Origin of the sequence: Colwellia sp. C2M11 (genome assembly GCF_018860915.1) — a bacterium.
In the GTDB taxonomy this organism is placed as follows: Bacteria; Pseudomonadota; Gammaproteobacteria; order Enterobacterales; family Alteromonadaceae; genus Colwellia.
Genome location: NZ_JAHKQD010000009.1, coordinates 176,797 through 362,729 on the forward strand (window position 1 = coordinate 176,797; position 185,933 = coordinate 362,729).

Sequence of the window (185,933 nt, forward strand, 5' to 3'; positions counted from 1 at the left end):
TAGTTTAAAAAAAGACTACCCAAACGGCAATGTAGTCGTAATTTTTGATGCGAAAGGGAAGACTTTTCGTAACGATCTATATCCTGAATATAAAGCAAATCGTCCACCAATGCCGGATGAATTACGTACGCAAATAGCTCCTTTACATAATATTATTAGTGCTATGGGGTTGCCGTTATTGGTTATTCCAGGAGTTGAGGCCGACGATGTTATTGGTACTTTAGCTAAACAAGCGAGTGAGCAAGGTATAGAAACCGTGATCTCAACGGGCGATAAAGACATGGCACAATTAGTCACGCCTCATGTACGTTTGATCAACACAATGACAGCGGTTGAATTAGATGAAGCAGGTGTAAGTGAAAAATTTGGTGTTCGACCGGATCAAATAATCGACTATCTTGCGTTGATGGGGGATAAAGTTGATAACATTCCCGGCGTAGTTAAGTGTGGCCCTAAAACAGCAGTAAAATGGTTAACTGAACATGGCACACTAGATGAAGTGATCGCTAATGCTGATAAGGTTAAAGGTAAAATAGGTGAAAACTTACGAGAGGCACTTGATCAACTGCCACTTTCATACCTGTTAGCGACAATCAAATGTGATGTGGAATTAGAGCAAAGTGTCGAGCAATTACAACCAACAGAACCAGACGTTGAAGCACTCACTTCACTTTATCAAGAGTTTGAGCTAAAGCGCTTGTTAGCTGATCTAGGTAAAGAAAGCGGTAATAGTAAAAGTGAGCAAGTAGTCAGTAGTTCCATTAATAAAGCTTCTAAAGATAGCGTAATAGATACACCAATTAGTAAAGCAGATCAGGTTGATGTTACTTCAACAGAAGTCTCCGATGCTAAATACGATATTATTTTAGATAAAATCAGCTTTAATGCGTGGTTAGAAAAACTTAAAGGTTGCACTGCTTTTGCTTTTGATACTGAAACGACCAGTGTTGATTATATGAAAGCAGAGTTGGTAGGTTTATCGTTTGCGATAGAATCAGGAATAGCAGCTTATGTACCATTGGCTCATGATTATATCGATGCACCTTACCAATTAGATTTAGATTGGGTGTTAGCACAATTAAAACCTCTACTAGAAAGTACTGAGATTAAAAAAATTGGTCAGAATTTAAAATACGATGCTAATGTTTTAAGCCATTATGATATTCAATTACAAGGTGCGGCATTCGATACTATGTTGGAGTCGTATTGTTATAATAGCGTCGCAACCCGACATAATATGGATGCATTATCACTTAAATATCTAGACTATAAAACGGTATCGTTTGAAGACGTTGCAGGCAAAGGTGCGAAGCAGTTAACCTTCAATCAAATAGATATTGAAAAAGCGGGTTATTACGCTGCAGAAGATGCTGATATTACTTTACGTTTGCATCAAGCTATTTTTCCTGCGCTTGAACAACTACCGGAACAATTAAGTGTTTATAATGAGATTGAAATGCCATTAATGCCTGTGTTGGCAAAAATGGAGCAAACGGGGGTTTTAATAGACTGTGACGTACTTGATCAACAAAGCCACAGTATTGGTCAACGCTTAAATGAGTTAGAGATTGAGGCGCATAACCTAGCAGGAAAAAGTTTTAACTTAGGGTCGCCTAAGCAATTACAACAAATATTATTTGAAGAATTAAAAATACCGGTTATTAAGAAAACGCCTAAAGGCGCGCCTTCTACTGCGGAAGAGGTATTGCAAGAGTTAGCGTTGGATTATCCTTTACCAAAAGTTATCTTAGAAAACCGCGGGTTAAGTAAATTAAAGTCTACTTATACCGATAAGCTACCTTTAATGGTGAGCACTAAAACAGGTCGCGTGCATACTTCGTATCATCAAGCTGTCACTGCAACTGGACGTTTATCGTCAACCGATCCTAATCTACAGAACATTCCTATTCGTAGCGAACAAGGTCGTAAAATTCGCCAAGCGTTTATCGCGCCAACAAACTATAAAATTGTTGCTATTGATTATTCTCAAATTGAATTACGTATTATGGCGCATTTATCTAACGACAAAGGCTTAGTGACTGCCTTTAGCGAAGGTAAAGATATTCATAAAGCAACAGCCGCTGAAATTTTTTCAGTTGAATTAGACGAGGTTACAACGGATCAACGTCGTAGCGCTAAGGCGATTAACTTTGGCTTAATTTATGGCATGTCGGCTTTTGGTTTAGCAAAACAGTTAGGCATAGGCCGTCAACAGGCACAAGAATATCAAGATAAATACTTCCAACGTTACCCTGGTGTTTTAACATATATGGAAGAGACTCGCGAGCAAGCTAGTGAGCAAGGCTATGTTGAAACTTTATATGGTCGCCGTTTATATTTACCTGAGATCAAATCAAAAAATGGTATGCGAAGAAAAGGAGCTGAACGTGCTGCTATTAACGCACCTATGCAAGGCACAGCAGCTGATATCATCAAAAAAGCCATGCTTGATGTTTCTGTGTGGTTGAATGAAAAAAATGATGACCGGGTAAAAATGACGATGCAAGTACACGATGAATTAATTTTTGAAATACATCAAGACATTGTGGAAGAGGTGACTGCTAAATTAGTCGATCTGATGAATAATGCGGTAACATTAAGCGTGCCATTAATTGCTGAAGCAGGGGTAGGTGATAACTGGGATGAAGCGCATTAGTCTTATTTATTTCACATCGCTTTAACTGCTATATTCGTATTCTATGAAAAATCGGCCGCTTGCGGTCGATCATTCTGTGCCGACTCTTAGTAAAAAAATCCTATCTATACTAATAACTAATGCCTATAAAAAATAATCGAAGGCTAAAGCAGGTTAAAAAATATTCAGATGTAAAAATTAGGTTGTTTTAGCAGCAAATTCCTTAGGTACTACGACTAATGATTGAGTTTTTTTGGCTATTGTTGTTAGCAATAATAACCATGTTGATATAGGATATCGGGCTTAAATGCATTAGCACTCTCTCTAGTTCGTGAACAAAGGAAAAACAATGGACCAAACGTCTAAATCCATACCCGATAAGAAAACACAACCCCCAATAAAAGCCGATGAACTGAATTACGAGCAACAACACAAACCTAGTTCGTCATTTAATACTCGAGAAGAATACTTAGAACACGAATTACAAATTATGTCACCTAAACGCTGGCGACCTAATTTGCCTTTTAGAGATTATCGATTTGAATTAGAAGATAGTATACCGGCAATGGCCGCTACTATTGGTAAAGTGGTTATGGTGGGTGCAATTGCTGCAACATTTGCTGCCCCTCTTGGACTTGGTGACGGTTTTGTCTTAGAAAACGTACGTTATGAGTTGTTAATTGCAGCTATTTTTATTGTTCTTTTCTCCGGTTTTTTACTGCCTACGGCTAACTTAGCTGGTACTCATGGCCCTCTTATTCCTCTTATTCCTATTGTGGTTGCTGCTGGTGGTCACCCGATGGCGTTTGGTTTGCTCATTGGTGTATTTGGTTTGATTTTGGCTATTAGTAAAGGCGGCAGTATGCTGGCAAACCTAACGAGTAAAGGGGTTTGTGGTGGTCTATTATTGTATCTTGGGTTTGTAGGCACAATTTCACAAGTGAAGAAAATGTTCGCTTGGGGTGAAGACATTGGTATGACGCACATTCCTTTTGTGGTCATTTTTAGTACTATTCTATTGTATGCATTACTTGAACATAAAGGAAAACGTTGGTTAGCAGTACCATTGAGCTGCATACTAGGTGGCACGCTTGCTTTTGCTTTAGGCGCACCTTTTGAATTTGTCACTAGCCCTGGTTTACCAAACATGAACCCAATGTATTGGTGGGGCGAGAATACCGGTTGGATGCTTGGTTTACCAACGGTAGAAAGCTTTATTGTTGTACTACCATTTGCTATTTTAGCGGTAGCTATGTGGTCTCCTGACTTCTTGGGTCACCAAGTATTCCAAAAAATTAGTTACCCAGAGCGTACTGAAAAAGTACAAATGAATATTGATGATACTATGGTAAGTGCCTCTATTCGCCAAACATTCGGTTCTATTTTAGGTGGCGCTAACTTTGCTTCATCATGGGGTACCTATATGGTACCTGCTGCTATCGCTAAACGCCCAATCCCTGCTGGTGCTTTACTAACCGCTTTGTTCTGTGTAATTGCAGGTGTTTGGGGGTATCCTATGGATTTAGCAATATGGCAACCGGTGCTGTGTGTTGCACTAATTGTAGGAGTATTCATCCCGTTGCTTGAAGCTGGCATGGAAATGACGCGTGAAGGTAAAACGACTCAATCAGCGGCAATCGTTGTATTCTCTTCTGCACTTGTTAACCCTGCTTTTGGTTGGGCACTTACTATATTACTTGATAACCTTGGCTTGATTGGGTGTAAAGAGCGTAGTTCGGAACTAAGTAAAATGAACCGTTGGATTATTCCAGGTGTGATGTTTGTTTTATTAACGACAGTAATGGCTTTGGTAGGCTTGCTACCGGGTATTCCTGCTTTAATTCCTAGTTTCCGCCACTAATTTATTTGAACATTGAAGCACAGCTAAATTTTTTGGCTGTGCTAAAAATTTTTAAATTAATTTGCAAGTTTTTATCATGTGATTATTTTTACTTGTTAAAATTACCAACTATATCGTTATTTATTGAATAATTAGAACAACTAGTTATTGAGAAAATGCCAATCTATTAATAGGTTGGCATTTTTTGTGTTTTAAAACAGCCTTTCTAAGCACTAAGTCTTAAGCTAACGTTGAAGTTAAGGTGAAGTCTTTTTCAATTATGTGTGGCGGGCTCTCTTAGCAGCACTTAGAGTGGGAAATAAATTGATTAAAATGGCGATAAGTAGGTATTTTTAGGCGTTTGAATAACGCTCTTTATTACCAAGCCAACGTTGGATAAGTGCTTGAGCACACTCAGGATTTTGGCGTGATAACAAGTAAGCTTTTTGTTTAATGTCAGGAATCAGGTAGCCATCACGTATTAAATCAGCAATTCTCAATTCAGCTAAGCCTGTTTGACGTGTACCAAGTAATTCTCCGGGCCCTCTAATTTCTAAATCTTTTTCAGCAATAACAAAACCATCATTACTCTCTCTTAGTACGGCTAAACGTTTGGTCGCTGTTTTAGAAAGAGGGGCTTTATAGAGTAATACACAGTGAGAAGCGACAGAGCCACGCCCTACACGCCCTCTTAGTTGGTGTAGTTGTGCTAAACCTAAACGTTCAGGGTTTTCTATCACCATTAAGCTAGCGTTTGGTACATCTACGCCAACTTCAATGACGGTTGTTGCGATAAGGAGGTGGCTTTTACCTGCTTTAAAGTCATCCATCACTGCTTGTTTTTCATCGGCTTTCATTCGGCCATGAACTAAGCCTACTTTTAATTCAGGTAATTGTTCTTGTAAATGAATAGCGGTATCTTCGGCTGCTTGGCATTGTAAAACTTCCGATTCTTCAATTAGTGTACATACCCAATAAGCTTGGCGATTATCGTTAACACAACCTTCGCGTATACGTTCAATTACATTATCTCGCCGTGTGTCGGGTAGAGCAACGGTATTGATAGGAGTACGACCAGGGGGTAATTCATCAATAACTGAGGTATCTAAATCAGCATAAGCAGTCATGGCTAAGGTTCTAGGAATAGGCGTGGCTGTCATGATAAGTTGATGAGGGTAGTTGTTATCAAATACGCCTTTTTCTCGTAAGGATAAGCGTTGATGCACGCCAAATTTGTGTTGTTCATCGATAATAATCAGTACTAGTTTATTAAAAATCACCTCGGCTTGAAAAAGGGCGTGGGTGCCAATCACCATTTGCATTTCACCACTGGCAATTTTTTCTAATGCTAAGCGTCTTGCTTTAGCTTTGGTTTTTCCTGCTAACCAACCGACAGAGACATCTAAGGGGTTAAACCAATTAGCAAAGTTAATGGCGTGTTGCTCGGCTAAAATCTCTGTAGGTGCCATTAAAGCAACCTGGTAGCCTTGTTTGATTGCATCGAGTGCAGCTAACGCTGCAACAAGCGTTTTGCCTGAGCCAACATCACCTTGTACTAACCGCATCATAGGCTGTGCTTTGGCTAAATCATTTTTTATTTCGTTTACTACCCGTGATTGGGCATTAGTCGGTGAAAAAGGCAGGGTTTTTAAGAATGCTTGCGCTATTTTTTTATTATCTTTAATAGCAATTGCTTGATGAACGTCACTGTTTTGTCTTAGCTTTAACATACTCAAATTATGAGCGAGTAATTCTTCTTTAATTAACCTAACCTGTGCCGGATGTTTACCGTTTTCAAGTTCGCTAGTAGAAGCTTCTGGCGGTGGACGATGAATAATGGCGAGTGCTTGTGCGAGAGAATACTTTTCGTCAAACAATGTTGTTGGTAATAACTCTTCTACTTGCCCACGTTGTAAGCGAATAAGTGCCTGATCGGTTAAATTACGAAGTGAAATTTGCTTTAAACCGTCAGTTGTAGGGTAAACCGGTGTTAAGGTTTCCTCTGCTGGGGTTAGCGCTCTATCGTCATCAAGTGATTTGTATTCAGGATGTACTATTTGATAACCGCGTGGCCCTCGTTTTATTTCACCATAGCAGCGAATGGTTCGACCTATACTAAGGCTGTTTTTTAGACTGGCAGAAAAACTGAAAAAACAAAGTTGAATATCACTTGTGCCATCGTTTAAGGTTACCACTAACATACGACGTTTGCCGTGCGTGATTTGGCTATCAGTGATGTCACCAATAATATTGGTATGTGTACCAGGTAAGCAATCTCGAATAGTGCTTATTCTTGTGCGATCTTCATAACGCAGTGGCAAATGAAATAATAGATCTTGCACTGACAGCAAACCGAGTTTTTCAAGTTTAGCTGCCATACTTGGCCCTACACCTTTAAGAGTAGATAGGGCTACTTGTGATAATTGAGTAAGTGCTTCCATTATAGTGACAGTTTCTAGTGTTTAGTCATCAATATGTTGCCAAGCTTTTTTGTTCATTTGCATTTTTTGCCACCAGTCGTCGTCAGCAATAATTTGTCCTTCAATATCTATTTCAGGATAAGGTAAGCCTTTGCGTTGACAAGCTTCAGCAAAAATTGGGTGCCCACCTTCAAACAATGTACGTTGACGTCTTTCATTACTCAACCGAGGTGTATCATACATGCCAGCCATTTGTCTTTGACGTTGGGCTTCATATAAGACAACTGAACAAGCAACAGAAACGTTTAAAGATTGCACCATGCCAACCATTGGAATGACAATATCCTGATCAGCTAAATCAAGCGCAGCTTGTGATGCGCCAAATTTTTCTTGCCCTAAAATAATTGCAGTTGGTTTAGTATAATCAACTTCACGGTAATCAACGGCAGTATCAGACAAATTAGTAACTAGCACTTGCATACCTTGTGCTTTTAAAGCGGCAATAGCTTCTGCGGTTTGATGATAATTATGGACATCAATCCAGTTTTGACTACCAGCGGCGCTACCACCACGGACTTCTGCTTCTTCACTTTTCCATACAGCATGTACATCGCTTACGCCAACGGCGTCACAAGTACGCACAACAGCTGCTAGATTATGGGTTTTATGCACACCTTCCATACAAACAGTAAGGTCTGGTTGGCGTTTATCTAGCATGGTATTAATACGTTGAAGTCTTTCTGGAGTCATAGTTTTTCAAATAATAAAGTGGTAATTCTAAACGGACGATATTTTGTCGGTTAGGTTAAATTTTGATTAATAAATAATATCTTAGCTTAAGCTAGGTAATTCCATAATCCCATCGATTTCAATCTCGACATCTTTTGGTAGTTTTGAAATTTGAATAGCCGCACGTGCTGGGTAAGGCTTTTGAAAATATGTTGCCATAATTTCATTAACCGTCGCAAAGTTACTTAGGTCGGTCATAAAAATATTTACTTTTACCATGTCATTAATAGAGCCGCCTGCTGCTTCGCATACTGCTGACAGGTTTTTAAATACTTGCTCGGTTTGTTCGCTAAAGCCACCTTCTATAACTTCCATGGTTTCAGGGATAAGTGGGATTTGTCCTGATAAATAAACGGTATTGTTGACTTTTACTGCTTGGCTGTAAGTACCAATAGCACTAGGTGCTTGAGTTGTTGAAATGATGCTTTTCATTATATTTCCTTTGCTTATATTTATTTATTTCGAATGACGCGTTGTACGTGCACCATTACTTTTATTTTACGAATAATATCGGCTAAATGGATTCTATCACGACAGGTGATTTCTAGATCCATTACATATAACCCAGCTTCTTTCTCACCTGAATTCAAGCTATTGATATTTGAGCCACATTTAGCAATAACCGTGGTTAGCATTGCTAATGAACCTTGGTGATTAATTATTTCAATTCTTAGTTTAGCGATAAACTCTTTGTCTATATCTTTATCCCACTTCACTGGAAATAAAGCACCTGGCTCGTGCCCTTTAATATTACGACAACCTTGTTGATGTACCATTAAACCTTTACCAGGGCTAAGGTAAGCGAGAATAACGTCGCCAGGAATTGGACGGCAACACTTACCATAGCTAACTAACATACCTTCGGTGCCTTTTATTGGCATTTTGGCTTTGTGTGTTACAGGAGGGAGTTCGCTGTCTTCAGTGAATTCATCTGTTAAGCGTCTAGCAATACCAATACTTAATGCATTACCTAAGCCTATATTAGTGAGTAACTCATCAAAGGATTTATTGCCACTTTGTTTAACAACTTCGGCAATTTTCTCTTTACTAATATCTTCAAGTTTCACTTTACCCAAGGCATGGCTTAATAAGCGGCTACCTAATGTTTTCGATTCAGTTTGTTCTCTGCTACGAAGGTAAGTTCTGATTTGTAATCTTGCTTTGGCAGTAACCACAAAATTGAGCCAGGTGGCATTTGGTCTTGCGGCGGCGGAAGTGATAACTTCAATTGTTTGGCCCGAATCTAAAGGTTGACTCATAGGGTAAGGTTTACGGTCGACTTTAACCCCGACACAAGAGTTACCTATATCAGTATGAACTGCGTAGGCAAAATCAACGGCTGTAGCACCCATTGGAAGTTCGATAATACGGCCTTCTGGGGTGAATACATAAATTTCTTCTGGGAAAAGATCTGATTTAACATTCTCAATAAATTCAAACGAGCTACCGGCGCTTTGCTGAAGTTCTAATAAGCTCTGCATCCAACGACGAGCTTTCATTTGTGCAGTAGTGTCTGATTGATCGCTTCCTTCTTTGTATAACCAGTGTGCAGCTACCCCTTTGTCTGCCATTTGATCCATATCTTTGGTACGAATCTGCACTTCTACTGGAATACCATGTGGGCCTATCAGTGAGGTGTGCAGCGAACGATAACCATTTGTTTTAGGGATAGCGATATAATCTTTAAAACGGCCTTCTATCGGTTTAAATAAGTTATGCATAGCGCCTAAAGCGCGATAACAGTCGTCAATGCTGTCGTCTACAATAACGCGGAAAGCGTATATATCCATCACTTCATTGAACATTAGTTCCTTGTTCAACATTTTACGATAGATAGAATATAAGTGCTTTTCACGCCCTAAAATTTGTGCGGATATATTACTTTCTTTTAAGCGACCAGCAGCTTCTTCTTGTATATTATCAATAATTGCTTTTCGATTACCACGGGCACTTTTTACGGCCGATTTTAGTGCTCTTGAACGCATTGGATAAAGTGCTTGGAAGCCTAAAAGTTCTAACTCATTTTTTATATCGTGAATACCAAGGCGATTGGCTATTGGGGCATATATTTCAAGTGTTTCTCGGGCGATACGACGGCGTTTATCAGGTCTTAGTGAGCCTAATGTACGCATGTTGTGTGTTCGATCCGCTAATTTGATTAAGATAACGCGAATATCTTGCACCATGGCGAGTACCATTTTGCGAAAGTTTTCCGCTTGCATTTCTTCTTTATTATCAAATTTTAATTTGTCTAGTTTACTAACACCTTCAACTAGCTCTGCCACTGTGTGGCCAAATAGCTCGGCTAACTCATCTTTAGTAACGTTGGTATCTTCAATTACATCATGAAGTAGTGCTGCCATTAAGGTTTCATGATCTAAATGCATATGGGCTAAATTTAGCGCGACTGCAACTGGGTGAGTAATATAAGGATCACCGCTAGAGCGCATTTGCCCATCGTGTGCTTCTCTTGCCACTATGTAGGCATGTTTAAGCAGATCAACTTGTACTTTTGATAGATAGGTTGAGCTTAATTCTTTTAATGGTTCAAATAGATACACCTATCACTCCAAATTAATGTTAAAACAACTTGATTTATTAGAATACGTGGCTTTAAGGCAAATGCAAAGCAATAAAAAACGCGTAACTATTAAAGAATAGATTACGCGCTTTCAAGTGGATCAAAAATAAACTAAATAAGTTTTATTTTTAACCTAATTCTTGTGTTTGACTACCCACAATTGCAGCAACAGCATCTAACTCAGCAGTATCTTGCTGAATCTGTTGTTGGCGATCTGAGGAATCCATTACATCAGTGGTGATTAAACCCGCTTCGATTTCACGCAAAGCTAATACCGTTGGTTTGTCATTTTCAATATCAACCAAAGGTGTTTTACCGCCAGTTGCAATTTGACGAGCACGACGTGATGCAACTAACACCAAATCAAAACGATTACCGACTTTTTCTACGGCATCTTCAACAGTTACGCGAGCCATGTGGTCACTCCAACTTAAAATTCATAAAATAGCGCTGCATTTTACGCAGTACGAGGTCATTTAGCAAGCAAAAGCCGTGCTGAGATAGAAAATTTCCAGTTATTCACCTACTAATTCATCAAGTAGTGTTTTATGTTGAACCATTTGTTGGCTGCACTTGAGACGTTGATTATTTACGATAGTGGTGAGATCAGCTAATGCTTGCTGAAAGTCATCATTAATTACAATGTAATCAAATTCTTGAAAATGTGAGCACTCTTGTTGAGCTTGAGCCATACGACTCGCTATTATCTCTTCACTATCTTGACCGCGGCCACGTAAGCGTTTTTCTAATTCTTGTCGAGATGGCGGGCTAATAAATATGGTGGTGACTGATGGCTTTTTCATTCGTACTTGTTGTGCACCTTGCCAGTCAATATCGAGAAATACATCAATACCTTGAGCAAGTTGAGCATCAATAGCGGCTTCTGAAGTGCCATAATAATTACCAAACACTTCTGCATATTCATAGAAAGCATTTTGTTTAATTTGAGTTTTAAAGTTTTCTACAGAAACAAAATGATAATGCTCACCATCGTTTTCACCAGGGCGAGGTGCCCGAGTTGTGTGGGAAACAGAAACTTGCATGGGTCTTGATGGTGTTTCTTTGCCTTGTTCAAGTAGTGCTTTAATTAAGCTCGATTTACCTGCACCACTTGGAGCTGAAAGAATGAATAAGTTACCAGAAGCCGTCACAATGTTTTCCTTTGTTTTATGAGATAGAAGTTAACTGAAAAGTTAAATGAAAAAGTACATTCAAGACTTAATATGCCTTAAATGAAAAAGGCTAAGCTCTATTTTACTCTATTAGAATAAAAAAAACCTAGCCTTGATGATAAATAATAATTTATCGGTTTACTTATAATACCTTAGCAATTGATTGTGCTAAGTAGTCAATATTACTTTTAGCAATACCTGCGATACTCATGCGGCTAGAGCCAACCATATAAATGCTGTATTCATCTTGTAATTGTTGAACTTGCGCTGGTGTTATTCCTAAGAAAGAAAACATACCAGCTTGTTTAGTAATAAAGCTAAAATCACGAGTCACGCCATTTTCAATGAGTTTATCAACAATAAGTTGGCGGTTACCATTTATGCGATTACGCATTTCTGCTAATTCAACATACCATTCATTGCGTAGTTCATCAGAAGTTAAAATAGTTTCAACCAATGCCGCACCGTGAGCTGGAGGCATAGAATAAATCACACGCACCACACTTAACACAACAGAGTAGGCAATGTCTGCTTGTACACTTGATTCACCGATAACAGTACAAGCGCCAATACGCTCACGATATAAACCAAAATTCTTTGAACAAGAGCTACAAACTACCATTTCGTTTACTGATGCTGCCATTAAACGCAAGCCGTAAGCGTCTTCGTCTAAGCCTTGCCCAAATCCTTGGTATGCCATATCGATAACGGGTGTAAAACCTACCGATTTTGCTACCTCAGCCACTTGTTGCCATTGTTCGTTGTTTAAGTCCATACCACTTGGATTATGACAACAGGCATGTAGTAACACGGCATCATCTGCTGAAACTTGCTTAAGGGCAGTTAACATACCATCAAAATCTAGTGTTTTATTGTCGTAATCGTAATAAGGGTAGGTTTTTACCGTTAAACCAGCCGCTTCAAATAACCCAGTATGGTTTGCCCATGTAGGATTACTTACCCAAATAGTCGCACCGGCTTTACATGACTTAATAAACTCAGCAGCGACACGCAATGCACCTGTTCCTCCGGGAGTAGAAACAGTGCGAGCACGGTGTTCATTTAATACTTTATGATCTTCGCCAAAAATAAGCTTACTCATTTCATCATTGAAAAGTGTTGAGCCTGTTGGGCCTAAGTAAACTTTACTGGTTTCGGTATCAGTACGATGTTGCTCTGCTTTTTTCACGCAATTAAGCACAGTGGTTTCACCGGCTTCATTTTTATAAACACCAACACCCAAATCAATTTTTTGAGGATTGGTGTCTTCGCGATATTTAGCTAATAGACCTAAAATAGGATCGGCAGGAGAAGTTTTTAAGCTAGCAAACATGACTGAAATTTACCTTATAAGTACGGGGCTGAATTTGATTATGCAAACCCCAGAAATAGAAAAAGCAGCATAGCTCAAAATCACAGCAAAATTAAGGGTTTTTGTTTAATGTTTAAGACTATTTTTTAACTTTAGATGATAGATCTTTTATAAGGCTTAAAAATTAGTAGTTAGTGCTGCAATTAAACCAATGATACCACCGAAAATACCACCCCAAACGACCAACCAGCCTAGGTGTTTTTTTATCATCGCTTGAATGATTTCTTTCACTAACTGAGGGGTTAATTCATTAAGACGTTTTTCAATTATATCGCTGACTTTAGCTTGTAGGTTTTCAATCATGTCAGGCTGTTCTAATTCTTCACGCAGTAACGTAGTAAATTGTTCACTTTGGCTAATTTCTTGAATTGATACTTTCATCTTCTCTATAAAAGGCGTTTTCATTGGTTGAAGTGCTTCGCTACCGCCAACCATGGCTAACATAGGCGCGAATGATGAATTTTCTATTACGGCAACTAAGTTGTTAAAAGCAGGAGTTAAGTCGATTTTTTCAATAACGTTTGTTAAGTCTATACTGGTAGCCGCTCCAGAGCCGTTTGATAAAAAACGGTCGATATTTTCCTTAGTGAAAAACTGCTCCATCATTAATTGGCGGATAGCGAGTTTAAAATCTTCGAAACGTGCGGGAATTACCCCAGAACCATACAATAATGGCACTTTTTCAAAAAGCATATGTATAGCAAGCCAGTTAGTTATGGCGCCAGATAGAGCAAATAATCCAACGGTATATAAAATATGATTACCGAGATATAAACCTAATAAAGTACTTATTAAGGCAATAAAATTGGTGATAATACTTTTATTCATTGAAGGCTCCATGATTAGGTGTTGGGTTTAGCGTGTTATTCTCACTATTATTTTAGCAAGGTAAATTCGATGCTATGATAGCATTGAATCCTCTTAGCTAGAATAATACCAATAGTAATAATTGAGATAAAATAATGTCTTATTCAATGATTGATAAATCGTTGTCAATGCTAGGTATCTGCTAAGTGCTAATGAGTAGCTGATAAGTAAATTACAAGGTTAGTCCAACGTGAAAACAAATTTAATTACCCGTGAAGGTTTTGAACTACTGCAAAAAGAATTAACACACCTTTGGAAGGTGGAGCGCCCTGAAACAACCAGAAAAGTTTCTTGGGCGGCGAGCTTAGGTGACCGATCAGAAAATGCGGACTATCAATATAATAAAAAGCGCCTAAGAGAGATTGATCGTCGAGTTCGATATTTAACCAAGCGACTCGAAGATATTAAAGTCATTGATTACAATGCACAGCAAGCAGGAAAAGTTTTTTTTGGTGCATGGGTTGAACTGGAAAATGAAGAGGGTGAGCAGCTTAAGTTTAAAATAGTTGGCCCTGATGAAATTTTTGGTCGTAATGATTATATTTCTATTGATTCACCAATGGCACGGGCTTTATTAAAAAAAGAAATAGATGATGAAGCGGTTGTGAGAACGCCTTCTGGGGAAAAATATTGGACGGTATTAAGCATTAATTATTAACATTTAAGCGTTGGTTAAAATCACATCGTTTTCTACTCCACTAAAGTACCATCCAGCTTTTAATCGTTGTTGAGCGTGATTTAGGTTACTTGGTTTTATATTACTTGAGAGTATAACCACACAATAATGTGATGAAGCATAGCAATTGCTTAGTAATTAGTAAGTCGTTCATTTTTGCTGTGTAATAGCTTTAATTGGCTTAGGTACAAGGTTGATTGGTTTGACAGGTTACTATTGTGATTAGCAAGGGAGTTCCGATAGTCCTTGCTAATCTTGGCATAGTCATATTGGTTAAGCTAAATGAGTTTAACGTCTCTGTCTTTAATCCAACTTATTTATATTTCCTGAACTAGTGTAAAACTTCAATTGTTTTACCCAAATGATCGGATTCAAAATTCAGAAACAAGTTTATCAACCATTGCTTCAAGGTAGTTCTCTTGGGCTTTATCAAAACCTAAATTTTTGACCCGAACATTGCCTTTTTTACCTATTAAATAACCTGTGGGCATAGCGAATATGTTATAGATTTGACCAATATTACTATTGTCGCCTTTTAAAACCGGGTATGAAACCGGAAATTGAGCTAAAAACTTTTTTGCATCCTCAGGGGTTTGCTCAAGGTTAATGGCTATAACTTCAAAACCTTTATCTGCATACTGTGCTTGCAATTTATTTAGAAAAGGAAATGATCGGCGGCATGGAATGCACCATGACGCCCAAAAATCAATATATACTACTCTGCCCTTATAGTCAGACAAGGTGACCTTTTCTTTACCTTCTAATAAGGGCAGGGTAAATGCAGGGGCAGCATCATTAACCGCTAATGATTCGGCTATACAAAATGACGATATTAAGTAAAGTAGCATACATATCAGTAGTTTCATCTGTTATTTACTCACTACAGGCGATAACTCTATGAGTAAATAGCCTTTAAATTTAGTCGTTAATGTAGCTGATGATGCGTCAACTGTTCCTAATACTACATTATTTATATAGTCTTTTATTTGATACTTACCAGGCGTTAAGCCACGTAATTCAAGTTCACCTTGCCAGTCATCATAATAGAATGCGTAATACATATTGGCTCCTTTTCTAATGGCATGGGTTTCAGGTATATCAAACCCAATATCATATAATTCACCTAGGTAAACACCTTTAGGTAGCATTTTCTCTTTGTATACCGTTATCCATTTTGTCCATGTTTTTTCTGTTTCGTCATCAAGTGCATATGCTGCACCAGCACCTTTTGAACCAGGCATAGTAAACTTAGTGCCAACAATTGCGCCTATACCAACAGAAGATGCAAAATCATTAGCATTATCACTTAGTTCAACATGATCACCATAGTATGGTGCAGAATCACCCATTAACCCTTTTAAAGTTTTACCTTTATGACGTACTTGCCAAGAAGTAAGAGGATCTGAACTAACTGTTTGGTTCATATAGGGTAAGTTATGGAAAGCATAGGAGGTACCACAAGGGCAAATTTCAATAACTGCTTCAGGGTTTATCTCTTTAGCTGTTTTAAATATTTCTTCCCAATATTCGCCTAACTTTTCTACTGATTCTTCTGGATATGCATGATTATGTGCAGGGTTATAGCAAGGAGCAACACCATTTAAATGCTGACCATCAATTTTTAAACCTTCGTAGCCCCATTCGCCTAACATTTTTCTAACAAGTTGTTTACTGTGTTCAATCGTTCCTTCATAAGCTGGACAAAGGTAAAAACTATTCCACCACGTAATGTCTTGTACAGCACCGTTTTTATCGAGTAGTAACATATCTGAATGTTCATGCAACAAATCTGTGCCTGGATCAACTGCTAAAGGCGCCCACCATAATTTAGCTTTAAGTCCAGCATCATTAATTTTCTTAACGAAGCTTTGCATGTCTTTATCGCCATTTGGGAATTTTTTACGGTCTAAGTACCAATCGCCTTCGGCTGTTTGCCACCCATCATCAAGTACAGCCCATTCTAATCCCATGTTTTTTGCTTTTTTTAAGGTACCGAGTACTTCATCAACATTAAAGTTACGTTCATACCCCCAAGCACACCAAACAGGATCATAAGCAGAGTCTGGTACATCAGCCATTTTTAAGCCTTTATCCGCCATAACCTTACGATAATTTTTAAGCGTTGCGTAATAATCTTTATTATGTATATTGACAAATGTTTGAATGGTCTTGAGCGTTTCGCCTATTTTTAATTCATTACCTTTTTCTAATTCTATATGAATAGTTGCTCCGCGCTTTTCTTGTTTATAACTAAGCGGTAAGGAAACTAATTTTGGTGATGTCTCAGCGTGACCGACTGCAATACCAATATCTTGTCGCCATAAATCTACAACAGCTGTACCTCCACCATAATCTGATGAATTCATGCCCATATAGTTTTGTTGGCTATACCCTGGGTTTATCGCGGTTATCCAATCGCGTCGATCTGCATAGGAAGCACCCTGATATGACCAAAAATCAGGCTGTGTTGTGCTTTTCGTTTTAGGGGCTAATAGTGAGTAATGGTTATTAACCCATTTGGTAATTTTAATGCTGTTTTCACTTGTATTTGTATAACTAACATCAAAAAATACCATGGTAGGGTAACGTTCATATATGCTCACAATTGTTTTCTTTATAAGCCCTTCACTTGATAAACCATTTAATGTTATTTGTGTTCCAGCGCCTAATTCATTGTTGACTTTTTGGACGCTTTTCTCAATAAAATTAAAATCAGAAATGATTTTATTCTCAAGAGTTACTACATATTCACTAGGCTGCATATCGCCTAATGACATCATGTTTCCTTTTATGTTTCCTGAAACTTTACTGTGTAACTGGTTATTAAATGAAATTGTAATATCTTTAGTTTTTACTGAGTATACAATATCTTCTTCTGTATTTGGGGTGCTAGACTGCTTTGCGCAGCTAACAAGAGAGCAAAGACTAATTGCAAAAATGAGTAAGCTGTAAGCATAATTTTTTTTCATTTTTAACCTCTAAAATATTATGTATGTTGAATGTTATTATGTTTTTGGAGCTAGATTGAAAAATCGAATAGCATTTTTAGCATATAAATTATCAATGACATTTTTCGGTAACGCTAAACTTATGATTTCACCGTCGACTTCTGGTACGGAAATAGTTTGGTTACTAGTTAAATATTGCCAATCTTCGAGCCATTTTTTATGTGCTTGTGATTTGAACTGGGCATCACTTACTGTTGGAGAATGGGTTAAATCTGTGGCATATAAAATACGGTTTTGATATTTAATAAAGAAATTACGTACTTTACTTCTATCCAGTGTAGATTGATATTGAATTTGTCCCATTCTTGCGGCTAAATCAACCACGGCATCGGGATAAGTATCTAAAAATATTGAGATTTGGTCGACACTCCACTCTAAACTAGCTAAATGAGCGCCCATAAATTGCAGTGTAGGATGATTGTTAAGCATATTGTTACGTGCTTGCATTTGGTCTTCATAGCTAGGCATCTCAGGGTGAAGATACATATGATATTGTGGATGAGCAGTAAAATATTGTTTATCATTATTTACCGTCATTTGACTAACAGGAAGCCAACAGTTTTTTGGTTCACCTTGATGACCAATAAGTGGTATATGAATATCTGTTAAATGTTTAAAAATAGGCGTAAAAAGAGGATCATCAATCATGATGAGGTTTTGTTTATTGTCTTTTTCTGCCATCCCAATATTTTTCCAAACCTTGACAGCAACCGCACCTTCTCCAATTTCGGCATCTATACGCTTAATAACATTATTTTTCCACTGTCCATTGTTAGACCCTTCCATAGAGAAAGTCGTTGCAAAGTAGAAATTATTTGGATGTTCTTTCGCAAATTGGTGGGCAATATCTGCTTGCTTATCAATATTCGGAAAATCTTGGTAGTCAACATTAATAGAAAGCAATTTCATATTGTCATTTTTTGCTTGCATAATAAATGCAGTAGATGAGTTATTTGCATGTACATGCGCATCAATTTTTTTTACTGCATAGTAATCAACCATGGTGTAATACTGATTATTTAAATTACTATTAGGGGTTGAACAGGCAGCAAGAGCCTGTGTGATAACGGAAATTGCTACTAAGTATTTTTTCATAATAATCTCTTGATATAAATTTAGTACTTTATTCGTTACTAGGTTTTATCTTTATGTTATATAGGCAATAAATGGGCTACAGCAACATGACTGAAAAAAGGTTTTTAGTATAAGAAGAGAATAAAGTCATATATTAGCTTAATGCATGGGATGTACTGCTAATATTGTTGGCTTTATTGTCGCTGTTACTAAAGAATAATATCATACTGAAGGATATTGAAAGCGCTGTCAACAAAAAGAAAGTTACTGAAGGTTTTTTTGCAGGTTGATATAAGATTAATATGAACTTTTATACTTGGATATCATCTATTGAAAGATAATGAAAGCCTAAAGTGATTTACTTTTAAATTTAGTTGTTTCATACTCCTGTTTATATTTCGAAAGCATCCATCTAAATATTTTATCGGGGGATTACTCCGTTACTTCACGAAAGACTAGTGCTTAATTCTTTAAATACAGTTCTTATCACTATATGAGTAGGTTATAGCCCATCATTTAGACATGAATTTTTCAGGATTAACGAATGTTAAATGAATGCAATATATGGTTGTTGTATTCAAGTTTATAATTTTTTGACATGTATTAAATGTCCCTACTATTTTATATCGTAGTAATGAGCATTTTTTAGTATGTAGATATTCATAAGTTTAAAAGATATGAATAATATAAGAGGAGATATATTGTGTATTACTTAGGGGTTGACGGTGGCGGAACCAAAACTGCATTTGTGTTATTGGATCAGCAGCGTAATGTAGTAGCGACCCATGAACTCGGAACCTGTTATCATGTTGAAGTCGGTTTGGAAGGTGCGCAATCGATTCTTCAGTCAGGTGTTTTAGCATTACTTGAACAAGTCTCAGGATCAATTGACGATATTATTTTTGCTTTTTTCGGTTTACCGGCATACGGCGAAGATAGCGAATTAATTAACCAAATAGATGCTTTGCCTTCAAGTTTTATGAGTGCAGAAAAGTATCAATGTGATAATGATATGGTCAATGGTTGGGCTGCAGCCTTTGACTGTGCTGACGGTATTAATATTGTCGCAGGTACTGGCTCTATCGCTTATGGTGTAAACCAAACGAAAACTGCTCGTTGTGGTGGCTGGGGGGAAGTTTTTAGCGATGAAGGCTCTGCTTATTGGGTGGGGCGTAAAGGTTTACAAGTATTTACAAAAATGAGTGATGGTCGGTTAAGTAAAGGTCCTTTGTATGATATTTTAAAATCTACTTTGGATTTTGATTATGATTTAGATATAACGGCGCTTGTTCTTTGTCATTGGAATTCTGAGCGTAGTAAAATAGCTGCTGTTTCGGCGTTAGTCTATCAAGCAGCCTCAGAAGGCGATCAGCATGCCATTGCAATTTTGGCAGAAGCCGCTAATGAATTAGCTGACATAGTAGAAGGCACAACAAAATCATTAGCATTTAAAGACGAAGATATTATCAAAGTGTCATACTCTGGCGGTATCTTTAATGCTGGGAAGTTTGTATTAGACCCTTTTGTTAAAGCTTTAGAGCGCTTGCCAAATCATTATAAAGTTTACGAGCCATTATGCAGTCCAGTTATTGGTGCGGCTCTATATGCAGAAAAGTTATCGACGTTATAAAGTTAAATGTTATTGGTTAACATAAATTAACCTAACGGATAATATCGAAAGTGCTACATAGTAAAATTGAAAATATGTAGCACTGTCTATACTAGTTTAAATCATACACTGGCCTAAATCTTTCGCTCGGTCATATAATATTCTATTAACCCTTGAGTTGAGCTATCATGATTTGTATTTACTTCACTCTTTTGTAGCTCAAGTTGTATTTTATTTGCTAAACCTTTTCCTAACTCAACACCCCATTGATCAAATGAACATATTTTAAGGATAATGCCCTGTACAAAAATCTTATGTTCATAGAGTGCAATTAAGCTACCGAGTGTTTTAGGTGATAATTGTTTCATTAAAATAGAATTAGTAGGGCGGTTACCTTGGTGCACTTTATGGGGTGCTACTTTATTAATATATTCTTGTGTTCTACCTTTCGCTTTCAGGTCTTCTCGTACTTGAGCTTCATCAACCCCTTTCATTAATGCTTGGGTTTGTGCAAAAAAGTTAGCCATTAATGTTTCATGGTGACCATCAACAGGTGTTACACTTTCGATAGAGCCTATAAAGTCAGCAGGCACAACATTATTACTTTGATGCAAGTATTGATAAAAAGCATGCTGTCCATTAATTCCTAGTTCACCCCAAATGGTTGGTACGGTAGGGTAGTCAATTTTATCACCATCCCAAGAAACTGATTTACCATTACTTTCCATTTCAGCTTGTTGCATATAAGCTGAAAACATATGTAGATTTTGATCGTAAGGTAAAATAGCTTGTGATTGAGCGCCTAAGAAAGTGCAGTTCCAAATACTTAATAAAGCGAGTAATACTGGTGCATTTTCTTTTAATGGCGCATGATAGAAGTGCTCATCTAGTTCATGAGCGCCAGCAAGTAACTCGGTGAACTTTTCAAAACCTAAATCAATAGCAATAGGTAATCCGATAGCAGACCATAAGGAAAATCTACCACCAACCCAATCCCACATATCAAAAATATTTTCTTCGAGAATACCAAATTCAATGGCATTTACCTTGTTAGAAGACACCGCTATAAAGTGTTTCTCTACAGCGCTAGAGTCAAACGATGATGCTACCAACCACTTCATCGCGGTTTGAGCATTAGTAATGGTTTCAGTTGTGGTAAAGGTTTTACTAGAAACAATAAAAAGTACTTGCTCAGGGTTTAACGGTTTTAAAATATTTGCGATTTGTGTACCGTCAACGTTAGAAACATAATGTGTATTAACACTGTTATCACTATAGCCCTTAAGAGCTTCTGTGACCATTTGTGGACCTAAATTTGAGCCACCAACACCAATGTTTACAACATCAGTGATGCGCTTTCCTGAATAACCTAACCATTCACCCTTGCGCACTTTATCACTAAATTTTTTTATTTTTTCGAGCGATTTTGTTACATTCGACGTAATGTTTTTTTCAAAGGTATCGGTATTTTTAGTTACCGAGCCACGTAATGCCGTATGCAATACCGCGCGCTCTTCTGTTTTGTTAATGGCAGTACCATTAAACATTTTCTCACGCCATTGTTGTACTTCACAATCATCAGCTAACAGTGTTAATAAAGACATAGTCTCTGTTGTTATGATGTTTTTAGAGTAGTCGAGTATAAAAGGGGTTAATTTTATAGAAAATTCATTGAAACGACTGGGATTTTTAGCAAACAAGTCATTCATATGTTGATCTTTCATGTCTTTTGCATGAGCAACCAATTTTTTCCAGCTTTCTAAATTTGTTCTGCTTTTCATTTTTTTACCTTTAAAAATTAGGTGATTATATTGTTGAGTTGATTCTTACATGATCTTTTATTACGCAAAGAAAGGTGGCTACATTGATATACAAGGTCAATTGAAATGTAGCAAAATAGTCACGTTATATAGAGCTTTTCATCGGTACTTCATGTGTATTTTATTTTGTGATGTGTACTTTATTAACTCTCTATAAGTTAGCGTCGAATTGAATAATTTGACCTGGAACTAAACGATCACTTTCAATGGTCAAAATAGGGTTATCACCGCCGATAGCAACATCAAAAACTTTGCTTTCGTTAGGTAATAATCCTTTAAGAGATGCACTTGAACGAACACCGTTTACAGTGGCATAAGCATCATAATATATAGGTGCTATACCTATATTTTTGATAACGACTTTGCTGGCTACACTAGACGAGGCGAATGCCTCAACTTTGAATTTATACCCTGTGGCCATTGCTGCATCTTTGATACGGCTAGGTGTTTGATACGAAGACTGGTTATTACCTATAATATAACTAATATGGTACAGGCTAGCGAAGTACTCGAAGCTTTTTCCATAAGAGCCTTGATTTGGATTTAACACGTTCATTTGGTCATAGTCAGAATAGTAGCTAAATTCTCCACCTGCAGGATTTGTTTTATATCTATTTTCGCCAAAGAATAACCAATTCGCACGGTTATATTCATCATCACTAGTAGAATGCATTTTATGCATAAATGAATCGTCAAATAGGCCAAAATTAAGTGCCTGTAAATCAGGGGCTGCAGCTATAGGCGTGTAATTATGGTCAGCAGCATCAATAGAAAATGACCAAAGCAGTTGCTTGAACTCTTGATGTAAATGCTTCAAAAAGTCAGTTTGAAATGCTTTTGAGGGAAAATTTTGACCTAGATTTACAGGACCATCATATAAATGATATTCAGCATAAGAGCCAAATCCTACTTGTAAGAAAGCAATTCTAGGATCGTTGTCGTATTGCTTAGCAAAGGCACTAAAAAAATCTAATGTAAACTCCTCTAGCCCTTTAAAGCTCCAATCAGGTAAGTATGTGTTGCGTCCTTCTACTAGTGCTATTGTTGAATTATAATCAGGTGTTGTTTCTATATATTTAGGTACTGAGCTTTGTGTTTTTCCAGGGTAAGTATAACGAAAGCGTAATATGGCTTGATGACCCCTTTGCTCTATATTTGTTAACAAATTATCAATGCTTGTCCAATCATACATACCTTTTTCATTAACAACATCGGCGTAAATAACATAAGCATATTCAAGCTGCACGTTATCTCCTAAGTCGTCTAATGTTGTTAAATTATCAGCCCAATACACGATCCCTGTCATCGGTTGTACTCGATCGATGGATGATTGTAATGGTATAGAGCGAAATGAAAGCTCTGTATTATCAATGTGAGTGTTTGCATCACCTGAAGAGGAGTCACCACAAGCATTAAGGAGTAGCAATAAATAAAAAATCGTAAAAAAATGAATTATATTAGTATATTTTTTTTTACTGTAATTTTTAGCTTTCATAAAACTCTCAAAGTAAATGAAATCAACAATATTTGGTGTTGTTACGCTTGGTTATTGTTAACTATAATTTGGCGGTATATATTTTTATGGAAGAGGCTCAATTGTATTTAAACACTTGTACTATAATATTCATTGAAAGAACCATGCGATTTTTCGCATGGTTTAATCGTTAAATAATACTTATTTAGTTGGATAAATTCTCAACACTATGGCTTCGTGAGAAATAACTTCGTCAGTGTAACTTTCTGGAAAATTGCCCATATCTTTGTGTTTCCAAAGATCTCTAACATGGACTTCTTTCCAATCTAGACCAAGTTCTTGTTTCCAATTAATAGAAATATTTTCTGTTTCACTGCCTCTGTTCAGCATAGCTATAGCCCAACTTCCATCTGCCATTGGTTTGGCTAATATATGAATTTTCCCTTCTTTTTTAACCGTTTTTGCTTGTTTACCCAATGGATCTTGATTTAAGGCTATTACTTCCCGGTTAGTCAGTGTTTTTAACGTATAAGTATCAAGATCACGTACATCGGTCCCAGTTAAAAGAGGGGTAGATAAGATTGACCATAAACTGAAGTGGGCACGATATTCAACGTTAGAGGCACCTGCGCCAACAAGCTCTTTACTTTCACCGTTAAGACCTACAATTAACATATCAAAATCATTCCATTGACCTGGCTTATTGTATCCTTCTAACCCTTGGCCTCTATCTAACATATCTAGCACATCAAAATAATAACCCTCTCTATTCTCTGGGTAGTCGAAGTCATCCGAAATGTCTTGGCCAATTCTCCAATGGTTTGCACCTATATCACCAGCCCATTGCCAAATATTTTGCCAACCACAATGACAAGCATGTAATACGATATCTTTAGGGTTTTCAATCAAGGGTTTAGACATTTTGTAAAAAGCTTCTTTTAGTTCTTCTTTACTTGCGTCTTTATGAGAGCAGCAGCTATCATATTTTAGGTGGTCTACACCCCATGATGCGAACATGTCGGCATCTTGTTTTTCATACCCTTCACTACCTGAGTAGCCTGCACATGTGGTTTGTCCAGGACCAGAATAAATTCCTAACTTCATTCCGTTTTCATGAGCGTAATCGGCTAAATATTTTATCCCTCTAGGGAATTTCTCTTTATCAAAATCTAAGGGTTTATTCTTACGGTTCCCCTTATCTTGTTGCCAACCATCATCTAAATTAACGTAAATATAGCCGGCGTCTTTCATACCATTGTTTACCATTGCATCGATAGTTTCGATAATCAATTGTTCATTTATCTCTACGCCAAATTGATTCCAGCTGCTCCACCCCATTGGAGGTGTTTTGGCGAGACCATTATTGAGTTTTTCAAAAATATGGTCACTACTATCCGCTTGAGCATTCACGGTTAGAGTAAATAATATAAAGACAGATATTATAAAAATACGAGATGTTGCCATAAGTTTCATATACTTTCCAAAAATGGTTGATATTAATTTATTTAAGATAAAACATACTAATCGAAAACAAATGAAAGGTAAAGGGCGGGAGTGGTAATATGAAAAATTTACCATTAATGTAAAACTTACAACTAATAAAAGTGACAAGGTTAATTGTATAACCACCTGTTATTATTATAAAAAATTATCTTTGATTTATTGTTTTTTAGCATGTCTTTAATTGTTACTGAAGGGTATTGAAGGCATATGTAAGAAGAAATACTTGATTTATATGGTTAAAATAGAAATTTTGATTAAAATAAGGTCTTCATTATCTTTCGTTGATGCGTTACTCGATTACTGTTAAAATACTAACTATTAAATAAAAAATATAGTAACTTAAATATGCTTAATACTATTGAAAGACGCCAGAAAATTATTGATAAAGTAAATGAGTTAAGCCGTGTCGACGTAGCACAATTGGCTAGTGAGTTTGATGTTTCGACTGTTACGATAAGAACTGACTTAAATGACCTCAGTAAAAGACGATTATTAATTAGATCTCGAGGCGGCGCTGTTGCAATTAGTAAGATAACTAAAGAATTATCAGTAAAAGAAAAGCATTGCAAAAACTCTCACATTAAAGAAAAGTTGGCCGAAGCCGCTGTACAGTTAATAAATAATGATGAGTTAATAATACTTGATTCCGGCACCACTACCGAAGAAATAGCCAAGTTATTGCAGAACCATGAAAATCTAGTTGTAATGACTAATGGTTTAAATATAGCCACTGAGCTTTCTCATTTACAAAACTCAGAAGTGCTAATGACTGGTGGAACGTTAAGACAAAAGTCATTATCGTTTTATGGACGTCAAGCAGAAGCGAGCCTTAATAATCTTCGCTTTGATAAAGTGATTTTAGGTGTGGATGGTGTGGAAATATCTTCAGGTTTCACGACACATTTTGAACATGAAGCAACATTAAATCGTTTAATGTGTAATATTTCAAAAGAAGTTATTGTTGTTACCGATTCTTCTAAGTTCGGGAGAAGTGGATTATATATCATCGATTCGCTTGATTCAATTGATATACTCATCACGGACAATAAGATTCCTTCTCAATATATAGACTATTTTCAATCAAAAAACGTTAAGCTAATTATTATTGATGTTGATTAGCATTTTTATTTTAATAGTGTAAGAATATAAAGGAGCTAATATTTTCATATCAGCTCCTTTTTATTTTTTAGGTCTTAAAACTTATATCTAACGCCTACACTATAACTCCGGCCCCATTCAGAGTAGCCACCAGAGCCTGTTAAGCTTGTTGAGCCGTTGTATCCTTGCCAGCCATCATCTAAAAGATTATCAATTTGAACAAAAGTCTCTAAGCCTTCAGATATATAGAAGGTCGCAGAGGCTGATGCCCAAGTAGAAGCTGTTGCAATCGCTTTATACGTACTTTCAGTTATACCGTCAGCATTAGGAGCATTTAATGATGACCAATGAGAGGTTACAAAGCTTTCGGTGTGATCAGCGGATAAGCTTAAACTCATGTAGTCGTTATTATACATTAAGCTAAGTGAATACGCTGTGTCAGGAATTCCGGCTAATACGCCAATAACATAACCATCTACAATAGACTCTGTATCAATATAGGTATAATTGGCGACAACGCCAAAGCCAGACTCAAAAAAGTGTTGCATGGCAAATTCATAACCTAATACTTTAGCTTGGTCTAAATTTAGCGGTTGATTTACCCCAAATACGACATCTTCAAAACCTTGAGGATCCCATGGTCGAGGGTTATTTACACTGTAAACTGGCGCATCTTCTCTGTTGTTGACGTAAACATCTTGCCCTCCTTGAACGAAACCATCGATATCTTTGTAAAATAATGCCGCTGATAGCGATGAGCCTTTTTGATAATACCATTCAATAGAGACATCGACTTGTTCAGCCGTAACAGGTGTTAAGTCAGGGTTACCAAGCTTGTTAATGGTGTATTCGCCCCAAGTGGAAGGGGATGTATCTATTTGTGTTGACAGTTTATCAATTTCTGCTCTTGCCATTACTTCTGCGTAAGAAAAACGCACAATTAATTCATCAGAAAATTCGAATTGCAAATTAACTGATGGTAATAATTCACTATAGTCATTACTAATTGAAATAGGTGTTCTCTCACCATGGACAACGATATGTGTCCATATATCGGCGGGTGATTGATCAATATAAGCAATTGGCCAATCCCAACCTGTTGAGGTAGTTTCAGTTTGAACGTAGCGAAGCCCAATATTACCTGAAACGTTTACTGAATCGAATTCATGACTAAAATCAGCTTCTAGGTAAAGAGCAATCGTTTCTTCTGCAACTGCACCAGACAAATCTGAATTCCATGTAGGAAAAAGTGCGTCTGAATAATCATCCACATAAGGTACGCCTGTGACAGGATCTATGATATTTGGATTGCCATCAGCGGCTCTAACGCCATTGAAAGCTTGTTCAACATCAAAAATAGCAAACTCTCGAGGGAAATCACCACCTACATTGTCTAAGAAGTTATCGAAAGGAAAAGCTTGAACAACATCAACACCCACATCTGACCATGAAAATGGAGCACCGCTATATAAAGACATAGAAGAAACGTTATCAAGTTGTGTACGTTCTTTTGTACGTTTATTATAAACAATACCGGTATGAATATTATTAATAATAGGCATATCTAAAAAGAGATCATATTTAAGTGAGGCACCAATCACTTCATCTTCTATGTCAACTCCTTCTAGTTTGGTGAAATGAGGACCAAATTGGCTATTCTCTACTAAATCACTAACTTCACTAATGCCTGCTGTATTATCAATGAAATTGAGATCAATACTGGGAAGCTCTCCTGGTGCTAACGTCACTCTGGATGTTGTTGAACCAGCAACGGATGCTAAAGGAACTGAAACAACAAATCTATCCTTACCACCTGCTTCACGTTTTGCATTTGATAAATATAAGTCACCGCTAAGTACTGAGTTTTTTGTTAAGTTATATTTAGCGTTGAGGCCTAAGTTTAAAGTGTCAACCACACGATGTTCTTCTAAAGTCACTAATTGTGGCACTAAGTTATCAACGGTTAACCCTGTGATTAAAATACCGTCAGGATTTAATTCAGTTGTTGGTCCTCCGTATTCTACATCTCTCCAATTTGAAGAGTCGGGAAAATAATAAGACTCTGTATAGCCTTTCACCGGTGTATCTAAGCGAGTGAACAGGGCGTCAACTACAATATCTAAGTCATCATTAGGGCGATATTGAAAAGCTGCTGAAATAGCTGTCCGCTCTTTATTTTCTTCGTATGCTGTGTAAGCGATAGTGCCGGGAAAAACTAATTCTCTATCTGCTGCATCATTCGTGTCGCCATCACCATTACGATCCCAGTTCCAGTTATCTGCTGATGCGGCATTAAAGTTATTATCTGATAATGAATCTGTTCGTGTAGGTGTTCTACTATAAAGGGCAGAGAATAAAATTCCCATGGTGTCGTCAGCAAAGGTGTGCGAGCCTACACCGGTCATTTTATAACCATATTTTTCAGCTTGATCGCCATACTGGCCTGTGAAAGAAGCCGATCCATGTGTGCCTAGATTGTCAAAAGGTCGTGCGGTAACAAGGTTGACTGCACCACCAATACTGCCTTCTAATTGTGAAGCTTTGCTCGACTTTAAAACCCAAGCCTCTGAAATAACTTCTGCTGGCAATACATCAAAAGCAAATTCACGACCACTTGAGTCAGTTGCCATAATGCGTTCATTAATCGTAACAATACTAAATTCGGGCCCTAAACCTCGAATATTAACGCCTTTACCCTCACCACCACTGGTTCTATCGATGGTAACACCGGTTATGTGCGATAATGAGTCAGCAACGTTAGCATCAGGGAATGCACCTAATTCACTTGCGGTAATTCCATCCATTATAGAATCAGCATCACGCTTATAATCTAATGCTTTTATTAAACCTGATTGAGAAGAAGTAACTGTAATTACTTCCATATCGCTTTCAGACTGTTTTTGATTTTCAGCTGAATAAGCGGTATTCGTACAAAAAAACAGGCCAATTGCTACTGTTAACGCATTCTTTACAAATATATCCTTCATGACTTCCTGCCTTAATATTTATTTTAATTCAATGTTTTTTTTGTTTTATTTGTAACATTAAAACAGTAACAAAAGAGAATGTATCTTTCAAGTTCCTTCATAGTGTCTGTTTTTAGTTTTCTTTATTTACGTTTTTTTTGGGGGGATCTCTTTATTACTTGAATAGCTGGGGTCATGTCAAAGTTATAATGAATACTTATCACTATAATATTTTTAATAGTGAAATAACATTTGCTGCTAGAAGCTTTATAAGAAGGAGAAGTAATACAGTATTGTCTCTAATTTATTCAAGCCTCGTTACCTTTCATTTTTTAACTAACAATAATATATGAAGCTTTCGTTTGTTGTCATAAGTCGTAGGGTGATGTAGTATGAAATAATCAGTAAATAATGAAGCGTATAACAAGGTATTTAAATGGCATTGGTTATCGAGTTAAGCCCACTAATGCACAACGATAATGCTTCAAGCCGTTATACATTAGGTTGGTTAAATAGAAAGTAAGTAAAATATAAGTTAAAAGAATGGGTTATCATTTTTGTTAAAAATAATTAACTTATTTTGAAAATTTTACATAATTCATAATAAGAGGTAAATAATGAGTACAACTGATGTCGATAAAGGAAAGCACGTAGGTGTATTAAAAACAAAAAATAGTAAGTATAGCTGGTTGACGTTTTCAATAATCACTATAACGCTATGGGGAACATGGGGAGCATTGATTTCTATTCCTGAGCAGAATAATTTTCCTGCAGAGCTTGGTTTTATAATGTGGGCTTTATCCATGATAGTACCAGCGTTTTTTGCATTAAAAAGTGTGGATTGGAAATTAAATACAGGAAAGTTTTCAATAATATTTGGCAGTATTATTGGCTTACTCGGCGGTGTAGGACAGCTCATTTTATATTCAGGTGCAATTGCCAATGGTCCTGCGTATTTAATCTTTCCAATAATTGCTTTAGCACCTGTTGTCACTATTATTATGTCGCTGATTTTTCTAAAAGAAAGAGCAGGAGTAAAAGGCTGGCTTGGTATTGCGCTAGCAATAATTGCTGTGCCATTCTTAAATTACTCTGAAGCAGGAGCGGGTGGAGAACATTCTGGTTGGTTGATCTTTGCATTATTAGTTTTTCTTGCTTGGGGGGTTCAAGGTTACTTTATAAAGTATGCTAATGAAAAAATAGAAGCCGAAAGCATTTTCTTTTATATGGCACTTACTAGTTTACTGCTTTGCCCGGTTGCGTGGTTAATGGTTGATACGCCAATGGCCGCTAATTGGCATTGGGATGGGGCTGGATTAGCTTTTACTATTGGTTTATTAAACTCTTTTGGAGCATTATTTTTAGTATTCGCTTTTCGATATGGAAAAGCGATTGTTGTTAGCCCTCTTGTGAATTGCTTGCCGCCTATTATTACCAGTATCCTTTCATTAATAATGCTTTCGGTATTACCAACACTTGTTGTGGGGATTGGTATGTTGATTGCGTTGATTTCAGCGTATTTCTTGGCTTTTGATGAGTCATAAAAATACCTAGGTTGTTGGTGAAATTATAGTTAAGCTAGTAACCATTAGCTTATATTAACCTAATGAATATATAGGGTATTTTTTGTTAAATAATGATTTATTTATATTTTAATATTGTTTATTGCAATAAAACTCAACATGCCTAGCTCAATAGGAAATTAGTTAAGTTTCTTGCGTGGTTAATAAAGTAAATGTAAATAAATAGATAAAAAAACAAAAGCATTTGAAAAGATGTGTAAACAATGTTAGATTTCACTTTTTAATAAATGATTATTGGATTACTAGTTTACCTTAAGGCTTTTTATGAATGAAATAACACAGATAATGACAGACAACAAGAATGGTATTCCACGTGGTATTTATTCTGTATGTAGCGCTCATCCGACAGTAATAGAAGCAGCATTGCTTCAAGGCGTTGAAGATAATTCTCCTGTGCTTATAGAAGCGACAGCAAATCAGGTTAATCAATTTGGTGGCTACACCAATATGAAGCCTGCTGACTTTACCGTTTTTGTAAAAAAAATCGCTGAAAAGGTTAAATTTCCGATAGCTAACATCATTTTTGGTGGCGATCATTTAGGGCCAACTTGTTGGACTAGTGATACAGCAACTGATGCGATGGAAAAATCAAAGCAATTGATCGAAAGTTATGTTGCTGCTGGTTTTAAAAAAATTCATTTAGACACCAGCATGCAATGTGTGGATGACTTAGCACCTCTTTCAGATGAGACAGTTGCTAAGCGAGCTGCGATACTTTGTAAAGTAGCTGAAGAAACAGCGATACGTGAATTTGGTAAATCAGATATTTTATATATTGTGGGTACTGAAGTACCTCCACCAGGCGGTGCTAAAGAAGAAATCGATACCTTAGAAGTTACCCCTGTAAGTAATGTTAAAGAAACAATTAGTGTTCATGAAGCTGAGTTTTTAGCAAAAGGCTTAAATGACGCTTGGACACGAGTGATTGGGTTAGTTGTTCAACCCGGTGTAGAGTTTGATAACTTTACTGTCTTTAAATATGACGCAGAAAAAGCTAAACCATTAAAAAGTTTTGGGGCTAGCATGCCAAGACTGGTATTTGAAGCACACTCTACAGATTATCAACCTCCTGAAGCATATAAAGCATTAGTGCAAGATCATTTTGCTATTTTAAAAGTGGGACCTCAACTTACTTTTGCTCTTCGAGAATCGCTTTTTGCATTAAGTTTTATTGAGCAAGAGTTAGTAGATAATGTTTCACTATCAAATCTACGTGAAGTTTGTGAAACCGTTATGTTAGAGAATCCAAATGGCTGGGATAAATTTTATCCACATGACCAAAACAATTTAGCAACTTATAGACGTTATAGTTTTAGTGATCGTATTCGCTATTATTGGAATAATGAAGTCATTGAGAAAGCAATAGATAAGTTATTTGAAAACCTTAAAGGCATTGAGATTCCATTGCCTTTATTGAGTCAATTTATGCCAAAGCAATATGATGCTGTAATAGCTGGCAAGCTTAATAATTCACCTAAAGCTTTAGTGTTAAATAATATTATGCAAGTGACTAAAATATATGCGGATGCATGTCACTTTCAAACAACATCAAGAGTAAAAAAATAATGAATGAGTACTTATCAATATCTACCGAGAGCTTAAAGAAAAACAATGCTTTTTGGACGGCAAAAGAAATAACACAACAACCTGAGTGTTGGTCAATTACCCGTGATTTAGTACGTAATAATGATGAATTAGCACCTTGGTTAGAAAGTGTTTTGGCAAAAGAAAATTTACGTATCATTCTAACGGGTGCCGGTACATCTGCCTATGTTGGTGAGGCATTAGCACCGCATTTAACGAAAGCATGTAACCGTTTAGTTGAGGCTGTAAGTACTACGGATATTGTATCAAGTCCTGATCAGTACCTCATTAGCAGTATTCCCACGTTACTAGTATCATATGGGCGTTCAGGTGATAGCCCTGAAAGTGTTGCTGCGATTAAACTAGCAGATCAAGTACTTGATGATTGTTACCATTTGGTCATCACGTGTAATGAAGATGGCAGTCTTGCTAGGTATGCCAATGAGTCTGAAAAAGCATTCAGTGTTTTAATGCCAAGCCAATCACTTGATCAAAGTTTTGCAATGACCAGTAGTTTTACTTCAATGTATGTTGCGACACTCGCTATTTTTGCTGCAGATGATAAGCAGTTAGCTTTTGCTATTGACGCAGCACAACATGTGATTGAAACATTGTGCCCAACAATACAAGACATTAGTCAGCTGAATAATACCAAACAAATTTTCTTAGGCTCTGCAGCACTTTCTGGAATGGCAAAAGAAGCATCGTTAAAATATTTAGAATTAACTGCCGGTAAAATAGGTTGTTTTTGTGAAAGTTCTTTGGGTTTTCGACACGGACCGAAATCGAACGTTGATGAGAAGAGTATCATCATAATGCTTGACTCAAATGATGAATATATTAGTCATTATGATAATGATATGGTCAATGAGTTAACTGCCAATGCTATTGCGATGAAAGTGGTTACATTAAAGAGCCTTTTACCAGAAGTGCCTGACGATCTTAGTGATGTATGGCTTGGGCTACCTTATATTGTTATTTGCCAAATACTGTCGTTCTATAAATCATTATCTTTAAATTTCACCCCAGACAATCCTTGCCCTACTGGTGAAGTGAATCGTGTTGTTCAAGGTGTAAATCTTTATCCTTTCGGATAAGTAGCATTCACATCAAAATGGTTTTAGCAAACAATGGTACGGCTTTGTTTAAAAGTCTGCCATTAAAATAAAAACATCAATCATCATGATTGGTGTTTTTTTGTATAAAGTCATAATGTAGTGAAGACTACTTTAATTCAAACTCTTGTTTGTTTTGTACTTCCTTTTGTTCTAAATTCAACAGCCAAGCTTTTCTTTCTAAGCCTCCGGCATAACCGGTTAAGCTGCCATCTTTACCTATCACGCGATGGCAAGGAATAATAATAGAAATAGGGTTCGCACCATTGGCAGCACCAACGGCTCGCACTGCTTTAGTATTATCCATTAATTCGGCTTGTTCACTGTAATAACGAGTTTCGCCATAGGGGATCTTTTGTAACGCCTGCCAGGCTTGTTGTCTAAATGACGTTCCTTGAGGGGCTAAAGGTAAGTTAAATGTACTTCTTTTACCGTCAAAATATTGAGAGAGCTGTTTTTTGGCTAATAGTGTTATTTCGTTTTCTTGATAAATATCGGTATTCATTAATTCAATATCTTTAACGCGATCGGTAAATTTAACCCGATAAATAGCATCATGATCGGAAAAAATGGCAAGGTCGCCTAATGGTGTCGGTAAAATACTCAAAAAGAGGTTATTAGTCATAACAATGATATGCCTTAGTAAAGTTGATCTAGTGGTTGTTGAGTATTTCTTTGGCCGCTCGAAAGGCTTCTTGTGCTGCAGGAGCACCGCAATATACGGCACTATGAAGAATTACTTCACGTATTTCTTCCATTGTCGCACCGTTATTTAGCGCGCCTCGAATATGACCTTTTAATTCTTGTGGTGTTCTTAAGGCGGCAAGCATGGCAATGGTAACTAAACTGCGGGTTTTAAGGTCTATACCGCTTCGTTGCCAAGTTGACCCCCAACCATGATCATTAATAAAATCTTGCATAGGTTGAGTGAACTCATCGGCATTATTTAAAGCCCGATCAACAAATTCCTCGCCCATTACTTGTCGACGTATTTTTTCACCTTTAGTTATTGTCATCTTCAATTCTCTTTACATTATTGTGCAGTCCAAGCACCATCCATCGGTAAAGATGAGCCTGTTATACTGCGAGCACTATTACTACATAAGAATAAAATAAATTCACCAATTTGGCGAGGATCCATCATTTCAGGTAATGGTTGCTTTGCCGTGACTAAATTATATTTAGCTTGTTCAAATTCAACATCTTGTTTCTGTGCTATTTCATTAATTTGGTTATTAATTAATGGGGTATCGACCCATCCTGGACAAATAGCATTGACAGTAATACTTTGTTCAGCGCACTCGAGTGCTACTGCTTTTGTTAAACCGACAATACCGTGCTTAGCTGCTACGTAAGCTGATTTATTCAATGATGCAACTAAACCATGAACTGAAGCAATATTAATTATACGGCCCCAGCCATTATTTTTCATGTTAGGTAATGACTGTTGAATAGTATGAAATGCAGCGGTTAAATTAATTGCGATAATAGCATTCCATTTATCTTCAGGAAAGGTAGCTATGCTTTCAGTATGCTGAATACCAGCATTGTTAATTAAAATATCAATTGAACCCATAACCTCTAAAGCATTATGTATAAAAGCTGAAATTTCATGAGAGTCCATGAGATTCGCCTTATCAAACATAGTTTTTATATGATATTTTTTTGAGAATTTTTCTGCTAATTGTTCGCCTTCTGCTTGACTCATTAAACCATGTAAAACTAAGTTGATGCCCTGTTCAGCAAGTGTATGTGCTGTTGCTAAACCAATACCGCTTGTTGATCCTGTGATTAAAGCTGTTTTTCCTTTAAGCATAATGAATTCCTAATTTATTGTAAAAATAACATCTAACAAAAGTCTAAAGTGAGTTTTCTTCTATAAACCATGAGTAAATATCACGAGTAAAAAATTGGTATGTCCATATACCGAAAACGAAGGAAACCAAGGTGATTCTTGTCATTTTAAAGTGTTTATTACTTAGCATATTAACTGGTATAGGTTATTTAATATTTAGCACCATAGTGCTACATACTCTTTTTGATACACTTATATTTTGTTCAAAAGTAGTTAAATGCATATTAGTAGTTATTCGACAAAGCGACTTTCTGGTATGATTTGCCATTATTGGAAAATACTTATTTATTTAACGTTGGAACTGTAAATCAATGTCAGCTATTGCCGAGCAAATTAGTGAGCAAATCGCTCAAGAACTTAAAGTTAAAACCTCTCAAATTAATGCCGCTATTAACTTATTAGATGATGGGTCAACCGTACCTTTTATTGCTCGTTATAGAAAAGAGGCAACAGAAGGTTTGGATGATAATCACTTGCGTGAGCTAGCAACTCGATTGGTTTATCTTCGTGATTTAGAGGCTCGACGCCAAGTTATTTTAACCAGCATAAAGCAACAGGATAAACTAACGGCAGAATTAGCTAAACAGATTAACAGTGCCGATAATAAAACTCGGTTAGAAGATTTATATTTGCCTTATAAGCCTAAGCGTCGCACCAAAGGGCAAATTGCTATTGAAGCAGGCATTGAGCCATTAGCGACTAGTCTTTTTAATAATTGGCAGTTAGATCCTGAACAAGAAGCGCATGCTTACTTAGGTAAGGTCGCTATCAAGAATGCTGGTTTTGATGATGTTGAAGCGATTTTGGCGGGCGCTAGTGCTATTTTAGCCGAGCGTTTTAGTGAAGACGCTAACCTATTACAAAAACTACGTAGCCATATCCTTAAGCAAGCGCATTTAACAAGTAAAGTTGTGAAAGGTAAAGAAAAAGAAGGTACTAAGTTTAGAGATTATTTCGACCATAGTGAAAAATTAAAAACAGTCCCTTCACATCGTATGCTTGCAATGTTGCGTGGCCGTAATGAGGGTTTTTTGCAGTTAAAAATTGATGTTGATCCTAGTCAGGAAAAAAATGCAGTTTCCAGTGCTGAACAAGTTATTAATGATCATTTAACATTGCGTTTAACACAGCAAAAAGCGGCTAGCTTTTTAACCAGTACTGTGCGTTTAGCGTGGAAAAGTAAGTTGAGCGTTAGTTTAAGTAATGAAATTTTAACACAGTTACGTGAGCAAGCTGAGCAACAGGCAATTAAAGTGTTTGCCGAAAATTTATCAGACTTATTAATGGCAGCACCTGCAGGGGCGAAAGTAACACTAGGATTAGATCCCGGTTTACGTACAGGTTGTAAAATTGCCATTGTAGATGCCACGGGTAAATTACTACATACCACCACTATTTTTCCTCACGCTCCACAAAATCATTGGGATAAATCAGTACGTACTTTGGTTAATATATGTCGTCAACATAAGGTTGAATTAATTGCTATTGGTAATGGCACTGGATCCCGTGAGAGTGATAAATTAGTTAGTGATGTTATTGCGCAATTTGACTCTACTACGGGATTAGCGAAACCGAAAAAAATGATAGTAAGCGAAGCCGGGGCGTCGGTTTATTCTGCCTCTGAATTTGCCGCGAAAGAATTTCCAGACCTTGATGTTTCAATACGTGGCGCAGTGTCTATCGCAAGACGTTTACAAGATCCCTTAGCTGAACTAGTTAAGATTGACCCAAAAGCTATTGGTGTAGGTCAATATCAGCATGATGTGAGTCAAAGCCAGTTAAGTAAAAGTTTGGATGATGTTGTAGAAGATTGTGTAAATGCTGTTGGTGTTGATTTAAATTCAGCATCTGTGGCATTGTTAACTCGCGTTGCTGGCTTAAATAAAACGATGGCGAATAATATTGTACAGTTTCGTGATGAACAGGGCGCTTTTAGTAATAGAAAACAATTAAAGAAAGTCGCTCGTTTAGGGCCAAAAGCTTTTGAACAAGCGGCTGGATTTTTACGTATTAGTGGTGGTGACAATCCCCTTGACCAGTGTGCTGTTCATCCAGAAACATACCCTATTGTAGAAAGCATTATTAAGCAGCTTAATATTGATAGTGCCAATTTACTTAATAGCGCAGAGCAATTACAGAAAGTTAATATCAGTGAATTAGCAACTGAGCAATTTGGTGAAGTGACGATTAAAGAAATTATTAAAGAGTTAGTCAAGCCAAACAGAGATCCAAGACCTGAATTTAAAACAGCGACTTTTGTTGATGGTGTTAATAACATAACTGACTTAGAAGTTGGTATGGTGCTTGAAGGGGTTGTTTCCAACGTTGCTAATTTTGGTGCATTTGTTGACGTAGGTGTGCATCAAGATGGTTTAGTACATATTTCGGCAATTACTGATAAATTTATTAGTGATCCACGAGAAATCATCAAAGCTGGTGAAATAGTTAAAGTTAAAGTCGTGGAGGTTGATGCTGCTCGCAAGCGTATTAGCTTAACTATGCGTTTAGATGACAGTGTCAGTAAGAGCGATGGTAGTTCTCAGGCAAAGCATGAAAAGACAAGTAGTCAATATAAGCCTAAAAGTAACAAGTCTCAAGAAGCTGCGCCAAGAAAGCAACATAAGCCTAAAAGTCAAAAAGTAGAAAATGCTGTAATGGGTAATGCTTTTGCCGATGCTTTTGCCAAATTGAAAAAGTAAATTTGTCCTGAATTTAGTTATCTAATTAAGCCATTTAGAATAATCTTTAAGTGGCTTAATACCTTTTTGACGCTGTTAGCGTTGCAACTATTCCCCCAAAAATCGAGTAAAGATAACATTACTAAGAATGGATTATTGCCATTCAATATTTTCGCGCCTAAAAAAATTTAAAATAAATGAAAATAATAGTTGACTATGTAAATGCAAATCATTATCATTTCTATATTGGTTGAGGCAAATGAATGCTCTCTCAGGCGCTTTAACTAATGGAGTAAGGCAGTAGCTTGGTGGTTATGCTTCAGGACACATAATCATCAAGTTTCTTCTTTGCACCTTGATTCAACTTATTCCTTTGGGTCAGTCGATTAAAAATTTTTGATGGTTTTACCAGTACTTACAATTTGTAAGTACTGGTTTTTTTATTTTACCGATTTATTATTTATCTTGTATCAATTAGAACTTAAATCGTCCAACTACCTCTGACATGCTATGGCTACTGGCTCTTAGCTCCGAACTAGCATCTAAAAGTGACTCTGATGTTGCTAGCGATTCATCTGTCATTCCGGCTAAATCATTAATACGTAAATTGACTTCATCAGCGGCTTGAGTTTGTTGCTCTGTTGCACGTGCTATTTGAGTATTCATTTCTGAAATAAGTTCCATTAGTTTATCTATTTCAGATAAAGCATCATTAGCTTTACTCGTTTGTTCTACAGTTTGGTTAGAAATGTCTTGGCTAACTTGTACTGCAGCTACTGCTTCTTGTGCACCTGCCTGCAACTTTTGAATCATTTGCTGAATTTCATTAGTACTTTGTTCTGTTCTATTCGCAAGTGTTCGTACTTCATCAGCAACGACAGCAAAGCCACGACCTTGTTCTCCGGCTCTAGCTGCTTCAATAGCAGCATTGAGTGCTAATAAATTGGTTTGCTCGGCAATACCGCGAATTACATCAAGTACCGAACCAATATTGTCACTTTCAGCCGCAAGGCTAGTTACCACTTGTGAAACACCATCAATATTAGTTGATAAAGACTGCATTTGGGTTATGGTGTTTGCAATGATTTCTTTCCCGTGATTTGTGTTATTTTGTGCGTCATTGGCGGCATTTTCAGCAGCAGATGCATTATTACTTACATCACGTATTTGTGACGTCATTTGCTCCATTGCCGTTGCGACTTGTGTAGTTATATCACTTTGGTTTTGTGTTAATAACTGTGCGCTTTCGCTGGCATCTGCAACTGACTGAGCACGGCTAAGTACAATATTAGCGTTGTTTGCTACATCGGCAAGGGAATCACGCATTTTAGTCGTAAACTCATTAAAATAGTGTGCTAAACGTGAAATCTCATCTTGTGCCTTTTCATCTAACGTGCGGGTTAAGTCGCCATCTCCTTCAGCAATATCTTTCATTAAGTCAGAGGCTTCGTGAGTAGGTGTGATAATACTTTTGCCGATAATATAACCAAGAAGGGTTATCAATAGTATTAAGATGAAGACATAAATCAGTAATGAATTTCGTTGAGTTTCAAATATAGTATCTACATCATCAATATAGGTACCTGAGCCAATAATCCATTGCCAAGGCGTGAATCCTTTAACAAATGATATTTTATTTACTGGCTGGTCGATACCAGGCTTCGGCCATTTGTAAGGGACAAAGCCTTCACCTTTGTCTCGCACAATATTAACCATATTAATAAATAGAAGAGTTCCATCAGGATCTTTTGTGGTACCAACATCTTTGCCATTAAGTGCAGGTGTTATCGGGTGCATAATTATGCGAGGTGTAAAATCATTTATCCAAAAATAATTACCGTCTTCATATCTCAAGCTATTAAGTACTTCCATTGCTTGCTTTTTAGCTTGTTCTTCATTTAATAAGCCATCGTTTTGTTGTTGATGAAAATGTTCTACTACACCATAGGCAGTTTCAACAACTTGCTGATTAGTATTATATTTTTGTTTTAATAATGATTGATATGCTTGAGATAAGCTAATTGAGCTTAGAATGATAAAACCAGATAAAACCAAGGCTATAAGTAATATTAAGCGCTGTTGGATAGTAAATTTACGTAAAAGTCGCATAGAAACCTCTTTTATAGAAAAGCTATTAAGTTTTAGTATAGACCTTTATAGATCTAATCTACATAGAAATAGCAGCGATATCAGTCATTTTCATGATAATTATAGTACTGATTAATAGAGTTGGAGAGATGATTTTGAAGATTGTTATTTTCTGAAAAAGAGGAAGCAAATGCTTCCTCAAAACAACCTCAACTCGAGGTTGATTAACGCAAGTTAATATAGTTATTAGTGGTTAAGCGCTATAAAACGTATTTAGCTGACAGTTGTAGGTATGTTGAATCTCTGTCAACTTCATCCATTTCAAAGTTACCAATTTCAGCACCAAATGAAAGCTGTTTAGTGATATCTTTAAATAAGTTAACAGCCACGTGATTGCGTTTAGTATCAGCTAAATCGGCATCTGTGCTGCCATAAAATACTGTTGAGCGCATATCGTCAGTCCAAAAATGACGGTAAGCCATCATAAATGAAGTGGTTTTTTCAGCTTTCTCGCCGACTAAATCTCTAGCAGCAACTACACCAACGTAACGACCAGTGTTACCACCATGTACTTGAAAACGGAAATCATCTTTACCAACAGTTTTAATGCGACCGGCAATACCGAAACCTAAAGCAGATTCTGTACTACCACCTACGGTATTTAATTGACGTGCCAAACCAGACACTGAAACGTTACCCCAATCACCTTTAAAAGTATATTTAGCAATGAAGTCAGGAATAGAATCTTGGCTGCTATCGCCTTTGTCAGAATGTGGATTTTCTAATGATAATTGTAAACCACCGTTGGTATAACGAATTTGACCTTGTCTGATGAAAGCAGAAGCATTGAGTGGTCCACCGAAATCAGCGGCTTCAGCTAAAGAGCTAGTGTTTTGGAACGTTGTCCAAGTTTGACCTACTAATATGTTTTTATATTGAATAAATGCATGGCGCAAACGCGGATTTGATGAGTTAGATACTATTTCATTACCACCACCTGAAACGGCGTCACCATAAAAGTCCATTTCAATAAAGCCGGTAACATCGCCATGTACATATTTAGTATTAAAGCGAGTTTCATTTACTGCAATACCAAAATTAGAGGTGCCACCTTCTGCGACTGAGCCACTACCGTACCAATAATCTGTTGGAGAAACATCACCATCGGTGTAGCGAGCATCAACTTTAATATAACCGCCAAAAGTCAATTTATCATTGTCAGAAAGATCGAAGGTGTAACCTGCATTTGCAGCGCCCGCCATCGTTAAAAGACCTATTGCTAACAAGGTTTTACTTTTTTGAATTTTAAACATTATGCTTCCCCATTTTATCTGCCTAAGGCAATATTATTTGTTGTATTAATTATTTTTATTATAAAAATAGATTTTTGTCTCTACTTTCCGATATGGCATGGATTAAGTGTTCATTCGAGTCTTAAGGTAAAATTAATATCTACTTAAAGAAATTAGACATAAGTCTAAAGAGAAGATTTTTAACCTTATACTTTAGTCTAGCGTATCAGTATTAAATAAATTATTGTTGCGGTAAAGATAATTATATTACAGCAGTATGTGTTTCTATTTTGATTGGGTTTGATAACTCAAGCATTAATGCTAAGCATGTTATGAGCTATCAATTAATATAGTTACTTACCGGTGGTAAAGTGCATTGGATAGAATAATAAATACCATTTATTATTTTGCTTTAAAACCGATTCTGAAGCCGCCCCAATGTTTGCCATTTATAAAAATAGGCGCGGATACATCATGCATGATTTCACCAGTGTCACGTTTGTAAGTTTGTAATAAAAACTTGTCGGTGTGTTGGCCACAACGTATGCCTGTTGGGTCGGTAAATAATCGTTTGGTTCTATTATTAACCATGTCAGTTTCAGGATTACCGGTTAGCGGCTTAGAGAAACATTTGTTATGCGTTGGAAAATAGCCATTAATATCAACGGCACCGGCATAAATCATATCACTGAATTCTTGCAACAAGGGCTCTTGAATTTGAGGTAGGTATTGATCTGTAAAGCTATCAAAACTTGTTGTGAATTTTTCAGGAACACTATTACCTAGAGGTTTATAATTAAAGTCAAAAAGTTGTTGCTGTGATATTTTATTAGCGGCAATACTTTGTTCAAAAAGTTCGCCGACTTTTTGAGCTGCTAATTCAGCCTGCTTACACATGTTATGGATTGGCGTGTCGTTATCAAATTCTGACAGATATACGAAAATAGATTCCGTACTATTAGACAGTGTTTGGGCTTGTGTTGAAATATGCTGAGTCTCACGGCTTTTATCAACGAGAAAGTCATGTAAACTCACAACAGAGGTGGATATTTCGGCAGCGGCTAAATCTTGTTCTTGGAGTGCATGACTAATTTGGTTACTAGCTGCGGATGAATCAGCCATTAAGTTATCTATATCAGTAAATGATTGTGACAAATCTTGTAAGGTAGTAACTACACTGTCTGTTTGACTCACAATTGTAGTCATAACCGTGGTAGTTTCATTCGTTTCTTGACTAATTTGTTTGAGCATTTCGCCTATTTGCTGAGTAGCATCAGCCGTTTTAGCAGCTAAAGCTCTAACTTCATCGGCTACAACAGCAAACCCTCGACCTTGATCTCCTGCTCTAGCGGCTTCAATTGCTGCATTTAATGCTAATAAATTTGTTTGAGAAGATATACCATCAATTACATCAGTAATACTTTGTATTTCAAGTGCTTTTTGTTCAAGTGATTGAATTTTACTTGAGGCGCTATTGACTGATTCGCTAAGTAAATTAACAACAGAAATATTATCATGTAATTGTTGTGAACTTGATGAACTGGCATTCATGGCTTGGCTTGCTTGTTGTGAAGCGAGCTCAGCATTATCATGTATTTGCTTGCTATTCATTGACATTTCTTCAGCTGCGGTGGCTAGACGGTCAACATCGTCACTGGATTTTTCTATAGCTTCACTTAATTTCGTAAGAAAGAAGCTAATCTCGGCAGAGTTGATTGCCAATTCACTAACTTGGCTTCCCATTTTTTCGCCAATATTTGTGAAGTGATTTGAGGTGTGTTGTGATGTGTCTGTTGAGGTGTTATCTAAAGCAGGTTGGCTTTTTTTGGTGATAATGAATAGTGATATAAAGCTGATACTTGCAATGGCTATTGTCGATAATAATAAGGAGGAAAATATATAGGCACTCAAATAGTGAATAGTTCCGATAGATAGAGATAGCAAAATTGCTAATAGCATGTCAGATATCAATTTATTATTCATTATTATTATCCTTAAGTAACTAAGAAAACTCTATTTCTTTTAGCATAGCAGAATATAATAGAAGAATAACTTTCAGCAATAGGACTTTAGTTGGAATAAATTTAATCAAATTGAGCTAAAGTCATATTGCTGGATTGCTTAGTAAAAATAGTGTGAATAAGTGCTAGTGAACACACTATTTTTACTTGATAGTTAATTGTATTTTATTTGTAAATAGTCAAACACAGCTCGAATACCAAAGGCTTCACCTCCTAGAGGACGACCCGAGAGGGGACGAACATTAAAGGCCATAACGTCAAAATGTACCCAATTAGTTTCTTTACTGATAAATTTTTGTAAATATAACGCAGCCGTAATAGCGCCACCAAAAGGACCTGAAGAGCAGTTGGTCATGTCAGCTATGCTACTTTTAAATAAATCATTATAAGGTTGGTACAAAGGCATACGCCATACAGGATCGTTGATTTTGCTGCCAGCGTTGGTTATACCCTCTGCAATCTCGTCGTTTGTTGAGAAAAATCCTGGTAATTCAGTACCCAAAGCAACACGCATTGCACCAGTTAAGGTAGCAAAATCAATAATTAAGTCAGGCTTATCATTTTCTGCTTCAGCTAAAGCATCACAAAGTACTAATCGCCCTTCAGCATCAGTATTGTCTATTTCAACCGTTAATCCTTTGCGAGTGGTAATAACATCGCCAGGGCGCATGGCATTACTAGAAACTGCATTTTCGACAGCTGGAATAAGGACACGTAAATAAATAGGAAGATCATGAGACATAATTAAGCGTGCTAAGCCTAAAACATGTGCAGCACCGCCCATATCTTTTTTCATATTACGCATACCAGCAGATGGTTTTAAATCTAGGCCACCACTATCAAAACAGACACCTTTACCTACTAGTGTAATTTGTGGGTGCTGCTTATTACCCCATGTGAAGTCAATTAAACGTGGTTGATTGGCGCTTGCTCGACCTACGGCATGTATCGTGGGATAATTTTGAGTCAGTAAATCATCGCCAATAATTTGTGATAGCTTTCCACCAAAGCTATCAACTAATGACTGCGCAGTATCGCCAAGGTTTTCAGGCATCATATCGGCAGCAGGAGTATTTACTAAATCTCTTACTAAGGCTGTGGCTTCAGCGTATTTAATCGCATTACTTACTAATGTCGGTTCTTCGACAGTAAGGCTAGGCAGTTTTTTTTCTTTATGATCTGTTTTATATGAGGAAAATTGATAAGCGCCGATTAACCAAGCAAAGCATATGGCTTGTTGGTGCTCTGGTGTAGCTTCTAGCTTGTATTGGCCTAATGGCAGCTGAGTGATTAAGTTACCACAAGAAAAATAATGGCTGGCATCATCAACGACAAAAATAGCTTGGGATAATGAACCTTCAGTACCAACAGAGAAACTTGGCAATAACGCAAGGCCTTCACCTTGATAGCTGGTTTTTTCTAACCAGTTTTGAGCACTCTGGTTTTGTGATTTTAGCCATTGTGCATAAGTGGATTTTTCTAGAATAGTGAGTGGAGTGCCAGTATTTCCAACGTTAAGTAATGAGTTCATGTGGGTCCTTTAGTGATATCCATCGAAGAGCATTTAAAATTCAAATGGAATTTTGCTGCGTAAGATAAATTGGGTGTATAAGATCAACTCAGCGGTAAGCCTAAGTTATCATCATTAATTGATTGTAACTTATACCGACCATGCTGACTAAGTGATTTTTATCAATGGCTTAAATATCGCATAAAATCGTTAGCGTCAATCTAAATGTTGGTGAAATATCGGTCAATCTTTGAGTAGTTTACACCGCTTTTATTACAAAACTATAAGAGGATGTCTTTTAGCTGTACTGTTGCATTTTTACTGTTGTCATTAATCTGTGCAAGTAACAATTCAGCCGTAGCGATAGCATCATTAAGCGCATTGTGCCCGTGGTGATCAGGCAATTGATATTTTTGACGCAAGTTTGATAAGCGTAGCTCTGATGGGTCATACGATACATCACGTTTATCTAATTTACGTTTAGCTATCACTAAGGTATCTATGATGGGGAAGTCAGGTGCTAACCCATAAAGTTCAAGGCAGGCTTGTTGTAAAAATTGTCGCTCTATTCGAGCGAAATGTACTAACATTACTTTACCTGTTAATGCTGTTAATAGCTTTTTAACGACAAGCTCCAAAGGCTGACCTTGCTCTTTCTGGTCATCGGTAATTTGATGAATAATAACATTACTTTCTTTTAATCTTGTTGTTGTGTTTATGATTTGGTGATAACAGGAGTTCAGTTTTATTTGCTCTTGCTCCATTGCAACGAATCCAATACTAAGCAGTTTATCTTTTTTCGCGTCTAGCCCCGTAGTCTCGAAGTCTACAGCTAAAATCCCTAACTCATGGATAGGTGTCTCTAATGACGGAAAAGGGGTTGATAAAAAGTCTTTTAACGGCCCTTCAGGCGCTTTTTTTAATAACCGTTTCCGTTTTGCTTCATAGCCTGAAATATAGTTGATTAACGCACCTATTGGCATTAGAAGTTTGCCTGTCTTGAATCTTGTAGTGTTTTAATAACTTTAAAAGCGTCTTTTAGGTGCTCACGTTCTAATTTGGATAACTCTTTCGGTGAAAGGTAATTATCAGGTTCAATATCTTTTGTTAATTGATTTGCTTGATGTTTTACACGTAATATTCCTAAAAATTCGTATGCATCTATTAGGTTTTCTGCCGATGATCGAGTTATAGCTGCTGAGCCTGCAGCTTGTTTTATACGCTCAATGGTATTAACAGCACTAATACCCTGAGATAGAGCATAAATACGAGCAAGATCGACAATAGGAGCAATGCCATTATGTTTAAGATCTAACGTGGCTTTGTGCTTGCCATTTTGTTTTAGAACAAAGTCTCTAAAAAAGCCAAGAGGAGGACGTAAAGCTAATGCATTTTTAGATAAATGGGCAATAAACAAACTGCTATTTTGTGTTTTTTTAAGCAAATTAGTGCGAACATTGTCAAGTAAGCTTGTATCACCGCAAATCGTTTCTAAGTCAAAAAAGACACTTGAATTCAATAAGGCTTCTGGACTGGGAGTGTCAATCCAACCATCAAAGTATTTTTGCCAATTTTTTACCGGTTGTCGCCATTTGTCATTGGTTGCCATAATATAACCCGGACAGTAAATAAAGCCACAGTCGGCTAAACCATCACAAACAAAATGAGCCAAACTTTCAAACCAAGCGTCATCGCTTGGCTTCATAGAGTCGCAAATAATGATGGCGTTGTCTTGATCTGAATGGGCGAGTTGTTCTTGTCTTGCTTGTGAGCCAGCAGCCAACCATGCATAGGGAACTGGTGGTGGTCCAAGCTTTGCTTCGGCCATTTCAATAAGGCGTTTGGTAAAGGACATAGTAATAGCGCTAATACTTTTGCCAACATGATCAGCACTGGCCCCTAATTTTGCTAAGCGTATTTGTAATTTAGGTAGTAAAGCACTCACTTCTATTAACTGTTCTAAACTTTTAGCTTTATGAATAATGCTAGAGAAATTAACCGTATTATGACCTTCATTATTCATTAAATCTGTCACCGTTACCATGCCCACGACTTCACCTTGGTTGGTAACTGGTAAGTGTTGTATATGTTTCGCTGTCATGGTCATTAATGCATCGTAAGCATTGTTTTTTATATCAATAGTACTCATTTCTCGAGTCATTATTTCAGCGATACTTGTTGTAATGGGTAAACCTTCTGCAACACAGCGCCGACGTATGTCTTTATCGGTCACTATCCCCACGCAGCTTTTGTTATCTAGTACCACTAAGCAAGTATAACCTTGCTCTGTCATTTGTATGGCGGCTTGTTGGATGCTTTGACTAGCCTCGATACCTGCAACAGGAGAGTGATAGAAGTTGCTTACAGGCATATTCATTAAGGTAGAGGAGATAATGGCTTCTTCATTGATTTTAGACATTTTCTTCTTTAATCGTTCAGCAGAATTGTGGTTAAAATAGTCACTAATACTTGGATATTTTTCACCTATGTCTCTCAATATTTGAGCATCTAAACTATAAACTAAGCTATCTTCATCGGTTTTTACACGCTGCTCTGTTAAGAGCGGAGTATTATTTTCGTTTCCACTAATTTCATCTGTGTTGCTTATCGGTTGCAATTTCTGTTTGCAAAATTCGGTGCATAAATCGCCTTCACCTAAGCGTGAAATTAATTCGTTACTACTGGAAAGGCAGCTTAAGGCACCTTTACGAACAATATACAGACGTGCTTCATTCACGCCTTTTGGAGGAAGGAACTCATCTTTTCGTACATAATTAATAGCTAGTTCTCTAATTAAACGCGCTAAAGCAGGTTGTGGCAAACTGTCAAACGGCGGAATACTTTGGATGAAGCTATAAATTTCAGAAAGTTCAGTGTCCATATTGATTACCTGTATACGCTCTTGTTGGATAGGATTAAGCATTGATATAGCCAAGCAAATTGTAAAAGCGTTTGTCTAATTCGCAAGGTAACCATGATAATTTAGAGTGGTGCTGGTAGCTAGTCAACCATTGAAGTGACAATGTAGACTAAAGTTGCACTTGTACTATTATTCGCTCTTGAAGCCCCTAAAATACTGACCAACATATGTTGTTGATATACCAATTCATTAGCTAAATTATTGATTTAGACTAAAGTTTAATACCCGAAAAAATGAAAGCTTGCTAGATTTGATGATAGTTGAAGTTGAATATGGATTTTTGTCTTTATTAATAATAATGACTACTGACTAAAATCTATATCCATACTTTTACTGAAATTATTACAATAAAAGCCTTATAAAAATACACATTAACGTGAAATAAGGGCTACAACATCGCTAGGAGACTATTGTGGAGAATAAAGAAACTTATTGGTCGGAAAATCTTCGCCTAATCTTTATATGTCTTGCAATCTGGTTTGCAGTTTCATTTGGGTTAGGTTTATTACTGGTAGAGCCGCTTAATGAAATTCGTCTAGGTGGGTACAAACTTGGTTTTTGGTTTGCACAGCAAGGTTCTATTTACTCATTTCTTGCCTTAATTTTTTGGTATGGCGTGAAAATGAATAAGCTTGATAAAAAATATCAGGCGGAGGGTTAGGCATGGAAGAGTTAAAACTATATACATATATTGCTGTATTTGGCACATTTGCCTTATATTTCGGCATCGCTTGGTGGGCACGTGCAGGCTCAACGAGTGACTTCTACGTAGCAGGTGGCGGTATCAGCCCGATGCAAAATGGTATGGCAATTGGTGCCGATTGGATGAGTGCAGCGTCATTTATTTCAATGGCAGGTATGATTGCTTTCATGGGGTATGGTGGTTCAGTTTTCTTAATGGGTTGGACAGGTGGCTATGTACTACTAGCCATGTTACTTGCTCCTTACATGCGTAAGCATGGAAAATTCACAGTACCGGAATTCATCTTCGATCGATATTATTCTAAAACTGCACGTATTGTTGCGGTGGTTTGTTTAATTATTGCTTCGTTGACTTACATTATTGGTCAAATGAAGGGTGTTGGTGTAGCTTTCTCTCGCTTCTTAGAAGTAGATTACGGATTAGGCTTAGGCATCGGTATGGCTGTTGTTTGGGTATATGCAGTACTTGGTGGTATGAAAGGTATTACTTATACACAAATTGCACAATATGTAGTAATGATTTTTGCTTATACGATTCCTGCTGTATTTATTTCATTACAACTAACAGGTAATCCTATTCCACAATTAGGTTTAGGTAGTACATTAGCTGATGGTAGCGGTGTTTACTTATTAGATAAGCTAGACATGGTGGTAACTGATTTAGGCTTTAAAGAATATACAACAAGTAGTTTAGGCGGTACATTAAATATGTTCGCTTACACTATGTCACTTATGATTGGTACTGCGGGTCTTCCTCATGTAATTATGCGCTTCTTTACTGTTCCTTCAGTTAAAGCGGCACGTTCTTCTGCAGGTTACGCACTAATATTTATTGGTTTACTTTATACTGTAGCTCCAGCAGTTGGCGCAATGGCTCGTTTGAACTTAATGAATACTATTGAACCTACAGCAGGTGAAAACCTTGTTTATGATGAACGCCCACAATGGTTTAAAGATTGGGAGCAAACAGGTTTATTGAAATTTGAAGATAAGAATGGCGATGGTAAAATTCAATATTCTGCCGATAAAGTAACAAATGAAATGGTTACTGTTGATAACGATATTATGGTACTAGCTAATCCAGCAATCGCTAATTTACCAAACTGGGTAATTGCTTTGGTAGCCGCAGGTGGTTTAGCTGCTGCACTGTCAACCGCAGCCGGTTTATTACTTGCGATATCATCCTCAATCTCTCATGATTTAATGAAGGGTGTTTTAACTCCTGATTTATCAGAGAAAAATGAGTTATTGGCGGGGCGTATTGTAATGACTATTGCGATACTGGTTTCAGGCTACCTTGGCTTACATCCACCTGGATTTGCCGCGGGTACTGTTGCCTTAGCCTTTGGTTTAGCAGCATCAAGTATTTTCCCAGCATTAATGATGGGTATATTCTCTAAGAAAATGAGTGGTACTGCAGCTGTTTCGGGTATGATTGCAGGTATTGGTGTAACTATGCTGTATGTATTCCAACATAAAGGTATTATGTTTATTCCAGGCACTTCATTCTTAGGTGATATGGGTCCTAATTGGTTCTTTGGTATCTCGCCTAATGCTTTTGGTGCGGTTGGTGCTTTAGTTAACTTTGCAGTGGCTTTTGTTTTACTTAAAGTGACTGGACCAGCGCCAGATCATATTCAAGATATGGTAGAAAACATGCGTATACCAGGCGATGTTAGTGCAGCACACGTTCACTAAAATTAATAACTCGAAATTTAATTATTGAATTTTGAGTTAAGTCTGAATAAATAAAAGGCTAGACGACAATTTTGTACAGAGTCGTCTAGCCTTTTCTGTTAAATTAACCTCCTTGTGAAATTAGAAGAATTAATTAAGAAGAAATAAATATGAATAGACACCTTAAAGTTGCTTTTATGGTCGCCCCTTTTCTTTCTATACTAGGTTATATTGGCGCTGACTATTACAATGAAAGTAAAGCAGCCGTTAATAAAATAATTCAGTTAGTACCGGAAGGTCATTGTGATGTTATTAATCACAGTTGCGTATTAAAGTCAGGCGAATTCAAGGTTAATATTTCGGATAAAGACGGAATAACTGAAGTTAATTCTACTTTCCCTCTAGATAGCGCAACACTTTTTTTAGTGGATGATGCCGAGCAAATCACCCCTTATCTTTTAGGCATGAAAGAGAGCCCTTATTATTGGAAAAATGAAACAGCGTTAAGAAGCTTTACTGCTAATAAAGGAGATAGTTATAAATTGCGTTTAATTGCTAAAATAAAAGGTGGGCAGTATATTGCAGAGTTTTACACGCAAACAGTAAAGTAGGCCATACCTGCTTATAACTATTTTAATCGTAACTTATTTTTGAGTTGGAATGCTTACATTTGCCATTGTTTTTATAAGTAGCTCAACAATGCGATTAAAGTCTCTTTCGTTATAATTCTATTGTATTAAAATTAATCCGAGTATCGCTGGTGTATTTAGCAAAGAGACACTCTACTATAGGTTATTAACCTGTAATATTAATTTAGGTGCCACACAGGCATAAATAATAAGCCAGTTTATGTAAATTAGTTAAACTGGCTGTTTATCTTTTCTTTTAAATAACTTTTAAATATGACTTTATGATTTCAGCGCCATTGTTTGCTTGAATTGGCTTAAAAATAAAACCAGAAACACCATGTTGTTCACACTGCTTAACTAACGTTTGGTCAGTGACAGATGACAGCATGACTACTGGTACGTTATAGCCCTTTTCTCGAATGATTTTTAATGCTTCATCACCATTCATTTCGCCCATAACAACATCCATAAACATAAAGTCGGGCGATTCATTTTCTACCATGGTTAATGCACTAGTACCATCGTTAGCTTCAATGACATTCTCATATCCTAGGCTATTTAGAAAACGTTTTAATGCTTTTCGAATCATAGCACTATCGTCAACTAGTAATATTTTATTGTTTGTTGGTAATGGGGTAGTGTGCGGGTTAGCAATACCTGTACTTTCTTCACGTTTGGTTGTGTTAGTTTGGAAACTTACATCGCGAATGAGCAGGTTGAAATAATATCGGCCAACACCTTCAACAGTTATAGGTACAGTGACAATTTCTTTAACGCCGTCTAAATATTTCTCCATTTCATCAAAGTTATGTAGAAAGTAAGGGCTTGAAAAATTAAACTCTAAATTATGACGACTGAGTAAATCAGTAGAGCGACCAACAATAGTGTTGCCCCATTCAGCTAGAGCATTGCTAAGTTCTTCATTTATTTCGCTATAATCATATTTTTCATTAAACATAGTTTCGCATACTGAGTTGCCTATTGCGATGGCAGTCTCTGGGTAATGATGCATCATAATCACGCCATTAATACAGCCACTCACCTCAGAGCAAACGGCATAGCCTTTGAACCTAAAGTCTTCTACCTTATCCATGAAAGCATCTGCAGAAGATCCTGACAGATGAGCCATTGCCTTTAAGCTTGCAATAGATTCATTGATAAAAGGATGTAAAGCCACCTTGTAAATAGTTTCTACGGACATAAATGAGATCCAATTGTTTGTGTGAAATAGATATAGGGTTACAGTTAAACTACTCGAACTATTGTAGCTTTGCAATGTGTTCATCACATGAGCTTGATGAAGGATTAAATGTTAAAGAAGAGGTTTTGCTGAAAAGGAAGGTGTTGCCATTGTTGTTTGGCTAGGTGAACAAACTGTTCAAGATTAGACTTATTGTATGCTTGCGCATACCAAAGACCATTAATAAAGTAACAAAATTGCAGATAGTCTTTTACTCGTGTTTGATTAATATCACCAGGAATATGCTTTTGGTATAGTTTAATAACTAGGGATAATTTATCTTCATTGAGGTTATTTACTGCAACTAGCATGGCTAGATCATATTCAGCTGGCGCTAAGCACACACATTCATAATCAACTAAATATGCGGTTTGATCTAATGACAGAACTATATTACTAAAATTAATATCGCCATGGCAACAAACGAGGTTTGTGTGACCCTTGCTAGTTGTATCAGCTGTGGCGTTAAGTGAGGTAATTATGTCTTTACTGCAGCGCAGAAGGGCGTTCTGTTGTTGAGTTGAAAATTGTTGCGCTAAAAATGCTTGTTCATTCATGAAAGAACCAATAACACTTTCTGGTACTTGCTTGTTTACATTAACTTTTAATTGATGGCATTGTGCCATTAATTTAGTCGCAAGCATTATTTTTTCATCAAGGGTTTCTTGCGCTAAAGATAAGTTATCTCCAGCGATAAACTCTGTAATGAGCCAATGATTATCGTGATAAATTACGCTTGGGCTGATATTTTTTGACGCAGCATATATATTGACAAGTGGTTCGTCAGTAGTAGTGACCTGTTTAGCAAAAAAACACTTATTATCCGCAAATACTTGGTAGCATTGGCTACTTAACCCTGCTGTGATTGGCACAATAGCATCGACAGTCTTAAAACAGGCTAATGTACTTAGTGGTGGCAGCATAATAATTTAACTATTTACTCTGTGTTTTATTGCTATGCGATTGCCCAAATATAGACTGCGCCATTTGAAATAACCCCAGGTGGCAATAAATGTATAAAGGATAAATAAAACAGCGGTTGGCGTTAAATCTTTTTCAATATACAAATAAATTGATGCAGCATCTATTACTATCCAGTAAAGCCAATTCTCGAGTACTTTCTGAGCGACCAAATAGGTAGCAAATACAGCAAATACTGTCGTAAAGGTATCAAGATAGGGGAAATCTGCAGGGGTATAGTTCGCCATGATATACCCTAATGCTAAGGCAATAAAGGTTAATACTAAGCAAGCTTTCACGTGAAAACTAAATTGCCAAGAAACAATGTCTAAAGGGGGCGAACTCTGTTCATTTTTTGTTGGTGTACGTTGTTGCCAAGCCCAATACCCATAAACAGCCATCACTAAATAATAAATACTTAAAGCGCTATCCATCAATAGTAATACGTCATAGAACACATAAGTATAGATTGCGGTGCTGATTAACGCAGCAGGCCAACACCATATTGAACCTGCTGCAGCTAATAAAACATAAGCAAGTGCTAGTAGCATTGCTACTAGCTCAAGCCAAGGTAAACTTTCAGCATAAGTAATAAAACTGATGAGTAAGTCAGACATTAACTTTCAGCTTCCGGCTGTGCATGATGACCACTGATAAATTTACACACAAAAACAGCTGCGCCAGTAGTGCTATGAACTCGTTTGATTTCAGCCATTACTTTATTCATTGCTAAATCATAGTCACCAAATACTTGAGTACTCATGCCATTAGTAACAACCTCTAAACCCTCTGTATCACGAAGACGTCTAATAAAAGCCCAAATTTCGCTTTTATATTGGTCTTCGGCCAATGGATATAAACTTAATTCGATAGAGATATTCATAAAAATCCTATAATTATAAATGGTCGTTCATATGTAATCTGAACGCGGTGTATTTACCCTGTTATCGTTAGTTATTAGAATTGGTAATCGAACGTTATACCAAAAACTAAAGGTTCAGATAGTTGTGTATATGCTTTATCTTTATATCCATCTCGTGGATCATTACCAAAATAGAAACCACGATTAGTATAGTTTTCATCAGCTAAATTACGTGCCCAAATTTTAACTTGGTAGTCATCCTGTAAATAAGTGATAGAAGCATTGATTAACTCAACAGATTTAGATCTTTCATTATGGCTATCAGAGTAATAAAACCCATCTTTACCATCAAGAGAAATATTAACTAACCAGTATTCACTAGGATAAAGGTTCACGCCAAGGTTAAATTGATAATTTGGCGCATGTGCTTGTTGACGACCATCTAAAGATACACCGTCGGCATTGATGAAATCATTAAATTCGGTATCAAGTAAACCTAGCGCACCATAAAGCTCAAACTGTTCGTTAATTTGCCAGTTTGCTTCAATTTCAACACCTATATTTGATCCTGTAGCGGCATTGCCAAGATATGAAATAAACTCAGAGCTGGCATCTTCACGAACTATGGTTTGTGAACTTTTAACTTGAACATCGGTTCTGTCCATATAAAAAACAGCAGTACGAATAAACGCTGAATTATCGAGTAAGGAAAGCTTGTAACCTAATTCATAATTGATTAAATATTCCGGCTCAAAGGTTCGTAAGTCATCAGGCAAGCTACCATCGGTATTTGCACCACCTGCTTTATACCCTCTGTTGATTGAACCATACCAAAAAGCATCATCATTTTGTTGGTAACTAAGGACTACCTTACCTCCAACCATGGTATCGTCAGGACTGTCATTAAAACCATCTGAGTTAAAGTAATCAGCAGTACGCTGTTCAATTCTAATACCTGACGTTAGTTGCCATTGTTCGTTTAATTGAGTATCAAGTTGACCATAAATAGCAATAGATTGGCTGTCAAATGTTGATGTGTAGTCATTTGATAAGTATGTATATTGACGCTTTAAATCTGCATCATCTTGCTTGAAATAGAGACCAGTAACCCAAGATGTTGTACCATTGAATAATGCACTTTCTTTATTTGATAATGCTCGTAATTCAATCGTTTGGGTCGATTTATCACGAAAGTAATAATCGGTAGAAGAATATTCATAATAAGCATAATCTTGATTTTCAATATTTTCAGGTGTGGAAATACCAACATAAGCCCAGTCTTCATCAAAGCCATAGGTTAAATCAGAGTCTGCATGGCTTAATAAGGTAACCAAGGTAAAATTGTCAAAACCTTCATAGGTAAATTTTGCGGCTAAAGCGCTTGTTTCTTGCTGATCAACACCAGGTTGATCAGATAATGTTTGACGATTATTATCTAATGAAAAAGCATCAAAGCCATTGTCAAAGTCAAAATGAAAGGCCGATAAGTCAATGGTTAAGTCATCGCTTGCTTGTATTGATAATTTGCCTCTCAGGCTTAATTCATCTCTGTTATTGGTGTCACTTTTGTTTAAATAAGTATTGTCAATAAAGCCATCACTTTGGTATTTATTTACCGATAAACGATAATTAACTGCATCTGAAGCTGGACCCGAAAGCGCCACGCCTAAACCATAGCTATGATAATTGCCAGCATCTAGTTTTATGTTACCTTCAAATTCATCTGTCGGTGCCTTGGTGGTAATATTAAACATGCCCGCGAGCGCATTTGCACCAAAGCGAGTGCCTTGAGGGCCGCGAAATACTTCGACCTGTTGAACATCAAAAAGGGTTGCAATACTACCAATACCAGTAAAGTCTATGCCGTCAATAATCATGCCCACAGATGGGTTAATAGGTTCATTGTATTGACTACGTTCACCAATGCCACGAATTTGATAATAACGTGCACGTTGAGAGCCACTAGCGAAATTAACGTTGGGAATAATCGCGGCTAATTCTTCAAGATTTTGAGCATTACGTTGCTGTATTTCTAGATCAGTTAACACTGATAATGCGCTAGGAGTATTTAATAAGTTTTGCTGCCTGAAATCACTAGTAACGGTAATCGTTTCTAAGGCTGTTTTTTCTTCTTGAGCATGAACGTGCAAACTCATTAAGGGAGTTGAAAGTACTAAAGAAGCAATTGCTAAAGTAAGCGTGGATTTGGTAAAATTCATAAAGATCTCATAAGTATTAAATCAAGTTATACTATGGGATCCGGCACTGGGAGGTTGTCTAAGGTAGACTGTGATGCGATCACTAACCATTCCTACGCCGGTTATATTAATCGCTAAAGTTATTTTAGTGACTAATTCCCGTCCAGGTTCAAAGGGTTTGTTGAAATCATCAACATCTCAGCAGCTATTTATTTTATTACTATCGAAAGTAAGGAAATAAAACCGCACTCCTTGGTTCGAGGCGCAGTCTAGCAAGATTTTAATAATAATGCTTAGCTATTTAGTAAAAGAGTGCGATAACTTTTTAATTATTTAGCTAAAGGTCGTATTTATTCAGCTGTTACTTTGTCGGTATATTGATAAAGTATCGTATTCAAATCGGATAGAACTATTTCTATCCATTAATATCAGAGAAGCGTAATGTTCCCCAATTGGCAATTAGTTAGTATTAGTTTAATTTACATTTGCTTACTCTTCATCATTGCTTTTTTAGGTGATAAGTACCGTAACCAACTGGCCAAAAAAGGGCAAAGTGCTATTTATGCGCTGACACTCGGTGTTTATTGTACGTCATGGAGCTTTTTAGGTACGGCAGGGCAAGCATCAACAAATTTTTTATCACATATACCGATTTACCTTGGCCCTACCTTGCTTTTTGTTTTTGCTTGGCCGTTTATTCAACGTATTATTCGTATTAGTTTAAAGCTAAACCTCACCTCTATTGCAGATTTGCTCGCTTCTCGATTCGGTAAATCACACAACCTCGCTATTATTGTCACGATTGTTTCCTTCGTTGGAACCATGCCATATATTGCGCTTCAGTTAAAAGCTATGGTGTATACCTTCCAGCAATTACAGGTCGATCAAAGTTTAAGTAGTTGGCATATTGGTTTGGTGATCAGTATTGTCTTGTCTATATTTACTATTTTATTTGGCATCCGAAATATTGATGTAACTGAGCGGCATCCTGGAGTGATGTTGGCGATTGCTTTTGAGTCATTGGTGAAAATTATTGCCTTTTTAGCCGTAAGTTTATTTGTATGCTTTTCATTATTTGATTCGCCACTTGATATTTGGCAGCAGTCTAATGCAACAGTGAAAATGGAGCAGCAAATAAATGTAGGTAATATTAGCTCAATGTTGGCAATGTTGGTGATTGTGATGGCGGCATTTCTTTCGTTACCAAGGCAGTTTCAAGTAATGGTAGTAGAGCTAAGATCTAACAAAGATACTTGGCTAGGCCGACGTGTATTTCCACTATACTTATTAATTTTTGCTTTTTTTGCTGCCCCTCTAGGGCTTGCTGGACAGTTACTATTAGGCGATACAGTTTCTTCTGATATGTATGTATTGTTTTTACCTAGTATTGGTGATCAAACTTGGCTAACACTTTTTACTTTTCTGGGTGCGGTTTCAGCAGCTAGTTCTATGGTGATTATTTCAGCGATTGCTTTGAGTACCATGCTCAGTAATGAAATTATTTTTCCTTTACTTTATCGCAGACAAAAAGTTGCTCAAACTAATTACGATAATTTTAGAAGACGGTTATTAAATATACGTAAATTGCTGATATTATTTGTAATAATGTCTGGATATGGGGTGTTTAGTCTGGCATCGACTGACACATTATCTTCATCAGGTGAAGTGGCTTTTGGGGCGTTCGCACAATTAACACCAGCTCTAGTTGTTGCTTTTTATTGGCGAAGAGCGAGTTTAGTTGGGGTATATGCAGGGATTTTAGTTGGCTTTATATTGTGGTTAACTTTAAACTTTTTGCCTCAGTTTGGTTTATATTCAACTCCTTTTGCTGAAGGACTTTTATCTTCTAAATCAACGGCGACACTTTTTAGTTTATCGGCAAATATTATTGTGATGTGGGCATTGTCACAAATCAGCCGTCAAAGTGTTCAAGAACGCGTTCAGGCCTCATTATTTCTAGAATGGCAATCACCTACATTATTGAAAGTAGAAAAGAAGCGACAATTAGATGTGAGCGAATTAGAATTACTTGCCTCGCGTTTCGTGGGTGAAAGTAAAGCGAAATCAAGTTTTAGTTTGTTCCAATCGTCACACAATAAAAAACAATTAGGTAATGCTAAATATAATCAATTATTACTACAGCAAACTGAAAATACATTAGCGTTGGTGATGGGAGCATCTTCCGCACGCTTAGTATTATCTTCAGCACTTGATGGTCGGGATATTGCTTTAGATGAAATAGCGGTATTGGTAGAAGATGCTTCGAGTCAAAAACAAGAGTTTTCTCAGAATTTACTGCAAAGCGCGATAGAAAATGCCAGTGAAGGTATTTCTATTGTTGATGAAGAGCTAAAACTTGTGGCATGGAACAAAAAGTATTTAGATTTATTCGATTACCCTCCTGAACTTGTCAAAATAGGTAGTCCTATTGAAGCGTTAATTCGTCATAATGTTAAACGTGGTTTGTGTGGCGCGGGAGATATTGATAATCAGGTTTTTAGACGATTAGAGTATTTACGAAAAGGTAGTCCACATAGCTCAGAAAGACAGCACGCTAATGGTCAAACTATTCTTATTGAAGGTAATCCATTACCAGGTGGTGGTTTTGTTATGCTATTTTCTGATATCACAGCGTATCGTCAAGCTGAACAAGTATTAAAAGAAGCTAACTTAGATCTTGAAACACGAGTTTATGAGCGTACATTAACCCTAGCAAAAACCAATGAAGCACTTGCTAAAGCCCATGAAAAAGCTGAACAGGCACATATTAAAAAGAGCCAATATTTAAAAGCATGCAGTCATGATCTTATGCAACCTCTAGAGGCAGCTCGCTTATTTACTTCGGCCTTAACGGAGCAAAAAGACTTAACCTTTGAGCAACAAAGACAAGTGGACAATATTGATAAGTCGCTTAGGGCTGCAAACGATTTATTAGCTGATTTAGCCGAAATTGCTCGTTTAGAAAGTGGCAATATTAAGCCGCATATTGAGGTATTTTCTTTAAATGAATTGTTTGATGACTTAGAGCAAGAATTTGCTGCGTTAGCTATTGAACAAAATGTTGAATTTAGATTGGTGGCAACTAAAACTTGGGTCAAGTCTGATAAGCACTTACTTCGACGTATTATTCAAAACCTTGTCGGTAATGCCTTTAGATATGCGAGCCCAGGTAAGGTGTTGTTAGGGGCGAGAATATCAAATAATGATGTGGTTATTCAAGTGCTTGATAATGGACCTGGTATTCCATTGGAAAAACAAGTCTTAGTATTTGAGCAATTTACTCAATTAGATACACCAACAAGCCAGTCATCTCGAGGCTTGGGGTTAGGATTAAATATTACGCAATCTTTGGTGCAACTACTAGGTCATTCTCTAAGTTTGCAATCAAGGGAGATGCAAGGCTGTAAATTTTCTATTTCGGTTGAAAGATCGAGCCAAGTAATAGCGCAACCGCAGTTAGCTACCCCAATAAAGAATATGGGTTTAAAAGGTATTACCGTATTATGTATAGATAATGATCCCGACGTGTTAAGCGGTATGGTTGAGTTATTGTCTGCGTGGCAATGTAATATACTTGCTGCTGATTCTCGAGAAACAGCATTAATAGAGTTTGCTAATCATCAAAGTGATATTGATATTTTGTTGGTTGATTATCAACTAGGTTACCATGAAGGTTTACCTGTAGGAGAGCAAGCGGATGGCCTAACATTAATTGCTGATATGCGACGTGATTGTAATCACTATATACCAGCAATATTAATTACAGCCACAACAGAGATTGGTATTGAAAATAAAGCAAAAAATGCTGATGTAGGCTTTATGCGAAAACTAGTAAAACCGGCTGCGCTGAGAGCGTTAATGAGTGCCAAACTGGCGCAGAAGTTACAAGTAGATTACGGCGATTAACTTGTTGCTGAAACAACTAATGTTTACTTATTTTGCACGGCTGGTTAATGGTCAATCGGGTATTCGTTATGATTGATCAAAACCTGTTTCAGCTAAATTTAGTTGAGAGATAGCGATAACTGCTTGTGTTCTATTACGCACATCGAGCTTACGAAATATGGCTGTAGCATGCGCTTTGATCGTTGCTTCAGAAACATTAAGATCATAGGCAATTTGTTTATTTAGTAAACCTTGAGCAAACATCATTAAAATACGGTATTGTTGCTGAGTTAAGCTGGCAACGCGTTCCGCTATATCTGTTGTGTCGGTGTTTGCTGAAGTCGCTTGAAATGAAGCAGGTAACCAAATATCACCAGATAAAACGGTCATAATCGCGGTAAAAATATCATCAACGGGTGTTGATTTTGGAATAAAGCCCGCTGCGCCATAACCCATTGCTTTACCAATAGTATTTTGATCTTCATGAGCGGAAACGACAACAACAGGAATTTGCGGAAAATGATTTCTAACGTGAATTAAGGTACTAAAACCGTGAGCACCAGGAATATTTAAATCTAATAGCAACAAGTCACTTTCGTTATTATTTTGTAACTGTTGTTCAAGCTCTGCTATGGTTTCCGCTTCAAGCCAAATTGTTTGACTTAACTTATTCCGTAAGGTTCCCAATAAAGCCTGTCTAAATAAAGGGTGATCATCAGCAATTATTATTTTTTGTGGCTGAATCATAGAAAAGTCCTATTTTAATTGTTCTCCTATTCTAACGGAAAATTGGCTAATGACCAATGTTACTTTTAAGTTAATATGGATAGGGAGAAATCCCACCTATATTAATACCAATCTCACCAACCATGTGATCATTTCTACTTGCTAAAATCACCAACTGAAACGTTATTTATTTAATAATTAGAACAACTAGTTATCGAAATAAATGCCTTATATTTGGCAATTTTTTTTAGGTATAAAATTGTTCACTTAATTAATGAAACTGGTATAACTTAATATTGAAGCCCCAAAGTTAGATCTTTTTTGGGGCGAGTGAATTGCTAAGGTTGATTATTTTTTTGGGGCTTTTGCTAACACAGCGGTTAATAGTTGCCAATATTGTTCAACTGTAGCAATTTCAATTTTCTCATCAGGTGAATGAGGAAATTTAATGGTTGGCCCTATTGATACCATATCCCAATGTGGATAAGGCTTTTTAAATAATCCACACTCTAAACCTGCATGAATTACCATGACAGCTGGCACTTTATTAAATAGCTCTTCATATGTCTCACTGACTGTTTTCATAATGGCTGAATCTGGGTTTGGTTTCCAGCCTGGATATGCACCACTAAATTTAATACTCGCATCAGCTAGCTCAAATACGGATTGCACCGTACGTTGTGTTTCTAAACGACCATCATCATGTAAACTTCGAATAAGTACTAGGGCAGTAAAGTTTTTACCTCGTGTACGTACAACACCTAAATTTAATGACGTTTCAACGATACCTTCAATATCATCACTCATTCGAATAACACCATTAGGGCATGCATTTAACGCACGTAGTATTTGATGTTGTGTTGTGCTACTCCAACATTGTTCAAATTCTTCTGGTGAAATAAGCAGCATATCAATATCCGTTTCAATGACGCTTAAATTGTGTTGAATTGTTGTTAAATATTGAGCTAGTTGCTCTTTTAATGCTGGTACGTCTGTTGTAGGTATAACAAAGCTTGCATTTGCTTCACGCGGAATAGCGTTACGTAAACTGCCACCATTTAGCTCAGTTAAACGTAGCTCGAATCTATTACTTGCTTCAAGTAAAAAGCGTACTAAGAGTTTATTTGCATTTGCTCTGCCGGTATCGATATCAACGCCGGAATGCCCGCCCTTTAAACCAGAGATCGATAAGTTAAATGCTTGATAATTTGCGGGTACGTCATCAAAATCTAATTTAAAAGTTGCTGTACCATCAATACCACCAGCACAGCCCATATAAACTTCGCCCTCTTGCTCAGAATCAGTATTAATTAAAATATCGCCATCTAACCAACCAGACTCAAGACCAAAAGCACCAGACATACCCGCTTCTTCATCAATAGTGACTAAAACTTCAAGTGGGCCATGAGCAATATCATCGCTAGCTAAAATAGCTAAAGCTGATGCTAAGCCAACGCCATTGTCAGCACCTAAAGTAGTGCCTTCAGCTGTAACCCAATCACCACTTTCAATAACATAAGGCTTAATCGGATCGGTTAAAAAATCATGTACGGTATCATTATTTTTTTGTGGCACCATATCCATGTGAGCTTGTAGAATGATGCCTTGGCGATCTTCCATACCTTTTGTAGCTGGTTTTTTAATAAAAAGATTTCCCACGGCATCTTCTTTAATGGATAAATTAAGCTCTGCTGCCCAACTTTGAATCCAAGCCGAAATTTTTTGCTCATGTTTTGATGGGTGAGGGATGCTGCAAATTTTTTCGAATAATTGCCATAAACCTTCAGGTTTAAGATGTGATAATGTAGACATGTTTTTCCTTATTTGCTCGCCATTAAAAATTGCCATTGCTCATTGAAGTTACTGCTAGGTTTTTTGTCAAAGCCAGATCGTACATATTGGCTGATCTTTCCTTCAGCAAAAGCCACTAAAATGTTAGCAAGCGCTTGTTCGTTAATGGTGAATGTTTTACCTTCGCGTAATTTTCGTTCACGCAATATTTGTTTAAATTGTGATTCAAGTTTTTCAAAAAATTGGTGAACTCGAACGCGTAAACGTTCATTTTCACCCATGAGAGCATCACCTGATAAAATGCGGCACATGCCTGGATTTCGCTCAGCAAAAACCAATAACACATGAAGTACATGATGACAGCGCACTAGTGTTTCTTTGTGATCGGTTAAAATTAAGTTAATTCTAGAAAAAACAGATTCTTCAATAAAATCGATTAACCCTTCAAACATACGTGCTTTAGATGGAAAGTGTCGATACAAAGCCGCTTCTGATACGCCTACTTCCGCTGCAAGTTTTGCGGTTGTAATACGTTGACCAGGGCTTGACTGTAACATCAGCGCTAAACACTCTAATATTTGTTGTTTCCGACTAATCTTTTGTGGGCTTTTGGGGCTAGCTGGCATAGTAAGAAGATTCTCTATTATTTATTGTTTTTGTTAGGTATTGTTACTTATTTTTGTTTTGCTAAATAATGCTGATTAATTAAAGAGACTAATTTTTGAGCCACTATTTGTTTGTTGGCTAACGGAATATCTGTTTTATCAATAGTACTATATAGGGTTAACGCATTATCATTACTGTTAAAGCCTTGACCTGATTTTGCTACATCATTAGCAGCTATTAAGTCTAAATTTTTACGTATTAGTTTACCACGAGCGTACTGCTCCACATTTTGTGTTTCAGCTGCGAAACCTACCATAAATGGTTTGTTATCTAAATGCGCTACATCAGCAACAATATCGTGATTTTTCACTAATTCAAGTTGCATAGCATCATTATTTTTTTTGATTTTTTGTGTCGCTATGTGTGCAACTCGGTAATCAGCAACGGCAGCACAAGCAACAAAAGTTGTACATTGGGGAGCAAATTTTAATGCTTGTTCATGCATTTCATCAGCACTGTTTACGTTAATCAACTGGCTTCCAACAGGCGCTTTAATGTTAACGGGTCCTGAAATTAAGGTGACAGTAGCACCTGCACGTAAGGCAGCTTGAGCAATGGCATAACCCATTTTACCTGAACTGTGATTAGAGATATAACGCACAGGATCTATCGCTTCACGTGTTGGACCTGCAGTAATCACCCAATGCTGTCCTTGTAAATATTTATCCGTACAAAAATCACTCGCTAAAGTGACTAATTCATCCACATCAAGCATACGACCTAAGCCGACATCACCACAGGCTTGCTCACCACTACCTGGTCCCCAAATTTGTACATCACGCTCGCTCAAGGTTTTTATATTGGCTTGTGTTGCTAATGCGTGCCACATTTGTTGATTCATCGCCGGGGCAATCGCGATAGGTGCGCTAGTGGCTAAACAAATAGTTGTAAGTAAGTCATTTGCTATACCTGCAGTCATACGTGCAATAATATCTGCAGTTGCAGGGGCTATGATAATTAAGTCAGCCCATTTGGCTAGCTCTATGTGTCCCATGGCTAGTTCGGCTGCTGTATCTAGTAAACTATCTGCAACGGCATTGCCCGAAACAGCTTGTAACGTTAGTGGCGTGATAAATGCTTTTGCACCTTCGGTCATAACAACCCGAATATCAGCACCTTGTTCTTTTAATCGACGGACTAATTCTGGGATTTTATAAGCGGCAATCCCTCCGCTGATACCTAGAACAATTTTTTTGTCCTGTAGAATTTGCATAATCTGCTAATCTTAAACTGATGAATAATATTATTAATACGATAGCATTTATTCGCACTATTTGAAAAATAATCATTAACAAAAACAGCAAGGAAGCCGACTATGTGTAAATTAGATAAAGCATCGTCCCATGACGCAAATGATCGAACACTAAAACATTGGCCAAGTTCAGAGCGGCCTAGAGAAAAACTACTGGCACTTGGTGCAGCGAGTTTAAGTGATGCTGAGTTGCTTGCTATTTTTTTAAGAACAGGTGTTAAAGGGTGTAACGTTGTTGATTTGTCTAGAAACCTGTTAGTCAATTTTGGGAGTTTAGGGAATGTTTTTCGGGCGAATCAAAAAGAATTTTGTCATCACCATGGCTTAGGCAGTGCTAAATACGTACAGCTGCAAGCTTGTTTAGAAATGTCAAAACGATATTTAGCAGAAAAACTAGTACAGCAGGGCAATGCTATAACATCGTCACAAGCAACGAAAGATTATTTAGCAAGTGAACTGAGGAATGAAACAAGGGAAGTTTTTGCTGTTCTTTTTTTGGATAACCAGCACCAGGTCTTGAAATTTGAACGATTATTCTTGGGGACGCTAAATGCCGCAGCAGTTTATCCTAGAGTTGTTGTTGAGCAAGCCTTAGCTCATCATGCCGCAGCGGTTATTTTATGCCATAATCACCCGTCAGGCATTGCTGAGGCGAGTGTTGCCGATAAACAGATAACACAAAAACTTGAACAGGCACTGCAACTAATTGATGTGAAAGTGTTAGATCATATGATTGTTGCAGGAAATCAATGTTATTCATTTGCAGAGCATGGTGAAATTGTTTAATTTTTAGCGATGAAACTTGTATTAATTGGACAATTATTTACTAAAAAATAGCAAGCTAAAAGTAAATTTTAGGTAAATCAGGTGCTAATTAACATCATTTATTTTATAAAAACTATCATTAAAAAGCGTTTATTTTATATTTTTGCATATAAATAGCGCATATTTCGATAGTTGTGTGTATTCTAGCCTATTGATTAATAAGAATTTAAAATATCAAATGCGCTTTTTTATAGCTTTTTATTTTTAGTACTAGTATTAATTATTCAGTTTCTCTATAATATGCCACCTTTTTCAGGATCCCGAGGCGACGGTCTTGGGGAAAATATAGCTCGAGCTGAAATTAATTTTGGAGTGACTCAAATGTCTAAAGTTTGCCAAGTAACAGGCAAGAAACCAGTCGTAGGGAACAACCGTTCTCACGCAAGAAACGCGACTCGTCGTCGTTTTTTACCAAACCTTCAATCTCACCGTTTTTGGGTAGAGAGTGAAAATCGTTTCGTTAAATTACGTTTAACTCCGAAAGGAATGCGTATTATCGATAAGAAAGGTATTGATGCAGTATTAACTGATATCCGTGCCCGTGGCGAAAAAGTTTAAAAACTTTTCTAGGAGAATATTATGCGTGATAAGATTCGTTTAGTTTCTAGTGCCGGTACAGGTCATTTTTATACTACTGATAAGAATAAAAAGACTATGCCAGAGAAAATGGAAATCAAAAAATTTGATCCAAAAGCTCGTAAGCACGTAATCTATAAAGAAGCTAAAATTAAGTAATTAATTTTTACTTTGTTAAAATAAAAAACCCAGTTTAACTGGGTTTTTTTATGCCCGTAATTAATGAAATAGTCATTAAGGTTAGCCTCAATAGTAGCCCTGTTTAATTTATCCTCCGCATATAAAAATAGTCCTAATGTTCTTTTATGGTTATTATTTCAGTATGATGTCAGTCATCTTTATTTTACCAATGTATGAGTAATGAAACTTTCTAAAACGGCATGGAATAATGTCATTATATTTTCAGTAATGATTATTATTTTAATCATTAACACCACCAATAATCGACTATTCCCAGAGACAGACACTAATGATGAATTAATATTACCTGAGCATAGCGTGATATTAACGTTGTCTATTGCCTTTCCCAATAACACATCAGTAGTATTTGAGCGTGTTGCTAGAGCTTGGAAAACAAATAGCCAAGGGGTTTTAGTCGATTTAACTAATCAGCAAATAGACCAAATGATGTTTGCATGGCAGCAAGGTAGCGGCTTAATGCAAGCGTCAGATATTGTTATTGAGGGGCAAGAAAGTATTGAAATAAGCATTGGTATCGCAGGAGTTGAGCAGGAGCAGTTATTCAGGTTGTATCCTTTAGTAGAGCAGCTGTTAGTGTATAATCAACAGAAGAAAATATGGTTAGCTTTACCTGCTACCATGAAGCATCAACTTATACCTCTGTTTTGAGGTAGCCTAAGTATCATGAGAGTATATGCCTGAATTACCTGAAGTAGAAGTGTGCCGTTTAGGGATTAGTCCGCACATTATAAATAATGAAGTGTCTAAGGTGGTTGTTCGTAATGCGAAGTTACGATGGCCTATTCCTGATGATTTACAAAAACTTATAGGATTAAATGTTAAAAGTGTTGACCGACGTGCTAAGTATTTATTACTGCGTTTTGACACGGGAAGTCTACTTTTACATTTGGGTATGTCAGGTACACTTCGTGTGATTGATAAAGAGGTACCTGTTGCTAAGCACGATCACTTCGATCTGGTGTTTGCCAATGGGGTCGTATTACGCTTAAATGATCCTCGGCGTTTTGGCGCCGTTTTGTGGTTTGATGAGCATTATGATTCTCAGGGGCTATTAAGTAAGCTAGGGCCAGAGCCACTCACCGATGATTTTGGTCACGATTATTTATTTAATAAGGCTAAAAAGAGAAAAGTACCCATTAAAACTTTTTTAATGAATAATCATGTAGTGGTGGGCGTTGGTAATATTTATGCTAATGAAGCGTTATTTTTAGCGGGTATTTTACCTACAGCGCTAGCAGGAAGTATTAGCCGACAGCGTTATAATCGGTTAACCGATATTATAAAGCAAGTGCTTGCTGCTGCGATTGAGCAAGGGGGCACTACCTTAAAAGATTTTACTCAAGCTGATGGCCGACCTGGATATTTTGCTCAATCATTATTTGTTTATGGCCGAGCAGGAGAAGCTTGTTTAACTTGTAAAGAAACATTGTTAGAAGTTAGGCAGTCAAATAGAAGCTCGGTATATTGTCCTAATTGTCAGCAAGACTAGACTGTAGTTGATTAGTACATCTTACGGCTTTATGAGTTAGTCTTGAACGGTTAATGGCGGATCGTTTTAGCATAACCAAGTTTATAATAATTTGTTTATTGCAAGGTCTTTGAAAACAGAACTTATTAAGAGATTTCTTAAAAAGTTAGTTATACTGACGACAATTAAGCGCGTCATAATAAGGTATGTGATTGTAAGAATGAGTAAATCAATTCTTTTTCATCGTATTATTCCACATAAAACCAGTAAAATATGGGTTGTTTTTGTCCATGGTGCCGGCGGAAGTTCGGCAATTTGGTTTCGTCAACTTAGAGTTTATCAGAAAGACTATAATGTTCTTTTACTCGATCTTCGTGGCCATGGAAAATCTACCCATTTAGTACAAACTTTTGTCGACAGTAATTACTCTTTTAATAAAGTATCTGAAGATATTATTGATGTATTAGATCATAACAATATCGTTTGTGCACATTTTGTTGGTATCTCATTAGGTACCATTATTATTCGTAATATTGCAGAAATCGCACCTGAATATGTATCAAGTATGGTGTTAGGAGGGGCTATTACTCGCTTTAATACCCGCAGCAATACACTAGTTTACTTAGGAAATATCTTTAAACATTGTTTGCCGTATATGTGGTTGTATCGTTTGTTTGCGTTTATTATGATGCCAAAAAAGCGTCATAAAGAATCTCGTCTGTTATTTGTGCGTGAAGCTAAATTATTGTGTCAAAAAGAATTTATTAGATGGTTTAAACTGGCTATGGATGTAAACCCTTTGATGCGTTACTTTAAGGAAAAAGAGATCGATATACCTATTCTTTATATTATGGGCAAAGAGGATCATATGTTTTTAGGGCCTGTCAAAGAGATGGTAAAGCGCCATAAAAATAGTTTGCTACATACTATCCAACAATGTGGACATGTTTGTAATGTGGAGCAGCCAGATAGCTTTAATCAACATTCATTAGCCTTTATTGCAAAACAAGGTTGTTAGTAAAGCAACATTGTTAGAAACTAGGCAGTCAAATAGAATCTCAGTATATTGCCCTAATTATCAGCCAAACATACCTAAGAGCATAATAGTGTGAAAAGTCAGATCAGTTTAAGATGGCTTTTTTTAATGCATCTTGAACAATAGGGTGAACAAATTGGCTGACATCCCCTTTATGTAAAACGACTTCTTTTACTAATGTTGATGAAATAAAAGAGTTACCTTCTGAAGGTGTTAAAAAGACACTTTCTAAATCAGGTGATAAACGGCGATTCATATTTGCTAATTGGAATTCATATTCAAAATCTGATACTGCACGTAAGCCACGAATTAAAACTTTTGCTTGATGGTGCTTAGCAAAGTCGACCAATAAACCACTAAAGCCAACAACGGTAACATTGTCTAAGTCTTTAGTTATTTGTTGTATCATTTCAACACGTTGTTCAAGTGTAAAGCGTGGCTTTTTACTTGGGCTTGAAGCAACACCAATAATCACCTCACCAAATAACAGGCTAGCACGTAAAATCAAGTCTGAATGCCCATTTGTAACGGGATCGAATGTGCCAGGGTAAATTGCTTTTATGCTCATGTTTTAAGTTTCATTTATTGGTGAATACTAGGCATTGTAATGGTTTAGTTAAGTTTCTTACAAGCATTAACCGTTTAAATATTATAAAACTAATCAATAGTCGTTATGGGGTTTGATATAGGCGCTGTATGCAAGTAGGGTATTAGAGAATATTCTACAGAACAATACTCTCTCCATTAATGCGTCGTCTCTTAAGTTCTTTAACTATTTACATAGATCAAGTTGTTACTTAATACGTAATCTGAACCTTGATTTAGATCGTCTATAAGTTAAAGTATTTACTCAAAAAGGTTTCAAGTTCAATGTATTTTGATAGTATGATAGATATGTAAAACTATTTAAATTACCTTAAATTAGAAGGAAGAAGTAGCCTCTATGAAAACCCGCGATAAGATAATTCAGGCAAGCATTATATTATTTAATAAGCACGGAGAGCGAAATGTCACCACAAATCATATTGCAGCACATTTAGGTATTAGCCCTGGTAATTTGTATTATCATTTTCGGAATAAAGAAGACATTATTTTGTCTATTTATGAGGAATATGCAAGTAATTTACTGCTTGATACTATTCCCAAAGTGAGTAATGAGGTAAAACCACTTGATGCCATCATTCTTTATATGGATGCGGTATTTCAAATGATGATGAAGTTTAGATTCTTCTATAGCAATTTACCCGTATTGTTAGATAAAAATCCAAGTTTACGAGAAAAATATGTTGAGGTTCAACATTCAATCGCTGAACGGGTAAGTCAGTTACTAATGTCTTTAAAAGATGCTGGTATTGTTGATTTTAATGATGATGATTTAACCGACATAGTCAGTATTTTACGTATTATTAATACATTTTGGTTAAGCTTTTATCAAACACAAAATATGGTTAATGAAATAAATGACTCGGTATTCTATCAAGGCGTGCTTAAAATATTAGTTATTTTAAAACCTTATACTACAGAAGCAGCAATGCCTGAGTTAATAAAAGCGAGAGATATGTATCAACAGCGTTGCAAAGATGCCTTGGTTACATTATAAAGACAGTATGTTAGATTTATAATGCTAACGACTAGAATAGGATATTCAAATGTCTTTGGAAACAGTAATTTCAATCAGTATCTTAGGGCTATTATCTTATTTTATTTGGCGCTTAAATAATCCTCGTCGCACTCCTAAAAACAGAGGGAGTGTGACCAAAAATAATATTAACCGAAAACCTTTGTTACCTTCTAGGCAAGATGATCAAGAGCATAGCCTAGAGGGAATAACTAACGTTGCAACAAAGCTTGAATTTGAACTACCAGAGGAGTTTCTAGAATTCGAATTATTGTTTGCTGAAGAACTTACGGCCGAGCAACAGCATACAGCTAAAAATATTACGGAATCATTTCGGAAGCCACACCCATTATTATTGCCATTGATTCAAGGTGGATTTGAGCCAAGTGAACTGTTTGACTTAATAAAAACCGATGCCGAAATGACTGCTAAAATTTTGAATGCTGTTAATTCACCATTATTTTCTTTGCGTCAACCTATTACTAATATTAATCACGCTATTATTTTTTTAGGTATTACACAAGTCAAAAATATCGCAACACAACTCGCTGTGCAGCAAGATTCGCATTTAACTGATAAAGCGCAGAATGCCGCGTATAAAAAACTATGGACTGCAAGCTATTTGGCTAGTGCCTTTGGTTTGATTCTAGCAACAGAAATGAATGTGGAAAATTCAGCAGAGCTATCAACACATTGTTTACTCTCTTATTTAGGTGACCTCGCCATTTTGTCTTATCGCCCAGCGATGGCTGATGTTTACTTAAAGAATTATGGCTTATTTGAGCGTACTAAGGTTTTTCAGCATGTTATTGGTGTTAATAGCGCGGTATTAGGGAAACGTTTAGCTCAACAATGGCAATTACCGCAATCTATTGAAAAAGGTATAGCTTATAGCTTATTACCTTTAGCTAATAATACCGTTGATCTAGCTATATCTAGTGAAGAATTACAGCAGGTTTCTTTGTGTTATATTGCCTGTCGTTTAGCTGATTTAGTGGCATTTGGTGGGTTAAGAAATATATCAGAATATAAAGAATTAAGCTTTGAGGAGATGGGGAAAGTAGAATTTTATTACACCCAAGATATCATTAAAATGGCTCGACTTGATAAAATTAATACCCTGATTACGGATATTAATTTTAGAAAAAAAATCAATAAAGTTATAGAGCAGGCTTATTGATTATAACCTGCTAATAATGCATCCCAATGACTTTCTTGCCAGTAAAAATTAGAAAGTTTTTTTTGCTCTTTGCGGAAAGAGCGCAGTAACCGCTGCATATTATTCTGTTGCCAACGGGTGCTAACTGCTCTTAGCTCACCTTGATCAAAATCGATTAACCAAGCTTTATTATTATTATCAATTAAAATATTGTGCGCATTTAAGTCGTGGTGATATATACCTTGTGAGTGAAAACGACGAATCGTTTCGCCAATATTAAACCATAAATCATCACTTATTACTTTTTGGGTTAAAATGGCCACCAAATCTTGGGCGTTTTCAATGCGACTGCTCAGTAAATCTGCGCGATAAAGTAAACCTTGGCGTATCACCCGGTAAGCAATCGGTTTGGGTGCAGGCAATGCTAATGTTTGCATATGAGCTAATAAAGAAAACTCTCGATCTGCACGGGTATGTTTTAGAGCGGTGAAGAAGTAACTATCATTAACTATTTTACCAATTAAGCCACCACGATAATAATGACGCAAAACCCATTGCTTGTCTTGTATGCTGGATTGATATTGAATAAACCAAGTTGTGCCTCGACCTTGCGCTGATCCGGTAATGGCATTGTTTTCTTGCCAATATTCAGCGGTAAGCATTTCTGGAGTGAAATCTTCAATTTCATTTCGATTAAAAAGACAGTACGTATTTCCGTCTTTAAAAGCTGCTAATTGTATCATGTTACTCATATTACTAATTCCTTCACTTGAGCTAACGTTCGTGTACTCGCTCCTTGATTATTAAGTACTACCTTATGTGCTTGAGATCCGAGTAGTTGAGCTGCTTGTGTATTATTTAGTAGATGTATGACGGCTTGCGCTAATGCTTGTTGATTTTTATTTTCTAGAATAGGTAATTGTATAATTCCGTTATTTTTTTGTAATTGTAGTAAAATATCAGTGAAATTTTTCATGTCGTTACCCACAATAATGGGTTTTTTGAATAACGCTGGCTCTAATGGGTTATGTCCTCCAATATCACTAAAACTGCCACCCATAGTAACAATATCTGCAAGAGCATAAGCAGCCATTAACTCCCCTAAGGTATCGAGTAGCCATATATTATGATTTGTCACTTGTTCACTTTCACTGCGTTTAGCGAGTGAGTAACCTTGATTAATGCAAAGTTTGGCGACTGAACTAAAGCGTTCTGGATGCCTTGGTACAAGCACTAATAATAATTGAGGGAATTTTTCTTTGATTACGTTATATGCGGCCAATGCTATTTCTTCATCACCTTGATGTGTACTTGCCACTAACCAAATGGGTCTATGTGGCGGTAGAAATTGTGCTAGGGTTCTTTGTTTATCTTCAGTTGTTGCATTAAGGCTAATATCAAATTTGAGATTGCCAGATACTTGGCATCGGTCACTCTCTGCTCCTAATTGCAGGAAGTTATCTAAATTGTCATGGCTTTGGCACAATATTTTATCAAAATGGTTTAACGTTGGGGTGATCAGCGTACTAATTTTTTGATAACTTTTCATTGAGTTGGCAGATAATCGCCCATTAATTAGCAAGAGTTTTATTCTTTTGTTGGCGCATTGACTGATTAAATTAGGCCATAATTCTGTTTCCATAAAAATCATTAATTGTGGTTGTAAGCGATTTAAAAATAATGAGGTGCAAGGCAAAATATCAAGCGGTAGAAAAGTATGTTGCACGCGTGAGCCAAAATGTTTTTTTACTTGTGCAGAGCCGGTAGGGGTAAAAGTAGTGATGGTAATAGGGTACGTTGGATATTGCTGTAATAATAGCTCTACAAAAGGAGTTATCGCGATTACTTCTCCAACGCTAGCTGCATGAACGACAATCCCTTTAGTGTTTTGTTTGTTCAATAATATAGCGCTAGAGGTGAAACCGAAACGCTCACTTAAACGTTGGCGATATTGTGAGTTACTAAAGGAGCGAAATAAGAGAGCCAATAATATAATAGGCGTTAGTAATAGTAGTAAGATTCGATAGATTAGTAACGCAAACATAAATTGTTCTACATAAATTGAACGGCAGTAAATTTATGTTTTATTATACCTAAGTTTACTTAAATAAGTTCACTTAAATACTGATGAATATGAAAAGTGTAAGTTTACAAAACAAAAAAAATTATTTTGTATTTACCGGTTTAAATTTAATGTTAGCGGATAGTACGTCGTAATTATAATTTTACATTGCCTCTCTTTTTTACAAAATATTGTTCAGTGGGTGACTCTGTATAAGTTAGCGTAAGTGCGTACAATTAACACATTCATAATTTATCTATCAATGTAGGGTTTTTCGTATGTCTAAAGATAATTCGACAACTTTTTGTAACCATATTCAAGAACAAATTACACAAGTTAAAGCGGAAGGTTTGTACAAAGCAGAGCGTATAATTACTACTGCACAACAGGCTCAAATAGCTGTTAATACCGGTGAAGAGGTTATTAATTTCTGTGCCAATAATTATTTAGGTTTGGCGAACAATGCTACCCTTATTGCGGCTGCAAAAGCAGGGTTAGATGAACACGGTTTTGGTATGGCCTCAGTACGTTTTATTTGTGGTACACAAGATATTCATAAAACATTAGAGCAGGGTATTAGCGAATTTTTAGGCATGGAAGATACTATTCTATATTCTTCTTGTTTTGATGCTAATGCTGGGTTGTTTGAAACATTATTAGGTTCAGAAGATGCCATTATTAGTGATGCGCTTAATCATGCCTCAATTATTGATGGTGTGCGTTTATGTAAAGCAAAACGTTTTCGTTATGCCAATAATGATATGGCGGCATTAGAGCAAAGTTTAATTGAAGCTGATGCGGCTGGCGCACGTTTTAAATTAATTGCTACAGACGGTGTTTTTTCTATGGATGGTGTTATCGCTAACCTTAAGGGTATTTGTGATTTAGCAGACAAATACAATGCTATGGTGATGGTTGATGATTCACATGCTGTTGGTTTTGTTGGTGAAAATGGTCGAGGTAGTCATGAGTATTGTGAGGTAATGGGTCGTGTTGATATTATCACCGGTACATTAGGTAAAGCGATGGGCGGTGCTTCAGGCGGCTATACTTCAGCGAAAAAAGAAGTGATTGAATGGCTACGTCAACGTTCACGTCCCTACTTATTTTCAAACTCTTTGGCTCCTGCCATTGTTAATGCGTCTATACAGGTCTTGCAATTATTGGCACAAGGTGGTGAGTTGCGCAAAACGCTAAAAGAAAATACGGCATATTTTCGCAGCAATATGGAAGCTGCGGGCTTTACTTGTGCAGGTGCCGATCATGCTATTGTCCCGGTAATGTTAGGTGATGCAGCGGTAGCTAGTGAAATGGCAAATAGACTACTCGCAGAGGGTATATATGTGATTGGTTTTTCTTTCCCTGTTGTGCCAAAAGGCCAAGCACGTATTCGTACGCAAATTTCAGCGGCGCACACTAAAGCGCAACTAGATCAAGCTATTTCAGCCTTTACTCGTATTGGTAAAGAAATGAATGTGATTAGTTAAGGAATAAAAATTATGAAATCATTATCAAAATCCAAAGCAGAGCAAGGAATTTGGCTAACAGACACAGATAAGCCTGAAATGGGGCATAATGATCTGTTAATTAAAATTAAAAAAACTGCTATTTGTGGTACCGACATTCATATCTATAATTGGGATGAGTGGGCGCAAGGCACTATTCCTGTACCTATGGTTGTTGGTCATGAATATGCGGGTGAGGTCGTTGGCATTGGACAAGAAGTAAAAGGTTTTGCGTTAGGTGATCGTGTTTCAGGAGAGGGGCATATTACTTGTGGCCATTGTCGAAACTGCCGAGGTGGACGCACACACTTATGTCGTAATACTGTGGGTGTTGGTGTTAATCGTGCAGGCTCTTTTGCGGAATATTTAGTGATTCCTGCTTATAACGCCTTTAAATTACCAGATGAAATTTCTGACGATTTAGCTGCTATTTTTGACCCTTTCGGTAACGCTGTACATACCGCCTTATCATTTGATTTAGTTGGTGAAGATGTCTTAATTACCGGCGCTGGCCCTATTGGTATCATGGCTGCGGCTGTTGCTAAGCATGTTGGTGCGCGTCATGTCGTTATTACTGATATTAATGAATATCGTTTAGAACTGGCTGAAAAAATGGGCGTTACACGTGCTGTTAATGTATCTAAAGAAAACTTAAAAGATGTGATGAATGACTTAGGTATGACAGAAGGTTTTGATGTTGGATTAGAAATGTCAGGTGTACCATCAGCATTTACAAGTATGTTAGACAATATGAATAATGGTGGTAAAATCGCCATGCTAGGCATTCCAGGCAAAGACATGGCGATTGATTGGAGCCAAATAATTTTTAAAGGTTTAACGATTAAAGGAATTTATGGTCGTGAAATGTTTGAAACTTGGTATAAAATGGCTAGTCTTATACAATCTGGTTTAGACTTATCGCCTATTATTACCCATCATTATGCGATTGATGATTTTCAAAAAGGGTTTGATGTGATGCGTTCTGGTAAATCAGGTAAAGTTATTTTAAATTGGGAGTTCTAGTGACAGATAATCAATCAAGTTTTAAACATATGCAAGTTGATGAATTACATGCGGTATTAGAGAGTAAAAGCCATGTTGTGGTAGATATACGAGACGAAACATCATTTTCAAATGGTCGGATAACAGATGCACTTCATTTAACGAATGAAAATTTAGCTGATTTTGTCCGAGATGCTGATCTTGATGCACCTGTTGTTGTATGTTGTTATCACGGACATTCTAGTCAACAAGCTGCACAATTTTTGTTGAGCCAAGATTTTACCGATGTATATTCTCTTGATGGTGGCTTTACGCAGTGGCAATTACAATATCCCGATAATATCGCTCGCTAAGGGTTAATCAATGCTTGAAGATCAAAGCTTAAAGGCTTTAGTTCAGTTAGAACAACATAATGTTGCTTTACTGTTTGCTAATTATTTAGTCACATTAGGCATTGATGCTAAAGTGGTTGCCGAAACGGTTATTACGGATACTGGTGAGAGTAAGCAAGGCTATACCGTATATTGTCAGCAAGATAAAAAAGAGCAAGCGCACATTGAATTTGAGCACTTTATTAAAAAGCCTTTTGATCAAAAATATCAGCAGGCTGCTTGGCATCATGGTGAAACTGTTAGTGTAAAAAGTGGTGATTTGACCCTGCTAAAGAGCTTTCGAGAAAGTTTTCTTGCGCATGCCGGCGTTGTGACCTTAGTAGTATTCATTCTTTGTTGGTTTGTTTATTTAGGGAGCAATTTAGGCTGGGCGCGCGATCTTTTTACCCTACTGCAGTTTTACCCTAAATTATCATTAGATGCTTTTATTACAGAGCCTTGGCGTATTATTGGCCCAGCATTTTTCCACTTTTCATTATTGCACATAGTGTTTAATACTATGTGGTGGTGGCAACTGGGTGGTAGTATTGAAAAAGAATTAGGCAAAGGAACGTTAATTAATTTGTTATTAGTTTCTGCTATTTTTTCTAATTTAGGACAATTTGTTGTTTCAGGTGCCAATTTTGGTGGTTTGTCTGGTGTTGTTTATGCGTTAGTAGGTTTTGTGTGGTGGTATGGTTATTTAGCACCAGAGAGAGGACTGTCGTTATCTAAACCTATTATTGGTTTCTTATTGTTTTGGCTAGTTTTAGGCTTTCTTGACATATTACCAGTGAATGTCGCTAATACAGCGCATTTATTAGGGCTTATTTCAGGGTGTTTGCTAGCGGTTTACAGTGTTAAATTTGTTAAGAATTAGTGTGCATTCCTTAAAAAAACTGTTAAAATGCGCCGAATTATTATACACGCTACATTTAACATGGAAATTAAATTATGAATAAGTTACAAGGCTTAAAAGCAGTACTTCTCTCTTCTCCTCTTCTTCTAACAAATGCATTTGCAGCAGATAAAACTCCACTAGCGGAAGATCTTGTTGGTAAGTTTTATGGTGGTGCGCATTTACTTTATATTGATACTGATGATGGCCGTAAACTTTCTGATCCATTAAAAGCGTCAGACCCGTATGCGACTAAAGGTCACGGTGCTGGTTTTGGTGCTGAGATTGGTTACCGTTTTACTGAGTCTGTAGAAGCTCGATTATCTTTTAGCCAAATTAATATTGATAAAGATAATAGTTTTTATGATAAGCCTTATGTAGCTGATATTTCTGCTTTGTACTTCCCAGAAAAAGAAAGCTTTTATGTTGTAGGCGGATTAGGCTATTTAGATATCGGTCAAGCAAAAGAATCTGTAAATTTAGGTGTTGGTTACCGTCACTACCTTAGTGAAAATACAGCGGTTTATCTTGAAGGTAAAGGCCATTATGAATTTTCAGATCACCATCAAGAAGGTAGTGCTCGTTTAGGTGTTATTTATTTCTTTGGTAGTGATAATAAATCAACACCTGTAAGAAATAAAAAGGCATCAACGACTGCAGCTGTTGCTCCAATTGTTGCTTCAGACACAGACAATGATGGCGTGACAGATAACAATGATCGTTGTCCAAGCACTCCTACTACTGATAAAGTAGATCAATACGGTTGTACTATCTTTACTGAAGAAACAAGCAGAATGAGCTTATTAGTTAATTTTGACAATAATAAGTCTACTGTTAAAGCAGAGTATTTATCAGAAATTAAAAAAATGTCTGATTTCCTAACGACTTACCCTGAAGTTTCTTTAGTAATTGAAGGCCACACTTCAAAAGTAGGTAGTGCTGCGTATAACAAAAAAATCTCACAGCAACGTGCTGATGCAATTGTTGACGTATTAGTTAATCAATTTAATATTGATAGTGATCGTTTATCTGCTGTAGGTTACGGTGAAGAAAACTTGCTTGATTCAGGTGATGATAAAGCAGCACATGCGAAAAACCGTCGCATAGAAGCGAAAGTTTCAGCAACTAAACAAGTTCCTGTTAGTCGCTAAAAACAGGTTGTTTTATTAGGTATTATTATCTAAACAGACAAAAGCCAAAGTGTGAACTTTGGCTTTTTTGCTTGTAGAACTAAGGGTATTTATTAAATTGGGTTAGCTTAACTCGCCTAATTATCTAACCATTGCGTGAATAAAAGCTTTTTAATTAACGGTTGACCTGTTTCTTGTGTTAATAACTCTTTTACTTTTTCTTCGCATTTCAGCAGTATCTCAGCACGGCCTTTAATCGATTTTATTTTTTCTTCAGGCTGTTTGCCGATAATATCAATAATGGCATCGCGTAATAATGCAGAATGATGCTCAACAATTTCTATATTTTGGCTAGGTACCATTAACTCAACAGTTAGGCGTACGTAACCCATTTTTTTCTTTAGAGGGATATAATTGGTGACTATGTCTGGTTCAAAGCCGAAATAGGCATAATCCACTGCCTTAGTGCTTAAAGGCATTAACAAACAAGTTCCAATCAACAAATATTTAAGCATAATGTTTACTTCTTAGAGTACATCAGTAGAAAATTAGAGACATTACTTATCATAACCTGAAATTAAATTTTTTCCTGAAAAAAGTCATTTTTTTTTAATCTTTTACTTTCAAGGTAAAATGAGTTCGGGCAAAAACAATGGTATTATCAATCGGGCTTTCACTTTTAGATTAATTTAGTTTAATTTGGTTTTTAGTTTATGAATTTTAAATCGTTTTTTCCTGTTACCTTGTCGAGTTTTTGGCATGATGCTAATGATAGCTTCATCGATGAAAATTTAAAAAGTTGGTTGCTTGATCCTGCTTCACTCACTTTACGTCTCAAGTCCCATTGTCATCAGTTTAGAGTGGAGCTTCTAGGTCAGAAAGTTGAAAAGTGCCAAGAAAGTGAAGCGGTCGACCTTATTCTTGCTGGAGAAGAAGTGTTAGTGCGAGAAGTTTTACTTTATTGTGATGATAAACCTCAAGTTTTTGCGCGAAGTTTACTACCATTGTCGAGTTTAACGGGGGCGGAGCAGGCCTTAGCTAACTTAGGAACAAAGTCATTAGGACAAGTTATGTTTAATAACCCTTCTCTGAAAAGGAAAACCATTGAAGTTGCAGAGTTTGATGCCACTAGTACCGTTAGTCAGTTAGCTAATAAGTTACCAGGAGCGAGACAACCTTTAATATCGGCAAACAACCTTTGGGGGCGACGTTCAATATTTATTTTAGAAAATAAACCTTTGATGGTATCAGAGGTATTTTTACCTGGCGCATTCGCTTACCAACAAATAGACAAGCCAGGAGATAACTATGTTTAGTAGATCAAAACAAAAGTGGCAAGCAATCAAATTAATTACCCGTATGGATAAGCCTATTGGTACTTATTTATTACTATGGCCAACTTATTGGGCGTTATGGATTGCTAGTGATGGTTGGCCTAACTTCTATTTGTTACTTGTTTTTAGTCTTGGTGTATTTGTTATGCGTAGTGCCGGTTGCGTCATTAATGATATTGCTGATATGAAAATTGATGGTAAGGTTGAACGAACTAAAAATAGACCTTTAATTACAGGGTTAATTAGCAAAGAAGAAGCGATAAGTTTGTTTGGCCTGCTTATTGGTATTGCTTTAGGCTTAGTATTAACTTTAAGTTTACCAACAATTTATTTATCAATAGTGGCGTTGTTGTTAGCTTCTTCATATCCATTTATGAAGCGATATACCCAGTTACCACAAGTTGTTTTAGGTGCTGCTTTTAGTTGGGGAATGATTATGGCTTTTTCCGAGGCGCAAGGAGAGGTTCCGTTAGTTGCATGGCTACTTTTTAGTGCTAATGTTTTATGGACGGTTGCATACGATACTATGTATGCCATGGTAGACAAGGATGATGACTTAAAGATTGGCGTAAAGTCGACTGCTATTTTATTTGGTGAACATGACAAACGTATTATCGCTTTTTTGCAATTACTGGTTTTAGGGCTTTTGTTTACCGTTGGTGAGTTATTAGCATTTGGTTGGCCTTATCAATTAAGTCTGATTATTGCCGCAGGTTTATTTAGCTATCAACAGATGTTAATTAATGATCGTAAGCGTGAGCGATGCTTCCAAGCTTTTCTACATAATCATTGGGTTGGCATGGCGATTTTTATTGGTATTTGTATTGAATATTTATAGGTTTTTTATAATTAAAGACTAAAGTCTTGTTTACTTTTTGAACTCGAGTTGCTATTAAATAGATTCAATAATAAAAAAATGATTCTAATTAATTCGGGGAAGGGAATGAAAAAATCAATATTGTTAACACTACTGCTTGTATTGTCGTTAGGGGTTTCAGGAATAGTAAATGCTGCAGACGGTAAGGTTTATCGTTGGAAATTAGCTGAAACTTGGGGGCCAAACTTTCCTGTTTTTGGTGATACCACTAAAAACTTAGCTAAGATAGTAAAGGAAATGTCAGATGGTCGTTTGATTATCCGTGTTGACTCAGCTAACAAACATAAATCACCATTAGGTGTTTTTGACTTTGTTAAAAGTGGTCAATATCAAATGGCGCATTCTGGCTCTTACTATTGGAAAGGAAAAAACTTCAACACATTATTTTTCACTACAATACCTTTTGGTATGACAGCACCAGAACAATATGCTTGGTTCTATCATGGTGGTGGCATGGAGTTAATGAAAAAAGTTTACGACCAGTATGGTATTCTATCTTTTCCAGGCGGTAATACTGGTAACCAAATGGGGGGCTGGTTTAAAAAAGAAATAAATACTGTTGAAGATCTTAAGGGATTAAAAATGCGTATTCCTGGTTTTGCCGGTGAGGTTTTAGCAAAATTAGGCGCCAAACCAACCAATATTCCTCCAGGTGAGCTTTATACTGCACTTGAGCGTAACACCATTGATGCTCTTGAATGGGTAGGTCCTTCGTTAGACTTACGTATGGGGTTTCATAAAATAGCTCCATATTACTATACCGGTTGGCATGAGCCTGCAACTGAACTGCAGTTTATGGTAAATGAGAAAGCTTATAATTCATTACCAAAAGATTTACAAAAAATCTTAACAATAGCAATGAAGACTGCTGCTTATGATATGTATATTCAGTCATATCACGAGAGTGCAATTAATTTAGCATCACTTAAAAAAGATTACCCTAATGTAAAAATGCGCTCTTTTCCTAAAGATGTCATGAATGCAATTCAGGAAGCAAATAATGAGTTGCTAAATGAATTTGCTGCGAAAGATCCTATGACAGCAGAAATTTTAAAATCTCTAACGGAGTATGAAGATAAAGCAAGGGCATGGACTAATTTGTCTGATCGCGCTTATCTTGACAACTTCGACGCTAAGTAAGTCGTAAATAGTTAAAAATATATTGCAGATGTCTTTACTTAGTATAGTCATCTGCTTTTTTTGTTGGGGTTTACCAACATTAGTTTGTAAATTTGTATGAGTATTAATCATGAGAATTATTAGATGAATTTCACGTTAAAAGTCATAGGTAAAATTATTGATGCACTTGGTAATTTTTGTAGCATATTAATGTTACTCATGATTATGAATGTTTTTTATGATGTGGTTAAACGTTACTTTTTCAATGACGTTAGCATTGGTATGCAAGAATTAGAGTGGCACTTGTTTGCTGCCATGTTTATGTTTGGTATCGCTTACACTTTAAAAGAAGATGCACACGTGCGAGTCGATATTTTTTATGATCGAATGTCTGCGCGTAAGCAAGCAATTATTAATCTTTTTGGCAGTTTATGCCTTGCCTTACCAATCACCATAGTTATTCTCTATTACAGCATAGATTATACGCTAGGCGCCTATCAGATGAATGAAGGTAGTGCTGATCCTGGTGGACTGCCTTATCGATGGATTGTACGTTCTGTTATTCCAATTTCATCAGTTTTTCTTATTATGTCTATTATTTACATGGCATTGAATAGCGTTCGCACCTTAATTACACCTGTGCTAGTCACCTATAAAGAAGGAGATGACTCATGACGGGTTTAGTTCTTTTTGGTATCGCACTAATTTGTTTATTTTTAGGTTACTCGGTTGCTTTTACGTTTGCAGGTGTTTCTCTAATTGTTGGTGTTTATGTTTTAGGGTTTGAGTTATTTGAATTTATGCCGTATCGCATAATGAGCATTATGGAAAACACCATTTTAATGGCCGTCCCTATGTTTATTTTTATGGGTATAGTGCTACAAAAAACTGGCTTAGCTGAACGCTTATTGGAATCAGCTGCGAAATTGTTTGGTGGTATTCCTGGTGGTGTTGCTGTTTCAACTGTTGTTGTTGGTGCTTTACTTGCCGCTTCAACTGGTGTTGTTGGTGCAAGTGTAGTTGCTATGGGCGTTATTTCCTTGCCTGTTATGTTGAAGAACAATTACCATCAACCAACTGCTGCTGGTGTTATTTGTGCGTCTGGTACGTTAGGGCAAATCATTCCTCCTTCAATAATTCTAATTATTCTAGGTGATGTAATGGGGGTGCCGGTAGGCGACTTATTCCGCGCTGCAATAATACCTGGCATGTTATTAGTGGTTTTTTATACTGTATATATTTTAGTTTTAGGTCAGTTTAAGCCTGATTTTATGCCACCTATAGAGGTAAATGAAAGTAAACGCGAATTATTGATGCAAGCATTAAAAGATATTGTGCCACCTATGATACTTATTTTGATTGTGTTGGGTTCAATCTTTGCTGGTATAGCGACACCTACTGAATCGGCTGCTATCGGTGCTGTTGGAGCAATAATATTATCGATATTGTATAGAAGCTTTTCTTTTTCTAAGTTACATGAAGTGTCAAAAGAAACGGTTAAGGTAACCTCAATGGTATTTGCTGTTTTAATTGGTGCAACTGCATTTTCGATGGTATTTAGTTATTCAGGCAGTGAGTATCTTATTGAAGATTTCTTTTTAGAATTGCCTGGTGGAACATGGACTTTTATCGCTTTTGCGATGATTGCCATTTTAATCCTAGGCTTTTTTATTGATTTTATCGAAATTGCTTTTTTAGTGGTGCCAATTTTATTACCAGTGGCTATCGCGTTAGACATTAACTTAGTGTGGTTTGCGATTTTAATATCGATGAATTTACAAACATCCTTCCTAACACCGCCTTTTGGTTTTAGTTTATTCTATTTGAAAGGAGTAGCGCCTAAATGGATGAAAACCACGACTATTTATAAAGGTGTTATTCCTTTTATTCTTATGCAAATTTTAGTGTTGTTATTAGTATTAATCTTTCCTGAGCATTTGATTTTTTCTTAGTGAAGGTAACGATAATAGTGCTAGCAATAAAAAGGTGCCAAAAAATAATTTTTTGGCACCTTTTTATAGATATTTTGGATATGTAAAACATCAGTTTGAATTAATACCGTTATTTAATCGCCGTAACTAAATCGCGCTATTATTGCTTTTGCAGCAGTTTCATCGCGTTTTCTGTCATACCAATAACACCAGTTAAAATAGTTGGTTTTGCATCAGGTGCAAACTTGCCAGAATGAAGAGAAGGTAAAGCATTATTATTTTTCTTGGCCTCTTTATATTGAGTAGGGTTTACCGTACCTAACCATAATAATGTACTTGGTATTTTTTCTTTAGTACGTCCATAACGAGAAAAATCTTCTCCAGCCATAACAGGAGGAACTACAACAATGTTGTCTTTACCTAATACCTGTTCAAGGTTATTGACCACTTGTTGGGTGAATTCTGGTTGATTATAAACGGCAGGAGTATATTCTTCTTTTACAATCACCTTAGGCAGAAGTTCATCTGGTATTCCCGCTGTTTTTGCAATGCCATGGCTTATCTGTTCAATACGTTTAAGTAAAAAGTTACGAGATTCATCGGAATAAGATCGCACTGTTAATTGCAGTTTAACTTCGTTACCAATAATGTTGTGTTTTGTACCGCCATGAATAGACCCAACAGTTATTACGGCAGATTCAAGAGGTGATATTTCACGGCTGACAATGGTTTGAAGTTTAATGACTATTTCTGAAGCCATCACCACAGGATCTATTGTGTTATGAGGATATGCGCCATGGCCACCAATACCTTTAATTAATATATCGACGGAATCAACATTTGCCATCGCATATCCTTTGATGTAACCGATTTTTCCTGCAGGTAAATCAGCGGAAACATGCATAGCGATATTATAATCAGGCAATGGAAACTTTTTATATAAACCTTCAGCCAACATTTGTTTAGCGCCATAGCCTATTTCTTCTCCAGGCTGCGCTATTAGCATTAAAGTACCTTGCCATTGATCTTTATGTTGTACCATTTGTTTTGCGGTACCTAGCAATACCGTCATATGCATGTCATGTCCACAAGCGTGCATTACAGGAATAGATAGACCTGCTGTATCATTAAAAGTAGCGACACTTGCATAAGGGAGCCCTGTTTCTTCTAACACAGGTAGTCCATCAGTATCTGCTCTAAGCATTATTGTTGGCCCCGTGCCATTTTTTAAAATGGCGACTAAACCTGTTCCAGCAATGCCTTCAGTAACGTCATAACCATACTTTTTTAATTCTTTTGCTAAAAAAGTAGCTGTATTTACTTCATGTTTTGAGAGTTCAGGTGTTTGATGTAAATGATGATAAATCTTTTCTAAATTCGGCAATTCATTTTGAATTGATTTGTTTAGAACGTCAGCATTAGCGAAAAATGTTAACTGTGATACGATAAAAATAAAAGTGAACGTATGTTTTTTCAAAATACTGTACCTGCTTTGTTGACTTGGTATAAAGCCTCAATTATGTATTGAGACAATGAATTTAAAGTCTATCAGAAAAGCAATTATTTTTCTGAATGCTCTTTGGGAAGGTATTTATAGCCAGTAACCATGGCAGATACGAGCGCTGTTTTCTCTCTTCTTTCAGCAATGATTACACCTAAGATATGTAAAGGAATCAGAAATAGTAGGCCGTAAAATGCATAAACATGGGCTGTAATAAAAGGGCTGCGTATAGCCCGCATTTCTGTGTAGGCTTTTTCATCAATATTCACTTTTGAATAAGGTTGTATTGCTTCAATGTTTTGTTTATCAATAGCGATACTTTGGGCAAAATACTTGCCAAATGGAGGGTAGTAAATATCTGTTCCTGCAATAACTAAACCTGAAACCATTTGAACAAACATCAATGATAGCAAGGCGAATACCATCAATTTTCCTGCGGGATTATGTCCTTTATAAACAGCTTGTTTATGTTGCTTGAAATCAATTAACTCTTTTGAAAAACCTTTGTTAAAAGGTAATACTTTGCTCCATCGCTCATGTGCTTTACCGATAAAACCAATAATTAATCTAAAAATAAGGTTGATAGCAAAAACATAACCAAGATAAACATGAATTGTTTTTAGTAATATTTTTCCATCAGTAGATACGCCTAACGATTTAGCATTAAAAATGATTAAACCTACAGCGATGAGTAGAGTTATGGAGATCACATTGACCCAATGAAAAAGGCGAACATTTCGACTCCACACAAAAACTGGTTCACGTTTACTATTCATATTAACCTCTCAATATATTGTTTATAATATCCAAAATGATTTTATGCTTTAAGTATCTCTTTTATCCGATTATAAATCATTGGGCATTCGTTAGTTTTTTCTTTTTATAACGCTATAGTACATTTGTCTATTGTATTTTTAGCTATCTGATATTTAGGCTTTTTATGAGAAATATACTCATCACTATAATGTTAATTACTATTATGGTTTTAAATTTTTTTGATGTCCTCTTTGATATTTCCATGGGGGCGCCTAGTTGGCATATTATTTCAGAAAGCTTGATTGTAATAGTGTCAGGCATTGGCGCAATCCTGTTAATTAAAGATATTAATGAAAAAATATCTAATATATCGACATTAAAAAAAGCATTAATGGTTTCCGACGATAAGCTGAAAAACATTTCAGATGAAATGAAAAATGCTCGTTATGAGTACGGTGTTGTTATTCATAATCAATTCAACGAGTGGTCACTCACTCCCAGTGAAAAAGAAGTCGGTATGTTATTACTGAAGGGCTTGAGTTTTAAAGAGATTAGCGCAGTTAGAAATACCAAAGAAAAAACAGTTCGACAACAAGCTTCTATTCTTTATAGTAAAGCTAATGTTGAAGGAAGGCATGAATTTTCAGCATGGTTTTTAGAAGATTTTATTTAATAAAAATATGTTATTTGAGTTATGGCGATTATAGAGTTTTACTAAGCACCACATTAAGTGGTGCATTGATACTTAGCCAACAGTGCTCTCTATAATGATGAGAATAGTTAAATACATCATTTGGTTAATATTGTCGTTATATAAAAATTCCAGTTAGTTATTATACTCGTCACCTTCAAAAACCTTTGGTATTGTGGTGAATGGCTTAATACCAAACTCAGGGTAAACTTCACTAGGAAAATAAATAGCACCATCTTTTGAAACCATGGATACTGTTTTTATCGCGCGTAAGTCAGCAAGAGGATTGCCTGGCACTAAGAAAAAATCGGCTAACTTTCCTACTTCAATGCTACCAAGTTGATCGCCATAGCCTAAATAATTAGCCATATCATACGAGCCTCGGCGTAAAACTTCAGCGTTAGACATACCTATTTTTTTAAAAAGTTCTAGCTCTCTATGCAGCTCAAAAGCACCACCTAAATCGGTGCCAGGTACTAGGAAAATTCCTTTTTTGTGCATTAAGGTCAGTGTTTCAATAATTTTTTCAAAAGCCAGTTGGTAAGCAATATCTTCTGCTTTATCTGCAACATTTAATAGTGCTATTTTGGCATTTCTTTGAACGCCGACAGGCATATTATCGATATAATCTTGAGTGCCAATGCGAGTTTCACCATTTCTCGCTGTTAGGCCAAACTCATGAATGACGATAGTAGGATCAACGGCAATATTTTTTTCGACCATAGTATTTAAGGTTTTTTGTACTTTTTTGCTATTGAGATCTAAGTCGACAAAGCGTTTCATGCCAGTAATGCGATAAAGTGTTCGAGTATCTTCATCCCGCTCTAGTACCCAGCTGAGCATGCCTTGATTGATATGGGTAATTTCATCGTAACCTGCGGCAATCATATCATCAACAGTTGAGAATGCTGGAATATGCCCAGTAACACGCATACCATGATTTTTAGCGGCTTTTGCCATGGCGGGCACCCATTCACCGTTAATTGAACTGTATACTTTTATTTGAAAGTATCCGCCTTTTTCACCATACATGTTTACAAGATCAACCGCTTCTTGTTCAGTTGATGCTATTTCGCCCGTAGCTGCTGAAAATTCGCTTTTACCTTCAATAAAGCCACTTTTAGTAATACGTGGACCAATGATTGTATTGTTTTCAATTTTATTAATTAACGGGTCGAGTATTTCTATTTCGTTCCCCATGTCTCTTACTGATGTTACACCAGCCATAACATTAAGTAGGGCATCGTTATCGCTCATGTGACCATGCATTTCATATAAACCAGGAATTAATGTGCCGCCATTACCATCAATTAATACTTCGCCATCTTTAGCTGCATTAATTGATGACTCAATAGCTATAATTTTGTTATTTTGAATTAACACTGATTGAGAGGATGTGAGTTGCAAGTTAATAGGGTTAAAAATTTTAACATTATTAATACGAACGGGTTTTTTATATTGGTGTGTTGTTTTTTTAGCTATTTTTTCAAATCGATTTGCGTTTAAGCTAGTGGCTAAATCACTTAATACTTTATTTTGTTTTTCAAACCCTTCACGAATAACTACAAAACGCGGAGATAAATAAGCAAGCATATGTTGGTTTTCATCAAGGGCAATATAACTAGGATCGAGTTCAATACCATTGATGGCATAAATCACAGTATTGGCTATGTTGTTATTAATATCGCCAAGTTTAACAGTGTCGACTGGAGTGATGGTTAATTTGCCAGAAGGAAGTGCGGGTAATGATTTACTTGTTTGATTTAGTAATGCTTTAGCATATATGAAAAGTGAATATGGGCTTGAGTTTTGTGCAATATATATTGCAGCATCGTTAAACTCGGTACTACCTTTTTCAGCGGAACTCAGCCAATTTGCCATATTACCTTGTAAGTTAAACTGTTCATTCACTTCATTACCAAAAACCGTTTTTCCTGTAATGCGCCAGTCAGTCGGTAATCCCATATCTGTTAAGGTTAGTGTTTCTTTACTGCTAGCACCACGACCATTATTGCTAAATGAAAAGTCGATATTGATATTTTTTTTATCTCGGTTTACTAATAGTTTGCCAACATCTGTTCCTCCAAATATGACACTAAACTTTTCTTGCTTAGGCAGTGAGTTTGGTACTGTATTTTCTGATTTATATGGTTGAGCGCATCCAGCGATTGTTATCAGCATAATACTACCGATAAATGCTTGGATAGATTTCATTGATATTTGAATATACATAAGAATGTCTATTGTTATGAGGTTCAGAATATTAAGAATAAGCGCTATGAATGCTCTAAGCAACTTAATGTTACAAATGAGCTTGTTACTGTGTTTGTACATAATGACGAGTAAACACTCAATTGGTGTGCAAATTAAGCATTAAAACGTCGTATTAGTTGAAGGAGATCAAACTTAAGCGCTCATTATCTTGCTAGAGTTAATGGCTTAATGCGCTAGTTGATTTTCTATTTTGGTTTACATTGTAATTTTTTGTTTTTGTACAATACTGAATATGTAAGCTAAACAATAAATTGCTTCCTATTAAGACAATACTTGGATATAGCGCTTAATTGAAAGTTAAATTTGCAAAGCTCCTTATAACTGAAATGTATTGCAACTTAAAAAATGGTTAGGTTTCTTATAGTGAAGTATTTGTTACTGATATTTACGTCCTTAATAATGGTCGACTTGTCAGCTATGTTATTTAGGTCATGAATATGAAACAACGACAGATTATGGTAAACCAGACACAACAAAATAAAAGTAGACTAGATCTAGTTTTAGAGCAAAGTGGCATTGGGCGTTGGGAACTTATTCTTAGTGACTTATCTTCTTATCGTTCGTTAAGGCATGACATAATATTTGGTTATAGTTCATTACTGCCAAAGTGGACCTATGGAATGTTTCTTGAGCACATTATTCCGGAAGAAAGGGATTATGTTGATAAAAAATTTCAAGAAGCAAGGGAAAATAAAACAGATTGGTATCTTGAATGCCAAATTATGCGAAAAGATGGTGAAATTCGTAGTATTTTGGTTTCCGGAGGCTATACATTTGATATCAATGGGCAAACCAAAGCGATGTCAGGGATAGTTCAAGATATTACCGAATTAAAACAAGTTGGTATTAATCTATTACGCCAGAGTGCTGAACTAGAAAGTTTATTTAATGCGCTGCCTGACACTTATTTTCGTATGATGTCTGATGGCACTATTCTAGACTGCCGTACACAAAATAAAGATAAATTATATAAAAACCCTCAAAGTTTTATTGGCCAACGAATGCAAGATGTTTTACCTAAAAAAATAGGCAAGATATTTCAAGAAAAAATTGAAAAGCTCTCACAAGTAAACAAATTCACTGCTTTTAAATATGAATTAATGCTCAACAGTCAGGTTATGCATTTTGATGCTCGTATCAATATCATTCCTCATAATGGCCAGCTTATTTGTGTTATTCGTGATGTAACTGAAGAAGTTAAGTCGAAAGAGTCGTTAGCAGATAGTGAACAATTATTTCGTAGTATTTTTGAACAAGCTGCTATTGGAGTCGCTCTGATAAGTGCCAAAGAAGGTAAGTTCATCCGTATTAATCAACGGTTTTGCGACATGCTCGGCTATAGTGTTGATGAGATGGTAAATGAAAAGCACTTTACCGAACTTACCCATCCAGATGACTTACTAAATAGTATTGGTAGTCGGGAAAAAATACTGAATGGTTCACAACGTGAAGTGACGATAGAAAAACGTTATATTCACAAAAATGGTCATATTATTTGGGTGAAGTTGACAATCTCCCCCACTTGGCAAGTTGGGGAACAACCTCATAGTCATATTGTTGTTGTTCAAGATATTACTAAACGTAAGAAAAATGAAGAGAAACTCCAGTTGTTAGCGAGAGTTTTTAGCGATACCCATGAAGGCATTATGATTACCGACGCCAATCAGGTGATTGTTGATGTGAATCCGGCATTCATTAAAATAACTGGCTATAGCCATGAAGATGTTATTGGTAAGTCACCAAGAATTTTAAGCTCGGGAAAGCAAAGTTCGCAGTTTTATGCACAGATGTGGCAGTCAATCATAGAGCATGGACATTGGAAAGGTGAAGTATGGAATAGAAACAAACAGGGGGTGCTATATTCTGAGTTGCTCAATATCTCATCACTAACCAATGATGATGACGAAGTTACGCATTATGTTGCTGTTTTTTCTGATATTACCAGTATTAAACATCAGCAAGATAAACTTAACTTAATGGCGCATTATGATGTACTCACCAATTTACCCAATAGAGCTTTATTTGTTGACCGTTTTCATCAATCGATTGCACATAGCAAAAGAACTGGGCATCAATTGGCTGTTTGTTTTCTTGATCTAGATGACTTTAAGCCTGTAAATGATAATTATGGTCATGAAGCGGGCGATCATTTATTAATTGAGGTTGCAAAGCGCATCACTAGTTGTATTAGGGAAGAGGATACTGTGTCTCGTCAAGGAGGGGATGAATTTGCTATTCTCTTAAATGACATTAAATCAGCGTCACAATATGAATCAACTATGCAGCGTATTCATCAAGCTTTAGCTTTACCTTATTTTATTGATGGTATTCAACATAATATTACTGCTTCGAGTGGGATTACCTTATATCCTTTAGATGATGGTGATATTGATACTTTATTACGACATGCTGATCACGCTATGTATCAATCTAAACTATCGGGTAAGCATCGCTCTGTATTGTACAGCCCAGATTCAGATCAACGTATAATTGAAAAGAACCTACAATTAGAAGAAATAGAGCAGGCTTTAGCTAATGGTGAGTTTCAATTGTACTATCAGCCTAAAGTGAATATGCTAACAGGTGATGTGTTCGGTGTTGAAGCTTTAATACGCTGGTTTCACCCAGAAAAAGGATTAATTCCACCGCTAGACTTTTTACCTGATATTGATGGTACCTCGTTAGAATGCGTTCTTGGCGATTGGGTTATAAATGAGGCACTGCAGCAGCTTGCTAAATGGCAATTACAAGGCATTGAACTTGAAGTAAGTGTTAATATATCATCAAACCATCTGCACTCACCTTCATTTTTTAGTGTGCTTGAAGCATCCTTAGCGGCGTATCCTTCTATACATGCACAATTTTTGCAATTAGAAATATTAGAGAGTTCAGCGTTAGGTGATTTAAATACGATTACAAATATTATTGAGAAGTGCCAAAAAAGATTAGGTGTTGGTGCGTCTTTAGATGATTTTGGTACAGGTTATTCTTCGTTAACTCACCTAAGGAGCCTACCGATTAATACTATTAAAATTGATCAGAGTTTTGTTCGAGATATGCTTGATGATCCAAGTGACTATTCAATTATTGATGGTGTTATTTCCCTAACGAAATCATTTAATCGCCAAGTTATCGCTGAAGGTGTTGAAACAACTAATCATGGCTTAATGTTACTATTAATGGGATGTGAGCAAGCACAAGGTTATGGAATAGCTAAACCTATGCCTGCTGAAGATTTATGTTCGTGGCTTAAAGATTATGTTCCAAATCAGCGTTGGTTGCTTTGTGGAAATAAACAACTTAATAGTAAAGAAAGCAGTATCGAGATATTTACGCTAATTACCTCGCAGTGGCGAAATCGATTTAGAAATAAAATATTATCACCACCTGAAGACGATAAACCTTGGCCAAACCTTAATCTTAAAGAGTGTCACTGTGGGAATTGGATTCGCTTGAAAATTCAAGAACAGTTATTTGATAAGAGGTCATTATTGCAACTTGAGCAAGCTCATGATGATGCTCATGTGATTGCTCAAGAAATACAGCATAAATATCAATCAGGAGATATAAAGTCGGCACGTGCTAATTTAATAGCTTTTGAATTAGCTTTTAATGTGATGGGGGATATTACAAGTATATTAAATACTTAAGTGAAGTTATGATACTGGTTTATATAAATAACCATATACTGTCAATCTCAACCCTGTAACAATCTCTGCCGAAAGTACTCAAAAAGAACAAATATTCATAGTTGTCTTTTATATTAAGCGTTATAAAATCGAACTTAAATCCAACCCTTTTGTTTGGCTATTCTTGCAGCATCAATACGATTCACTGCATTAAGTTTAGATATGGCTTCGGATAAATAGTTTCGAACTGTACCTTCAGATAAAAATAAAGCCTGGGCAATTTCTGCGGTTTTAAGGCCATCTCCGGCTAATTTAATGGCTTTACGCTCTTTATTTGATAGTGGATCGTTGTCGTCTAACGCCATTAATGCTAATTCTGGATCGATGACTCGTTGTCCATTTTGTACTTGTTTGATTGCGTTTACTAAATACTCAGTGGGCGATTCTTTTAGAATGAAGGCTTTTACACCGAGTGCCATAGCACGTTTGATATATCCTGACTTAGAAAACGTTGTCATGATCAAGATATCAATATGTGTATAGTCAGCTTGAACTCTTTCTGCTAATTCCAAACCTGACATTATTGGCATTTCAATATCGCTTAAAATAAAATCGACCTTAATATTTTTTAGCATATCCAGTGCTATTTGGCCGTTTTCAGCTTGGCCAACAATTTCAATATTGTCTTCTAATGCCAATAAGCTGCAAATAGCGCCACGTACTAAGGCTTGATCTTCAACGACGAGTATTTTAATCATATAGAAATTGTGTCCTTGGTTTCTGTGTTTATTTTCATTGTTGCAAGTAATGGAATCACTACAGCAAGTTTAACTCCATCATTATAATTAATGTCCAGAGAGCCTCCTAATTCTGCGACCCGTGAACGCATTCCATCTATTCCATTACCCGGTTTTATTTTTGTTGTTTTACCATTATCGCCAATATTCAATTTTACGTTATTAGCGTCAGCGCTAATAGCAATAGAAACACTATTACCATTACTGTGTCTAAGAATGTTTGTTATCCATTCTTTACTTAGTATTATCAAGGTCGATTCTACCATTGGTGGTAAATTCGAGGCATCAATATAACATTGAGTGTCGAATTTCATGTTTTTTAATTCATTTGTTAATTTTTGAAGCGAAGCACTTAAGCCTTGCAGTTTTAAGCCCGTTACCGCCAAACGAACCTCAGACAATGTTTGTCTAGCAAGGTTTGCAACTTCAGAAATTTCTTTTGTCGCGGCTTCAAAGTGTTGCTTATTTGCTAGTTTTTCAGCAAGTTCAGATTTTAAAGCTAATGATGATAACGAATGGCCTAGTAAGTCGTGCATATCTCGCGCAATCCTTTCTCGTTCAGCAATCGCGGCTAGTTGTTCAATTTGTTGATTTTTCTTTTGCTGTAAACAACTATGTATATATTCTTTTTGGCTAAAAATACCATAGACAAACAGACTAAATGAGCAAGCAAGCGAAGGTCCAAGATAATAAGGGCTCAGTAAATCAAGTATTAACGCGGAAGAAATTTGTGCTGCTAAGTTCAATATTAATAATAGAACCGCATACTTTCTTAAAAAATAGTAACCACTAAAAAAGGCAGCGTATCCAAATAATGCATTAGTTCCTGGGTTTATGGCTGCACCGACAGCTGATAATATAACAATTGCAATAATCGGTTTTAGTACAGCTTTCCCTGTTGACCGTATTGCTTGAAAAAATAAGGCAATAAAGCAAATATAGATAACAAATACGGTAATTAATTGGGTATTTGTATATTGTTCATACTTAGCAATGATATGAAAGAAATAGAATAATGAGAATGTGAGTGAAAAGTAACTCCATTTAGCTGCACCAGTATCGGCAATAGGGTCGATAACAAACGGTTGATCATCTTTTACTTTTAAAGGGTTTTCGGTCATTTTTCATTCCTTTTTGCTCTTGGAAAATAACATTATGTGCTATGGCAAAGTCGCGCTTTTTGAGTGATAGCTCAAAAAGCGTTCAGTGAGTTAGCATAATGCCATTATTACTTATTGATTCTTAGTTATGTTATTGGTTTTGTGCTAATAACATTTTAGCCCAGCCATAATCAGGGGTAATGTTTAATGCTAACTGCCAGTCTTGTTTTGCTAGTTCAACTTCACCTTTTTTCATATGAATAAGTCCACGCCAAGTATAGGTTTCAGCATGACCCCAATTATAGTTAGCATTTTTATCAGCGTTATTATATGCAGTGATAGCTTTGTCAAACGCCTGATAGGCTGCTTCGCGACTACCGCCAAACATTTCTGGCGTATTTAATTTACTAATACCGATAACGAGCTGTACTCTAGGGTTATTAGGCGCCAACGCTTCTGCTTCAGAGATTATGGCATTTGATTTTGGTCCATAATTTACGCCTTTCATCGGCTCTAGTGCAATTTTATAGCCGTAAACCTGTGCTAATAATGCTTTTACTTCTACATTATTAATGAATGATTCATTAAGTTGTTCAAGCAATTTAATTGCTTGATCTATTGCTGTTATCGCTAGTGCATTCTGCCCTTTTAGGTGTGCACTTAAACCAAGACGGTAATAGGCGAGTGCTTGGTCGTAGCCTGACACATTGGTTGCAATAGATTGTAATGTTGGGATATCTAATACGCTAGCAGCCTTTTCAATTTGATCAATGTCAGCCTGTGCTGCAACTGCGCTAAAAGACATTTGTAATGTTACTGCTAAAGTGATTAATGTTTTGTTGATGTTCATGTCATTCTCCTGTTTAGTTGACGTAGATAGTATTGGCTAAACGGTAGAATGATTGTAGAGAGTTTTGTCATCACATTGATGTGACAAATGTCATCAATTTTCAGTTGTGATGTTTCATCGTGATTAAGGTGATTGATTTTAGCTGTTTGTGTAATCTGTTTTATAAAGTATTGTGTAGCTGATAATGTTGTTATTGATCAGCTACACGTTTCTGATAAACCGCTATTAGTATTTTATAAGAATAGATTCTATTATTTGTTAAGATCTACTACGACACGACCACGTACTTTACCTGCTATTAAATCTTCAGCGACAGTAAGCGCTTCTGTTAAGGTGATATCAGTAGAAATATCATCAAAAACTGTCGGGTCTAAAATGTCAGCAAGGCGTTGCCATGCTTCTAGTCTATCTTCAATTGGGCGCATGACGCTATCAATACCGGCTAAAGTGACACCGCGTAAAATGAAAGGAGCCACTGTGGCAGGTAAATCCATACCCTGTGCTAAACCACATGCAGCAACAACACCGCCATATTTTGTGCTAGCGCAAACATTGGCTAAGGTATGACTGCCTGCAGAATCAATAGCTCCAGCCCATCGTTCTTTGGCTAATGGACGACCAGGCTCAGATAACGTATTTCGATCAATAACTTCGGATGCTCCTAGTTTCTCTAAATACTGTGCTTGGTCAACTCGTCCTGTAGAAGCAACCACTTTATAGCCAAGCTTAGCTAATATCGCCACTGAGAAACTACCAACTCCGCCGTTAGCGCCAGTGACCAAAATTTCACCTTTATCAGGTGTTATACCGTGTTTTTCAAGTGCTATAACGCAAAGCATCGCAGTGTAGCCAGCAGTACCAATCGCCATTGCTTGATGCGGTGAAAACGCTTTAGGTAAAGGTATTAACCATTCACTTTTTAAGCGTGCTTTTTGTGCTAAACCGCCACAGTGAGTCTCTCCCACACCAAAACCATTGAGTATAACGGCATCGCCTATCTTGAATTTTTCACTGTCACTGTGCGTGACTGTACCAACTAGATCAACCCCTGGGATCATAGGGAACTTTCTTACTACCGGTGATTTTCCTGTAATGGCTAAAGCATCTTTATAATTAAGGGTGCTGTGTGAAACATTAACAGTAACATCACCTTCAGGTAATATACTCTCATTAATGCTTTTCACTGCTGCTTGATAATTGCCGTCATTCTTTTCAATTAAAATACCGCTGAACATGGTTTTCTCCTTATTTAGACTGATCGTCTATAAAATGGTAAATTTTATCTCGGTAAACTCGAGATAAAACAATTAAAATAGTTATCTAAAGGTTGGGTGCTTTGTACTAGTTTTGATCGGCTGACCGCTCCTTCCCAACCAACCCAAAAAAATTCGGCGAGTAATTCACAATCAGCTGCTGCTGATAGTTGATCTTCTGTTTTCGCTATTGTTAAACATTGTGCTACGCGGTGTTGCCAAGAATGAAGTATGTCAACTAACTGTTCTCTATAGCTTTCGGGTAATAAATCGACTTCTTGACCTAAATTACCAACCAAGCAACCGCGTTTAAAATTATGGCGGATCATGCCTATTTTCGCATCTTCTACAAAATTACTTATGCGCTTTAAAGCCGGGTATGATTCATCTAATAAACAAGTATCGAGCTTGTTGGCAAAATACTTTGCATAGTTATCTATAACAGCCTGACCAAACGCTTCTTTACTGGCAAAATAATGATAAAAAGAGCCTTTAGGTACTTTCACCTTTTTTAAAATTTTATCAATACCAGATGAAGCAAAGCCATTTTCAGTTAATTGCTCAAGTCCACTACGGATTAACTCCGCTTTAGTATCTCTATTTTTATGAGACGCTTTTGGCGGTCTACCACGACGTGGTTTGGTTGTTGGTATATTCATTTATATTGTATTTATCTCGATGTTACTTATTTTTATATAATAGACCGGTCGTCTATTTAATTGCAAGTGATTTACTGTTACTATTTTATTTCAGCTATTTTTTAGTAGTTTTTAATATTTTATAGGATCTTTAATCTGTTTAGTATAAGTTCAGTATCAATGCTAATTACAAACGTATCGGAGAATAACCATGAAAGCCATTGGCTATGAAAAATCTTTACCTATCAGCGAACTTGCTTCTTTAGTCGATATTGAGATGCAACAACCAACGGCTTCAGGGCATGATTTATTGGTACGTGTTAAATCAATTGCAGTTAATCCTGTTGATTGTAAAATTCGTCAAAATGTGTCTCCTGAGGGTAGTGAATATAAAGTTATTGGTTGGGATGCTGTGGGTGAAGTCGTTGGTGTAGGCGAGTTAGTAACTCACTTTAAGCTCGGTGATAGTGTGTTTTATGCAGGCGATTTAAATCGTCAAGGTTGTAATGCAGAATATCAACTAGTTGATGAGCGTATTGTGGGTAATAAACCTAAAAGTTTATCTGATAGTGAAGCTGCCGCCTTACCATTAACATCTATTACTGCTTGGGAGTTATTATTTGAGCGTTTAGCAATTAAACAGCAACAACCTGATAATAAAGATAAATCTAAGGATGTTCTTCTGATTGTTGGTGCTGCAGGTGGTGTTGGCTCGATTTTAGTACAATTAGCGAGTGTTTTAACTGGCGCTACTGTAATTGCTACGGCTTCTCGTGATAGCTCTGCAGAATGGGTGAAAAAACTGGGAGCTGATCATGTTGTTGACCACTCAAAACCGTTAGTTGCACAAATTGAACAATTGAATATTGGGCAAGTAACCCATGTTGCTAGCTTAACTCATACGGATTCATACATGGATAGTTATGTAGAAATGTTAGCGCCAATGGGAAGAATAGCTTTAATTGATGATCCACAATCTGTCGATATTAAAAAACTTAAACCGAAAAGCTTGTCATTACACTGGGAATTTATGTTTACTCGTTCTATGTTTCAAACAGAGGATATCAATGAGCAACATAATTTACTGAATAGTATTGCTGAGTTAATTGATCAAGGCTATCTCCAAACTACAGTAGGTAAGCACCTAGGCGGGATTAATGCGACAAATTTACGTGCTGCGCATGCAGATATTGAATCAGGAAAATCAATAGGGAAGATAGTGCTAGAAGGTTTTTAGTTCTTGACGATGGCATTCTAGTTTGGCTAGCTTTCCATCTTTAACAATATTCATTAATGATGTTAAAGTCTTGAATAAACTCATTAAATGCTAGGTGATCTAAAGGTTTTGATAGTAAATACCCTTGAATGAAATCGCAATGTAGCTCTTTTAATATATTTAATTGGGCCATTGTTTCAACACCTTCGGCTACGACTTTATAGCCCAATTTGTGCGACATAGAGATAATAGATTCAACAATTATTCTGTTGGATTTGTCTTTTGTATCTATAAGATTAATAAAAGTTCTATCAATTTTAATCGTGTCTATTTCAAGTTGCGTTAAATAATTTAATGAAGCAAAGCCTGTTCCAAAGTCATCAATAGCTATCTGTATTCCCATACGTCTTAAACTAGATAAAACATTTTTAACTTTTTCAAAATCTTCAATCAAGCAAGTTTCCGTAATTTCTATTTCAATCTGGTTTAGCGATAGGCTAGATGAAGTAATGTAATTGATGAAATCACTTTGAAAGTTATCGTCTAGCAAAACCATTGGTGAGACATTAACTGAAATTATGAAGTTGCTAGGGAGTTGCATGCTGGCTATTGACTTGAATGTAGTCAAAAATAAATGAGATGAGAGTTGATTAATTCGATATTTTTTTTCTGCTATTTCAATGAAAATTTCAGGTGATACATATTCTCCACTAGATCGTTGCCAGCGAGCGAGAGACTCACAGCCAACAATATGACCTGAAGATAAATCTAACTTGGCTTGAAAATAAGGAATAATTTTTCTTTCGTTGATGGCACTAATAAATTCTTCTTCTAATTCATTGTTTTCTTGGAAGGTTTTTCCTAGGCGATCATTATATAGTGCGTAATCTGTACCGCCGTTTTGTTTCACATGATACATGGCGATATCTGCATTTGCGATTAATGTACTAACATCCATACCATCGCTTGGAAAAGAACTAATTCCGGCACTCAACGTAACAAAAAAATCATTTGAATCAATTTCAATAGCGAAATCAGAAAGCGTGATAATTCGTTGAATTTTATTTTTAATCATCGTAAGTGTTTGGTTAGTATCAAAAATAATTAAAAATTCATCGCCACTCATCCTACCTAAAATATCTTTATCATCAATACAGTTTCTAACACATTGAATTATTTTAATAATTATTTGATCGCCAAAAGCGTGTCCTTTGGTGTCATTTATTATTTTGAAATTATCAATATCAATAAAGGCAAGTGAAAAAGTACTATTTTCACTTGTAGCAGTCAGAATTTTATCTTCCAGTAAATTTAGTAAAAAACTACGATTAGGAAAGCCTGTTAAGGAGTCAAAATTGGCTTGTTTTTGAATGGTATCTTCATACTCTAATAGTGCAGTTGAGTCCGAAAATAATCCTATAAAGTTTACTATTTCATTATTTTCATTCTTAATAACACTTATACTTAGTGTTTTTGAATAATAGTCACCAGACTTTTTCTTATCCCAAATATTGCCACGCCAAAAGCCTTTATCGTTTATAGATCGCCACATTTGTTGATAAAAGCTTTTACCTTGAATGCCTGATTTCATAAAACCTGAATTTTGCCCAATAGCTTCTTTTTTTGTATACCCGGTAATTTTGCAAAAAGCAGGATTCACATCAATAATAATATTCTTATGGTCTGTAATCATAATTGCGTCAGTTGTATTATGCTGAACCGACTCTGCTACTTTTAGCTTTTTATATTGATTATAGTGTGTTGGAATACTTCTCCAGAGTACATGTAAAAACCGCTCGTTATTGTGGTAAATAGCGGTTAATTTAACTTCTACAGGAAATACTTCTTTATTTGCGTTTATATGCCACCAATCGAATTTATGCTCTTCATTATCATAAGCTTTTTCTATAATGCTTTTAGACTTTTCGGTTGATCTCATTCCACAAGGCTGTGTTTTAGGTGAAATGTCGGCAGGAGATATTGGAAAAATATTATCAGTATTTACCCAGCCAAGCATTTGTTGAGAGGCTTTATTACAGGCGATAAAATGATTATCTTTGATTAACAGCATCGCATCTGATGATTGTTCAAATAATTGTTTATATAGACTGGTATCGTTCAATAATTTTTTACCATTGAATAACATTTCATTGCCCCATTTTAAATGTACTTCATATGCGACCGACTATTCATATTTATTCCATTAACTATTTGTCATTTGAAATATTTTTTGATGTGCAAGGAGCTAAACATGAGTTGAACAGAAAATCACAACATCTAAATCTTCTTGATTTCTATCATCAAGTTATCAAGCATAAATCTATAAATCATTGTTTTTTTTGTGGTTTAATTTTTGTTTTCGTATTGTGGATATACAAAATTGGTTATGTTTTCAATGAAGGTGATGTGGGTTGTATAATTTTATTGGGATAACAGTAGTTTTGTGCTGAGGAGCACCTTATTTATTCTTATTAAACCTTATAATTTGTCAAGGTATTGTGCGTAAAATGTATACTGGCTGCTGTTGACTTAGTTAGGCTATATGGATAGTTTCTTAGTACAAAATTTAAGTAACTATAATTAACCAATGTGACAGATTTAGAGTTTTATTCCATCGATGAGTACCGTAAAGTACTTATAAATATGGACGTATATGCCACCCAACTATCCCCAGGAATTTTTTCGTGTCAGCAGCGACAATTTGAATTACCTAAAGTAATAATAAGTGATAAGTTTATTAACACTTCTGTACAATTTCATGCTCGAATAACAGAAGATTGTTTTTATATTGTTATCCCCTATAAAGGAGCTACTGGCCTACTTGTAAATGGTAAAGGTTTTTTAGCTAATCAACCTTTAGTTTTTAAACAGGGTCAAGAAATCTTGACTAGGATTCCTAAGCATTATCCTAAATATTATGTGGTTATTATCTCTTCAGAAGAATTGGCTAGTTATTACGGTAGTGAAAATTTAAGTATTTTAAAAGAGGTACTTGACTATCAGTATTTTGATAGCCAAGGTTTTTCTAGTAATATCAATACATTAAATAATTTAAGTCATACAATTGATAGTTTACTTAATAATAGACATATACTCAATTATCAATCGGTTATAGATGCACAAGAAACTATTATTCACTTATTATGTGATTTATTATCACTAAGCTCAACCAATCTGACTATCTCTAGTATCAGGAAACCCCGACAATTTGAAATTGTTAGTCGAGCATTAAATTATATGCACAAAACTAATGATTTTAAGATGACAATTCCTGAGTTGGCAAAAGCCAGTTTTTGTTGCGTTCGCACCTTGGAGTATAGTTTTAAGCAAATTATTGGTATGACACCGAAACAATATATAATTACACGTAGGCTACAGCAAATTCATATAACGTTAAAAGAAGATAAAACAAAAACGATTGCTGAGTTGACCAAAAGTTATGGGATTGTCAATCAAGGTCGATTTGCACAAGACTATTTTAAATTTTTTAATGAATATCCCAGTGATACTAAAAAGCAATCACAGGTCGTTGATTATTCTGGACAGTAAAACTGAAAAATATGGCTTTTACATAATGAGTACAAAAGGTATCTTCAAAGAATAAAGTAGGCACAGTTAAGTGCTATTAGCATTGTTAATATTAAATTTGGCGTATTTACAACTAGTTTTTAATTGCTGTATTTACGATAAAAGTAATTTTATTTAGTAAAATAAGAATTAGTATTACTCATTTTTCTTCTGTAAGAGCAAGCACAATCCGTTAAAATAAAGTTTAACGGATTGTTAAAAACTCTTTATAAGTTTAATAAATAAGATTGAATAAATTGACGTTGATTAGGGGCTTTAGGTGCTGTTTTGAATGTTAGAGTCTTACCGTTTTGACGCAGTTTTAACTGATCAGTAAATTGACATTCAATAGCATCAATATGAGCGATATCATTTTTAAAGCCTTGATTGTTTTCACACATATCTGCCATTTCAGTAGCTACCTGTGCGCAAAATGAACCTACAGCGTAATCTTTTAATGTATCATCATTAATGGCTTTCCAATCAACAGCTGTTTCTATTTTTAAGCCGCACTGTTTAACAATTTCGTTATTAGCCGCAGCGATTTTTTTCTGTTGATAACCTAAGTGTTTTTCGCGATTAAAATTAGCTAACGTAGCTTGAATATTTTGGCTTAATTGTTGTTCATATTGGGCTTTTAAACCTGCAACTATGCCAGGATCTGACTTTTCTTTTTGTGATAAGTAGGTGCCATCTCGTGTTTCTGGTATATAAAGAGTATAAGAGCAACAACGATAGCCTTCACTCACAGTGACTAAGCTACGCTCAGAACCGTCATAAGTATATTTGTATGCCTTGTTGCTACCATGAGGTTTAAAATCGGTTAAAAATGTAATGTCATCAATTTCATGATTAATACCAGTTACTTTTATTAGCGCTTGTTTGTTGTCTTTTGTCGGTGCAATAATAACATTAACACCATCACCCGAGCTAAGTTCTATTGGATATTTAGCAAGCTCTAATGCAAAGCTGTTAGATGACAAAAGTAGGCAGGTTATCAATAGTATTTTTTTCACAATTAATCCTTTAAGTATATATTTTGTCAGTTTATAACATTGATAATAAGAGATTAAAAGCGCTATATGCTCTGCAACTTGATATATTTTTAATACTTGTGTTTTATTGGTAAAACTCTGATTTTGTCGTAGTACTGTGAACTTCTCCAACTAATATCATAGTTTTCTATCATTCTAAAAAATAACTACCGTATTACATCTTTCTTGCAACAGACCAATCGGTTTGTTAATATCCAGTGGTTAACAAATTATCAATATTAAGAGCCGTAATCATGAGCGATGCTGAACAAACACGTGAAAAAATACTTACTGTAGCTGCTGATGAAATTCACCTACATGGCTTTCAAGCAACTGGCTTGTCTACCATCATTAATCGTTGTGGGATATCGAAAGGTGCTTTGTATTATCATTTCACTAATAAGCTTGAATTGGGTTATGCCGTTTTTGAAGAGAAATATATACCTATTTTTTTAGATACTTGGCAACCGGCATTGAGTCATGAAGACCCAATTGAAGGTTTGTGTGATTTTTTTATGTCAATGTGTGATGCTATGGTGTGTAGTGAAGCTGTTTGCGGTTGCCCATTGAATAACCTTTGTGAAGAAATGGCAAATGTTGATGAAGGTTTTCGTTTACGCATATTAACAATGCAAGAAAAGCTCAATCAACTAATGGTTGAGTCTTTAGGGCGAGTAAAAAGTGATTTGCGCGATAATATAACATTAACCCAAGTTGCTTATTTTATTGTCGCCACTTTTTATGGTGCGACAACCTTATGTAAAGGTTCACGCAATAAATCTTTATTTCAACAAGTGATGTTAGAACTTTGTGTTTATATTCGTGCGTTGAGAAAGTAGTTCAACGCTCAACATGTTTAGACATTAATAATATTTTTCATCTTTTCTCGCATAAATTTCAAAAATAGTACAAATAAATAGTTACAAACCGATCGGTCGGTGATATTCTTCGCTCATTGAATATACCGAACGGTCGGTTTGTGGTTGAGTGTAGCTACAAAATTAAATTAATAGAGTTTTTCAGGAGCAGAAAATGCAACGTATAGTAAATTCCATAGTGATTTTTTTAGTAATATTTTCTATGTCAACCTTATCTTATGGAATGGATCAATCTTCACCTTATGTTATTTTGGAGAAGGTGGGCGATAAACTATTTAATCGCATTGCGGCTAGCCAGCAGGAAATTATAAAGTCGCCTGAAGTAATGCAAAATATTGTTGAAGAAGAGTTGATGCCATCAATAGATTATAGATATGCGTCATATCGTATTTTGGGCAAGCATTTGAAGAACACCACTAAAGAGCAGAGAGAGCAATTCGTTGATTCTATGCGTAGCTATTTATCAAGAACTTATGCAACAGCTTTGATGCAATATAAAAATCAAGAAATTGTATTTGAACCTGAAAAGTCAGTTGTAGGGAAAAAAATTGTAGGGATTAAAGTGCAAATAGTTGAGTTAAATAGTCCGACAATTGATGTTATTTTTAAAATGCGAAAAAATAAAAAAACAGGTGAATGGAAAGCATTTGATATGGTAGTTGAGGGTATTTCTCTGTTAAGCAGTAAACAAGCAGAATTAAGTAATAAGATTGCTAAAGAAGGTATAGAACAAGTATCAACAGAGCTAGGGACAATTGCCGAGTAAAATTAAAGGGTGCTAACCGAACTCTATTTTGCATAGGCTGTTAACTAAACTTTATATAGTTAGATTAACTTTCACTCCTAACCAGCACTAGGTCTGTACTGCTAAGCTAAATAACTCAATTAAGTTATTTAGCTTAAGATCATTTATGATTATCTCGCAATACTCTGTAAAACTTCAATCGAGACTAAATTAGTAATTGACGTTTTAAGTTCTGTCATATTAGGACATACAACGAGTAATCCATCATCATTTAATGCTAAATAACCTTGCTCACGCAAAGTATTTATTAAGGTTGATTGAGACTTTTTATCAATAAATTCAGGTGCTGTAATATTATTTAAAACGGCTAAACGTTTGGCAATAGCGACAACTTTTTCTTCTAATTCTCGTCTTGTTAATGGCGCTAATCGTGTTGCTAAAGAAGTAATGATCGCGAGGCGTTGTATGCTTTCATCAATACATTCAGCCATTAAGTGAATTTGATTTAGTAACTCTGTATCTTCTGTTAATGCCCAAAAATTTGATTCTGTGTGCTTAATTACACCATTACTTTCTAGAGTGGTTAGCAGCTCTTTAACTTGTACGGTAATTTGTTCAGGTGTTTGCCATAAGAACAAATCTTCTTTCAATGTTGTTAATAAGTTGATGCTTTGGCTAACTATTTGCTCGTTAGATATTCTACTATTATGCGTTAGTAATCGGCATATTAACGAACTTAGTGCGTAGGTGTGTAAAATATTATTGCGGTAATAGCGCATTTCTAGGCTGGCAGAGCTGTCTAAAGAAATAATCGTACCAAAGCTATCTTCAGAAATAGTTACTTTATTGAGCGATATTACATGGGCAAGTAAGTCGGCTCCATTTTCTTCTGGTATGGTCAGTTCTTTACTAAAAGGCGCTTCTCGTTGAATCTTGAGAAAGAAATCTAAGTGTTTTTCTAAATCATGTTTTGCAAGCGCTTTGTTCTCACTGGCATGCAAAATTAATGCGACTAGGGCAACACCATTAAGTGCAGCACACTGGTTAATGTTAGTCATTAACTGGTTTGAAATATCGTTTACCGTTGGCGTTAACCAATTGGGTTTCTGTGGATCGATAGGATCTATCGCATCTTTCCAGTGCGGTACTTGTTCCGTTAAATAATTATTAATATTAATGGGTTCGCCAAAATTAACATAGCCATTACCGTAATTTCGTAAATTTTTAATGGCTTTAAGTACACCTAAGATCGATTCATTTTTCTTTTCACTACCACTTAATTCCTTATGGTAAGTACCAACTTCCATGACATGTTCATAACCTAAATAGACCGGCACTAACGTTAATGGGCGATCAATACCGCGTAATAAGCTTTGAATGGTCATGGCTAACATACCTGTTTTAGGTGGTAATAGTCGTCCTGTACGACTACGGCCGCCTTCGGTGTAATATTTAACAGCATAACCTCGTTCAAAAAGTAAGCCTAAATATTCACGGAAAATAGTGGAATACAAACGGTTGCCAGCAAAACTTCTGCGAATAAAGAATGCACCACCTTTTCTGAAAATAGCGCCAGCTGGCCAGAAATTTAGATTAATACCTGCCGCAATACGTGGCATTACTAAGCCTTCTTGAATAATAACGTAAGAAAGTAGTAGGTAATCCATATGACTGCGATGACAGGGAACATAAATAATCTCATGACCGTCTTGTGCTAATTTTCTTAAGACTTGGGAATTATTTACTTTTATATCTGTATATAATCGGCCCCATAACCAACGTAAGATTCTTTCGCCTAGGCGTACTAATGACACACTATAATCGCCAGCTATTTCTTCCATCATAGCCAAAGCTTGTTTTTTTACTTTTTCAGGGCTGATGTTTTTATTTTTTGCTTCGTCTTTAATTATTCGTTTTATTGAGGGATTAGCGAATAAAGCAGTAAACATTTGCTCGCGATGAATCAGTCTTGGGCCTTTAGCTGCTATGTTTTGACGATGGAAGTGGAAACGGGCAACACGTAGTAATTTATGGGCGGTATCTTTATCGTTTCCGTGGTTGTCAGACATATTTCGTAAAGACAGTACTTCACTAAAGCGTATTAAATTATCACGACCTAAAAATAGCACGATAAAAAACTTTCTCAGCCAAGTTGGAGAAGCTTGCTCTGCCAATAATGAAGACACATTCGCATTATTTTTTTCTTTGGTAGGAATACGTCCCCAAATAAGATTTACTGGAATAAGCTGACCATCAAGGGTTTTATCAATGTGGTGTTCATTTAATATGGCTAACCCTTGCTGTAATGCTTGCGTTTTTCTACGTTTGAATCCGAAAAGTGACGTAGGTTTTGCCAAACATATAGTACGTTCGAAGAGCTTATTGTTTATTTTTATTTTGCTTAAAGGATCAGGTAAGTTTTGATCTTTACATGCTTTTTGTAGTGCTAATAAATCACTAGCAGATTGATGGCTAACAATATAAAAAATAGGCTGAGTAGGTGTTTCAACGGCTGTTTCGGCATCTAATACAATTTTGCTGCGTAAGAATAAACGAAGGGGAAACTTTAATAATAAATAAAAAAAAGAACGTAAAACAGATGTCATGACTGCTACTATTAATTGTGTAGGAAATTCAGAGGCGCCAGTTTAACATTTATACTTAAACCAGTTCAAGATAACGCTGATGAACTCGTAGTTTTATGCGCAAATACAGCGATTTCTTCCTGATTTTTTAGCTTGATAAAGAGCATTATCAGCTTCTTTAAATAGGCTTGACCAATCGGAGGCATTATTATTTTGTGCGATACCGATAGAAACAGAAATTGGGGGGAGGGGCTCGTTTGTTTCTCGGTGAATTAATTTTACTTTCTCAATGGAAATACGAATTTTTTCTGCTACGTCTTCTGCTTCAATAATCGATTTGTTAGTCATCACTACTAAGAACTCTTCTCCGCCAAAACGTACAGCAAGATCTTCTTCAGTAAGGTTATTTTTAATAATTTTAGCGATGCGCTGTATAACTTTATCACCGATAAAATGACCAAAATTATCATTTATCTTTTTAAAGTGATCTATGTCGATAACAAGTGATGAATGTGTTTGAGCAAAATCCAAGGCTTGTAGTTTATCATCACAACCACGGCGATTTAATAAACCAGTTAAGGAATCTATTAATGCTTCCTGCCTTGATGATTCAAGCTTTTGTTTTAATTGGTTAATTTCTTGCTGAGTTGTTGATAGTTTCTTTGACAATTCGTGGTGTTGCTCTTTGGTATTATTAATTGTGTCAGATAGATAACTCACTATGTTTTTAAGTGATTTATGATGTTTATTTTCCGACAAAATAATTTTTAGTTTATGTAGGCTGGTGGTTACTTTATCTTCATTGCCTACCTGTAAACTTATCTGTTCTAAGGTACTGCTTAATACTTCTTCAAAAGGCGATATTACCGTACTATCAATTTGCTCGCTAAAAGAAACAAAACGTTTAAATAAATCTGCTAGAAAGTCAGCCATGATAGGTGTATTTTGCTTGATTTTTTGATCTATTGCTGCCGTTAATAGTTCATTTTCATTACTAATATAAAGGTAGATTACGGCATAATTTGCTGGTGTAGGTGGAATTAAATGGTTTGAAAGAAAGTCATGAGTAAGTTCACTAAAATTAGATGAAACTTGATAGTTATTGTCGAAAGGCATACCTTATTCCTAAACCATGTGCTAATTTGTTGTAACCTTGTTTGTACTTTAACGTTATATTGTAACAGTAACAAGTGTTTATGTTATTTTACTGGTTGATTTGTAAACTAATTTAATTAACGCCTTAAAGGAAATGTTTTGCAAAAAATTGCTATTTTTGTTGATGTACAAAATATTTATTATACCACTAGAGATAGCTATCATCGGCAATTTAACTACCGATTACTATGGCAAGAATTAATGGCGCAAGGGGATATAGTGCAAGCAAGTGCTTATGCTATTCAACGTAGCGACGATCAACAGCATAAATTTCAAAAAGCGCTAAAACATATTGGCTTTGATGTAAAACTAAAGCCCTTTATTCAACGTAGTGATGGCTCAGCTAAAGGGGATTGGGATGTTGGTATTACGATTGACGTCTTGATGGCAGCGGCAAGCGGAGGTATTGATACGGTGGTGTTATTATCTGGCGATGGTGATTTTGATTTGCTATTAAAACATATTAGAACAGAATTTTCTGTTAAAACAATTGTCTATGGTGTGCCTAATTTAACCGCTAATTCACTAATTAATGCTGCAGATGCATACCATGAAATAGATCAAAGTTTGTTACTATAGCGTGTAAGTAAAGTGAAATCTCCCTGATATAAAAACTATTAATTAACTTAATCAAATTAAACTAAAATAAAATCAATTATATATGACTGAATTAACTAACTTCCTTGGCAATGTTGCAGCTTTTATGTGGGGGTTGCCCCTTGTTATTTTACTCGTGGGAGGTGGCATTTTTTTTGTATTTCATAGTCGCTTTTTACCTTATCGGTATTTAAAGCACGCTGTTGAAATAACATCAGGTAAATTCTCAACCGAAGAAAAAGCACCTGGCGATTTAACACACTTTCAAGCGTTAACAGTTGCCTTATCAGGTACTTTGGGATTAGGAAATATTGCTGGTGTGGCTGTTGCTATTACTATTGGTGGTGCAGGCGCGATTTTTTGGATGTGGATAACCGCGCTTGTTGGCATAGCAACAAAATTTTATACCGCAACTTTAGCGGTAAAGTATAGAGGATTAGATCGCAGTGGTCGCATTCAGGGTGGCCCTATGTATGTCATTCGGGAAGGGTTAGGCAAAAAATGGTTACCTTTAGCTTGGTTGTTTTGCTTAGGAGGAATGTTTGGTGCTTTACCTATTTTTCAAATAAACCAGTTGGTACAAGTGCTACGCGATGTTGTCGCTATTCCTCATGGCTTTGCTAGTGCGAATGAACATTTTACTTTTGATTTAGTAACAGGATTATTTCTTTGTATTTTAATTACTTATATTGTTATGGGGAAGTTACAACGGTTAGCTAAAATTACCAGTAGTGTCATCCCAACTATGGTTATTTGTTATTTTATTTTAACATTAGGGGTATTAGTTATGAACTTCTCTGCTATTCCTAGTGCGTTTGCTTCGATCTTTGTCGGTGCTTTTAGTGGCTCATCAGTGGCCGGTGGCTTTATTGGCTCAGTGGTTTTAATTGGAGTGCAGCGAGGTGCTTTTTCTAATGAAGCGGGTATCGGTACTGAATCAATGGCGCATGGTGCTGCCAAAACAAATGAACCAACACGTGAAGGGCTAGTTGCTACACTTGGACCAATAGTTGATACCTTAATTGTCTGTACTTGTACTGCTTTAGCTATTTTAGTTACAGATATTGGAGATTTACAACTAACAGGTGTGAGTTTAACAGCACACGTATTTGAACAAGCATTTCCAAATATTGGCGGTTATCTATTAACGTTAGTGGTATTTTTTCTGAGTACAAGTACGGTGTTAACCTTTTGGTATTACGGCAGTAAATGTGCAGAGTTTTTATTGGGTAAACGCTTTGAGCAAGCTTATGTGTGGTTTTATCTTTGTTTAATTATTGTTGGTGCAGTGTCTTCACTCGCATTAGTTATTAATTTAATTGATATCATGTATGCGTTAATGGCTATTCCAACAATGATATCTACGGTGTTATTAGCACCTAAAGTTACTGAGCAAGCTAAAATTTATTTCGCAAAAAATATCAAAGAATAATTATTAGCTAACGTTTATGTTAACAGCGAATATTGTTCATTTTCTCTAAAAGCACTAGGCGTTAACCCGGTCCAGCGTTTAAAAGCTCTTCTAAAGTTTGGTATGTCATTAAACTTTAAGCTTGAGGCAATGCACTCATTACTTTGCTGGTTTTCTATTATTGCAAATACAGCATGTTGGCGGCGCATCTTATCTAGTAATTGTTGGAAATTGGTGTGATGTTGAGCAAGTTTACGCTTTAATGTAGCAGGACTCACTGAAAAGTATTGTGCGCAGCTTTGTAAACTAATATCTGTAGTAGCACTACATGACTTGCATGTATTATAAGTTAAATTACTATGGATAAACTGACATACAGCTTGTGTAAAACCTATATATACCTTATTTTTTTGATTGTTTTTTACTTCGGTTATAGCAAGTTTTTTTAATGATAAACTACAGTCATCAATAGAATGATAAAGCCATTTATCATCGATACTTAACATGGCAAGTGGTTGGTTGAAATAAGGTTTACTGCCAATATTTACATGATATTGCTCTATATGCTCAACTGTTTCATAAGGTAATCGGATGGTGACTGGAATTGATTCTCCGAAACGATACTTTAGTGCGCCCGTACAGGCACTCAATACAAATTCATAAAGAAAACGTTCTTGGTTATCGGTTAAAGAACCGATAGCGCTATTGAGTAGTAAATGTGTTTTTATTTCGTTGTTTCTACGACTTTTAATCAGTGTAAAAAATAAAAAGGGGAATAGTTGAAATTGGAATAACTGACACAGCTTTATCATGTGAGCAATGTTTTTACAGTTGAGTAAAGCTTGAGACAAAGCGCCCAATTGGCTGGAAAAATATTTACGCCCTAAAATAAAACTTAAATCGTCACGTTTGGTCAATTTTACAGCATTGTCGATAATAGTAAGAAATTCTTTCGTTGAAATTAGTGTGTTACTCATCGTTAAATCTGAATAGAAGCACTGAGTACCTTTTAATACTCTATCAGGGTGTACGCCGCTTTGTTTGGCTAAATCAACTAAAGCTACCACAAATTGACGACAGAGAATAACATCATCATCTCGGTCGAAAGTTTTCATTAATTAACCATACACTTATTGGTCTGTTGTTTTAATTGAACCGGGTCTAAACCAATTATAGTATTTTGGGTTGCAGCGTTATCTCGTTGTGTTATTACATCTTCCTTAATTAGCTGTTGCTGGTGTAATCTTTGTTTAGTTATTCTCATACGCTCGTTCAACTGCTCTAAAGTCGTTAGGTGATCTTCCTTACCATTAAAGCTCATCACACAACTAGCGACATGCTGATAATTAGCTGTAGTAGAGGAGCCGACTTTAAAGGCTAAGTGCTCAATAGATTTTTCAATATGATGAGCAACTTGCTCAGCAGTTTTCGTGTCAGTATTTGGCATTAATACAATAAAACAATCACTTGCATATCTACAGGCTAAGTCATTATCTCGTAAGTTCATGAGAATAATTTGTGCAATTTCACGTAACAATATATTGCCTTGGTTATCACCATGTTTACGATTAAATTGATCAAATTGACGGATATCAATAAGCATTAAAGTGAATGTGAGCATTTGCTTTTGCGCATTTTTATCTAGGTTGTAGTCATTGAAATTTACATTTTTTGCGTTCACTATTTCGCGCTGCAATTGCGTTTTCATATATTTAGCGCTGTATAAACCGGTAACAAAATCAGTCAGGCTGTGGTCGCGATAATACCGCTCAGTTTTTCGCAGTTGTGTGTTAATGCTTACTTGTTCTAGGTGCCATTGGTATAGTGCGATAGACATAATTAGCATACCAATAGGCGCTGGCAGTGATTCAATAGTTGTTAGCCAAGTATTATCTTCAGGATAAAGTAAAAATTCATCAAGAAAGTCGAGTAACATCGAGATATGGGTGAGTGTTAATCCGGTGAAAAGTAAGTTAGTAACCTTTCCTGATGGACGACTAATTAATATAAAAAACACCCAAACAAGTGTTATTAAGGTTATACCTCCCTCGCCAAGTACATCAAAAAAATCAATGTTGGCATATTCTTTTAGTTCACCTAGTTGAAAAGTAAATGTGGCAACGCTAGCAATAGCCAAAAGCAAGACAATGAACAAGTAACGATGAAAGCTAAACAAATCTAAGTTCATAATCTTAGTGCTTTATGAGTTGTGATGAAGTGATTGTGTACACAAATATATCTACTTTTAACCAGAGTAGGGTCATTTTAGCTCAAACAAGTGACACTTTTATGACCGTTATTATGTTTATGGCACGAAAATAAGGGTATTTAAGTCGTTCTTGTGATGATGTACTTTTCGTTTAGTAAGCAGAACTCGATTTTCTTAAATACTGATGGGGGTCATTTCAGCTCATTTTGTTATTTTTTCATTAAGAAATAGGAGAAAATTCGCGATATTTTGTGGGTTCGCTTGTTTTAAAAGTTGAGTGAAATATTTATGTCATTTTTTTTGTTTACCGTAGCGTCATTAAAAAGTAGCACCATCAAAAAAATAACACTATAACCATGAGACAAAAAACATGAAATATACCGATAAAAAATTCCAATTATCCACCCTTAATAAAGCAATATTAAGTACTGTATTAGCGAGTACTATGGCGATTTCTTCAGGATCAGTCTTCGCTGAAACTGATTTTTCAGGCCGTATTACTGATGCTAAGAACAGTGTTTATTTTGAAGGTGCCTCAATAAAAATTGAAGAATTAAACTTATCCACAGTAAGTAAGCGTGATGGTTCATTCAAATTTTCTAACTTACCTGAAGGTCAGTATACTTTAGTGATTAATTATCTTGGTACAGCAGAGATACGAAAAACACTAACGATAACGGCAGAACAAGCAGCAAGTCAAAATTATATTATTGGTGCAACGGACAGTAATATAGATAATATGATTGTTTATGGTCAACGTGCTGGTCAAGCTGGTGCATTAAACCGAAAGAAAAATGCAAATCGCCAACTATCAGTTGTGAGCTCTGATGGTATTGGCCAATTACCTGATCAAAATGCTGCTGAAGCATTACAACGTTTACCGGGTTTATCAATTCAGCGTGACCAAGGAGAAGGTCGTTTTGTTGCTATTCGAGGAATTGATCCTAATTTAAATAATGTCACCATTAATGGTTTAAATGTACCGTCACCTGAAGCAGGTGTACGTAGTGTTGCTATGGATGTCATTCCTAGTGAATTAATTGCTAGCTTAGAAGTTAGTAAAACAGTAACACCAGACATGGATGCTAATGCTGTTGGTGGCTCAATTGAAGTAAAAAGTTTAAGCGCATTTGATCGTGAAGGTCAATATTATAGCTTAACAGCTCAAGGCTCATACAATGAGCAAGTCAGTGAGGCGAGCCCTAAACTTTCTGGAAGTTATTCTGATGTTTATCAACTTAATGATGGTATGCAGCTAGGTGTTGCTGGTGCATTATCATGGTTCAAACGTTCTTTTGGCTCTGAAAACAGTGAAACTGATGGTGGCTGGAATATCATTGAAGTTGAAGATATTAATGGTGACGATATAGAAATATTTGGTGCAGAAGAAATAGAGCAGCGTTCTTATACTATTGAGCGTGAACGTTTTGGTGCAGCATTAAATCTTGATTTATACGCCTCAGCCACAGACAAATATTACCTACGCAGCTTTTATAGTGAGTTCTCGGATAATGAATATCGACTACGTAAAGAATTTAAGCTCGATAAAGGGGTTTTGAATTCATACACAAGTAATTCTGCGCAATACAGTAATGCTGAATTAGAGCGAGACACTAAAGATCGATATGAAACGCAAGAAATCCTTTCAATGGTTGCTGGCGGTGAAAATCAACTAAATGACTGGTTAGTTGAGTATCAATTAGGTTATTCAAAATCGAGTGAAAATGAACCCGATAGAATGGATGTCACGTTTGTTGGTGAAGATATTGATTTGGGTTATACCACTTCAAATGATAGCCCAGTATTAACACAATCCGCTAATGCTCATGATTTAAATATTTTTGAAATGGATGAAGTTGTTTATGAAAATAACAACTCAGAAGATGAAGAAGTTAGTATAGGTCTAGATCTAACGAAAGACTTTGTTTGGCAAAATAATAATGGTGCTTTCAAGTTGGGTGGTAAATATCGCAGTCGTGAAAAAGAGAAAAGTGCTAACTCAATACTTTACGATGGTGATTTTGGTGATATAACGGCTGAAAACTTTAACAGTGGTACAGTTGATTACAGCCTAGGTGATTTTGGTCCAGGCCTATCTCAACAAAGTATACAAGATTATGTTAAAGCCAATAGAAGTAGTTTCGCACTGAATCAAACTGAATCTGACATCGAAACACGTGCTAACTCATATACGAGTAGCGAAGATGTTTTTGCGTTATATGCCATGATGACTTTGGATATTGAAAAATGGCAAATAGTGACAGGGTTACGTTATGAAAGTACTGATTTTGAAACGACAGGTAACCGGGTTGAATTAGTGGTTGATGACGTTAACGATACTGAAATTCCAAATATTGAAACATGGAATGTATCAAAAGATTATGATTATTTACTACCGAGTTTGAACGTTAAGTACAGCATACGTGATAACTTAATTGCACGTTTTGCTTATACTCAGACTATTGCGCGCCCAACGTTTGGTGATTCAGCTGCGTATCAATTAATTGAAACTGAAATTACGGAAGAGGATGGCGTAACTGAAATAGAACGCAAAGCAGAAGTAGGTAACCCTGATTTAGCGCCTTATGAGTCACAAAATATTGACGCATCGATTGAATATTATCCAGAAAATATAGGGGTAATTTCTGCAGGTGTTTTTTATAAAGATATTGGTAACTTTATTGTATTAAGTGAAGTTGAAGACAATGGTAGTTGGGATGGATTTGAAGAAGTCATTCAGCCAATTAATGGTGGAGAAGCTTCATTAATTGGGTTGGAGCTAGCATGGAATAAGAGCTTTGATTCAGGTCTTTTATTGGGTGCTAATGGTACTCTGGTTGACGCTGATGATGCTTTACCAAATCAGTCAGATGTTATCGGGAATATTACGCTGGGTTATGAAAATAACAAAATTAGTACACGTTTAAGTACGAGTTATAAAAGTAAAACATTTCAATTCAATGAAAATGATGTTGCCGTATATGAAGCCGCGCATACACAAGTGGATTTTAGCAGCAAATATTATTTCTCTGATACCGTTCAATTTTACTTTAATGCCTCAAATTTAACAGATGAACCAATGTATATTTACCATGGTGCGAAACAATATAATTATCAATATGAGCAATATGGCCGTACCTTTGAATTGGGTATCACTATTTCATCGCTTTAATTTAAAAACACTTTTAAAACAACCGTTATCCATAATAGCCGAGTATTAGCGCTCGGCTATTATATTTTATAATCGAAAGGCATACATATGTTAAATAGAATCACTTATTTCGTTAGAAAAACGTGTATAAGAAATGTAAAGCTTACTAAAGCATTGGCGATAACAGTAATGACGGGTTCATTAATCGTCGGTTGCGCTGAAAGCCGTACTAATTTATCAGAAGTTAATATACAAAATAATAGCGTTGAAGATAAGGCTAACCAAAATCAAAATATTTCATTCTTAGCCTTTGGTGATGGTGGTTATCATCATGACTATCCGAAAATTAAGCATATTAAAAATCCAAGAAATAAAGCAGAGTTTATTGCCAAAGAAAGAGACGATTGGTTGGAAGACTACCGTCCGCTAGCAGAATTTAACCACGCCCCTTTATATGTTTATCCGAATACTGAAATAACAACGGAGCTTGGTGGTGCATTAGCCGTGGGTAAAGCAATGACTGAAACTTGTAGAACTCGAAAGTGTGATTTTGCCATTCAGCTTGGTGATAATATCTACCCTGATGGCGCTGATGCTGATGATGGTAAAGACGATGAAAAACGTATGAATGATCTTATTTTAAAACCTTTACAGCCATTAATTGATGAAAATCCAGAAATGATAATTTATTCAGCTCTAGGTAATCATGATTGGAAAACATCACGTAAAGGTGTTGCGCTTCAAACTGAGTGGATGGAGGAACAGGCTAATTTCCATTTAGATGAAAAGGGTTATTATCAATACAAAATGGGCACGCCAGGTAATGATGTTGAGTTTTTTGTTTTAGATACCAATATGCTATTAGCTGCGAATCCTATTTTTGAAATTCCATTAAAGCCTGATGGCAGTGAAATGAGTATGGCAGAAGCTAAAGCTAAAGGATTAGGTGAATTCGATATCGCAGAGCCACATGAGAGCCCTGTTAATGGCGAAGACAAAGTACAACTTCAGTGGTTAAAAGAAGGATTAGAGAAATCAAGCGCTAAGTGGAAGGTGGTATATGGGCACCATATTCTTTGGTCGATTGGTGGCACAAAGTATAGTGAAGGTCATGTTTTGCGCGAACTACTTTTACCAACATTATGTAAAAATGCTGATGCATATATTGCAGGTCATGAGCATGACTTAGAACTTTTAACTGATGACTGTTCAAAATATACTGATAAAACTATGGAGCCACTACCCTTAATCATTAGTGGTGCAGCTTCTAAAATGCGTGGTAAACATACCCCGTTTGCCGAGCAACAAGAAAAGCGTTATCCCGAGTATGAATTATTATGGTCGAAAAGCTTTGTTTGGGGATACGCGCACATCACGCTTGATAATGATAAGGACAAACTTAATGTTGAGTTCTTTACGACACCAGTTGATGAGTCAGGTAAAGTGATTAAAGAGGCGAGTTTTAGCTTTAATCGCAGATAGTTAATTTGGCTAGCTTTTATTGTTTTTTATTTGTCAGTTTTACTAAACGACCTTTTAATTCAACATTCGTCATAATGCCACCAGTATCATATGCAAATCAGCATTTGTGGATATTTTTATGTAGAGCAGTATTTATGATCGTCAATATTGCTCTTCAATTATCTTTGCTGCTTAGCTGGCAGTTTTCACAATAAAAAAAAGAGCTAGCCAAATTAATGGTATAGCTCTTTTAAGCAGGTTGTAGATAATTATTTTATATAGTGTTGTTCGTCGCTATATTAGTTATCTATTAATCATTTTTATGAATGTGAACATCCATTTGTGGGTAAGGAATATTTAGCCCTTCGCTTTCAAAAGTTTTATATACTTTTTCATTTAATTCAAAGTGTACGCCCCAATAGTCAGGCGCATTAACCCATGCTCTAACAGCAAAGTTAACAGAGCTGTCTGCTAATGCTGAAACAGCAATAAATACAGCAGGATCTTTTAATATACGTGAATCTTCATCACATAATCTCTTGATTACTTCTTTGGCTTTATCTACGTCATCACCATAAGCAATACCAATAGTCCAATCAACACGTCTTTTTTCTTCTGTTGAATAGTTAATCATTGATGAAGTTGATAAACCACCATTAGGGATAATAATTGTTTTATTATCAGGGGTTTTCATAATAGTATTAAAAATTTGTATTTCAGATACAGAGCCTGAATAACCTTGAGCTTCGATAAAGTCACCCACTTTAAATGGCTTGAAGATAAGAATCATCACACCACCAGCAAAGTTCTGTAATGTACCAGATAATGCCATACCCACAGCTAAACCAGCAGCACCAAGAATAGCAATAAACGAAGTCATTTCTATGCCTAACATGCCTAGGACAGTGATAACTAACATTACTTTTAACAGGCCATTAACAATACCTGTTAAGAAAGGTATTAATGATGGATCAGTTTTACTTTTGCTTAATGTGCTTTTAAATGCGCCACCAATACCTTTTACTATCCATCCACCGATGATCCATACCGCGATAGCGCCCAATAATTTTGGACCGTAAAGTAAAGTCATTTGCGTCATTTGTTCAATTATTTCTTCTGCATTCATAATTTTCATCCTAGTTTATTCATAGTGTTTTAAAAGTGCAGCCAAGGCTCATTTATTTCACTTTTTTAGCTTTCCTAATAAAATTTGTAGGGCTTAACGTGAGCGATGACATACGTTAATCTCTACAATGTTGAATATACGACAAAAATTAAAATTATGCTTTAAAAATTGCATTATTATGTAAATAAAACGTTAATTTTTTGCTTTAAAGAGAAAAGTGAATCATTTTTTATGTATTGAAAGCGTTAAATATAGCAATAAGTAATAATCCATTATTCGAAACTAGCATCTTCAAATAGAAGCGGTATACTAATATTCACATTGGCAAGGTAAACTAAATTTACGAATGAAAATATCACCATTTATTTTATATATATTACTGTTTTTAATTATTTTTTCGGCTAAGGCAGAGCAAGATGATGTAGCAGAAAAAAACGCTGTAGCCGAGCATAATACTTGGTTAAAGGACACCTTTAGCGAGCAGCATCAACAATTAATGCCAATTGTGGCGGTAGCTGATATGTTATATGCCTGTAATCAAGCACGTAAAGTTGAGCCGGTTAATTATAAACTTAATGATCTTATTTTAAATATGGATAAAAATCGCTTGGCAGAGAAGTTAGTGCTGTGTCTTAATGAAGATAATATGCAGTCTGAAGTCGCTTTGAATTTTGGGCTTTTGGGTTGTTTTCATGAACAGTTGGCACATTTACCTGATGTTGAACGGCAACAGAAAATGGCGTTAGTGGAAAAAACTATCAAATCTTTATCTCGAAGTGAACGCCAAAAAAGTTTTACTCAATGTGTTTCTGCGCAGGCAATCAATTACTTACAATAATGACTAAAAGAATAAAAAACCAGAGACTGGCTTGAAGTGGTTTCAACATAGTCATAAATTGTAACAAATGCCCTGAAACATTTACTAATCCTTCTTTTTAATTTGTTGCTATATCGCTTATAGTCATTTTAATAGAAAGCAAATATTTTTGTGAGAATAAAATGTCCCAAGAAACCCAAAAAATTTTAGTGGTCGATGATGATATGCGCTTGCGCTCATTATTGGAACGTTATTTAGTTGAACAGGGCTATGTTGTTCGTAGTGCTGCTAATTCTGAACAGATGGATAGATTGCTTGAGCGAGAGAATTTTCATTTGTTAGTGTTAGATTTAATGCTACCAGGTGAAGATGGTTTATCAATTTGTCGTCGTTTACGTCAACAGAATAATAATATTCCAATTGTCATGCTTACGGCAAAAGGTGATGAGGTTGATCGCATTATTGGTTTAGAAATTGGTGCTGATGATTACATGCCCAAGCCCTTTAATCCGAGAGAGCTCTTAGCTAGAATCAAAGCGGTATTACGTCGTAGAATACAAGAAGCGCCAGGTGCTCCTTCTATGGCTGAAAATAATATTGTTTTTGGAGAATATGAGCTCAACCTAGCCACTCGTGAAATGGTAAAAGGTGATGTTAGTATGCCATTAACAAGTGGTGAATTTGCGGTATTGAAGGCTTTGGTTACCCACCCAAGAGAACCATTATCTCGTGATAAATTAATGAATTTAGCGCGTGGACGTGATTACTCAGCACTTGAACGTAGTATTGATGTGCAAGTGTCACGATTACGTCGTATGTTAGAGCAAGATCCAGCTAAACCGAGATATTTACAAACAGTTTGGGGTTTAGGTTATGTTTTCGTGCCTGATGGTACGTCAGCTTAGTATTTTTATAGCCACATACTAAAGGCTAGTTGTTGTAAGTGAGATTTTAGTTGCGCATTGAAGGTTTTTCATGAAGGTATTGCCCCGTAGCGCTTTTGGCCAAACTGTTTTATTAATTGGCTTTTTATTATTTATAAACCAAGTTGTTTCTTATATCTCTTTTGCCTTGTATGTAATAGAGCCTAATCAACAGCAAATAAATCAGTTATTAGCGAAACAAATTCGGGTTGTGTTTATCGATTTGAATGATGCAAGTCTAAGCCCTAAAATGGCTGAAGCTTTTCATCATGAAACGGGCATAGGGGTTTACCGGGAAGAAGATGCGTTAAGATTAGGCTTAGCATCTGCTGGTTATTACCCTTATCGCAGTGAGCAAATGTCAGCATTACTCGGTGGTCCTGCTGAAGTAAGAATATCTCAAGGGGACGAATATCTATTTTGGATTCGTCCACCTCAAGCTCCTAACCTATGGGTTAAAATTCCATTAATGGGGTTAGAAGAAGCTAACTTTTCTCCACTGGTCTTTTTTCTCGGTATTATTGGCGTACTCAGTGTCGCAGGTGGCTGGGTATTTGTAAGGCAACTTAATAGACCTCTAAAGTCACTACAAAGAGCGGCTGTAGAAGTTGGTCGAGGTAATTTTCCTGAGCCGTTAACCGAGCATGGTACTACAGAGATTATGGCTGTAACGCAAGCCTTTAATCATATGTCTAAAGGAATCAAACAATTAGAGAACGATCGTAACTTATTGATGGCTGGTATTTCTCACGATCTACGTACACCGTTAACCCGAATTAGGTTGGCAACAGAAATGATGTCGGAGCTTGATGATTTTCTCAAAGAAGGTATTGAAAATGATATTGATGATATGAATAATATTATCGATCAATTTATTGATTATCTTCGCCATGGCTCCAAAGATAAGGCGGAGCTAGGTGATTTAAATCTTTTAGTCGCTGAAGTATTAAATGTTGAAACACCAGCCGATCGACACATTGTTTTTACTGCTAATGATTGTCCTGAAATACCATTACGTCATGTCGCCATTAAACGCGCGTTAGCAAATTTAGTTCAAAATGCACTTCGCTATACTCAAGGTGATATTGAAGTTATTACCGGACATGATAAAAGTTATGCGTATTTTATAGTAAGTGATGAAGGTGAAGGAATTCCAGATAGTGATATTGATCGTTTATTCCAGCCATTTACGCAAGGGGATAAAGCTCGTGGTACAGAAGGAAGTGGTTTGGGGTTAGCGATTATTAAACGTATTGTTGATACACATGGCGGAAGAGTTGAATTATCTAATAAAGAGACGGGCGGCTTACAAGCGAAAGTTTATTTACCGTTGAAGTCATAAACCTTTTTATTCATTTAAAGACAGCTATTATAAGAATATTGGCGGTAGTGTTCAGCTCTATATATAAATCTTTGCTGTAGTTGATAATTTGATGGGTATTGCTTGAGTTAGATTGTATAAATTAATGTATTAAGTATAAATTTATTTTAGCTCAATTGGTTATGTTATTTTCATTGTGATACAAAGGATAAAGCCACTGTTTAAAGTGGCTTTAAAAGATCTAGCTAGCCATATTCAAAAGCACATTACGATAGTTAACTATGTCTTCAATACTCAAAACTATCATTTCATGTTTTAAAGCAAACTGACATATTTCAGGTAACCTTGCCATTGTTCCATCTTCATTAGTTAATTCACATAAAACTCCTTTCGAATGTAATCCTGACAGTTTAATTAGATCAATAGTCCCTTCTGTATGGCCTCTTCTAGCAAGAACACCCGCTGAATCAGCAAGTAGAGGGAATACATGACCAGGAGTATTCAGATCATCCGCAGTACTATCTGGATCGGCGGCTGTTTGAATAGTTCGAACTCTATCAGCTGCCGACACGCCTGTTGTAACACCTTGTTTTGCTTCAATTGAAACTGTATATGCGGTTTTATTACGGCTGGTATTATTTAATACCATTTGCGGTAGCTTCAGTCGCTTGACATCATCCTGCTCTAAAACTAAGCAAACTATACCGCTACATTCACGGATCATCATCGCCATTTGTTGTTGAGTGAGATGTTGAGTTGAAAAAATAAGATCGCCTTCGTTTTCTCGATCTTCATCGTCTACTAACAACAAACCTTTACCGGATTGAAGTGCGGAGATTGCAGACTCAACCCTTTCATGGGATGTGCCAAATTGACTAAGTAGTGACTGACTCATGGTAAATTTCCTCTTTTAGTTACCAGAATCAGGGCGCAAAGAGATACAGAAATAATTTTCTGTAAACAAACGATTCGTCTAACCCTCAGTAATCATGCGAGCAAGCGCATTAACTGATGGTTAAAAAAATGGATTGTCTTAAACTCTCTCATCCGGACTATAACCGTCGGCTCTGGAATTACACCAGATCTGCTGACCTCCTATCACTAAATAAAACGAATAAGAGCGCTCGCGGGCTATCTTAAAATAAATCAGGAGTGATTTTTTGTAAGTTACCGCCGGTGGGGAATTTCGCCCCGCCCTGAGATTAAAACATTATGTATGCGGCTAATATAACCGCGTGGCAGATTCTACGGAAGAACTATTCAGCGTGCAATCATTCTCCTTAGCTAATGCCTAAGAGCCTAATGTTTGTGCGTAGGGCGCAATAAAATTCAGTTATGGCAGCGCAGATAGCATAACTATTTTGTATTAAATTTATACAAATAAAAATAGAGTATTTATACTATTAATACTTTACATTTATAGAGTGGATACTCTATAATAATTTATGTTCCTAGCGGACACTTATTGTAATAATTTTATTCTAGCTTCCCCATAGCTTACATATGCCAGTAGCATTGCTACTGGTTTTTTTTGTCTAAAATATGACAACAGTATTTAATTGAATATCAAATACCTGCCTGTATCCCTAACTAATTAGCACTCACTTACTTATTGTATATTATGATTTTATTGATTATATTATTTTTTAGATACTTTAAGAATATGTGTACAAGATACTATGTCAGGTCTCAATATAAATAGTAAGCCTCAAATATTTGAATTGCAGCCAGGTAAAACTATGGATTTGCAAATAAACCACCCTGTATCTGTTCGTTTGAAATTGACTTTAGTCGGTTATGAATTTGGTAAATATATTTTATTGAAATACCCGAAAGTCATTAGTACTTCGCAATATAAAGATGTGTTGGTTGAGGGCAATGTTGTTATTGTGCGTTACCTATTAGAAGGTGACAAAGGAGAGTGCTGTGCTTTTAAGTCAGTGATTAAAAACATTTCAACGTTTCCTGAAAAACTCTTATTTATCGCTTACCCTAACAAGATAGAAAATCGTCAGTTAAGAGTGCAGCAAAGAACAAGTATTCATATTCCTGCAGCTATTATGATCGAAGAAGATAATATTAATAAAGAAATGAAAATACTTGGCGCTATCGCGGATATATCTCTTAAAGGCTGTTGTTTTTTATTTAAGAGTACTAGCTTGGCGACTAATGTGAATCAACGGAAAATATTTGTTTGTTTACAAGATCAAACAGGAGCTGAAATAAAAATATCAGCTCGGGTATGTAATAGTCGAAACGATCAAGGTGTTGTGAGTGTTGGTATTCAGTTTTTAGAAGATAATGATTTACTACCCAAATTATTAGAACAATTATTTATCAATATTGATAATAGCTAATTTTTTAGGTTAGTTTATTCTTCTGGCTCTTCAAGAAACCAATCGCAAATAATACTATTTGCTTGTTCTTCACCGGTACGTTTTAATGATGAAAATGCTTGAACCTTAATATCAGCATTTAGTGGTGCTAAGGCTTTTTTTACTTTTAGCACTTCAGCACTACGCTTACCTTGAGACAATTTATCACTTTTAGTTAACAAAGCTAAAACAGGTAAGTCGCTATCAGCAGCCCACTGAATTAAGTCCATATCCAAGTCTTTTAATGGATGGCGTATATCCATTAGTACAACTAGGCCTTTAAGGCTTTCGCGTTTTTCTAAATATTCGCCCAATGCTTTTTGCCATTTCTTCTTCATTTCTAAAGGGACTTTAGCAAAACCGTAACCGGGTAAATCAATTAAACGTTTATTGTCGCCAATTTCAAAAACGTTAATCAGTTGAGTACGACCAGGGGTTTTACTGATTCGTGCTAAACCTTTTTGATTAGTTAGCGTATTTAATGCGCTTGATTTGCCTGCATTTGAGCGGCCTGCAAAAGCAACTTCAATACCACTATCTTCAGGTAATCTTCGAATATCTGGCGCACTGATGGTAAAGGTAGCTTTGCTTAAATGTATAGTGGTAGAAGACAAGGACTTAACTCTTAATAAAAAATCTGACACTATTATAACGTTATTCTTATAAAAATGATGAACAAATATGCTAAATAGTACGTTTTTTCAAGGAATTTTTATCAGATGGTGTTACACACAGGATAGATTAGTGTAAAATGCCGTCACTTTTTAAGATTTATTGTAAAAATAAACTCAATCATAATTTAACATTAAAAGTTTAGTTAACGACAAGCAGAGAGCAATTCAATGAAAAAAATATTATTTTCACTTTTGTTAGGAGCGAGTATGCTCAATACAGCAATGGCTGTAGAAGGCGATGCTGAAGCAGGTAAAGGTAAATCAGCTATCTGTGCCACATGTCATGGTGCTACCGGTATCAGTATAGCGCCTATTTATCCAAACCTTGCTGGACAAAAAGCTCCTTACATAGTTAAACAATTAACTGACTTTAAGGCTGGCACCAGAACGGATATGATGATGGCACCAATGGCTGTTAATCTATCTGAGCAAGATATGGCTGACTTAGCTGCATACTTTTCAAGTCAACCACGTAGTGGTAAAGCAGCTGCTGCAGCAACAACGGATACATCTGCTGTAGCACCAACTGCAGCAGGTAACGTAGAAGTTGTAACTTCAACCTCTGCTAAAGCTATTTATGCTGGTGATGTGAAAGCAGGACAAGAAAAGTCAGGAATGTGTGTTGCTTGTCATGGTACTGATGGTAATAGTGCGATAGCAATTTATCCTAAACTTGCAGGTCAAAGTGCTAATTATTTAGCTAAACAGTTAGCTGATTTTAAATCAGGTGCACGTGTTGATCCTGTAATGGCGGGTATGGTTGCGGGCTTAAGTTCAACAGATATGGATGATTTAGCTGCATACTTTGCCGTTCAAACAATGAGTGATGGTACTGGTGAGACAAGTGCTAAAGGTAAAAAACTCTATTTTGGTGGTGATGTTGAAAAGGGTGTTACAGCCTGTATCGCTTGTCATGGTATTGAAGGTAAAGGTATGGCACAAGCTGGTTTTCCTGCTATTGCGGGTCAAAATGCAGATTACTTGAAAAAGCAATTACTAACCTTTAGAGAAGGTAGTCGTAGTAACGATAGAAATAACATGATGCGTAATATTGCAATAAAACTATCAGAAAGCGATATTGAAGAGCTAGTGAAGTACATGTCTTCTCTTAAATAAGCTAAAATATTTTATTAGTAATGTACTAATACTCTGAAAAAAAGCAGCATTTATTGCTGCTTTTTTGTTTTATCACATAAAATAATTGCTATGATTGGTGATATAACTAGGTGAGACACTTGAGCAATAATATCGATACTAAGCAACTAATAGCTTGCCAATTGTGTGATGCGCTATATGAAAAGCCGCAATTAAAACAAGGCCAAATAGTTAAGTGCACGCGTTGTGGTAGCACAATGGCTGAACGAAAAGTAAATTCAATTGAACGGAGCTTTTATTGGTCAATGGCCGGTCTTTTGTTGTTAATACCTGCTGTACTACTTCCTCTTATGGGAGTCACATTAGCGGGTCAGTATCATCATGCATCACTACTTGATTGTATTATTGCCCTGATAGACCGAGGCTTCTTTATGATTGCAACGTTAGTCTTTTTGTTTGCTATTGCTGTGCCTACTATTCGTTTATTAGGATCTTTTTATATTACCTATAGCTTCAAATATAATAAGTTAAAACCTTCATTATTGTATTTTTTTCGTGCGTTTCATCACTTAGATAATTGGGCAATGCTCAATGTATTTATGCTTGGTATCGTTGTGTCTATGTATAAATTACTCGACGATACTGAGTTATCTATTAACATGGGATTACTGGCTTTTATTTTGTGGCTGATTAGTTCAACAATGGCTGCGTCGACATTAGATCAAGATTATATTTGGCAAAAATTAGAGGATGAATTTGTTGATTAATACTGCAAAAAACAACAATCTTGCTCTTTGTCCTCAATGCCATAAAGTTAACGTACTTGGTGATGCCGCTAGTGATGAAAAAATACAATGTGTACGTTGTAAAGGGATGTTTTATCAACGGAACTCTCGCAGTTTACAATATACTTTAGCGTGGAGTATTGCAGCATTAATAGCTTTTATTCCTGCAAACCTTTACCCTATTATGATTATATATTCTTTAGGTATTGGTGAGCCATCAACGATACTTTCAGGTATTGGACAGTTTATTGATCATGGCTTGTACCCTATCGCTATCATTATTTTTACAGCAAGTATCATTGTACCATTACTTAAAATAGCGGGTTTGTTTGTACTAGTTTACCGTGCACATACTGGGATAAGATTACGACCAGATAAACACAGTAAATTTTATCATCTGTTAGAGTTTTTGGGCCCTTGGTCAATGCTGGATGTCTTTGTCGTTGCCTTACTAGTGGCTGTGGTCGAATTAGGGTTTATAACGACAATTGCAGCAGGACCAGCAATAAATTACTTTACCTTAACGGTAATTTTTACCATGATCGCAGCCAATAGCTTTGATTCTAGACTGCTGTGGGATAAACAACAAAATAGTGACGAAAATTTTTAGGTAAAGGAACAAAATGACTATTGATAAATCGTTGAATAATAATGATTTGAAAACTAATGTAGCTTCTGCTGATGTTGTGCCTAGACAAGGTATTTCAGCTATATGGTTTATCCCTTTTATTGCGCTAATTTTTGGCGGTTGGTTAGCTATTAAGGCGATATCTGAACAAGGTGTTTTCATTACGATTGAATTTGAAAATGGTTCAGGTATTGTCCCGAAAAAAACAGAAGTACGTTATAAAGGTCTTGTCACTGGTTTAGTCAGTAAAGTAGAGCCCTCAGATGACTTACAATCAGTGATTGCAGAAGTAGAAATGACACAATCTTTTACTGATTACCTTACTAACAAAACAAAGTTTTGGTTGGTAAGCGCGGATATTTCTTTACAAGGTGTTTCTGGGTTAGAAACGTTAGTATCGGGTAGTTATATTAATATTATTCCAGACACTGATAAACAGTCTCGCAGCCAAGACCACTTTATTGCATTAAATGAAGCGCCAGAGTTAGATATGGCAACGCCTGGTCTGCACTTAACCTTGAAGGCCAGTGTGTTAGGTTCAATTAGTGAAGACTCACCTATTACCTTTAAACAAATACCTATTGGTTATGTTACGGGTTACCACTATGTTGAAGAAAGCCAAGACATTAATATCAATATCTTTATTGAACAAGAATATGCGCATTTAATTAAAGAAAATTCACTCTTTTGGAATATGAGTGGCATACAAATCAACGCTTCTATTGCTGCAGGTGTAAAAATAAATACTGGTTCATTAGGCTCTATTCTTGGTGGTGGCATTGCGGTTGATACTTTGAGTTATCACGAAAAGTTACCTTCAGCTAAAAACGGACAAGTTTTTCCATTACATGCAGATTTTCAAGCCGCAGAGATGGGCCATAGCATTGAGCTTACATTAGATTGGAATTCAGATGTGAATCATAATGCAGCGATTTTATATCAAGGTGTAACCATAGGGAGTATTGAATCTTTTAGTAAAATAGACCCTAAGACTAGAAAAATTACTGCTCAAGCGAAAGTGAACCCACGTATTGTTCCTTACTTAACCGATCAATCACAGTTTTATCTGGTCTCGCCTAAAATTGAACTTTCGGGGGTGTCAAACGCAAAAGCTTTATTAACCGGTACCTATATTAATATACGTCCTTCATTACAAGGTAAGCCAATAAATAAATTTCATGTTTTCAACGTTAAACCGCCTTATTTGTATGCTGAACCAGGATTACATTTAATTATTGAGTCTAATAATAGGCACTCCTTACAAGCAGGCAATAATATTTATTTTAAACAGCAAGTTATTGGTAGCATTCAGGCGGTTGATACAGTGGGAGCCGATCAGCATTTAATCCACATTCATATTCAAGATAAATACCAACACTATGTTAATTCTACTAGCCGTTTTTATAATAATTCTGGGCTTAAAATTAAGGCCAACCTTTTGGGGGTAGATGTTGAAGCACAGTCACTGCAGAGTATTTTAACCGGTGGGATTTCAATGATAAATATTGACAGTTCTGATGATGCTTTGGCAGAAAATTCAGTAGTTAATGGCGACAAATTTACATTATTTGCTAACCAAAAAATAGCAGAGCAACGGGTCAGTTTTACGTTAACTGCGCCTGCTAATGAACAGATTAAGGTTAGCACACGTGTGTTACATCGTGGCATAGAAATAGGTGCCATTCATACTATTGAAGCTGATGGCGATAGCAGTAAATTATTCCTTGGCTTATTACCTGAATATGAGCATATTTTGCGTGAAGGTACTCAATTTTGGTTGGCTAAACCAAGCTTTACTTTGTCTGGTGCAACAGATCCTGAAGCATTACTCGGTGGTGCTTATATCACGTTTGATTTTAATAACGAAAGTGAAGTAGCTAAAACTAACTTTACCTTATTGACGTCACCGCCAGCTAAATCAGCTAGTGCACCAGGCTTACAATTAAGTTTATTAACAAATAGTGCAACGGTAGCTACCGCGGGAAGTAGTATTAGCTATCGCGGTATTGTGGTTGGGCAAGTTGATAATGTGGCCTTAGACAAGAAAGCAGATAAGGTACATATTAATGTAACGATTGATGAAGAGTATCAAGCGTTAATTCAGGCTGATACCAGGTTTTATAATGCGAGCGGTGTCACACTTAGCGGTGGTTTGGGTGATTTTGTACTAAAAACTGAATCTATAGATGCGATGCTACGTGGTGGAATTAGCTTTTATAATCCTGTCGTTATTGAGAAAACACAAGTTCAAGTACAAGAGTTAGATACTTTTGAGTTATTTGATAATATTGAACAAGCAGAAAATGCAGGTCTGGCTATTAGTATTTATTTCAAGGACTACTCGGGCTTAAAAGTAAATACACATGTTGTTTATCAAGGACAACAAGTGGGCTCAGTAACACGTTTAATTTTTAATCCTGATGAAATTGGTGTGACAGCTTTAGTACTGTTAAATGATCTAGGTGCTAAATTTGCACAAAAAGGTACTAATTTTTGGGTCGTTGAGCCAGAGATTGGTTTAGTAGGATCGAAAAATGTTTCATCTTTACTTGATGGTGCGTTTATTTCACTTTTACCAAGTAATCAATCAAGCGAACAACAAACAGTATTTGAAGCGCTTGAATTACCTCCTACGGTGAAACAATTACCTTATGGCTTAAATATTAAATTAGTGACTCAGCGCTTAGGGTCGGTACGTATTGGTAATCCAGTGTTATACCGCCAGGTGAAAGTTGGTAAGGTTATTGGTATTGATTTATCACCAACGGCTGATACCGTTGACGTTTATATCAATATTGCCAAGCGCTATGCACCTTTAGTTAATCGTGGTAGCAAGTTCTGGAATACAAGTGGTATTAATATTGATGCTGGTATTTTTTCAGGCATTAATATTGATTCAGAGTCTATTGAAACCTTAATTTCTGGTGGTATTGCCTTTGCTAGTCCAGCATTATCAGCAGATGAGCCAGAAAGTGCTCCGCGAGTAAATAGCTTTTTGTTACATCAAACCCTTGATAAAGATTGGTTAGAGTGGCAGCCTAAAATAGCAATAGACCAATAACATTATTGAAACCGTTCTTTACAGTGAATCTGAATTCAGTTTAGGATGTTTAGTTAAAGCAACAAATTCAGTAACTGCTTGTTCTGGATTGCTTGCTTCAGTGATTGCAGTAACGACAGCGATACTGTCAACAGTCGTTGCTAGTACTTGAGGTGCTCGTGCTAAATTAATACCGCCTATGGCCACGACGGGAATAGATGGTTTTTTAGATCTTAATGCTAATAACTGGCGTAAATTATCTACCCCTTGAATTTGTCCTGTCATATCTTTAGTTTTTGTTGGAAAAATGGCGCCAATAGCTAAATACGAAGGTTGTAACTGTTGTGCGAGTAAAAACTCATAACAGCCATGTGTGCTGATACCAAGCTTAAGCCCTGCCTGTTGAATTTTTTTTAAGTCGGCTTTATTTAAATCTTCTTGCCCAATATGAACGCCATAAGCATTATATTTTATAGCTAATTCCCAATAATCATTAATAAATAGTCGAGTTTTATATTTTTGGGCTAAATTAATCGCTTCAATAATAATATTTTTAAGCTCAGTTTCGGCTAAATTTTTAACTCTTAGTTGGATAATGTTTAATCCTAAAGGTAATAAACGCTTTAACCACGCTATTGAGTCTACTACTGGGTATAACCCGAGCTTCTCACCTTGTAAATTTAGCGATGCAAACGCAGGTAAGTTTTGATGTTGTTGATTGAGTGTATCTATTACCGTTGGAAATAATTCATTTAAACAAACCTGTGACTCCACCTCTGATGGTAATATTGCCGGCCAGGCGAGTTGTTCAAAAGCGCCATAATATTGATGCTGTTGTTTAGCACTAATGCTTTGTGTTGCAGCTAGCCCATGGTTGATAAATGCTTTAGCTAAGGTGAAAGCATCTCGTACTAAATACCCTTTCGCTAAACACGATGCTAAGGCACTTGCGAAACTACAGCCGCCGCCATGACTATAATGAGTTTTAAGTCGAGGTGAGCTGAGTTGATATTCGATTGCTTGAAAGCACTTATCTTGATTATCCTGTTTTATTTGATTAAGTTGGTGGTAACAGTAATCAATGCACTGGTGATTATTTTTGCTGTGACCACCTTTAATAATGATACTTTTTATGGCAAATCTTTGATGAATTATTTTCGCAAGTTGTTTGACGCTAAGCTGACTTATATTAGGTTGAGCTATACTAAGTGAGTCAATTTCTTTTTTTATCATTGAACTTACAAAAAAATGGGCTTCATTTATATTAGGGGTAAGCACATCAATTTGTTGTAATAAAGGAGCTAGGTCAAGCACTGATAATTGATTGAAATTACCACCAACACTGGCTTGTCCTACCGGATCATAAACAGTAATTAATTGTGGTAGTTTTCTTTTTAGTTGCTTTAGTGTCGACGCTAACCATAAAACTTGTATATTACCGGCTAGTAAACCAATTTTTATTACTGCTGGCGGTTTGTCCTCAATCAGGGTCGTTACTTGTTGTTGTAAAATATCGACAGCAACAGGGTTCACCGAGATTAGCTGATCTGAATTTTGTACCGTATTGGCGGTAATTAATGTACACACTTCCACACCCAAGCTATGGCCTGTTTTTATATCGGCAGCAATACCTGCACCACCAGAGCAATCACTGCCTGAAATACTCCAGATTATTGGCTTTTTTTGACGATTATTTATCATTGTTGATGCCAAAATGGCGTATCTAAGGTGGGAGTTGATGGATGAGCTGTTTGTCGTTGTTCCATTATTCCGGCAATGTACCCTTGTTCGCCAGCTTGTAAAGCTTGGCTAAATGCTTTTGCCATAAGAATAGGGTTATCAGCTAAGGCAATTGCACTGTTTAATAATACGCCGTCATAGCCCATTTCCATTGCTAAGCAAGCGTCCGAGGGCTTACCTATACCGGCATCTAAAATAAGCGTTGCTTGAGGTAAGCGTAGGCGAATAGTTTCTAAATTATAAGGATTCATTAAACCTTTGCCTGTACCAATAGGTGATGCCCAAGGCATAATCACTTGGCAGCCTAAGTCGTATAAACGCTGACATAAAACTAAGTCATCAGTGCAATAGGGCAGCACTTTAAAACCGTCGTTTAGTAATTGCTCTGTAGCGTTAAGTAACTCGATAGGGTCAGGCTGTAAATTATAATCATCGCCGATAACTTCTAATTTTATCCAATCTGTTTGGAAAATTTCTTTACTCATTTTAGCAAGTGTTACTGCTTCTTTGGCTGTTTTACAACCGGCAGTGTTTGGTAGTAAGTAACCATCTACCTGTTTTACTATAGACTGTAAATATTGCCATATTTTTTGTCCTGATTTTTCCGCTGGGTTTTGTCTCTTTAATGACAAGGTAATGACTTGCGAACCACTGGCAATGATGGCCTGTTTCATAATTTCAGGGGAAGGGTAGAGCGCACTACCAATTAATAAGCGACTATCGAGTTTTTGCCCATAAAGCGTTAATGACATTGCTATTAACCTCCTTGAATGGGTAAAAGTACATCGATACTATCGCCATTAATAACATGAGTATTTTCATAGTCTTCTCGACTAACAAAGTCACCATTAACAGCTACGGCAAAGGTACTTTGTTGTGGCTCTATAAAATACAAGGCTAATGCGGCACTGACTGTTATTTTTGATTCGTGATTAAGTGAATATGATTGGCCATTAATATGTATATTCATGATATTGCCTTTTATGTGTTGTACGGTTGTAGCGTATTTTGCGGCGTAAGTGTTTGCACCGCTAATAAATGCTCATAAGGTAACGTTTGTACTTTACCCGACACTTTGTTGCTTACTACTGCGAGTACTTGTTGCAAAACTACAGGCGAAATTAAAAAGCCGTGGCGGAACAACCCATTTATTTGTATTAACGTGTCTTGCACAATAATTTGGGGCTGGTTATCGCTAAAAGCAGGGCGAGATTGGCTAATATGTTGACGAATGTTAGCTTCAGCAAACCCTGGGTGAACACTATAAGCTGCGCTTAATAATTCCATTGCTGAGCGTACGGTCATATTTCCGCTATCATCACTTTCAATTTCAGTGGCACCAACGACATAAAAACCTTTTTCTTTGGGCGCAATATAAAGTTGATAGCGTGGATGCATTAAGCGAATAGGACGTGATAAATGGACATCGGGTGCGAATAACTGAAATAACTCACCACGCACAGAGCGTAAATCAGTTAAGGGAGCACAGTGATAATTCGCGTTTTTAATATTAGCGCCAGTTCCCCGACAATCAAGGACTAGATCAAAGGTTTGGCTTTGTTGGTCAGCACCTTTGGCTGTATAAGAAATAGAGCTTTCGTGGGTAGACGTTTTTATTTCGGTCACTAATGTTTCACTGAGCCAATCTATACCTTCTTGCTCAAGTTGCTTACGTAAAGCAACGAGTAATCGACGATTACCAATTTGCCCTTCTTGGGGTAGATACAAGCCTTGGGTAAAGCTACGGCCAAGCTCGGGCTCTAACTCAGTTAGTTGGGTACGATTTAATGAGTGCTGCTTTTGATCTGGATAATGGTGCTGTAAATGGCGAGTAAATCGTAGGTAATCTCCTTTGTCTTGTTCGTGACTCACCATAATGGTGCCAGTTTGCTGAAAGAAGGTATGCTCATCTAAGCTTGCAAGTAGGCTGGGCCACAAAGATAAGGATTCAAACCCCATGGCGACAATATTCTCTTCGCAATGGAGTGATTCACCTAAAGGCGTTAATAAACCTGCTGCCGCATAAGCGGCGCTGTTATGTGCGAGCTTAGTGTCTTTATCAAATAAAGACACCTTAAATTCAGCTTGGCGATGTAAAGATAAGGCTAGCAAGCGGCCTATCAACCCTGCACCTACAATCGCAATCTTCATTACTTAGCACTATGGTAGATTTCACTACCCGTTGCTTTAAATTCAGCGGATTTTTCCGCCATCCCTTTTTCTACCTCAGCTTGTTCAAGGTTGATTTTTTCGTTATTCGTTTGGGATGAATCTAATACAATAGTTTCATCTAGTAATTGAATTTCAATTTTACGACCTGATTCAAGATCGGCAGCATAATCACGAACTTCTTGAGAAATTTTCATTGAACAAAACTTGGGACCACACATCGAACAAAAGTGAGCAACTTTCCCCGACTCTTGCGGTAATGTTTCATCGTGGTAAGCTTTGGCTGTTTCAGGATCTAACCCTATATTAAATTGATCGTACCAACGAAACTCAAAACGCGCCTTGCTCATTGCATTATCGCGAATTTGAGCACCTGGGTGACCTTTGGCTAAATCCCCTGCATGAGCAGCAATTTTATAGGTGATTAAACCTTCTTTTACATCTTCTTTATTGGGTAAACCCAAATGTTCTTTTGGCGTTACATAACAAAGCATTGCGCAACCGTACCAACCAATATTGGCAGCACCAATACCTGATGTAATGTGGTCATAACCCGGTGCAATATCTGTCGTTAATGGTCCTAACGTATAGAAAGGGGCTTCACCACAATGCTTAAGTTGCTCATCCATATTGGCTTTAATCATATGCAGTGGCACATGCCCTGGGCCTTCAATAATAGTTTGTACATCATGCTGCCATGCTATTTTTGTTAACTCGCCTAAGGTGTGTAATTCAGCAAATTGTGCTTCATCGTTAGCGTCTGCAACTGAACCTGGGCGTAAACCATCACCTAATGAAAATGAAACATCATACTGTTTTAAAATTTCACAAATGTCTTCAAAGTGTGTGTATAAAAAGTTTTCTTTGTGATGTGCTAAACACCATTTCGCCATGATTGAACCACCGCGAGAAACTATACCTGTTACTCGCTTCGCTGTCATAGGTACATAACGCAATAAAACACCAGCATGAATCGTAAAATAATCGACGCCTTGTTCAGCTTGTTCAATTAAGGTATCGCGGAAAATTTCCCAGGTTAAATCTTCAGCCACACCATTAACTTTTTCTAAGGCTTGATAAATAGGTACAGTGCCAATTGGTACTGGTGAATTACGTAAAATCCATTCACGAGTTTCATGAATGTTGCGACCTGTCGATAAATCCATTACTGTATCAGCCCCCCATTTAGTGGACCAAACCAGTTTTTCCACTTCTTCTTCAATGGAAGAGGTGACTGCTGAATTACCAATATTGGCATTAACCTTGATTAAAAAGTTACGACCAATAATCATAGGTTCACATTCAGGGTGATTGATATTGACTGGAATAATCGCGCGACCGCGAGCAACTTCGTCGCGAACAAATTCAGGGGTTATTTTCTCAGGGATACTGGCACCAAAAGATTGCCCTTTGTGTTGTTGTAATAAAATGCTGTCTTTTACGTCTTCGCGCTTTAAGTTTTCACGAATGGCGATATATTCCATTTCTGGCGTGATAATACCTTGGCGGGCGTAATGCATTTGCGTTACATTTTTGCCTTTTTTAGCGATGCGCATGGTAGGTAATTTTTCAAAACGAATTTCGTCTACAGCTTCATCATCTAGACGTTGCTGGGCAAACTCTGAATGGGTTTTGGAGAATAACTCAGTGTCATTACGAGCATCAATCCATGATTCACGTAAACGAGGAATACCCTTGTGTACGTCAATATTAACATTTTCATCGGTATAAAACCCAGAGGTATCGTAAACACACAGAGGTTCATTTTTTTCGTAAACAGGCTTGTCCTTGTCACCGCTTACTAAAGTATCGGTTAAGGTGATTTCACGCATAGCAACTTTAATGTCGTGTATTTTACCTTGAACATAAACTTTTTTAGAATTAGGGAAAGACTGGTCTGAAACATTTTTCAAAAATGCAGCTGCCGCCTCACGCTTTTCACGTCTGCTTGGTTTATTTTTAGGGGGTATATTTTTTTTACGTATGTTTTCTGATTGATCGTTCATGGTCGCTACCTATTTTAATACATTAAAAAAGAAGCGGAATGACAACAATAAAGGTGTGTAATGAAGGAAGCTAGGCGCTAATAGCGCTAACTTTCTCTTGTTCCCTACGCAGATACTAATCTGTTCAGGTATTACGGATCCCGCTTACGCGATCTCAGCCTTTGGCACTCCGACAAGTTGCGTTATTAGCTATGCTAGTAACGCGGAAAGATTCTAACGCGATGCGAATGTAGTAAGCAAGTAAAAGTTGAAAAGCAATGTAAAGGTACAGGTGTTAGTTCTTGCTTTGAAAAAATTTATCTCTAAATGATTTTTCTTGTCGGTTGTTACGACACTATTTTTATAAATTAAATTTTTAACAAGTACTTAGGTAGTTACTTGGTTATTTGGTTCGGTATGTATCCTTGCCTGCATAAAAAAGTTAAGATTTAGCGGTTTTTACTTTTAACGATTTTCTAAGCGATTAAAGTCTAATAAACCCGCTGAATTAGCTTGATTTTTTTTATACCAAATATGTAATTTATCAGCGTATTGCCAAAAGTTAGGGTCAGTACGTCGTATAGCAAATTTATCTTTAAGTTGGCTATAATCTTGCTCAGTTTTTATATTTTTTAGTTCATCAATAAATGTATTTAACTGCTGCTCACTGACCTGAAAGAATGCGTTTGGATACGTACCAACGACACCTGAAAGTACCGTTAAAGTATCTTCTGCAGGTATGCGTCGTTCATCTTCAGAAAATAAGTGAGCAACGTTGGTATGAGCACTATTATTGATTAATGTGTAAACACTGTTACCATGCGCTCCATTAACCATTAAATAACTAACTTGTGGTAAAATTGATACCGCTGAACCAGTCATTTTATTAAGGCGATTTAACTTGTATTCATTAGTATTACTGTTGTCGGTCTGAGGTAAGTTATAGTTATTAACCTGACTATTGTTGGTGTATTTCGCGACTTTATCCAATAACTCTTTTTTTGAATCTTTGGTTATATAGTTAATGTTCGTTTCTGGTAATTGATAAAAGTCATCTGAAAATATGTAATCTTGAATGTCTTTCGAGGTGTTTCTATACCAATGTTCATGCACTTTTCTGCGATCCTTTTTAGGTAAGAAAGCAATAAAATTACTTTCGGCTTCCATACGTAAGAAGTCCATATATAAACGTGTTTTCAACTGATGACTTACATTGCCATAAACATCAAAGCCAGCGACTAATAAATAGTGAATACGCTCTAATATTGGGTAGGTAATAAACCAGGCTGTTTTTGGTGTTTGCCCAATAAAGCCTTGTAAAACCGAGGCACTATCAAAATGTCTAAAGATTGTTAAGGTAGCATTTGGGTTACCATCTCCTGACCAAATTAAATTAAGATCAACATCATTTTGTTTAAAGTTAATTGCTTTCATATGATCAAGTTTACTTTTTACATAAGCTTTTTCACGGTTAGCATAAGAACGCCAATATAATAATGAGAAAGCTTTATCGCTAGTTGAAGCGGGTAATTGCAATAAGTCACTTTTGTTATCAAGGAAGCTATCGGAGTGGAAATCGTTAATATAGTTTGGATCTGCGAATAACACCCAAAAGTGATCTTCTATTACATTTAAGGCAACCTGCCCTCGGCAAACAGGACCTTTAATAAAGTTCATAATTGAGAACTGCGCCTGCTCTAGCAAGAAGGTATAACGTGATTTTGTTGGTATATCTCGAAACGTGATAAAAGGATTAGATGCGTTTGCTAACTGGTAATCAGGTAGTTTAGTTACTTGATATTGAGGCGAAATAAATAGTGTGTTTAACGAATTTAATTTTGCTAAATCGAAGCGGTAAGGCATATGACGTTTAGCGATAATAGTGTCGTGTTGTTTAAGTATTCGATAATAAACTTGTTGTTGCACTGAGTTTTCGGTTAATTCTGTTTCCCCGATTATATTCTTATTACCAGTAAAGGGCGGATCAAAAGGTCGGCGAGTATCAATAATGACTGCAGGCTCACCAGGTGGAGTATTTGAACGGACTATTTTGAAATAACGTTGACTATTTTCTTTAAAATATAAATTGGCAAGATACAAATGCTCAAATAAATAACGTGAAACAAGTTGTTGTTTATTATTAGTGCGATTTAACCACCTTTCCCATTTATTGATAATATCTTGTTCGTATTTTGTTACTGGTTCAGGTGTTGGCGCTTGTGCGCCATTTGTTATCCAGCTGGTTAGTTGTTGATGCTGTGTTTTATTTAATCCAGGCAGTCCGTAAGGCATGCCTCCTAAAGGGTAATTCTTTTTATAGTGTTCAAACTCTTCTATTGTAGGGCATTGCTGTTCTCTATTGAGAGAAACATCAAAGCTGTTATCTAATAATCTTTTGTTAGGCAAAGGGTGTTGTTGTTTGAGTTGTAACATTTGATACATTAAACCGGCATTAGCATTAGCGATAGGTGTTTGATTACGTTCATTTAAGACTGGGAAGAAGCCTTCTTGACGCAAAAAACTTAATTGTTTTTTATCCTGTGTGGTTAAAGTGCTTATGCTGTGTGATTTTTTAACTGTCAGTAGGCGTTCACCGTTATAGACTAGTTCCTTGTTAGCGCCACGTTCTATACCTACAATATTTTCCATTTTTAATTGGCATGGCGCATCGAAGCAGCCATGACAAACAACACATCGATTTTCGATGATAGGTTTAATTACTTGGTTAAAATGTATGTTTTCTTTGGCTGGTATTTTCTGAATAGGCAAACGATTTTCTATCCTGGCAGAGCCATAGAGGTTATCGTATTCAATAATACTTATGGTAGCGCAGCCGCACAGAACAGAGAGTACAAACAACCAATGATATAGGCGCATAAAAATCCTTGGCAAGTTGCCGTTTAAGAAAAGCTAATGATTTAGCTATTAAATTTTAAGCGGGGTAAGGTCATCTGTAAAGGTAGATGTTGTTATGACACAAAGAAAGGTATAGTTTAGTGACGGTTAGTACAGCATAAATCTTTGCTACAAAGTTAACAAAGATTTATGATGAAGAAGCAATTAACACGAAGGCAATATTTCTAAAAGGACAGTTATGCACAATCGATTTTTAGTAGGTTTTATATTTTGTTTTTTCCTTATTACTGCCACCACTACATTTGCGAACTCAACAAAGTCAGTCAGTACTAAGTTAGACTTTAAACATTATAGTATTACAGCGCCATTTAAAGTTAACTTACCTATTATCCCTTTAGATCTAATGGACGAAAAAAACTCTTCGGATGAATTAGTACTTATTGGCGTCGATGAACAGGGTCAAACTTGGTTAGCCGTTTATACTTATAGTGAAAAGTTAGATGAATTTGTTTTATTAGAACAAATAGGAATTACAGATGAGTATTTTGCTTTTGATGTAAGTGACGATAGAAAAGGGTTCTATTTGTTAGCGAAAAACAAGGTAGTGGTTCTTAGGTATGATAGCGAACGTAAAGAAGAGCCTACTTTAAAATCTGGTTTGTATTTTGCTTTGAAACAAGAGGTTAGCTCTATTTTCTTATTACCTAAATCACCGTTTATTTCCAAGAAGGATTTCATTCAAGATGTTAATGAAGATGGTTATGATGATATTGTTTTGCCAGATTTCGAAAAAACAAACTTATGGCTGTTTGCTAAAAATGATATAGAGTCTGAGTATCAATATTTAGCAATTAATACACAAATAGAACTAGAAAGAGGCGGAGTAAAGTTTACACCAACAGCGTTATTTTTTGCTGATTTCAACCTTGATGATCGTCAAGATATTGCCTGGGTCTCTAAAGGACATATCAATTATTTTAGTCAAAATGAAAATGGAACTTTTGCCTCAACTGCAGCGAAAATTGCTTTAGCCGATACTATTTACGGTGTAAATTGGTGGCACATTAAAGAGGCGGATGGCGAAAACCTCGACCAAAGTAATTTAATACATCGGGCTGTTGAAGAGATTAAGGATATTAATGGCGATGGTTTAACCGATGTTGTTGTTCGTTTTACTCAAAGTTCAGGAGTGTTAGATAGAACCAATGATTATGAGTTTTATTTAGGCTATATAAATCAAGAGCATCAGTTAGCTTATTCTACAATTCCCACTACGGTTATTAAGGCAGAAGGGACCTTAACTGACTTGAAAATAATAGATATGAATCAGGACGAAAAATATGAAGTGTTAGTTTCTTCATTCCAGTTAAGTGTTGGCAATATTATTGGTGCTTTACTGTCTGGTGGCATAGATCAAAATGTTTTAGTGTTTGCTTTGGATGATGAAAATAGTTATGAAGAAGATGCCCTTATAAGCAAGGAAGTTGAATTAAACTTTAGTTTAACATCAGGGCAGAGTGGTGAACCTATTGTACGCTTAAGTGATGTTAACGGTGATGGTTTACAAGATTTAGTGTTATCTTCTGGGCAAGACCGTTTAGTTATATTTTTAGGTAACCAGAGTGCAAAATTGTTCGCTCGTAAAAGTAAAAAGTTTACAGCAGTATTGCCTGAAAATGGTAAATTGTTTGAGCATTATGATATTAATCATGACGGTAAAGAAGACTTTATTATGCGTTATGGGCGCTTAGATGATGAAAGCTTAGCTAACAAAGTGACTATATTAATGGTTAAATAGTATGCGTATAGGAAGTAATATAGCCCATTGAAACTAAGTTACTGAGTAGGCCTAGCTGTCATTTTCTATTACAGCAGAGGCCAATAACTGGATTTATGTACTGGTTGTAAAGTGATAAGTAAAGCCTGCTCCTGTATCAATATTATCAATTAAAATATCCCCTTTTAATGTTTGAGTAATCAGGTTATAAATTATCGACATTCCTAAGCCAACCCCCCCATCTTGTCGCGCTGTGGTAAAAAATGGATCGAAGATATGCTTTTTTACTTCCTCAGATAAACCAATACCATTGTCATGATAATTTATTTCAACCGTGTCATGTTTTTTACTAATATCAATTACAATACGATTGTTTTCTTTATTATTAAATCCATGACGAACGCTGTTGGTAATTAAGTTAGTTAATATTTGAGCATGTATACCCGGGTAAGTAGCTATATTAATGTCATCATCTCCCGTGATAGTTAATGTGACATTTTTGGTTCTTAATATTGAATTTAATGTGGTGATTAACTTTTTGTAATAATTTTTAATATTAATCGTATCGATTTCTAAGTGGTGTTGGTCAACTGCCGTTTGTTTAAAGTTCTCAATGAGTCTTTTTGCACGAAACAAATTATCTTCTTGCATGTTTAACGCGCGACTAACGGACTCACAGTAATCATTCATGTTTTTTATACTGAGAGACTTTTTAGCCACTTTTTCTAATAACTTTTTATGTTTTTCAGCAATAATACTATGTGTGGTGATCGCAATACCTAATGGAGTATTCACTTCGTGGGATATGCCGGCAACTAAGCCACCTAAAGCCGCCATCTTATCGGATTCAACTAACTGCTTTTGCGCGTTTTTCAGCTTATCAACCGTTTGGGATAGCTCTAATGTACGAGATAAAATGGTATTTTCTAATTCATCTTCATAGTTTTTCCGTTCTAATTCGGCAGCAATTCGTCCTGAAAATACTTTGAATAGGGTGAGGACATCTTGCTCATTTTCGAGTGATTTTTCATATAAAGAAACAATAATACCAATTGTTCTCTGCTTTGAATCGTATAAAGGAGAGCCTATATAAGCATCTATATTCATCTCTTTTAAGAGTTTGTCCTGTGGAAACAGCTCACAAACACCACCACGATAATAGCAAACGGAATTATCTGCTACATCAGCACAAGGAGTATCTTTTAAAGTATATTCAAAGTTATTTGCTATTTCACCTTTTGAGACTAAAGCGATTGTTCTTGACGTTGATTTTTTAGGGTCAAGTACGGCAATAAAGGTGTGATCAGCATTTATTACCTCATGTAAGGCTAGCGTAATTGAGTTAAAAAAATCATCACCATAAGTATTGGATACCGCTTCAATAACAGTACGAATTCTACTTTCCATCATCTACCTTAGTGATTTTTATTCTTTTTATTATTATGGCACAAGATTTTTTTTTGTGCGAATAGAGAAATATTGACAATCACCTTTATGAAGATAAATGGTTATACAAATGAAAGGGGTGTTGAAAAACGAGTGAAACTGATGCGCTTTTTACTGTTAGTAAAGTGTCAATGCTTATTATTTTTATCGGGAAAATAAGCTGATAGCATGATATAAATGACATTAATTTTTTAGGCTAGTTATAGCGATAACTCTTTTGTAAATTATATGATGCAAATTATAAATAATTCAATATATTCAGCGATTATACTTTTATTTTTATGCTTAAGTTTTCCGCTTAATGCCAAAGATAATACCATGACTAAAATGGTACGAATTAGTATTCCGTTGTCTGACAACATCAGTAATCGTTATGAAAAATATCATTTATTTGCTTATAACTATTTAGGTTATCAGGTTATTTTTGATCGTATACTGATTGGTAGAGCTAGAGAGTTAGTTAACAAAGGCGAGCTAGACGGTATGATGATTGCCGAAAGAGAAATCGAACAAACTTTTGCGAATTTACTACGTGTTCCTGTGGTCTTAGCAAAAGGCGCGCTAGTGCTTTATTGTAATAAGAGTGTTGTCTGTGACAAATCAGTATTTAACGATGCTGATAATGTTATAGGGGTAACGTCAGGCAAGTCTATATCGTCTAATTTTATAGATACGGTTGCGGCGTCGAGCTATGCCATTAAAAGTGATGAAGATCTAGGTTCTATGTTAACAAAAGGTCGATTGTATTATGTATTACTTATTGATGAAGTGGAGTTGGGTAATCTTGGTAGCTTAGATGAAAGCCTATTTAATACAGCGGTTGTTTACCACTCAGAAGGTTTTCATTATATTAATAAAAAGCATAAAAATTTATTACCAGGTTTGACTCAAGGGTTTAAGTTAGCAATTGAACACTATGGGCCGTTAGTTAGCCCTAAAAAATAACTACTTGATACTTTACACAATCATTTATTTTTGTAAATAGGGCAATATAACTAACTTAAGCAGCGGGTTAACTAGTTGAGAAATACTTGATAAGCGAGATTTTCAGTCGCTTCTTCAAATTGATAACCCAAAGCATTCAAATGCTCAAAGAAGTCATTTTCTTTACTAGGATCAAGCTCAAAGCCTGCAAGCACTTGTCCAAAAGCAGCACCGTGATTGCGGTAATGAAATAATGTGATATTCCAATGTTCACCCATCGCATCTAGAAATTTTTCTAATGCGCCAGGGTGTTCTGGAAATTCAAAGCTAAAGATACGCTCGTTATCATTATCAGCACTACTTTTACCGCCTATCATATAGCGAACATGTAATTTTGCTAGCTCATTATCGGTAAAGTCGTTTACTTGATAATTTGCCTGTGCTAACTCGCCAAGAAGTTGTTGGCGCTCTGTGTCATTACCACCTAAGCGTACACCAACGAAAACATTAGCATCTTGTTGGCCGTTATAGCGATAATTAAATTCAGTAATTGCTCTATTACCTAATGTTTGGCAAAAACGTTTAAAGCTACCCTTTTCTTCTGGGATAGTAACAGCAAGCACTGCTTCTTTATTCTCACCTAACTCACAGCGCTCTGAAACATAACGTAACGTATGAAAATTCATATTAGCACCAGATAAAATGGCAGCTAGAGATTCTTCACCTTTACTTGTTGCACAGTACTTCTGTAAACCAGCTAAAGAAAGTGCACCAGCGGGCTCTGCAATTACTCGTGTTTGTTCGAAAATGTCTTTTATTGAAGCACAAATCTCATCAGTATTGACCGTAATTACATCATCACAGTAGCGTTTAATTAAATTAAAAGTATGCTCACCAATACGCTTAACTGCAACGCCATCCGCAAATAAACCTACCTGCTCTAGATCAACAGGAGTACCTGCGCTAAGTGCAGCTTTCAAACAGGCTGAATCCTCGGCTTCAACACCAATAATTTTAGTATTTGGGCTCAGTTGTTTTAAATACACTGACATACCAGCAAGTAGGCCACCACCACCAACAGGTATAAAAACTACGTCGGCATGAGGTAATTGTTGCAACAGCTCTTTAGCAACAGTACCTTGGCCAGCAATCACATCAACATCATCAAAAGGATGAATAACGGTTTTCTTTTCAGCTTGAGCATATTCGACAGAAGCTAATTGCGCTTCATTGAAGCTGTTACCGACTAAACGAACTTCACCGCCAAAACGTCTAACATTATCAACTTTAATGTCAGGGGTGGTTTTAGGCATGACAATAGTCGCTTTTATGCCTAATTTATTTGCTGCTAAGGCTAAACCTTGCGCATGGTTTCCTGCTGATGCGGCAATAACGCCATGAATACATTGCTCTTCGCTTAGGCTGGACAGCTTATTATAAGCGCCACGTAATTTAAAAGAATGTACCGGCTGTTGGTCTTCACGTTTTAAATATATTTGATTATTTAAACGAGCAGACAACTTTGTTAACGGTGTTAACTCAGTTTCTACCGCAACATCATAAATTGGGGCAAGTAAGATACGTCTTAAATAATCTAGTTGTTCTGCGTGCTCTGATAATAGCGCTTGGCTTTGTTTTTCGGTCATTGGATCTATACTTCACTTGCTGAGTTAAGTAAAAAAACGCCATCATTAATATCAGGCGCTTTTTACTTTAGTACTTAAAAATTAATCGTTATTTATTATCTAAACCATCTAAAAGTGCACGATTTCGTACCGCACCTTTATCAGCGCTAGTTGCTAACATGGCATAATTTTTTAATGCGTAGCTGATAGGACGAATACGATCTACAGGTTTCCAAGCGTCTCTGCCTTTTGCTTCCATCGCTGCACGACGAGCATTAAGCTCTGCTTCAGGTACTTGTAAGGTGATTTCACGTGTAGGGATATCGATATGGATAATGTCCCCCTGCTCTACTAATGCAATTGCACCACCATCAGCAGCTTCCGGAGATACATGGCCAATTGATAAACCTGAAGTACCACCAGAAAAGCGACCATCAGTAAGTAAAGCACATTCCTTGCCTAAGCCCATCGACTTCAAATAAGTGGTTGGGTAAAGCATTTCTTGCATGCCTGGGCCACCTTTAGGACCCTCATAGCGAATAACAACAACTTCTCCGGCAACAACTTTGCCATCAAGAATACCGGCTACCGCATCATCTTGGCTTTCAAAAATATGAGCAGGTCCAGTAAATACTAAGTTGTCGTCACTTACGCCAGCTGTTTTAACTACACAACCATCTACAGCGATGTTACCTGAAAGTACCGCTAAGCCACCTTCAGTAGAAAAAGCATTATCAATACTACGAATACAACCACTTACTCTATTGTCGTCTAAAGTATCCCAGCGACAATCTTGACTAAAGGCTTTGGTTGTACGGATACCAGCAGGGCCTGCACGATAGAATTTTTTAACGTCTTCATCGTCTGTTACTTTAATGTCGTACTTAGCAATAACATCCGCTAAGCTTGTACCTAAAATATTTGGTACATCTGTTTTTAATAAACCTGCACGTGCTAATTCACCTAAAATTGCAATTACACCACCAGCGCGATGCACATCTTCCATATGATATTCAGGTGTTGATGGTGCAACTTTACATAGTTGTGGAACAAGACGTGATAACTTGTCCATATCTTCCATGGTGTAATCAATTTCAGCTTCTTGTGCTATTGCAAGTAGATGTAGAATAGTATTGGTTGAGCCACCCATAGCAATATCTAAGCACATAGCATTTGAAAAAGAATCTTTGTTAGCAATATTATGTGGTAGTGCAGACTCATCGTTATCGTGATAATAACGTTTAGTTAGTTCAACAATTTGCTTACCCGCATTTAAAAATAATTGCTCACGGTCAGCATGAGTCGCTAGCATTGAACCGTTACCTGGTAAGGCTAAACCTAGTGCTTCAGCTAAACAGTTCATGGAGTTCGCGGTAAACATGCCAGAACATGAACCACAAGTAGGGCATGCAGAACGTTCGATTTTATCGCTTTGTTCGTCACTTACTTTGGGGTCTGCACCTTGAATCATGGCATCAACTAAATCAAGTTTAATAATTTGATCGGAAAGTTTAGTTTTACCTGCTTCCATTGGACCACCAGAAACAAAAATTACTGGGATGTTTAAGCGCATTGCTGCCATCATCATTCCTGGAGTAATTTTGTCACAGTTTGAAATACATACCATGGCATCAACACAATGCGCATTAACCATATATTCAACTGAATCGGCAATAAGATCACGTGACGGTAAGCTATACAACATACCTGAATGTCCCATGGCAATACCGTCATCAACAGCGATAGTATTAAACTCTTTCGCAACACCACCAGCCTCTTCAATAGCGCCAGCAACTAGCTGCCCCATGTCTTTTAAATGTACATGACCTGGTACAAATTGCGTAAATGAATTAACAACAGCAATAATCGGCTTGCCGAAATCACCGTCAGTCATTCCTGTTGCACGCCAAAGCGCACGAGCACCAGCCATATTACGGCCTTGAGTTGAAGTTGCAGATCTTAATTTAGGCATGATGTTATGTTCCGTTTGAAAATAGTGAAGTAAACCTTATTTTGAAAACATATTAAAAGAATAATGTCCGATAATAGGCTTTTAAATTTAAATTTTTGTGTATGTATAAGTTTTTATGTTTCATATGTGACAATTTAGCTTGCCATCATTGAAATACAGTAGCAGTAAAGGAAGCACAGCGTTTATTACTATAAGTGAGTCTTTCCAATGCCGCTACTATAGAAAATATCAATGAATAGCGTTGTTATTTTGCTATTTTACAGGGTCTAACCAACCGTCAGGTATTGTTGTAGTACCATTAAACATACCAAAGAAAGCATCTTGAATAGCTTTAGTAATAGGACCACGAGAACCTGTGCCAACAGCAATGCCATCAACTGATTTAACGGGTACTATTTCAGTTGCAGTACCAGTCATAAAGAATTCATCGGCAAGGTATAAGCCTTCACGAGCAATGGTTTCTTCACGTACTTCGTAACCTAATTGTTTAGCAAGTACAAATACAGTATCACGTGTTAAACCTTGCAAAATTGAAGCAGTGCCTGGTGGGGTAAAAATAATACCATTACGTACTAAAAATAAGTTTTGACCCGCGCCTTCACTAACTTGGTTATTTACATCCAGAGCAATCCCTTCAGTGTAACCATGACGACCAGCTTCCATTGATATTAATTGCGAAGAAAGGTAGTTACCACCAGCTTTAGCCGCAGTAGGCATAGTATTAGGGGCTAACCTGTTCCAAGTTGAAACACCTACATCAACACCATTTTCGATCGCTTCAGCACCTAAGTAGGCTTCCCAACTAAATGCCGCTATCATTAAATCAGCTATCGCATCAGCAGGCGGACGTAATCCCATGCCAACATCACCTAAAAAGGCTAAAGGACGTAAATAAGCTGCTGTTAGATTGTTATCTTTTACGGCATCCTTACAGGCTTGCATTACTTCTTCTTGAGTATAAGGTATGTTCATACGATAAATTTTAGCGGAATCAAATAAGCGCTCAATATGCTCTTTCAAACGGAAAATACACGTACCTTGGTGAGTATCATAAGCACGAATACCTTCAAATACTGATGAACCATAGTGTAAAGCGTGACTCATTACATGAACGGTAGCATTTTGCCACGGCATGAGTTCACCATTGAACCAAATTAGATCTGCATTTACTTTTGCCATTATATGTTCCTATGTTTTCTGTCACCTTATTTACATTGAATAAAGTGACCTAAATAATAATTAAACTTTTTGTAAGTTAGTGCTTAGCTAATAATAGGCTAAACACTATAACGTTAAGCGTTAGATAGCTGTGTCGCGTTATTGTCTACCTTGACACTCTTGATGTCGACCAGTTTATTAATTTGATCAATTAATAGTGTAATAGGGCGATCACTACTCACTAATAACTCAATGGTGGCAATATTATTCGTGTTATTAACGCTGGCGGTAATACCATCAATTAAAAAGCCACGATAACGAGTCACTTGTAAAATCCGCTCAAGTACAACCTGTTTATCGTCGGTCATGATGATTAGTGTATAATTGTTCATGTTAAGCGCTCTCCATCATTTCGTTGTTAGCACTGTTTGGCGGTACTAAAGGCCATACATTATCTTTGGCGTCAATTTTTACTTGTAAAAAATAAGGACCATCGTGATCTAGCATTTCATTGATTGCATCAGTCACTTCACTTTTTTGCGTAATTTGCTTGGCTTTTATATCGAAAGAGCGAGCTAGCATACAAAAATCAGGGTTGTCAGCTAAATCCGTTTCACTTAGTCGCCCTTCAAAGAATAAATCTTGCCATTGACGAACCATGCCTAGCTTTGCATTATCTATTAACAAAACTTTTACTGGAATTTGATAACGTTTAATTGTTGCTAGTTCTTGTATGTTCATCATGATAGAACCATCACCAGATACTGTGATAACTGTATCGTGCGGGCGACTTATCTGTGCACCAATCGCGGCTGGTAAACCAAAGCCCATGGTACCCATACTACCACTGGTTAAAAAGTTACTTGGCTCATCAAAAACCATATGCTGAGCTGCCCACATTTGATGTTGACCAACATCGGTAGTAACACAGGTGTTTTTAGGCATTAAATCACTAACTTCTTTTAATACTGCTGGGGCAAAAATACTGTCACCAGGGTGATCGTAGCGCCAAGCACAATCAGCTTTCATTTTTTGAATGTTTGCTTGCCATTCTGTAATGTTTAGCGACATAGTTAATAAAGGTAAATTTTCCTTTAAGTCACCTAAAATAGGGGCGTCAGCTTCTCTACGTTTATTAATTTCAGCAGTGTCTATATCAAAATGAATCACTTTCGCGTCAGGTGCAAATTGGTCAAGTTTACCAGTTACCCTATCATCAAAACGTGCACCAACAGCGATAAGTAAATCACAGTCATGAACAGCTAAATTAGCTGCTCGTGTACCGTGCATACCTAGCATACCTAAATAGTTTTCATCTGTTGCATCTAAGGCGCCTAGCCCTTTTAACGTTGAAACCGAAGGGATGCCAGTTTCACGCGCAAATGCTCTCACTTCTTCAATAGCATTTGCCATACCTACACCACCACCCACATATAGAATAGGTTGTTTAGCATTGGTAAGTAAATCAAGAGCTTTGCTGATATCAGCAAGTGGTAACTTCACTTTATTTTTAAGTGGTGCTGCTGATTTAAAGTTTTGCTCTACTGCCGCCATTTGTACATCTTTAGGAATATCTACAAGTACAGGCCCTTGTCTACCTTCTAAAGCAATTTCAAAGGCTTGGTGTAAAACTTTCTCTAATTCATCTACATGATTAACTTGGAAAGAGTGTTTAGTACAAGCGAGTGATAAACCGAAAATATCTGTTTCTTGGAAAGCATCACTACCCATTGCGGCGGTAGGCACTTGGCCTGTAATTGCAATTAGGGGAATTGAGTCAGCAAGCGCATCAGCAAGACCAGTAATTAGGTTTGTGGCACCTGGTCCAGAGGTTGCCATACAAACACCAATTTTACCTGAAGCTCGGGCATAACCGACAGCTGAAAATGCAGCGCCTTGCTCATGTCTACAAAGAAAATGCTGAACATTGCTATCATACAATGCATCATAAATAGGCATAATAGCGCCGCCCGGATACCCAAAAACATGATTAACGCCATGCTGTTCAACTACATTAAATAGTAATCCGCCGCCAGTTAACGGTTTGCTGTCAGTCATGATAATTCCAAAGTTGTTTAGTGTTTTAAATTTTTCCCTAAAAACACAAAACCCTCGGTTCTTTCGAAGCGAGGGCTTATGTTTCTGTATTGCTTTTCTTTAGCTCAACGAAAACCCCCGAGATGATTCAATCACCACGACGAGCACGTTTATAATAATTAATAAGTTAAAGTGTTGCATTGTTGTCTAGTTTACTTTTTTTTAGGTTAAATATAAAGCTCATTTAGCTAAGAAGTGATAATTTATATTCTTATAGTGAATTTTTATTCACGTCTTTTTTATCTTCTATTTAAATTAGTACCATAGCACTAATGTTTGGAGCAAGCTTTTTTTCTCAGTTTTTAGCTCTATCGAAAGAAGTAAAAGTTATATGAAAAAACTGAGGTAATAGCCGAGTAAAAAATATGAAGTAAAAATTTTGTGATTAAAATTAGAATAACAAAGAATATTTTCCTACACTGAACAAGAAGAATGAATAAATGGAATTAATATGTCTCTTGCCTGTGTTTATAGTCGAGCGCGTGTTGGTTTAGAATCACCGCTTGTTACTGTTGAAGTTCATCTTGCTAATGGTTTGCCTGCTTTTCATATTGTTGGCTTACCTGAAGCTTCAGTTAAAGAATCAAAAGACCGTGTTCGTAGCGCTATTATTAATTGTGGTTACGAGTTTCCCGCAAAAAGAATAACCATTAATCTTGCCCCAGCAGATTTACCAAAGGAAGGTGGTCGTTTTGATCTACCTATTGCTGTTGGAATTTTAGCGGCTTCTGAACAGATTCCTCAAGTTGATTTAGCACAATATGAATTTGCCGGTGAATTGGCTTTGTCAGGTGAGTTGAGAGCCATTATCGGCGAAATACCTATGGCTATGGCTTGTAGTGAAAGTAAGCGAACATTAATTGTTCCACGCGAAAATAGTGAGCAGGCGAGTTGGGTTAAAGAGGCTAAAATTCATGCTGTGGAACATTTAAGCCAGCTTTACGCGCATTTTTCGAGACAAATGATTTTACCTTTTGTGGAGGAAAAGGCACTTGAGCAGTTTACTGATATCAATGAACTCGATATTAGTGATGTTATTGGACAGCCACTTGCTAAACGTGCTTTAGAGCTAGCCGCAAGTGGTAATCACAATTTACTTTTTATTGGCCCGCCTGGCACAGGCAAAACCATGTTAGCAAGTCGGTTAGCCGGAATTTTACCTAAGATGACTGAGCAAGAAGCGCTAGAAGTTGCTGCTATTCAATCGATAACAAACCAAAAGATAAACGCCAAGTCTTGGTTAACACGGCCTTTTCGTGCGCCTCACCATACTGCATCATCAGCTGCTCTAGTGGGTGGTGGAGGACAACCTCAACCAGGGGAGATCTCGTTAGCACACAATGGCGTTTTATTTCTTGATGAACTTCCTGAATTTGAACGCAAAGTACTTGATGTACTGCGTGAACCGATGGAATCCGGAGAAGTGACTATCTCTAGAGCGATGCACAAACAAAGTTTTCCTGCCAGATTCCAGCTTATTGCGGCCATGAACCCTAGCCCAACTGGCTTTTACAATGATAATCGTAGTACTCCCGAACAAGTATTACGTTATTTGAATCGCTTGTCTGGTCCTTTTTTAGATCGAATTGATATTCAGATAGAAGTTGCGCGTTTACCTAGAGGCACTTGGGCTGGAGATACTGATATGAATGAAACCAATGAGATTGTTCAGGCGCGTGTGCAGGCTTGTAGAATGAAACAATTAGCACGGCAAAACAAGGCCAACGCGCATTTAGGCACCAGTGAGTTAAAAAGTTATTGTCACTTATCCGCTGAAAATAATGAGTTTCTCGAACTAGCGGTAGAAAAGTTGGGACTTTCTACTAGGGCTCATCATAAGATTTTAAAAATAGCTCGAACCTTGGCAGATATGGCCGATGAGAATGATATTACTCATGCACATATTACAGAAGCATTGTCATACCGGGCAATGGATCGCCTATTGCGTCATTTAACTAGTTCGGTATCGGTATGATGAACAGGATAGCAATATTTTTTGTCATTCCGTTTGTGATTTAATACGGAATTTTATGAGTTGTGTACTTAGAGTTTGATAAGGCATTTAGCTGATCGAAGCAAAGAAAGCCTTAATTAATGGCTGTGATTTAGATTGATTTAAACAACATACCCCTAAGTCAAATGGTTCTATCTCGCCGACATCAGCTAAGTATTGAACGCGATCTTTTACAGGACTATTTTCAACGACCACTTGGGGCACTATGCCAACGCCACAGCCTAAAGCAACCATACTCACCAAAGCCTCATGTCCAGAAACTGTTGCGTAAATATTGGCTTTACCTTGTTGTTTTTTTCTATACCAATATTCAAAACGTTTACGAGCTGTACCATGTTCTGGCAGTATAATGGGCACTTCTGACCAAGGTATTGTTTTGTTTTTTTGTCGGTCTATTTGTAATAACTGTAACACTCTGCATTGCATAGTTGGTGCAATAACAGCTAACGGAATGGTGGCAAGATGATGAAAATAAACACTTCTCGGTATATGCTCAGGATATGCAGCAATGGCAAAGTCGACCGATTTATTTTGCACAAACTCTAAGCCGTCGGCAGCATCACCTGTTGTTAGCATAATTTCAACTAACGGATGTTGACTTCTAAAGCGTTCAAGTAAAGGAGGTAAATGGCTGTATGCGGCGGTAACCGAGCAGTAAATATGTAATTTTCCGGTTAATAGTTCCTTTTTTTCATCTAAAGAATTTTTGAAAAATTGCCATTGCTCTAATTGTTGCTCAGCATAAAGTTTAAATTTCTTTCCTGCATCAGTTAGCTCAACACTACGATTATCTCTATGAAGCAAATCACTGTTAACTTCTTGCTCTAAGCGTTGAATTACCCTGCTTAACGTTGAAGGACTGACATGAAATGCTAGTGCAGTTTTCCCAAAATGTAATGTTTGGCTCAAATGTACAAACATAGATAATGTTTTTTGTTCCATCTTTTTCCTTTAAGAAATAATAATGTTGGCGTCTATAACGTCTATTATTGCATAATATGAAACGTATGGATGCAAATATATCATTTTATGCAATGCTGTTTTTGCGTTATGCTCTATTCAACTTAATACTATCGCTTAGCAATCTGACGATAGCCGACCATTATTTAGCAATACGAATAGGAAATATCATGAGCAATTATTTTAACACCTTAAGCCTACGTGAAAAACTTGGCCAATTAGGCAAGTGTCGTTTTATGAAGCGTGAAGAGTTCAGCGATGGTTGTAACTTTATTAAAGATTGGAACATTGTTATCGTTGGTTGTGGCGCACAAGGTTTAAACCAAGGTTTGAACATGCGTGATTCTGGCTTAAATATTTCTTATGCATTACGTGATGAAGCGATTGCAACAAAACGTCAATCTTGGCAGTGGGCTACTGAAAATGGTTTTACAGTAGGGACTTATGAAGAATTAATTCCTCAAGCTGATTTAGTATTAAACCTAACGCCTGATAAGCAACATACAGCAGCAGTAACTGCAGTAATGCCACATATGAAACAGGGTTCAACGTTAGCTTATTCACATGGTTTCAATATTGTTGAAGAAGGAATGCAAATTCGTCCTGATATCACCGTAGTAATGGTTGCACCTAAATGTCCAGGTACTGAAGTACGTGAAGAATACAAACGTGGTTTTGGTGTACCAACACTTATTGCTGTTCACCCAGAAAATGATCCGCAAGGTAACGGTTTAGCTATTGCTAAAGCTTATGCAAGTGCTACTGGTGGTGATAGAGCGGGTGTTCTAGAGTCTTCATTTATTGCTGAAGTTAAGTCTGATTTAATGGGTGAGCAAACTATTCTATGTGGTATGTTACAAACAGCAGCAGTATTAGGTCACAAACAATTATTAGAGCAAGGTGTTGATGCAGGATATGCACGTAAACTACTACAATATGGTTTAGAAACTACCACTGAAGGACTGAAACACGGCGGCATCACTAATATGATGGATCGTTTATCAAACCCAGCTAAAATTAAAGCGTTTGATATGTCTGAAGAGTTAAAAGTTATCTTACGTCCATTATTTGAAAAGCATATGGATGACATCATTGAAGGCCGTTTCTCAGAAACTATGATGGCTGATTGGGCAAATGATGATGCTAACTTATTGAAATGGCGCGCAGAAACTGCTGAAACGTCTTTTGAATTAGCACCTGATTGCGATACAGAAATTACGGAACAAGAATATTACGATAAAGGTATCTTTGTTGTAGCAATGATTAAAGCTGGTGTAGAGCTAGCATTTGAAGCAATGGTTGCTGCTGGTATCATTGATGAATCTGCGTATTATGAGTCATTACATGAAACACCATTAATTGCTAACTGTATTGCACGTAACAAATTATATGAAATGAACGTAGTAATTTCTGATACTGCCGAGTACGGTAACTACTTATTTACACATGCAGCAGTACCTCTATTGGCTGACTTTACTAGCAAATTAACACTAGAAGAGTTGGGTGGTGGTATTACTGATAGCTCAAATGGCGTTGATAACGTACGTTTAATTGAAGTAAATGAAGCTATTCGCAGCCATGGCGTTGAAGTAATTGGTAAAGAGCTTCGTGGCTACATGACTGATATGAAAAAAATAGTTGAAGCGAACTAATCACTGATTCACTCAGCTTAATTAGTTCAACAGTGCTAGGTTAATCTATATTTGGTTAACTTGAGCAGACTAGAAACGGCATATAATTTTCAACAAGTTAGTGCCGTTTTTTATTTATAGCCTTTTCACTTTATTTAACAATTAACAAATTTAATAAGGAAGACATCATGTCTGATTTTAAAGAAGTAAGTATTAACAGAGCAGCAAATGTATATTTCGACGGTAAAGTTGTAAGCCGCACTATCACTTTTAAAGATGATAGCTTCAAAACATTAGGTGTTATGCAAGCCGGGGATTACCGTTTTGATACTAAAGAAGCCGAGTTAATGGAAATTACTGCAGGTGATTGTGAAATTTTACTTGAAGGCGCTACACAGTGGCAAACAATCAAAGGTGGTGAATCATTTAACGTTGATGCGAATAGCTATTTCGACATAAAAGCAAAAACGATCATTGATTACTGCTGTACTTATATCAGCGAGTAAGTATGAGCCATTATGTTCAATAGCATCGAATTATATCAAGCCATTATTCTTATTGTTATAGGGTTAATGGCTGGTGTCATTAATACGCTAGCTGGCGGAGGATCGAACTTATCTTTGCCAGCGCTAATGATGTATGGTTTACCAGCCGATGTTGCTAATGCGACGAATAGAGTTGCAGTTTTAATGCAGTCGATAACCGCTTCTCGTGGTTTTTATAAGCATGATAAAATTGATTCAGATTCTATTAAAGACAGTTTTATTCCGTTATTTTTGGGTGGTTTAGTTGGCGCAGTTACTGCTTCTTATCTTAATGTAGAGTTACTTAAGCCTTTATTGCTCGGCACTATGATTGTTGTTTCAATATGGGTAATTTTTAAAAGTGATACCAGTCCTAAAGATAACGACAAAAGAAAGAGTTGTTTTGAGAGTAAGTTAACTCTATTAACGACTTTCGCCGCAGGTTTTTATGGTGGATTTATTCAGGCCGGTGTTGGTTTTGTTTTAATTGCCGCGTTTGTTGGCGTTTTAAATTATGATTTATTACGTGCTAATGCAATGAAAGTAGTTGCTACCGTTATTTTTACCAGTATTGCCTTACTTGTTTTTATTGTTAGAGATCAAATTGCTTGGCTTCCTGGAGTATTATTAGGTGTAGGCAGTATTATTGGTGCGCAAATCGGTGTTAAGTTTGCTATTGAAGTGAAAGCGAAAACATTAAAAATTATGGTTTTAGTGATGACTGTTTTTGCTAGTGTCGCTGCATTCATGCAGTAGTCTTTCTGCAATGATATTTTTCAATAATATTATCAATATTATTCTCATAAATTATCGCGTGCCTGCGCTAAATAATACGTTTATTATATAGCCTCTATCTATTATCTATTATCTATTACCTTCCTCTCTAGACAAGCTACGCTCAAGTGATATCTGTTATTAATATTCAGCATGGGTAAAAATAGCTGACAGTGATCCAGCTTGATGTTCTAATGGGCTTCTGATTTATTTTATTTCAATTGGAATGCTATTAATACTAATGTTGGTAGCGTAAATAATAAAAGGACTACATTTGCATGCCTATATTTGAACAACTACTTACTAATCCTATACTTTGGCTTACCATCGTTATTTTATATACCTTAAAGAAGGGCATATATTTTGTTCCGCAAAACCGTGGTTATGTTATTTACACGTTAGGGAAATACAATAAAACGCTTTCAGCAGGATTAAACTTTATTATTCCTTTCGTACAATCAGTCGCTGCTGATCGTAATTTGAAAGAACAATCATTAGAAATTATTTCGCAAGCAGCGATTACCAAAGATAATATCACCTTAGAAATTGATGGTATTTTATTTTTAAAAGTAATCGATGCTGCCGCCGCAACGAACAACATTACCGACTATAAATTATCAGTTACACAACTAGCCATGACAACTATGCGTAATGCTATTGGATCAATGGAATTAGATGAGTGTTTTCAAAATCGGGATATGATTAATGCGCAAATTTTAAATGCGATGACCGAAGCGACAGCACCATGGGGTGTTATGGTTACTCGTTACGAAATCAAAGATATTATGCCGCCACAAACAATCCGTGAAGATATGGAAAAACAAATGACAGCTGAACGTGAAAAACGTTCTGTTATTTTAACTGCTGAAGGGGTGAAAACGGCAGCAATTACTGAAGCTGAAGGGCATAAACAAGCGAGAGTATTAGATGCAGAAGCCGCTAAGGCTGAGCAAGTATTAGCAGCAGAAGCTTCGAAAGAGTCACAAGTTCTTATGGCAACAGGTAAAGCGGAAGCCATTCGTTTAGTTGCAGAAGCTGATGCTAGTGCATTAGAAGTGGTGGGTAGTGCAGCTAATACAGATCAAGGTAAGGCCGCAGTAACTTTAACCTTAGCCCAAGACGCTATCTCTGCCCATCAAGCCATTGCGAGTGAAAGTACAGTAGTACTGACCGACGGTAAAACAGGTGATAATATTGCGAATACGGTTGCACAAGCTATTGCTGTTTCAAGTAGTTTGAAGTTAACGAGTTAGTTATATATTTTAGCCTAACATTGAAAATATTAGGCTTACTCTTTCTATATTAAAGAGGCATTATGGAATATTTTTTAGAAAATCCCGACCACTTATGGTATTTAATTGCGGGTCTAAGCTTTGTTATTGAGCTGAGTATTATGGGGCTGAGTGGTCCGTTATTATTTTTCGCTATAGCAAGTTTACTCACTGGTATTCTAGTTAGCATAGGGGTTATTGATGGCTGGCAAAGTGAAGTTTTTAGTGTTGGTTTATTAACAGCATTAATCGCTTTTATTCTGTGGAAGCCATTAAAGAGATTTCAAAATACAAAAAGCAAAACCGATAACTCTAGTGATATGATTGGTTTGAAAGTACCTGCAAGTAGTGAAATAAATGCTAGTGGCGGTACTATTCGATATTCAGGTATCAACTGGCCGGCACGTTTAGCTGATGAAGCAGATGTTGAATTCATTAGCGAGAAAAGCCTTTGTCAAATTGTTGCTATTACCGGTAATACTATGTTGGTTAAGCCGATATAATTGATCAATAAACATTGATATTAGTGCTAACAAAAACGACGCATAAGCGTCGTTTTTTATCGGTAAAATATTTTACTATATATACCCGTAATCAATGAAGATGCAGGTTTTATGTTGGGCTAAAAAGTCAGTTACTGCGTTGTGCTCAATCCCAATAGCAAGCTATTAGTCAATCACACGCCTTGTCTCTAACATTTTATCCTCATCCTAAATTCCAGCACTTTCAATGGTCACGGGTATAAGCCGTTGTAGCGTAGGCGAATAACCTATGCACTTATAGCAATTTCATTAGTTGGTTACTTAAAAATCTTATCCGCCCAACGGGCTAATCCTGACGTTACACTGCCAAAATGGTCACCGACAATAATAGGAATATTTGGCATTTGTGCTTGGATAAACTCACTTAATACGGGCGATTTTGCGGTACCACCGGTCACAAAAATGACTTCAGGTTGACACTGTGCTTGATCAACGGCTGATTTCATTAACTCACCAATACTTTCTAATGTGCGATTATTTGCTAAGCGTAAAGTTTCTTTCGTCACTTCAGCAGACAGGCCATCGGTAATATCGTCTAAGTTAATGCTTTGTTTGTCTTGCTCAGACAAGGCTATTTTTGCTTGTTCAGCCGCATTAACTAACTGATAACTTAGTTTATGATCGTGTACTGTTATTAAACGTTCAACAACATTTTGTTCCTTAGCCTCACGAGACAATTGAACTAATTCGCGTCGATTTTGCGCACTATAAAATGCGGTTTGTTCATTAATATTATTAATGGCTAAGGCTTGGTAAAAACTACTCGTTGGCATAGGCTTGCCTGTTTTTAATAAACTATTCATGCCCAAGCTTGGCATAATACCTTGCAGTGCTAATTGAATGTCAAAGTCATTACCCGCCACACGTACACCACTATGAGCAAGTAAGTGTTTGGTACGGTCATCATTATTACTTAGTTCAGGCCCCATTAATAACATCGAGCAATCACTAGTTCCGCCACCAATATCAACCACTAATACACGTGTTTCTTTGGTTAAACTCGATTCAAATTCAAAACCCGCAGCAACAGGTTCAAATTGAAATTCTACCTCTTTAAAACCAATACGTTTAGCCGCATTTGTGAGCACATTAATTGCTTGTCGATTGCTTTCTTCGCCATGTAAGCCTTGAAAGTTTATTGGACGTCCAATGACTGTTTTTGTTATTTCATGACCGAGTGTTGCTTCTGTGAGGTTTTTAACATTGCTCATCATTGCGGCAACAATATCTTCAAATAATTGTATTTGTGCTGGCGCTAGGCCGCTAGCACCTAGGAAAGATTTTGGTGACTTTATATAATAACCTTCTTCCGGATCTTCCAAATACTTTTCAAGCGCTGCCTTACCAAAAACCAAGTCTGTTTCAATGCCATCAAATGCCAATTCTCGTAAGGCTCTTTGGCTTTTTTGTAGTTGAACTTGACGCTCCTTTTGAAAGTTACTTTGTTGCTCACCTTTTAATTGCTGATTTAACCAATGAGTGATGATGTCACGATCGGGAGCGTATAAATTGGATGCTATTGTATTCTTATTTAGTAGAGGAACTATTTGGGGTTGACCATTATCCATAACAGCAACACTACAATTAGATGTGCCGTAATCAAAACCTATCATTTACTACCTACTTTTATCTCTACCAAAAACGGCCGCATAGCATACTGAGTTAATGTCTTAGGTACAAGTGCTGTATTAAGTTAAAATAGCTGTGTTAAAAAATAATATTTAAAATATAGGTAGTGATTAATATGAAGTTAAATAAAACCAGTCAAAAAATTGATAATAACATTTGTAAAGCGTTAACCATTGCCTGTGAGTCTTCTTTACATGAAGTGCCAGGATTTGTATGGCTGACTCATAGAGCTAATTACACTAATTTTCCTGCTAGTTTGGTGATTACCTGTGTTTTTGAATTAGAGTCTGAAATTGAAGTAATGAAAGAGCAACAGCAAGATGAATTATTGCGTAATGCAATTTTAAAGCAGTTAGTGAAGGTTGGTGTTGTTTTGAAAAATATTAAACAACAAGTACACTTTGATAGCGAAGAGGCTTGCTTAAAATATCATCAAGGTGAATGGCCAAATAGATTAGCATTACCTAAAACGAAACAAAAACCTAATGCAGCGAGAAGGCCGCATTAGGTGATTTTAACGAATCAATAAAGCGATCAATTAGTCCCTAACTTGTCCGTCACCATAAACAACAAATTTTTCTGTCGTTAATGATTCAAGCCCCATTGGACCGTATGCATGAAGTTTACTGGTCGATATACCAATTTCTGAGCCAAGGCCTAATTGGTTACCATCAGAAAACCTAGACGAAGCATTTATCATTACCACAGAAGAGTTTATCTGACGAATAAATCGCTGAGAACGCGAAGTATCTTGCGTCACAATGACTTCAGTATGATCAGAAGTAAACTCATTGATATGAGCCACAGCATCATCATAGCTAGCAACTACTTTTACAGCAATTTCTTGCGCTAAATACTCTGCGTGATAATCATCATTAGTTGCTTGTTCTGCATTATCAAAATAACTAAGACTATTTTCACAAGCGTGAATTTTTACATTGGCAGCATTGGCTAATGCTTTAGCTGCTAATGGTAAGAATTGCTCTGCAATTTCACTATGCACTAAAACAGTTTCTAGTGAATTACAGGCGCTTGGTCTTTGTGTTTTACCATTAACTAAAATGTTTACTGCTTTAGTTAAGTCGGCATATTTATCAATAAATAAATGACAAACGCCTTTAAAATGCTGAATCACTGGAATACGACTGTTTTCCGTAACATAACGAATCAAGCCTTCGCCACCACGAGGAATAACTAAATCAATGGTTTCACTTTGTTTTAATAATTCTTCAATAACGCTGCGACTCGTATCAGGAATTACGCTAACAATGTTTTTATCAACACCGTGATCGGTTAACACTTTATGTAAACAATTCGCTAATGCTAAATTAGAATGAATCGCTTCAGAGCCACCGCGAAGAATAACGCCGTTACCTGACTTAATACAAAGCGCCGCTGCTTCAGCTGTTACATTTGGACGTGCTTCATAAATCATTGCAATAACCCCTAAAGGGATACGCATTTTACCTACTTGCATACCATTTGGACGTAGCGCTAAGTTAGCAATGTCGCCAACGGGATCTGTTAAGGCGACTATTTCGCGAATAGCACTGCTGATATCTTTAATACCTTGGTCAGTTAGTAGTAGTCTATCAAGCATTGCATCAGCTAAGCCTTTTTCTCGACCTGCTTCAATGTCTTTACTATTTTCGCTAATGATTTCAGTACTATTTGCTTCTATAGCGTCAGCTATTGCGTTTAACAATGCATTCTTTTCAATGGTTGTTAGCTGTGCGGCTACTCGGCTAGCAACTTTTGCATTCGTTGCCATTGTCGCCATATTAAATTGGTGCATTTGTTTTAGTTCCTTTTTCTTCACTGTTTTTAGGGGCTACTTTTGCTGGTTTAACTTCAACATTTTGTTCAAGAATAACCATGTCATCACGATGTATAACTACATCACCTTCTTCATGCCCTAAGATAAGTTTAATTTCATCACTGTGTTTGCCCTTGATACGCTTTAACTCTTTATTGCTATATTGAGTGATACCTTTAGCAATAATGGTTTTAGTTTGTTGATCAACAAGGTCAACACAATCACCAACGTCAAAGCTTCTGGCGACAGATTTTATGCCAATAGGTAATAATGAAGCGCCTTTGTTTAGTAAGGCGTTAACTGCGCCTTTGTCTAGGGTGATTCTACCGTGACTTTTTACGGTGTGTTTAAGCCAATGTTTTTTAGCTCTAATAGTATTTTTATCGGCAGAAAAGCGTGTGCCAGGATTTATTTGTCTGATTAATGAGCTAAATACTTCGCTTTTAGTACCATTGAGAATATAAGTATTAATGCCATGCTCAGTTGCTTTTTCTGCGGCTTCTATTTTTGTTTTCATGCCACCCGTAGATAAATGATTGCGGCTAGTGCCAGCCATAGCATATATCTCGTCAGTGATTTCATCGATTATGGGGATAAGTACCGCGTCATCGTGGATGTTAGGATCTTTAGTAAATACGCCATCAATGTCACTTAAAATAAACAAGCTATCAGCTTCACACACTTGTGCTACTAGGGCTGAAAGGTTGTCGTTATCACCTACTTTTAGATCTTCAGTGGTTACCGTATCGTTTTCATTAACGATAGGAATAATGCCATTCTCTAATTGAATTTGAATGGTATCTCTGATGGAAATATACCGTTCTCGATCTTCTAGATCATCTTGCGTGATTAATATTTGGCTGCAAGGAATATCAAAAAAACGTTGCCAGTTCGCCATCATTTTCATTTGACCAACACTCGACATGGCTTTCTTTACTGATGGAGATAATTCAGGACTGCCGTGTCGAATAACTGTGCGACCAGCGGCAACACCGCCAGAAGATACGAGAATCACTTCTTTGCCTTGTTGATGGCATTTAGTGATGAATTGAGCAATGGCTAGAATATATTGCCCACTACAACCAGTTTTTGATGGTGCTACTAAGGCGCTACCGACTTTAATTACAGCACGATTAAAATTCATTTTTCCTCCTGTTATGATTTAACTATTTACAGTATGATGAAAACGAGGTAGTCATTCAACTTATATAGCGAAAAAGGCGCTATAACGTTAGACGTTATTGTGATCCTAAATAGCAATAAAGCATATCTTGTTACTATATCGTAATTAACAATACAATTTACTGGCAAAGCATGATTAAATATAGTTAATTTTTCTTTGGTTAACTGTTTATAATTTTTTAACATGCTAAATTTATTACCCGCACCATTTCTTGGACTACTTTCTTTTATTTTTTATGCCCTTAACACTATTTTTTGGGTTGTTCCTATTGTTATTTTTTCATTATTTAAAGCTTTAATACCGTTAAATTTTTCTCAAAAGATTTTTAGCTATTTATTAGATTTAATGGCAAGTAATTGGGTTGCTATTAACACGATCAATCAAAAATTATTTACTAAGGTAAAACTTCATGTAACCGGTTTAGAAGAGCTGAGCACGAAAGACTGGTATTTAGTGTTAGCTAATCATCAGAGCTGGGTTGATATTATTGTGCTGCAGCGAATATTGCATGGCAAAATACCTTTTTTGAAGTTCTTTTTAAAAAGAGAGTTGCTTTATGTCCCTATTCTAGGATTAGCATGGTGGGCATTAGATTTTCCTTTTATGAAACGTTATAGCCAGTCATTTTTGAAAAAAAATCCTCACCTAAGAGGTAAAGACCTAGAGACAACACGTAAGGCTTGTGAAAAATTTAAGCATAAACCCGTTAGCGTAATGAGTTTTATCGAAGGAACGCGCTTTACGCAAGCTAAACACGATAAGCAAAATTCACCATTTAATCATTTGCTTAAACCTAAAGCTGGTGGTGTGGCTTTTGTACTTGATGCCATGGGCGAGTATTTAACCACCATTGTTGATGTAACTATTTATTACCCAGACGGAATTCCTAGCTTTTGGGACTTTTTGTGTGGTCGTGTTAAAGATGTGTATATTGAAATTAATACATTTGACATTAACAGTGAGCTTAGTGGTGACTACATGAATGATAGAGCTCATAAAATTGCTTTTCAAAAGTGGTTAACGCAATTTTGGCATGAGAAAGACGCTAGACTTCTCAATTTAAAGAAAAATTCGTCATCTGATATTGATAAATAAGGGACTAATATGAATGAATTAATTATGACTTGGCTGGCCGAGCAAGGAGTTAATAAAAATTACCTTGAAATGAGTGCAATGGTATTAGGTTTAACTTTTATTATATTTACGGCAACGATTAGCTATTACATTGCTAAAACTCAAGTGATTAACGTTGTTCATAAACTGATTGTTAAAACAAAAAACACTTGGGATGACGCGTTAATTGAACATAATGTCTTAACGCGATTTACCTTATTATTACCTTTTATATTAATATTATTTTTAACACCATTAGTTTTTCCAAGCGAACTTATAATAGCCGATTTGTTAGTATTGTTTGCGAAAGTATTTTTAACCTTTCAAATAGCTCGAAGTATCAGTGCTGTATTAAATGTTAGCAAATGCTTATACGGTGAAACAGCTAAACAAAAATATTTGCCACTGAATGCTATTATTCAAGTGATCAAATTAGTTATCTATTTAGTGGCTGTGATTGTAATTATTGCATTAATTTTAGATCGTTCACCTGTTTATTTATTGAGTGGTTTAGGTGCTTTAACCGCGGTGTTAATTTTAGTGTTTCAAGATACGATCAAAGGGTTAGTTGCTAGTATTCAAATTTCAGCAAACAAAATGGTTGTTGCGGGAGATTGGATTGAACTACCTAAATATGGGGCTGATGGCGATGTTATTGAAATAGGCTTAAATACAGTAAAAGTACAAAATTTTGATAAAACGATTACAACAGTACCAACTTATGCTTTGATAAGTGATTCGTTTAAAAACTGGCGTAATATGTACCATACTGGTGCTAGACGTATAAAACGAACGTTAATTATAGATATCAGCAGTATTGATTTTTATTCATTAGAAAAAATAGACTTTTTAGCTAGCACTAGCTTATTAAAGTCTTATTTAACCGATAAAAAGCAAAGGCTTGAAGATGAAAATAAAGCGTTAGATCAAGATGGGCGTTTAAATGACATTGATAGCCGACAATTAACGAACATTGGCACATTTCGCGCTTATATTGAAATGTATTTACATCAAAATACGAATATTCGAAATGACTTAACTTGTATGGTGAGGCAGTTGCCTGCGACTGAAAGTGGCTTACCTTTAGAATTATACTGCTTTGCTAATTCAACAGATTGGAAAGTATATGAAGGTATTCAAGCAGATGTGTTCGATCATTTATTTGCTATTGCTCCACATTTTGATTTACGTATATTTCAAAACCCTACAGGGCATGATTGGAAAAATGCATTAAATAATAACGCCTAACAAGTATGTTATTTTTACCGAGAGCCTTTCTTAATCACGTGGCTAATGCGGCATAATAAGAAAAGGCGGAATAGTGTTAGCTATATCCGCCAATCGCCTTTAGATTTTTATATAAAATTTAGTTTAGATTTTACCTACTAAATCTAGGCTTGGTGTTAAGGTTGCTTCGCCTTGCTCCCAAGCTGCTGGACATACTTCACCATCGTTTTCGCGTACATATTGTGCTGCTTTAACATTACGTACCATGTCTTTAGCGCTACGACCAATACCACCTGCATGAATGTGTGCTACTTGAATAATGCCATCAGGGTCAGCTAAGAAAGTACCACGATGTGCCATATGGTCTTCTTCAATCATCACGTCAAAACCACGAGTAATGTTACCTGTTTGGTCGCCTAGCATTGGGAATTGAATTTTGCCAATTGCGTCAGACGAGTCGTGCCAAGCTTTATGAGAGAAATGTGTGTCAGTTGATACAGCGTATACTTCAACACCTAATTTTTGTAACTCTTCATATTGGTTTGCCATGTCTTCTAATTCAGTAGGACATACAAACGTAAAGTCTGCTGGGTAAAATAAGAAGATAGACCATTTACCTTTGACGCTGTCAGTTGTTACTTCAACAAACTCGCCGTTGTGAAATGCTTGTGCTGTAAATTCTGGGATTGCTTTGCCTATTTGAGCCATGATGTATTCCTCTTTATGTATTTAAATGTTTATTTAATTGTCGTATTAATTATTTAATAAAACGTTAATGAAAGTTTTGCTTCTGAAAGCCTGTCTGCTTTCGATGTATGTATAGTAGATTTAATCTTATGATTGGTAAATTTGATTAAATTGATTTTTATATTCTAAAAAACAGAATATAAATTGATGGCTCTTTTACTAAAATAGACTAGGTTTATATAGGTAATAAAATTTAATCGATAAATAAGACATTCAGTCAATAATAACGAATAGGAATAAAATGATGACGAGTAAGAAACTAACAACAGCCGCTGGTTGCCCTGTGGCGCATAACCAAAATGTAATGACTGCCGGGCCAAAAGGGCCACAACTTTTGCAAGATGTGTGGTTTTTAGAAAAGCTAGCACATTTCGACCGTGAAGTTATCCCAGAAAGACGTATGCATGCTAAAGGTTCTGCAGCATTTGGTAAATTTACGGTAACGAATGATATTACTAAATATACGCGCGCAAAAATATTTTCTGAAATTGGGAAGGAAACTGAACTATTTACTCGTTTTAGTACCGTTGCTGGCGAACGTGGTGCAGCTGACGCAGAGCGAGATATTCGTGGCTTTGCTGTTAAGTTTTATACCGAAGAAGGTAACTGGGATTTAGTTGGTAATAATACACCGGTATTCTTTTTGCGTGATCCGTTAAAGTTCCCTGATTTGAACCATGCCGTTAAACGTGATCCTAAAACCAATATGCGTAGTGCCACTAATAACTGGGATTTTTGGACATCGTTACCTGAAGCGTTACATCAAGTCACTATTGTGATGAGTGATCGCGGTCTACCTGCAAGTTACCGACATATGCATGGTTTTGGTAGTCATACGTTCAGCTTTATTAATGCAGACAATGAACGATTTTGGGTGAAATTTCATTTAGAAACTCAACAAGGCATTAAAAATTTAACAGATGCAGAAGCTGAAGTACTTGTAGGTCAAGATAGAGAAAGCCATCAAAAAGACTTATTTGAATCGATAGAAAAGCATGACTTTCCTAAGTGGACAATGAAAGTTCAAATTATGCCAGAAGCCGATGCAGCAACAGTACCATATAATCCTTTTGATTTAACAAAGGTTTGGCCTCATAAAGATTATCCTTTAATTGAAGTAGGGGTAATGGAGTTGAATCGTAATCCTGAAAACTATTTTGCTGATGTTGAACAGGCAGCCTTTAATCCTGGCAATATTGTTCCGGGTATCAGCTTCTCTCCAGATAAAATGCTACAAGGGCGATTATTCTCATATGGTGATGCACAACGTTATCGTTTAGGTGTTAACCATAACCATATTCCGGTTAATGCCGCGCGTTGTCCTGTACATAGTTATCATAGAGATGGGCAAATGCGTACCGATGGTAATCACGGCGCTACAGTTGGTTACGAGCCGAATAACCAGGGTGAGTGGGCAGAACAGCCTGATTTTTCAGAGCCACCTTTAGCAATTGATGGCGCTGCAGCTCATTGGGATCATAGAGAAGATGAAGATTACTTCTCACAAGCAGGTGACTTATTCCGTTTAATGAGTCCTGAGCAACAACAAGCTTTATTTAGTAACACGGCTGCTTCGATGGCTGATGTACCAGATGAAATAAAATTACGTCATATTAAGCACTGCAGTGCAGCCGATGTAGATTATGGTAATGGTATTAAAACAGCGTTAGGCTTATAAGTATTAGCTTGCTGCTAAGGCTTATTTAATCGTAACTACCCCCTGTTATTTCAGGGGTAGTTACTATTTCACTTATATTAACGTGACAATATATTGAATTATTAATTAGAATGTCGTTGACGTTCAATAAAACTGATTATAGAGACGAATGATTTCATTAAAACAATTACATTATGCATTAGCGGTTGAAAAAACATTACATTTTAAAAAAGCGGCCGAAGCTTGCAATGTGTCACAGTCAGCATTAAGTACCGCAATTAATGAACTTGAAAAGCAATTAGGGGTGACTATTTTTGAACGCAATAACAAGCAAGTGTTGGTGACAAATAAAGGTCAGCTAATTTTAGTGAAAGCTAAGCAAGTTAAGCTGGAAGTGGATGAACTTTTACAAATTGCCAACGCGAACCTTCAGCCATTCTCTAATGGGATGACTATTGGTGTAATTCCAACTATTGGGCCTTATCTATTACCTAAAGTGTTGCCTGATTTACGTAAACAATATCCAGACTTTAAATTAAAAATCATCGAAGAACAGTCGCATGTGTTAGTTGATATGGTTCGAAGCGGTGATATCGACGCTGCTATTCTAGCCTTACCTTATGCTATTGATGGCTTGATGCAGTTTGAATTTTGGCAAGAAGATTTCTATTGGGTGAGCCATAAAGATGAATGCCCGAGTCAAATGAAAGAAATTACCAGTGAACAATTAAGTGCTGAAAAATTAATGTTGTTAAAGGAAGGGCATTGCTTAAAAGATCATGCCTTGGCCGCCTGTAGTTTACAAAATAACAAACAAGAATCAGATTTCGACTCAGCGAGTTTGCATACCCTTATTCAAATGGTTGCGGGTAAGCTTGGAACAACACTCGTGCCACAGATGGCGCTTGATCAGTTAATTTATAGTGAATCTGAACTACGTGCTATTCATCTAAATGAGCCTGGTCCACACCGTAAAATATCATTAATCATTCGACCTAACTATGTAAGAACAGATGAAATAACGCTACTAAAAGATATTTTTAAGGCGCAGTTAACAAAGAAGGTCTCGGCTAAGGATAGTTGACTTCAAGGATAATAATCGAATAAATAGAACATAGTCCTCTATTTATTCGTATTTACTAAATCAAAGTGTTTGGTCATTATAGTTACCACACAAACAAGAGGTAACTATTATGAAAAATATTATTCACAATTTAAAAGCTATATTAAGCACTAATACTGGTAAAACTGCACGAGTCGACTGTAATTATTCAAATAATTATTATGGAGATCAAGTGTGTCAATGTAAGTGATTTGACTATGCATAACGGCCAGAGCTATTTACGTTATTAGCCTAATTTAATAAGCGTATTTAGCGTCGGCTTTGCTTGCTAACTGGCTGCGAAGTTCATCTTGATATGAAAATGTATCGAAGCCATTATTAAATGCTTTTGCCGTTGGCCCGTATGAACTATCTAAAAGTGCTTTTACATCAACAATGTCTTTAAAGTTTTCTTGGGTAACATCATATTTTCCCCAATATTTTCCTTTTCCATCATATCCACGGTCATACTCTTGACCTTTTATTAGAATGTCAGGTAACTCTTTCGCTAACGCTACTATAGTTTCGTTAGCATTTAATTTGCCCTCAAGATAGCTTTTTTCATCTTCAGTAATATTACCTGAAACAACTAATTTATCATTATTATCAATAGAAAATCCCCAATTTTTTTGCGCTAACGCTGGAGATGATAATTCTAAATCATGCATAAAACTTTCGTATTCAGGCCTTATTTGAGCAAGCTTCATTGGTAATTCGCCAAAAGTTATTGTATTCGTCATTTTATCTATAAGTGCAGATTCAGATTTATGTGCTGAGATACTTAGAGGCTTATCGTAAGTGTTTTGGTCCGAGGGGATATGCTCACTGTCATGATAAATATCACGAGCAAGTGTTTGTTGTTTATTAATATCTGTAATTAACTCGCTATCAGACAGTTCACCTACTATAGTCGGCTCTACTTTAGTCGCTTCTACATTATTTTTAAGTTGTTTTGTTACCGTATCGGTTAAAATATCGTGAGTTATTTTCATAGTTAATTCCATTAATAATGAATAGTAGTTTAATGTATTTATCGGTAAAATTAATATATAAATTATTTAGCACAACTGCTTGTATTGTAAGCGTTATTTGTTGTGATTTTGGTATTAACTACTTATCCTGATAATGTTTAACTAGGTGAAGCTTGAATCTATTAGATTTTGTTTAACTCAATTATCTTTGTCTGATAACGCCTTCTTGCATAGTTGAAGCGACAAGCTCGCCTTTACGGTTATATATTTGTCCACGCACTAAACCGCGTCCGTTGCTAGCTGAAGGGCTATCGATACAATATAACAACCAATCATCAAAACGGAACGGACGATGAAACCACATAGCATGGTCGACGGTAGCTATTTGGAAGTTAGGGCTAAAATGACTCGCACCGTGCGGCATTAAAGAGGCGGGTAAAAATTGAAAATCTGAAGCATAAGCAAGCATGCAGCTATGATGGCGTAAATCATCAGGGAGAGTACCATTGGTTTTTAACCAGGTTTGACATGTAGAATCAGTTTTTTCAGGTTTAAGCCAATTATATTGTTGCACTGGGCGTATTTCTATCGGCATTTCTGCTAGTAACTTGTCACGCATTGGCTGCGGAAAGGCATCTTTATGCTTGATAATAAAATCACTATAAGATGCCAAACCATCAGGTCCTGGAACTGTTGGCATAGTATCTTGATGGTCAAAACCTTGTTCAAATTTTTGAAAAGAAGCTGTCATGTAAAAGATAGCTTTACCATTTTGGATCGCTTTTACTCGACGAGTGCTAAAACTATTCCCGTTACGAATATCTTCTACTTCATAAACAACAGGTTTTGAAGCGTCACCGGCAAGTAAGAAATAAGAGTGGAGTGAATGTATGAAACGATCTTCATCAATAGTTGCTTGGGCAGCTGATAGTGCTTGTCCCATTACTTGACCACCAAATAAGGCTCTAAAGCCTAAATCTTGGCTTTGACCTCGGTATATTCCTTTCTCAATGACTTCTAATTTTAGTAAAGCTAATAATTCATTTAAAACAGAACTCATGTCTTAATACCCAATATGTTTATAGTTTGTTGAGTTTATTCGGTATTATCACCGTAAACTCAGTCTAATGATGCTTTTTAACTATAATAACAGTTTCTTCTCTTGTATAAGTATTGATCTATAAAAAAAATTAAGATATTTTTTATATTAGTAATGCTGTTTAATTCTGATATTGAGACTTATATGCGCGTTGTAGAACAAAGAGAGATTTTATTAGAGCGGCGAGTACTCAATGGTGTGCCAGAAAGTACTTTATGGGAGCAGCTTTCACTCGCTCAAAAATTTTCGGCAAGTAGTTTAACCCAGTTTGGATATGAGCTAGCTTATATTCGTTGTCGAAAAAATGGAAATGTTGCGATAATGCTTTGCAATGATAGTGCTGCAACAATTTCAGCTGAAGGTGAGATTGATTCGTCACCCAATATAATGGTTAGAAGCGAGCAATATAATTAACGCTATTATAATTTCTATTTTATATACGTTAAGGGTATTAAGTTTGCGTTTAAAGCATTTTTGTTGGATCACTTAGTTGCGAGAGAAATACATAAGGATCAATGTCTTGAAAATTTGGGCTGTCGAAAGAGTAGACTATTGTAACGGAAAAATCGCCTAAATTAGCAAAGAAGCGTAATTTTAACGCTGACACTATTTTTTCGATCACTATTCTTACTTCGTCTTTATTTTGGTGAGGGAAAATTAATAGGTATTCCCCTTCTTGAATTAATCCCGCATTTTCAAATTCATTAATATGTTTAATGATAACGCTCGCTATTTCATTGTTCACTTCAGTTACTATTTTTTTATTAAATCGACGTGTTAGCTCTTGCCAATTACTAATAGCAATATAACCTAAAGTTAGCGGGTAGGCATACTTCCTCGCCATATTGAAACTTTTTTGGTAGATATGCTTTGTGTGTCTCGGTTTTGTAATTTTCTCGTTTGATTTCTCTATAGTTTCATCATCTTTTATTCTATGTATTGAGCGGTTTTTTAACCACAAAGATAGTATGAGGCAAAGCAATAATAAAATTGTACTGGATAATGCAAAAATAAGCATATGTTGTTGAATATAATTAAAAAGAGAAGGAGGCGATAGTTCACTTTCATCCGAGAGGTCTTCTGCTTGTTGTTGTATTTTTTTATTAGCAGTATCATTTTCTTGTTCATTATCATTGTAGGTTATTTGTTGATTCAATAGGTGATGATTTTCCGGTATAACTTGCTTTTTTAAGGCTTTACTATATCTTTCTTGCCAATAATAAGCTTTTTCCATATCTTGGTTATTATGATAAAAATCAGCTAGCAGTGAATATAAAATATTGAAACCATCGGTTAGTTCAATATTTATTAACATTTGCTCTGCGGCTAGTAATAAGTCGCTGGTGGTTTGTTTTTTACCTGTTAAGTTATTAAGTATTACTAATGAAGTGATTGTTTCTAAATAAGGCTTAGGCAAGTTATATTTATAAAATAGCTTTTTGGCTTTAAGCGTTTCAACTTTGGATTTAGCATAATACTTTTGTTGCAATAAGGTTAAACCTAACCCTTGACTAGCATAAGCTTCATAAACATTTGCTGACTTTTTCTTGGCATGCTTTTCTGCTTCCCAATAGGCATTATAAGCATCGTTAAATTGATTTAAGCGATAATAAGCATTCCCTAAATGATAATAAGTTTGTTCGATATTCTCTAAGTTATTTAAGCTAAAACGCAGCTTTAGAATATTTAGGTATATTGTGAGTGCTTTATGGGAGTCTCCTAAATGAAAGTTTGCATTAGCCAAAGTCGTTAATAGTGTTATATTTTTCGAAAGACTTGGATTTTTTTCGAAGATATATTCAACTTTTCCTAGATCCGCTAGCGCTTTTTCAAATTTATTTGATAAGGAAAAAGCAGCGCTGCGATAACTTAAGGCAAGTAATAAGCATTTAATATCTTTTGTTTGTTGTGATAAATATACCGCGTGCTTAGACTCTATAAGCAATTGTTTATAATTTTTTTATCTAAAAGAATACTGGCTAACTTTATTTGTAAAAGCAGTGTTATTTTGCTGTCTTTAGTGCTTGCTATGCCATCTCGGGCGAACTGATAAGCGCTTTCTAGATCACCTTCATTACTGGCTACATTGGCAAGTAATAAATAAGTTTTAGCAATGGTTACTTTGGGGTACTGTTTTCTATTGAGTATGATTTCATTACTTAACTTTATAACTTCATTGTAATTGAGTTTTTCAGCATCTTGTTGGAAAAGCAGCGCTACTTGGCTAATCATTTGCTCTTTGGCTGACAATGTATTATCAGCAGATAACGCATTGAAATTCAGCGTTAATAGAAAAAATAATGGTATAAGTGCTTTTAACATAACTTTTATTTTAATTATTAACATGAATAAAAACACTGTGTTAGCAAAAAAGTAGTTGTTATTTTAACGTGATTAGTCCTGCTTTGTCTGTTTTTTGTTTACAAACAACAAACAGTGCTTATAATGAAATTGAGCTTCTAAAGCTCGACAAAGGCAAATCTAGCGAAAGCTAGAGACGCAAAGTAACCGGTCTAATGGGAAACCTATGACAGCGGGACTGCCAAATTTAGATGTAGTGGGGGCTCTTCTATTTTACACAGCCTACTGTTATTTCTCGGTTTACTTTGCGTGGCTTCTTTGTTGACCATCCTGCAAGCTATTTTTAGCTATTTTTTTGCTCGATTATATACCTATCAATAACTTTTTCTAACATGCTTAATGGCATAGAGCCATTTTTCAAAATTTGATCATGAAAATCACGTAGATCAAATTTTTCTCCTAAAATTTGTTCTGCACTATGACGTAAACGTTTTATTGTTAATTCACCAATTTTGTAAGATAAGGCCTGTCCAGGCCATGAGATATAGCGATCTATTTCAGTTTGCACATTATGTAATGAGAGGGCGGTGTTATTTGCAAGGTAATCTATCGCCTGTTGTCTAGTCCAACCTTTAGTATGTATACCGGTATCAACCACAAGACGACAAGCTCGCCACATTTCGTAGGTTAAGCGTCCAAAATCTTGATAAGGGGTTTCATATATTCCCGCTTCTATGCCAAGGAACTCTGAATATAAGCCCCATCCTTCACCAAAAGCAGAGATATAGGTGCGATTTCTAAACTGTGGAACATTTTGCATTTCTTTGGCAATAGAGCCTTGTAGATGGTGCCCAGGCACAGCTTCATGTAAGGTTAACGCTGGTAAAGCATATAATGGGCGTCGATCTAATCGATAAGTATTTACCCAGTAATTACCAGCTTGATCATCGCGAGAGGGACCAGAATAGCGGCCGGTAGTGTACTTTGGTGCAATATTTTTAGGGACTTCAATTACGCCATAAGGCGTTCTTGGTAACCTTGTAAATAGTGAGGGCAATTTTGCATCCATTTTTTTGGCAATGTACGAAGCCTCTTTTAATAAGTCTCGCGGGGTCTTAGCGTAGAATTGTTCATCGGTGCGTAAAAAGTCAATAAAAGCTTTAAAGTCTCCATTAAAACCAATCCTTGTTATTATGCCATCCATCTCAGTTCGTATACGTTTAACTTCAGCTAAACCTTTTTGATGAACCTGCTCTGCAGTTATTGCTAGTGTGGTGTAGTGTTCAACACGGTTTTGATAATAATTTTTACCATTTGGCAATGAAGTCGCGGCAATGTTATCTCTAGCATTGGGTTGATATCGATTGACCATAAAGTCATAGTATTGCTGATAAGCAGGCATTACTTGTTCAATTAGAATTTCTTTAGCTTCGTTTTGAATGCTATGTTGAATGGCAGGTGCAACAAATACTGACATCTTTTTAAAAGGTGTATAATAGCTGCTGTCGGTAACATCTTCTTTTATAAATGCTAAAATAGATTGCTCAAAGCCTTTTAAGACAACTTTAGGTTGAGTAATTTTTTCATCTATCCCCAAATTCATCCAGAAAATTTGTTGCTCAAAGTAGTGTGGAATAGCACGCAACTTTGATAAATAATCTTGATAGTCTTGCTCGCTTTTAAGGTTAACTTGTTGGCTAATATTAGCAATCCACACATGAAACCCAGACTCGGCTGTAAGTGGCATATAATGTTCTTTATTAATGTAACTATCGAGTTTGTTTTTCAGCGTGTAAGATAAAACAGCATGGTTAATCTGATTGTCTAAACTAAGTTCATTTACATCAATACTCATTAAGTTATTGTATATATTTTGACGCTTTATATTTTCTTGCGCTAAAAATTCGGGTGACAAGTTTGGTAACCTTGCGTTATTTCTATCTGCCGGAGGTTTGTTAAAAGGGCTATTTTTTTGGTAAAACTGTTGATACGTTTGTATTAGCTGCAGTAATTGTTGATCGCTAGTCGTGATTTCTACTTCATTTTGAACTGGTGTTGTTTGGCTACAGCTTAGTAATAAAAGTACAAAAAGTAAGGTTAAGAGATTTCTCATTATGATCAACTTAATTAAAAAACACAGTGTAATGTCTTAGCATTGTAACTGAAATTAATAATAAATTTAGTAGATATTTTATCGTAAATACTACAGAATCAGTTTTACCTTAATTGAATAACATTTTGTTTAATGAGCAATTTGTTCGGTTAGTGGGTATAACAAATGCGCTAGGCTTAAATGATTAGTTTCATAGAGGTAAACCGTTGAAATATCAAGATTCTATAATGCAAGCAAATAAAACTATGTCGCAGGCAGTTACTCAACTGAACCAGTGGGATTTACCTGTGAACCCTATCAATTATGCTGTTAGTTACGAGTATTGCAAAAACAATAACCCGCTATTGATTGCTAATATTAAACACTTGCGTTTATCTGGCAAAGTGCTAGATAATTTTTTTATGGAACAACTTTATAAAGATTACTTTCTTGAGCAAAGTAAGTTTCGTAATGAAATTGTTTCAGATTTATCACATCTCTTTAGTCAAATTAACTCAAGTTATGAGCAATCTATCTCTGGCTCGCAAAGTTTTATCGACCAACTCGATGATTGTATTCCAGCTTTAATGTCGAATAATAAAAATGGTGTGAGGTTAGCAATTGCTAAACTTCACCAAGCATCAATGGCTTTTAAAAGCCAACAACAAAGATTAGTAGAACAAGTAGAAATATCTAAATTAAAAACACAAGAGTTAGAAGCTGAGCTTGAGGAAGTACGTAAAGAAATATATCTAGATCCTGTGACTGGTTTATATAATACAAAAGCTATGGTCGAGCATGTTGATACTTGGTTAAGTGAAGATGGCAATAAAAGTATTGCCGCTATTGTAATCAGTGTTGATCATTTTAAAATATTTAATGAGCGATTTGGTCCTTTAATTGGCGATGTTATTTTATCAAAAATGGCGAAAAAAATAGCTAGCTATGTTGATGTTAGTGGTTTACCTGTTCGCTCTGCCAGTGACGAGTTTATTGTGCTAATGCCTGATATTGACGCTGGTATCGCCAGTGAAATAGCGGAAAAAATAAAGCAAGGTGTTGATAAATTACGTTTTGTCAGTGTGCAGTCGGGCATTAGGTTACCAAAAATGAGCATTTCATGTGGTATTAGTGAAATGAGACATCAGGAATCTTTAAATCATTTTATTAGTAGAAGTCGTAAAAGTATCCTTCCTCAATTTAATTGCTAGATAACTGTTATTTATCTAATAACACAGACAAATCTTGCAGATTATTTTCAGAGAAAACCTGAATACCTTCCTGAGTTAGTATTTTAGTCGTTACGCCTTGACCAGGTACTTTTTGATTTGAAAATGAACCGTCATAAATAAGTGTACTGCCACAAGACGGGCTTGATTCTTTCATAATGGCAAATCGAATCTTGTGCTTACGGCATAATGTTAATGCTTGTTTTGCACCAAAATTAAAGGCTTCAGTAACATCAATTCCCGAAACTGTAATGACTTTATCGCTATCGGGTTGTTGCTCTGCTGGCTCTCTAGGGACCGGTAAGCCGCCAGAAACTTCAGGACATATGGCAATCAGACGGTTTTGTTTGTGCCATAAGGTTAGCAGTGGATGCTTTAATTGTATTGTTTCACTATTATAGCGAACCTTATCACCTAAAAAGCAACGGCTAATTAATATATGGTCAAACATGATTTGTGAGCACACCATATAAAGGTTGAATTTGTGTAGTACTTATTTCATCTTGGGCGCTAAACCAGCAAGATTGGCTATAATAATCAAAATTTAGCATAAGTTCAGCATTTGCCCATAAAAACCGAATATCCTCCCTATCTGCGCCTATGGTAGTTTCTTTTATAGAATGATTTGGTATTTTATTTAATAATAATTGACTAAGCGCAAGAATATCTTCTTGAAACCAAGTATTTTCAAATAGAACACTTATTTGATCATCAATCAAGTCAATTGATTGTATTTTAATCGGTAGCATTGAGTTCTCATTTAGTGAAATAAATTTAATTCATTTAGGTTGTTGGGTTTGATTAACGTATCATAATACCGTGTATATATACGTCAATTCGTTATATTGATTATATGATTAAACCAAAAAAACAACGACAGAATCACTTATTTTATTTATACTAAATTCAGAATATAAATTTAATATTTAAAGAGAGAGTATTACTATGAAAAAACTTATCCTCGCGCTTTCTACGACTGTATTGATGGCATCTCCTGTTTTTGCTGGTGATGCGGCTGCTGGTAAAGGTAAATCAATGGTGTGCGCGGCATGTCATGGTGCTGAAGGTGTTTCGGCTATTCCTATTTATCCTAACCTTGCTGGACAAAAAGAAGCTTATCTTGCAAAACAGCTAACAGATTTTAAATCGGGCAAACGTGATGAGCCTACCATGAAAGGTATGGCTGCTGCGTTAAGTGATGAAGATATAGCTGATTTAGCAGCTTATTATGCTAGCTTGAAGTAGAATATATTTATTAGTTTCTACTGTCCTTAGTTTATAAAAAAGCGCTTTTGAGCGCTTTTTTATCTTAAAATATGTAACTATAAAATATAACGATAGAGACTGTTCAAGCTTAATTAAAGCGAGTTGAAGTTATTTTTAATGGGCGAGCAGCTTAGGTGTTTTCTTTGATTAGCTCAATAAAGGCTTTACCGTATCGTGATAATTTGACATCACCAATACCACTAATGGTTAGCATTTGAGTAGCGTTTATTGGTTTAACTCTGGCTAACTCCGACAATGTAGCATCATTAAATACAATAAAAGGTGCAATATTTTCACTGTCGGCAATACTTTTTCTAAGTTCACGCAACTTACGGAATAAAGCTTTATCATAAGACTGAGTTTGATTTTTACTTTGCCAGTAACTGGCTTTTTGTAAACGTGGGCTCGCAAGCATTAATGGCTCTGTTGCTTTCAGTACGCTTCTTGATGCTTCTGTTAAGCAAAGGGCTGATTGTTGCTCTATATCTTGTTGTAGATAACCTAAGTGAATTAACTGGCCAATAATTGCAAACCAATAGCCAGGTGACTTACTACTACCAATACCAAATGTTGATACTTTATCGTGCTCTTGGTGTAATACTTTACTCTTCTTTTCACCGCGTAGCACATCCACCACATGGTTGATATCACCTTGCTGTTTGATACGAAAAACACAAGATAATACTTTTTGAGAGGCTTCGGTTGCATCGAATTGGCTAGGTGGGTCTAAGCAAATATCACAATTACCACAGCCTTGTTGTGTGTATTCTGCAAAATAGTTTAATACCACTTGTCTACGGCAGGTTTGTGCTTCAATAAAGGCATTCATTGCTCCAAAACGTTGCATTTCAACATTAACGCGTTGAGAATTATCACCTTCACTAATACGTTTTTTAATACGACTAATATCTTTATCAGCTACTAAAAATAATGCTTCTGCTGGCAAACCATCGCGACCTGCTCGGCCTATTTCTTGATAGTATGATTCTAATGTACGTGGGGGTTCAAAATGAATAACATAGCGCACATTCGGTTTATTAATCCCTAAACCAAAAGCAACGGTCGCAATGACTATTTGAATGTTGTCTTTAGTAAAGCCTTCTTGCACAAGTGCTCTAATGTCACTTTCTAATCCCGCATGATATGCCGCGCAATTAATGCCACAAGCAGCTAAATATTTTGATAGCTTCTCTACTTGCCAACGGCTATTACAATAAATAATACCAGAATCATCACCTTGCTTTTTTACATAACCTAATACTTGTTTTTCACCGTCATATTTTGGTGCTAACGTGAAGCGAATATTAGGCCTATCAAAACTGTCTAAGTGAATGTATGGGTTATTTAATGATAGCTGGGTGAGTATATCTTTACGTGTAGTAACATCTGCCGTAGCAGTTAATGCCATGACAGGTACATAAGGAAAGTGTTGTTTTAATGCGTGTAATTGCGTGTAAGCTGGGCGAAAATCATGGCCCCATTGAGAAATACAATGTGCTTCATCTATAGCAAACATACTCAGTGGTAATTCACTTAACCCTTGTAAAAAATAGCGACTAGTTAATCGTTCAGGCGCAACATAAAGTAGTTTGATTTTACCTTGTGATAGTTTTGAAAAAATATCATTAATTGTACTTTGATCTAAGGATGAATTAATAAAAGCTGCGGAAATTCCTTGATGTGTGAGGTTATCTACTTGGTCTTTCATTAATGATATTAATGGAGATACTACAATGGTCACACCGGGAAGTAACACAGCAGGTAGTTGGTAGCATAACGATTTACCACCACCAGTAGGCATCAAAACTAAAGAGTCTCGCCCTTGCATAAGGTTGTTGATTATTTCTGCTTGGCCTGAGCGAAAGCTGTCGTAACCAAAATAGTGCTTTAAGGTATCAAGCAATAATTTTTGTTGATCAGATTCAGCGGCAGCAGGCAGGGTAACAGTATTCAACAGATAGTCTTTAATGATTTATAGTAATGCTTATTTTACCTGAGAGAAGGGGGCGTGACATCATTATTTTCCAATTTTGTAAAAATGATGCTAATCTAATTCAAACAAGTCAGACCAGCATGTGTTTGAATGAACGCTAAGGTGTATTTGAATGAATCAAGAAGAAATGTATCAACAAGTGACTACTTTTTGGAATGGTAATATGCCATTTAATCAATTATTAGGTCTGGAAATTACCCGTTTTAATGCACAAAAATCTGAAGTACGCTTCCCTTGGAGTGATAAACTGATTGGTAATCCAATACAAAAAATCCTTCATGGCGGTGTAACGGCGTCTGCACTTGATCTTGCCGGAGGAGCCGTTGTGGTTGCTAATATCATCGAACAACTTCCTGAAATTACCCCTATTACTATTGAGCAAAGTTTAAAAAAAATTAGTACAATAGATTTACGTACAGATTATTTACGACCAGGGCGAGGTGAAGAGTTTATTGTAACTGCACATATTATACGAAGCGGCAGTAAAGTTGCTGTAGCGCGTATGGAAATGCACAATGAACTTGGCGAACATATAGCGTTTGGTACAGGTACTTATATTGTTGGCTAGTACCACAAAAAATATAAATGTTAGGAATGTAAATATAATTACCTAACACTGAAATCTTCGATGTTGTGCTATGATACTGTTCTAGCTAGTTATTATCATAAAAGAACTCTATGGCACTTTCACAACAAAAATCATCAACAGGCAGTGGCGTCACTAATGCACTAGCAGCTTATTTTATGTGGGGGCTTGCACCAATATATTTTAAGTTGCTAATTGATATTGGGGCGGGCGAAATTTTAATGCACCGTGTTGTTTGGTCAAGTGTCTTTTTATTGTTATTAGTATTACTAAGCAAAAAACGGTTAGTACTAATGCAACTATGTAAACAGCCTAAAGTTATAGCCAAACTGAGTTTATCAGCAGCGGTATTAGCGGTTAACTGGTTGATATTTATATGGGCTATCAATAACAATCATTTACTTGATGCCAGCCTAGGTTATTTCATTAACCCATTATTTAATGTTGCTCTAGGTATGATCTTTTTTAATGAGCGTTTACGACGTAATCAGAAAATTGCCGTCGTTCTGGCTGGATTTGGAGTGTTTGTACAGCTTTTTACAGTTGGTTCACTTCCTTTGGTTTCTTTAGTGTTGGCAAGTACTTTTGCCATTTATGGGGTACTCAGAAAAAAAATGCACGTTGATTCTTTTGTCGGCTTGCTTATTGAGTCTTTATTGATGTTGCCTATTGCGATACTTTATTGGCTCTATTTTATTGACAGCTCAACAGCCGATTTAACCTCAAATAGCGCCTCATTAAACTTTACCCTAATAATGGCGGGTATTGTTACGACTGCGCCTTTATTGTGCTTTACCGCTGCAGCGAAACGCTTAACATTATCAAGTTTGGGATTTTTTCAATATATAGGTCCAAGTATTATGTTTTTACTTGCTACTTTTTATTATAAAGAATCAATGCAATTAGCAGAGTTTGCGACGTTTATTTTTATTTGGCTAGCTTTAGCGCTTTATAGTATTGATGCTTACCGCACCATGAAAAAAACTCAAATACCTAATACTCAATAGTATGGGTAACGCCTGGTTATTATTGTACAGTGAAGTTTGTGGTTGATTTGATTAATATAATTGTTATTATTTTGGTATTCTGTTGAAATATGATTATCAACTTTTATTATTTGTAGGGCAGCGTAACGTACAAAATTATTGAAAATAACACTTCCCCGAAAAGGCTATAAGAGCTATTTGTTATGCATAAAATAAAATCACCTACAGTAAACCAACAGTTATGTGCTGTTACCCTACTAGGCAATTTAGTTGCCGATCCTGATATTCGTTATCGAGCGAACCCTGTCTCTGCAATCACTGAAATTACGCTTGCTACAAGCTCAAAATGGTTAGATAAAAAAACAAATCAATTTAAAGAATGGACTAGTTACCATAGCGTTAGAGTTGAAGGTGACTTGGTTGAGCAAACTTTATTAACGGCTAAAAAGGGTGACATTCTTTTAGTTCACGGCTACTTAAGCCATATAAAGCCCAGTGGCGATACAAAAAATACTGCTTTATCTATTGTTCATGCAAATTTTATCCAAAAGTTTAATAAAGGCTATACTCAAACAATTAATCAAATTTTATGTAGTGCTCAACTTAGCTCTACTCCTAAATTGATAACTACACAAAATAATAAAAACCTAGCGCAAGTGACTATAATAATAAATCAACAGGATTATTCTGTGGATAAGCAATGCTGGTTAAGTCATCAGGTCGTCCTAGAGTTACATGTGTGGGGTAAACAAGCACAGTATTTGGTTGATAATGCTAAAGTTAATGATAGTGTTATGGTAGAAGGTAAATTGAGTTATTTAGCGACGGCGGATAAAAAACAATTTATAGAAGCTAAAACAGTCCATTTACTGTCTTAATTTATGTTGCCTGAATTCGTATTATTTTAACTAATACTCGCTCTACCTACATACTAGCAAGCCGCTTATATTATAGGATTTAAGCAGAAAACCCTTACAATATTAAAATAAAGTGAACAATTATGCATAGTATTTATGATTTCTGTAATTTAATTTGGCATAGGGTGTATGTCGCTATATTGATTATCAATTTAAGCTTGTTATCGGTTCATGCCTATGCGACGACCAATAATTATCAATTCAAAGCGGTAATGCAATTAGAGTCTAACCCAAATGAAGCAGTTCAATGGGCACAGTTAACAGCACACCCAACTAACACAAATCAATATTTTATCATTAGTAAAACAGGGCAAATGTTCTTTGTTGATGAGATGGCTGAATTACGCCAAGTATTAAGTTTACAAGATAATAATGCCAATGCTTCATCAATTAAGTTAACAGCTATGGCCTTGCACCCTAATTTTGCTTTGCGAGATCAATTAGGTTACGGCACCTTTTATACTGCTCATATTGAACCGTTAGATAAAAACATAGCAACTAAACGCATACAAGAGCGTGATAACAGTTTAGCGCTTACCTTTGATGCCGTAATTACAGAATGGCAATTTCACTCTAGCAAATATCAACAAGTAAATGTGAAGACTAAGCGAGAAGTGTTACGAATAGCAGTGCCAGATGAAAGCCTAATGATTAAACAAATGACATTTAATCCTTATGCTAAATCATGGAATGATGGCTTTGGTTTACTTTATATTGCGTTAAATGGTCAGTCTAAATGGCAAAAACCGCTTTATTCAGGGGCTATTTTACGTATAAACCCAGCAAAGTTTGGTTTACGAAGCTTTACTGTACCAAGGAACAACCCTTATCTAGCAGAAAATGAAATTGCAGACGAAATTTATATATTCAATGGGCAAGATATAAAGCACTTTACTTGGCCTGATAAAGGGAGGGAGGATATGCTACTTTCCCAGCTGCATAACAATAAGTCGGTATTATCTTTAATTAGTATTAATCATAATTTACGAGAAAATAATGTCACAAAAATTGTTTATCAGGGAGATAATATAGTTGAAGGTGTAATGATATATAGGGGAGCAGAGCTACCTTCATTACGTAATAATGTATTAATACTAACGAGAGAGAAAAATAAAAACTGGCTGATAGAATCTTTAAAGTTAGCATCACCTGTTAACAAAAGTGACAAGGGAGAAAATAAAGCAAAACAAACATGGCAATTTTCTGCTGAACAATTACCGTACGATAGTGATATTGCGGTGATTAATAATAGAGATGGTGAAGTACTGATTATAGATAAAACCTTAGGCAGTATCTTTCAAGTATTTAAAGCTATGGTTCAACCAAAGCTACCTCTAGAGCAGGAGGTTGTTTCGATAGCAGCTGAAAGCGAAGCAAGTTATCACTTATATATTCTATTATTAATACTATTGATTATTATCGGAAGTAGTTTTTACTGGTTTAAGCGTAATAATATATCAGCAAAAGCAATAGTTAGAAAACAATTTGCGCAGTTAGAGTTAAGTGAATCGAAACAGCAAATAGGCTTGTATCATCGACATCAAAAGACAGTAGATACTATTATTAATATAAATGATATCAATAATTTGGAAATAAAATTAAATGGCGAGACAATTACCCGTGTTAGTCGAGAAAATGATAGTGGTTTTAATGATGCTAAAGAGCAAAATTTGCGTATTGCATTGAATAAAGAAAAAACAGATAAAATGGTGGATGACAAAATCAGGCAAATCAATTTGTTATTTACGGATACTCAGGGGAAAAACTATACTGTTTGTTTATATATGCGCAAAGGTAGCGCTCGGGTTACCAAAAAGACATATTCAGCTGTTATTGAAGATTTAATTGATTGGTGTTGGTTAATTGCATTATCACTGAATCCTGACGATACAGGTATACGAAAGCAAAAATCGCCTGTATCGACCAAACAAATAAAGAGTACTGTTGAAAAAAAATCTCATCTCGCTTCATTACATGAGCAAGCAGCATCAAATCGCTTATCTACTTATCAAACGAGATCTGTACCAGAAGTGCCTACGGATAATGTAGAGAGCACATATAAGCCTTCAGTGTTAGATAACGACAAGAGAGCCACTGATACCCCCCAACAAGACAGGGTTGTAGATAGCGTATTAGTGAACGCACTAGAGAAGCTAGTAGAGTTAAGAAAACAAGGTTTTTTAACGCAAGAAGAGTTTACTGAAGCGAAGAAAAATGTATTGGGTAGTTTATCTGATTAGTATCAATGATATAGGCTGCTGTGACTAATACTTAGTTTGGCGTTTTTTAGTTCTAGCAAAAGAAGAATAACGAGTAACATTATGATAACTCGTTATTCTTTTTATTATATTACTTAATTGTTAGTAGATAATTAATTAAGTTTTTATAATCTTCTTTTGGGTTACTTTTATCTAAAGCACCTGAATTAACACGGTATTTACCATTTACTATTACCGTTGGTACGCCAGTTAATGCGCGTTTTTGTGACATTACATCTTGGTGTTTTTTCATGGCTTTAGCATGAGCGTTTACGCTAAAGCTTTTTGATAACTTATCAAATTGTTCACCGTCAGCACCGTTTAAAACAAAAATATTACGCAGATCTTTTTCAGTTGTAATAGTAGCGCGTTGAACATGGATGTAGTTAAATATCGCGCCAATATACTTGTCACTATTTTCTAACTGCTCTGCAATCGCAATACTTTTTGTGATCATTTGTTGAATTGTTGGTGATACACCACCAAGAAAATCAACGTGATTACGTTCAAATTTTACATTATCAGGTAACTGTTCTTTAATGTCATGCATAATGGGTTCAAACTGAAAACAGTGACCACAATAAACAGAAAAGTATTCGCGCACTTCTACATTAGTTGAAGCCGTTTCGCTTACTTTAGTGTATTGATCTCCTTCAGTATATTTTGCAGCGTTAGCCGTTATTGATAAGGCTAAAAGTGGCATTAATAACACCATAAATAAGCGATGGATTTTTTTCATTACTGTATTCCTAATTTATTATAGTTAATCTAGCTTAAATCAACGGGGATCTCTTGTCGATAAGCTTTGAATTCTAATAAGTTGTATCAAGTGGGTGATAAACTTAATGCTGGCTGTTGTAGCGCCCACATCTGTTCTTTAAGCATGAGTATTTGCTGTTCCCAATACTTTTCTGTATTAAACCAAGGAAAATTTCTTGGGAAAGCGGGATCTTGCCAACGTTTACATAACCATGCCATATAATTAACTACACGCATAGTTCTTAATGATTCTATCAAAGTAAGTTGTGAAGATTCAAATGAAAAGAACTCTTCATAGCCCATTAGTAGGGTATCAATTTGTAACAATTGTTGTTGACGGTCTCCCGAAAGCATCATCCATAAGTCTTGAATCGCAGGCCCCATACGGCAGTCATCTAAATCTACAAAATGAGGCCCTTCATCACGCCATAAAATATTGCCCGCATGACAATCTCCATGTAAGCGTATTTGCTGCTTTACTTGATATTGGCTGGCAGCCATATCAATTACTTGTTCTAATATGGTGAAGAAAGGCTTAAGTAAGCCTTGTGGCACAAAGCCGCTTTGCTTAATAATATCACTGGCTTGATAAAGCATCTCATCAGTATTAAAGCTCGGCCTATATTCAAAAGGTTTTTGTGCGGCTACGGCATGAATACGCCCAACAAAGCGTCCCATCCATTCTAATTGGTCTAAGTTATCAACTTCAAATATTCGGCCACCGCGGCAGGGGAATACGGCAAAATGGTAACCCTGATGTTCAAATAAGCTTGTGCCATTTTTTTTAAGTGGCGCAACGATGGGAAGTTCTTGCTCATCAAGTTCAAAAGAGAAGGTATGCTCTTCTTGAATTTGAGCTAATTCCCAACGCTGCGGTCGATAAAACTTAGTAACATACTTAGTTAAATTTTCATCATGAAATTGATAAACACGATTTTCATAACTGTTAAGTGCCAATAAACCGCTGTCTACGCTAAAACCTGCACTCTCCAAACCATCGATGATAGTGTCAGGAGAAAGCGATTTAAAATCAAATTGTGCCATGAGTACTCATTTATTTATATTATTACCTAAGCGGGCTTCTTTAGCGTTTGTTAAAAAAGCGGCTTTCACTTTCAACTTTTACATCATCTTCAGGTGAAATCTGCTCAACAGTAAAGGTAATGTCAGTCATAAAGCCTTCTAATTCATAAGGATCTACTGAGATGCTTATTGGTAATGTATATACAGTGGCTGCTTCAACAAAAACTTCTTGTTTACCATGCCATTGGGTATTTTCAATACCGTTTACAGACAGTCTATAGGTATTGTCCGTTTGTGACATATTAAGGATCTTTAACGTGTATACGTTTTCTATTTCACCATTAAAATTCTCTTTCGCTAGCTCTGTTCTATCTCTAATTATGTCGAGTGATAATGGTACGCGATTAACTATTTCTAGTACTAACATGGTACTCATTATAACTAGAACAATGGCATAACCAATTAATTTTCCTCGTAAAAAATGAACTTTTTTACCCTTGAGTTCATGCTCTGTTGTATATCGTATAAGGCCTTTTTCATAGTTCATTTTCGCCATCACGCTGTCGCATGCATCAACACATGCTCCACAGTTTATACATTCATATTGTAAGCCGTTACGTATATCTATGCCGGTAGGACAAACTTCGACACATAAGTTACAATCAATACAATCACCTAGGCCTGCTTCTTTAGGATCTTGCTTTCTTGATCTTGCACCACGATTTTCACCTCTCGCTTTATCATAAGAAACGGTTAATGTATCTTTGTCGAACATCGCAGATTGAAAGCGTGCATAAGGACACATATGTAAACACATTGTTTCGCGCATCCAACCAGCGTTACCGTAGGTCGCAAAAGTAAAAAAGGCTAACACTATTGCCATCGTTACTGTGGTATTTAGTGTAAATATATTAACAACTAACTCATTCATTGGCGAAAAATAACCAGCAAATGTTGTTGCTGTAAATAATGAAAATAATAA

The 185,933-nt window shown here is 36.3% G+C and carries 150 protein-coding genes, 1 pseudogene and 4 riboswitches (1 of these 155 running past the window's edge); of the genes and pseudogenes, 69 read left to right on the top strand and 82 right to left on the bottom strand.

Annotated features, from left to right (window positions below; all coding sequences use genetic code 11):
- On the top strand, positions 1–2,656 hold the 3' portion of the coding sequence (gene polA, locus KO509_RS02745; protein ID WP_215971755.1) for a DNA polymerase I. Its footprint begins 158 nt before the window's first position; only the last 2,656 of its 2,814 coding nucleotides appear in the window; the start codon falls outside the window, past its left edge; the stop codon is at positions 2,654–2,656.
- Positions 2,657–2,984: 328 nt separating this feature from the next.
- Positions 2,985–4,496 (top strand): DUF3360 family protein, encoded by a 1,512-nt coding sequence (locus tag KO509_RS02750; protein ID WP_215971756.1) that lies wholly within the window; start codon positions 2,985–2,987, stop codon positions 4,494–4,496.
- 332 nt (positions 4,497–4,828) lie between these two features.
- On the opposite strand, the gene recG is transcribed toward KO509_RS02750, so the two are convergent.
- The 8 genes from recG to KO509_RS02790 form a co-directional block, all read right to left on the bottom strand.
- Positions 4,829–6,916, bottom strand: a complete 2,088-nt coding sequence (gene recG, locus KO509_RS02755) for an ATP-dependent DNA helicase RecG (RefSeq protein WP_215971757.1) — start codon at positions 6,914–6,916, stop codon at positions 4,829–4,831.
- Between the two features lie 21 nt (positions 6,917–6,937).
- Positions 6,938–7,645, bottom strand: a complete 708-nt coding sequence (gene trmH, locus KO509_RS02760; RefSeq protein ID WP_215971758.1) for a tRNA (guanosine(18)-2'-O)-methyltransferase TrmH — start codon at positions 7,643–7,645, stop codon at positions 6,938–6,940.
- A gap of 81 nt (positions 7,646–7,726) precedes the next feature.
- On the bottom strand, positions 7,727–8,119 hold the full coding sequence (locus tag KO509_RS02765) for a RidA family protein (protein WP_215971899.1): 393 nt from the start codon (positions 8,117–8,119) through the stop codon (positions 7,727–7,729).
- A gap of 17 nt (positions 8,120–8,136) precedes the next feature.
- Positions 8,137–10,245, bottom strand: coding sequence for a bifunctional GTP diphosphokinase/guanosine-3',5'-bis pyrophosphate 3'-pyrophosphohydrolase (spoT, locus tag KO509_RS02770; RefSeq protein ID WP_215971759.1), 2,109 nt, complete (start codon positions 10,243–10,245; stop codon positions 8,137–8,139).
- A 148-nt stretch (positions 10,246–10,393) separates the two neighbouring features.
- Positions 10,394–10,681: a DNA-directed RNA polymerase subunit omega gene (gene rpoZ / locus KO509_RS02775; protein WP_159822193.1), complete on the bottom strand. Its 288-nt coding sequence runs from the start codon at positions 10,679–10,681 to the stop codon at positions 10,394–10,396.
- Positions 10,682–10,780: 99 nt separating this feature from the next.
- A complete protein-coding gene (gene gmk / locus KO509_RS02780) occupies positions 10,781–11,416 on the bottom strand; it encodes a guanylate kinase (protein ID WP_215971760.1) in 636 nt (211 codons plus the stop codon).
- Between the two features lie 163 nt (positions 11,417–11,579).
- Entirely contained in the window at positions 11,580–12,770 is a 1,191-nt protein-coding gene (locus KO509_RS02785; protein WP_215971761.1) for an amino acid aminotransferase, read from the bottom strand.
- Between the two features lie 156 nt (positions 12,771–12,926).
- Positions 12,927–13,637: a DUF445 family protein gene (locus tag KO509_RS02790; protein ID WP_215971762.1), complete on the bottom strand. Its 711-nt coding sequence runs from the start codon at positions 13,635–13,637 to the stop codon at positions 12,927–12,929.
- A gap of 229 nt (positions 13,638–13,866) precedes the next feature.
- On the opposite strand from KO509_RS02790, the gene greB reads away from it, so the two are divergent.
- A complete protein-coding gene (greB, locus tag KO509_RS02795) occupies positions 13,867–14,334 on the top strand; it encodes a transcription elongation factor GreB (RefSeq protein WP_215971763.1) in 468 nt (155 codons plus the stop codon).
- 389 nt (positions 14,335–14,723) lie between these two features.
- On the opposite strand, the gene KO509_RS02800 is transcribed toward greB, so the two are convergent.
- The 3 genes from KO509_RS02800 to KO509_RS02810 are packed head-to-tail and all read right to left on the bottom strand — an operon-like array spanning position 14,724 to position 18,455.
- On the bottom strand, positions 14,724–15,218 hold the full coding sequence (locus KO509_RS02800) for a TlpA disulfide reductase family protein (RefSeq protein WP_215971764.1): 495 nt from the start codon (positions 15,216–15,218) through the stop codon (positions 14,724–14,726).
- Between the two features lie 3 nt (positions 15,219–15,221).
- Positions 15,222–17,321 carry a glycoside hydrolase family 36 protein gene (locus KO509_RS02805; RefSeq protein WP_215971765.1) on the bottom strand — a complete coding sequence of 700 codons (2,100 nt, stop codon included), beginning with the start codon at positions 17,319–17,321 and terminating at the stop codon, positions 15,222–15,224.
- A 36-nt stretch (positions 17,322–17,357) separates the two neighbouring features.
- Positions 17,358–18,455, bottom strand: coding sequence for an amidohydrolase family protein (locus KO509_RS02810; RefSeq protein WP_215971766.1), 1,098 nt, complete (start codon positions 18,453–18,455; stop codon positions 17,358–17,360).
- Between the two features lie 682 nt (positions 18,456–19,137).
- Between KO509_RS02810 and KO509_RS02815 the strand changes: the two genes are divergently transcribed.
- Positions 19,138–20,064: a BadF/BadG/BcrA/BcrD ATPase family protein gene (locus KO509_RS02815; RefSeq protein ID WP_215971767.1), complete on the top strand. Its 927-nt coding sequence runs from the start codon at positions 19,138–19,140 to the stop codon at positions 20,062–20,064.
- Positions 20,065–20,177: 113 nt separating this feature from the next.
- Here the strand turns inward: KO509_RS02815 and pgi are convergent, their stop codons facing one another.
- From pgi to KO509_RS02830, 3 genes are all read right to left on the bottom strand, one after another.
- Positions 20,178–21,824 carry a glucose-6-phosphate isomerase gene (gene pgi / locus KO509_RS02820; protein WP_215971768.1) on the bottom strand — a complete coding sequence of 549 codons (1,647 nt, stop codon included), beginning with the start codon at positions 21,822–21,824 and terminating at the stop codon, positions 20,178–20,180.
- A gap of 190 nt (positions 21,825–22,014) precedes the next feature.
- Positions 22,015–23,358 (bottom strand): hypothetical protein, encoded by a 1,344-nt coding sequence (locus KO509_RS02825; RefSeq protein WP_215971769.1) that lies wholly within the window; start codon positions 23,356–23,358, stop codon positions 22,015–22,017.
- Between the two features lie 180 nt (positions 23,359–23,538).
- The gene (locus KO509_RS02830; protein ID WP_215971770.1) at positions 23,539–24,810 is read right to left on the bottom strand and encodes a glycoside hydrolase family 27 protein; all 1,272 of its coding nucleotides are present in this window, start codon (positions 24,808–24,810) and stop codon (positions 23,539–23,541) included.
- Positions 24,811–25,185: 375 nt separating this feature from the next.
- On the opposite strand from KO509_RS02830, the gene agaR reads away from it, so the two are divergent.
- Positions 25,186–25,959, top strand: coding sequence for a transcriptional repressor AgaR (gene agaR / locus KO509_RS02835; RefSeq protein WP_215971771.1), 774 nt, complete (start codon positions 25,186–25,188; stop codon positions 25,957–25,959).
- 74 nt (positions 25,960–26,033) lie between these two features.
- Here agaR and KO509_RS02840 read toward each other — a convergent pair whose 3' ends face one another.
- Positions 26,034–28,925 (bottom strand): TonB-dependent receptor, encoded by a 2,892-nt coding sequence (locus KO509_RS02840; protein WP_215971772.1) that lies wholly within the window; start codon positions 28,923–28,925, stop codon positions 26,034–26,036.
- A 596-nt stretch (positions 28,926–29,521) separates the two neighbouring features.
- Between KO509_RS02840 and KO509_RS02845 the strand changes: the two genes are divergently transcribed.
- The 3 genes from KO509_RS02845 to KO509_RS02855 all read left to right on the top strand — a co-directional run bounded on the left by KO509_RS02845 (position 29,522) and on the right by KO509_RS02855 (position 33,168).
- Positions 29,522–30,448 (top strand): DMT family transporter, encoded by a 927-nt coding sequence (locus tag KO509_RS02845; RefSeq protein WP_215971773.1) that lies wholly within the window; start codon positions 29,522–29,524, stop codon positions 30,446–30,448.
- 303 nt (positions 30,449–30,751) lie between these two features.
- Complete coding sequence (locus KO509_RS02850) at positions 30,752–32,053, top strand: D-tagatose-bisphosphate aldolase, class II, non-catalytic subunit (RefSeq protein WP_215971774.1); 1,302 nt, start codon at positions 30,752–30,754, stop codon at positions 32,051–32,053.
- Positions 32,053–33,168 (top strand): SIS domain-containing protein, encoded by a 1,116-nt coding sequence (locus tag KO509_RS02855; protein WP_215971775.1) that lies wholly within the window; start codon positions 32,053–32,055, stop codon positions 33,166–33,168. The genes KO509_RS02850 and KO509_RS02855 overlap by 1 nt, the downstream gene beginning before the upstream one ends.
- A 127-nt stretch (positions 33,169–33,295) precedes the next feature.
- Here the strand turns inward: KO509_RS02855 and KO509_RS02860 are convergent, their stop codons facing one another.
- The 3 genes from KO509_RS02860 to KO509_RS02870 are packed head-to-tail and all read right to left on the bottom strand — an operon-like array spanning position 33,296 to position 35,002.
- Complete coding sequence (locus tag KO509_RS02860; RefSeq protein ID WP_215971776.1) at positions 33,296–33,811, bottom strand: methylated-DNA--[protein]-cysteine S-methyltransferase; 516 nt, start codon at positions 33,809–33,811, stop codon at positions 33,296–33,298.
- Between the two features lie 28 nt (positions 33,812–33,839).
- A complete protein-coding gene (locus KO509_RS02865) occupies positions 33,840–34,202 on the bottom strand; it encodes a carboxymuconolactone decarboxylase family protein (protein ID WP_215971777.1) in 363 nt (120 codons plus the stop codon).
- Positions 34,203–34,219: 17 nt separating this feature from the next.
- The gene (locus KO509_RS02870) at positions 34,220–35,002 is read right to left on the bottom strand and encodes a 3-hydroxybutyrate dehydrogenase (protein WP_252727348.1); all 783 of its coding nucleotides are present in this window, start codon (positions 35,000–35,002) and stop codon (positions 34,220–34,222) included.
- A gap of 350 nt (positions 35,003–35,352) precedes the next feature.
- Here KO509_RS02870 and KO509_RS02875 point away from each other — a divergent pair, with 350 nt between their 5' ends.
- On the top strand, positions 35,353–37,740 hold the full coding sequence (locus tag KO509_RS02875) for a Tex family protein (RefSeq protein ID WP_215971778.1): 2,388 nt from the start codon (positions 35,353–35,355) through the stop codon (positions 37,738–37,740).
- Positions 37,741–38,193: 453 nt separating this feature from the next.
- On the opposite strand, the gene KO509_RS02880 is transcribed toward KO509_RS02875, so the two are convergent.
- The 6 genes from KO509_RS02880 to KO509_RS02905 form a co-directional block, all read right to left on the bottom strand.
- Positions 38,194–39,828 carry a methyl-accepting chemotaxis protein gene (locus tag KO509_RS02880; protein WP_215971779.1) on the bottom strand — a complete coding sequence of 545 codons (1,635 nt, stop codon included), beginning with the start codon at positions 39,826–39,828 and terminating at the stop codon, positions 38,194–38,196.
- Between the two features lie 239 nt (positions 39,829–40,067).
- The gene (locus KO509_RS02885; protein WP_215971780.1) at positions 40,068–41,120 is read right to left on the bottom strand and encodes a DcaP family trimeric outer membrane transporter; all 1,053 of its coding nucleotides are present in this window, start codon (positions 41,118–41,120) and stop codon (positions 40,068–40,070) included.
- A gap of 381 nt (positions 41,121–41,501) precedes the next feature.
- Positions 41,502–43,082 (bottom strand): methyl-accepting chemotaxis protein, encoded by a 1,581-nt coding sequence (locus tag KO509_RS02890; protein WP_215971781.1) that lies wholly within the window; start codon positions 43,080–43,082, stop codon positions 41,502–41,504.
- A 192-nt stretch (positions 43,083–43,274) separates the two neighbouring features.
- Positions 43,275–44,651 (bottom strand): leucyl aminopeptidase family protein, encoded by a 1,377-nt coding sequence (locus tag KO509_RS02895; RefSeq protein WP_215971782.1) that lies wholly within the window; start codon positions 44,649–44,651, stop codon positions 43,275–43,277.
- Positions 44,652–44,911: 260 nt separating this feature from the next.
- Complete coding sequence (locus KO509_RS02900; RefSeq protein WP_215971783.1) at positions 44,912–45,613, bottom strand: exonuclease domain-containing protein; 702 nt, start codon at positions 45,611–45,613, stop codon at positions 44,912–44,914.
- Positions 45,613–47,511: a putative nucleotidyltransferase substrate binding domain-containing protein gene (locus KO509_RS02905; RefSeq protein WP_215971784.1), complete on the bottom strand. Its 1,899-nt coding sequence runs from the start codon at positions 47,509–47,511 to the stop codon at positions 45,613–45,615. The genes KO509_RS02900 and KO509_RS02905 overlap by 1 nt, the downstream gene beginning before the upstream one ends.
- A gap of 451 nt (positions 47,512–47,962) precedes the next feature.
- Between KO509_RS02905 and KO509_RS02910 the strand changes: the two genes are divergently transcribed.
- From KO509_RS02910 to KO509_RS02920, 3 genes are all read left to right on the top strand, one after another.
- A complete protein-coding gene (locus tag KO509_RS02910) occupies positions 47,963–48,211 on the top strand; it encodes a DUF4212 domain-containing protein (RefSeq protein ID WP_159822165.1) in 249 nt (82 codons plus the stop codon).
- 2 nt (positions 48,212–48,213) lie between these two features.
- Complete coding sequence (locus tag KO509_RS02915; RefSeq protein WP_215971785.1) at positions 48,214–49,950, top strand: sodium:solute symporter family protein; 1,737 nt, start codon at positions 48,214–48,216, stop codon at positions 49,948–49,950.
- Between the two features lie 149 nt (positions 49,951–50,099).
- The gene (locus KO509_RS02920) at positions 50,100–50,540 is read left to right on the top strand and encodes a hypothetical protein (protein ID WP_215971786.1); all 441 of its coding nucleotides are present in this window, start codon (positions 50,100–50,102) and stop codon (positions 50,538–50,540) included.
- Positions 50,541–50,814: 274 nt separating this feature from the next.
- Here KO509_RS02920 and KO509_RS02925 read toward each other — a convergent pair whose 3' ends face one another.
- From KO509_RS02925 to KO509_RS02945, 5 genes are all read right to left on the bottom strand, one after another.
- Positions 50,815–51,759 carry a response regulator gene (locus KO509_RS02925; RefSeq protein ID WP_215971787.1) on the bottom strand — a complete coding sequence of 315 codons (945 nt, stop codon included), beginning with the start codon at positions 51,757–51,759 and terminating at the stop codon, positions 50,815–50,817.
- Between the two features lie 104 nt (positions 51,760–51,863).
- Positions 51,864–52,721: a phosphotransferase gene (locus KO509_RS02930; protein WP_215971788.1), complete on the bottom strand. Its 858-nt coding sequence runs from the start codon at positions 52,719–52,721 to the stop codon at positions 51,864–51,866.
- Between the two features lie 6 nt (positions 52,722–52,727).
- Positions 52,728–53,375 (bottom strand): nicotinamide riboside transporter PnuC, encoded by a 648-nt coding sequence (pnuC, locus tag KO509_RS02935; RefSeq protein WP_215971789.1) that lies wholly within the window; start codon positions 53,373–53,375, stop codon positions 52,728–52,730.
- Positions 53,375–53,641, bottom strand: a complete 267-nt coding sequence (locus tag KO509_RS02940; RefSeq protein ID WP_215971790.1) for a hypothetical protein — start codon at positions 53,639–53,641, stop codon at positions 53,375–53,377. Before KO509_RS02940 ends, pnuC begins: the two co-directional genes overlap by 1 nt.
- 74 nt (positions 53,642–53,715) lie before the next feature.
- The gene (locus KO509_RS02945; protein ID WP_215971791.1) at positions 53,716–55,839 is read right to left on the bottom strand and encodes a TonB-dependent receptor; all 2,124 of its coding nucleotides are present in this window, start codon (positions 55,837–55,839) and stop codon (positions 53,716–53,718) included.
- A gap of 72 nt (positions 55,840–55,911) precedes the next feature.
- Positions 55,912–56,081: riboswitch (TPP riboswitch) on the bottom strand.
- Positions 56,082–56,259: 178 nt separating this feature from the next.
- On the opposite strand from KO509_RS02945, the gene KO509_RS02950 reads away from it, so the two are divergent.
- On the top strand, positions 56,260–59,724 hold the full coding sequence (locus KO509_RS02950; RefSeq protein WP_215971792.1) for a PAS-domain containing protein: 3,465 nt from the start codon (positions 56,260–56,262) through the stop codon (positions 59,722–59,724).
- A 66-nt stretch (positions 59,725–59,790) separates the two neighbouring features.
- Here the strand turns inward: KO509_RS02950 and KO509_RS02955 are convergent, their stop codons facing one another.
- From KO509_RS02955 to coaBC, 4 genes are all read right to left on the bottom strand, one after another.
- Positions 59,791–60,450: a response regulator transcription factor gene (locus tag KO509_RS02955; RefSeq protein ID WP_215971793.1), complete on the bottom strand. Its 660-nt coding sequence runs from the start codon at positions 60,448–60,450 to the stop codon at positions 59,791–59,793.
- Positions 60,451–60,777: 327 nt separating this feature from the next.
- The gene (locus tag KO509_RS02960) at positions 60,778–62,241 is read right to left on the bottom strand and encodes an aminoacyl-histidine dipeptidase (protein WP_215971794.1); all 1,464 of its coding nucleotides are present in this window, start codon (positions 62,239–62,241) and stop codon (positions 60,778–60,780) included.
- 8 nt (positions 62,242–62,249) lie between these two features.
- Complete coding sequence (slmA, locus tag KO509_RS02965; protein ID WP_215971795.1) at positions 62,250–62,846, bottom strand: nucleoid occlusion factor SlmA; 597 nt, start codon at positions 62,844–62,846, stop codon at positions 62,250–62,252.
- 47 nt (positions 62,847–62,893) lie between these two features.
- Positions 62,894–64,099: a bifunctional phosphopantothenoylcysteine decarboxylase/phosphopantothenate--cysteine ligase CoaBC gene (gene coaBC / locus KO509_RS02970; RefSeq protein ID WP_215971796.1), complete on the bottom strand. Its 1,206-nt coding sequence runs from the start codon at positions 64,097–64,099 to the stop codon at positions 62,894–62,896.
- Positions 64,100–64,201: 102 nt separating this feature from the next.
- Between coaBC and radC the strand changes: the two genes are divergently transcribed.
- The 6 genes from radC to KO509_RS03000 all read left to right on the top strand — a co-directional run bounded on the left by radC (position 64,202) and on the right by KO509_RS03000 (position 68,226).
- The gene (gene radC, locus KO509_RS02975; RefSeq protein WP_215971797.1) at positions 64,202–64,924 is read left to right on the top strand and encodes a DNA repair protein RadC; all 723 of its coding nucleotides are present in this window, start codon (positions 64,202–64,204) and stop codon (positions 64,922–64,924) included.
- Positions 64,925–65,284: 360 nt separating this feature from the next.
- Positions 65,285–65,521, top strand: a complete 237-nt coding sequence (gene rpmB / locus KO509_RS02980; RefSeq protein WP_159822134.1) for a 50S ribosomal protein L28 — start codon at positions 65,285–65,287, stop codon at positions 65,519–65,521.
- Between the two features lie 21 nt (positions 65,522–65,542).
- Positions 65,543–65,698 carry a 50S ribosomal protein L33 gene (gene rpmG, locus KO509_RS02985; RefSeq protein ID WP_033078277.1) on the top strand — a complete coding sequence of 52 codons (156 nt, stop codon included), beginning with the start codon at positions 65,543–65,545 and terminating at the stop codon, positions 65,696–65,698.
- Positions 65,699–65,899: 201 nt separating this feature from the next.
- On the top strand, positions 65,900–66,388 hold the full coding sequence (locus KO509_RS02990) for a hypothetical protein (protein ID WP_215971798.1): 489 nt from the start codon (positions 65,900–65,902) through the stop codon (positions 66,386–66,388).
- 25 nt (positions 66,389–66,413) lie between these two features.
- Entirely contained in the window at positions 66,414–67,229 is an 816-nt protein-coding gene (mutM, locus tag KO509_RS02995) for a bifunctional DNA-formamidopyrimidine glycosylase/DNA-(apurinic or apyrimidinic site) lyase (RefSeq protein WP_215971799.1), read from the top strand.
- Between the two features lie 199 nt (positions 67,230–67,428).
- Positions 67,429–68,226, top strand: coding sequence for an alpha/beta hydrolase (locus KO509_RS03000; protein WP_215971800.1), 798 nt, complete (start codon positions 67,429–67,431; stop codon positions 68,224–68,226).
- A gap of 103 nt (positions 68,227–68,329) precedes the next feature.
- Here the strand turns inward: KO509_RS03000 and coaD are convergent, their stop codons facing one another.
- On the bottom strand, positions 68,330–68,812 hold the full coding sequence (gene coaD / locus KO509_RS03005) for a pantetheine-phosphate adenylyltransferase (RefSeq protein ID WP_215971801.1): 483 nt from the start codon (positions 68,810–68,812) through the stop codon (positions 68,330–68,332).
- A gap of 375 nt (positions 68,813–69,187) precedes the next feature.
- On the opposite strand from coaD, the gene KO509_RS03010 reads away from it, so the two are divergent.
- Positions 69,188–69,844 carry a TetR/AcrR family transcriptional regulator gene (locus KO509_RS03010; RefSeq protein WP_215971802.1) on the top strand — a complete coding sequence of 219 codons (657 nt, stop codon included), beginning with the start codon at positions 69,188–69,190 and terminating at the stop codon, positions 69,842–69,844.
- A gap of 49 nt (positions 69,845–69,893) precedes the next feature.
- Complete coding sequence (locus KO509_RS03015; RefSeq protein WP_215971803.1) at positions 69,894–71,042, top strand: HDOD domain-containing protein; 1,149 nt, start codon at positions 69,894–69,896, stop codon at positions 71,040–71,042.
- Here the strand turns inward: KO509_RS03015 and KO509_RS03020 are convergent.
- Positions 71,036–71,773, bottom strand: coding sequence for a 3-deoxy-D-manno-octulosonic acid kinase (locus tag KO509_RS03020; protein WP_252727349.1), 738 nt, complete (start codon positions 71,771–71,773; stop codon positions 71,036–71,038). The genes KO509_RS03015 and KO509_RS03020 overlap by 7 nt on opposite strands.
- Entirely contained in the window at positions 71,770–73,065 is a 1,296-nt protein-coding gene (gene waaA / locus KO509_RS03025) for a lipid IV(A) 3-deoxy-D-manno-octulosonic acid transferase (protein WP_215971804.1), read from the bottom strand. Before waaA ends, KO509_RS03020 begins: the two co-directional genes overlap by 4 nt.
- Positions 73,066–73,361: 296 nt before the next feature.
- On the opposite strand from waaA, the gene KO509_RS03030 reads away from it, so the two are divergent.
- The 5 genes from KO509_RS03030 to KO509_RS03050 all read left to right on the top strand — a co-directional run bounded on the left by KO509_RS03030 (position 73,362) and on the right by KO509_RS03050 (position 78,010).
- A complete protein-coding gene (locus KO509_RS03030) occupies positions 73,362–74,570 on the top strand; it encodes a glycine C-acetyltransferase (protein WP_215971805.1) in 1,209 nt (402 codons plus the stop codon).
- A gap of 12 nt (positions 74,571–74,582) precedes the next feature.
- Positions 74,583–75,611 (top strand): L-threonine 3-dehydrogenase, encoded by a 1,029-nt coding sequence (tdh, locus tag KO509_RS03035; protein ID WP_215971806.1) that lies wholly within the window; start codon positions 74,583–74,585, stop codon positions 75,609–75,611.
- Positions 75,611–75,943 (top strand): thiosulfate sulfurtransferase GlpE, encoded by a 333-nt coding sequence (gene glpE / locus KO509_RS03040; RefSeq protein ID WP_303495277.1) that lies wholly within the window; start codon positions 75,611–75,613, stop codon positions 75,941–75,943. The genes tdh and glpE overlap by 1 nt, the downstream gene beginning before the upstream one ends.
- Positions 75,944–75,953: 10 nt before the next feature.
- Entirely contained in the window at positions 75,954–76,841 is an 888-nt protein-coding gene (gene glpG / locus KO509_RS03045) for a rhomboid family intramembrane serine protease GlpG (protein WP_215971807.1), read from the top strand.
- A gap of 74 nt (positions 76,842–76,915) precedes the next feature.
- Positions 76,916–78,010 carry an OmpA family protein gene (locus KO509_RS03050; RefSeq protein ID WP_215971808.1) on the top strand — a complete coding sequence of 365 codons (1,095 nt, stop codon included), beginning with the start codon at positions 76,916–76,918 and terminating at the stop codon, positions 78,008–78,010.
- A 116-nt stretch (positions 78,011–78,126) separates the two neighbouring features.
- Here KO509_RS03050 and KO509_RS03055 read toward each other — a convergent pair whose 3' ends face one another.
- On the bottom strand, positions 78,127–78,504 hold the full coding sequence (locus KO509_RS03055; RefSeq protein ID WP_215971809.1) for a flagellar basal body-associated FliL family protein: 378 nt from the start codon (positions 78,502–78,504) through the stop codon (positions 78,127–78,129).
- 198 nt (positions 78,505–78,702) lie between these two features.
- Between KO509_RS03055 and KO509_RS03060 the strand changes: the two genes are divergently transcribed.
- From KO509_RS03060 to KO509_RS03080, 5 genes are all read left to right on the top strand, one after another.
- Positions 78,703–79,305 (top strand): chorismate lyase, encoded by a 603-nt coding sequence (locus KO509_RS03060; protein WP_215971810.1) that lies wholly within the window; start codon positions 78,703–78,705, stop codon positions 79,303–79,305.
- Positions 79,298–80,161 carry a 4-hydroxybenzoate octaprenyltransferase gene (gene ubiA, locus KO509_RS03065; protein ID WP_215971811.1) on the top strand — a complete coding sequence of 288 codons (864 nt, stop codon included), beginning with the start codon at positions 79,298–79,300 and terminating at the stop codon, positions 80,159–80,161. Before KO509_RS03060 ends, ubiA begins: the two co-directional genes overlap by 8 nt.
- A gap of 105 nt (positions 80,162–80,266) precedes the next feature.
- Positions 80,267–81,340, top strand: a complete 1,074-nt coding sequence (locus KO509_RS03070; RefSeq protein ID WP_215971812.1) for a TRAP transporter substrate-binding protein — start codon at positions 80,267–80,269, stop codon at positions 81,338–81,340.
- A gap of 123 nt (positions 81,341–81,463) precedes the next feature.
- On the top strand, positions 81,464–81,994 hold the full coding sequence (locus KO509_RS03075) for a TRAP transporter small permease subunit (protein WP_215971813.1): 531 nt from the start codon (positions 81,464–81,466) through the stop codon (positions 81,992–81,994).
- On the top strand, positions 81,991–83,271 hold the full coding sequence (locus KO509_RS03080) for a TRAP transporter large permease subunit (protein WP_215971814.1): 1,281 nt from the start codon (positions 81,991–81,993) through the stop codon (positions 83,269–83,271). Before KO509_RS03075 ends, KO509_RS03080 begins: the two co-directional genes overlap by 4 nt.
- A 139-nt stretch (positions 83,272–83,410) precedes the next feature.
- Here the strand turns inward: KO509_RS03080 and KO509_RS03085 are convergent, their stop codons facing one another.
- Both KO509_RS03085 and KO509_RS03090 read right to left on the bottom strand, forming a co-directional pair.
- Positions 83,411–84,727 (bottom strand): amidohydrolase, encoded by a 1,317-nt coding sequence (locus KO509_RS03085; protein WP_215971815.1) that lies wholly within the window; start codon positions 84,725–84,727, stop codon positions 83,411–83,413.
- 83 nt (positions 84,728–84,810) lie between these two features.
- Positions 84,811–85,527, bottom strand: a complete 717-nt coding sequence (locus tag KO509_RS03090) for a cytochrome b/b6 domain-containing protein (protein WP_215971816.1) — start codon at positions 85,525–85,527, stop codon at positions 84,811–84,813.
- A gap of 164 nt (positions 85,528–85,691) precedes the next feature.
- Here KO509_RS03090 and KO509_RS03095 point away from each other — a divergent pair, with 164 nt between their 5' ends.
- The gene (locus KO509_RS03095) at positions 85,692–86,180 is read left to right on the top strand and encodes a LuxR C-terminal-related transcriptional regulator (RefSeq protein WP_215971817.1); all 489 of its coding nucleotides are present in this window, start codon (positions 85,692–85,694) and stop codon (positions 86,178–86,180) included.
- Between the two features lie 153 nt (positions 86,181–86,333).
- On the opposite strand, the gene KO509_RS03100 is transcribed toward KO509_RS03095, so the two are convergent.
- On the bottom strand, positions 86,334–88,430 hold the full coding sequence (locus tag KO509_RS03100; protein ID WP_215971818.1) for an amidohydrolase family protein: 2,097 nt from the start codon (positions 88,428–88,430) through the stop codon (positions 86,334–86,336).
- 479 nt (positions 88,431–88,909) lie between these two features.
- Between KO509_RS03100 and KO509_RS03105 the strand changes: the two genes are divergently transcribed.
- Positions 88,910–92,122, top strand: a complete 3,213-nt coding sequence (locus tag KO509_RS03105; protein WP_215971819.1) for an EAL domain-containing protein — start codon at positions 88,910–88,912, stop codon at positions 92,120–92,122.
- Between the two features lie 134 nt (positions 92,123–92,256).
- Here KO509_RS03105 and KO509_RS03110 read toward each other — a convergent pair whose 3' ends face one another.
- The 5 genes from KO509_RS03110 to KO509_RS03130 all read right to left on the bottom strand — a co-directional run bounded on the left by KO509_RS03110 (position 92,257) and on the right by KO509_RS03130 (position 96,760).
- The gene (locus KO509_RS03110; protein ID WP_215971820.1) at positions 92,257–92,859 is read right to left on the bottom strand and encodes a response regulator transcription factor; all 603 of its coding nucleotides are present in this window, start codon (positions 92,857–92,859) and stop codon (positions 92,257–92,259) included.
- Positions 92,856–94,019, bottom strand: coding sequence for a sensor histidine kinase (locus tag KO509_RS03115; protein ID WP_215971821.1), 1,164 nt, complete (start codon positions 94,017–94,019; stop codon positions 92,856–92,858). Before KO509_RS03115 ends, KO509_RS03110 begins: the two co-directional genes overlap by 4 nt.
- Positions 94,020–94,149: 130 nt before the next feature.
- On the bottom strand, positions 94,150–94,848 hold the full coding sequence (locus tag KO509_RS03120; RefSeq protein WP_215971822.1) for a hypothetical protein: 699 nt from the start codon (positions 94,846–94,848) through the stop codon (positions 94,150–94,152).
- A gap of 251 nt (positions 94,849–95,099) precedes the next feature.
- A complete protein-coding gene (locus tag KO509_RS03125; protein ID WP_215971823.1) occupies positions 95,100–96,083 on the bottom strand; it encodes an MDR family oxidoreductase in 984 nt (327 codons plus the stop codon).
- Positions 96,084–96,127: 44 nt separating this feature from the next.
- Positions 96,128–96,760, bottom strand: coding sequence for a TetR/AcrR family transcriptional regulator (locus tag KO509_RS03130; RefSeq protein WP_215971824.1), 633 nt, complete (start codon positions 96,758–96,760; stop codon positions 96,128–96,130).
- Positions 96,761–96,950: 190 nt separating this feature from the next.
- On the opposite strand from KO509_RS03130, the gene KO509_RS03135 reads away from it, so the two are divergent.
- Positions 96,951–97,976, top strand: coding sequence for a zinc-binding alcohol dehydrogenase family protein (locus KO509_RS03135; protein ID WP_215971825.1), 1,026 nt, complete (start codon positions 96,951–96,953; stop codon positions 97,974–97,976).
- A gap of 40 nt (positions 97,977–98,016) precedes the next feature.
- Here the strand turns inward: KO509_RS03135 and KO509_RS03140 are convergent, their stop codons facing one another.
- Positions 98,017–100,101: an EAL domain-containing protein gene (locus tag KO509_RS03140; protein WP_215971826.1), complete on the bottom strand. Its 2,085-nt coding sequence runs from the start codon at positions 100,099–100,101 to the stop codon at positions 98,017–98,019.
- Positions 100,102–100,544: 443 nt separating this feature from the next.
- Between KO509_RS03140 and KO509_RS18255 the strand changes: the two genes are divergently transcribed.
- Positions 100,545–101,504 (top strand): AraC family transcriptional regulator, encoded by a 960-nt coding sequence (locus tag KO509_RS18255; protein ID WP_215971827.1) that lies wholly within the window; start codon positions 100,545–100,547, stop codon positions 101,502–101,504.
- 245 nt (positions 101,505–101,749) lie between these two features.
- Here KO509_RS18255 and KO509_RS03150 read toward each other — a convergent pair whose 3' ends face one another.
- Complete coding sequence (locus tag KO509_RS03150; RefSeq protein ID WP_215971828.1) at positions 101,750–102,538, bottom strand: hypothetical protein; 789 nt, start codon at positions 102,536–102,538, stop codon at positions 101,750–101,752.
- Between the two features lie 272 nt (positions 102,539–102,810).
- On the opposite strand from KO509_RS03150, the gene KO509_RS03155 reads away from it, so the two are divergent.
- The gene (locus KO509_RS03155; protein ID WP_215971829.1) at positions 102,811–103,395 is read left to right on the top strand and encodes a TetR/AcrR family transcriptional regulator; all 585 of its coding nucleotides are present in this window, start codon (positions 102,811–102,813) and stop codon (positions 103,393–103,395) included.
- Positions 103,396–103,588: 193 nt separating this feature from the next.
- A complete protein-coding gene (locus tag KO509_RS03160; protein ID WP_215971830.1) occupies positions 103,589–104,200 on the top strand; it encodes an ABC transporter substrate-binding protein in 612 nt (203 codons plus the stop codon).
- 149 nt (positions 104,201–104,349) lie between these two features.
- Here KO509_RS03160 and plsB read toward each other — a convergent pair whose 3' ends face one another.
- On the bottom strand, positions 104,350–106,785 hold the full coding sequence (gene plsB, locus KO509_RS03165; protein WP_215971831.1) for a glycerol-3-phosphate 1-O-acyltransferase PlsB: 2,436 nt from the start codon (positions 106,783–106,785) through the stop codon (positions 104,350–104,352).
- A 93-nt stretch (positions 106,786–106,878) separates the two neighbouring features.
- A complete protein-coding gene (locus KO509_RS03170) occupies positions 106,879–107,880 on the bottom strand; it encodes a GGDEF domain-containing protein (protein WP_215971832.1) in 1,002 nt (333 codons plus the stop codon).
- Positions 107,881–108,018: 138 nt separating this feature from the next.
- Here KO509_RS03170 and KO509_RS03175 point away from each other — a divergent pair, with 138 nt between their 5' ends.
- Both KO509_RS03175 and KO509_RS03180 read left to right on the top strand, forming a co-directional pair.
- Entirely contained in the window at positions 108,019–108,498 is a 480-nt protein-coding gene (locus KO509_RS03175; protein WP_215971833.1) for an NYN domain-containing protein, read from the top strand.
- Between the two features lie 82 nt (positions 108,499–108,580).
- On the top strand, positions 108,581–109,948 hold the full coding sequence (locus KO509_RS03180) for an alanine/glycine:cation symporter family protein (protein WP_215971834.1): 1,368 nt from the start codon (positions 108,581–108,583) through the stop codon (positions 109,946–109,948).
- A 14-nt stretch (positions 109,949–109,962) separates the two neighbouring features.
- Here the strand turns inward: KO509_RS03180 and KO509_RS03185 are convergent, their stop codons facing one another.
- Both KO509_RS03185 and KO509_RS03190 read right to left on the bottom strand, forming a co-directional pair.
- Entirely contained in the window at positions 109,963–111,042 is a 1,080-nt protein-coding gene (locus KO509_RS03185; RefSeq protein WP_215971835.1) for an AraC family transcriptional regulator, read from the bottom strand.
- Entirely contained in the window at positions 111,042–112,115 is a 1,074-nt protein-coding gene (locus KO509_RS03190) for a diguanylate cyclase (protein WP_215971836.1), read from the bottom strand. Before KO509_RS03190 ends, KO509_RS03185 begins: the two co-directional genes overlap by 1 nt.
- Positions 112,116–112,581: 466 nt before the next feature.
- Here KO509_RS03190 and KO509_RS03195 point away from each other — a divergent pair, with 466 nt between their 5' ends.
- Entirely contained in the window at positions 112,582–115,308 is a 2,727-nt protein-coding gene (locus tag KO509_RS03195; RefSeq protein ID WP_215971903.1) for a TonB-dependent receptor, read from the top strand.
- 87 nt (positions 115,309–115,395) lie between these two features.
- Positions 115,396–116,769, top strand: a complete 1,374-nt coding sequence (locus tag KO509_RS03200; RefSeq protein WP_215971837.1) for a metallophosphoesterase — start codon at positions 115,396–115,398, stop codon at positions 116,767–116,769.
- A 289-nt stretch (positions 116,770–117,058) separates the two neighbouring features.
- Here KO509_RS03200 and KO509_RS03205 read toward each other — a convergent pair whose 3' ends face one another.
- Positions 117,059–117,874 (bottom strand): mechanosensitive ion channel domain-containing protein, encoded by an 816-nt coding sequence (locus KO509_RS03205; protein ID WP_252727350.1) that lies wholly within the window; start codon positions 117,872–117,874, stop codon positions 117,059–117,061.
- Between the two features lie 346 nt (positions 117,875–118,220).
- Between KO509_RS03205 and KO509_RS03210 the strand changes: the two genes are divergently transcribed.
- The 3 genes from KO509_RS03210 (at position 118,221) to envZ (ending at position 120,956) form a co-directional block, all read left to right on the top strand.
- A complete protein-coding gene (locus tag KO509_RS03210) occupies positions 118,221–118,712 on the top strand; it encodes a hypothetical protein (RefSeq protein ID WP_215971839.1) in 492 nt (163 codons plus the stop codon).
- 161 nt (positions 118,713–118,873) lie between these two features.
- Positions 118,874–119,596: a two-component system response regulator OmpR gene (ompR, locus tag KO509_RS03215; protein WP_215971840.1), complete on the top strand. Its 723-nt coding sequence runs from the start codon at positions 118,874–118,876 to the stop codon at positions 119,594–119,596.
- A 70-nt stretch (positions 119,597–119,666) separates the two neighbouring features.
- Positions 119,667–120,956: a two-component system sensor histidine kinase EnvZ gene (envZ, locus tag KO509_RS03220; protein ID WP_215971841.1), complete on the top strand. Its 1,290-nt coding sequence runs from the start codon at positions 119,667–119,669 to the stop codon at positions 120,954–120,956.
- A 220-nt stretch (positions 120,957–121,176) separates the two neighbouring features.
- On the opposite strand, the gene ribB is transcribed toward envZ, so the two are convergent.
- Positions 121,177–121,830, bottom strand: a complete 654-nt coding sequence (gene ribB, locus KO509_RS03225) for a 3,4-dihydroxy-2-butanone-4-phosphate synthase (RefSeq protein WP_215971842.1) — start codon at positions 121,828–121,830, stop codon at positions 121,177–121,179.
- Positions 121,831–121,966: 136 nt separating this feature from the next.
- A riboswitch (FMN riboswitch) is annotated at positions 121,967–122,143 on the bottom strand.
- A gap of 471 nt (positions 122,144–122,614) precedes the next feature.
- Between ribB and KO509_RS03230 the strand changes: the two genes are divergently transcribed.
- Entirely contained in the window at positions 122,615–123,292 is a 678-nt protein-coding gene (locus KO509_RS03230; protein ID WP_215971843.1) for a flagellar brake protein, read from the top strand.
- A 14-nt stretch (positions 123,293–123,306) separates the two neighbouring features.
- Here the strand turns inward: KO509_RS03230 and yihA are convergent, their stop codons facing one another.
- Positions 123,307–123,924, bottom strand: a complete 618-nt coding sequence (yihA, locus tag KO509_RS03235; RefSeq protein ID WP_215971844.1) for a ribosome biogenesis GTP-binding protein YihA/YsxC — start codon at positions 123,922–123,924, stop codon at positions 123,307–123,309.
- 267 nt (positions 123,925–124,191) lie between these two features.
- Between yihA and KO509_RS03240 the strand changes: the two genes are divergently transcribed.
- The 4 genes from KO509_RS03240 to KO509_RS03255 all read left to right on the top strand — a co-directional run bounded on the left by KO509_RS03240 (position 124,192) and on the right by KO509_RS03255 (position 129,553).
- Positions 124,192–125,100, top strand: a complete 909-nt coding sequence (locus tag KO509_RS03240) for a c-type cytochrome (RefSeq protein WP_252727352.1) — start codon at positions 124,192–124,194, stop codon at positions 125,098–125,100.
- A 119-nt stretch (positions 125,101–125,219) separates the two neighbouring features.
- Positions 125,220–125,846: a paraquat-inducible protein A gene (locus tag KO509_RS03245; RefSeq protein WP_215971846.1), complete on the top strand. Its 627-nt coding sequence runs from the start codon at positions 125,220–125,222 to the stop codon at positions 125,844–125,846.
- The gene (locus tag KO509_RS03250; RefSeq protein WP_215971847.1) at positions 125,836–126,474 is read left to right on the top strand and encodes a paraquat-inducible protein A; all 639 of its coding nucleotides are present in this window, start codon (positions 125,836–125,838) and stop codon (positions 126,472–126,474) included. The genes KO509_RS03245 and KO509_RS03250 overlap by 11 nt, the downstream gene beginning before the upstream one ends.
- A gap of 13 nt (positions 126,475–126,487) precedes the next feature.
- Entirely contained in the window at positions 126,488–129,553 is a 3,066-nt protein-coding gene (locus tag KO509_RS03255) for an MlaD family protein (RefSeq protein WP_215971848.1), read from the top strand.
- 18 nt (positions 129,554–129,571) lie between these two features.
- Here KO509_RS03255 and thiE read toward each other — a convergent pair whose 3' ends face one another.
- From thiE to KO509_RS03285, 6 genes are all read right to left on the bottom strand, one after another.
- Positions 129,572–131,233: a thiamine phosphate synthase gene (thiE, locus tag KO509_RS03260; RefSeq protein WP_215971849.1), complete on the bottom strand. Its 1,662-nt coding sequence runs from the start codon at positions 131,231–131,233 to the stop codon at positions 129,572–129,574.
- On the bottom strand, positions 131,230–132,024 hold the full coding sequence (locus tag KO509_RS03265) for a thiazole synthase (protein WP_215971850.1): 795 nt from the start codon (positions 132,022–132,024) through the stop codon (positions 131,230–131,232). Before KO509_RS03265 ends, thiE begins: the two co-directional genes overlap by 4 nt.
- 5 nt (positions 132,025–132,029) lie before the next feature.
- On the bottom strand, positions 132,030–132,242 hold the full coding sequence (gene thiS, locus KO509_RS03270) for a sulfur carrier protein ThiS (protein ID WP_215971851.1): 213 nt from the start codon (positions 132,240–132,242) through the stop codon (positions 132,030–132,032).
- Between the two features lie 11 nt (positions 132,243–132,253).
- Positions 132,254–133,423: a glycine oxidase ThiO gene (thiO, locus tag KO509_RS03275; protein ID WP_215971852.1), complete on the bottom strand. Its 1,170-nt coding sequence runs from the start codon at positions 133,421–133,423 to the stop codon at positions 132,254–132,256.
- Positions 133,423–135,447 carry a phosphomethylpyrimidine synthase ThiC gene (gene thiC / locus KO509_RS03280; protein WP_252727353.1) on the bottom strand — a complete coding sequence of 675 codons (2,025 nt, stop codon included), beginning with the start codon at positions 135,445–135,447 and terminating at the stop codon, positions 133,423–133,425. The genes thiO and thiC overlap by 1 nt, the downstream gene beginning before the upstream one ends.
- A gap of 84 nt (positions 135,448–135,531) precedes the next feature.
- A riboswitch (TPP riboswitch) is annotated at positions 135,532–135,629 on the bottom strand.
- A 262-nt stretch (positions 135,630–135,891) separates the two neighbouring features.
- Positions 135,892–138,303: a fatty acid cis/trans isomerase gene (locus KO509_RS03285; RefSeq protein WP_215971853.1), complete on the bottom strand. Its 2,412-nt coding sequence runs from the start codon at positions 138,301–138,303 to the stop codon at positions 135,892–135,894.
- Positions 138,304–138,520: 217 nt separating this feature from the next.
- Between KO509_RS03285 and KO509_RS03290 the strand changes: the two genes are divergently transcribed.
- On the top strand, positions 138,521–140,080 hold the full coding sequence (locus tag KO509_RS03290) for a VCBS repeat-containing protein (RefSeq protein WP_215971854.1): 1,560 nt from the start codon (positions 138,521–138,523) through the stop codon (positions 140,078–140,080).
- A gap of 93 nt (positions 140,081–140,173) precedes the next feature.
- Here KO509_RS03290 and KO509_RS03295 read toward each other — a convergent pair whose 3' ends face one another.
- Positions 140,174–141,466 (bottom strand): HAMP domain-containing sensor histidine kinase, encoded by a 1,293-nt coding sequence (locus KO509_RS03295; RefSeq protein ID WP_215971855.1) that lies wholly within the window; start codon positions 141,464–141,466, stop codon positions 140,174–140,176.
- Between the two features lie 357 nt (positions 141,467–141,823).
- Here KO509_RS03295 and KO509_RS03300 point away from each other — a divergent pair, with 357 nt between their 5' ends.
- A complete protein-coding gene (locus tag KO509_RS03300; RefSeq protein ID WP_215971856.1) occupies positions 141,824–142,450 on the top strand; it encodes a hypothetical protein in 627 nt (208 codons plus the stop codon).
- A 71-nt stretch (positions 142,451–142,521) separates the two neighbouring features.
- On the opposite strand, the gene ilvA is transcribed toward KO509_RS03300, so the two are convergent.
- From ilvA to ilvG, 5 genes are all read right to left on the bottom strand, one after another.
- On the bottom strand, positions 142,522–144,075 hold the full coding sequence (gene ilvA / locus KO509_RS03305; RefSeq protein ID WP_215971857.1) for a threonine ammonia-lyase, biosynthetic: 1,554 nt from the start codon (positions 144,073–144,075) through the stop codon (positions 142,522–142,524).
- An 88-nt stretch (positions 144,076–144,163) separates the two neighbouring features.
- Positions 144,164–146,026, bottom strand: a complete 1,863-nt coding sequence (gene ilvD / locus KO509_RS03310) for a dihydroxy-acid dehydratase (protein WP_215971858.1) — start codon at positions 146,024–146,026, stop codon at positions 144,164–144,166.
- 252 nt (positions 146,027–146,278) lie between these two features.
- Entirely contained in the window at positions 146,279–147,205 is a 927-nt protein-coding gene (locus KO509_RS03315) for a branched-chain amino acid transaminase (RefSeq protein WP_215971859.1), read from the bottom strand.
- Positions 147,206–147,318: 113 nt separating this feature from the next.
- Positions 147,319–147,576, bottom strand: coding sequence for an acetolactate synthase 2 small subunit (gene ilvM, locus KO509_RS03320; protein WP_215971860.1), 258 nt, complete (start codon positions 147,574–147,576; stop codon positions 147,319–147,321).
- A 1-nt stretch (position 147,577) separates the two neighbouring features.
- Positions 147,578–149,242 (bottom strand): acetolactate synthase 2 catalytic subunit, encoded by a 1,665-nt coding sequence (gene ilvG, locus KO509_RS03325; RefSeq protein WP_215971861.1) that lies wholly within the window; start codon positions 149,240–149,242, stop codon positions 147,578–147,580.
- A gap of 490 nt (positions 149,243–149,732) precedes the next feature.
- On the opposite strand from ilvG, the gene KO509_RS03330 reads away from it, so the two are divergent.
- Positions 149,733–151,256: a YifB family Mg chelatase-like AAA ATPase gene (locus KO509_RS03330; protein ID WP_215971862.1), complete on the top strand. Its 1,524-nt coding sequence runs from the start codon at positions 149,733–149,735 to the stop codon at positions 151,254–151,256.
- Positions 151,257–151,343: 87 nt separating this feature from the next.
- On the opposite strand, the gene ilvY is transcribed toward KO509_RS03330, so the two are convergent.
- Positions 151,344–152,237 carry an HTH-type transcriptional activator IlvY gene (gene ilvY, locus KO509_RS03335; RefSeq protein ID WP_215971863.1) on the bottom strand — a complete coding sequence of 298 codons (894 nt, stop codon included), beginning with the start codon at positions 152,235–152,237 and terminating at the stop codon, positions 151,344–151,346.
- Between the two features lie 188 nt (positions 152,238–152,425).
- Here ilvY and ilvC point away from each other — a divergent pair, with 188 nt between their 5' ends.
- From ilvC to KO509_RS03360, 5 genes are all read left to right on the top strand, one after another.
- Positions 152,426–153,907 (top strand): ketol-acid reductoisomerase, encoded by a 1,482-nt coding sequence (ilvC, locus tag KO509_RS03340; RefSeq protein ID WP_215971864.1) that lies wholly within the window; start codon positions 152,426–152,428, stop codon positions 153,905–153,907.
- A gap of 167 nt (positions 153,908–154,074) precedes the next feature.
- Positions 154,075–154,392: a pyrimidine/purine nucleoside phosphorylase gene (locus tag KO509_RS03345; protein WP_159817105.1), complete on the top strand. Its 318-nt coding sequence runs from the start codon at positions 154,075–154,077 to the stop codon at positions 154,390–154,392.
- 12 nt (positions 154,393–154,404) lie between these two features.
- Positions 154,405–155,166 (top strand): sulfite exporter TauE/SafE family protein, encoded by a 762-nt coding sequence (locus tag KO509_RS03350; protein WP_215971865.1) that lies wholly within the window; start codon positions 154,405–154,407, stop codon positions 155,164–155,166.
- Positions 155,167–155,462: 296 nt separating this feature from the next.
- The gene (locus KO509_RS03355) at positions 155,463–156,437 is read left to right on the top strand and encodes a stomatin-like protein (RefSeq protein ID WP_215971866.1); all 975 of its coding nucleotides are present in this window, start codon (positions 155,463–155,465) and stop codon (positions 156,435–156,437) included.
- A 62-nt stretch (positions 156,438–156,499) separates the two neighbouring features.
- Entirely contained in the window at positions 156,500–156,958 is a 459-nt protein-coding gene (locus KO509_RS03360) for an NfeD family protein (protein WP_215971867.1), read from the top strand.
- Positions 156,959–157,254: 296 nt separating this feature from the next.
- Here the strand turns inward: KO509_RS03360 and yegD are convergent, their stop codons facing one another.
- A complete protein-coding gene (gene yegD / locus KO509_RS03365; protein WP_215971868.1) occupies positions 157,255–158,610 on the bottom strand; it encodes a molecular chaperone in 1,356 nt (451 codons plus the stop codon).
- Between the two features lie 131 nt (positions 158,611–158,741).
- Between yegD and KO509_RS03370 the strand changes: the two genes are divergently transcribed.
- On the top strand, positions 158,742–159,134 hold the full coding sequence (locus KO509_RS03370) for a Fis family transcriptional regulator (RefSeq protein ID WP_215971869.1): 393 nt from the start codon (positions 158,742–158,744) through the stop codon (positions 159,132–159,134).
- Between the two features lie 30 nt (positions 159,135–159,164).
- On the opposite strand, the gene KO509_RS03375 is transcribed toward KO509_RS03370, so the two are convergent.
- A complete protein-coding gene (locus KO509_RS03375) occupies positions 159,165–160,421 on the bottom strand; it encodes a glutamate-5-semialdehyde dehydrogenase (RefSeq protein WP_215971870.1) in 1,257 nt (418 codons plus the stop codon).
- A gap of 61 nt (positions 160,422–160,482) precedes the next feature.
- A pseudogene (proB, locus tag KO509_RS03380) lies at positions 160,483–161,586 on the bottom strand (glutamate 5-kinase); the annotation flags it as partial.
- A gap of 222 nt (positions 161,587–161,808) precedes the next feature.
- Here proB and KO509_RS03385 point away from each other — a divergent pair.
- On the top strand, positions 161,809–162,720 hold the full coding sequence (locus KO509_RS03385; RefSeq protein WP_215971872.1) for an acyltransferase: 912 nt from the start codon (positions 161,809–161,811) through the stop codon (positions 162,718–162,720).
- Positions 162,721–162,729: 9 nt separating this feature from the next.
- On the top strand, positions 162,730–163,986 hold the full coding sequence (locus tag KO509_RS03390; RefSeq protein ID WP_215971873.1) for a mechanosensitive ion channel family protein: 1,257 nt from the start codon (positions 162,730–162,732) through the stop codon (positions 163,984–163,986).
- A 123-nt stretch (positions 163,987–164,109) separates the two neighbouring features.
- Here KO509_RS03390 and ahpC read toward each other — a convergent pair whose 3' ends face one another.
- Positions 164,110–164,673 carry an alkyl hydroperoxide reductase subunit C gene (gene ahpC / locus KO509_RS03395; protein ID WP_201294546.1) on the bottom strand — a complete coding sequence of 188 codons (564 nt, stop codon included), beginning with the start codon at positions 164,671–164,673 and terminating at the stop codon, positions 164,110–164,112.
- Positions 164,674–164,956: 283 nt separating this feature from the next.
- On the opposite strand from ahpC, the gene KO509_RS03400 reads away from it, so the two are divergent.
- Complete coding sequence (locus tag KO509_RS03400; RefSeq protein WP_289847517.1) at positions 164,957–166,390, top strand: catalase; 1,434 nt, start codon at positions 164,957–164,959, stop codon at positions 166,388–166,390.
- A 148-nt stretch (positions 166,391–166,538) separates the two neighbouring features.
- Positions 166,539–167,453 (top strand): hydrogen peroxide-inducible genes activator, encoded by a 915-nt coding sequence (locus KO509_RS03405; RefSeq protein ID WP_215971875.1) that lies wholly within the window; start codon positions 166,539–166,541, stop codon positions 167,451–167,453.
- A gap of 275 nt (positions 167,454–167,728) precedes the next feature.
- Here the strand turns inward: KO509_RS03405 and KO509_RS03410 are convergent, their stop codons facing one another.
- Together KO509_RS03410 and tesB are read right to left on the bottom strand one after the other, a co-directional pair.
- Positions 167,729–168,463, bottom strand: a complete 735-nt coding sequence (locus KO509_RS03410) for a hypothetical protein (RefSeq protein WP_215971876.1) — start codon at positions 168,461–168,463, stop codon at positions 167,729–167,731.
- A gap of 181 nt (positions 168,464–168,644) precedes the next feature.
- A complete protein-coding gene (tesB, locus tag KO509_RS03415; RefSeq protein WP_215971877.1) occupies positions 168,645–169,502 on the bottom strand; it encodes an acyl-CoA thioesterase II in 858 nt (285 codons plus the stop codon).
- A gap of 183 nt (positions 169,503–169,685) precedes the next feature.
- Here tesB and KO509_RS03420 point away from each other — a divergent pair, with 183 nt between their 5' ends.
- Positions 169,686–169,955 carry a hypothetical protein gene (locus KO509_RS03420; protein WP_215971878.1) on the top strand — a complete coding sequence of 90 codons (270 nt, stop codon included), beginning with the start codon at positions 169,686–169,688 and terminating at the stop codon, positions 169,953–169,955.
- Between the two features lie 49 nt (positions 169,956–170,004).
- Here the strand turns inward: KO509_RS03420 and KO509_RS03425 are convergent, their stop codons facing one another.
- From KO509_RS03425 to KO509_RS03435, 3 genes are all read right to left on the bottom strand, one after another.
- Positions 170,005–171,486 carry a hypothetical protein gene (locus tag KO509_RS03425; protein WP_215971879.1) on the bottom strand — a complete coding sequence of 494 codons (1,482 nt, stop codon included), beginning with the start codon at positions 171,484–171,486 and terminating at the stop codon, positions 170,005–170,007.
- Positions 171,477–171,863: a hypothetical protein gene (locus KO509_RS03430; RefSeq protein ID WP_215971880.1), complete on the bottom strand. Its 387-nt coding sequence runs from the start codon at positions 171,861–171,863 to the stop codon at positions 171,477–171,479. The genes KO509_RS03425 and KO509_RS03430 overlap by 10 nt, the downstream gene beginning before the upstream one ends.
- A 142-nt stretch (positions 171,864–172,005) precedes the next feature.
- Positions 172,006–172,088, top strand: a riboswitch (cyclic di-GMP riboswitch).
- A 97-nt stretch (positions 172,089–172,185) separates the two neighbouring features.
- Positions 172,186–173,955 (bottom strand): DUF885 domain-containing protein, encoded by a 1,770-nt coding sequence (locus KO509_RS03435; RefSeq protein WP_215971881.1) that lies wholly within the window; start codon positions 173,953–173,955, stop codon positions 172,186–172,188.
- Between the two features lie 227 nt (positions 173,956–174,182).
- On the opposite strand from KO509_RS03435, the gene KO509_RS03440 reads away from it, so the two are divergent.
- Positions 174,183–175,145, top strand: a complete 963-nt coding sequence (locus KO509_RS03440) for a GGDEF domain-containing protein (RefSeq protein WP_215971882.1) — start codon at positions 174,183–174,185, stop codon at positions 175,143–175,145.
- Between the two features lie 7 nt (positions 175,146–175,152).
- Here the strand turns inward: KO509_RS03440 and KO509_RS03445 are convergent, their stop codons facing one another.
- On the bottom strand, positions 175,153–175,614 hold the full coding sequence (locus tag KO509_RS03445) for a DUF523 domain-containing protein (protein ID WP_215971883.1): 462 nt from the start codon (positions 175,612–175,614) through the stop codon (positions 175,153–175,155).
- Positions 175,607–175,912 carry a DUF3630 family protein gene (locus KO509_RS03450; protein WP_215971884.1) on the bottom strand — a complete coding sequence of 102 codons (306 nt, stop codon included), beginning with the start codon at positions 175,910–175,912 and terminating at the stop codon, positions 175,607–175,609. The genes KO509_RS03445 and KO509_RS03450 overlap by 8 nt, the downstream gene beginning before the upstream one ends.
- Before the next feature lie 196 nt (positions 175,913–176,108).
- On the opposite strand from KO509_RS03450, the gene KO509_RS03455 reads away from it, so the two are divergent.
- Positions 176,109–176,408 (top strand): cytochrome c, encoded by a 300-nt coding sequence (locus tag KO509_RS03455; RefSeq protein WP_215971885.1) that lies wholly within the window; start codon positions 176,109–176,111, stop codon positions 176,406–176,408.
- A 151-nt stretch (positions 176,409–176,559) separates the two neighbouring features.
- Here the strand turns inward: KO509_RS03455 and recQ are convergent, their stop codons facing one another.
- Positions 176,560–178,368, bottom strand: coding sequence for a DNA helicase RecQ (gene recQ / locus KO509_RS03460; protein ID WP_215971905.1), 1,809 nt, complete (start codon positions 178,366–178,368; stop codon positions 176,560–176,562).
- A gap of 166 nt (positions 178,369–178,534) precedes the next feature.
- Between recQ and KO509_RS03465 the strand changes: the two genes are divergently transcribed.
- From KO509_RS03465 to KO509_RS03480, 4 genes are all read left to right on the top strand, one after another.
- Positions 178,535–178,990, top strand: coding sequence for a thioesterase family protein (locus tag KO509_RS03465; protein WP_215971886.1), 456 nt, complete (start codon positions 178,535–178,537; stop codon positions 178,988–178,990).
- Between the two features lie 110 nt (positions 178,991–179,100).
- Positions 179,101–180,015, top strand: a complete 915-nt coding sequence (gene rarD / locus KO509_RS03470; protein WP_215971887.1) for an EamA family transporter RarD — start codon at positions 179,101–179,103, stop codon at positions 180,013–180,015.
- Between the two features lie 182 nt (positions 180,016–180,197).
- Positions 180,198–180,872 (top strand): single-stranded DNA-binding protein, encoded by a 675-nt coding sequence (locus KO509_RS03475; RefSeq protein ID WP_215971888.1) that lies wholly within the window; start codon positions 180,198–180,200, stop codon positions 180,870–180,872.
- Between the two features lie 122 nt (positions 180,873–180,994).
- Positions 180,995–183,151, top strand: coding sequence for an SHOCT domain-containing protein (locus tag KO509_RS03480; protein ID WP_215971889.1), 2,157 nt, complete (start codon positions 180,995–180,997; stop codon positions 183,149–183,151).
- Positions 183,152–183,260: 109 nt separating this feature from the next.
- Here KO509_RS03480 and KO509_RS03485 read toward each other — a convergent pair whose 3' ends face one another.
- The 3 genes from KO509_RS03485 to ccoG all read right to left on the bottom strand — a co-directional run.
- Entirely contained in the window at positions 183,261–183,908 is a 648-nt protein-coding gene (locus KO509_RS03485; protein ID WP_215971890.1) for a thiol:disulfide interchange protein DsbA/DsbL, read from the bottom strand.
- An 86-nt stretch (positions 183,909–183,994) separates the two neighbouring features.
- Positions 183,995–184,972, bottom strand: a complete 978-nt coding sequence (locus KO509_RS03490; RefSeq protein WP_215971891.1) for a serine/threonine protein kinase — start codon at positions 184,970–184,972, stop codon at positions 183,995–183,997.
- Between the two features lie 40 nt (positions 184,973–185,012).
- Positions 185,013–185,933: cytochrome c oxidase accessory protein CcoG (ccoG, locus tag KO509_RS03495; protein ID WP_215971892.1), on the bottom strand; the 921-nt coding region annotated here is incomplete at its 5' end.

Excerpts from the sequence above, each read along its gene's own strand:
- KO509_RS02750 (WP_215971756.1), top strand. The coding sequence starts at position 2,985 with ATGGACCAAACGTCTAAATCCATACCCGATAAGAAAACACAACCCCCA.
- recG (WP_215971757.1), bottom strand. The coding sequence starts at position 6,916 with ATGGAAGCACTTACTCAATTATCACAAGTAGCCCTATCTACTCTTAAA.
- trmH (WP_215971758.1), bottom strand. The coding sequence starts at position 7,645 with ATGACTCCAGAAAGACTTCAACGTATTAATACCATGCTAGATAAACGC.
- rpoZ (WP_159822193.1), bottom strand. The coding sequence starts at position 10,681 with ATGGCTCGCGTAACTGTTGAAGATGCCGTAGAAAAAGTCGGTAATCGT.
- KO509_RS02785 (WP_215971761.1), bottom strand. The coding sequence starts at position 12,770 with ATGTTTGCTAGCTTAAAAACTTCTCCTGCCGATCCTATTTTAGGTCTA.
- KO509_RS02790 (WP_215971762.1), bottom strand. The coding sequence starts at position 13,637 with ATGAATAAAAGTATTATCACCAATTTTATTGCCTTAATAAGTACTTTA.
- KO509_RS02800 (WP_215971764.1), bottom strand. The coding sequence starts at position 15,218 with ATGAAACTACTGATATGTATGCTACTTTACTTAATATCGTCATTTTGT.
- KO509_RS02805 (WP_215971765.1), bottom strand. The coding sequence starts at position 17,321 with ATGAAAAAAAATTATGCTTACAGCTTACTCATTTTTGCAATTAGTCTT.
- KO509_RS02810 (WP_215971766.1), bottom strand. The coding sequence starts at position 18,455 with ATGAAAAAATACTTAGTAGCAATTTCCGTTATCACACAGGCTCTTGCT.
- pgi (WP_215971768.1), bottom strand. The coding sequence starts at position 21,824 with ATGAAAAGCAGAACAAATTTAGAAAGCTGGAAAAAATTGGTTGCTCAT.
- KO509_RS02825 (WP_215971769.1), bottom strand. The coding sequence starts at position 23,358 with ATGAAAGCTAAAAATTACAGTAAAAAAAAATATACTAATATAATTCAT.
- KO509_RS02830 (WP_215971770.1), bottom strand. The coding sequence starts at position 24,810 with ATGAAACTTATGGCAACATCTCGTATTTTTATAATATCTGTCTTTATA.
- agaR (WP_215971771.1), top strand. The coding sequence starts at position 25,186 with ATGCTTAATACTATTGAAAGACGCCAGAAAATTATTGATAAAGTAAAT.
- KO509_RS02840 (WP_215971772.1), bottom strand. The coding sequence starts at position 28,925 with ATGAAGGATATATTTGTAAAGAATGCGTTAACAGTAGCAATTGGCCTG.
- KO509_RS02845 (WP_215971773.1), top strand. The coding sequence starts at position 29,522 with ATGAGTACAACTGATGTCGATAAAGGAAAGCACGTAGGTGTATTAAAA.
- KO509_RS02850 (WP_215971774.1), top strand. The coding sequence starts at position 30,752 with ATGAATGAAATAACACAGATAATGACAGACAACAAGAATGGTATTCCA.
- KO509_RS02855 (WP_215971775.1), top strand. The coding sequence starts at position 32,053 with ATGAATGAGTACTTATCAATATCTACCGAGAGCTTAAAGAAAAACAAT.
- KO509_RS02860 (WP_215971776.1), bottom strand. The coding sequence starts at position 33,811 with ATGACTAATAACCTCTTTTTGAGTATTTTACCGACACCATTAGGCGAC.
- KO509_RS02865 (WP_215971777.1), bottom strand. The coding sequence starts at position 34,202 with ATGACAATAACTAAAGGTGAAAAAATACGTCGACAAGTAATGGGCGAG.
- KO509_RS02870 (WP_252727348.1), bottom strand. The coding sequence starts at position 35,002 with ATGCTTAAAGGAAAAACAGCTTTAATCACAGGATCAACAAGCGGTATT.
- KO509_RS02875 (WP_215971778.1), top strand. The coding sequence starts at position 35,353 with ATGTCAGCTATTGCCGAGCAAATTAGTGAGCAAATCGCTCAAGAACTT.
- KO509_RS02880 (WP_215971779.1), bottom strand. The coding sequence starts at position 39,828 with ATGCGACTTTTACGTAAATTTACTATCCAACAGCGCTTAATATTACTT.
- KO509_RS02885 (WP_215971780.1), bottom strand. The coding sequence starts at position 41,120 with ATGTTTAAAATTCAAAAAAGTAAAACCTTGTTAGCAATAGGTCTTTTA.
- KO509_RS02890 (WP_215971781.1), bottom strand. The coding sequence starts at position 43,082 with ATGAATAATAAATTGATATCTGACATGCTATTAGCAATTTTGCTATCT.
- KO509_RS02895 (WP_215971782.1), bottom strand. The coding sequence starts at position 44,651 with ATGAACTCATTACTTAACGTTGGAAATACTGGCACTCCACTCACTATT.
- KO509_RS02900 (WP_215971783.1), bottom strand. The coding sequence starts at position 45,613 with ATGCCAATAGGTGCGTTAATCAACTATATTTCAGGCTATGAAGCAAAA.
- KO509_RS02905 (WP_215971784.1), bottom strand. The coding sequence starts at position 47,511 with ATGGACACTGAACTTTCTGAAATTTATAGCTTCATCCAAAGTATTCCG.
- KO509_RS02915 (WP_215971785.1), top strand. The coding sequence starts at position 48,214 with ATGGAAGAGTTAAAACTATATACATATATTGCTGTATTTGGCACATTT.
- KO509_RS02920 (WP_215971786.1), top strand. The coding sequence starts at position 50,100 with ATGAATAGACACCTTAAAGTTGCTTTTATGGTCGCCCCTTTTCTTTCT.
- KO509_RS02925 (WP_215971787.1), bottom strand. The coding sequence starts at position 51,759 with ATGTCCGTAGAAACTATTTACAAGGTGGCTTTACATCCTTTTATCAAT.
- KO509_RS02930 (WP_215971788.1), bottom strand. The coding sequence starts at position 52,721 with ATGCTGCCACCACTAAGTACATTAGCCTGTTTTAAGACTGTCGATGCT.
- pnuC (WP_215971789.1), bottom strand. The coding sequence starts at position 53,375 with ATGTCTGACTTACTCATCAGTTTTATTACTTATGCTGAAAGTTTACCT.
- KO509_RS02940 (WP_215971790.1), bottom strand. The coding sequence starts at position 53,641 with ATGAATATCTCTATCGAATTAAGTTTATATCCATTGGCCGAAGACCAA.
- KO509_RS02945 (WP_215971791.1), bottom strand. The coding sequence starts at position 55,839 with ATGAATTTTACCAAATCCACGCTTACTTTAGCAATTGCTTCTTTAGTA.
- KO509_RS02950 (WP_215971792.1), top strand. The coding sequence starts at position 56,260 with ATGTTCCCCAATTGGCAATTAGTTAGTATTAGTTTAATTTACATTTGC.
- KO509_RS02955 (WP_215971793.1), bottom strand. The coding sequence starts at position 60,450 with ATGATTCAGCCACAAAAAATAATAATTGCTGATGATCACCCTTTATTT.
- KO509_RS02960 (WP_215971794.1), bottom strand. The coding sequence starts at position 62,241 with ATGTCTACATTATCACATCTTAAACCTGAAGGTTTATGGCAATTATTC.
- slmA (WP_215971795.1), bottom strand. The coding sequence starts at position 62,846 with ATGCCAGCTAGCCCCAAAAGCCCACAAAAGATTAGTCGGAAACAACAA.
- coaBC (WP_215971796.1), bottom strand. The coding sequence starts at position 64,099 with ATGCAAATTCTACAGGACAAAAAAATTGTTCTAGGTATCAGCGGAGGG.
- radC (WP_215971797.1), top strand. The coding sequence starts at position 64,202 with ATGTGTAAATTAGATAAAGCATCGTCCCATGACGCAAATGATCGAACA.
- rpmB (WP_159822134.1), top strand. The coding sequence starts at position 65,285 with ATGTCTAAAGTTTGCCAAGTAACAGGCAAGAAACCAGTCGTAGGGAAC.
- rpmG (WP_033078277.1), top strand. The coding sequence starts at position 65,543 with ATGCGTGATAAGATTCGTTTAGTTTCTAGTGCCGGTACAGGTCATTTT.
- KO509_RS02990 (WP_215971798.1), top strand. The coding sequence starts at position 65,900 with ATGAAACTTTCTAAAACGGCATGGAATAATGTCATTATATTTTCAGTA.
- mutM (WP_215971799.1), top strand. The coding sequence starts at position 66,414 with ATGCCTGAATTACCTGAAGTAGAAGTGTGCCGTTTAGGGATTAGTCCG.
- KO509_RS03000 (WP_215971800.1), top strand. The coding sequence starts at position 67,429 with ATGAGTAAATCAATTCTTTTTCATCGTATTATTCCACATAAAACCAGT.
- coaD (WP_215971801.1), bottom strand. The coding sequence starts at position 68,812 with ATGAGCATAAAAGCAATTTACCCTGGCACATTCGATCCCGTTACAAAT.
- KO509_RS03010 (WP_215971802.1), top strand. The coding sequence starts at position 69,188 with ATGAAAACCCGCGATAAGATAATTCAGGCAAGCATTATATTATTTAAT.
- KO509_RS03015 (WP_215971803.1), top strand. The coding sequence starts at position 69,894 with ATGTCTTTGGAAACAGTAATTTCAATCAGTATCTTAGGGCTATTATCT.
- KO509_RS03020 (WP_252727349.1), bottom strand. The coding sequence starts at position 71,773 with ATGAGTAACATGATACAATTAGCAGCTTTTAAAGACGGAAATACGTAC.
- waaA (WP_215971804.1), bottom strand. The coding sequence starts at position 73,065 with ATGTTTGCGTTACTAATCTATCGAATCTTACTACTATTACTAACGCCT.
- KO509_RS03030 (WP_215971805.1), top strand. The coding sequence starts at position 73,362 with ATGTCTAAAGATAATTCGACAACTTTTTGTAACCATATTCAAGAACAA.
- tdh (WP_215971806.1), top strand. The coding sequence starts at position 74,583 with ATGAAATCATTATCAAAATCCAAAGCAGAGCAAGGAATTTGGCTAACA.
- glpG (WP_215971807.1), top strand. The coding sequence starts at position 75,954 with ATGCTTGAAGATCAAAGCTTAAAGGCTTTAGTTCAGTTAGAACAACAT.
- KO509_RS03050 (WP_215971808.1), top strand. The coding sequence starts at position 76,916 with ATGAATAAGTTACAAGGCTTAAAAGCAGTACTTCTCTCTTCTCCTCTT.
- KO509_RS03055 (WP_215971809.1), bottom strand. The coding sequence starts at position 78,504 with ATGCTTAAATATTTGTTGATTGGAACTTGTTTGTTAATGCCTTTAAGC.
- KO509_RS03060 (WP_215971810.1), top strand. The coding sequence starts at position 78,703 with ATGAATTTTAAATCGTTTTTTCCTGTTACCTTGTCGAGTTTTTGGCAT.
- ubiA (WP_215971811.1), top strand. The coding sequence starts at position 79,298 with ATGTTTAGTAGATCAAAACAAAAGTGGCAAGCAATCAAATTAATTACC.
- KO509_RS03070 (WP_215971812.1), top strand. The coding sequence starts at position 80,267 with ATGAAAAAATCAATATTGTTAACACTACTGCTTGTATTGTCGTTAGGG.
- KO509_RS03075 (WP_215971813.1), top strand. The coding sequence starts at position 81,464 with ATGAATTTCACGTTAAAAGTCATAGGTAAAATTATTGATGCACTTGGT.
- KO509_RS03080 (WP_215971814.1), top strand. The coding sequence starts at position 81,991 with ATGACGGGTTTAGTTCTTTTTGGTATCGCACTAATTTGTTTATTTTTA.
- KO509_RS03090 (WP_215971816.1), bottom strand. The coding sequence starts at position 85,527 with ATGAATAGTAAACGTGAACCAGTTTTTGTGTGGAGTCGAAATGTTCGC.
- KO509_RS03095 (WP_215971817.1), top strand. The coding sequence starts at position 85,692 with ATGAGAAATATACTCATCACTATAATGTTAATTACTATTATGGTTTTA.
- KO509_RS03100 (WP_215971818.1), bottom strand. The coding sequence starts at position 88,430 with ATGTATATTCAAATATCAATGAAATCTATCCAAGCATTTATCGGTAGT.
- KO509_RS03105 (WP_215971819.1), top strand. The coding sequence starts at position 88,910 with ATGAAACAACGACAGATTATGGTAAACCAGACACAACAAAATAAAAGT.
- KO509_RS03110 (WP_215971820.1), bottom strand. The coding sequence starts at position 92,859 with ATGATTAAAATACTCGTCGTTGAAGATCAAGCCTTAGTACGTGGCGCT.
- KO509_RS03115 (WP_215971821.1), bottom strand. The coding sequence starts at position 94,019 with ATGACCGAAAACCCTTTAAAAGTAAAAGATGATCAACCGTTTGTTATC.
- KO509_RS03120 (WP_215971822.1), bottom strand. The coding sequence starts at position 94,848 with ATGAACATCAACAAAACATTAATCACTTTAGCAGTAACATTACAAATG.
- KO509_RS03125 (WP_215971823.1), bottom strand. The coding sequence starts at position 96,083 with ATGTTCAGCGGTATTTTAATTGAAAAGAATGACGGCAATTATCAAGCA.
- KO509_RS03130 (WP_215971824.1), bottom strand. The coding sequence starts at position 96,760 with ATGAATATACCAACAACCAAACCACGTCGTGGTAGACCGCCAAAAGCG.
- KO509_RS03135 (WP_215971825.1), top strand. The coding sequence starts at position 96,951 with ATGAAAGCCATTGGCTATGAAAAATCTTTACCTATCAGCGAACTTGCT.
- KO509_RS03140 (WP_215971826.1), bottom strand. The coding sequence starts at position 100,101 with ATGTTATTCAATGGTAAAAAATTATTGAACGATACCAGTCTATATAAA.
- KO509_RS03155 (WP_215971829.1), top strand. The coding sequence starts at position 102,811 with ATGAGCGATGCTGAACAAACACGTGAAAAAATACTTACTGTAGCTGCT.
- KO509_RS03160 (WP_215971830.1), top strand. The coding sequence starts at position 103,589 with ATGCAACGTATAGTAAATTCCATAGTGATTTTTTTAGTAATATTTTCT.
- plsB (WP_215971831.1), bottom strand. The coding sequence starts at position 106,785 with ATGACATCTGTTTTACGTTCTTTTTTTTATTTATTATTAAAGTTTCCC.
- KO509_RS03170 (WP_215971832.1), bottom strand. The coding sequence starts at position 107,880 with ATGCCTTTCGACAATAACTATCAAGTTTCATCTAATTTTAGTGAACTT.
- KO509_RS03180 (WP_215971834.1), top strand. The coding sequence starts at position 108,581 with ATGACTGAATTAACTAACTTCCTTGGCAATGTTGCAGCTTTTATGTGG.
- KO509_RS03185 (WP_215971835.1), bottom strand. The coding sequence starts at position 111,042 with ATGAAAACTTTCGACCGAGATGATGATGTTATTCTCTGTCGTCAATTT.
- KO509_RS03190 (WP_215971836.1), bottom strand. The coding sequence starts at position 112,115 with ATGAACTTAGATTTGTTTAGCTTTCATCGTTACTTGTTCATTGTCTTG.
- KO509_RS03195 (WP_215971903.1), top strand. The coding sequence starts at position 112,582 with ATGGCGATTTCTTCAGGATCAGTCTTCGCTGAAACTGATTTTTCAGGC.
- KO509_RS03200 (WP_215971837.1), top strand. The coding sequence starts at position 115,396 with ATGTTAAATAGAATCACTTATTTCGTTAGAAAAACGTGTATAAGAAAT.
- KO509_RS03205 (WP_252727350.1), bottom strand. The coding sequence starts at position 117,874 with ATGAATGCAGAAGAAATAATTGAACAAATGACGCAAATGACTTTACTT.
- KO509_RS03210 (WP_215971839.1), top strand. The coding sequence starts at position 118,221 with ATGAAAATATCACCATTTATTTTATATATATTACTGTTTTTAATTATT.
- ompR (WP_215971840.1), top strand. The coding sequence starts at position 118,874 with ATGTCCCAAGAAACCCAAAAAATTTTAGTGGTCGATGATGATATGCGC.
- envZ (WP_215971841.1), top strand. The coding sequence starts at position 119,667 with ATGAAGGTATTGCCCCGTAGCGCTTTTGGCCAAACTGTTTTATTAATT.
- ribB (WP_215971842.1), bottom strand. The coding sequence starts at position 121,830 with ATGAGTCAGTCACTACTTAGTCAATTTGGCACATCCCATGAAAGGGTT.
- KO509_RS03230 (WP_215971843.1), top strand. The coding sequence starts at position 122,615 with ATGTCAGGTCTCAATATAAATAGTAAGCCTCAAATATTTGAATTGCAG.
- KO509_RS03240 (WP_252727352.1), top strand. The coding sequence starts at position 124,192 with ATGCTCAATACAGCAATGGCTGTAGAAGGCGATGCTGAAGCAGGTAAA.
- KO509_RS03255 (WP_215971848.1), top strand. The coding sequence starts at position 126,488 with ATGACTATTGATAAATCGTTGAATAATAATGATTTGAAAACTAATGTA.
- thiE (WP_215971849.1), bottom strand. The coding sequence starts at position 131,233 with ATGATAAATAATCGTCAAAAAAAGCCAATAATCTGGAGTATTTCAGGC.
- KO509_RS03265 (WP_215971850.1), bottom strand. The coding sequence starts at position 132,024 with ATGTCATTAACGCTTTATGGGCAAAAACTCGATAGTCGCTTATTAATT.
- thiS (WP_215971851.1), bottom strand. The coding sequence starts at position 132,242 with ATGAATATACATATTAATGGCCAATCATATTCACTTAATCACGAATCA.
- thiO (WP_215971852.1), bottom strand. The coding sequence starts at position 133,423 with ATGAAGATTGCGATTGTAGGTGCAGGGTTGATAGGCCGCTTGCTAGCC.
- thiC (WP_252727353.1), bottom strand. The coding sequence starts at position 135,447 with ATGAACGATCAATCAGAAAACATACGTAAAAAAAATATACCCCCTAAA.
- KO509_RS03285 (WP_215971853.1), bottom strand. The coding sequence starts at position 138,303 with ATGCGCCTATATCATTGGTTGTTTGTACTCTCTGTTCTGTGCGGCTGC.
- KO509_RS03290 (WP_215971854.1), top strand. The coding sequence starts at position 138,521 with ATGCACAATCGATTTTTAGTAGGTTTTATATTTTGTTTTTTCCTTATT.
- KO509_RS03295 (WP_215971855.1), bottom strand. The coding sequence starts at position 141,466 with ATGGAAAGTAGAATTCGTACTGTTATTGAAGCGGTATCCAATACTTAT.
- KO509_RS03300 (WP_215971856.1), top strand. The coding sequence starts at position 141,824 with ATGACTAAAATGGTACGAATTAGTATTCCGTTGTCTGACAACATCAGT.
- ilvA (WP_215971857.1), bottom strand. The coding sequence starts at position 144,075 with ATGACCGAAAAACAAAGCCAAGCGCTATTATCAGAGCACGCAGAACAA.
- ilvD (WP_215971858.1), bottom strand. The coding sequence starts at position 146,026 with ATGCCTAAATTAAGATCTGCAACTTCAACTCAAGGCCGTAATATGGCT.
- KO509_RS03315 (WP_215971859.1), bottom strand. The coding sequence starts at position 147,205 with ATGGCAAAAGTAAATGCAGATCTAATTTGGTTCAATGGTGAACTCATG.
- ilvM (WP_215971860.1), bottom strand. The coding sequence starts at position 147,576 with ATGAACAATTATACACTAATCATCATGACCGACGATAAACAGGTTGTA.
- ilvG (WP_215971861.1), bottom strand. The coding sequence starts at position 149,242 with ATGACTGACAGCAAACCGTTAACTGGCGGCGGATTACTATTTAATGTA.
- KO509_RS03330 (WP_215971862.1), top strand. The coding sequence starts at position 149,733 with ATGTCTCTTGCCTGTGTTTATAGTCGAGCGCGTGTTGGTTTAGAATCA.
- ilvY (WP_215971863.1), bottom strand. The coding sequence starts at position 152,237 with ATGGAACAAAAAACATTATCTATGTTTGTACATTTGAGCCAAACATTA.
- ilvC (WP_215971864.1), top strand. The coding sequence starts at position 152,426 with ATGAGCAATTATTTTAACACCTTAAGCCTACGTGAAAAACTTGGCCAA.
- KO509_RS03345 (WP_159817105.1), top strand. The coding sequence starts at position 154,075 with ATGTCTGATTTTAAAGAAGTAAGTATTAACAGAGCAGCAAATGTATAT.
- KO509_RS03350 (WP_215971865.1), top strand. The coding sequence starts at position 154,405 with ATGTTCAATAGCATCGAATTATATCAAGCCATTATTCTTATTGTTATA.
- KO509_RS03355 (WP_215971866.1), top strand. The coding sequence starts at position 155,463 with ATGCCTATATTTGAACAACTACTTACTAATCCTATACTTTGGCTTACC.
- KO509_RS03360 (WP_215971867.1), top strand. The coding sequence starts at position 156,500 with ATGGAATATTTTTTAGAAAATCCCGACCACTTATGGTATTTAATTGCG.
- yegD (WP_215971868.1), bottom strand. The coding sequence starts at position 158,610 with ATGATAGGTTTTGATTACGGCACATCTAATTGTAGTGTTGCTGTTATG.
- KO509_RS03370 (WP_215971869.1), top strand. The coding sequence starts at position 158,742 with ATGAAGTTAAATAAAACCAGTCAAAAAATTGATAATAACATTTGTAAA.
- KO509_RS03375 (WP_215971870.1), bottom strand. The coding sequence starts at position 160,421 with ATGCACCAATTTAATATGGCGACAATGGCAACGAATGCAAAAGTTGCT.
- KO509_RS03385 (WP_215971872.1), top strand. The coding sequence starts at position 161,809 with ATGCTAAATTTATTACCCGCACCATTTCTTGGACTACTTTCTTTTATT.
- KO509_RS03390 (WP_215971873.1), top strand. The coding sequence starts at position 162,730 with ATGAATGAATTAATTATGACTTGGCTGGCCGAGCAAGGAGTTAATAAA.
- ahpC (WP_201294546.1), bottom strand. The coding sequence starts at position 164,673 with ATGGCTCAAATAGGCAAAGCAATCCCAGAATTTACAGCACAAGCATTT.
- KO509_RS03400 (WP_289847517.1), top strand. The coding sequence starts at position 164,957 with ATGACGAGTAAGAAACTAACAACAGCCGCTGGTTGCCCTGTGGCGCAT.
- KO509_RS03405 (WP_215971875.1), top strand. The coding sequence starts at position 166,539 with ATGATTTCATTAAAACAATTACATTATGCATTAGCGGTTGAAAAAACA.
- KO509_RS03410 (WP_215971876.1), bottom strand. The coding sequence starts at position 168,463 with ATGAAAATAACTCACGATATTTTAACCGATACGGTAACAAAACAACTT.
- tesB (WP_215971877.1), bottom strand. The coding sequence starts at position 169,502 with ATGAGTTCTGTTTTAAATGAATTATTAGCTTTACTAAAATTAGAAGTC.
- KO509_RS03420 (WP_215971878.1), top strand. The coding sequence starts at position 169,686 with ATGCGCGTTGTAGAACAAAGAGAGATTTTATTAGAGCGGCGAGTACTC.
- KO509_RS03430 (WP_215971880.1), bottom strand. The coding sequence starts at position 171,863 with ATGTTAAAAGCACTTATACCATTATTTTTTCTATTAACGCTGAATTTC.
- KO509_RS03435 (WP_215971881.1), bottom strand. The coding sequence starts at position 173,955 with ATGAGAAATCTCTTAACCTTACTTTTTGTACTTTTATTACTAAGCTGT.
- KO509_RS03440 (WP_215971882.1), top strand. The coding sequence starts at position 174,183 with ATGCAAGCAAATAAAACTATGTCGCAGGCAGTTACTCAACTGAACCAG.
- KO509_RS03445 (WP_215971883.1), bottom strand. The coding sequence starts at position 175,614 with ATGTTTGACCATATATTAATTAGCCGTTGCTTTTTAGGTGATAAGGTT.
- KO509_RS03450 (WP_215971884.1), bottom strand. The coding sequence starts at position 175,912 with ATGCTACCGATTAAAATACAATCAATTGACTTGATTGATGATCAAATA.
- KO509_RS03455 (WP_215971885.1), top strand. The coding sequence starts at position 176,109 with ATGAAAAAACTTATCCTCGCGCTTTCTACGACTGTATTGATGGCATCT.
- KO509_RS03465 (WP_215971886.1), top strand. The coding sequence starts at position 178,535 with ATGAATCAAGAAGAAATGTATCAACAAGTGACTACTTTTTGGAATGGT.
- rarD (WP_215971887.1), top strand. The coding sequence starts at position 179,101 with ATGGCACTTTCACAACAAAAATCATCAACAGGCAGTGGCGTCACTAAT.
- KO509_RS03475 (WP_215971888.1), top strand. The coding sequence starts at position 180,198 with ATGCATAAAATAAAATCACCTACAGTAAACCAACAGTTATGTGCTGTT.
- KO509_RS03480 (WP_215971889.1), top strand. The coding sequence starts at position 180,995 with ATGCATAGTATTTATGATTTCTGTAATTTAATTTGGCATAGGGTGTAT.
- KO509_RS03485 (WP_215971890.1), bottom strand. The coding sequence starts at position 183,908 with ATGAAAAAAATCCATCGCTTATTTATGGTGTTATTAATGCCACTTTTA.
- KO509_RS03490 (WP_215971891.1), bottom strand. The coding sequence starts at position 184,972 with ATGGCACAATTTGATTTTAAATCGCTTTCTCCTGACACTATCATCGAT.